Annotated in this window: 206 protein-coding genes and 4 pseudogenes (2 of these 210 running past the window's edge); 112 read left to right on the top strand and 98 right to left on the bottom strand. The window is 60.6% G+C overall.

All coding sequences use genetic code 11. The features are described from left to right. From I5961_RS04035 to I5961_RS04055, 5 genes are all read left to right on the top strand, one after another. A protein-coding gene (locus tag I5961_RS04035; RefSeq protein ID WP_227234429.1) for a DUF1631 domain-containing protein crosses the window boundary here: on the top strand, positions 1-1,362 show its 3' portion. The gene continues 828 nt to the left of window position 1, outside the view; the window shows 1,362 of its 2,190 coding nt (coding positions 829-2,190); the start codon falls outside the window, past its left edge; it ends in the stop codon at positions 1,360-1,362. Positions 1,363-1,426: 64 nt separating this feature from the next. Beyond that, positions 1,427-1,987, top strand: a complete 561-nt coding sequence (gene ampD / locus I5961_RS04040; protein ID WP_085698399.1) for a 1,6-anhydro-N-acetylmuramyl-L-alanine amidase AmpD — start codon at positions 1,427-1,429, stop codon at positions 1,985-1,987. Continuing rightward, entirely contained in the window at positions 1,984-2,817 is an 834-nt protein-coding gene (gene ampE / locus I5961_RS04045) for a regulatory signaling modulator protein AmpE (protein ID WP_227234431.1), read from the top strand. The genes ampD and ampE overlap by 4 nt, the downstream gene beginning before the upstream one ends. Before the next feature lie 156 nt (positions 2,818-2,973). Next, complete coding sequence (locus I5961_RS04050) at positions 2,974-5,004, top strand: methyl-accepting chemotaxis protein (protein WP_227234432.1); 2,031 nt, start codon at positions 2,974-2,976, stop codon at positions 5,002-5,004. A gap of 153 nt (positions 5,005-5,157) precedes the next feature. Then, the gene (locus tag I5961_RS04055) at positions 5,158-5,547 is read left to right on the top strand and encodes a hypothetical protein (protein ID WP_085698402.1); all 390 of its coding nucleotides are present in this window, start codon (positions 5,158-5,160) and stop codon (positions 5,545-5,547) included. Here I5961_RS04055 and I5961_RS04060 read toward each other — a convergent pair whose 3' ends face one another. Continuing rightward, the gene (locus I5961_RS04060) at positions 5,548-6,324 is read right to left on the bottom strand and encodes a TatD family hydrolase (protein ID WP_085702441.1); all 777 of its coding nucleotides are present in this window, start codon (positions 6,322-6,324) and stop codon (positions 5,548-5,550) included. It lies immediately after the preceding gene. A 3-nt stretch (positions 6,325-6,327) separates the two neighbouring features. Continuing rightward, a complete protein-coding gene (cra, locus tag I5961_RS04065) occupies positions 6,328-7,323 on the bottom strand; it encodes a catabolite repressor/activator (protein WP_085702442.1) in 996 nt (331 codons plus the stop codon). A gap of 306 nt (positions 7,324-7,629) precedes the next feature. Between cra and ptsP the strand changes: the two genes are divergently transcribed. From ptsP to I5961_RS04085, 4 genes are read left to right on the top strand one after another with little or no spacing between them, the layout of a single operon-like run. Next, positions 7,630-10,491, top strand: a complete 2,862-nt coding sequence (ptsP, locus tag I5961_RS04070; RefSeq protein WP_227234434.1) for a phosphoenolpyruvate--protein phosphotransferase — start codon at positions 7,630-7,632, stop codon at positions 10,489-10,491. Then, on the top strand, positions 10,491-11,432 hold the full coding sequence (gene pfkB / locus I5961_RS04075; protein ID WP_085702444.1) for a 1-phosphofructokinase: 942 nt from the start codon (positions 10,491-10,493) through the stop codon (positions 11,430-11,432). Before ptsP ends, pfkB begins: the two co-directional genes overlap by 1 nt. 11 nt (positions 11,433-11,443) lie before the next feature. Next, positions 11,444-13,177, top strand: coding sequence for a PTS fructose-like transporter subunit IIB (locus I5961_RS04080; RefSeq protein ID WP_085698407.1), 1,734 nt, complete (start codon positions 11,444-11,446; stop codon positions 13,175-13,177). A gap of 59 nt (positions 13,178-13,236) precedes the next feature. Continuing rightward, entirely contained in the window at positions 13,237-14,778 is a 1,542-nt protein-coding gene (locus I5961_RS04085; RefSeq protein ID WP_227234436.1) for an alkaline phosphatase D family protein, read from the top strand. 59 nt (positions 14,779-14,837) lie between these two features. Here I5961_RS04085 and I5961_RS04090 read toward each other — a convergent pair whose 3' ends face one another. Next, entirely contained in the window at positions 14,838-17,366 is a 2,529-nt protein-coding gene (locus tag I5961_RS04090; protein WP_227234438.1) for a PepSY domain-containing protein, read from the bottom strand. A gap of 251 nt (positions 17,367-17,617) precedes the next feature. Further along, positions 17,618-19,939, bottom strand: a complete 2,322-nt coding sequence (locus I5961_RS04095) for a TonB-dependent receptor (protein ID WP_085702447.1) — start codon at positions 19,937-19,939, stop codon at positions 17,618-17,620. Positions 19,940-20,146: 207 nt separating this feature from the next. Between I5961_RS04095 and I5961_RS04100 the strand changes: the two genes are divergently transcribed. The 4 genes from I5961_RS04100 (at position 20,147) to I5961_RS04115 (ending at position 24,963) form a co-directional block, all read left to right on the top strand. Next, complete coding sequence (locus tag I5961_RS04100) at positions 20,147-20,827, top strand: Fe2+-dependent dioxygenase (RefSeq protein WP_085698411.1); 681 nt, start codon at positions 20,147-20,149, stop codon at positions 20,825-20,827. A 57-nt stretch (positions 20,828-20,884) separates the two neighbouring features. Then, positions 20,885-21,586, top strand: coding sequence for a tetratricopeptide repeat protein (locus I5961_RS04105; protein ID WP_085698565.1), 702 nt, complete (start codon positions 20,885-20,887; stop codon positions 21,584-21,586). Positions 21,587-21,819: 233 nt separating this feature from the next. Next, positions 21,820-24,039, top strand: coding sequence for an alpha-xenorhabdolysin family binary toxin subunit A (locus I5961_RS04110; RefSeq protein WP_085698412.1), 2,220 nt, complete (start codon positions 21,820-21,822; stop codon positions 24,037-24,039). Positions 24,040-24,060: 21 nt separating this feature from the next. After that, the gene (locus I5961_RS04115) at positions 24,061-24,963 is read left to right on the top strand and encodes a hypothetical protein (RefSeq protein ID WP_227235561.1); all 903 of its coding nucleotides are present in this window, start codon (positions 24,061-24,063) and stop codon (positions 24,961-24,963) included. Between the two features lie 45 nt (positions 24,964-25,008). On the opposite strand, the gene I5961_RS04120 is transcribed toward I5961_RS04115, so the two are convergent. The 5 genes from I5961_RS04120 to I5961_RS04140 all read right to left on the bottom strand — a co-directional run bounded on the left by I5961_RS04120 (position 25,009) and on the right by I5961_RS04140 (position 30,189). Beyond that, positions 25,009-26,172: a type III PLP-dependent enzyme gene (locus I5961_RS04120; protein WP_039769212.1), complete on the bottom strand. Its 1,164-nt coding sequence runs from the start codon at positions 26,170-26,172 to the stop codon at positions 25,009-25,011. A 594-nt stretch (positions 26,173-26,766) separates the two neighbouring features. Continuing rightward, complete coding sequence (locus tag I5961_RS04125; RefSeq protein ID WP_227234439.1) at positions 26,767-27,921, bottom strand: betaine/proline/choline family ABC transporter ATP-binding protein; 1,155 nt, start codon at positions 27,919-27,921, stop codon at positions 26,767-26,769. Then, positions 27,918-28,571, bottom strand: a complete 654-nt coding sequence (locus I5961_RS04130; RefSeq protein ID WP_085698416.1) for an ABC transporter permease — start codon at positions 28,569-28,571, stop codon at positions 27,918-27,920. Before I5961_RS04130 ends, I5961_RS04125 begins: the two co-directional genes overlap by 4 nt. A 13-nt stretch (positions 28,572-28,584) precedes the next feature. Beyond that, the gene (locus I5961_RS04135; RefSeq protein ID WP_085698417.1) at positions 28,585-29,478 is read right to left on the bottom strand and encodes a glycine betaine ABC transporter substrate-binding protein; all 894 of its coding nucleotides are present in this window, start codon (positions 29,476-29,478) and stop codon (positions 28,585-28,587) included. A 21-nt stretch (positions 29,479-29,499) separates the two neighbouring features. Then, positions 29,500-30,189, bottom strand: coding sequence for an ABC transporter permease (locus I5961_RS04140; RefSeq protein ID WP_166554532.1), 690 nt, complete (start codon positions 30,187-30,189; stop codon positions 29,500-29,502). 355 nt (positions 30,190-30,544) lie between these two features. Here I5961_RS04140 and I5961_RS04145 point away from each other — a divergent pair, with 355 nt between their 5' ends. The 3 genes from I5961_RS04145 to I5961_RS04155 all read left to right on the top strand — a co-directional run bounded on the left by I5961_RS04145 (position 30,545) and on the right by I5961_RS04155 (position 33,886). Beyond that, a complete protein-coding gene (locus I5961_RS04145; RefSeq protein ID WP_085698418.1) occupies positions 30,545-32,128 on the top strand; it encodes a peptide chain release factor 3 in 1,584 nt (527 codons plus the stop codon). Positions 32,129-32,255: 127 nt separating this feature from the next. Beyond that, positions 32,256-33,464 carry an MFS transporter gene (locus tag I5961_RS04150; RefSeq protein WP_227234441.1) on the top strand — a complete coding sequence of 403 codons (1,209 nt, stop codon included), beginning with the start codon at positions 32,256-32,258 and terminating at the stop codon, positions 33,462-33,464. A 161-nt stretch (positions 33,465-33,625) separates the two neighbouring features. Next, complete coding sequence (locus tag I5961_RS04155) at positions 33,626-33,886, top strand: hypothetical protein (RefSeq protein ID WP_227234442.1); 261 nt, start codon at positions 33,626-33,628, stop codon at positions 33,884-33,886. A 107-nt stretch (positions 33,887-33,993) separates the two neighbouring features. Here the strand turns inward: I5961_RS04155 and I5961_RS04160 are convergent, their stop codons facing one another. The 9 genes from I5961_RS04160 to I5961_RS04200 form a co-directional block, all read right to left on the bottom strand. After that, positions 33,994-34,974 (bottom strand): peptide ABC transporter ATP-binding protein, encoded by a 981-nt coding sequence (locus I5961_RS04160; protein WP_085698421.1) that lies wholly within the window; start codon positions 34,972-34,974, stop codon positions 33,994-33,996. Next, positions 34,974-35,942: an ABC transporter ATP-binding protein gene (locus tag I5961_RS04165; RefSeq protein WP_085698422.1), complete on the bottom strand. Its 969-nt coding sequence runs from the start codon at positions 35,940-35,942 to the stop codon at positions 34,974-34,976. The genes I5961_RS04160 and I5961_RS04165 overlap by 1 nt, the downstream gene beginning before the upstream one ends. A 10-nt stretch (positions 35,943-35,952) precedes the next feature. After that, on the bottom strand, positions 35,953-36,879 hold the full coding sequence (locus I5961_RS04170; RefSeq protein WP_227234444.1) for an ABC transporter permease subunit: 927 nt from the start codon (positions 36,877-36,879) through the stop codon (positions 35,953-35,955). 11 nt (positions 36,880-36,890) lie between these two features. Beyond that, entirely contained in the window at positions 36,891-37,901 is a 1,011-nt protein-coding gene (locus tag I5961_RS04175) for an ABC transporter permease subunit (protein ID WP_085698424.1), read from the bottom strand. Positions 37,902-37,975: 74 nt separating this feature from the next. Next, positions 37,976-39,571, bottom strand: a complete 1,596-nt coding sequence (locus I5961_RS04180; RefSeq protein WP_085698425.1) for an ABC transporter substrate-binding protein — start codon at positions 39,569-39,571, stop codon at positions 37,976-37,978. 78 nt (positions 39,572-39,649) lie between these two features. Beyond that, positions 39,650-41,065: an OprD family porin gene (locus tag I5961_RS04185; protein ID WP_085698426.1), complete on the bottom strand. Its 1,416-nt coding sequence runs from the start codon at positions 41,063-41,065 to the stop codon at positions 39,650-39,652. Between the two features lie 177 nt (positions 41,066-41,242). Further along, positions 41,243-42,841: an ABC transporter substrate-binding protein gene (locus tag I5961_RS04190; RefSeq protein ID WP_085698427.1), complete on the bottom strand. Its 1,599-nt coding sequence runs from the start codon at positions 42,839-42,841 to the stop codon at positions 41,243-41,245. Between the two features lie 300 nt (positions 42,842-43,141). After that, on the bottom strand, positions 43,142-44,767 hold the full coding sequence (locus I5961_RS04195) for an ABC transporter substrate-binding protein (RefSeq protein ID WP_085698428.1): 1,626 nt from the start codon (positions 44,765-44,767) through the stop codon (positions 43,142-43,144). A 260-nt stretch (positions 44,768-45,027) separates the two neighbouring features. After that, positions 45,028-46,629 carry an ABC transporter substrate-binding protein gene (locus I5961_RS04200; RefSeq protein ID WP_227234445.1) on the bottom strand — a complete coding sequence of 534 codons (1,602 nt, stop codon included), beginning with the start codon at positions 46,627-46,629 and terminating at the stop codon, positions 45,028-45,030. 964 nt (positions 46,630-47,593) lie between these two features. Here I5961_RS04200 and I5961_RS04205 point away from each other — a divergent pair. Beyond that, a complete protein-coding gene (locus I5961_RS04205) occupies positions 47,594-47,953 on the top strand; it encodes a DUF6124 family protein (protein ID WP_227234447.1) in 360 nt (119 codons plus the stop codon). Positions 47,954-48,139: 186 nt separating this feature from the next. On the opposite strand, the gene I5961_RS04210 is transcribed toward I5961_RS04205, so the two are convergent. Continuing rightward, positions 48,140-48,856: an SIMPL domain-containing protein gene (locus I5961_RS04210; protein ID WP_085698431.1), complete on the bottom strand. Its 717-nt coding sequence runs from the start codon at positions 48,854-48,856 to the stop codon at positions 48,140-48,142. A 315-nt stretch (positions 48,857-49,171) separates the two neighbouring features. Between I5961_RS04210 and I5961_RS04215 the strand changes: the two genes are divergently transcribed. From I5961_RS04215 to I5961_RS04230, 4 genes and pseudogenes are all read left to right on the top strand, one after another. Continuing rightward, positions 49,172-50,434, top strand: a complete 1,263-nt coding sequence (locus I5961_RS04215; RefSeq protein WP_085698432.1) for an ATP-binding protein — start codon at positions 49,172-49,174, stop codon at positions 50,432-50,434. Beyond that, complete coding sequence (locus I5961_RS04220) at positions 50,427-50,987, top strand: response regulator transcription factor (RefSeq protein ID WP_003221630.1); 561 nt, start codon at positions 50,427-50,429, stop codon at positions 50,985-50,987. Before I5961_RS04215 ends, I5961_RS04220 begins: the two co-directional genes overlap by 8 nt. 96 nt (positions 50,988-51,083) lie before the next feature. After that, a pseudogene (locus I5961_RS04225) lies at positions 51,084-52,810 on the top strand (ABC transporter ATP-binding protein/permease). Between the two features lie 131 nt (positions 52,811-52,941). Continuing rightward, positions 52,942-53,688, top strand: coding sequence for a FadR/GntR family transcriptional regulator (locus I5961_RS04230; protein WP_178076455.1), 747 nt, complete (start codon positions 52,942-52,944; stop codon positions 53,686-53,688). 22 nt (positions 53,689-53,710) lie between these two features. Here I5961_RS04230 and I5961_RS04235 read toward each other — a convergent pair whose 3' ends face one another. The 4 genes from I5961_RS04235 to I5961_RS04250 all read right to left on the bottom strand — a co-directional run bounded on the left by I5961_RS04235 (position 53,711) and on the right by I5961_RS04250 (position 56,193). Continuing rightward, positions 53,711-54,082 carry a hypothetical protein gene (locus I5961_RS04235; RefSeq protein ID WP_085698434.1) on the bottom strand — a complete coding sequence of 124 codons (372 nt, stop codon included), beginning with the start codon at positions 54,080-54,082 and terminating at the stop codon, positions 53,711-53,713. Positions 54,083-54,214: 132 nt separating this feature from the next. Beyond that, a complete protein-coding gene (locus I5961_RS04240; protein ID WP_227234449.1) occupies positions 54,215-54,589 on the bottom strand; it encodes a hypothetical protein in 375 nt (124 codons plus the stop codon). 102 nt (positions 54,590-54,691) lie between these two features. After that, positions 54,692-54,883: a hypothetical protein gene (locus tag I5961_RS04245; RefSeq protein WP_227234450.1), complete on the bottom strand. Its 192-nt coding sequence runs from the start codon at positions 54,881-54,883 to the stop codon at positions 54,692-54,694. 11 nt (positions 54,884-54,894) lie between these two features. Beyond that, entirely contained in the window at positions 54,895-56,193 is a 1,299-nt protein-coding gene (locus I5961_RS04250) for a phospholipase (RefSeq protein ID WP_227234451.1), read from the bottom strand. A gap of 235 nt (positions 56,194-56,428) precedes the next feature. Here I5961_RS04250 and kdgD point away from each other — a divergent pair, with 235 nt between their 5' ends. From kdgD to I5961_RS04275, 5 genes are all read left to right on the top strand, one after another. Then, entirely contained in the window at positions 56,429-57,340 is a 912-nt protein-coding gene (kdgD, locus tag I5961_RS04255) for a 5-dehydro-4-deoxyglucarate dehydratase (protein WP_007953624.1), read from the top strand. 61 nt (positions 57,341-57,401) lie between these two features. Continuing rightward, a complete protein-coding gene (locus I5961_RS04260) occupies positions 57,402-58,841 on the top strand; it encodes an aldehyde dehydrogenase family protein (RefSeq protein ID WP_085698439.1) in 1,440 nt (479 codons plus the stop codon). Positions 58,842-59,000: 159 nt separating this feature from the next. Next, a complete protein-coding gene (locus I5961_RS04265; RefSeq protein ID WP_085698440.1) occupies positions 59,001-60,365 on the top strand; it encodes an MFS transporter in 1,365 nt (454 codons plus the stop codon). An 11-nt stretch (positions 60,366-60,376) separates the two neighbouring features. Beyond that, positions 60,377-61,930, top strand: a complete 1,554-nt coding sequence (garD, locus tag I5961_RS04270; RefSeq protein WP_085702464.1) for a galactarate dehydratase — start codon at positions 60,377-60,379, stop codon at positions 61,928-61,930. Positions 61,931-62,114: 184 nt separating this feature from the next. Then, entirely contained in the window at positions 62,115-63,056 is a 942-nt protein-coding gene (locus I5961_RS04275) for an AEC family transporter (RefSeq protein WP_085702465.1), read from the top strand. Positions 63,057-63,106: 50 nt separating this feature from the next. On the opposite strand, the gene I5961_RS04280 is transcribed toward I5961_RS04275, so the two are convergent. The 6 genes from I5961_RS04280 to gatC form a co-directional block, all read right to left on the bottom strand. Further along, on the bottom strand, positions 63,107-63,484 hold the full coding sequence (locus I5961_RS04280; RefSeq protein ID WP_085698443.1) for a carboxymuconolactone decarboxylase family protein: 378 nt from the start codon (positions 63,482-63,484) through the stop codon (positions 63,107-63,109). After that, entirely contained in the window at positions 63,481-64,542 is a 1,062-nt protein-coding gene (locus tag I5961_RS04285; RefSeq protein ID WP_227235562.1) for a calcium/sodium antiporter, read from the bottom strand. Before I5961_RS04285 ends, I5961_RS04280 begins: the two co-directional genes overlap by 4 nt. 46 nt (positions 64,543-64,588) lie before the next feature. Continuing rightward, on the bottom strand, positions 64,589-64,963 hold the full coding sequence (locus tag I5961_RS04290; protein ID WP_039769262.1) for a septal ring lytic transglycosylase RlpA family protein: 375 nt from the start codon (positions 64,961-64,963) through the stop codon (positions 64,589-64,591). A 164-nt stretch (positions 64,964-65,127) separates the two neighbouring features. Continuing rightward, positions 65,128-66,573 (bottom strand): Asp-tRNA(Asn)/Glu-tRNA(Gln) amidotransferase subunit GatB, encoded by a 1,446-nt coding sequence (gatB, locus tag I5961_RS04295; RefSeq protein WP_085698444.1) that lies wholly within the window; start codon positions 66,571-66,573, stop codon positions 65,128-65,130. A 10-nt stretch (positions 66,574-66,583) separates the two neighbouring features. After that, a complete protein-coding gene (gene gatA / locus I5961_RS04300) occupies positions 66,584-68,035 on the bottom strand; it encodes an Asp-tRNA(Asn)/Glu-tRNA(Gln) amidotransferase subunit GatA (RefSeq protein WP_085698445.1) in 1,452 nt (483 codons plus the stop codon). A 16-nt stretch (positions 68,036-68,051) separates the two neighbouring features. After that, a complete protein-coding gene (gatC, locus tag I5961_RS04305) occupies positions 68,052-68,339 on the bottom strand; it encodes an Asp-tRNA(Asn)/Glu-tRNA(Gln) amidotransferase subunit GatC (RefSeq protein WP_085698446.1) in 288 nt (95 codons plus the stop codon). A 211-nt stretch (positions 68,340-68,550) separates the two neighbouring features. Between gatC and mreB the strand changes: the two genes are divergently transcribed. The 8 genes from mreB to tldD all read left to right on the top strand — a co-directional run bounded on the left by mreB (position 68,551) and on the right by tldD (position 79,904). After that, complete coding sequence (gene mreB, locus I5961_RS04310; RefSeq protein WP_002555108.1) at positions 68,551-69,588, top strand: rod shape-determining protein MreB; 1,038 nt, start codon at positions 68,551-68,553, stop codon at positions 69,586-69,588. Positions 69,589-69,728: 140 nt separating this feature from the next. Next, entirely contained in the window at positions 69,729-70,856 is a 1,128-nt protein-coding gene (gene mreC, locus I5961_RS04315) for a rod shape-determining protein MreC (protein ID WP_227235563.1), read from the top strand. Beyond that, positions 70,856-71,347, top strand: coding sequence for a rod shape-determining protein MreD (gene mreD / locus I5961_RS04320; protein ID WP_064593386.1), 492 nt, complete (start codon positions 70,856-70,858; stop codon positions 71,345-71,347). The genes mreC and mreD overlap by 1 nt, the downstream gene beginning before the upstream one ends. 199 nt (positions 71,348-71,546) lie before the next feature. Further along, positions 71,547-72,143, top strand: a complete 597-nt coding sequence (locus I5961_RS04325) for a Maf family protein (protein WP_085698448.1) — start codon at positions 71,547-71,549, stop codon at positions 72,141-72,143. Positions 72,144-72,200: 57 nt separating this feature from the next. Continuing rightward, positions 72,201-73,658, top strand: coding sequence for a ribonuclease G (gene rng, locus I5961_RS04330; protein WP_007953605.1), 1,458 nt, complete (start codon positions 72,201-72,203; stop codon positions 73,656-73,658). 75 nt (positions 73,659-73,733) lie between these two features. Continuing rightward, a complete protein-coding gene (locus I5961_RS04335; RefSeq protein ID WP_227234453.1) occupies positions 73,734-77,537 on the top strand; it encodes a YhdP family protein in 3,804 nt (1,267 codons plus the stop codon). Positions 77,538-77,595: 58 nt separating this feature from the next. After that, positions 77,596-78,456, top strand: coding sequence for a carbon-nitrogen hydrolase family protein (locus tag I5961_RS04340; protein WP_085698450.1), 861 nt, complete (start codon positions 77,596-77,598; stop codon positions 78,454-78,456). Between the two features lie 5 nt (positions 78,457-78,461). Continuing rightward, positions 78,462-79,904: a metalloprotease TldD gene (tldD, locus tag I5961_RS04345; protein WP_085702469.1), complete on the top strand. Its 1,443-nt coding sequence runs from the start codon at positions 78,462-78,464 to the stop codon at positions 79,902-79,904. Positions 79,905-79,955: 51 nt separating this feature from the next. On the opposite strand, the gene yjgA is transcribed toward tldD, so the two are convergent. Further along, on the bottom strand, positions 79,956-80,480 hold the full coding sequence (gene yjgA / locus I5961_RS04350) for a ribosome biogenesis factor YjgA (protein ID WP_085698452.1): 525 nt from the start codon (positions 80,478-80,480) through the stop codon (positions 79,956-79,958). A 108-nt stretch (positions 80,481-80,588) separates the two neighbouring features. Here yjgA and pmbA point away from each other — a divergent pair, with 108 nt between their 5' ends. The 6 genes from pmbA (at position 80,589) to I5961_RS04380 (ending at position 85,867) form a co-directional block, all read left to right on the top strand. Then, positions 80,589-81,935 (top strand): metalloprotease PmbA, encoded by a 1,347-nt coding sequence (pmbA, locus tag I5961_RS04355; protein WP_413541587.1) that lies wholly within the window; start codon positions 80,589-80,591, stop codon positions 81,933-81,935. Between the two features lie 162 nt (positions 81,936-82,097). Next, positions 82,098-82,505: a FagA protein gene (locus tag I5961_RS04360; protein ID WP_227234456.1), complete on the top strand. Its 408-nt coding sequence runs from the start codon at positions 82,098-82,100 to the stop codon at positions 82,503-82,505. After that, on the top strand, positions 82,486-83,862 hold the full coding sequence (locus tag I5961_RS04365; RefSeq protein WP_227234458.1) for a class II fumarate hydratase: 1,377 nt from the start codon (positions 82,486-82,488) through the stop codon (positions 83,860-83,862). The genes I5961_RS04360 and I5961_RS04365 overlap by 20 nt, the downstream gene beginning before the upstream one ends. A 27-nt stretch (positions 83,863-83,889) precedes the next feature. After that, positions 83,890-84,330 (top strand): hypothetical protein, encoded by a 441-nt coding sequence (locus I5961_RS04370; protein ID WP_085698456.1) that lies wholly within the window; start codon positions 83,890-83,892, stop codon positions 84,328-84,330. A gap of 1 nt (position 84,331) precedes the next feature. After that, on the top strand, positions 84,332-84,943 hold the full coding sequence (locus I5961_RS04375; RefSeq protein WP_085698457.1) for a superoxide dismutase: 612 nt from the start codon (positions 84,332-84,334) through the stop codon (positions 84,941-84,943). 30 nt (positions 84,944-84,973) lie between these two features. Continuing rightward, positions 84,974-85,867 (top strand): ZIP family metal transporter, encoded by an 894-nt coding sequence (locus I5961_RS04380; protein WP_085698458.1) that lies wholly within the window; start codon positions 84,974-84,976, stop codon positions 85,865-85,867. A gap of 39 nt (positions 85,868-85,906) precedes the next feature. Here the strand turns inward: I5961_RS04380 and I5961_RS04385 are convergent, their stop codons facing one another. The 10 genes from I5961_RS04385 to I5961_RS04430 form a co-directional block, all read right to left on the bottom strand. Further along, positions 85,907-86,182, bottom strand: coding sequence for an HPr family phosphocarrier protein (locus tag I5961_RS04385; protein ID WP_085698459.1), 276 nt, complete (start codon positions 86,180-86,182; stop codon positions 85,907-85,909). Between the two features lie 15 nt (positions 86,183-86,197). Continuing rightward, the gene (gene rapZ, locus I5961_RS04390; RefSeq protein WP_085698460.1) at positions 86,198-87,055 is read right to left on the bottom strand and encodes an RNase adapter RapZ; all 858 of its coding nucleotides are present in this window, start codon (positions 87,053-87,055) and stop codon (positions 86,198-86,200) included. A 2-nt stretch (positions 87,056-87,057) separates the two neighbouring features. Further along, positions 87,058-87,522, bottom strand: a complete 465-nt coding sequence (ptsN, locus tag I5961_RS04395) for a PTS IIA-like nitrogen regulatory protein PtsN (RefSeq protein WP_007953580.1) — start codon at positions 87,520-87,522, stop codon at positions 87,058-87,060. An 11-nt stretch (positions 87,523-87,533) separates the two neighbouring features. After that, positions 87,534-87,842, bottom strand: coding sequence for a ribosome hibernation-promoting factor, HPF/YfiA family (gene hpf / locus I5961_RS04400; RefSeq protein WP_085698461.1), 309 nt, complete (start codon positions 87,840-87,842; stop codon positions 87,534-87,536). Positions 87,843-87,915: 73 nt separating this feature from the next. Then, complete coding sequence (locus I5961_RS04405) at positions 87,916-89,409, bottom strand: RNA polymerase factor sigma-54 (RefSeq protein ID WP_085698462.1); 1,494 nt, start codon at positions 89,407-89,409, stop codon at positions 87,916-87,918. A gap of 186 nt (positions 89,410-89,595) precedes the next feature. Further along, a complete protein-coding gene (gene lptB / locus I5961_RS04410; RefSeq protein ID WP_007953572.1) occupies positions 89,596-90,321 on the bottom strand; it encodes an LPS export ABC transporter ATP-binding protein in 726 nt (241 codons plus the stop codon). After that, positions 90,321-90,866 carry a lipopolysaccharide transport periplasmic protein LptA gene (lptA, locus tag I5961_RS04415; RefSeq protein ID WP_085698463.1) on the bottom strand — a complete coding sequence of 182 codons (546 nt, stop codon included), beginning with the start codon at positions 90,864-90,866 and terminating at the stop codon, positions 90,321-90,323. The genes lptB and lptA overlap by 1 nt, the downstream gene beginning before the upstream one ends. Further along, positions 90,853-91,425 (bottom strand): LPS export ABC transporter periplasmic protein LptC, encoded by a 573-nt coding sequence (lptC, locus tag I5961_RS04420; protein WP_007953568.1) that lies wholly within the window; start codon positions 91,423-91,425, stop codon positions 90,853-90,855. Before lptC ends, lptA begins: the two co-directional genes overlap by 14 nt. 8 nt (positions 91,426-91,433) lie before the next feature. Next, positions 91,434-91,958 (bottom strand): KdsC family phosphatase, encoded by a 525-nt coding sequence (locus I5961_RS04425; protein WP_085698464.1) that lies wholly within the window; start codon positions 91,956-91,958, stop codon positions 91,434-91,436. Then, entirely contained in the window at positions 91,959-92,933 is a 975-nt protein-coding gene (locus I5961_RS04430) for a KpsF/GutQ family sugar-phosphate isomerase (protein ID WP_227234459.1), read from the bottom strand. Positions 92,934-93,209: 276 nt separating this feature from the next. Here I5961_RS04430 and I5961_RS04435 point away from each other — a divergent pair, with 276 nt between their 5' ends. From I5961_RS04435 to hisC, 10 genes are all read left to right on the top strand, one after another. Further along, positions 93,210-94,022, top strand: coding sequence for an ATP-binding cassette domain-containing protein (locus I5961_RS04435; protein ID WP_007953564.1), 813 nt, complete (start codon positions 93,210-93,212; stop codon positions 94,020-94,022). Next, complete coding sequence (mlaE, locus tag I5961_RS04440; protein WP_007953561.1) at positions 94,022-94,819, top strand: lipid asymmetry maintenance ABC transporter permease subunit MlaE; 798 nt, start codon at positions 94,022-94,024, stop codon at positions 94,817-94,819. The genes I5961_RS04435 and mlaE overlap by 1 nt, the downstream gene beginning before the upstream one ends. Then, the gene (gene mlaD / locus I5961_RS04445) at positions 94,819-95,286 is read left to right on the top strand and encodes an outer membrane lipid asymmetry maintenance protein MlaD (protein ID WP_085698466.1); all 468 of its coding nucleotides are present in this window, start codon (positions 94,819-94,821) and stop codon (positions 95,284-95,286) included. Before mlaE ends, mlaD begins: the two co-directional genes overlap by 1 nt. Positions 95,287-95,297: 11 nt before the next feature. Further along, complete coding sequence (locus I5961_RS04450) at positions 95,298-95,948, top strand: phospholipid-binding protein MlaC (RefSeq protein ID WP_085698467.1); 651 nt, start codon at positions 95,298-95,300, stop codon at positions 95,946-95,948. Then, positions 95,945-96,250 (top strand): lipid asymmetry maintenance protein MlaB, encoded by a 306-nt coding sequence (locus I5961_RS04455; RefSeq protein WP_085698468.1) that lies wholly within the window; start codon positions 95,945-95,947, stop codon positions 96,248-96,250. Before I5961_RS04450 ends, I5961_RS04455 begins: the two co-directional genes overlap by 4 nt. A gap of 115 nt (positions 96,251-96,365) precedes the next feature. Then, positions 96,366-96,605, top strand: coding sequence for a BolA family protein (locus I5961_RS04460; RefSeq protein WP_039769303.1), 240 nt, complete (start codon positions 96,366-96,368; stop codon positions 96,603-96,605). A gap of 22 nt (positions 96,606-96,627) precedes the next feature. After that, positions 96,628-97,893, top strand: coding sequence for a UDP-N-acetylglucosamine 1-carboxyvinyltransferase (gene murA / locus I5961_RS04465; protein WP_085698469.1), 1,266 nt, complete (start codon positions 96,628-96,630; stop codon positions 97,891-97,893). Between the two features lie 127 nt (positions 97,894-98,020). Then, positions 98,021-98,656, top strand: a complete 636-nt coding sequence (gene hisG / locus I5961_RS04470; RefSeq protein WP_065260859.1) for an ATP phosphoribosyltransferase — start codon at positions 98,021-98,023, stop codon at positions 98,654-98,656. Positions 98,657-98,781: 125 nt separating this feature from the next. Continuing rightward, positions 98,782-100,107: a histidinol dehydrogenase gene (gene hisD / locus I5961_RS04475; RefSeq protein WP_227234461.1), complete on the top strand. Its 1,326-nt coding sequence runs from the start codon at positions 98,782-98,784 to the stop codon at positions 100,105-100,107. A 2-nt stretch (positions 100,108-100,109) separates the two neighbouring features. Continuing rightward, positions 100,110-101,162: a histidinol-phosphate transaminase gene (gene hisC, locus I5961_RS04480; RefSeq protein ID WP_085698471.1), complete on the top strand. Its 1,053-nt coding sequence runs from the start codon at positions 100,110-100,112 to the stop codon at positions 101,160-101,162. Between the two features lie 48 nt (positions 101,163-101,210). Here the strand turns inward: hisC and I5961_RS04485 are convergent, their stop codons facing one another. The 3 genes from I5961_RS04485 to algW form a co-directional block, all read right to left on the bottom strand. Next, positions 101,211-101,930: a DUF4198 domain-containing protein gene (locus I5961_RS04485; RefSeq protein WP_085698472.1), complete on the bottom strand. Its 720-nt coding sequence runs from the start codon at positions 101,928-101,930 to the stop codon at positions 101,211-101,213. Positions 101,931-101,942: 12 nt separating this feature from the next. After that, on the bottom strand, positions 101,943-104,048 hold the full coding sequence (locus I5961_RS04490) for a TonB-dependent siderophore receptor (RefSeq protein ID WP_227234463.1): 2,106 nt from the start codon (positions 104,046-104,048) through the stop codon (positions 101,943-101,945). An 87-nt stretch (positions 104,049-104,135) separates the two neighbouring features. Then, positions 104,136-105,293 (bottom strand): Do family serine endopeptidase AlgW, encoded by a 1,158-nt coding sequence (algW, locus tag I5961_RS04495; RefSeq protein WP_085702481.1) that lies wholly within the window; start codon positions 105,291-105,293, stop codon positions 104,136-104,138. A 103-nt stretch (positions 105,294-105,396) separates the two neighbouring features. Here algW and I5961_RS04500 point away from each other — a divergent pair, with 103 nt between their 5' ends. The 3 genes from I5961_RS04500 (at position 105,397) to cysN (ending at position 109,230) form a co-directional block, all read left to right on the top strand. Then, the gene (locus I5961_RS04500) at positions 105,397-106,155 is read left to right on the top strand and encodes a Nif3-like dinuclear metal center hexameric protein (protein ID WP_085702482.1); all 759 of its coding nucleotides are present in this window, start codon (positions 105,397-105,399) and stop codon (positions 106,153-106,155) included. A gap of 249 nt (positions 106,156-106,404) precedes the next feature. After that, entirely contained in the window at positions 106,405-107,322 is a 918-nt protein-coding gene (gene cysD, locus I5961_RS04505) for a sulfate adenylyltransferase subunit CysD (RefSeq protein WP_007953546.1), read from the top strand. Positions 107,323-107,331: 9 nt separating this feature from the next. After that, positions 107,332-109,230, top strand: coding sequence for a sulfate adenylyltransferase subunit CysN (cysN, locus tag I5961_RS04510; RefSeq protein ID WP_085698476.1), 1,899 nt, complete (start codon positions 107,332-107,334; stop codon positions 109,228-109,230). A 163-nt stretch (positions 109,231-109,393) separates the two neighbouring features. Here cysN and I5961_RS04515 read toward each other — a convergent pair whose 3' ends face one another. From I5961_RS04515 to I5961_RS04525, 3 genes are read right to left on the bottom strand one after another with little or no spacing between them, the layout of a single operon-like run. Beyond that, complete coding sequence (locus tag I5961_RS04515) at positions 109,394-110,299, bottom strand: acyltransferase (protein WP_227234465.1); 906 nt, start codon at positions 110,297-110,299, stop codon at positions 109,394-109,396. Between the two features lie 4 nt (positions 110,300-110,303). Beyond that, a complete protein-coding gene (pta, locus tag I5961_RS04520) occupies positions 110,304-112,403 on the bottom strand; it encodes a phosphate acetyltransferase (RefSeq protein ID WP_085698478.1) in 2,100 nt (699 codons plus the stop codon). Between the two features lie 60 nt (positions 112,404-112,463). Continuing rightward, positions 112,464-112,802: a DUF3565 domain-containing protein gene (locus I5961_RS04525; protein WP_227234467.1), complete on the bottom strand. Its 339-nt coding sequence runs from the start codon at positions 112,800-112,802 to the stop codon at positions 112,464-112,466. On the opposite strand from I5961_RS04525, the gene I5961_RS04530 reads away from it, so the two are divergent. The 3 genes from I5961_RS04530 to I5961_RS04540 all read left to right on the top strand — a co-directional run bounded on the left by I5961_RS04530 (position 112,771) and on the right by I5961_RS04540 (position 115,122). Next, positions 112,771-113,256 (top strand): FKBP-type peptidyl-prolyl cis-trans isomerase, encoded by a 486-nt coding sequence (locus I5961_RS04530; RefSeq protein ID WP_085698479.1) that lies wholly within the window; start codon positions 112,771-112,773, stop codon positions 113,254-113,256. The two genes, I5961_RS04525 and I5961_RS04530, sit on opposite strands and share 32 nt — an antisense overlap. A gap of 122 nt (positions 113,257-113,378) precedes the next feature. Beyond that, positions 113,379-113,861, top strand: coding sequence for a glutathione peroxidase (locus I5961_RS04535; RefSeq protein ID WP_007959082.1), 483 nt, complete (start codon positions 113,379-113,381; stop codon positions 113,859-113,861). Positions 113,862-114,018: 157 nt separating this feature from the next. Next, complete coding sequence (locus I5961_RS04540) at positions 114,019-115,122, top strand: NADH:flavin oxidoreductase (RefSeq protein WP_085698480.1); 1,104 nt, start codon at positions 114,019-114,021, stop codon at positions 115,120-115,122. Here I5961_RS04540 and I5961_RS04545 read toward each other — a convergent pair. Further along, complete coding sequence (locus I5961_RS04545) at positions 115,091-116,311, bottom strand: glycosyltransferase family 4 protein (protein ID WP_227234469.1); 1,221 nt, start codon at positions 116,309-116,311, stop codon at positions 115,091-115,093. The two genes, I5961_RS04540 and I5961_RS04545, sit on opposite strands and share 32 nt — an antisense overlap. 42 nt (positions 116,312-116,353) lie before the next feature. Beyond that, positions 116,354-117,106, bottom strand: coding sequence for a sulfate transporter CysZ (cysZ, locus tag I5961_RS04550; protein WP_227234471.1), 753 nt, complete (start codon positions 117,104-117,106; stop codon positions 116,354-116,356). A gap of 310 nt (positions 117,107-117,416) precedes the next feature. Between cysZ and trxB the strand changes: the two genes are divergently transcribed. Continuing rightward, entirely contained in the window at positions 117,417-118,379 is a 963-nt protein-coding gene (gene trxB / locus I5961_RS04555) for a thioredoxin-disulfide reductase (protein WP_085698483.1), read from the top strand. Between the two features lie 162 nt (positions 118,380-118,541). Here the strand turns inward: trxB and I5961_RS04560 are convergent, their stop codons facing one another. The 6 genes from I5961_RS04560 to I5961_RS04585 form a co-directional block, all read right to left on the bottom strand. Continuing rightward, a complete protein-coding gene (locus I5961_RS04560) occupies positions 118,542-118,880 on the bottom strand; it encodes a HopJ type III effector protein (protein ID WP_085702486.1) in 339 nt (112 codons plus the stop codon). Beyond that, complete coding sequence (locus I5961_RS04565; protein ID WP_065261487.1) at positions 118,873-119,169, bottom strand: DUF1244 domain-containing protein; 297 nt, start codon at positions 119,167-119,169, stop codon at positions 118,873-118,875. The genes I5961_RS04560 and I5961_RS04565 overlap by 8 nt, the downstream gene beginning before the upstream one ends. A 68-nt stretch (positions 119,170-119,237) precedes the next feature. Beyond that, positions 119,238-119,609 (bottom strand): dihydroneopterin triphosphate 2'-epimerase, encoded by a 372-nt coding sequence (folX, locus tag I5961_RS04570; protein ID WP_007957207.1) that lies wholly within the window; start codon positions 119,607-119,609, stop codon positions 119,238-119,240. Next, on the bottom strand, positions 119,610-120,170 hold the full coding sequence (folE, locus tag I5961_RS04575; protein WP_085698486.1) for a GTP cyclohydrolase I FolE: 561 nt from the start codon (positions 120,168-120,170) through the stop codon (positions 119,610-119,612). Positions 120,171-120,191: 21 nt separating this feature from the next. Beyond that, positions 120,192-120,902, bottom strand: a complete 711-nt coding sequence (gene folM / locus I5961_RS04580; protein ID WP_227234474.1) for a dihydromonapterin reductase — start codon at positions 120,900-120,902, stop codon at positions 120,192-120,194. Between the two features lie 56 nt (positions 120,903-120,958). Continuing rightward, on the bottom strand, positions 120,959-121,528 hold the full coding sequence (locus I5961_RS04585; protein WP_227234476.1) for an antibiotic biosynthesis monooxygenase: 570 nt from the start codon (positions 121,526-121,528) through the stop codon (positions 120,959-120,961). A gap of 221 nt (positions 121,529-121,749) precedes the next feature. Here I5961_RS04585 and I5961_RS04590 point away from each other — a divergent pair, with 221 nt between their 5' ends. Further along, positions 121,750-122,709: a MerR family transcriptional regulator gene (locus tag I5961_RS04590; RefSeq protein WP_227234477.1), complete on the top strand. Its 960-nt coding sequence runs from the start codon at positions 121,750-121,752 to the stop codon at positions 122,707-122,709. A gap of 3 nt (positions 122,710-122,712) precedes the next feature. Here the strand turns inward: I5961_RS04590 and I5961_RS04595 are convergent, their stop codons facing one another. Together I5961_RS04595 and I5961_RS04600 are read right to left on the bottom strand one after the other, a co-directional pair. Beyond that, on the bottom strand, positions 122,713-123,318 hold the full coding sequence (locus I5961_RS04595) for a hypothetical protein (protein ID WP_085698490.1): 606 nt from the start codon (positions 123,316-123,318) through the stop codon (positions 122,713-122,715). A 54-nt stretch (positions 123,319-123,372) separates the two neighbouring features. Next, positions 123,373-123,849 (bottom strand): PAS domain-containing protein, encoded by a 477-nt coding sequence (locus tag I5961_RS04600; RefSeq protein WP_085698491.1) that lies wholly within the window; start codon positions 123,847-123,849, stop codon positions 123,373-123,375. Positions 123,850-124,001: 152 nt separating this feature from the next. On the opposite strand from I5961_RS04600, the gene I5961_RS04605 reads away from it, so the two are divergent. Continuing rightward, positions 124,002-124,457: a flavodoxin gene (locus I5961_RS04605; RefSeq protein WP_085698492.1), complete on the top strand. Its 456-nt coding sequence runs from the start codon at positions 124,002-124,004 to the stop codon at positions 124,455-124,457. Here I5961_RS04605 and I5961_RS04610 read toward each other — a convergent pair. After that, entirely contained in the window at positions 124,447-125,334 is an 888-nt protein-coding gene (locus I5961_RS04610; RefSeq protein WP_227234479.1) for a LysR family transcriptional regulator, read from the bottom strand. The two genes, I5961_RS04605 and I5961_RS04610, sit on opposite strands and share 11 nt — an antisense overlap. Positions 125,335-125,431: 97 nt before the next feature. Here I5961_RS04610 and I5961_RS04615 point away from each other — a divergent pair, with 97 nt between their 5' ends. From I5961_RS04615 to I5961_RS04635, 5 genes are all read left to right on the top strand, one after another. Continuing rightward, complete coding sequence (locus I5961_RS04615; protein ID WP_085698494.1) at positions 125,432-125,818, top strand: CidA/LrgA family protein; 387 nt, start codon at positions 125,432-125,434, stop codon at positions 125,816-125,818. Beyond that, on the top strand, positions 125,808-126,494 hold the full coding sequence (locus tag I5961_RS04620; RefSeq protein ID WP_227234480.1) for an LrgB family protein: 687 nt from the start codon (positions 125,808-125,810) through the stop codon (positions 126,492-126,494). Before I5961_RS04615 ends, I5961_RS04620 begins: the two co-directional genes overlap by 11 nt. Positions 126,495-126,626: 132 nt before the next feature. After that, positions 126,627-127,409, top strand: a complete 783-nt coding sequence (locus I5961_RS04625) for a class II aldolase/adducin family protein (protein WP_085698496.1) — start codon at positions 126,627-126,629, stop codon at positions 127,407-127,409. Beyond that, positions 127,409-128,311: an alpha/beta fold hydrolase gene (locus I5961_RS04630; protein ID WP_227234482.1), complete on the top strand. Its 903-nt coding sequence runs from the start codon at positions 127,409-127,411 to the stop codon at positions 128,309-128,311. Before I5961_RS04625 ends, I5961_RS04630 begins: the two co-directional genes overlap by 1 nt. Positions 128,312-128,462: 151 nt before the next feature. After that, positions 128,463-129,374 (top strand): SDR family oxidoreductase, encoded by a 912-nt coding sequence (locus tag I5961_RS04635; protein ID WP_227234483.1) that lies wholly within the window; start codon positions 128,463-128,465, stop codon positions 129,372-129,374. Positions 129,375-129,417: 43 nt separating this feature from the next. On the opposite strand, the gene I5961_RS04640 is transcribed toward I5961_RS04635, so the two are convergent. After that, positions 129,418-130,185, bottom strand: a complete 768-nt coding sequence (locus tag I5961_RS04640; RefSeq protein WP_227234485.1) for an N-acetylmuramoyl-L-alanine amidase — start codon at positions 130,183-130,185, stop codon at positions 129,418-129,420. Between the two features lie 649 nt (positions 130,186-130,834). On the opposite strand from I5961_RS04640, the gene I5961_RS04645 reads away from it, so the two are divergent. From I5961_RS04645 to I5961_RS04665, 5 genes are all read left to right on the top strand, one after another. Further along, positions 130,835-132,628, top strand: coding sequence for a DUF1302 domain-containing protein (locus I5961_RS04645; protein ID WP_085698500.1), 1,794 nt, complete (start codon positions 130,835-130,837; stop codon positions 132,626-132,628). A 23-nt stretch (positions 132,629-132,651) separates the two neighbouring features. Then, positions 132,652-134,019 carry a DUF1329 domain-containing protein gene (locus I5961_RS04650; protein WP_227234487.1) on the top strand — a complete coding sequence of 456 codons (1,368 nt, stop codon included), beginning with the start codon at positions 132,652-132,654 and terminating at the stop codon, positions 134,017-134,019. A 139-nt stretch (positions 134,020-134,158) separates the two neighbouring features. After that, entirely contained in the window at positions 134,159-136,705 is a 2,547-nt protein-coding gene (locus I5961_RS04655) for a helix-turn-helix transcriptional regulator (RefSeq protein WP_227234488.1), read from the top strand. 162 nt (positions 136,706-136,867) lie between these two features. Next, the gene (locus I5961_RS04660) at positions 136,868-138,046 is read left to right on the top strand and encodes a hypothetical protein (RefSeq protein ID WP_227234490.1); all 1,179 of its coding nucleotides are present in this window, start codon (positions 136,868-136,870) and stop codon (positions 138,044-138,046) included. Continuing rightward, positions 138,028-140,316 carry a dermonecrotic toxin domain-containing protein gene (locus I5961_RS04665; protein WP_227234491.1) on the top strand — a complete coding sequence of 763 codons (2,289 nt, stop codon included), beginning with the start codon at positions 138,028-138,030 and terminating at the stop codon, positions 140,314-140,316. Before I5961_RS04660 ends, I5961_RS04665 begins: the two co-directional genes overlap by 19 nt. 12 nt (positions 140,317-140,328) lie before the next feature. Here the strand turns inward: I5961_RS04665 and I5961_RS04670 are convergent, their stop codons facing one another. Further along, on the bottom strand, positions 140,329-141,111 hold the full coding sequence (locus I5961_RS04670) for an IclR family transcriptional regulator (protein ID WP_227234493.1): 783 nt from the start codon (positions 141,109-141,111) through the stop codon (positions 140,329-140,331). Positions 141,112-141,274: 163 nt separating this feature from the next. Between I5961_RS04670 and hmgA the strand changes: the two genes are divergently transcribed. The 4 genes from hmgA to I5961_RS04690 all read left to right on the top strand — a co-directional run bounded on the left by hmgA (position 141,275) and on the right by I5961_RS04690 (position 146,041). After that, entirely contained in the window at positions 141,275-142,570 is a 1,296-nt protein-coding gene (gene hmgA, locus I5961_RS04675) for a homogentisate 1,2-dioxygenase (RefSeq protein ID WP_227234495.1), read from the top strand. Positions 142,571-142,573: 3 nt separating this feature from the next. Next, positions 142,574-143,878 (top strand): fumarylacetoacetase, encoded by a 1,305-nt coding sequence (fahA, locus tag I5961_RS04680; RefSeq protein WP_227234496.1) that lies wholly within the window; start codon positions 142,574-142,576, stop codon positions 143,876-143,878. A 12-nt stretch (positions 143,879-143,890) separates the two neighbouring features. Then, positions 143,891-144,526: a maleylacetoacetate isomerase gene (maiA, locus tag I5961_RS04685; RefSeq protein WP_085698507.1), complete on the top strand. Its 636-nt coding sequence runs from the start codon at positions 143,891-143,893 to the stop codon at positions 144,524-144,526. Between the two features lie 144 nt (positions 144,527-144,670). After that, a complete protein-coding gene (locus I5961_RS04690) occupies positions 144,671-146,041 on the top strand; it encodes an MFS transporter (RefSeq protein WP_085698508.1) in 1,371 nt (456 codons plus the stop codon). Between the two features lie 50 nt (positions 146,042-146,091). Here I5961_RS04690 and I5961_RS04695 read toward each other — a convergent pair. Further along, positions 146,092-146,894, bottom strand: a pseudogene (locus tag I5961_RS04695) (SirB1 family protein). Between the two features lie 185 nt (positions 146,895-147,079). Between I5961_RS04695 and I5961_RS04700 the strand changes: the two are divergent. Next, entirely contained in the window at positions 147,080-148,099 is a 1,020-nt protein-coding gene (locus tag I5961_RS04700) for a Glu/Leu/Phe/Val dehydrogenase family protein (protein WP_085698509.1), read from the top strand. Between the two features lie 183 nt (positions 148,100-148,282). Here the strand turns inward: I5961_RS04700 and I5961_RS04705 are convergent. Continuing rightward, positions 148,283-148,540: pseudogene (locus I5961_RS04705) on the bottom strand (YebG family protein); the annotation flags it as partial. A 293-nt stretch (positions 148,541-148,833) separates the two neighbouring features. Between I5961_RS04705 and I5961_RS04710 the strand changes: the two are divergent. Next, positions 148,834-149,334 (top strand): phosphate-starvation-inducible protein PsiE, encoded by a 501-nt coding sequence (locus tag I5961_RS04710; protein WP_007957255.1) that lies wholly within the window; start codon positions 148,834-148,836, stop codon positions 149,332-149,334. Here I5961_RS04710 and I5961_RS04715 read toward each other — a convergent pair. The 3 genes from I5961_RS04715 to I5961_RS04725 form a co-directional block, all read right to left on the bottom strand. After that, positions 149,331-149,648 (bottom strand): DUF3509 domain-containing protein, encoded by a 318-nt coding sequence (locus tag I5961_RS04715; protein WP_227234497.1) that lies wholly within the window; start codon positions 149,646-149,648, stop codon positions 149,331-149,333. The two genes, I5961_RS04710 and I5961_RS04715, sit on opposite strands and share 4 nt — an antisense overlap. Positions 149,649-149,847: 199 nt before the next feature. Beyond that, a complete protein-coding gene (locus tag I5961_RS04720; protein ID WP_227234498.1) occupies positions 149,848-151,149 on the bottom strand; it encodes an HAAAP family serine/threonine permease in 1,302 nt (433 codons plus the stop codon). Positions 151,150-151,212: 63 nt separating this feature from the next. Continuing rightward, positions 151,213-152,589: an L-serine ammonia-lyase gene (locus I5961_RS04725; protein WP_085698512.1), complete on the bottom strand. Its 1,377-nt coding sequence runs from the start codon at positions 152,587-152,589 to the stop codon at positions 151,213-151,215. A gap of 135 nt (positions 152,590-152,724) precedes the next feature. Between I5961_RS04725 and I5961_RS04730 the strand changes: the two genes are divergently transcribed. Continuing rightward, positions 152,725-153,672 (top strand): LysR substrate-binding domain-containing protein, encoded by a 948-nt coding sequence (locus I5961_RS04730; RefSeq protein WP_085698513.1) that lies wholly within the window; start codon positions 152,725-152,727, stop codon positions 153,670-153,672. A 199-nt stretch (positions 153,673-153,871) separates the two neighbouring features. Further along, positions 153,872-154,279, top strand: a complete 408-nt coding sequence (locus I5961_RS04735; RefSeq protein ID WP_011332524.1) for an HPF/RaiA family ribosome-associated protein — start codon at positions 153,872-153,874, stop codon at positions 154,277-154,279. Positions 154,280-154,350: 71 nt separating this feature from the next. On the opposite strand, the pseudogene I5961_RS04740 reads toward I5961_RS04735, so the two are convergent. Further along, positions 154,351-154,820, bottom strand: a pseudogene (locus tag I5961_RS04740) (TonB-dependent receptor domain-containing protein); the annotation flags it as partial. Positions 154,821-154,941: 121 nt separating this feature from the next. On the opposite strand from I5961_RS04740, the gene I5961_RS04745 reads away from it, so the two are divergent. The 6 genes from I5961_RS04745 (at position 154,942) to I5961_RS04770 (ending at position 161,344) form a co-directional block, all read left to right on the top strand. After that, complete coding sequence (locus tag I5961_RS04745) at positions 154,942-155,247, top strand: DUF3649 domain-containing protein (protein WP_085698515.1); 306 nt, start codon at positions 154,942-154,944, stop codon at positions 155,245-155,247. Then, positions 155,244-156,833 carry a PepSY-associated TM helix domain-containing protein gene (locus I5961_RS04750; RefSeq protein ID WP_227234500.1) on the top strand — a complete coding sequence of 530 codons (1,590 nt, stop codon included), beginning with the start codon at positions 155,244-155,246 and terminating at the stop codon, positions 156,831-156,833. The genes I5961_RS04745 and I5961_RS04750 overlap by 4 nt, the downstream gene beginning before the upstream one ends. Then, positions 156,834-157,160, top strand: coding sequence for a DUF3325 domain-containing protein (locus tag I5961_RS04755; protein ID WP_227234502.1), 327 nt, complete (start codon positions 156,834-156,836; stop codon positions 157,158-157,160). 1 nt (position 157,161) lies between these two features. Then, positions 157,162-157,728: an RNA polymerase sigma factor gene (locus I5961_RS04760; RefSeq protein WP_085702506.1), complete on the top strand. Its 567-nt coding sequence runs from the start codon at positions 157,162-157,164 to the stop codon at positions 157,726-157,728. Further along, positions 157,725-158,714 carry a FecR family protein gene (locus tag I5961_RS04765; protein WP_227234504.1) on the top strand — a complete coding sequence of 330 codons (990 nt, stop codon included), beginning with the start codon at positions 157,725-157,727 and terminating at the stop codon, positions 158,712-158,714. The genes I5961_RS04760 and I5961_RS04765 overlap by 4 nt, the downstream gene beginning before the upstream one ends. 200 nt (positions 158,715-158,914) lie before the next feature. Continuing rightward, positions 158,915-161,344, top strand: coding sequence for a TonB-dependent siderophore receptor (locus I5961_RS04770; RefSeq protein ID WP_227234506.1), 2,430 nt, complete (start codon positions 158,915-158,917; stop codon positions 161,342-161,344). Here the strand turns inward: I5961_RS04770 and I5961_RS04775 are convergent, their stop codons facing one another. After that, positions 161,345-162,220, bottom strand: a complete 876-nt coding sequence (locus I5961_RS04775) for a helix-turn-helix domain-containing protein (protein ID WP_227234507.1) — start codon at positions 162,218-162,220, stop codon at positions 161,345-161,347. A gap of 139 nt (positions 162,221-162,359) precedes the next feature. Here I5961_RS04775 and I5961_RS04780 point away from each other — a divergent pair, with 139 nt between their 5' ends. Further along, the gene (locus I5961_RS04780) at positions 162,360-163,262 is read left to right on the top strand and encodes a DMT family transporter (RefSeq protein ID WP_085702510.1); all 903 of its coding nucleotides are present in this window, start codon (positions 162,360-162,362) and stop codon (positions 163,260-163,262) included. 11 nt (positions 163,263-163,273) lie between these two features. Here I5961_RS04780 and I5961_RS04785 read toward each other — a convergent pair whose 3' ends face one another. From I5961_RS04785 to I5961_RS04800, 4 genes are all read right to left on the bottom strand, one after another. Continuing rightward, a complete protein-coding gene (locus tag I5961_RS04785; protein ID WP_085698523.1) occupies positions 163,274-163,777 on the bottom strand; it encodes a DUF2165 domain-containing protein in 504 nt (167 codons plus the stop codon). A gap of 191 nt (positions 163,778-163,968) precedes the next feature. Next, a complete protein-coding gene (locus I5961_RS04790; protein WP_085698524.1) occupies positions 163,969-164,943 on the bottom strand; it encodes a 2-hydroxyacid dehydrogenase in 975 nt (324 codons plus the stop codon). A gap of 609 nt (positions 164,944-165,552) precedes the next feature. Beyond that, the gene (locus I5961_RS04795) at positions 165,553-165,927 is read right to left on the bottom strand and encodes a DUF6124 family protein (RefSeq protein ID WP_085698525.1); all 375 of its coding nucleotides are present in this window, start codon (positions 165,925-165,927) and stop codon (positions 165,553-165,555) included. A 317-nt stretch (positions 165,928-166,244) separates the two neighbouring features. Further along, entirely contained in the window at positions 166,245-167,213 is a 969-nt protein-coding gene (locus I5961_RS04800) for a LysR family transcriptional regulator (RefSeq protein ID WP_085698526.1), read from the bottom strand. Positions 167,214-167,395: 182 nt separating this feature from the next. On the opposite strand from I5961_RS04800, the gene I5961_RS04805 reads away from it, so the two are divergent. From I5961_RS04805 to I5961_RS04820, 4 genes are all read left to right on the top strand, one after another. Continuing rightward, complete coding sequence (locus I5961_RS04805) at positions 167,396-168,895, top strand: efflux transporter outer membrane subunit (RefSeq protein ID WP_227234509.1); 1,500 nt, start codon at positions 167,396-167,398, stop codon at positions 168,893-168,895. A gap of 139 nt (positions 168,896-169,034) precedes the next feature. Further along, entirely contained in the window at positions 169,035-171,227 is a 2,193-nt protein-coding gene (locus I5961_RS04810) for an FUSC family protein (RefSeq protein WP_227234511.1), read from the top strand. Further along, complete coding sequence (locus I5961_RS04815; protein WP_227234513.1) at positions 171,217-171,417, top strand: DUF1656 domain-containing protein; 201 nt, start codon at positions 171,217-171,219, stop codon at positions 171,415-171,417. The genes I5961_RS04810 and I5961_RS04815 overlap by 11 nt, the downstream gene beginning before the upstream one ends. Before the next feature lie 17 nt (positions 171,418-171,434). Then, positions 171,435-172,301 carry an HlyD family secretion protein gene (locus tag I5961_RS04820; RefSeq protein WP_085698530.1) on the top strand — a complete coding sequence of 289 codons (867 nt, stop codon included), beginning with the start codon at positions 171,435-171,437 and terminating at the stop codon, positions 172,299-172,301. 81 nt (positions 172,302-172,382) lie between these two features. On the opposite strand, the gene I5961_RS04825 is transcribed toward I5961_RS04820, so the two are convergent. The 15 genes from I5961_RS04825 to yaaA form a co-directional block, all read right to left on the bottom strand. Then, entirely contained in the window at positions 172,383-173,207 is an 825-nt protein-coding gene (locus I5961_RS04825; RefSeq protein ID WP_085702514.1) for an SDR family oxidoreductase, read from the bottom strand. Between the two features lie 35 nt (positions 173,208-173,242). Beyond that, complete coding sequence (locus I5961_RS04830) at positions 173,243-173,707, bottom strand: multidrug transporter (protein ID WP_085698532.1); 465 nt, start codon at positions 173,705-173,707, stop codon at positions 173,243-173,245. 136 nt (positions 173,708-173,843) lie between these two features. Further along, complete coding sequence (locus I5961_RS04835) at positions 173,844-175,295, bottom strand: mannose-1-phosphate guanylyltransferase/mannose-6-phosphate isomerase (RefSeq protein ID WP_090281856.1); 1,452 nt, start codon at positions 175,293-175,295, stop codon at positions 173,844-173,846. Between the two features lie 213 nt (positions 175,296-175,508). Further along, positions 175,509-176,165, bottom strand: coding sequence for an alginate O-acetyltransferase AlgF (locus tag I5961_RS04840; protein ID WP_085698534.1), 657 nt, complete (start codon positions 176,163-176,165; stop codon positions 175,509-175,511). A 14-nt stretch (positions 176,166-176,179) separates the two neighbouring features. Continuing rightward, on the bottom strand, positions 176,180-177,352 hold the full coding sequence (locus I5961_RS04845) for an alginate O-acetyltransferase (RefSeq protein WP_227234514.1): 1,173 nt from the start codon (positions 177,350-177,352) through the stop codon (positions 176,180-176,182). 10 nt (positions 177,353-177,362) lie between these two features. After that, entirely contained in the window at positions 177,363-178,928 is a 1,566-nt protein-coding gene (locus tag I5961_RS04850) for an MBOAT family O-acyltransferase (RefSeq protein ID WP_085698536.1), read from the bottom strand. Between the two features lie 211 nt (positions 178,929-179,139). Continuing rightward, positions 179,140-180,264, bottom strand: a complete 1,125-nt coding sequence (locus I5961_RS04855; protein ID WP_227234516.1) for a mannuronate-specific alginate lyase — start codon at positions 180,262-180,264, stop codon at positions 179,140-179,142. Between the two features lie 8 nt (positions 180,265-180,272). Further along, complete coding sequence (locus I5961_RS04860) at positions 180,273-181,724, bottom strand: alginate O-acetyltransferase (RefSeq protein WP_085698538.1); 1,452 nt, start codon at positions 181,722-181,724, stop codon at positions 180,273-180,275. Positions 181,725-181,734: 10 nt separating this feature from the next. Then, entirely contained in the window at positions 181,735-183,306 is a 1,572-nt protein-coding gene (gene algG, locus I5961_RS04865; protein ID WP_227234517.1) for a mannuronan 5-epimerase AlgG, read from the bottom strand. Positions 183,307-183,332: 26 nt separating this feature from the next. Continuing rightward, on the bottom strand, positions 183,333-184,820 hold the full coding sequence (locus I5961_RS04870; protein WP_227234519.1) for an alginate export family protein: 1,488 nt from the start codon (positions 184,818-184,820) through the stop codon (positions 183,333-183,335). After that, the gene (algK, locus tag I5961_RS04875; RefSeq protein ID WP_371917928.1) at positions 184,817-186,328 is read right to left on the bottom strand and encodes an alginate biosynthesis TPR repeat lipoprotein AlgK; all 1,512 of its coding nucleotides are present in this window, start codon (positions 186,326-186,328) and stop codon (positions 184,817-184,819) included. The genes I5961_RS04870 and algK overlap by 4 nt, the downstream gene beginning before the upstream one ends. 9 nt (positions 186,329-186,337) lie before the next feature. Next, a complete protein-coding gene (locus tag I5961_RS04880) occupies positions 186,338-187,507 on the bottom strand; it encodes an alginate biosynthesis protein Alg44 (RefSeq protein ID WP_227234521.1) in 1,170 nt (389 codons plus the stop codon). A 35-nt stretch (positions 187,508-187,542) separates the two neighbouring features. Continuing rightward, positions 187,543-189,024, bottom strand: a complete 1,482-nt coding sequence (gene alg8, locus I5961_RS04885; RefSeq protein WP_227234522.1) for a mannuronan synthase — start codon at positions 189,022-189,024, stop codon at positions 187,543-187,545. Between the two features lie 83 nt (positions 189,025-189,107). Next, positions 189,108-190,424, bottom strand: a complete 1,317-nt coding sequence (locus I5961_RS04890) for a nucleotide sugar dehydrogenase (RefSeq protein ID WP_227234523.1) — start codon at positions 190,422-190,424, stop codon at positions 189,108-189,110. 811 nt (positions 190,425-191,235) lie between these two features. Next, positions 191,236-192,015, bottom strand: coding sequence for a peroxide stress protein YaaA (yaaA, locus tag I5961_RS04895; protein WP_085698543.1), 780 nt, complete (start codon positions 192,013-192,015; stop codon positions 191,236-191,238). Between the two features lie 281 nt (positions 192,016-192,296). Between yaaA and I5961_RS04900 the strand changes: the two genes are divergently transcribed. The 6 genes from I5961_RS04900 to I5961_RS04925 all read left to right on the top strand — a co-directional run bounded on the left by I5961_RS04900 (position 192,297) and on the right by I5961_RS04925 (position 197,492). After that, positions 192,297-193,421 carry a polysaccharide deacetylase family protein gene (locus I5961_RS04900; RefSeq protein WP_227234525.1) on the top strand — a complete coding sequence of 375 codons (1,125 nt, stop codon included), beginning with the start codon at positions 192,297-192,299 and terminating at the stop codon, positions 193,419-193,421. Positions 193,422-193,770: 349 nt separating this feature from the next. Further along, positions 193,771-195,165: a PhoH family protein gene (locus I5961_RS04905; protein ID WP_085698545.1), complete on the top strand. Its 1,395-nt coding sequence runs from the start codon at positions 193,771-193,773 to the stop codon at positions 195,163-195,165. A gap of 101 nt (positions 195,166-195,266) precedes the next feature. Beyond that, positions 195,267-195,740 (top strand): cyclic pyranopterin monophosphate synthase MoaC, encoded by a 474-nt coding sequence (gene moaC / locus I5961_RS04910; protein ID WP_007957321.1) that lies wholly within the window; start codon positions 195,267-195,269, stop codon positions 195,738-195,740. Beyond that, positions 195,737-195,979, top strand: a complete 243-nt coding sequence (locus tag I5961_RS04915) for a MoaD/ThiS family protein (protein ID WP_085698546.1) — start codon at positions 195,737-195,739, stop codon at positions 195,977-195,979. Before moaC ends, I5961_RS04915 begins: the two co-directional genes overlap by 4 nt. A 3-nt stretch (positions 195,980-195,982) precedes the next feature. After that, positions 195,983-196,435 carry a molybdopterin synthase catalytic subunit MoaE gene (moaE, locus tag I5961_RS04920; RefSeq protein ID WP_227234526.1) on the top strand — a complete coding sequence of 151 codons (453 nt, stop codon included), beginning with the start codon at positions 195,983-195,985 and terminating at the stop codon, positions 196,433-196,435. 280 nt (positions 196,436-196,715) lie between these two features. Continuing rightward, complete coding sequence (locus tag I5961_RS04925; RefSeq protein ID WP_011332566.1) at positions 196,716-197,492, top strand: ABC transporter substrate-binding protein; 777 nt, start codon at positions 196,716-196,718, stop codon at positions 197,490-197,492. Between the two features lie 108 nt (positions 197,493-197,600). Here I5961_RS04925 and I5961_RS04930 read toward each other — a convergent pair whose 3' ends face one another. From I5961_RS04930 to I5961_RS04950, 5 genes are all read right to left on the bottom strand, one after another. Continuing rightward, a complete protein-coding gene (locus I5961_RS04930) occupies positions 197,601-198,242 on the bottom strand; it encodes a transcriptional regulator (RefSeq protein ID WP_007957327.1) in 642 nt (213 codons plus the stop codon). A 93-nt stretch (positions 198,243-198,335) separates the two neighbouring features. Continuing rightward, positions 198,336-199,463, bottom strand: a complete 1,128-nt coding sequence (locus I5961_RS04935; RefSeq protein WP_227234528.1) for an NAD(P)/FAD-dependent oxidoreductase — start codon at positions 199,461-199,463, stop codon at positions 198,336-198,338. Between the two features lie 14 nt (positions 199,464-199,477). Then, a complete protein-coding gene (locus tag I5961_RS04940; protein ID WP_227234530.1) occupies positions 199,478-200,422 on the bottom strand; it encodes an ornithine cyclodeaminase family protein in 945 nt (314 codons plus the stop codon). A 124-nt stretch (positions 200,423-200,546) separates the two neighbouring features. Beyond that, the gene (gene rhlB / locus I5961_RS04945) at positions 200,547-202,025 is read right to left on the bottom strand and encodes an ATP-dependent RNA helicase RhlB (RefSeq protein ID WP_085698549.1); all 1,479 of its coding nucleotides are present in this window, start codon (positions 202,023-202,025) and stop codon (positions 200,547-200,549) included. A gap of 96 nt (positions 202,026-202,121) precedes the next feature. After that, positions 202,122-202,778: an alpha/beta hydrolase gene (locus I5961_RS04950; protein ID WP_085698550.1), complete on the bottom strand. Its 657-nt coding sequence runs from the start codon at positions 202,776-202,778 to the stop codon at positions 202,122-202,124. Positions 202,779-203,245: 467 nt separating this feature from the next. On the opposite strand from I5961_RS04950, the gene I5961_RS04955 reads away from it, so the two are divergent. From I5961_RS04955 to I5961_RS04995, 9 genes are all read left to right on the top strand, one after another. After that, positions 203,246-204,277: an amino acid ABC transporter substrate-binding protein gene (locus I5961_RS04955; RefSeq protein WP_085698551.1), complete on the top strand. Its 1,032-nt coding sequence runs from the start codon at positions 203,246-203,248 to the stop codon at positions 204,275-204,277. Positions 204,278-204,342: 65 nt separating this feature from the next. After that, the gene (locus I5961_RS04960; protein ID WP_085702523.1) at positions 204,343-205,524 is read left to right on the top strand and encodes an amino acid ABC transporter permease; all 1,182 of its coding nucleotides are present in this window, start codon (positions 204,343-204,345) and stop codon (positions 205,522-205,524) included. Between the two features lie 10 nt (positions 205,525-205,534). Further along, the gene (locus I5961_RS04965; RefSeq protein ID WP_085698553.1) at positions 205,535-206,632 is read left to right on the top strand and encodes an amino acid ABC transporter permease; all 1,098 of its coding nucleotides are present in this window, start codon (positions 205,535-205,537) and stop codon (positions 206,630-206,632) included. An 11-nt stretch (positions 206,633-206,643) separates the two neighbouring features. Then, complete coding sequence (locus I5961_RS04970) at positions 206,644-207,408, top strand: amino acid ABC transporter ATP-binding protein (RefSeq protein ID WP_085698554.1); 765 nt, start codon at positions 206,644-206,646, stop codon at positions 207,406-207,408. A 137-nt stretch (positions 207,409-207,545) separates the two neighbouring features. After that, positions 207,546-208,205, top strand: a complete 660-nt coding sequence (locus I5961_RS04975; RefSeq protein WP_085698555.1) for a FadR/GntR family transcriptional regulator — start codon at positions 207,546-207,548, stop codon at positions 208,203-208,205. Further along, positions 208,195-209,499 (top strand): CynX/NimT family MFS transporter, encoded by a 1,305-nt coding sequence (locus I5961_RS04980; protein WP_227234532.1) that lies wholly within the window; start codon positions 208,195-208,197, stop codon positions 209,497-209,499. Before I5961_RS04975 ends, I5961_RS04980 begins: the two co-directional genes overlap by 11 nt. Before the next feature lie 100 nt (positions 209,500-209,599). Beyond that, positions 209,600-210,073 carry a nuclear transport factor 2 family protein gene (locus I5961_RS04985; protein WP_227234533.1) on the top strand — a complete coding sequence of 158 codons (474 nt, stop codon included), beginning with the start codon at positions 209,600-209,602 and terminating at the stop codon, positions 210,071-210,073. Between the two features lie 39 nt (positions 210,074-210,112). Next, positions 210,113-210,415, top strand: a complete 303-nt coding sequence (locus I5961_RS04990; RefSeq protein ID WP_085698557.1) for a GIY-YIG nuclease family protein — start codon at positions 210,113-210,115, stop codon at positions 210,413-210,415. 340 nt (positions 210,416-210,755) lie between these two features. Beyond that, positions 210,756-211,691, top strand: a complete 936-nt coding sequence (locus I5961_RS04995; protein ID WP_085698558.1) for a glutathione S-transferase family protein — start codon at positions 210,756-210,758, stop codon at positions 211,689-211,691. A gap of 31 nt (positions 211,692-211,722) precedes the next feature. Here I5961_RS04995 and I5961_RS05000 read toward each other — a convergent pair whose 3' ends face one another. Together I5961_RS05000 and yejK are read right to left on the bottom strand one after the other, a co-directional pair. Next, positions 211,723-212,073, bottom strand: a complete 351-nt coding sequence (locus I5961_RS05000; RefSeq protein WP_007957354.1) for a glutaredoxin family protein — start codon at positions 212,071-212,073, stop codon at positions 211,723-211,725. After that, positions 212,073-213,077, bottom strand: a complete 1,005-nt coding sequence (gene yejK / locus I5961_RS05005; RefSeq protein WP_085702527.1) for a nucleoid-associated protein YejK — start codon at positions 213,075-213,077, stop codon at positions 212,073-212,075. The genes I5961_RS05000 and yejK overlap by 1 nt, the downstream gene beginning before the upstream one ends. A gap of 396 nt (positions 213,078-213,473) precedes the next feature. Between yejK and I5961_RS05010 the strand changes: the two genes are divergently transcribed. Further along, positions 213,474-213,755, top strand: a complete 282-nt coding sequence (locus I5961_RS05010) for an HU family DNA-binding protein (RefSeq protein WP_085698560.1) — start codon at positions 213,474-213,476, stop codon at positions 213,753-213,755. 124 nt (positions 213,756-213,879) lie between these two features. Here the strand turns inward: I5961_RS05010 and rlmF are convergent, their stop codons facing one another. From rlmF to I5961_RS05035, 5 genes are all read right to left on the bottom strand, one after another. After that, on the bottom strand, positions 213,880-214,902 hold the full coding sequence (gene rlmF / locus I5961_RS05015) for a 23S rRNA (adenine(1618)-N(6))-methyltransferase RlmF (protein ID WP_085698561.1): 1,023 nt from the start codon (positions 214,900-214,902) through the stop codon (positions 213,880-213,882). Positions 214,903-215,035: 133 nt separating this feature from the next. Beyond that, positions 215,036-217,882 carry a valine--tRNA ligase gene (locus tag I5961_RS05020; RefSeq protein WP_227234535.1) on the bottom strand — a complete coding sequence of 949 codons (2,847 nt, stop codon included), beginning with the start codon at positions 217,880-217,882 and terminating at the stop codon, positions 215,036-215,038. Positions 217,883-218,082: 200 nt separating this feature from the next. Then, the gene (locus I5961_RS05025; protein WP_085697240.1) at positions 218,083-218,475 is read right to left on the bottom strand and encodes a DNA polymerase III subunit chi; all 393 of its coding nucleotides are present in this window, start codon (positions 218,473-218,475) and stop codon (positions 218,083-218,085) included. A gap of 8 nt (positions 218,476-218,483) precedes the next feature. Further along, positions 218,484-218,912: a DNA polymerase III subunit chi gene (locus I5961_RS05030; protein ID WP_085697241.1), complete on the bottom strand. Its 429-nt coding sequence runs from the start codon at positions 218,910-218,912 to the stop codon at positions 218,484-218,486. A 60-nt stretch (positions 218,913-218,972) separates the two neighbouring features. Continuing rightward, a complete protein-coding gene (locus I5961_RS05035) occupies positions 218,973-220,463 on the bottom strand; it encodes a leucyl aminopeptidase (RefSeq protein ID WP_227234537.1) in 1,491 nt (496 codons plus the stop codon). Positions 220,464-220,770: 307 nt separating this feature from the next. Between I5961_RS05035 and lptF the strand changes: the two genes are divergently transcribed. The 8 genes from lptF to pdxJ all read left to right on the top strand — a co-directional run bounded on the left by lptF (position 220,771) and on the right by pdxJ (position 229,171). Then, on the top strand, positions 220,771-221,892 hold the full coding sequence (gene lptF, locus I5961_RS05040; protein WP_085697243.1) for an LPS export ABC transporter permease LptF: 1,122 nt from the start codon (positions 220,771-220,773) through the stop codon (positions 221,890-221,892). Beyond that, entirely contained in the window at positions 221,885-222,946 is a 1,062-nt protein-coding gene (gene lptG, locus I5961_RS05045; RefSeq protein ID WP_085697244.1) for an LPS export ABC transporter permease LptG, read from the top strand. Before lptF ends, lptG begins: the two co-directional genes overlap by 8 nt. 172 nt (positions 222,947-223,118) lie before the next feature. Continuing rightward, complete coding sequence (gene lepA, locus I5961_RS05050; protein WP_085697245.1) at positions 223,119-224,915, top strand: translation elongation factor 4; 1,797 nt, start codon at positions 223,119-223,121, stop codon at positions 224,913-224,915. Between the two features lie 9 nt (positions 224,916-224,924). Further along, on the top strand, positions 224,925-225,779 hold the full coding sequence (gene lepB, locus I5961_RS05055) for a signal peptidase I (RefSeq protein ID WP_085697246.1): 855 nt from the start codon (positions 224,925-224,927) through the stop codon (positions 225,777-225,779). Positions 225,780-225,961: 182 nt separating this feature from the next. After that, on the top strand, positions 225,962-226,651 hold the full coding sequence (gene rnc / locus I5961_RS05060; protein WP_011332589.1) for a ribonuclease III: 690 nt from the start codon (positions 225,962-225,964) through the stop codon (positions 226,649-226,651). Beyond that, positions 226,644-227,546: a GTPase Era gene (era, locus tag I5961_RS05065; RefSeq protein WP_011332590.1), complete on the top strand. Its 903-nt coding sequence runs from the start codon at positions 226,644-226,646 to the stop codon at positions 227,544-227,546. Before rnc ends, era begins: the two co-directional genes overlap by 8 nt. Before the next feature lie 155 nt (positions 227,547-227,701). Next, positions 227,702-228,388, top strand: coding sequence for a DNA repair protein RecO (gene recO, locus I5961_RS05070; RefSeq protein WP_085702536.1), 687 nt, complete (start codon positions 227,702-227,704; stop codon positions 228,386-228,388). Between the two features lie 39 nt (positions 228,389-228,427). After that, entirely contained in the window at positions 228,428-229,171 is a 744-nt protein-coding gene (pdxJ, locus tag I5961_RS05075; RefSeq protein WP_227234539.1) for a pyridoxine 5'-phosphate synthase, read from the top strand. Between the two features lie 53 nt (positions 229,172-229,224). Here pdxJ and mltF read toward each other — a convergent pair whose 3' ends face one another. After that, on the bottom strand, positions 229,225-230,106 hold the 3' portion of the coding sequence (gene mltF, locus I5961_RS05080; RefSeq protein WP_227234540.1) for a membrane-bound lytic murein transglycosylase MltF. 579 nt of this gene lie beyond the right edge of the window; only the last 882 of its 1,461 coding nucleotides appear in the window; the start codon falls outside the window, past its right edge; its stop codon occupies positions 229,225-229,227.

Raw genomic sequence — 230,106 nt, forward strand, 5'->3', positions numbered from 1 at the left:
ACGGTTGCGCCGACCCTGGAACCCAGCGCTCCCGCCCAGCCGATTTCCACTCGGGACCTGCTGCGCCTGCTTTCGCACTTGCAGCAATACGTGCCGGCGCTGGCGGTGCAGGACGATTTCGATCTGCGCCATCAGCTCGAACAGTTGCTGACCCGGGTCAGCGTGCGCAGCGGCAAATCGCGAATTGTCGGCGGGGCTGACGAAGACGTGATCAATCTGGTGGCCATGGTCTTCGACTGCATCCTCGATGATCGCAATCTGCCGGATTCGCTCAAGGCGTTGATCGCGCGGTTGCAGATCCCGATGTTGAAGGTCGCGGTGATCGACAAAAGCTTCTTCAGCCGCAGCAGCCACCCGGCCCGCCGCTTGCTCAATGAAATCGCCGAAGCGGCGATGGGCTGGGGGGAGTGCGACGGTAATGCGCGCGACAGCCTGTACCTGCGCATCGAACAAGTGGTGCAGCGCCTGCTGACGGATTTTGTCGATGACCCGGCGATTTTTTCCGAGTTGCTGGCAGACTTCCTCGCGTTCACCAGTGACGAACGCCGTCGCAGCGAACTGCTTGAACAGCGTTTGCGCGATGCCGAAGAGGGCCGGGCGAAAACCGAACTGGCCCGCCAGCGGGTCGAGCAGGCGCTGAATCAGGCGTTGCTGGGCAAAGTCTTGCCACCGTCGGTGGTGACATTCGTGCAGGACGCCTGGAGCAAAGTGTTGCTGCTGACCTGCCTCAAGCACGGCGATCAGTCCGCTGAATGGCACGCCGACGTGCAGACCATGGAGCAATTGATCTGGAGCGTGCAGCGCCACGACGACGCCAAAGCGGGTCTGCGCCTGCTGGCGCTGGTGCCGGGGTTGCTCAAGTCATTGCGCGACGGCCTGAGCACTTCGGCCTTCGATCCGTTTGCCACCAGCGGCTTTTTCAGCGAACTGGAAGCGCTGCATGTACGCCTGCTCGATCCGTCCAGCGAACCGGATCAGACCACACTGCCGGAAATGATCGAAGTATCGCAGACGATTGTCTTGCAGATGGCCGACGACGGCCTGCAGCCACGCACGCCGGCGCGTTTGCCGGCAGACGATGCAGGTTTGCGCCAGGTCGATCAGCTGCGCCTGGGCAGTTGGGTGGCGTTCGAGGAAGATGAAGAACACACCCTGCGCTGCAAACTGGCGGCGATCATCGAAGCCACCGGCAAATACGTGTTTGTCGACCGTACCGGGATGAAAGTGCTGGAGCGCGATCGCACGGAACTGGCCCTGGCGTTTCGTCGCGGCGCGGTGCGGGCGCTGGACGACACCTTGCTGTTCGACCGGGCGCTGGAATCGGTGCTCGGCAATCTGCGGCGGCTCAATCGCGGCAAGTGATCGCGCGCCGGGGGCCGATCACGGCATACTGGTCGCCAACACAGTCGGCGTTGAAGGAATCGGTATGCAGTTGGATCCCGCAAGCGGGTGGTGTCACGGGGTGCAGGTCTGCCCTTCGCCCAACTTCAATGAACGCCCGGCGGGCGAAGTCTCCCTGTTGGTCATCCACAACATCAGCCTGCCACCGGCGCAGTTCGCCACCGGCAAGGTGCAGGAATTTTTCCAGAATCGTCTGGATGTCACGGAACATCCCTACTTTGCCGGGATCGCCGACCTGCGTGTATCTGCGCATTTTCTGATCGAACGTGACGGCAAGGTCACCCAGTTTGTCTCCTGTCTTGAGCGTGCCTGGCATGCCGGTGTTTCGGTGTTCGAAGGACGGGAAACCTGTAACGATTTTTCACTGGGCATCGAGCTGGAAGGTACCGATGATCTGCCGTTCACCGATGCGCAGTACCAGGCGTTGACCGTGCTGACCCGGCAGATACAGGCGGCGTTCCCGGCGATTACTGTCGAGCGCATCTGCGGGCACAGCGACATCGCCCCCGGACGCAAGACCGACCCCGGACCCGCATTCGACTGGGCACGCTACCGCGCCGCCCTGGCACAAGAGGAAGGACAATGAGTTTTCTGGTGTTACTGCTGGCGGTCTGGATCGAGAAGTTCTCGGCCCTGCGCCAACGGGTTCAACGCGATGGCGGATGGATCCGCGAACTGCACAAGCTTGAAAGCGGCGGGCTGGCCAAACAGCCGTGGCTGGTGCTGACCGTCCTGGTGCTGTTGCCGGTGGCGCTGCTGGGATTGCTGCTGGTGGTGCTGGACCCGGTGGCCTACGGTCTGCTGGCCTTGCCGGTGCATTTGCTAGTGGTGATTTACAGCCTGGGGCGCGGAGATCTGCTCGGCGAACTGGGGCCGTTTCGCGACGCCTGGCGTCGTGAGGATCTGCAGGCCGCCGCCCATGTGGCCAAGCGTGATCTGAACATCTGCGCCGAAAGCGGCGAACAATTGCTGGAGCAAGTGCAACAGCATCTGTTGTGGCAGGCCTATCAGAGTTTCTTCGCGGTGATTTTCTGGTACTTCCTGCTCGGTCCGGTCGCGGCACTGAGCTATCGCTTGCTGGCGCTGGCGGAAGAAAACGCCCTAAACCCGGCGGTAGCCGAACGGGCCGGGCAACTGCGTCACGCCTTCGACTGGGTGCCGGTGCGCCTGTTGGCGGCGAGTCTTGCCCTGGTCGGCAATTTCGTCGCGGTCAGCCGGGTGATGCTGCACGAATTGCTGAACTGGAACATCAGCGCCGCCCAGCTCATCAACAAGGTCGGGCTGGTTGCCGGGGAAATTCCGCCGGCCGCCGTCGGCCCCGAAGGCATCAACACCCTCGACTGTCTGTGGGAACTGCTGCTGCGGGCCGCGGTGCTGTGGTATGCCTGCTTTGCCCTGTGGACGGTACTCGCGTAGGCCGTTACTGCGACGAGGGGGGCAATCCCCCTCGTTAACCTTAAGTTACAAAACCTCCCTTCGATTTGAGCTATACAGAGATAGCGCCCGATAGTGGCTATCTGCTGTCGCCCCGCGCCTGCCAATAAAAACAAGAAAAACCAAGGGAGACTTCCAGTGAAGAGCTTGCTCTATCCCGCCGTCTCGCTGATGAACCGCTTGAGCTTCGGCATGAAGTTCAGCCTGATCAGCGTGCTGTTCCTGGTGCCAATGCTGGTGACCAACTTCTATCTGGTGCGCGATTCCTATCGCGAATTCCAGGGCACCCGGGTTGAGCTGCAGAGCCTCGACCTGCTGGGCAGCAGCCTGACCCTGCGTCGGGATCTGGAAACTCTCAACAATCTGGTGCAGATCAACGTTACCCTCGGCCAGTCCGGCAAGGCCGGTAATGTCGAGGCGCAGATCACCAGTCTTGAGCAAAACGTCCTGGCACGCCTGCAAGGGTTGACGCCCATGACCGAGGATCCGGAGCAGATCAAGTTCTTCGAGACCAAGCGCGATGAAATGATCGCTGCGTTCAAGAACCAGCAAGCGGAAAACTCCCTGCAAAGCAAAAGTGCGCTGATCGGCAAATTGCTGGGCAATGCGCAGATTTTCAGCCAGATCGTGGCCAGTCAGGCCGGTTTGAGCCGTGACAACCAGAGCGACATTCGCCAGCTCAGCGAGCTGGTCACCGCGATCACGCCGGCCGTTACCCAGGCCTTGGGCGAAGGTCGGGCGATGGGCTCATATTCCTTGGGCCAGGGCTTTCTCAACAGCTCGTCGAGCACCCGCTTCGACGAGCTGCTGGTGCAGATCGAAAAACTGCAGGCCGAGTACGGTCTGAAATTGCAGGACGCGCTGGGTTCGAGCAAAGCCGCCCGAGATTCTCTGAGCGCGCCGGCCGATGCCAGCAAGGCGTCGCTGAAACAGGCCGGCACACTGATCGAAGAGCAAGTGGTGATGGCCGAAACGCTCGACGCCCCGTGGCAGGGGTTTTATGACCAGGTCACCGGGCTGATGGACCAGACCTATCAGCTCAACGACGCCACCCTGAAATTCCTCGACACCCAATTGCAGCAGCGCCTGGGGCAAAACCGCACGCACATGGTGCTGCAAGCCGTGGCGTTGTCGGTGGTGTTCGTGCTGATTTTCTATCTCTACGGCGGCTTCTACGCCTCCACCCGCGCCACCCTGAAAAACCTCGGTGCCATGATGGACAAAGTGGCGGCGGGCGACATGACGGTGAATTTCCGCGCCAACAGCCGCGATGAACTCGGCGAGTTGGGCGAGGTGTTCAACGGTACGGTGCGCAAAATCCATGACCTGATCGAACGGGTCGGCCACACCGTTGGCGAGGTCGAGCGACAGGCGGGGCAAGTGGAAAATGTTTCGGCGCAAAGCAATCAGGCGGTCGCCGGGCAACGTACGCAAATCGAGCAAGTGGCTACCGCAATGAACCAGATGTCGGCGACATCGCTGGAGGTGGCACGCAGTGCCGCGGCAGCGGTCAGCAGCGCCCACAGCGTAAACGACGAAACCATCAGTGGTCGCGGCTTGGTGGAGTCGCAGCAAGGCAGCATCGCGGCACTGGCGAGCGAAATCGATCAGTCGGTGCTGGTGATCAACCAGTTGGCCAGCGACAGCCAGTCGATCAGTCGCGTTCTGGAAGTGATCAAGAGCATCGCCGAACAGACCAACCTGCTGGCGCTCAACGCCGCGATCGAGGCTGCGCGGGCCGGTGAGCAGGGGCGCGGTTTTGCCGTGGTCGCTGACGAAGTCCGCACGCTGGCCAAACGCACTCAGCAATCGACCGAAGAAATCGAGCAGATGATCGCCAAACTCCATGGCGGCGTCGGCGCGGCGGTGAAGGCCATGGGCGTCAGCCATCAGATGGCCAACGGCACGGTGGGGCAGTCGGAAAAAGTCCAGCAGGCGCTGGAAAACATCCTCGGCGCTGTCGGCATGATCGTCGACCAGAACCAGCAGATCGCCGCCGCCGTCGAGCAGCAGACCGCCGTGGCCCATGACATTGACCAGAACATCGTCGAGATCAACCGTGCCGGCGAGCGCACCGCAGAAGGCGCGCATCAGACTGAAGATGCCAGCCGTGCGTTGTCGGCGCAGGTGGTCGAGTTGAAGCAATTGATCAGCGCGTTCCGGGTTTGAATCGACCTGCCTCCTCTGAGGCAGGTTTTTTCGGAATGGCTTGTAGTACTTGTTTGCTTACATCGGTAAGACAAATCCTGTTTTCCTCCGGGCGCTGGTTTTTCGTCTTCAATGAACCAAGCTCTGTTCTTTGACCACTTGGAGGAGATGCACATGTCTGTCGCAACCCTGGGCGTCCAGGGCCGCTGCGCCCACTGCCAGACCACGCTGGTGCTCAAACCCTGGCAACTGAATGCCATATCCATCCACGAACCATTCACCTGTGCGCATTGCCAGAAAAACCTGGAGCTGCGCTGCCCGAAGCAGATCAAACGCTTGCGTTCGCTCGATTCACTTGGCCTGCTGCGCGCCAGTGCGCTCGTGACCGTGTGCACCGCGCTGCTGGTGGCCCTGGTGATGGAATGGGTAGGGCTGCTCAGCGTCACCGAGCAGTTGAACGCGTCGCTGATCACGATTTTCGTGTACTTCGCGGTGATTCGTTACGCCCGGCGGCGTCAGCACCTGACCCTGATTCTCGACGCGGCCAAGGCCCACGCCGACTGACTACCAGCCGAACACGTCGCAGCTGTTGGCGGTACTGGCGGCGGCGAGTTGTGGCGCACTGGTGTTCATCAATGCGGCCAGTGAGTCGCAGATTGCCGGCAGGTGCGCCGGCGTATTGCGAATGCCGGGGTACATGGCAGGCGCCATGTCCGGGGAGTCGGTTTCCAGCACCACCGAGTCCAGCGGCAAGTCGGCCAGCACCCGGTGCATGCGCAATGCCTGCGGCCAGGTCGGTGCACCGCCGAGGCCGAGTTTGAAACCGAGCTTGATGTATTCCCGCGCCTCTTCACGACTGCCGGCGAAGGCGTGGATGATCCCGGCGCGCTTGAGCTTGAAGCGCTTGAGCGTGGCAATCACTGCCGCATGGCTGCGCCGTACGTGGATCAATGCCGGCAGTTCGAAATCCGCCGCCAGTTGCAACTGTGCCTCGAACAACGCCTGCTGGCGTTCGCGGTCGAGGGTTTCGATGAAATAATCCAGGCCGATTTCGCCGACTGCGCACAGCTGCCGATGACCTTTTAGCCGAGTCAGCCAGTCGCCCAGTGCCAGCAAATCTTCAGGCCGGTGCTGATCGAGATAGACCGGGTGCAATCCGAACGCCGCGTACAGATCGGCATCGCTTTGCACCAGGTCCCACACCCGCTGCCAATTCCCCTCGTAAACCCCGAGCACCACCATTCGCCGCACCCCGAGGGCGCGGCTTTCGTTCAGCAGCGCCGCGCGGTCGGCGTCGAAGTCGGGGAAGTCCAGATGGGTGTGGCTGTCGATCAGCTCCACGGCTCAGTCCCGGTTAATACGCTGCTTGAAGGTACGGGCGATGGCCTGCACGCCGGGCTGGTAATCCGATTGCTCGACCGCCGCCAGTGCCAGTTCCAGTGCCTTGTCGGCGATCAACTGGTGCTGCTGGGCCATGGCGTTGACCGGCAGCGGCAGGAAGTCCAGCAACTGGGTGTCGCCAAACGTGCCCAGGCGCAGCGGGCGGGATTTGAGCGGGAAGTCGTGCAGCGCGTCGAACACGCCTTGCAGCAGAACGTAGGAGGTGGTCACCAGCGCATCCGGCAAATGCCCGAGGCGTTGCAGGAGTTCTTCCATCAACTGCTTGCCGCACTCGCGGCTGAAAGACTCGGCGTGCTCGACCAGCACTTCGCCCTTGAACCCGGCCAAGGCTTGCTTGAACCCGGCCGCACGTTCCTGGCTGATGCTCAGTTCCGGACGGGCACCCAACAGCACGATCTGTTTCGGCTGCGGGTCGAGCAGGCTTTCGGTCAGGTGCAGGCTGGCTTCGCGATCATCGCTGACCACCGAGCAGAAGTGTTCGGCATCCATCACCCGGTCAATGGCAATGATCGGCAAACCCTTGGCCTGCAACTGGCGATAACTGTCGTCACCGGCCGGCAGGCAACTGGCGACGATCAACGCATCGCAGCGCCGGGCGCGGAACAGTTGCAGCAGTTGCCGCTCGCTGTCCGGCGCATCGTCGGAGCTGGCGATCAACAATTGATAGCCGCGAGCCCGGGCGCCTTGCTCCAGCAGTTTGGCGATCCGCGCGTAACTGGGGTTTTCCAGATCCGGCAGGATAAAACCCAGGGTCCGGGTGTGCCGACTGCGCAGCCCGGCCGCCTGTGGATTGGGGGTAAAGCCGTGCAGATCGACCACCGCCCGCACGCGCTCGACGGTGGCGTTGCTGATGCGTTGCTGTTCGGCCTTGCCGTTGATGACGTAGCTGGCGGTGGTCACGGACACTCCGGCCAACCGCGCGATATCACTGAGTTTCAACCCGGGATTTCCTTGTTTTTTCGAGCTTGCCGCGACATTTTCGCCAATCCTACCCGATTCAGGCAGGCGACTATTGTCGCAGCGCATCCGACAAGTTGGACTTCAAGGATGGGACATTATCGAGTAACGTGCCGATCAATCTAGATTAAACGTTTCAGCAAGCGTATTTTCTACGTTTTAGACGCCTTTGGCCGGTTCTGCCGTGAAACCGCCAAAACTGCCTCCTGAAAAGGATGGCCTACAGCGCCTAAGCTGCAACCATTCAAAACAATACCTGGCATTGAACAGTGCCAAAAAGGAGATCGCATGCTCGAGCTCACTGTAGAGCAGATATCCATGGGCCAGTCGGCTGTGGATAAACCCGCCGCTTTGCAATTGCTGGCCAGTCATCTGGTCGCCGATGGACTTGTTGCCGACGGATACCTTGCCGGGCTGCAGGCCCGGGAGGCTCAGGGCTCGACCTTCCTCGGCCAAGGCATTGCGATCCCCCACGGCACGCCCGAAACCCGCGATCAGGTGTTCGCCACCGGCGTACGCCTGATGCAGTTTCCCGACGGCGTGGATTGGGGCGACGGCCAGATCGTTTATCTGGCCATCGGCATCGCCGCCAAATCCGACGAACACCTGCGCCTGCTGCAATTGCTGACCCGCGCCCTCGGCGAGACCGATCTTGGTCAGGCCCTGCGTCGTGCGAGTTCGCCGGAAGCACTGCTGAAACTGCTGCAAGGTGCGCCGCAAGAGCTGGCGCTGGATGCGCAGATGATCGGCCTCGGGGTCTCCGCCGACGATTTCGAAGAACTGGTCTGGCGCGGGGCGCGTCTGCTGCGCCAGGCCGATTGCGTGAGCAACGGTTTCGCCGGTGTGTTGCAGCAAGTTGAAGCGCTGCCGCTGGGCGATGGCCTGTGGTGGCTGCACAGCGAGCAGACCGTGAAGCGTCCGGGCCTGGCCTTCGTCACGCCGGACAAACCGATGCGCTACCTCGGCCAGCCCCTCAGCGGGCTGTTCTGTCTGGCCAGCCTGGGTGAAGCGCATCAGGCGTTGCTTGAGCGTTTGTGCGCGTTGCTGATCGAAGGTCGCGGCCATGAACTGGGCCGCGCCACCAGCAGCCGCAAAGTCCTCGAAGTGCTTGGTGGTGAGTTGCCGGCCGACTGGCCGAGCGCGCGAATTGCGCTGGCCAACGCCCATGGCCTGCACGCGCGACCGGCGAAAATCCTCGCGCAACTGGCGAAAAGTTTTGACGGTGAAATCCGTGTGCGCATTGTCGACGGTCGGGACAGCGCCGTGTCGGTGAAGAGCCTGAGCAAACTGCTGAGCCTCGGCGCCCGTCGCGGTCAGGTACTGGAAATCATTGCCGAACCGAGCATCGCTGCCGATGCGCTGCCGGCCTTGCTGAGCGCTATTGAAGAAGGCCTCGGTGAAGAAGTCGAACCGTTGCCTGCAGTCAGTCAACAGCGCGAAGTGATTACGGACATTGCAGAAGTCCTGAGCGCCCCGGCCTCCGGCAGCCTGCTGCAAGCGATCCCCGCTGCCCCCGGCATCGCCATCGGCCCGGCGCACATTCAGGTCCAGCAAACCATCGATTACCCCTTGCGCGGCGAGTCCGCCGCTATCGAACGCGAGCGTCTAAAGCATGCGCTGGTCGACGTGCGCCAGGACATTCAGGGCCTGATCGAACGCAGCAAGGCCAAGGCGATCCGCGAGATTTTCATCACCCACCAGGAAATGCTCGACGACCCGGAACTCACCGACGAAGTCGACACCCGCCTCAAGCAGGGCGAAAGCGCCGAAGCAGCCTGGATGGCTGTGATCGAAGCTGCCGCTAAACAACAGGAAGCGTTGCAGGACGCGTTGCTCGCCGAACGCGCCGCCGACCTGCGCGACATCGGTCGTCGGGTGCTGGCGCAACTGTGTGGCGTGCAGACGCCCGCCGAGCCGGAGCAACCGTACATTCTGGTGATGGATGAGGTCGGCCCGTCCGACGTGGCGCGTCTGGATCCGGCGCGGGTCGCGGGGATTCTCACCGCCCGTGGTGGCGCCACCGCTCACAGCGCCATCGTGGCTCGCGCGCTGGGCATTCCGGCGCTGGTCGGCGCGGGTGCTGCAGTGTTGCTGCTGAAGCCGGGCACGCCGTTGCTGCTCGACGGCCAGCGCGGTCGCCTGCACGTCGATGCGGATGCCGTGACCCTGCAACGCGCCAGCGAAGAACGCGACACCCGCGAACAACGCCTGAAAGCCGCCGCCGAACAACGCCACCAACCGGCGCACACCAGCGACGGTCACGCCGTTGAAGTGTTCGCCAACATCGGCGAAAGCGCCGGTGTGATCAGCGCGGTGGAGCAAGGCGCCGAAGGCATCGGCCTGCTGCGCACCGAGCTGATTTTCATGGCTCATCCACAGGCGCCGGACGAGGCGACTCAGGAAGCCGAATACCGCCGCGTCCTCGATGGCCTTGCCGGTCGGCCGCTGGTGGTGCGCACCCTCGATGTCGGCGGCGACAAACCGCTGCCGTACTGGCCGATCGCCAAGGAAGAAAACCCGTTCCTCGGCGTGCGCGGGATTCGCCTGACCTTGCAGCGTCCGCAGATCATGGAAGCGCAGTTGCGCGCCTTGCTGCGTTCGGCAGACAACCGTCCGTTGCGGATCATGTTCCCGATGGTCGGCAGCGTCGAAGAGTGGCGCCAGGCCCGCGACATGACCGAACGCCTGCGTCTGGAAATTCCGGTTGCCGACCTGCAACTCGGAATCATGATCGAAGTGCCGTCCGCCGCGTTGCTGGCGCCGGTGCTGGCCAAAGAAGTCGACTTCTTCAGCGTCGGCACCAACGACCTGACCCAGTACACGCTGGCAATCGACCGTGGTCATCCGACCCTGTCCGCCCAGGCTGACGGTCTGCATCCGGCGGTACTGCAACTGATCGACATCACCGTGCGCGCGGCCCATGCCCATGGCAAATGGGTCGGTGTGTGCGGCGAGCTGGCGGCGGATCCGCTGGCGGTACCGGTGCTGGTCGGCCTCGGTGTGGATGAACTGAGCGTCTCCGGGCGCAGCATCGCCGAGGTCAAGGCACGCATCCGCGAACTCAGCCTGACCCAGGCACAAACTCTTGCTCAACAAGCCCTGGCCGTGGGCAGCGCCAACGAAGTGCGCGCATTAGTGGAGGCCCTGTAATGGCCAAGATTCTTACCCTGACCCTCAACCCGGCGCTGGACCTCACGGTGCAGTTGCCAAGCCTTGAGGCCGGTCAGGTCAACCGCAGCGACGCGATGCACACCCACGCCGCCGGCAAGGGCGTCAACGTCGCGCAAGTGCTGGCCGACCTCGGTCATCAACTGACGGTCAGCGGCTTTCTCGGCGAGGACAATCTGCAAGCATTCGAAAACCTGTTCGCCAGGCGCGGTTTCACCGATGCGTTTATCCGGGTGCCCGGCGAGACCCGCAGCAACATCAAGGTCGCGGAACAGGACGGCCGCATCACTGACATCAACGGCCCGGGCCCGGTGGTCGGCGTGGTGGCGCAACAGGCATTGCTGGATCGTCTGGTGCAGATCGCGCCGGGGCATGACGCGGTGGTGGTGGCCGGTAGTCTGCCGCGCGGCGTCAGTGCGCAGTGGTTGCGCGAACTGGTGGAGCGCTTGAAGGCGTTGGGCCTGAAAGTCGCCCTGGACACCAGCGGCGAAGCTTTGCGCGAGGCGCTCAAGGCCGGTCCGTGGCTGATCAAACCGAATACCGAAGAGCTGGCCGATGCGCTGGGCTGTGAGGTGGTGTCCCGCGCGTCTCAGGCCGAGGCAGCCAATCGGCTGCATGCTCAGGGTATCGAGCATGTGGTGATTTCCCACGGCGCCGAAGGTGTGAACTGGTTCAGTGTCGGCTCGGCGCTGCATGCGACGCCGCCGAAGGTCAGCGTCGCCAGCACGGTCGGTGCCGGTGATTCGTTGCTGGCGGGCATGCTTCACGGTCTGCTCAGCGCCGACACGCCGGAACAAACCCTGCGCACGGCCACCGCCATTGCGGCGCAGGCGGTGACCCAGATCGGTTTCGGTATTCACGATGCTGCGCAACTGACGCAGCTCGAACAGGGCGTGCGCGTGCGCCCCCTGACAGAACAATAAGAGGGTTTGTCATGAAATTAGCCATTGTCACGGCCTGCCCGAACGGCATGGTCACCAGTGTGCTGTGCGCCCGGTTGCTGGATGCCGCGGCCCAGCGTCAGGGCTGGAGCACCAGCGTCGAAGTGGTGGATGCGGCGCACCCGGAACGTGAGTTGTCGGCGGCCACCATCGAGGCCGCCGAGTGGGTGTTGCTGGTGGCCACCGGACCTGTAGACATGACCCGGTTCATCGGCAAGAAAGTCTTTCGGATCGCGCCGGCGCAAGCCCTGCAGGATGTCGAAGGCGTGCTGCGGCGCGGCGCCGTCGAGGCCGAGGTTTACGTCGCTGCCGAAACGCCGCCCGTGGTTGCCAGCGCCCAAGCGCCGCGCCTGGTCGCTGTCACTGCATGCCCGACCGGCGTCGCCCACACCTTCATGGCCGCCGAAGCCTTGCAGCAAGCCGCCAAGCGTCTGGGCTACGACCTGCAAGTCGAAACCCAGGGCTCGGTCGGCGCGCGAAACCCGCTGAGCGCAGCGGCGATTGCCGAGGCTGACGTGGTGCTGCTGGCGGCAGACATTGAGGTCGCCACCGAGCGTTTCGCCGGCAAGAAAATTTACCGCTGCGGCACCGGGATTGCGTTGAAGCAGTCCGAAGCCACGCTGAAAAAAGCGTTGGCCGAAGGCAAGCAGGAAAGTGCTGCGAGCGACGGCAAAGCGCCGGCCAAACAGGAGAAAAGTGGCGTCTACAAACACCTGCTGACCGGCGTGTCGTTCATGCTGCCGATGGTGGTGGCGGGCGGTCTGATGATCGCTTTGTCGTTCGTGTTCGGCATCACCGCCTTCAAGGAAGAAGGCACGCTGGCGGCGGCGCTGATGCAGATCGGTGGCGAGACCGCGTTCAAATTGATGGTGCCGCTGCTGGCCGGTTACATCGCCTGGTCGATTGCCGACCGTCCCGGACTCGCGCCGGGGATGATCGGCGGTTTGCTGGCGAGCACCCTGGGCGCCGGTTTCATCGGCGGGATCGCTGCCGGGTTTATCGCGGGCTACGCGGCCAAGGCGATCAGTCGCTATGTGGCGTTGCCGCAAAGTCTGGAAGCGCTGAAACCGATTCTGATCATCCCGTTGTTCGCCAGCCTGTTCACCGGGCTGGTGATGATTTACGTGGTCGGCAAACCGGTGGCCGGGATGCTCGCGGCGCTGACGCATTTCCTCGACAGCATGGGCACCACCAACGCGATCCTGCTCGGTGTGTTGCTGGGTGGGATGATGTGCGTCGACCTCGGCGGGCCGATCAACAAGGCTGCCTACGCGTTCTCGGTGGGGCTGCTGGCCTCGCAGAGTTATGCACCGATGGCCGCGACCATGGCCGCCGGCATGGTGCCGCCGATCGGTCTGGGCATCGCCACGTTCATCGCCCGACGCAAGTTCGCCCAGACTGAACGCGAGGCCGGTAAAGCGGCGCTGGTGCTCGGGTTGTGCTTCATTTCCGAAGGGGCGATTCCGTTTGCCGCGAAAGACCCGTTGCGGGTGATTCCGGCAAGCATTGCCGGCGGTGCGCTGACCGGTGCGCTGTCGATGTACTTCGGCTGCAAGCTGATGGCGCCCCACGGTGGACTGTTCGTGCTGGCGATTCCGAATGCGATCAACCATGCGCTGCTGTACCTGCTGGCGATTGTCGCGGGCAGTCTGCTGACGGCGGTGGTGTACGCGCTGGTCAAACGACCGGAAGCGGTGGAGCTGGCGCTGGAGCCCGCGAAGGCCTGAGGTGTCACACCCCTTTCATCTAGTGGTGCTTAAGTTTTCCTTTTTTCAGGGAGAACACCATGAGCGATTTCAATCCCGGTCGCCGGCGCGTGATGCAAGCCGTCGGCGCCGGACTGCTGATGCCGGGGCTGGCGCCGGCAGTCATCGCGTCGGTCAAGGATCGACCGCAACTCACTGATGGCGTGCAATCCGGTGACTTGCAGGGCGACCGCGCGATGATCTGGAGCCGTGCCGACCGCCCGGCGCAGATGGTGGTGGAGTGGGACACCCGCAGCCAGTTCCGCCACCCGCGCCGTGTCGTCTCGGCGCTGGCCGATGCCCGCAGCGATTTCACCGCCCGCGTCGAACTCTCGGGCTTGCCCGCCGATCAGGCGATTTTCTACCGCGTGTATTTCAAGGATGCCCGCACCGGCGTCACCAGCGAACCGTGGCTCGGCCATTTGCGCAGTGCGCCGACCGCACCGCGCAATATCCGCTTTGTGTGGAGTGGCGACACCGTCGGCCAGGGCTTCGGCATCAACCCCGATATCGGCGGCATGCGCATTTATGAAGCGATGCGCCTGCGCCTGCCGGACTTCTTTATCCACAGCGGCGACACCATCTACGCCGACGGCCCGGTGCCGGCGCAACTGACCACCGAGGGTGGCCGGATCTGGCGCAACCTCACCACCGAAGCCAAGAGCAAAGTCGCCCAGACCCTCGACGACTATCGCGGCAATTACCGCTACAACCTGCTGGATGAAAACGTCCGTCGCTTCAACGCCGAAGTGCCGCAGATCTGGCAGTGGGACGACCATGAAGTGGTCAACAACTGGTCGCCGGGCAAGCAGCTCGACGAGCGTTATCAGGAAAAAAATATCCACACCCTGGTCGGCCGTGCGCGTCAGGCCTGGCTCGAATATTCGCCGATGCGTTTGCAGGCGGCCGATGGCGGCGGGCGGATCTATCGCAAGCTGAGTTACGGGCCGATGCTCGATGTGTTCGTGCTCGACATGCGCAGTTATCGCGGCGCCAACGACGACAATCTCGGGGCGGAAAAACCGTTCTTGGGGCGCGAGCAACTGAACTGGCTCAAACGCGGATTGAAAGCCTCGAAGGCTCAGTGGAAAGTCATCGCCGCTGACATGCCGATCGGTCTTGGCGTGCCGGATGGCGAGGTCAGCCCCGGTGTTGCGCGCTGGGAAGCGGTGGCCAACGGCGACCCCGGTCCGGCGCAGGGGCGTGAGCTGGAAATCGCCGAGCTGCTGGGCTTTTTGCGCGCGCAACAAGTACGCAATTTCGTGTTCCTGACAGCGGACGTGCATTACTGCGCGGCGCATCACTACCATCCGGATCGCGCGGCGTTCCAGGATTTTGAACCGTTCTGGGAGTTTGTCGCGGGGCCCTTGAACGCCGGCAGTTTCGGGCCCAATCCGCTGGACAAGACCTTTGGCCCGCAAGTGGTGTTCGAGAAGGCGCCGGCGGTACAGAACGCCTCGCCGTTTGCCGGGTTTCAGTTTTTCGGTGAGGTGAACATCGAGGGGCAGAGCGGGGAGATGAGCGTGGTGTTGCGGGATCTGGAGGGGGTTGCGGTGTTTGAGCAAAAACTGCAACCGACTTGAGTTCACCGCAAACAATTTGTGGGAGCGAGCAAGCTCGCTCCCACAGTGGTTATGTGTGGTCAGTAAACGTCGCGGCGATAGCGACCCTGTTCGATCAGGTGTTCGACCTCTTCGGCGCCCAGCACTTCATTGAGCACCTGATCCACGCCTGACGCCATGCCTTGCAGGCTGCCGCAGATGTAGATCACGGCACCGTCCGCCAGCCATTTCTTCAACTCGTCGGCCGATTCGCGCAGGCGATCCTGCACGTAAATCTTCTCGGCCTGATCCCGCGAGAACGCCAGATCGAGACGTTCCAGATCGCCGTTGATCAACCACTCTTCCAGCTCCGCACGGCAGAGGAAATCGTGCTCGCGATTGCGCTCGCCAAACAGCAGCCAGTGACGCTGTTGGTTGTCGGCAATCCGCGCCTTGAGCAGGCTGCGCAAACCGGCGAGGCCGGTGCCGTTGCCCAGCAGAATCATCGGCACCGCAGCGTTCGGCAGATGGAAACCGCTGTTGCGGCGCACGCGCAGACTGATGCTGCCGCCGACCGGAGCATGCTCGGTCAGCCAGCCGGAACCGATGCCGAGACGACCGTCGGCATGCTGTTCCTGACGCACGATCAGCTCCAGCACGCCGTCGGCGGCAATCGAGGCGATCGAGTATTCGCGCATGGCCAGCGGCACCATTGCATCGACCAGTGCCTGAGCATGCAGGCCCACCAGATGGGCGCGGTGCTCGGGCAGTTGGCGGGTGGCGAGGGCGACCTCCAGCGACTCTTCCAGGCCGTTGACTTTGACGCTGGTTTCACCACGGATGCCGAGACCGTCGAGAAAGTGCTCGATGGCCCACGGGCAGTTGCGCGGCAGCACTTCCACCAGATCGCCGGCCAGCCAGCTGCGGGAGGTCGGTGCGGTCAAGCCGAGCAGGAAGACGGGGGCGCCGCTGCTGTCCGGGTTCATCAGTTCTCGACGTACCAGCGTCCAGTTTTCGTAGCTAGGCGCCTGCCAGGTGTCGACCGGCGCTTGTCCGGTGATTTGGCCCAGCTGTGTCTGCCAGTGACGCAGCGCGTAAGGATCACCGCTGTCGACTTCCACCGGGGCGAACAGGGTCTTGCCGCCGTGCTCGCCCAGCCATTGATGCAGGCGCCGGGCGAAACCGCAGAAGTGCTCATACTGACGGTCGCCGAGACCGAGCACGGCGTAGTTGAGGCTGTCGAGGGTCGAGGCGTTCTTCAACACCTTGCGCTCGAAACCGCGAGCGCTGTCCGGCGCTTCGCCATCGCCGAAGGTGCTGACCACAAACAGCGCGTTGTTCGATTCGCGCAGATCCTGCTCGCTGACATTGGCCAGCGGCTGCACCTTCACCGGCAATCCGGCCGCCTGCAACTGGCCGGCGGTCTGCCAGGCGAGTTGCTCGGCAAAACCGCTCTGGCTGGCAAAGCCGATCAGCCACGCCGGTGTATCGCCGGCCGGTTGGTCGAGACCTTTGCGGGCATCCTTGATCTGCTTTTTCTTGCGTCGGCGATCCAGGTACAGCAGCCAGCCGGTGATGAAGAACAGCGGCATCAACACCGCTGCGACGGTGACGATGATTCGCCCGGCCAGGCCGAAATAGCTGCCGACATGCAGCGCGTAAATGCTGGTCAGCAATTGCGCCTTGAAGCTCTTGTCGGCGTAGCGATCCACACGTTTGACGACGCCGGTGGCCGGGTCGAGGGTGATCTGGTTCAGCGCGCGGTCATGGGGCGAGCTGTCGAGCAGATAGAACACGGTCGCCGGTTGGCCGGCCACGGGCGGCATACGGATGTTGTAGGAGGCGAGGCCTGGACCTGCGGCGCTGTAGATGCTGATCCACATGGCGGCGTAATCGGCAGTCGGCGCCGGCCCTTCGGGGGCCGGGCCGCGACCGCCGCGCACGCGCTCGTTTTGCGGCGCGTCGGAAAGCAATCTGTTCAGGCCTTTGTTGTACCACTCGTAGGACCAGGACAGTCCGGTCAGTGCCAGCAGCAGGTAAACCAGCATGCACCAGGTGCCGAACACCGAATGCAGATCCCAATTGAAGCTGCGGCCCTTTTTCTTCCAGTCGAGGGTCAGCCAGACGCGCCAGCTGTTCCACTGGCGCGGCCAGCGCAGGTACAGGCCGGACAGGCAGAAAAACAGCAGCATCAGGGTGCAGGCGCCGGTGATGTTGCGGCCCGTATCGCCCATGGCGAGGAACCGGTGCAGTTGCAGCATCAGGCCGAAGAAATCCTGACCGGTGGCGTTGCCCTTGAAATCGGCGGTGTAAGGATCGAAGTAGCGCATCTCGCCACGGCGCTCACCTTTGGGCGGGGTGAACCAGACGCGGCCGGCGCTGCCGCTTTCGGTCTCGACGGAGAGCATCGAGACTTTCTTGCCCGAGGCCGCTTCGATCCGCGCCACCAGATCGCCGGGCGGCAGGACGCCGGCGACCTGTTTCTCCACCTGCAACACGGAGGGGTTGAGGGCTTTGAGTATTTCGTCCTGAAACGAATAGGCAGCGCCGGTAATGCCCATCAGGGCCAGCACCAGCCCGGCAGTGATGCCAAAAAACCAGTGCAACTGGAACAGGGTTTTCTTCAACACGTCGCTTGCCTTGTCCGTTCGGAATGGTGTTCACGGCGTGCATTATGCCGTGGCTTATCGAGAAACGTTCTTTATTACGCACAAAAGCCCCGCTCAAATGAATGAACGGGGCCGAGCCTTGTGGGCGCATACCTTGTGGGAGCGAGCTTGCTCGCGAAGGCGTCGTATCAGTCAGCATCTACGTCACTGACCCACCGCTTTCGTCGGATCGCCGCCCGGAGCAAGCTCGCTCCCACAGGTTTCCATATCGATCAGAAGTGGAAGTTGGTGCTCAGCAATGCCGTACGGCCCGCCGCCTGGTTGGCGAAGTGAGTCGAGAAGGCCTTGTCGTAGTAGGTCTCGTTGGTCAAGTTCTGCACGTTCAGTTGCAGGTCGACATTCTTGCTCAGCTTGTACGCAGCCATCGCGTCGTAGCGAACGTAGGAGTCGACCATGGTGGTGTTGGCCACGTTGCCGAACACATCATCCACATAAAACGCACCGCCACCGATGGTCAGCTTCGGCGTGACCTGGTAAGTGGTCCACAGGCTGGCGCTGTTTTTCGGCGTGTTAGGCAGCTCGTTACCGTTGTTGGCCTTGTTGGCCGGCAGGTCACCACCGTCAACCTGTTCGCTGTCCATGTAGGCGTAACCGGCGAACACTTGCCACTTGTCGGTGATCTTGCCGCTGGCGGACAACTCGATACCTTGTACACGCGTCTTGCCGGCGTTTTCGTACGAGGTGGTATCCACCTGGACACGCGCGTTTTCTTTCTCGGTGCGGAAGATGTCGGCGGTCAGCGACAGGCGATCGTTCAGCAAATCCCACTTGGTACCGATTTCGTAGTTCTTGGTGGTTTCCGGCTCCATGTCGCTCTTGAGCAGGTTGCCGTTACGATCCGGCGTGCCGCCCAGCGGGTTGCCTTCCTGACCTTCACCCAGGGTGTTGCCCGGCGGTGTGGCGGAGGTGGCGTAGGACGCATAGATGCTGCCGTTCTCGGCCGGTTTGTAGACGATGCCGAACTGACCGGTGACGAACTCGCTGGTGTCCGAACCCTTGGAGGTGGTGCGGCCAGCGTTGTTGTAGGTGTTGTAGCCCGTTTCGAAGTGGTCGTAACGCAGGCCCATGTTCACCAGCCATTGCCGGGACAGTTCCAGAGTGTCGAATACGTACAGCGCGTAGGTATCGGACTGGGTGTCGGTGCCGGCGTAGTTGCGCGAGATCGCGCCGTTCCACGGATCGTTCGGGTTCGGGTTCGACAGCGAGGTGCAGTTGTAGCCGCTGGCAGCGCCGATCAGGCCCGGGTTGCAGTTGGTGGTCACGGCCGAAGTGCGCGGCGTGGTGTCGGTGTTGACGTTGTACGAGGATTTGCTGCTTTCCTCACGGGTGTATTCGACACCAGTGGAGAAGCTGTTCTTGAAGCCGGCGAGGTAGAAGTCGCCGAACAGATCGGTCTGGTTGGTGGTGGTCTCGGTGTTGCTCACGCGAGTGTTCGCACGACGCCAGACGCTGCCGTTGTTGACGTTGCCCTTGCTGTCGTCCGGCTGGGTCAGGATGTAATCCTGCATGCTGGTGCCGTGACGCAGGGTGTTCTTGATCGTCAGCGAGTCGCTCAGGTCATGCTCGATGGCGAAGGTCGCGGTATCGGTGCGGCCTTTGCGGAAGTCGCGGTCCAGACCGTAGAAGTTGCTGTGATCGCCACCGGCGTACGGCTTGTCCGGATTGGACTTGGTACGCGCCGCCGAGCCGCCGGCAGGAATCGTGTAAGGGATGCCCGAGTCCGGCGTGTCATTGCTTTCGAGATGGTAGTAGTCGAGGTTGACGCGGGTGTCGGTGCCCAGGCCGAAGGCCAGGGACGGCGCGATGCCCCAGCGGTCGTAGTCGACCTTGTCGCGACCGGCGACGTTGCTCTCGTGGCTCATCAGGTTCAGACGGCCGGCAGCGGTGTCGCTGAACTGGTAGTTGCCATCCAGGGTGTAACGCTGGGTCTGGTCGGAGCCCCAGGTGAAACCACCGTCGAACGAGTTGCCCAGGTGCGCTTTCTTGCTCACCAGGTTGATGCTGCCGCCAGCTGCGCCACGACCGCCGATGGCGGAGTTCGGGCCCTTGCTGACCTCGATGTTTTCCACGGCGAAGATCTCGCGGCTCTGGGAACCGGTGTCGCGCACGCCGTCGAGGTAGGTGTCGCCCTGGGCGTCGAAACCACGGATGAACGGTCGGTCGCCCTGCGGGTTGCCGCCTTCACCGGCACCGAAGGTAATGCCCGGTACGGTGCGCAGCGCATCCTGCATGTTCAGGGCGCCGGTGTCTTTGAGGACTTGTTGCGGGATAACGGTGACCGAGCGCGGTGTATCAACCAGCGGTGCGGTGTACTTGGGTGAGGAGGCTTTCTCGACCTGGTAGGAAGTCGAGTCCTGGGCTTCGCCGGTGATGGCAGTGGCGTCCAGGGCGATGGCATTGCCGGTGGCTTTGCTGTCGGTTTTTTCGGCGGCAAACACCATGTGGCCTGCGGAGCCGGCGGTGATGGCCACGCCGATGGCGGAAGCGAGCAGACGTGGTGAACCGACCGGTAATTGTGCTTGTTGACGTGCCATTTTTATTCCCCTCCCCAAGGATTTGAGGCGGCGGAATATAGGGTAAACAGGTATTCGTATCAATTGCGAAACATTGTTATTCGCACTGAATTTACATTCTTTACAATTTAACCTTACGGTTTTTGCCAGTTCATTCGTCTAGCGGGTTTTACACAGCCAATAAGAATCAATACCATTGCCGCCTCTTTGCCATCAGGTGACATTGCCATGCTGCTGCACATCCCCGCTCTGTTCGAAAAAGACGAAGTGCGGCGCATCCGCGAGGCTCTGGAACAGGCCGACTGGGCCGATGGCAAGATCACCGCCGGCTATCAATCGGCCAAGGCCAAGCACAATCTGCAACTGCCGGAAGGTCATCCACTGGCCAAGGAAATCGGCGCCGCGATGCTTGAACGCCTGTGGAAAAATCCGCTGTTCATGTCCGCCGCGCTGCCGCACAAAGTATTCCCGCCGTTACTCAACTGCTACACGGCGGGCGGCAGCTTCGATTTCCACATCGACAACGCCGTGCGTCAGCCCAAGGGCAGCATCGAGCGAGTGCGCACTGATCTGTCCGCCACGCTGTTCTTCAGCGAACCCGAGGACTACGACGGCGGCGAGCTGGAAATCCAGGACACCTTCGGCACCCAACGGGTGAAACTGCCCGCCGGCGATATGGTGCTGTACCCCGGCACCAGTCTGCACAAGGTCAATGCGGTCACTCGCGGCGCGCGTTATGCCTCGTTCTTCTGGACCCAAAGTCTGGTGCGCGAAGACAGCCAGCGCGCGTTGCTGTTCGAGATGGACGGTGCGATCCAGCAACTCACCCAGGACATGCCCGATCATCCTTCGTTGATCCGCCTCACTGGCACCTATCACAACCTGCTGCGTCGCTGGGTCGAGGTGTAAGTGGCGGACTTTCGGTTACGTCGCGAAGAAGTCCTCGACGGCGAACGCCTCACCGCCATGCTCGAAGAAAGCCCGGCCCGTGCGGCTCAGGCGATTCTGATCGCAGCGGGTGAGGGCGTGCTCGAAGCGCAGGCGCTGCTTGGGCAGATTTTGCTCGATGGCCACGGGATTGCGCAGGATCAGCCGCTGGCAGTGCGCTGGTTTGAAATCGCCGCAGGGCAAGGTCATCTGATGGCGCGCAACATGCTCGGTCGTTGTCATGAACACGGATGGGGTTGTGTGGCCAGCGCCGAACTCGCCGCGCGCCATTACCAGGCGGCCGCCGACGCGGGGCTGGATTGGGCGATGTACAACCTGGCAAATCTGCACGCCACCGGACGTGGAATACCCGAAGACCAGGCGCAGGCCCTCGCCCTGTACCGCAGCGCTGCCGAGTCGGGACATGCCAAGTCGATGAACCTGTTGGGTCGGTATCTGGAAGAAGGACGTCACTGTCCGCAAGATCTGCCAACGGCGCGTGACTGGTATCGTCGAGCGGCTGAGGGCGGCGATTTTCGAGGACAGTTCAGTCACGCCGCGATACTTGCCGATGAGGGACGCATTGATGACGCTCTTGGCTGGCTGCGCAAGGCGCTGGACGCGGGCAATGTGAATTTCCTGCGAGTCGCCAGCGTGTCTTTGTTGAATGCACAACATCCTCGAATCCGTGCAATGGCAGACGCTTATAAGTTGCGGCTGGCAGAGTTAGTTGCTTTGTAAGCATTTACTTCGCGGTTATTTGTTTTCATCAAGTTGATGTGGCTGTTCTCGGGTAAGTATTCGGGTGAATGGCTTGTTTGTCGTGATTGCTAATATTTGAATGCTTGTTGATTGGTGTTTTGCTGTCCTAAGGTTGTTTTGCGATGTCGGCGCTCAAGTTGAAGTGAGTTGAGTGACGATGTCGTTTCTAAAATAACTTTTATTAAATATCCGAAGAAGACAAGGAGTCTCTTATGGAATTCAAGATGGACAGCAAAATTGTCGAGATCGCCGCAAAAGCGCCTCTGATGTTTGTAAATGCTTCGCTTGGTGAAGATGAAGAATACAATCGGGACCCCGGTATTCAATTAACCAAGGAACAAATTATCGGCCTGCGTAAGTATGAAGTTTTGGGGCTGTCACTTCCTGTTCGGCTGGAAGATGTCGTTGCCTATCTGAACTATGGTGCCGGGGATGCGGGGGGCGTTGGTCTCAAGGCAGCAGACTTTCAGAGGACCTTCGTCTGCACCTACGACCATGCGAAACGCTGGTCGCCGTTGCGTGAAAAAATCATGCTTACCGGGACTGACCTGAAGGTATTTGCCGGTAGCATTCTTGGCGCAGGTGCAGCAATTCAAGAGATCTACAATGACCAGCCTTCATCCTCTTACCTGGAAAACTACGATATCTACACGCCGGAGGAGTATCAGGAACTGGAGCGCAGGTTCCCGAACCTTCCAAGCCTGAACTTCCCTGCCGATGACGCCCTTGAGGTCAAGTCTCACCTCAAAACCATTCTGGACAAGGTGACAGCGGCCCACAGTAAGGCCGAACGAGTCCGAGAGGAGCTCGACAGTTTCGGCACCGATATGCGCGAGACGGTCTTGCCGGCGATCAGGTTGCGACTGGAGTTTGTGTCCCGTAATACCTACCAGGCCGACATCCAGATTCTGCAAGGCGAAATTGACCAGCGCTCCAAAGCTATTGATGAACTCAACAAGCAATATGATCAGCTGGTTCAGGAAGCAATCAGATCTGCGGCGACGTTTAACATTGGTGGTTTGATACTCGGTATCTATCAGGGCGTCAAAGCCGAAAAGATCCGCAAGGAGCGAAACCAGCTAAAAACAGAACAACAGTCTGCCAATCAGAAGATGGCCAGCAAGAGTCAGACACTGAGTTCCTTGAACAAGGTGCGTGATGACCTGCAGAACCTCAGCTACGTTGCGATTGAAGCAGAAGTTGCAACTCAAAATCTGATGCTGGTCTGGAACGCTCTGAGTACTTACCTCAAAGGTTCTTTTGAAGATATTGATGGTATTGTGACGGCAACTAATTTCAGGATGTTCAAAAATCAGATTCTCTCCATCATTGACCCGTGGCGAAAAATAAGAACAGCTTCTGATCAACTGCTGGGTGTGTTCGCAGCGGCAGAAAAAGAGTATGGAAACGGCTTTGCAGTATTCAGGAGCAACACAATGATGTTATCGCTACAGGATGATTTGACTTCTTCTGATTTTGACGTCGCGGCACTGCGTGTACACGGTGCTTCGGTTCAGGCAAGTAATGTCACTGCGCAAATGCTGGGTGAGCAATTCAATTATTTGCCAGGTACCGTCCGCACCATGAATGGGCTGACGGTGGCTATCCAGAAGGCCACATTCGAACTTCGTAATCAGGCCCAGACGACAGGGATCAATCTGGAGCGTGCGCAGAACAGGCTGAAAATGTCTCAGAGCGATCTCCTCAAATATCCTGAAGAAGGGGATGAAATCCGCGAAGAAATGGAAACCGAGCTCAAGAATGTATCGATGAAAGTCTCCGAGCACGCGAACGATTTGAAGATGACGCACAACGGCTTGAGTACGGCTTATGACCGATCGGCTTCGGCGCAATGGATTGTGACGCTGCAGCAGGACCGGGCGTTCACTGAGGCATTGAAGGTCAAGTCGGAAGAAAAAATCGCCGATTTCGAAAAGCAGATGGAATCGGTGTCTGAAGCGCTCGAACTGATCGCGAAAGCCGGGGTGGAGAAAATCGGTCAGGAAGCCCGATTGACGCTGGATAACCTGAAAGCACTGGGGCTGGCGCCACCGCAGGTTCAGATTGCACTGTTTGCCATTGATACCTTGAAAAAAATGATCGCGGGTATCGGCGAGGCCATTTCCTATCTGAACATGCTGGCGGGTTACAACCAGCTCAAGGATAAGGCAGCTGATCTGAGGGCGCAGTTGAAGAAGCACGTCAACGATATCTACCAGATCGATGGAAAGATTCAGCTGGTGCAAGTGCTCGACCAGTTGGACGAAGAGCGCTGGAGTTACGTGAATGAGTATTCGAATCTGGTGGCTGTATTCGAGTCCTTCGCCCGAGACTTCCAACAGGACAAGTCGCAGCCTGCCGAGGAGCGGACGGCTGCCGCACTCACCCGGATTGCCGATGTCAGGCAGTACCTGAAAACTGTTCAGCAGTAAGGAGTCGAGGCGGTGGGCGACATGCTCACCGCTTCCCTGTCAATCATGAAAACACTTGCCTATGAATTCTCCACAACGCAACGACGCGTGCTGGATCGATACACAATTTTTCTCGGTTCTCTTCACCCAACCTTCAACAACATTCCTTTGGTGTTTGAGCGCCGCAGAGCCAGCGGTCATCAACTGGCAGTACGGGCCAGCGATTCGCGTTTGAACAACGCCAGCTTCAATGCACGCTACTTGCAGGAGTTCTGGCAGCGCACCGAAGAGGTTCGGCGCCTGTGCAGTACTTACGTCGCGGATCTGGCTGCGTTCACTGCCGAATCGCTGGAAATTAGCCGCAATACTTCAAGGAACGAGCCCCTCAGTCAGGTGGATTTCAAGTTGTACAGCTTATCCAGGTCGCCGACCTGGAGGTTGTTTCCCCCTACCAATGTCCCGGAGCTCGTTCACGAACTCGCGCTTCGTTTTTACTCGTTGAGGGCAGCGATAGGCCAACTGAAATACACAATCGTCGAGGTGCATGACGAGTCGTTCGGGCTCAAGTCGGTGTTTGGCAGGGCGATGGATCATCGCTCGTGCCAGTGCCATAACCAACCCGCAGTGGTTGAGGAGTTGTTTCGTGAAGCGCGCACGTCGCCGGTTTGGGACGTAGCTTATTCGTCAGCGGATTCGGTAGTCAGGGCCGCTGAATACAAAGCTGATGTAGCGGTGTTGTTTAACGGATTGGCTTCCGTGAGTTCGCACATCAGCGTGTTTCTCGAAGAAACCGGCTTGCGCATCGAAATGTTGTACTACGACTTGTTGAGGGCAGAGCGCGCATCGAAACTCGGCGAGTTGAATTTCCAGCTGGCCGCCATGCAAGAGGGCGCCGATGAGTTCATGACCATGCTCAATCATCTTGAGAGCTGGCTGCGCAAATAAAAAAGGCCCATGCACATGCATGGGCCTTTTCATTTACAGCTTCGCTTACACGTAGAACGACTTCAGCGGCGGGAAGCCATTGAACTCTACCGCGCTGTAGCTGGTGGTGTACGCACCGGTCGACAGCCAGTAGAGGCGATCACCAATCGCCAGATTCAGCGGCAGGCCGTACTTGTAGTTTTCGTACATGATGTCGGCGCTGTCGCAGGTCGGGCCGGCGATCACGACTTCTTCCATCTCGCCTTTCTTCTCGGTCCAGATCGGGAACTTGATCGCTTCGTCCATGGTTTCGATCAGGCCGGAGAACTTGCCCACATCGGTATAAACCCAACGCTCGACGGCGGTACGGGATTTACGCGCGACCAGTACCACTTCGCTGACCAGGATGCCGGCGTTGGCAATCAGTGAACGGCCCGGCTCCAGAATGATTTCCGGCAGATCATCACCGAAGTCTTCCTTGAGGAAGCGGATGATTTCTTCGGCGTAGGTTTCCAGGCTGTTGGTGCGGGTGATGTAGTTGGCCGGGAAGCCACCGCCCATGTTGATCAGTTTCAGGTGGATACCGTCTTCTTCTTTCAGGCGCTCGAAAATCACTTTGACCTTGGCGATCGCGGCGTCCCAGACGCTGATGTCACGCTGTTGCGAACCGACGTGGAACGAGATGCCGTAAGGCACCAGACCCAGATCGCGGGCGAGGATCAGCAGGTCCATGGCCATGTCGGTCTGGCAGCCGAATTTGCGCGACAGTGGCCAATCGGCTGTGGTCGAGCCTTCGGTCAGGATGCGCACATAAACTTTGGCGCCCGGTGCGGCCTTGGCGATGTTGCGCAGGTCGGCTTCCGAGTCGGTGGCGAACAGACGCACGCCCTTCTCATAGAAGTAGCGGATGTCCTTGGATTTCTTGATGGTGTTGCCGTAGCTGATCTGGTCCGGGCTGACGCCACGGCTCAGCACTTTGTCCAGCTCATAGATCGAGGCGATGTCGAAGCTCGAACCTTTCTCTTTGAGCAGGTCGATGATCTCGACGGCCGGGTTGGCCTTGACCGCGTAGTAGACCTTGGCGAATTCGAAACCGGCGCGCAGGTCATCATAAGCCTGGGCGATCATCGCGGTGTCGATCACCACGAACGGGGTTTCCTGTTTGTCGGCGAATGCCTTCATTTTCTGAAAGGTTTCGCGCGCGAAATAGTCTTCGACCTGGATCGACATACCTGGGAGCTCCTATGGGCAAACTCGTGAAATCAATGGGTGCAAATGAACGCCCTCCGTATCCCCACTTTGGTTCGCCTACTTCCCAAGGCATGTCGCCGAAAGCAAAAAGGCCATGGGAAATGTAGTCTTTCTTTCCCTTGGCCTTGCTGTCTCGTCGTCAGTACTTGAGCCGGATGGATCGTTTCCAGCATGGACGTTCGGCGCGAACTTTAGGGCGTGAGGGGCCTGAGATCAACTAAAAATGTCGCGTTTTTGCACGCTTCTGACGTGCGTCGCGGATATCACTCTTTGTAGCCGACCGAGATGACGGTCAGATGTTCCGCAGTAATTTTCTGGTGTTAAAAATACCTGCACGTTCGATGCTGATGTGCACCAAGTCTCAGGAAAGTACGATCACTTCAACATCGGCGACGTTAGCTGCGAGAAGGGGCAGTGCGGGGGGATTTATGAATTTACGCTGACACCGTCGGACGGATTCGGCCATTTGATGTGTTGATATTTATTGCCGGCTTGGCGTTGGCAATGAGGCCCCGGCTTTCAGGTTCCTGTGGTCGAAAAAAAAGGGCTGTCGAACAGCCCTTTTGCATTTTGTCAGGCCACCGTTTCGGCCGGTGACACGATATTGGTCTTCATTCCGCGCGATCGACCCGAACTCAGGTACGCCGCAATCGACTCCTGGGTGACCTCGCCGAGGAATACCCGCTCGGCATCCATCACCGGCAACCAGGCACGATTGAACTCGTACATCCGCGACAAGAGGATGCGCAAATGCTCGTCGTACGCCGCCGTGGCGTTGAACTCGCGCAGGAACTGGGCACAGGTGCCGGTCTGGCGATGCAGGTCGCGACGGCGCACATAACCCAGTGCCTTGTTCTCGGCGTCGGTGACGACGACATAGCGGCGGTCATGCTCGTCCATCAACTCCAGCGCATCGGCCACCGGGGTTTCCGGGCTCACCGATGGCGCGTTGTCTGCCGCGTCTTCGGCTTTCACCAGTAGCAGGCGTTTGAGGGTGCTGTCCTGGCCGACGAAGTTGCTGACAAAGTCGTCTGCCGGATGCGCCAGCAGCGTGTCCGGATGATCGATCTGCAACAGCTTGCCGGCGCGGAAGATCGCGATCTTGTCGCCCAGTTTGATCGCTTCGTCGATGTCGTGGCTGACCATGATCACGGTCTTGTTCAACGCGCGCTGCATCTCGAAGAACTCGTTCTGGATCATTTCGCGGTTGATCGGGTCCACCGCACCGAACGGTTCGTCCATCAGCAACAGCGGTGCATCCGCGGCCAGCGCGCGGATCACGCCGATCCGTTGCTGCTGGCCGCCGGACAGTTCGCGCGGGTAACGATGCAGATACTGCTTGGGCTCAAGCTTGATCATGCTCATCAGTTCGCGGGCGCGGTCGTGGCATTTCTGTTTATCCCAACCGAGCAGTTTCGGCACGACGACGATGTTCTCTTCGATGGTCATGTTCGGGAACAGACCGATCTGCTGGATCACGTAGCCGATGTTGCGGCGCAGGGTCACTTCGTCGAGGTCGGTGGTGTCTTCGCCGTTGATCAGGATCTTGCCGGAGGTCGGCCTGATCAGGCGGTTGATCATTTTCAGCGTGGTGCTTTTGCCGCAACCCGATGGCCCGAGGAACACACAGATTTCGCCTTCATTGACGGTCAGGCTTACCGAGTCCACGGCTTTCACATCTTTGCCGTTGCTTTGGAAGGTCTTGCTGAGGTTTTGAAGTTCGATCATTTGAGGAGTCCTTTTGGAGTCAGCGAACGTTGCAGCCACTGCAAAATGAGGTCGGCGAAAATCGCCAGAAGACTGACCAGCAGCGCGCCGACGATGAGCATCGACATGTCGCTGCGGCTGATGGAGGCGAGGATCAGCACGCCAAGGCCGCCGGCGCCGATGGTCGCGGCGATGGTCATCACGCCGATGTTCATCACCACGGCGGTGCGTACGCCCGCGAGGATCACCGGTACCGCAATCGGCAACTCGACCATGCGCAGGCGCTGGCCGAAGGTCATGCCGATGCCGCGAGCAGCTTCGCGGATGCCCGGCTCGACGCCGGTCAGGGCGAGGTAGGTGTTGCGCATGATCGGCAGCAGTGAATAAAGGAACACCGCCGTGATTGCCGGCATCGGGCCGAGGCCCTGGCCGAATTTCGAATAGAACGGCAGCAGCAGACCGAACAGGGCAATCGACGGCACGGTGAGCAATACCGTGGCGCTGGCCTGCAAGGGACCTGCGAGAGTCGGAAATCGAGTCATCAAAATCCCCAGCGGCACGCCGATGAGGATTGCCAGACTGACGGCGATGCCGACCAGGGTGATGTGCTGCCAGGTCAGGTGCATCACCTGCTGCCAGTCGAGGTGGGAAAAGGCGTTCAAAAATTCCATGACTTTTCCTCCTTTAATTCAGTGGATGCTGGCGCAGGAAATCGGCAGCGACTTTCGACGGGCTTTCGTGATCGACATCGACCCGCGCGTTGAGCTGGCGCATGGTTTCGTCGTCGAACAGTTCAGCCAGCGGCTTGAGTTGCTCCGCCAGTTGCGGATGGGCGTCGAGGTAGGCCTGACGCACCACAGGAGCGGCGGTGTAGTCCGGGAAGTAATGCTTGTCGTCTTCCAGCAGCTTCAGGCCGAAAGCATTGAGGCGACCGTCGGTGGTGTAGACCAGACCGGCAAACACCTGCCCGTTGCGCAGCGCGGTGTAGACCAGGCCTGCGTCCATCTGTCGGATGTTCTTGCGGGTCAGGTTCATGTCGTAAAGCTTGACCATGCCGTCCAGACCGTCGGAGCGGTTGGCGAACTCGGTGTCCAGCGCGACCAGGTGGTTGGTCTTGGCTTCAGCCTTCAGCACGTCGTTCAACTGGCTGATATTGCTGATCTGCGGATATTCCTCGGCCACCTTTTTCGGCAGGGCGAGGGCGTAGGTGTTACTGAATTTCGACGGCGTGAGCCAGACCAGGCCTTTTTTCGCGTCGAGTTCTTTTACCCGGGCGTAGGACTGTTCGCTGTCGAGTTTCTCGGTGACATGGTTGTAGGCCACCAGCGACACACCGGTGTATTCCCAGAGCATGTCCAGCTGTCCGCTTTCGTGGGCGCTGCGGGCCAGGTTGCTGCCCAGGCCGCCGGTGATCCGCGCGTCGTAACCTTTGCTGCGCAGGTATTGCGCGGTGATTTCCGCGAGCAGCGTCTGCTCGGTGAATACCCGGGCGCCAAGACGGATAACGGGCTTTTCAGCGGCTTGCGCCAATCCCGCGAACAGCAGGGCGCAGCCTAAGATCAAGCTAAGTCGTTTCATGTTCATTCCTTCGCAAGAGCCTTAAGACGGGCGCAAACCGCGTTCCAGCCAGAGACGGCTGGCGAGGGTGACCACGCCATCGAGCAGCAGGGCCAGCAGCGCGGTGCACGCGGCGCCGAGCAGCAGTTGCGGCTGATTGTTCAGGGCGATGCCGGGGAAGATCAGGCTGCCAAGGCTGTTGGCGCCGATCAGGAAGGCCAGCGGTGCGGTACCGACGTTGATCGCCAGCGCGACCCGCACACCGCCGACGATGATCGGCACGGCGTTGGGCAATTCGACTTTCCACAACACCTGACGCGGCGTCATGCCGATGCCGACGGCGGCTTCTTTCAGCGAACCCTGAACGTTTTTCAGGCCTTCATAGGTGTTGCGCACAATCGGCAACAGCGAGGCGAGGAACAGAGCGAAGATCGCCGGACCGCTGCCGATGCCGAGAATCCCCAGGGCAATCGCCAGCACGGCCAGCGGAGGCACGGTATTGCCGATATTGAAGATCTGCATGAAGCGTTCAGCGCGGCCGACCATGCTCGGGCGGCTCAGGAAGATACCGGCGGGGATGCCCACGACCAGGGCGGCCAGCATTGAAGCGAGGACGAGAATCAGATGAGCTTGCAGGTAAAACAACAAATCGTCGCGGTAGTGTTCGATCGTGTTGATGCCGATCCAGTGGACCAGCAGGGCCAGGAGCGCGATCACCACCGCACCTCCCATCAGCCCTTTGCCATAGCGGATAGCCACAGGCGGACTCCTTTTTTTAGTCGGCGAACGCAGCTCCGCGTGGCATGCCATTCCTGGCTGCCGGAGTCAGCGTTCGCGAGAAGCGGCTTTTTTTCAGCCCGGCAAAAACGGTCTGAAAGCGAGCCATGAGCGCAGCCTCGTCAGGCTAACTTGCTGATTTTTCAGCCCCTGACGAATTGTCGTAACAGGGGATGGACGTCTCCGTGCTTTAAAAGGTTCCCATCCGAGGCAGCATTTGGCCACCCTTAATGTGCTCAACGGTTCGGTTATTGAATCGAGTTGGGCTATAATCGCCGCCCTTTTTTGAATCACCGCCAGGCGATTTCCCATGACCAACCAGGCCGCCGAAGTCGCGAAACGCCGCACTTTCGCCATTATTTCCCACCCCGATGCCGGTAAAACCACCATCACCGAAAAGCTCCTGTTGATGGGCAAGGCGATTGCCGTGGCCGGTACGGTGAAATCCCGTAAATCCGATCGCCATGCGACATCCGACTGGATGGAGATGGAGAAGCAGCGGGGTATTTCCATTACCACGTCGGTCATGCAGTTCCCGTATCGCGAACACATGATCAACCTGCTCGACACCCCGGGCCACGAAGACTTCTCCGAAGACACCTACCGCACCCTGACCGCGGTGGACTCGGCCCTGATGGTCCTCGACGGCGGTAAAGGTGTAGAGCCGCGGACCATCGCGCTGATGGATGTCTGCCGTCTGCGTGACACGCCAATCGTCAGCTTCATCAACAAACTCGACCGTGACATCCGCGACCCGATCGAACTGCTCGACGAGATCGAGGCCGTCCTGAAGATCAAGGCGGCGCCGATCACTTGGCCGATCGGTTGCTACCGCGATTTCAAGGGTGTGTACCACCTGGCGGGCGATTACATCATTGTCTACACCCCTGGCCACGGCCACGAACGCACCGAAACCCGGATTATCGAGAAGCTCGACTCCGACGAAGCCCGCGCTCACCTGGGCGACGAGTACGACCGCTTCCTCGAGCAGCTGGAACTGGTGCAGGGCGCCTGCCATGAGTTCAACCAGCAGGAGTTCATCGACGGTCAACTGACCCCGGTGTTCTTCGGTACCGCACTGGGCAACTTCGGGGTCGACCACGTACTCGACGCCGTGGTCGACTGGGCCCCGCGCCCGCTGCCGCGTGTGGCCAACGAGCGCACCGTGGAGCCGGTGGAAGAGAAGTTCTCGGGCTTCATCTTCAAGATCCAGGCGAACATGGACCCGAAACACCGCGACCGCATCGCCTTCATGCGTATCTGCTCCGGCAAGTATGAGAAAGGCATGAAGATGCGCCATGTGCGTACCGGCAAGGACGTGCGCATCGGCGACGCCCTGACGTTCTTCTCCTCCGAGCGTGAGCAGCTGGAAGAAGCGTACGCCGGCGACATCATCGGCCTGCACAACCACGGCACGATCCAGATCGGCGACACCTTCACCGAAGGCGAAACCCTGGGCTTTACCGGTATCCCGCACTTCGCCCCGGAACTGTTCCGTCGCGTACGTCTGCGCGACCCGCTGAAATCCAAGCAATTGCGCCAGGGCCTGCAACAGCTGGCCGAAGAAGGCGCGACCCAGGTGTTCTTCCCGGAGCGCACCAACGACATCATCCTCGGCGCCGTCGGTGTGCTGCAGTTCGATGTGGTCGCCAGCCGCCTGAAAGAGGAATACAAGGTCGAGTGCTCCTACGAGCCGATCACTGTGTACTCCGCGCGCTGGATCGAATGCAGCGACAAGAAGAAGCTTGAGGAATTCTCCAACAAGGCGGTGGAAAACCTGGCACTGGACGGCGGCGGTCACCTGACCTACCTCGCCCCGACCCGGGTCAACCTGGCCCTGATGGAAGAGCGCTGGCCGGACGTGAAATTCCGTGCAACCCGTGAGCACCACTAAGCGCTGACTGGTGAGACCCGAAAGCCCACTGATAAAACAGTGGGCTTTTTTTTGCGTGCTGATTAAGTATGCGAACTCATTCAATTCGGGCGCCGAGCGTCCGGTCGATCAACAAGGGAGCAATCGAATGACAGGGAGGCTCGCTCATCTGCTTCGGCCCAACGGTTATTTCAGCCTGATGGCCTGGGTGCTGGCGGCGCTGCTGTTCATCAATCGCCTGAGCAGCATGGTCAAGCTGTTCATGGCGTTGTACTTGCGCCAGGAACTGGGGCTGGCGATCGAAACCGTGGGCTGGCTGCTCTCGGCGTATGGCGGTGGCTTGCTGATCGGCTCGATGCTCGGTGGATGGCTCAGTGATCACGTGCGCACGGCGCGGCTGACGGCGGCGCTGTTTTTCATCTCTGCGTGGGTTCTGGTGTTGCTGGGGCTGGTCACGCAAGTGCCGTTGCTGGCCGGGTTGTTGTTGCTCAGCGGCACGCTCGACGGGGCGATCCGTACGCTGCATCAACGCTTGATCATGGAGTATTGCGAGGTTGGGCAGCGTCCACGGGCGCAGGCGTTGAGTCGCATCGCCAGGAACCTCGGGATGGCCGCTGCCGGTGTGGCGGGCGGTGTTCTGGCGCAAGTGGATTTTCGTTGGGTGTTTTTCATCAGCGCCGGGCTCACGCTGCTGGCGCTGCTCTGGTTTGTTCGCACGACCTGGCGCCGGCCGGTGCTGGACGCTGAGGAGGCGCCGCAGGCGCAATCGGGTGCGGGCCTGCCGTATCGCGACAAGCCATTCCTCTGGCTGCTGGCAGCGACCCTCCTTCTGGGTATGGCGTTCGACACGGTCTACAGCACCTTGGGCAACTACCTTCGCGACTATTACCGCTTGAGTACCGAGGCCATCGGCTGGCAGTTCGCGATCAATGCGATTCTGGTGGTGGCTTTGCAGATCCCCATGTCGCACTGGGGCGAACGCTGGGGCGCGCGTCGGCCGTTGATCGCCGGTTGTGTGCTGCTGGCGGTCGGGCTCGGCATGTTGCCGCTGGGTTTCGGGTTGTTTTATGCCTGCCTCTCGACCGTGATCTGGACGCTGGGGGAGGCGTTGTTCATGCCACCGTTGAACGTGCTGGTGATGCAACATGCGCAAACCGGAAAAAGCGGTCGCTATTTCGGCCTGTTCTTCATGGCCTGGAGTGCGAGTTCGCTGCTGTCGCCCGTGCTCGGCGGGCAGCTTTATGGCCAGTTCGGGGGGCACAGTGTCTGGCTGGCGAGTGCCGCGCTGGCCTTGCTGTCTATGCCGCTGATTTATCAGGCGACCCGAGTTCGACCCGCAAGAGGCGCAGGCGCTTAGCTGATCCGGTTATGGACGTTATTCGAAAGCGGTCTGTCCAGGCACGGCATTTCCGGGCGTTGGTTAGCGTCCTATCTGGTGAACCCGGCTGATCGGAACTAGATTTCAATCAGCGTCAGGTCAGGCATGAATTTCTCACCTGGAACAGGATGGAATCGGCTATGAAAAACAGGTTGCTACGCGTTTTGTTGCTGTTGAAAGTGATGGTGATGCTGTCCCTCGGCACCGCGACGGCCTGGGCCGAGTGCGAGGATCACGATACTCAGGCCTTTAGCGGGCAGGTCGGGCACAGCGCGCTGATGCTGGCCAAGTCCGAGTCCGAGCCGGGCGATCAGGGCCAGGGCGGCAGTGCCGACGATGACGACGACACCACCGATGAGCCGGACACCGACGATCCGGACGAAGGTGACAGCCAGACGTAGATTCCGGGTAAAAGAAAACCCCTTCTTTCCCGATCGATGCGCAATCGAGGCAGAAGGGGTTTGGGCAACTCATCAACAACCCGCCCCGGAAAACGGGGCGGGTTTTTTCATGCCGCGCCGTCGAGGAACTGCTCGGCGTAGTGGCACGCTACCTGACGGGTGTCGAGCTGGCGCAGGGCCGGCTCTTCGCTGCTGCAACGCGCGGTGGCGTACGGGCAGCGCTTGTGGAACGCGCAGCCAGGCGGCGGGTTCAGCGGGTTGGGCAGCTCGCCGACGATCTTGATTTTCGGCTTGTCCGGATCCGGATGGATAGTCGGCGTCGCCGACAGCAGCGCCTGGGTGTACGGGTGCAGAGGACGGGCATAGATGTCCTCTTTCGGACCGATTTCCACCGGACGACCGAGGTACATCACCATCACGTCATCGGCCACGTGCTGCACCACCGCCAGGTTGTGCGAGATGAACACGTAACCGGTGTTGAACTCCTGCTGCATGTCCATGAACAGGTTCAGCACCTGCGCCTGGATCGACACGTCCAGCGCCGAGGTCGGTTCGTCCGCCACCAGCACTTTCGGTTGCAGCATCATGGCGCGGGCCAGCGCGATACGCTGACGCTGACCACCGGAGAACATGTGCGGATAACGCTGGTAGTGCTCGGGACGCAAGCCGACCTGCTTCATCATCGCCTGGACTTTCTCGCGACGCTCGGAAGCACTCAGGTTGGTGTTGATCAACAGCGGCTCGGCCAGTTGATCACCGATTTTCTGCCGTGGGTTCAACGAGGCGTACGGGCTCTGGAACACCATCTGCACGTCTTTGCGCAGTTGTTTGCGCTGGGCCTTGTCGGCGCCTGCCACTTCCTGCCCGGCGATTTTCAGGGAACCGGACGACGGCTCCTCGATCAGGGTCAGGGCGCGGGCGAGGGTGGATTTGCCGCAGCCCGATTCACCAACGACGGCGAGGGTCTTGCCGGCTTCCAGCTCGAACGACACGCCGTTGAGGGCGCGCACGGTGGCGTGGCCCTTGAACAGGCCACGGGAGACTTCGTAGTGACGGGTCAGGTCGCGGGCGGTAAGTACGACGGCCATTACGCCACCTCCTGGTTCAGCGGATAGAAGCAGCGGGCGAGGCTGTGGCTTTTCGGGTCAAGGGTCGGACGCTGCGCGCGGCAGCTGTCCTGCACGTACGGGCAGCGCGGCGACAGCAGGCAGCCCTGCGGGCGGTCGTAACGGCCGGGAACGATGCCTGGCAGTGTGGCCAGACGCGCGGCACCCTGGCTGTGTTCCGGAATCGCCTTGAGCAGCGCTTCGCTGTACGGGTGGGCCGGGATGTCGAACAGTTGCGGCACCTGACCGACTTCAACGGCTTGACCGGCGTACATCACGCACACGCGCTGGGCGGTTTCAGCCACGACGGCGAGGTCGTGGGTGATCAGCACCAGGCCCATGTTCTGCTCTTTCTGCAGCGCCAGCAGCAGGTCCATGATCTGGGCCTGGATGGTTACGTCGAGTGCAGTGGTCGGCTCGTCTGCGATCAGCAGTTTCGGCTCGCCGGCAATTGCCATGGCGATTGCCACGCGCTGGCTCATGCCGCCGGACAATTGGTGCGGATAGGCATCCATACGGCTGGCGGCGCCGGGGATCTCAACCTTTTCCAGCAGCTCGATGGCGCGCTTGCGGGCGGCCTTGCCGGACATTTTCAGGTGCAGGCGCAGCACTTCTTCGATCTGGAAACCGACGGTGTAGCTCGGGTTGAGCGCGGTCATCGGGTCCTGGAACACCATCGCCAGGTCTTTGCCGACGATCTGCCGACGCTGGCGGTTGTTCAGCTTGAGCATGTTCTTGCCGTCGAAGCTCAGCGAGTCGGCAGTCACGATGCCCGGGTGCTCGATCAGGCCCATCAGCGCCATCATGGTCACCGACTTGCCGGAGCCCGACTCGCCCACGATCGCCAGGACTTCGCCCTTGTCGACTTTCAGGTCGAGGCCGTCGACCACCGGTGTGGCGTTCTTGTCGCCGAAGCGAACGTTGAGATTCTTGATTTCTAACAGTGACATGGGAATCTCCTCAGGCGGCGTTCTTGAGTTTCGGGTCCAGCGCATCGCGCAGGCCGTCGCCCATCAGGTTGATTGCCAGCACGCTGAGCAAAATGGTCAAACCAGGCAGACTCACCACCCACCAGGCGCGTTCGATGTAGTCGCGGGCCGAAGCCAGCATGGTGCCCCACTCAGGGGTTGGCGGCTGGACGCCGAGGCCGAGGAAGCCCAGGGCGGCGGCATCGAGGATCGCCGAGGAGAAGCTCAGGGTCGCCTGTACGATCAGCGGTGCCATGCAGTTCGGCAGCACGGTGATGAACATCAGGCGTGGCAGCCCGGCACCGGCCAGGCGCGCGGCGGTCACGTAGTCGCGGTTCAGCTCACCCATCACGGCAGCACGGGTCAGACGCACATAGGAAGGCAGCGACACCACGGCAATCGCGATCACGGTGTTGATCAGGCCTGGGCCGAGGATGGCGACGATCGCCACGGCCAGCAGCAGCGATGGCAGAGCCAGCATGATGTCCATCAGACGCATGATGGTCGGGCCGACCACTTTCGGGAAGAAGCCGGCGAACAGACCCAGCAGGATCCCGGGAATCAGCGACATCACCACCGACGACAGACCGATCAGCAGCGACAGGCGCGAGCCCTGGATCAGACGCGACAGCAAGTCGCGACCCAGTTCATCGGTGCCGAGCAGGAACTGCATCTGCCCGCCTTCGAGCCACGCCGGCGGCGTCAGCAGGAAGTCGCGGTATTGCTCGCTCGGGTTATGCGGGGCGACCCACGGCGCGAAAATCGCGCAGAAAATCACCAGCAGCATGAACATCAGGCCGGCGACGGCGCCCTTGTTCCTGGCGAATGCCTGCCAGAACTCTTTGTACGGTGACGGGTACAGCAGACTTTGATCCACGGCGGTGGCGGCGGTGACTACTGAGGAAGTTGGAGTGCTCATGGGTATTGACCTCAGCGCTGATGACGGATGCGTGGGTTGGCAAAGCCGTAGAGGATGTCCACCACGAAGTTGACCAGAATCACCAGGCAGGCGATTAACAGGATGCCGTTTTGCACAACCGGGTAGTCCCGGGCGCCGATGGCTTCGATCAGCCATTTACCGATGCCGGGCCAGGAGAAGATGGTTTCGGTCAGGACCGCGCCAGCGAGCAGGGTACCGACTTGCAGGCCGACCACGGTCAGTACCGGAATCAGCGCGTTGCGCAGGCCGTGCACGAACACCACGCGCGACGGCGACAGGCCTTTGGCCTTGGCGGTGCGGATGTAGTCTTCACGCAGGACTTCGAGCATCGACGAACGGGTCATCCGCGCGATCACCGCCAGCGGAATGGTGCCCAGCACGATGGCCGGCAGGATCAGGTGGTGCAGGGCATCGACGAACGCGCCCATGTCATCGGCCAGCAGAGTGTCGATCAGCATGAAGCCGGTGCGCGGCTCGATGTCGTAAAGCAGGTCGATCCGCCCGGACACCGGGGTCCAGCCCAGGCTCACCGAGAAGAACATGATGAGGATCAGGCCCCACCAGAAGATCGGCATCGAATACCCCGCCAGGGAGATGCCCATTACCCCGTGGTCGAACAGGGATCCTCGCTTGAGGGCCGCGATCACCCCGGCCAGCAGGCCCAGGATACCGGCGAACAGCAGGGCGGCCATGGACAGTTCCAGGGTCGCCGGGAAGAGGGAGGTGAACTCGGTCCATACGCTCTCACGGGTGCGCAGGGATTCGCCGAGGTCGCCGTGAGCCAACTTGCCGATGTAGTCCAGGTACTGGGCGTACAACGGTTTGTTAAGACCGAGGCGTTCCATTGCCTGAGCGTGCATTTCGGGGTCGACCCGACGTTCGCCCATCATCACTTCCACGGGGTCGCCGGGAATCATGCGAATCAACGCGAAAGTCAGCAAGGTGATGCCGAAAAACGTGGGGATCAATAACCCCAGTCGGCGGGCAATAAAACTAAACATCGTGTGTGGTACCTCATCAGCCGGTTAGGCGTGCCCGGCGACCCTGGGGTCAGGGAGGCCGGGAGTTTTCTTATCTACTTCACCTGGGTGGTGGCGAAGTTATTGGTTGTCAGAGGGCTGATGTGATAACCCTCTACGTTGTTGCGCATTGCGGTGAACATGCGGGTATGGGCCATGCTGATCCATGGCTGATCCTGATTGAACAGCACTTGAGCCTGTTCATACAGCTTGGCGCGTTCGGCCGGATCTACTTTAGCCCGTGCTTCGTCGAGCAGGGCCTGGAATTTCTCGTTGCACCAGCGAGCGTAGTTTTCGCCGTTCTTGGCGGCTTCGCAACTGAGCATAGGCGTCAGGAAGTTATCCGGGTCGCCGTTGTCGCCCGCCCATCCGGCCGAAACCATGTCGTGCTCGCCGGCCTTGGCGCGCTTGAGCATCTCGCCCCATTCCATCACCCGGATGTCGATCTTGATTCCGACTTTCGCCAGGTCAGCCTGCATCATCTGCGCGCCGAGCATTGGGTTCGGGTTGGTCGGGCCGCCGCCGTTGCGGGTGAACAGGGTGAAGGTGGTGCCTTCCGGTACACCGGCTTCCTTGAGCAGGGCGCGGGCCTTGTCCAGGTCACGTGGCGGGTTTTTCAGCTCGTGGTTGTAGCCCAGCAGGGTCGGCGGGTACGGGTTGACCGCAACGGTCGCGTTGCCTTTGCCGAACAGGGCGTTGACGTAGGCTTCCTTGTCGAAGGCGATGTCGATCGCTTTGCGCACCCGCACGTCGCTGATGTACTTGTGCTGGGTGTTCATGGCGACGTAGGAGACAGTCATCGCATCCAGTTCATCGACTTTCAGGTTGCTGTCTTTCTTGATGCTCGGGATGTCATCCGGTTTCGGGTACAGCGCGATCTGGCACTCGTTGGCCTTGAGTTTCTGCAAGCGCACGTTGTTGTCGGTGGCGATCGCCAGGATCAGTGCGTCAGCCGGGGCCTTGCCACGGAAGTAATCCGGGTTGGCCTTGAAGCGTACCTGGGCGTCCTTGTTGTAGCGCTGGAAGATGAACGGCCCGGTGCCGACCGGTTTGCTGTTCAGGTCGCCGGTCTTGTTGGCCTTGAGCAACTGGTCGGCGTATTCGGCCGAATAGATCGAGGAAAACGCCATGGCGATGTCGGCCAGGAACGGCGCTTCACGACGGGTCAGGGTGAACTTGACGGTGTTGTCGTCGACTTTCTCGACGCTTTTGAGCAGTTCCTTGAAACCCATGCTTTCAAAGTACGGGAAGCCCACGCTCGACAGCTTGTGCCACGGGTGATTCGGGTCCAGCTGACGCTGGAAACTCCAGACCACGTCGTCGGCGTTCATGTCGCGGGTCGGCTTGAAATATTCGGTGGTGTGAAACTTGACGCCTTTGCGCAGGTGGAACGTGTAGGTCAGGCCGTCTTCGCTGATGTCCCAGGATTCGGCCAGCGCCGGAATCACTTCGGTGGTGCCCGGCTTGAAGTCCGCCAGACGGTTGAACACCGTTTCAGCTGCCGCATCGGCTGTGACTGCAGTCGTGTATTGGACTATATCGAAGCCTTCCGGACTGGCTTCGGTGCAGACCACCAAGGGTTTGGCCGAGACGCCGACAGCGACACTCAGCAACGCAGCCGCGATGGCCGCACGTAGGGGAAGCATTTTCATCAAGAACCCTCTGCAATCGGTTGAAGACAAAAAGCCGAACGGCCGACTCGTCACTGAGTCAGCCGTCGGCTGGCGTTTTTACAGGATGTTGAATGGAACGGTGGTCACCAGACGGAACTCGTTGATGCTGCCGTCAGCCTGGTTTTCGCTTGCACGGTGCGCGGTGTAGGTCGCGCGAACGGTGGTGGCTTTCAGCGGACCGCTCTGTACGGCATAAGTGGCACCGATGCCGTATTCATAGTGGTGTTCGCCGTCCATCGACTGCACGCCATCGTAGCCGCCACCCTTGTAGTGAGTGCCGTCGATGCCCCAGCCGCGGGCCTGGTAGATGTTGAACTTCAGGCCTGGCACACCGTATTCGGCCATGTTCAGACCGTAGGCCACCTGGAAGGATTTCTCGTTCGGGCCGTTGAAGTCCGACAGCAGGGAGTTGGCCAGGTAGATACCGTTGGTTTCGTGCAGGTAGTCGAAGTACTCGTTACCGTTCACTTCCTGGTAGGAGAAGGTCAGGGTATGCGCCTGGTGAGTCAGGCCGAACGACAGGGAATAGGTGTCGTTGTCGATTTCACCCAGTTTCTTCTTACCTTCATCCACGGTCTTGTAGTAGTTCAGACCGGTGGTCAGAGCCAGCACCGAGCTGTCACCCAGCACGTGGGTGGCGCCGAAGTAGTACTGGTTCCACAGGTCTTCGGCCTGGGTGCCCCACAGGCTGGTGGTCAGGCTGGCGAACGGCTGGTACGAGATGCCGCCGGTGTGAACGTGGTCTGCTTCGGCATCGATCGCGCCGTATTCGGAGCGGAACTTGCTCAGGCTTTCTTCGGTACGCGGCGAAACGCGGTCGAACGAGGCCAGGTCGAAGGACAGATTGTTCAGCTCTTCGCTATGGATCGCGATACCTTCGAAGCTCGATGGCAGCGGACGGTTGCCGATCACATCAACCTGCGGGCTGCTGAAGTTCATGCGGCCGGCGGTCAGGGTGGTGTTGGAGATGCGTGCCTTGACGTTGGCCAGGCCGACTTTGCTCCACTGGCCCTGGGCTTCGCCGCCTTCACGGGTCAGGGTACGGTTGTTGCCCGCGCCCGGACGGGTGCCTGGTGCGCCGCCATTGTTGGCCGCCAGGTTCTCGCGGTCACGTTCCAGCGCGATGGCGTTGTACGCTGCCACTTCGGTGCTGAAACCGACGGTGCCTTCGGTGAAGCCCGAGTTGTACTTGACGATGGTGCCTTGCACCCAGTTGATACGGCGGTCGGTCGGGGTGGCTACGCCATCCTTGCGATAGGTGAACTTGCCGCCGCGCTTGAGTTGTTCGTTGGCGTACCAGTTACGGGTCGTGCCGCTGATTGTGGAGCCTTCGAGGAAGCCGGTGGCTTCGGCCTGGGCGCTCTTTTCATTGACGGTCACCGGGGTGAACGCCTGGCTTTGGGTTTCCGCGTAAGCCGTGGCGGTGATGCTGCTGATGGCCAAGGCCAGTATCGCGGTATTGCTCAGTTTCATGGGTGAAGCTCCTTTACTTTCTTTTTATGCCGGCTTGTTTTGGTTGGCCGGTTATTGGTTTAGAACTCATTCACACATCGCAAACGTTTGCAAAAGGCCTGAATGGCGAATTTCGGCAAAGCGCTTGCGTGAGGGGGTAGACGGCCCCCTCAGCGTTGCGGCTAATCGGTTGTTTGTTTAATCGATGCTGACACCCGAAAACACGTTGCGACCGAACGGGCTCACCTTGAACCCTTCGACTTTGGCGCTCAGCGGCTGGTTGACCGTCGAGTGGGCGACAGGCGTGATCGGCACTTGCTGCTTGAGCAGTTGTTGGGCCTGTTTGTAGAGGACGGTGCGCTGGTCGCGGTCGGTGACGACCTTGGCCTGCTTGATCAGCTTGTCGTAAGCCGGATCGCACCACATGGAGTAGTTGTTGCCGCCGATGGCATCGCAGCTGTACAGCGTGCCGAGCCAGTTGTCCGGATCCCCGTTGTCACCGGTCCAGCCGATCAGGCTGATGTCGTGCTCGCCATTCTTGGTGCGCTTGATGTACTCGCCCCATTCGTAGCTGACGATCTTCACTTTCAGACCGATTTTGGCCCAGTCAGCCTGGAGCATTTCGGCCATCAGTTTGGCGTTCGGGTTGTACGGACGTTGTACCGGCATCGCCCACAGGGTGATCTCGGTGCCTTCCTTGACGCCGGCAGCCTTGAGCAGCTCTTTGGCTTTTTCCGGGTTGTAGGCGGCGTCCTTGATGGTGTCGTCGTAGGACCATTGGGTCGGCGGCATGGCGTTGACTGCCAGTTGGCCGGCGCCTTGATAAACCGCGTTGAGAATCCCCTGTTTATTCACCGCCATGTCCAGTGCCTGACGCACTTCGAGCTGGTCGAACGGCTTGTGGCGCACGTTGTAGGCGATGTAGCCGAGGTTGAAGCCCGGCTTCTCGATCAATTGCAGTTTCGGATCGTTCTTCAGTGCCGGTACATCGGCCGGACGCGGGTGCAGCGTGATCTGGCATTCGCCGGCCTTGAGCTTTTGCACGCGTACCGAAGCATCGGTATTGATCGCGAAAATCAGGTTTTTCAGCTTCACCCGGCTCTGATCCCAGTAATGCGGGTTGCCGGTGTAGCGGATGTTCGAGTCTTTCTGATAGCTCTTGAACACGAACGGGCCAGTGCCGATCGGCTTCTGGTTGATGTCGCTCGGTTTGCCTTCGGCCAGCAGCTTGTCGGCGTACTCGGCGGACAGGATGGCGGCGAAGCTCATGGCGATGTTCTGGATGAACGCGGCGTCGACGCTGTTGAGCGTCATGACCACGGTCAGCGGCCCGGTCTTCTCGACCTTGGCGATGTTCTTGTTGAGGCTCATCCCGTTGAAATACGGGAACTCGGTCGGATAAGCCTTACGGAATGGCTGTTGCGGATCGAGCATGCGGTTAAACGTGAACAGCACGTCGTCGGCATTGAAGTCGCGCGTGGGTTTGAAGTACGGCGTTGTATGAAACTTCACACCTTCGCGCAGGTGAAAGGTGTACTTGAGACCATCCTCGGAAATATCCCAGCTGGTTGCCAGGCCCGGTACGACATTGGTCGCGCCTTTTTCGAACTCGGCCAGCCGGTTGTACAGCGGTTCGGCGGCGTCGTTATCGGTCGCCGTTGTGTACTGAGCGGTATCGAAACCGGCCGGGCTGCCTTCGGAGCAGAACACCAGACTGTTGCTGGCGGCGAAACTGGCGGACGCGGCGGTCAACAGACCGGCGCCCAGCAATGCGGAAAAAACCAAGGTATGGCGCATGACGCTCCCTCTTTTTTTAGTGTTGTTCAATGCGCCGCGATCCCGTCCAGGGAAGTTGTGGCGGCATCGAGTTCAAACCAATACGGCAGCAAAACCGATGGTCCACGCAGTCACTGGTCAGAACCCGACGGTAGGGGCCGTGGGTCTGGCAGTAAATGCGCTGAGTCCTAAAGACTCGTAGGAAAAGGCAACACGTCCTGAACCAACTCGGTAAGACCGGTTGGAAAAGTTTGTAGGCAGATTCCTAACTTCTCGGCAAAAAAAACAGCGGCGACGCTGAAAACGTCGCCGCTGCTTCTTTTATTTGCTGACGCTGACGCCGTAGAAGGAGTTCAAGCCGAATGGGCTGATCTTGAAGTCCTGCACGTTGGCGCGCATGGGTTGATACACCGTCGAGTGAGCGATAGGTGTCATAGGGACTGCATCTTTGAGGACGTGCTGCGCCTCTTTGTAGAGTTCGGTGCGCTTGGCCTGGTCAGTGGTGCGCTTGGCTTCTTTCACGAGGCCGTCGAATTTCTTGTCGCACCATTTGGAGAAGTTGTTGCCGCTCAGGGAGTCGCAACCAAACAACACGTTGAGCCAGTTGTCCGGATCACCATTGTCACCGCTCCAGCCAATGATCATCGCCTGGTTCTCGCCACCCTTGGAGCGCTTGATGTACTCGCCCCATTCGTAGCTCTGGATCTTCACTTTCAGGCCGATCTTGGACCAGTCGGACTGGAGCATTTCAGCCATCAGCTTGGCGTTCGGGTTGTACGGACGCTGCACCGGCATCGCCCACAGGACGATCTCGGTACCTTCCTTGACGCCGGCTTCCTTGAGCAGTTGCTTGGCTTTCTCGGGATCGTACTTGGCGTCCTTGATGGTGGTGTCGTAGGACCACTGGGTCGGCGGCATGGCGTTGACGGCCAGTTGGCCGGCGCCCTGGTAAACCGAGTCGATGATCTGAGGCTTGTTGACCGACATGTCCAGTGCCTGGCGAACGCGCAGGTCGGCCAGCGGGTTAGGCTCGTTGCTGCCCTTGACCTTGTCCATCACGTTGTAGGCGATGTAGCCCAGGTTGAAACCGGCCTGGTCCGGCATTTTCAGCGCAGGGTCGGCTTTCAGTGCGGCGAGGTCGGCCGGACGCGGGAACAGGGTGACCTGGCACTCGTTCTTTTTCAGCTTCTGGATACGTACCGACGGGTCGGTGGTGATGGCGAAGATCAGGTTGTCGATCTTCACGTCTTCAGGCTTCCAGTAGTCCTTGTTGCCGGTGTAACGGATGTTGGAGTCTTTCTGGTAGCTCTTGAACACGAACGGACCAGTGCCGATCGGCTTCTGGTTGATGTCGGCAGCCTTGCCTTCCTTCAGCAGCTGGGCTGCGTACTCGGCGGACTGAACAGACGCGAAGCTCATGGCCATGTTCTGGATGAACGCGGCGTCGACTTCTTTCAGGGTGAACTTGACGGTGTGGTCGTCGACTTTATCGATCTTGGTGATGTTGGTGTCCATCCCCATGTCGGTGAAGTACGGGAATTCGGTCGGGTACGCCTTACGGAACGGGTCATCCTTGTTAATCATGCGATTGAAGGTGAACAGCACGTCGTCGGCGTTGAAGTCACGAGTCGGCTTGAAATACGGGGTGGTGTGGAACTTGACGCCTTCACGCAGGTGGAAGGTGTAAGTCAGGCCGTCATCAGAAATGTCCCACTTGGTCGCCAGACCAGGAACAACGGCGGTGCCGCCGCGCTCGAACTGGGTCAGACGGTTGAACATGGTTTCGGCTGAGGCGTCGAAGTCGGTTCCGGTGGTGTATTGGCCTGGGTCGAAACCGGCCGGGCTGCCTTCGGAGCAGAACACCAGGTTAGTCGCAGCGGAAGCGAAAGGTGCGGAGGCTAACAAGCCTGCGCCGACTAAAAACGGAATGACCGCGTGTTTAAGCATGTTGGCCTCATGATTTGTTGTCATTTTTTAGTAGTGAGGTACGACCTCGTGAGTCGTGCCTGCGGATACTTATGCAGGGCCCATACCCAATGCAAGATCCAGAGCGCTCGGCGGCGTCAAAGCGTGGCACGAACGTACCTTAATGTCGCATCCGTATAACTTCTGACGCATTTGACCGTTTGCGGCCGGTTTTTACGGTGCAAACGAAGCCCCAAAACGGTGCGCCGGTCACGTTGTGCGCGCCGGATTGGGGCCGGGTGTTACTTATTTATACCCACCCCGTAAAAGGGGGTTAGACCGAACGGGCTGATCTTGAAGTCGGTGACTTCCTTGCGCAGTGGCTGGAACACCGTGGAATTGGCGATCGGCGTGATCGGCACCTGCTGTTTGAGGATCAGTTGCGCCTGTTGATACAGTTTTACCCGTTGCGATTTATCGGTGGACACCTTGGCCTGCTGCACCAGTTTGTCGTAAGCCGGATCGCACCACTTGGCGTAGTTGCTGCCTTTTACCGCGGCGCAGCTGTAAAGCACGCCCAGCCAGTTGTCCGGGTCGCCGTTGTCACCGGTCCAGCCGTAGATCATCGCGTCGTGTTCGCCATTCTTGGCGCGCTTGATGTACTCGCCCCATTCATAGCTGACGATGTTGGCCTTGATCCCGATCTTCTCCCAGTCCTGCTGGATCATCTGCGCCGACATCCGCGCATTCGGATTGGAGGCGCGCTGCACGGTCATGGCCCAGAGGTTGATGGTTGTACCCGGTGCAACCCCGGCTTCCTTGAGTAGCGCCCTGGCTTTTACCGGGTCGTGCGGCGCGTCTTTTATGTTCGGATCGAACGACCATTGCGCTGGCGGCAAGGCGTTTTGCGCGAGCTGCCCGGCACTCTGATAAACCGCTTTGATGATCGCCGGTTTGTCGATGGCCATGTCCAGCGCCTGGCGCACTTTGAGCTGATCCAGCGGTGGATGAGTGGTGTTGTAGGCGAGAAAGCCGAGGTTGAATCCGGCCTGCTTCAATACGCGCAAGTTCGGGTCTTTTTCCATCACTTCAATGTCGGCCGGGCGCGGGTAGCCGCTGACCTGGCATTCGCCGGTCTTGAGCTTTTGCAGGCGTACGGCGGCGTCCGGGGTGATCGAGAACACCAGGTTATCGAGCTTCACGTCCTCGGGTTTCCAGTAGTCCTTGTTCGCCGCGTAGCGGATCTGCGCGTCCTTCTGGTAGCGCTTGAACACGAACGGGCCGGTGCCGACCGGTTTCTGGTTGAGGTCGGCGGCGTGGCCTTTCTTCAGCAGCTGCGCGGCGTATTCGGCCGATTGCACCGAGGCAAAGCTCATGGCGAGGTTTTGCACGAACGCGGCGTCAACGTTGTTCAGGTTGAAGCGCACGGTGTTTTCGTCGAGCTTTTCCACGGATTTGATTGTGCTGTTCAGGCCCATGTCGGTGAAGTACGGGGATTCTGCAGGGTAGGCCTTGCGGAAGGCGTTTTCCGGGTCGAGCAGGCGCTGGAAGGTGAACAGCACGTCATCGGCGTTGAAGGTGCGGGTCGGGGTGAAGTAGTCGGTGGTGTGGAATTTTACGTTTTGGCGCAGGTGGAAGGTGTATTGGAGGCCGTCCGGGCTTACGTCCCAGCTTGTGGCCAGGCCCGGTTCGATGTCGGTGCTGCCGCGTTTGAATTGGGTGAGGCGGTTGAAGACGGTTTCGGCGGAGGCGTCGAAGTCGGTGCCGCTGGTGTATTGGCTGGGGTCGAAGCCTGCGGGGCTGGCTTCGGAGCAGTAGACGAGGGTTGTTGCTGCGTTGGCGATGGGGGTTATGGCGGTCAGGGCCAGGGTGATCAGGAGTGGTTTTAGGGTGGTTCTTTGCATGTCTGGCCCGTGGGTCTGGAGGTGGTTGTTCCTTGAGGTTAGCGGGGATTTGAGGGGGATCGGAAATATCGTTTTTTGAGGGGATGCGTCTATCTCGGTATATCTGGGCTTGTGTACATATCCATTGCTGCGGTAACGGCTTCTTAGGGTTCCGCCCTTACGGCGGGTCACTTTTTACAAACGCCTAAAAAGTAACCAAAAACGCTTGCTCCTGCGTTCGGCCCCTCGCTGAGGCTCGGGGTTCCTTCGCTCCGGGATTTATCCGGGGGGCATCGCCTACGGTTTGCTTCGCTGCACCTCCTCTCGATGTGTTTGGCTTCGCCAAACGGTCGCTGCGCTCCCACCCCCGGATAAATCCCTCCACTCAGCCTTCCGACGTCGCCCGTGGATCAAGATCAAAAGCTGCAGCCGAGCTAACGCTCATCCTGTTGAGTGGTGGTGGGGCAACAGCTAGAGCGGTTTGTGTGCTTTTCGGATTTTGAATTCACCTTCGATATCTCACGTCGGCGTATTTCATTTAAACGATGCGGTCAGTCCCCTCTCCCTCCGGGAGAGGGCTAGGGTGAGGGCAGCTTTTGGTCGTTCCCACGCTCCGCGTGGGAATGCAGCCCGGGACGCTCCGCGTTCCATTTTCGGATGTTTAAAGATGTGTGGGATTCACCGAACCTTCCCACAAGTTTTTCAGGTTGTCCGTCGGAACCACGCTCTCTAGTCTTTGGTTGTCGCAGAAAACTCTGTGATTGGGTGTGAGAACCCAGGCAAGCGAGTGTTATTCAAACGTCAGTCCGACCATAATTGCCGCCAGCATTCCTGCTGCCTGTAATTGATTTATGGCGGCTGTGTGCGGGCAGACTTCGGTCTGGCCGGAATCTCCTTGCCCGGTTTCTCACCCCGCACATAGCTGCCACCTCTTCGCCGCGTGAGAACGGCATTTGGTGGCTTCAAGTCAGCAAGGAGTTAATCAATGAACAAGGTTGTCCCCGATCCACCCTTCGAAACACCCACCCCCCTCGAAGAAGCCATGCGCGCCGAAGACCTCGCCCGCAACCGCGAAGCCATCAAACGCGCCCTCGACTATTACCTGTGCCCCAATCCTTCCAAACCGCGCCCGAGCACGATGTACATGGTCACTCCTAACGTCGACACCGAAAGCCTGCTGGCCAATGCCTGCGAATCCCTGGCCTCGGCCAGTACGATCGCGAGCAATTTCGCCAATGAACTCAGCGGTTCGCAGCGCAGTACGGCGCTCGGCATCCAGCAGATCATCATGCTGGCCGAGCTTGCGGTGAACCGGGCGCTGGATCGGGTTGATCCGCGAGCCTGACGACCGAGTCATCGTTCATTGCGGGCAAGCCCGCTCCCACAGGGTCGTGCGCGATTTCAATAAATCCACAGAACGGGTGGGAGCTGGCTTGCCAGCGATGACGGCAGAGCTGACAACACAAATCCCGGGCATAAAAAAACCGGCGATCATTCCTGATCGCCGGTTTTTCATTCAGCCGTCACTCAATCACTGCATCAACACTTCAATCGAACCATCGGCGGTCAGGCTGACCTGGCTGGTGCCGGCTTCGACCTCAGGCGTCACGGGTGCTGAATCCATGCCCGCCGCTTTCATCATCATCGGGGCGCGCATGTACGGTTGCGGGTAGCCGTTGCTGTTGAGGTTCAGGTTGACGATTTTGTAACCCTTGCCGCCCAGGGCGTCGGTGGCCAGTTGGGCGCGGGCCTTGAAGGCGGTGACGGCTTCTTTCAGCAGTTTGTCTTCGCTGGCCTTGCGGGTCGGGTCGGCGATGGCGAAGTCCATGCCGCCCATTTTCAGGTCGGTCAGCAGTTCGCCGGTGAGTTTGGACAGGGCGGCGAAGTCGGCGCTTTCCAGGCGCAGTTCGGCGCGTTCGCGCCAGCCGGTGATTTTCTGGCCTTTGGTGTCGTAGATCGGGTAGCTGTTGCGGCTGCCCTGGCGCAGGGTGATGTCTTTGACCTGCTTGGCCTGGGCCAGGGCCTTGTTCATGGTGGTGCTGACGTCGGCGGCGAGTTTGGCCGGGTCGGTGTTCTGTTCTTCGGTGTAGAGGGTCACGATCATCAGGTCGCGGGCCACTTCCTGGCTGACTTCGGCACGCAGGGAAATCTGGTTGTAGTGCAGCTCATCGGCGGCCAGGGCCGGAAGGCTGGCGACACTGCCGACGGTCAGGGCGAGAAGGGCGGCGCTGCGGCGAAATGTGTGCATGAAAGCTCCTTGATGAGGGCGCAGGTGATGGTTCGGGGCCTGCGTGAAACCATCAGACTCTAGCTTTTATGTTCCGGTTCGCCCAGTTACAACTTCTATACAGATGGCCGGCAGCCGCTGCGCAGCCAATCGCGAGCAAGCTCGCTCCCACATTTGGGACGCGTTCCCCTGTGGGAGCGAGCTTGCTCGCGAAGGGGCCCTTATAGCCGCAGAAAATCTTTGCGCCATGTGGTCGTTTGCCGCACTTTCGCCTCTCAAGCGCGCGCCTTGGTTATACTCCGTGCGATCCGCCTGGAGCGCTCATCAGGAGAGCTCATGCTCGCCCCCGTACAACTGACTTCCGCCACTCGCCAGAACCTCTGGCGGCTGACTTTCATCCGCACCCTGGTGCTCGCCGCGCAGGCCGGTTCCGTGGGCCTGGCCTACTGGCTGGAATTGTTGCCGTTGCCGTGGGTGCAACTGGTGATGACCCTCGGCTGTTCGATTCTGCTGTGTGTGTTCACCGCTGTACGCCTGCGCACTTCGTGGCCGGTCACCGAGCTCGAATACGCGCTGCAACTGGCCTGCGATCTGGTTATCCACAGTGCCTTGCTGTATTTCTCCGGTGGTTCGACCAACCCGTTCGTTTCGTACTATCTGGTGCCGCTGACCATCGCTGCGGTGACGTTGCCGTGGCGTTATTCGGTGGTGCTGTCGGGCATTGCGCTGGCCTTGTACACGCTGATGCTGACGCATTTCTATCCGCTGGAAACCCTGCCGGTGGCGCGGGAGAACCTGCAGATCTACGGCATGTGGCTGAGCTTCGCGCTGGCGGCAGCGGTCATTACCTTCTTCGCCGCGCGCATGGCCGAAGAGCTTCGCCGGCAGGAAGAATTGCGTGCGATCCGTCGCGAAGAAGGCCTGCGCGATCAGCAATTGCTGGCCGTTGCGACGCAGGCTGCCGGTGCCGCTCATGAACTGGGCACACCGCTGGCGACCATGAGCGTCTTGCTCAACGAAATGCAGCAGGATCATCACGACCCGATGCTTCAGGAAGACCTGAAAGTGCTGAAGGATCAGGTGAAACTCTGCAAGGAGACCCTGCAACAACTGGTGCGCGCCGCCGAAGCCAATCGCCGGATGGCGGTGGAGATGCAGGACGTTACCGATTGGCTCGACGAGGCGCTCAACCGCTGGCACCTGATGCGTCCGGAAGCCAGTTATCGCTTCCAGCGCCTGGGCCAGGGCCCGTTGCCGCGTGTGGCACCGCCGCCGGATCTGACCCAGGCCTTGTTGAATCTGTTGAACAACGCCGCCGATGCCTGCCCGGAAAACCTTCAGGTGACCCTGGACTGGACCGCCGAAGACCTGACCATCAGCATTCGCGATCATGGCGCTGGTGTGCCGCTGGCCATCGCCGAGCAGATCGGCAAACCGTTTTTTACCACCAAGGGCAAAGGTTTCGGCCTGGGCCTGTTTTTGAGCAAGGCCAGCGTGACACGCGCCGGCGGCTCAGTGAAACTCTATAGTCATGAGGAAGGCGGCACGCTCACCGAGCTGCGCCTGCCCCACGGCGCCCGAGGAGAGCAACATGAGTGACGAAATCCAAGTCGAAGGCGAAGAACTGCCGCATTTGCTGCTGGTCGATGACGATGCGACCTTCACCCGGGTGATGGCCCGTGCCATGGCCCGCCGTGGTTTCCGCGTCAGCACCGCCGGTTCCGCCGAGGAAGGCCTGACCATCGCCCAGGCCGATCTGCCGGACTACGCCGCGCTGGACCTGAAAATGGACGGCGACTCCGGTCTGGTCCTGCTGCCGAAGCTGCTGGAACTGGACCCGGAAATGCGCGTGGTGATCCTCACCGGTTATTCGAGCATTGCCACCGCCGTCGAAGCGATCAAGCGCGGCGCCTGCAATTACCTGTGCAAACCGGCCGACGCCGACGACGTGCTGGCAGCGCTGCTGTCCGAACACGCCGATCTCGACAGCCTGGTGCCGGAAAACCCGATGTCGGTGGATCGCCTGCAGTGGGAACACATCCAGCGCGTGCTGACCGAGCACGAAGGCAACATCTCTGCCACTGCCCGCGCCCTGGGCATGCACCGCCGCACCCTGCAGCGCAAACTGCAGAAGCGCCCGGTTCGTCGCTGAACCTGCGCTGAACGACCATCGCCAGCCCTCGCGATAAAACGCACCGATCATCTATGATCGGTGCGTGTCTGTTCTTTTCTTTATCGAGCCTTTTCCATGAATCAGAACGCTGAATATTCCGCGGTCAACGATGCTGTGCGCGGGCAGTTTTTTCGCAAGGTGTGGGCCATGACCACGCCTTATTGGCGCAGCGAAGAGAAGGGCAAGGCCTGGACGTTGCTGATCGCCGTTATCGCCCTGTCGCTGTTCAGCGTGGGCATCTCGGTGTGGCTCAACAGTTGGTACAAGGATTTCTACAACGCCCTGCAAAAGAAGGATGAGGCGGCGTTCTGGCAGTTGATCCTGTACTTCTGCGGGATTGCGACCGTGGCCATTCTCGGTGCGGTGTACCGCCAGTATCTGACGCAAATGCTCACTATCCGCTGGCGGGCGTGGCTCACCGAAAACCATTTCAAGCGCTGGCTGGGGCACAAGAACTACTACCAATTGGAGCAGGGCGGTTATACCGATAACCCTGACCAACGGATTTCCGAAGACCTCAACACGTTCACCAGCACGACCTTGAGTCTCGCCCTGGGCTTGATCCGCACAATCGTCAGCCTGGTGTCGTTCTCGATCATTCTGTGGGGCGTGTCCGGCAGCATCGAAGTTTTCGGCATCGAAATTCCGGGCTACATGTTCTGGTGTGCGCTGCTGTACGCGGCGGTCGGCAGCTGGCTGACACACTTGATCGGTCGACGTCTGATCGGCCTGAACAACCAGCAACAACGGTTCGAAGCCGACCTGCGTTTCTCCATGGTGCGGGTGCGCGAAAACGCCGAGAGCATCGCGCTGTACAACGGCGAGCCCAACGAAAACCGTCGCCTGAGCAGCCGCTTCGGTCTGGTCTGGCACAACTTCTGGGACATCATGCGAGTGTCCAAGCGCCTGACGTTCTTCACCTCGGGTTATGGCCAGATCGCAATCATCTTTCCCTTCATCGTTGCGGCCCCCGTTACCTGTCCGGCAAGATCGAACTGGGTGAGTTGATGCAGATCAACTCGGCGTTTGGCAACGTGCAGGAGAACTTCAGCTGGTTCATCGATGCCTATGCGTCGCTGGCGGCCTGGAAAGCCACCTCTGATCGTCTGTTGAGTTTCCGGCAGGCAATGACCGATAACGAAGAGCGTTCGCCGGCCATCGATGTGCAGAATCAGGGCGATGAGCTGAAGGTTCATAACCTGGGCCTGGATCTGGCCGACGGTCGTCACCTGCTGACCAGCGCTGACATGACGGTGGAAGCGGGCGACCGCGTGATGCTCAGCGGCCGTTCCGGCAGCGGCAAGTCGACACTGCTGCGGGCAATGGGGCATCTGTGGCCGGCGGGGCACGGCAGTATTCGCTTGCCGGCGTCGCGTCATCTGTTTCTGCCGCAAAAACCGTATCTGCCGATCGGCACCCTGCGCGACGCCTTGAGTTATCCACAACCGGGCGAAACCTACGCGCCAGAGCGTTACGCACAAGTGCTGGAGACTTGCCGCTTGTCGCATCTGGTGGCGCGACTGGACGAGGCCAACCACTGGCAGCGCATGCTCTCGCCGGGCGAACAGCAACGTCTGGCCTTCGCTCGCGCGCTGCTCTATGCACCGCAATGGCTGTACATGGACGAAGCGACGTCGGCGATGGACGAAGAAGACGAAGCCACGTTGTATCAGGCGCTGATCGATCAGTTGCCGGGTCTGAGCATCGTCAGCGTCGGCCATCGCAGCAGCCTCAAGCGCTTCCATCCACGGCATGTGCGCATCGATGGCGGGCATCTGGTCGAGCAGACCGTGACCGCCTGATTTATCCGCACCTCTCTCGTGGGAGCTGGCCTGTCAGCTCCCACAGGATTTGCGTGGAAACGGAAAGTGATCGTACAACTCGCTTGAGCTATGATGCCCACAAGCCGAATTTTCGAGACAAGATGCAGACCATGGAAAACCTGATCGACACCCCGCGCCTCCCTCGCAAGCGCCGCAGCCTGGCTCAAGAACTGGTGACGGTGCTGACCGAGCAAATCCGCGACGGTCTGCTCAAGCGTGGCGACAAGTTGCCCACCGAGTCGGCGATCATGGAAGCCCATGGTGTCAGCCGCACTGTCGTGCGCGAGGCGATCTCCCGGCTACAGGCCGCAGGTCAGGTGGAAACCCGTCATGGCATCGGTACTTTCGTGCTCGACACCCCGAGCCCCAGCGGTTTCCGGATCGACCCGGCTACCGTGGTCACTCTGCGTGATGTGCTGGCGATTCTCGAATTGCGCATCAGCCTGGAAGTCGAATCCGCCGGCCTCGCCGCGCAGCGTCGCAGCGCCGAACAACTGGCCGCAATGCGCGCCGCCCTCGATGCGCTGAACGAAAGCGTGGCCCATGCCAGCGATGCGGTGGCCTCGGACTTTCAATTCCACCTGCAAATCGCGCTGTCCACCGGCAATCGCTACTTCACCGACATCATGACCCACCTGGGCACCAGCATCATTCCGCGCACTCGGTTGAACTCGGCGCGCCTGGCCCATGACGATCAGCAGCACTACATGAATCGCCTGAGCCGCGAGCACGAGGAAATCTACGACGCCATCGCCCGTCAGGATTCCGATGCGGCACGCGCGGCCATGCGCCTGCACCTGACCAACAGCCGCGAACGGCTGCGTCAGGCGCACGAAGAAGCGCAGGCGCAGGGCTGAACTCTGGAAGTGCGGGAAAACGTCATACGGTGTCGACTATAGATAGCGGTAATACCTTTGATGGTTGCGTGGTTCCGTCTATCGTTGCGATGTAGCTGATTTCTGCGGACCCATTTTTGAATTGATAGTTGAAAAGGCTTCTTGAATCCAGAGAGACCTGTTCCTTTCCGGCTGCCGAGGTCGTAAATCTAGTGCCCCATGGTATAGGGGGGCTAAAGCGGTCGGGCTTGACTGCAATTGTTATGTCGATCTGTTGGTTTGCTGCTTTCCCCTCATAAAAGAAATCGAGTAGAAAAACGCCATCCAGTTTTTTGGTGTCCAGCACTCCATTTGGCGCCTGAGGTGCTTCCGCTGGGGCAAGTAGATTTAATGGGGATAATTGTAGTGTCTGCATGAGAAACTCTCCTTGGGTCGGGGTGAGTGCAATCTTTTTGTACCCCGCCAGTTGAGCTTCTTTGTGTGCCGGTGTGCCACTGTCAGAAATAACAGTGGCGACAAGCGGTCGCAATTGATCCCCCGCGCGTGATCAGGCCTCGATATATAGTCTCAACGGCTCCGAACACGGCTCCAGACTGGCCTCATCAGCAAACTTGTAGCGCAGCTCAACGGTACTGTTCAGGTACTTTTCCAGCTCGAACTTCGGGATGCTCAGTTCGATCCCGGTCAGGCCGACCATGTCATCGAGTGCTTCATCCCAGACGCCGGTCGGTTCCGACAGGCCCAGCCATTCAGGCTCTTCAGGATCATCGCCGAGAATCGGGTACACATCCCAGTTCGGCGGTGTGTTCTGCCCGTCGGGTACCCGGACGATCAAATCGTCATCCAGAGTCGACAGCCGCAGGATGATCGAATCGCTGGCGTGGTCGGGGAATTGCGGAAGGTGTGCAGCGGCAAACGTCATGCTTCGTTCTCCTTGAAAGATCTGCCGCGATCCTTCGCGGCAGTCGTCGCACTTTACCCGGCGAATCGGTGAGGCGCGCCGGGGCAATCTTGTCCGGGCATTTCAGCTCTGGGGCAGAATCGAGCGATCGACCCTGACCGCCAGCTTGCCCGGGCCGGGCCTGACGTCGAACGTCGCCAGGCCCTGAGCATCCACCGACGTGCGGGCGATGGCCATGCCGTCACGCAGCAATTGCAGCGGCGCACCTTTCAACGATTGGCCCGAGGCCAGTTCCACTTTCAATTTGATCGTCATCGAATCACTCCTTAATTCGTGTTGCCGGTTGGTTGGTAGTCCTTGAGCAGCAGGTAAGTGCTCCAGCCCCACCAGTCGTCGACGGTGGTGGTGTCGTTGAGGTTGTTGACGTCCTTGCGCCGCAGGACTTTGTTGCCCTGAAGGCGGAACAGTGGCGAGAAGTTGTTGGCCGGATCCAGCACGGCTGTCAGATCCGGCACCCGTTGCAGCGCGTTGAAGGTGGTCGGCACGCTGCCGCTTGAATACGCGGCATACACCTCGTCCGCCGAATCCTGCACTGCCTGACTCACCTGCTTTCGGTTGTCGGCATCAGTGGCGTCGAAGTAGCGCTTGTCACCAAACGCACGCCATTGTTCGCCATGTCCGTTGCGTACCTTGAGGCCGAACTTGCTGTCTTCATCGTGCATGAAGCGAGTGATGAGCGAACCCAGGTCGCTCGGCGTCACTGCTGCGGCCATGGCCTTGCGCGGCACCCGCAGATGCCCGGAGGAGAACAGGTCGGTGAGGTAGTGATCGGCGAACGCGTTCATCGCGTAGGCCCGTTCCAGTTGCAGTTCGTCCTGACTGGCGTGGGCGGCAGCGGCGACTTGCAGGGCGGCGGTATGCCCGGCGATGTAGGCCTGACGTGCCCATTCGCCGAAGTGGTCGGCGTTTTTCGCCGCCAGTTTCAGATAGCGCCCGAGCGGGAACAGGGCCGAGGCAAAACTGCCGCCGCCGGTGATCTTGTTCCACTCTTCCGACAACGTATCTCCCAAGGCGTCATAGGCCTCATGGGGTTGCTTGCCGTCCTTGATCGCCTGTTTAACCGCGTCGATCTCTTTTTGCATGATCGCGAGAATCTGTACCGCTTCGGCCTTTGAAGCCGGCAGCGCGGCGAGGGTGTCGAAGGCTGCCGTGAAGCGTTGCAAGCGATCCGCCGGTGTCGCGCCTTCATTGATCGGACGGTCGACGACGCCATAGAAATCTCCTCCCAGCGCCAGCACCTGGCCGTAGGTCAGTGCCGATCCATTTGGCAGATGCAAGGGCACGTTTTGCGCAAGAAGCGGCTCGGCATTTTCACCGAAACGCAGCCGTGTGTTATCGCCGATAGCTTTGTGTTCCGCGCCCTCGAAGCGTAACTGCGGTTTGCCTTTCAAGGCTTGAGCGGGCAGGGCGGTCGCAGGTTCGACATCGCTGTGCGAGTCGGCGATATGCAGCAACAGATGCGGATTTTCGGTACTGAAAGCGATGCCGTCGCAGGTGAAAAGATCATCGAACCGGGCGATGACCGGCGTGGGTTTTTTCAGGCATTTTGTTTGTAGACCGGACATTTCTTTCTCCTTGATATGTCATCGGTGAGTTTTTATTTAACTGTATGCATATACAGTCAAATCCACTCTAGACGAGAAATTTCCTACGTCAAAAAGAAATCCTGTCCGACAAAAAATGCCCCCCAGCGATGAAATGCAGTTGACGGTTATCTTTTAAGTTGTACGATGACCTACAACTTCGGCGAAGGCTGAACGGTCCACTCACAAAAAACGTTGCTACCAGGGTGTTCGAATAATGAATCCACAAGAACTGAAGTCCATCCTCTCTGCCGGCCTGCTGTCGTTCCCGGTCACCGATTTCAATGCTCAGGGCGATTTCAACCGCGCGGGCTACATCAAACGCCTGGAGTGGCTGGCCCCGTACGGTGCTTCGGCCCTGTTCGCCGCCGGTGGCACCGGTGAATTCTTCTCCCTGGCTGCCAGCGAATATTCGGAAATCATCAAGACTGCCGTCGATACCTGCGCCAGCAGCGTGCCGATCCTCGCCGGTGTCGGTGGTTCGACCCGCCAGGCCATCGAATACGCTCAGGAAGCTGAGCGTTTGGGCGCCAAAGGCCTGTTGTTGCTGCCGCACTACCTGACCGAAGCCAGCCAGGACGGCGTCGCCGCCCACGTTGAAGCGGTGTGCAAATCGGTGAACATCGGTGTGGTGGTCTACAACCGCAACGTCTGCCGCCTGACCGCGCCGCTGCTGGAGCGTCTGGCCGAACGCTGCCCGAACCTGATCGGCTACAAGGACGGTCTGGGTGATATCGAGCTGATGGTGTCGATCCGTCGTCGCCTCGGCGATCGCTTCAGCTACCTCGGTGGTCTGCCGACCGCAGAAGTCTATGCCGCTGCCTACAAGGCCCTGGGCGTGCCGGTCTACTCGTCGGCGGTGTTCAACTTCATCCCGAAAACCGCGATGGATTTCTACCACGCGATTGCCCGCGAAGATCACGCCACCGTCGGCAAGATCATCGACGACTTCTTCCTGCCATACCTGGACATCCGCAACCGCAAGGCCGGCTACGCCGTGAGCATCGTCAAGGCAGGCGCCAAGATCGCCGGCTATGACGCAGGCCCGGTGCGGGCGCCGCTGACCGACCTGACCCGCGAAGAGTACGAAATGCTCGCCGCGCTGATCGACAAGCAAGGTGCGCAGTAACCCAACCCTATAAACAAGGCCGCTGAGCGATCAGCGGCCTTTTGCGTCAGGAGAATGATTCGTGACCAAGCGCTATGACAACTACATCAACGGTGAATGGGTCGCCGGCAACGATTACTCGGTCAACATCAACCCGTCCGAGCTGAGCGACACCATCGGCGATTACGCCAAGGCTGACCTTGCTCAGGTCAACGCCGCTATCGACGCCGCGCGCGCCGCGTTCCCGGCGTGGTCGACTTCGGGGATTCAGGCCCGTCATGACTCGCTGGACAAAGTCGGCACCGAAATTCTCGCCCGTCGTGAAGAACTCGGCACCCTGCTGGCCCGGGAAGAGGGCAAGACCCTGCCGGAAGCTATCGGTGAAGTGACCCGCGCCGGCAACATCTTCAAGTTCTTCGCGGGTGAATGCCTGCGTCTTTCCGGCGACTACGTGCCGTCGGTGCGTCCGGGCGTCAACGTTGAAGTGACCCGCGAAGCCCTCGGCGTGGTCGGCCTGATCACCCCGTGGAACTTCCCGATTGCCATCCCGTCTTGGAAAATCGCCCCGGCCCTGGCCTACGGCAACTGCGTAGTGTTGAAACCGGCGGATCTGGTGCCGGGTTGCGCCTGGGCACTGGCCGAAATCATCTCCCGCGCAGGCTTCCCGGCCGGTGTGTTCAACCTGGTGATGGGCAGCGGTCGCGTGGTGGGGGAAGCGCTGGTCAACAGCCCGAAGGTCGACGGCATCAGCTTCACCGGCTCTGTCGGTGTGGGCCGTCAGATCGCCGTCAACTGCGTGTCGCGCCAGGCCAAGGTTCAGCTGGAGATGGGCGGCAAGAACCCGCAGATCATTCTCGACGACGCCGACCTCAAGCAAGCGGTCGAGCTGTCGGTGCAGAGCGCTTTCTACTCCACCGGCCAGCGTTGCACGGCATCGAGCCGACTGATCGTCACCGCCGGGATTCACGACAAGTTCGTCGATGCCATGGCCGAGCGCATGAAGTCGATCAAGGTCGGTCACGCGCTGAAGGCCGGCACCGACATCGGCCCGGTGGTCTCGCAGGCACAACTTGAGCAGGACCTGAAATACATCGACATCGGCCAGTCCGAAGGTGCGCGCGTGGTCAGCGGCGGTGGTCTTGTGACTTGCGACACCGAGGGCTACTTCCTCGCGCCGACCCTGTTTGCCGACAGCGAAGCGTCGATGCGCATCAGCCGCGAAGAGATCTTTGGCCCGGTGGCCAACATCGTCCGCGTGGCCGATTACGAGGCGGCACTGGCCATGGCCAACGACACTGAATTCGGTCTGTCGGCGGGTATCGCCACCACGTCGCTGAAGTACGCCAACCACTTCAAGCGTCATTCGCAGGCCGGGATGGTGATGGTCAACCTGCCGACCGCCGGTGTCGATTACCACGTTCCGTTCGGTGGCCGTAAGGGTTCATCCTATGGCTCACGTGAGCAAGGCCGCTATGCGCAGGAGTTCTACACGGTCGTGAAGACCAGCTACATCGGTTCCTGACAGACGCACTATCTGTGGGAGCTGGCTTGCCAGCGAAAGCATCACCTCGGTGTGACAGACATTCCGGGGCGCCTGCATCGCGGGCAAGCCCGGCTCCCACAACGCAAGACCAAAGAAGATTCACCCGCGCATAAAAATAATCAGTGGGAGTACATCTACATGCAATCGTCCAAGCCGACTCACGTCCGCTATTTGATCCTGCTCATGCTGTTTCTGGTGACCACGATCAACTACGCCGACCGCGCCACCATCGCGATCGCCGGCTCCAGTCTGCAAAAAGACCTCGGCATCGACGCGGTCACCCTCGGCTACATCTTCTCTGCATTCGGTTGGGCCTACGTGGCCGGGCAAATTCCCGGTGGCTGGCTGCTCGATCGCTTCGGCTCGAAAAAAGTCTATGCCCTGAGCATCTTCACCTGGTCGCTGTTCACCGTGCTGCAAGGCTTCGTCGGTGAGTTCGGCATGTCCACGGCCGTTGTGGCGCTGTTCATGTTGCGCTTCCTCGTGGGGTTGGCCGAGGCGCCTTCGTTCCCCGGCAACGCGCGCATTGTGGCGGCCTGGTTCCCGACCGCGGAACGCGGCACCGCTTCGGCAATCTTCAACTCGGCGCAGTACTTTGCGACGGTGTTGTTCGCGCCGCTGATGGGCTGGATCGTGTTCACCTTCGGCTGGGAGCATGTGTTCATCGTCATGGGCCTGCTCGGCATCGTGTTCTCGCTGGTCTGGCTCAAGATTATCCACAGCCCGCGCCAGCACCCGATGGCCAACGAAGCGGAAGTGAAGTTCATCGCCGACAACGGCGGCATGGTCGACATGGATCAGAAGCAAGGCAAAAAGGCTGACGGCCCGAAATGGGATTACATCCGCCAGTTGCTGACCAATCGCATGATGCTTGGCGTTTACCTGGGCCAGTACTGCATCAACGGCATTACCTATTTCTTCCTGACCTGGTTCCCGGTGTACCTGGTGCAAGAGCGCGGCATGACCATCCTCAAGGCCGGTTTCATTGCCTCGTTGCCGGCGATCTGCGGTTTTATCGGCGGTGTTCTCGGCGGGGTGATTTCCGATTACCTGCTGCGCAAGGGCCACTCGCTGACCTTCGCCCGCAAGGCGCCGATCATTGCCGGTCTGCTGGTGTCGAGCAGCATCGTGGCCTGCAACTATGTCGACGTTGAATGGATGGTAGTCGGCTTCATGGCCCTCGCGTTCTTCGGCAAAGGCGTCGGCGCGCTGGGCTGGGCGGTGGTGTCCGACACCTCGCCGAAACAGATCGCCGGTCTGAGCGGTGGCCTGTTCAACACCTTTGGCAACATCGCGTCGATCACCACCCCGATCGTCATCGGCTACATCATCAGCTCCACCGGTTCGTTCAAGTGGGCGCTGGTGTTTGTCGGCGCCAACGCGCTGGTGGCGGTGTTCAGCTATCTGGTGATCGTCGGCCCGATCAAGCGTGTGGTACTCAAAGAGCCGCCAACCAGTGGCGGTTCCGAAATCACCGGTAAATTGTCTCAAGCGCATTCCTGAGGAGCGGCGTCATGCAGCTGATTGAACATTCCGACTCGCCGCGCTACATCCGCCTGCACGAGCGGGACAACGTAGTGGTCGTGGTCAATGACCAGGGCGTTCCGGCCGGCACCGCTTTCGCCGATGGCCTGGTGACGGTGGATTTCGTGCCGCAGAGTCACAAGGTCAGCCTGGTGGACATCCCCGAGGGCGGCACGGTGATTCGTTACGGCCAGATCATTGGCTACGCGTTGCAGCCGATTCCCCGTGGCAGTTGGGTCAAGGAAGATCAATTGCGCATGCCGACCGCGCCGCCGCTGGACAGCCTTCCGCTGTCCACCGATGTGCCGGCCGCCCAGGCGCCGCTGGAAGGCTTCACATTCGAGGGGTATCGCAATGCCGACGGCACCGTCGGCACGCGCAACATCCTCGGGATCACCACCACCGTGCAGTGCGTCACCGGGGTACTGGATCACGCGGTCAGACGCATCAAGGATGAACTGTTGCCGAAGTATCCACATGTCGATGACGTGGTGGCGCTGACCCACAGTTACGGTTGCGGCGTGGCGATCACGGCCACCGACGCCTACATCCCGATCCGTACCGTGCGCAATCTGGCGCGCAACCCGAACCTCGGTGGCGAGGCGCTGGTGATCAGCCTGGGCTGCGAGAAACTGCAGGCCGGTCAGGTCATGCACGAAGACGATGCGTCGGTGGATCTGAGCGAGCCTTGGCTGTATCGCTTGCAGGATTCCAGTCACGGTTTCACCGAGATGATCGAACAGATCATGCAACTGGCCGAAACCCGCTTGAAGAAACTCGACCAGCGCCGCCGGGAAACCGTGCCGGCGTCCGAGCTGATCCTCGGCATGCAATGCGGCGGCAGCGATGCGTTTTCCGGGATCACCGCCAACCCGGCGCTGGGTTACGCCTCCGACTTGCTGCTGCGGGCGGGGGCGACGGTGATGTTTTCCGAAGTCACCGAAGTGCGCGACGCGATTTACCTGCTGACCTCACGGGCGCAGAGCAAAACCGTTGCCGAGGAACTGGTGCGCGAGATGGACTGGTACGACCGATACCTGGCCAAGGGCGAGGCGGATCGCAGCGCCAACACCACGCCGGGCAACAAGAAGGGCGGGTTGTCGAACATTGTCGAGAAGTCGTTGGGCTCGATCGTGAAGTCCGGCAGCAGTGCGATCAGCGGCGTGCTCGGCCCGGGGGAACGCTTCAAGCAGAAGGGGTTGGTTTTCTGTGCGACGCCGGCGAGTGATTTTGTCTGCGGCACGTTGCAACTGGCGGCGGGGATGAACCTGCATGTGTTCACCACCGGACGTGGTACGCCTTATGGTCTGGCCATGGCGCCGGTGGTGAAGGTTTCGACCCGTACCGAACTGGCGCAGCGCTGGCCGGATCTGATCGACATCGATGCCGGGCGGATTGCTACCGGACGCGCGTCCATCGAAGAGTTGGGCTGGGAGCTGTTCCACTACTACCTGGATGTGGCGAGCGGCAAGCAGCAGACGTGGGCGGAGAAGCACAAGCTGCATAACGACATTACGTTGTTCAATCCGGCGCCGATCACTTGATCTGCTTGAGGGGTGTTGATCGTTCCCACGCTCCGCGTGGGAATGCAGCCCGGGACGCTCCGCGTCCCAACAGCGTGACGCGGAGCGTCACAGGAGACGTTACCACGCAGAGCGTGGGAACGATCAGGGTGAAAGTGGCTTATCATTGGCCCCCTGACGACGCTCACCTCCAAGGCTCCCCGGCATGCTGGCTATCTTCCTCGAAACCTTGAACATCACCGCGCCGGTGTTTGCCATGCTGTTTCTCGGTGTGCTGCTCAAGCGCATCGACTGGATCAACGACAACTTCATCCACACGGCTTCGTCATTGGTGTTCAACGTCACCATGCCGGCGCTGCTGTTTCTCGGCATCCTGCATGCCGACCTGCACGCCGCGCTGCAACCGGCGCTGCTGATCTATTTCGCACTGGCCACGCTGGTCAGTTTTGCCGTGGCCTGGGGCTGGGCGATTTTTCGCTGTCCGCGCGAAGATCGTGGCATCTACACCCAAGGCGCGTTTCGCGGCAACAACGGGGTGATCGGCCTGGCGCTGGCGGCGAGCATGTACGGCGACTACGGAATTTCCCTCGGGGCGATTCTCGCGGCGCTGGTGATCCTGTTCTACAACACCCTGTCGACCATCGTGCTGGCGGTGTACAGCCCGGTGATCAAGTCCGATCCGTGGAGCATCTGCAAAAGCGTGGTCAGCAATCCGCTGATCATCAGCGTGATCGCAGCGGCACCGTTCGCTTATTTCAAGATCGGTCTGCCGGGCTGGCTGGAAACCTCCGGTCAGTACCTGGCGCAGACCACGCTGCCGCTGGCCCTGATCTGCATCGGCGGTACGCTGTCGCTGGCGGCGCTGCGCAAGAGCGGCAACATGGCGCTCAGTTCGAGTCTGGTGAAGATGATCGGCCTGCCGGTGATCGCCACGCTGGGTGCATGGCTGTGGGGCTTTCGCGGGGCGGAGCTGGGGATTCTGTTTCTGTACTTCGGCAGCCCGACCGCCGCCGCCAGTTTCGTCATGGCCCGTGCCGCGCAGGGCAACCATGAACTGGCGGCGGCGATCATCGTGCTGACCACGTTGATGGCGGCGATCACCACCAACATCGGGATCTTCTTCTTGCAGTGGGGCGGGTGGATCTAGCCCGAGACCGGGCTTGATCTTTCGGGCCTCTTCGCGAACAGGCCCGTCAATCAGGGTTTCTGGTAGGTATCGATCACTTCCTGCGCCGCGCGGAACGCATCGATTGCCGCCGGCACGCCGGCGTACACCGCGCAATGCAGCAGCGCTTCGCGGATCTCATCGACCGTGCAGCCGTTGTTCAGCGCACCACGCACATGCCCCTTCAACTCCTGCGGACACTTCAGCGCGGTCAGTGCGGCAAGAGTGATCAGGCTGCGGGTTTTCAGCGGCAGGCCTTCGCGATTCCACACGCCGCCCCAAGCGTGTTCGTTGACGAAATCCTGCAACGGTTGAGTGAATTCGGTGGCGTTGCCCAGCGCGCGGTCGACAAACGCGTCGCCCATTACCTGACGGCGGACTTCAACCCCGGATTTCTTCGATTCGGTCATGGCACATCCCTCTTGTGGTGTTGGCGGCGCCAGGCGCGTACGGACGTAAAAAACAGAAACGTCAGCAGCGTCGGCAGCACATAAAACAGCATCAACCGTTCAAGCTTGCCGGCCAGTGGCATGCCGGTGGTGAACGACACCACGTGCAGCCCGTAAGCCAGATACAAACCAAGCAGCAAAAGGCCTTCAGCCCGAGTCACGCGATAACCGGAATAGAACACCGGCAGGCACAGCGCCGCGACGCCGAGCATCACCGGCAGGTCGAAATCCAGTGCGTTCGGCGAGACCGACAGCGGCGTCGGCGCGATCAGTGCGGTGAGGCCCAGCACCCCAAGCAGATTGAACAGGTTGGCACCGATCACGTTGCCCACGGCAATGTCCCGCTGGCCGCGCAGCGCGGCGATCAGTGAGGTGGCGAGCTCCGGCAGCGAGGTGCCGACCGCGACCACGGTCAGACCGATCACCCGTTCGGAGAATCCCAGGTCGGTGGCCACGACCACGGCCGCACCCAGCAGCAGGTGCCCGGCGAACACCAGCATGCCCAGACCGCCGACAATCATCAGCAGGCTGGTAAACCACGGCGCCTGCGGATCGTGCGGTTGATCGGAATGCGGTCGGGTCGAGTGCCGCGACTGGCGCAGCAACAACCCGAGGTAAAGCCCCAGGGCGCCAAGCAGCAGTAGGCCGTCGAGGCGCCCGAGCTCTTCATTCCATGCCAGCACGAACACCAGCAGGCTGGCGCCGATCATCAACGGGATGTCGAGGCGCACCAGTTGCCGCGACACCCGCAGCGGAATGATCAGCGCCGACAGGCCGAGGGTGACAAGAATGTTGAAAATACTGCTGCCGATCACGCTGCTGACGGCGATGTCCGGTGTGTGCGCCTGCACGGCCTGCAGGCTGACGGCCATTTGTGGAGCGCTGCTGCCGAGGGCAACGATGGTCAGGCCGATGATCAACGGTCGTACATGCAGGCGCGCGGCCAGGCGCACGGCTGCGCGCACCATCAGTTCGGCGCCGGCGATCAGCAGGAACAGCCCGCTGAGCAATTCGATCACGCTGATCAGGGGTAAGTCGGTCAATCCGAAAATGGTGGGCGCTCCATCAGTCGTCGAGAGCCTGGACCCGAACACGGGCGGTTCCACTGCGCAGCATACCGAGCTGTTCGGCCGCCGCACGTGAAACATCGATCAGGCGGCCACGGGTGTGCGGGCCGCGGTCGTTGATGCGGACCACGACGGATTCATCGTTTTTCAGGTTGGTGACCTTCACTCGCGTGCCAAACGGCAACTGGCGGTGGGCGGCGGTCAGGGAATTCTGGTTGAACGCTTCGCCGCTGGCGGTGCGTTTACCGTGGTGCTTGGCACCGTAATAGGAGGCGACGCCGGTCTGGTCGTAACCGTGCGGGTCGATGGTGTCGGTGCTGGCGCAACCGGCTAGCAAAGAGAGCAGGGCGCAGGCGCCGAGCAGACGTTTCATTCAAAAGCTCCCAAATAACAATGTGGGAGCGAGCTTGCTCGCGAAGAAGCCGTCACATTCAGCATCAATGTTGAATGTCACGACGCCTTCGCGGGCAAGTCGGAGCGCCGAACCGCCACTCCCACAGGGAATGGAGCCAGGCTTTGGATCTGGCTCCATTGTGGTCAGCCTTCGAGCTTGCTTTTCAGCAGTTCGTTCACTTGCTGCGGGTTGGCCTTGCCTTTGGAGGCTTTCATGGCCTGACCGACGAAGAAGCCGAACATCTTGCCGCGCTTGGCTTCGTCTGCCGCACGGTATTGCTCGACCTGCTCGGCGTTGGCCGCGAGCATTTCGTCCAGTACCGCGGAGATTGCACCGGTGTCGGTGACTTGCTTCAGACCGCGCTTCTCGATGATCTCGTCCGCGCTGCCTTCACCGTTGGCCATCGCTTCGAACACCACCTTGGCGATCTTGCCGGAGATGGTGTTGTCCTTGATGCGCTGCAGCATGCCGCCCAGTTGCTCGGCCGAAACCGGCGAATCCTCGATGTCCAGGTTCTGCTTGTTGAGCAGGCTGCCCAACTCGACCATCACCCAGTTCGCCGCCAGTTTGGCGTCGCCGCCGATGCTGGCGACCTTCTCGAAGTAGTCCGCCTGCTCACGGCTGGTGGCCAGCACGTTGGCGTCGTAGGCCGACAGACCGAACGCAGTCTGGAAGCGCTCGCGTTTCTGCGGTGGCAGTTCCGGCAGGGTGGCGCGCACGTCGTTGAGGAACGAGTCCTCGATGACCACCGGCAGCAGGTCCGGATCGGGGAAGTAACGGTAGTCGTTGGCTTCCTCTTTGCTGCGCATCGGACGGGTCTCGTCCTTGTTCGGATCGTACAGACGGGTCTGCTGGATCACTTTGCCGCCGTCTTCGATCAGGTCGATCTGACGCTGGATTTCGGAGTTGATTGCCTTCTCGATGAAGCGGAACGAGTTGACGTTCTTGATCTCGCAGCGGGTGCCGAATTCAACCTGGCCTTTGGGACGCACCGACACGTTGCAGTCGCAACGCAGCGAGCCTTCGGCCATGTTGCCGTCGCAGATGCCCAGGTAACGCACCAGCGCGTGGATCGCCTTGACGTAGGCCACGGCTTCCTTGGCGCTGCGCATGTCAGGTTCGGACACGATTTCCAGCAGCGGCGTGCCGGCACGGTTCAGGTCGATGCCGGTGGCACCGCTGAATTCTTCGTGCAGGCTCTTGCCGGCGTCTTCTTCCAGGTGCGCGCGGGTGATGCCGACGCGTTTGACCGTGCCGTCTTCCAGGGCGATGTCCAGGTGGCCCTTGCCGACAATCGGCAATTCCATCTGGCTGATCTGGTAGCCCTTCGGCAGATCCGGGTAGAAGTAGTTTTTACGGGCGAACACGTTGCGCTGGCCGATCTCGGCGTCAATCGCCAGACCGAACATCACCGCCATGCGCACGGCTTCCTGGTTCAGTACCGGCAGGGTGCCGGGCATGCCCAGGTCGATCAGGCTGGCCTGGGTGTTCGGCTCGGAACCGAAAGTGGTGGAACTACCGGAAAAGATTTTCGACCGGGTGGTGAGCTGGGTGTGAATCTCCAGCCCGATCACGACTTCCCATTGCATGTGTGTCTCCTCAGAAGCCGGTTGGGGTGCGGGTGTGCCAGTCAGTGTTCAGCTGATACTGGTGCGCAACGTTGAGCAAGCGGCCTTCCTGGAAATACGGAGCGAGCAGTTGCACGCCGACCGGCAGACCATCGACAAAACCGGCCGGCATCGACAGGCCCGGCAGGCCCGCGAGGTTAGCGGTGATGGTGTAGACGTCTTCCAGGTAGGCAGCGACCGGGTCGCTGTTCTTGGCGCCGAGTTTCCAGGCCGGGTTTGGCGTGGTCGGGCCGAGGATGATGTCGACTTCGTTAAATGCGCTCATGAAGTCGTTCTTCACCAGGCGACGGATCTTCTGCGCTTTCAGGTAGTAGGCGTCGTAGTAACCGGCGGACAGCGCGTAGGCACCGACCATGATCCGGCGCTGGACTTCAGCCCCGAAGCCTTCGCCACGCGAGCGCTTGTACAGGTCTTCCAGGTTCTTCGGGTCTTCGCAGCGGTGGCCGAAGCGCACGCCGTCGAAACGCGACAGGTTGGAGGACGCTTCTGCCGGGGCGATCACGTAGTACGCAGGAATCGCGTGCTGCATGTTCGGCAGGCTGATTTCCTTGATCACGGCACCGAGCTTCTGCAGCTCTTTGATGCTGTTCTGGATCAGGTCGGCGATGCGCGGGTCGAGACCGGCGCCGAAGTATTCCTTCGGCACACCGATGCGCAGCCCTTGCAGCGAACCGTTCAGGCCGGCGGTGTAGTCCGGCACTGGCTCATCGATGCTGGTGGAGTCGTTCGGATCGAAGCCGGCCATACCTTGCAACAAAATCGCGCAGTCTTCGGCGGTGCGAGCCAATGGGCCGCCCTGATCGAGGCTGGAGGCGTAAGCAATCATGCCCCAGCGCGACACCCGACCGTAGGTCGGTTTCAGGCCGGTGAGGTTGGTGAAGGCAGCCGGTTGGCGGATCGAACCGCCGGTGTCGGTGGCCGTGGCAGCCGGTAGCAGACGAGCGGCAACTGCTGCCGCCGAACCACCGGACGAACCGCCCGGCACGTGTTCCAGGTTCCACGGGTTTTTCACCGCGCCGTACCAGCTCGACTCGTTGGCCGAACCCATGGCGAATTCGTCCATGTTGGTCTTGCCCAGAGTCACGGTGCCGGCGGCGGCCAGCTTCGACACCACGGTGGCGTCGTACGGGGCCTTGAAGTTGTCGAGCATCCTCGAACCGCAACTGGTGCGGATGCCCTGGGTGCAGAACAGGTCTTTGTGGGCGATCGGCGCACCGAGCAGCGCGCCGCTCTCACCATTGGCCCGGCGCACGTCGGCGGCTTTGGCCTGCTCGAGGGCCAGCTCTTCGGTGAGGCTGATGAAACTGTTGAGCTGCGGATCGAGCTGGGTAATGCGCGCCAGCAGGACTTTGGTCAGTTCTTCGGAAGAAAACTTTTTATCGGCGAGACCGCGGGCGATCTCGGCCAGAGTCAATTGATGCATTGCAGGCTCTTTCCCTTTAGTCGATGACTTTCGGAACCAGGTACAGGCCGTTTTCGACCGCTGGTGCGATGGACTGATAAGCCTCGCGGTTATTGCTTTCGGTCACGACGTCGGCGCGCAGGCGCTGACTGGCTTCCAGCGGGTGGGCCAGCGGCTCGATACCGTCGGTATCGACCGCCTGCATTTCGTCGACCAGCCCGAGAATGCTGTTGAGGGCCGAAGTGATATGTGGAAGATCGGCGTCATTAAGGCCAAGGCTGGCCAGATGAGCGATTTTTTCCACGTCGGAGCGTTCTAGCGCCATCGGGTTTCTCCAGTGGAAAACAGGACGGACGGCGTCCGTGTGTTAGATTGTCGGAACACTACCGCACTTCTACGGTCATAAGGCCGCGATTGTGGGGCTTGGTGCACAGAAAAGCGGCCAATTTAACATATTGGCGCCTTGCCCAAAATCCCTGTCGTTGTTAGAGTTTGCCGCACTTTTTTACCCACGCGTTGCCTAGGGTCCCTTTCCCATGTTCAAGAAACTGCGTGGCATGTTTTCCAGCGATCTTTCCATTGACCTGGGCACTGCCAACACCCTTATTTACGTGCGCGAGCGCGGCATCGTCCTGAATGAGCCATCGGTTGTGGCCATTCGGACACACGGTAACCAGAAAAGTGTCGTCGCTGTCGGCACCGAGGCCAAGCGCATGCTCGGTCGTACGCCGGGCAACATTGCTGCCATTCGTCCGATGAAGGACGGCGTGATCGCCGACTTCAGCGTCTGCGAAAAGATGCTGCAATACTTTATCAACAAGGTTCACGAAAACAGCTTTCTGCAGCCCAGCCCTCGTGTGCTGATCTGCGTTCCATGCAAGTCCACCCAGGTTGAGCGTCGTGCCATCCGCGAATCGGCCCTTGGCGCCGGTGCCCGTGAAGTGTTCCTGATCGAAGAACCAATGGCCGCTGCAATCGGTGCCGGCCTGCCGGTTGAAGAAGCTCGCGGTTCGATGGTCGTGGATATCGGTGGTGGTACTACCGAAATCGCGCTGATCTCCCTGAACGGTGTGGTCTATGCCGAATCCGTACGCGTTGGCGGAGACCGCTTCGACGAAGCGATCATCACCTACGTGCGCCGCAACTACGGCAGCCTGATCGGCGAATCCACCGCCGAGCGCATCAAGCAGGAAATCGGCACAGCCTACCCGGGCGGCGAAGTTCGCGAAGTCGACGTTCGCGGTCGCAACCTGGCCGAAGGCGTTCCACGCGCATTCACCCTGAACTCCAACGAAGTGCTGGAAGCTCTGCAAGAGTCCCTGGCAACTATCGTTCAGGCCGTGAAAAGTGCTCTTGAGCAATCGCCGCCGGAACTGGCTTCCGACATCGCCGAGCGTGGCCTGGTGCTGACCGGTGGTGGCGCGCTGCTGCGTGACCTCGACAAGCTGCTGGCCCAGGAAACCGGTCTGCCGGTGATCGTTGCCGAAGATCCGCTGACCTGCGTCGCTCGCGGCGGTGGCCGTGCATTGGAAATGATGGACAAGCACACCATGGACCTGCTCTCCAGCGAATAATCGCCGGGTGCAATACGTGGGTGAGCGCGCAGGCAGCACTTTGCAGTGCTGCCTGTTGGCGTTTATCTTCTGTCAGTCTTCATCCAGGCCGGTTTGATGCCGTATGAATAAACAGAACATTTGCCTGGGAGGAGCGGCTTATTAAACCGCTTTTCGCCAAGGGCCCCTCACTGGGCGTGCGCTTGTTGGTGCTGGCCGTGCTATCGGTCGCGCTGATGGTCGTTGACGCGCGTTTCAGCCTGCTTAAACCCGTACGCAGCCAGGCCTCGCTGGTGCTGATGGACGCCTACTGGATTACTGACCTGCCCGGACGGTTGTGGGAAGGTATCGCCAGCCAGTTTGGCAGTCGCACCGAGCTCGTCGCCGAAAACGAAAAACTCAAGTCGGAGAACCTGCTGTTGCAGGGGCGCATGCAGAAGCTTGCCGCCCTCACCGAGCAGAACGTCCGTCTGCGCGAGTTGCTCAATTCCTCCGCGCTGGTCAACGAGAAGGTCGAAGTGGCCGAGCTGATCGGCATGGACCCCAACCCTTTCACCCATCGCATCATCATCAATAAAGGTGAGCGTGATGGCGTGGTGCTCGGTCAGCCGGTGCTCGATGCTCGCGGTCTGATGGGGCAGGTGGTCGAGCTGATGCCGTACACCTCCCGCGTATTGTTGCTGACCGACTCGACTCATAGCATTCCTGTGCAGGTGAACCGTAATGGTCTGCGGGCGATCGCCAGTGGGACGGGCAACCCGGAGCGCCTTGAGTTGCGCCATGTTGCCGATACTGCCGATATCAAGGAAGGGGATCTGTTGGTCAGCTCCGGCCTGGGTCAGCGTTTTCCGGCCGGTTATCCGGTGGCAACGGTCAAGGAAGTCATCCACGACTCCGGCCAGCCTTTCGCCATTGTTCGCGCTGTGCCGACCGCCGCACTGAACCGCAGCCGTTACCTGCTGCTGGTATTCAGTGACAACCGCACCGCCGAAGAACGTGCCAATGATGCCGCGCAGGCGCAGGAAAACCTTGATGCCTTCGGTGGCGGTCCGGTGATTCCAGCCACAGTGCCGAAAATCGTCACACCGCCTGCCGCAGCCGCAGCAGCAACCCCTGCCACGGCGACACCGGCTGCGCCTGCCGCCAGCACCACGCCGGTCAAACCCGCTGCAAGCAAACCGCCTGCAGCTACACCAGCGGCCAGCAAACCACCGGCAAGTCAACCGGCGGCTCGACCCGCGGCCAAACCGCCAGTCACTGCGCCGGCTACCACCGGGAGGCAAGAATAATGGTCGGGGCTACCGCATCGCGGAACGGCTGGATTGTCTGGCTGACGTTTATTGTCGGCATACTGCTCAGTGTGTCGCCACTGCCCATTTTCATGGAAATCCTGCGCCCGCTGTGGCTGGCCTTGCTCCTGACTTTCTGGGCTTTGTATCTGCCGCACACCGTCGGCATGGTCACGGCTTTCTGCCTGGGACTGGCCGAGGACGTGCTGCAGGGCGACCTGCTCGGTCAGAATGCCTTGATCCTGACCCTGATCACATTCCTGGTGCTTTCATTGCAGCAACGTCTGCGAATGTTCCCGATGTGGCAGCAAAGCCTGGTGATTCTGGTGATCTTCGGCCTTGCCCAGCTGGTACAGCTTTGGCTCAGTGCCTTGACCGGCAACCGTCAGCCGACTCTCGCGCTGGTCCTGCCGGCACTGGTCAGTGCCTTGCTCTGGCCATGGGTCAGCTTCGCTCTGCGTGGATTGCGCCGTCGCTACAAAATCAACTGATCGCTCAGGCATTTGCCCGTACCAGTGCTTGCCTCGCAAATGAAGAGCTTTTTGAGCGAGTGGCTGTTGTTGCCAGACAAGGCGCCGTGACGAGTCATAGCGTGCTATGGCGAGGAGCGGCAACGCAGTAGGCAACACCAGACGCCGACCAAAGGGAACAGCATTTGCGAGGCCGGGCACCAAACAGGGAGATGTCTTGATGAAGCCGCTTTACCTCGCCTCAGGATCGCCGCGTCGGCGTGAATTGCTCACGCAGATCGGCATCCCGTTTACCGCCATCAGCGCGGATATCGATGAAACCCCTCTAGCCCATGAATCCCCATCGGCCTACGTCGAGCGCCTGGCGCGCGGCAAGGCCGAAGCCGGGCGGCGCACGGTCGTTTCCGATGTGGCGTTTTGCGTACTGGGCGCCGACACCGCCGTGGTGCTGGACGGCAAAATTCTTGGCAAACCGGTGGACGAAGCCGATGCATGCGCCATGCTGATGATGCTGTCCGGAAAGGAGCACGAGGTGCTGACGGCGATTGCCGTGCTCGACGGCGAGCGCTGCGAGTCGCGTGTGGTGCGCAGTCTGGTGCGGTTCCGGTCGATCAGCCGCGAAGAAGCCGCCGCCTACTGGGCCAGCGGCGAGCCTCGGGACAAGGCGGGTGGCTACGGCATTCAGGGGCTCGGCGCGGTGTTCGTTGCCGGCCTCAATGGCAGTTACTCGGCGGTCGTCGGCTTGCCGGTGTGCGAAAGCGCAGAACTGCTCGGCCATTTCGGCATACCCTGTTGGCAAACCCTGAACGCGCAATGAGCGTCGAACGGAAAAGATGCGGCCATAATCGTGAACATGCCTGAACGAGACCCTGCCATGAGTGAAGAGATTCTGATCAACATCACGCCGATGGAATCGCGCGTGGCGGTGGTCGAAAACGGTGTGCTGCAAGAAGTGCACGTCGAGCGTACGCAAAAACGCGGGATCGTTGGCAACATCTATAAAGGCAAGGTGGTGCGCGTCCTGCCGGGCATGCAGGCGGCATTCGTCGACATCGGTCTGGATCGCGCAGCTTTCATTCACGCCTCGGAAATTTCCCTGCGCGAAGGCCCGGCGGTGGAAAGCATCAGCGCCCTTGTGCACGAAGGCCAGAGCCTGGTGGTTCAAGTCACCAAGGATCCGATCGGTTCCAAAGGCGCGCGGCTGACCACGCAACTGTCGATTCCGTCGCGCTATCTGGTGTACATGCCGCGCACCGCCCACGTCGGCATTTCCCTGAAAATTGAAGACGAAGCCGAGCGCGAACGTCTCAAACAGGTGGTCAGCGATTGCGTGGCCAAAGAAGGCATCAAGGAGGCCGGCGGCTTCATTCTGCGCACTGCCGCCGAAGGTGCCGGGGCCGATGAGATCCTGATGGACATCCGCTACCTGCGCCGCCTCTGGGATCAGATCAACGAACAGATCAAGACCATCGGCGCACCGAGCGTCATCTACGAAGACCTCGGCCTGGCGCTGCGCACCCTGCGCGATCTGGTCAGCCCGAAGATCGAGAAGATCCGCATCGACTCCCGGGAAACCTTCCAGAAGACCACGCAGTTCGTTGCCGAACTGATGCCGGAAATCGCCGATCGTCTGGAGCACTACCCGGGTGAACGGCCGATCTTCGATCTTTATGGCGTCGAGGATGAAATCCAGAAAGCCCTGGAGCGCAAGGTGCCGCTGAAGTCCGGTGGCTATCTGGTGATCGACCCGGCGGAAGCCATGACCACCATCGATGTGAACACCGGGGCGTTTGTCGGTCATCGCAACCTCGAAGAGACCATCTTCAAGACCAACCTCGAAGCCGCGACCGCGATCGCCCGGCAGATGCGCCTGCGCAACCTGGGCGGGATCATCATCATCGACTTCATCGACATGGAAGATGAAGAGCATCAGCGTCAGGTGCTGCGTACTCTGGAGAAACAGCTGGAGCGCGATCACGCCAAGACCAACATCATCGGTATCACCGAGTTGGGTTTGGTGCAGATGACGCGCAAGCGCACCCGCGAAAGTCTCGAGCAAGTGCTGTGCGAACCGTGCAGCAGCTGTCAGGGCCGGGGCAAGCTGAAAACCCCGGAAACCATTTGCTACGAGATTTTCCGCGAGATCCTGCGTGAAGCCCGGGCCTATCAGGCCGAGGGTTATCGGGTGCTGGCGAACCAGAAAGTGGTGGATCGCCTGCTCGATGAAGAGTCCGGTAACGTGGCCGAGCTTGAAGGTTTCATCGGGCGCACCATACGCTTTCAGGTGGAAACCATGTATTCCCAGGAACAATATGACGTGGTGCTGCTCTGAATCCCTGCGTCACCCTTTTCCTGAAACGGCTGGCCTCAGCTTTTTGCAGTATTTTTGCCATGGGAGCCAACTGACATGGAACGTCTGACACGCATTTTGGCCGCACTGACCCGCTGGGGTCTGGGCCTGTGCGCGTTGGTTCTGGTATTGATGGCGTTGTACGTCAGTCTCGGCCGGGAACTCACGCCGCTGGTGGCCGAATACCGCGCGGATATCGAAGACAAGGCCAGTGCTGCCCTGGGCATGCCGCTGCAGATCGGCGAGCTGGAAGGCAACTGGAGCGGATTTGCGCCGATCCTGCTGGCTCATGACGTGATGGTCGGCAGCGGCGCCAACGCCTTGCGCCTGGATCGGGTGCGTGCGGTGCCGGATCTGTGGGCCAGTCTGCTGGCTCGCGAAGTGCGAATCGCCCACCTTGAACTCAATGGCCTGAAGATCAGCCTCAAGGAAGGCGAAGACGGAAAGTGGGCGCTGGAAGGCCTGCCGGTGCAGCAGGATCAGCCCATGGATCCCGAGCAACTGTTCAACCGCATGCAAATGATTCAGCAACTGTCGGTGCTCGACAGCCAGGTGACCTTGCAGCCGCGGGAACAGGCACCGCTGACCTTCACGTATGTCGGCCTCAATCTAAAAACTGGCACCAGCCGCCAGCGCCTCGATGCGCGGTTGACCCTGCCGGACGGCCAGCCCGTGGCGCTGAGCCTGCGCACGCGGATTCGTGCGAACAACTGGCAGAACAGCGAAGTGGAAGGTTATGTCAGCCTGCCGCAGAGCGACTGGTCGAAATGGCTGCCCGAGCGCCTGACCCAACAATGGAATTTCTCCGAGATCAAGGCCGGCGGGGAGCTGTGGGTTAACTGGCGCGAAGGGGCGTTGCAGAGTGCTGCGATCCGTCTCAATTCGCCGCAACTGACCGGCGCCTATGCCGAACGCAAGCCGATCCAGATCAACAATCTGGCGCTCAACGGCTACTTCCAGCGCGGTCCGGAGGGAGCCACTGTCACGCTTGATTCGCTGGCGATGAATTTCGGCGAAACCCGTTGGGAATCGCATGTCCAGATCAAACAGACCGCTGCCACGGACAAGACTGAAGAGCTCTGGCATTTGCAGGCCGACCGGCTCGACCTGACGCCGATCACGCCCTTGCTCAATGCCCTCGGCCCGTTGCCCGAAGGCTTCGCCACCGTGGTCGAGCGCCTGAAAGTGACCGGCGGTCTGCGCAACGTGCTGCTGGATTTCCGGCCGAACGCCACCGACGACAGCAAATTCAGCTTCGCCGCCAACCTTGATCAGGTCGGTTTCGACGCCTATCACGGCGCCCCGGCGGCCCGGAACGTCAGCGGCAGTCTCAGCGGCAACCTCGGCGGCGGCGAGCTGCGCATGGACAGCAAGGATTTCGTCCTGCACCTCGATCCGATTTTTGCCAAGCCGTGGCAATACATTCAGGCCAACGCCCGATTGACCTGGAAGCTCGATAAAGAAGGTTTCACCCTGATCGCCCCCTACCTGAAGGTGCTCGGCGAGGAGGGCAAGATCGCTGGCGACTTCCTGATCCGCCTGCATTTCGATCACAGCCAGGAAGACTACATGGACCTGCGGGTCGGTCTGGTGGACGGCGACGGTCGTTATACCGCCAAGTACCTGCCGCAAGTCCTGAGCCCGGCACTCGACGAATGGCTGCGTACGGCGATTCTCAAGGGCGCAGTGGATCAAGGGTTCTTCCAGTATCAGGGCTCGCTGAACAAGAACGCCGGGGAAGCTGATCGCAGCATCAGTCTGTTCTTCAAGGTGCATGACGCCGAACTGGCGTTCCAGCCGGGCTGGCCGCATGTGAGCAAGGTCGACGGTGACGTGTTCATCGAAGACAGCGGCGTGCGTATTCTCGCCAGCAAGGGCCAGTTGCTCGACACTCAGGTCAGCGATGTCTTCGTCAATATTCCCCATGTGCCGAGCGGCGAGCACAGCCATATGTTCCTCGACGGCACCTTTGCCGGCGGGCTGGGCGATGGCTTGAAGATTCTTCAGGAAGCGCCGATCGGCACCGCCGACACCTTCGCCGGCTGGGAAGGCGAGGGCGATCTGCAAGGTACGCTCAAGCTCGATGTGCCGTTGGCCAAGGGCGATCAGCCGAAAATCCTCGTCGATTTCAAAACTGCCAATGCGCAATTGAAACTGGCGGAGCCGAAGCTCGAACTGAGCCAGCTCAAGGGTGATTTCCGCTTCGACAGCGCCAAGGGCCTGAGCGGGCAGAACATCAGTGCCCGGGCCTTCGACAAACCGGTCACCGCGCAAATTTTCGCCGACGGCGGACCCGGCAAACTCAAGACCCGGGTGGCAGCGTCAGGGCAGGTCGAGGTCAAGAAACTCACCGACTGGCTGGGCGTGACTCAGCCGTTGCCGGTGTCCGGGACCCTTCCATATCAGCTGCAGGTGAATCTGGACGGTGCCGACAGCCAATTGATGGTCAGTTCCAGCATGAAGGGTGTGGCGGTGGATTTGCCGGCACCGTTCGGCATGGCCGCCGATGTCGGGCGTGACACGGTGTTCCGCATGACGTTGCAGGGACAGGAGCGGCGTTACTGGGTCAATTACGATCAACTGGCCAACTTCACCTTCGCTGCGCCACCGGACAATTTTGCCGATGGCCGTGGCGAATTGTTCCTCGGCGCCGGCGAAGCGGTGTTGCCGGGTAACAAAGGTTTGCGGATACGCGGCGTGTTGTCCGAGCTGGACGTCAAACCCTGGCAGGATCTGCTGGACAAGTACGCTGGTCAGGATCCAGGCGGCAATGCCAAGCAGTTGCTCAGCAGCGCGGACTTCAAGATCGGCAAACTCACGGCCTTCGGCACCACGCTGGATCAGGCGGCAGTGCAAGTGAATCGCAAGCCTGGCGCCTGGGCTCTGGCCCTCGACAGTCAACAGGCCAAAGGCACGGCCGGCATTCCCGACGCCAAGGGCGCGCCGATTGCGGTGAACCTGCAATACGTGCGGTTGCCGGCGCCGGACCCGACGGTGCAGGCCGACGAAAACGCGCCCGATCCACTGGCTTCGGTCGATCCGAGCAAGATTCCGGCGCTGGATATCACCATCAATCAATTGTTCCTGGGCCAGGACCTGGTCGGTGGCTGGTCGCTCAAGGTTCGGCCGACCGCCAAGGGCATCGCCCTGAACAGCCTTGATCTGGGTCTCAAGGGCATTCTCTTGCAGGGCAGCGGTGGCTGGGAAGGTGCGCCCGGTGCCACGACCAGTTGGTACAAGGGGCGGATCGGCGGCAAGAACCTCGCCGATGTGCTCAAGGGCTGGGGTTTTGCGCCGAGCGTGACCAGCGAAGAATTCCACATGGATGTCGATGGCCGATGGCCGGGTTCGCCGGCGTGGCTGGCGACCAAACGTTTCTCCGGCACCCTCGATGCGTCGTTGAACAAAGGTCAGTTTGTCGAAGTGGAGGGCGGGGCTCAGGCATTGCGCGTATTCGGTCTGCTCAACTTCAACTCCATTGGCCGGCGTTTGCGTCTCGACTTCTCCGATCTGTTCGGCAAAGGCTTGAGCTATGACCGGGTGAAGGGATTGTTGGAGGCGACCAACGGCGTCTATGTCACGAAAGAGCCGATCAAGTTGACCGGCCCTTCGAGCAACCTGGAACTGGATGGCACGCTGGATCTGGTGGGCGACAAAGTGGATGCCAAATTGCTGGTGACGTTGCCGGTGACCAACAACCTGCCGATTGCCGCGCTGATTGTCGGCGCGCCGGCAGTCGGCGGTGCCTTGTTCCTGATCGACAAGCTGATCGGCGATCGCGTGGCGCGCTTCGCCAGCGTCAAATACACCGTCAAAGGGCCTTGGAAAGAGCCGAAAATCACCTTCGACAAGCCTTTTTGAACAGCCACCCTCTGAACCGATGGAGTAGCATGGCCGCATATCTCTTGCGGAGTGCGCCATGTCTTTAGCGGTGATTCAAATGGTCAGCCAAAGCGATGTGCTGGCCAATCTGCGCGATGCCCGACGTTTGCTCGAACAAGCAGCCAGTGCCGGCGCGAAGCTGGCCGTGCTGCCGGAAAATTTCGCGGCCATGGGGCGTCGCGACATCGCCGATATCGGCCGGGCCGAAGCGCTTGGCGATGGCCCGATCCTGCCGTGGTTGAAACAGACCGCCCGCGACCTCAGGTTATGGATTGTGGCCGGCACCTTGCCGTTGCCGCCAATGGGGCAGCCTGAGGCCAAGTCCCATGCCTGCTCGTTGCTGGTGAACGATCAGGGTGAAATCGTTGCCCGCTATGACAAGTTGCACCTGTTCGATGTTGACGTAGCGGACAATCGCGGCCGTTACCGCGAATCCGATGACTATGCTTATGGCAGTGGCGTGGTGGTCGCGGATACGCCGGTCGGGCGATTGGGTCTGACGGTGTGTTACGACCTGCGCTTCCCGGAGCTGTACAGCGAATTGCGCGCTGCCGGGGCTGAACTGATTACCGCACCGTCGGCTTTCACCGCTGTGACGGGGGCGGCGCACTGGGATGTGCTGATCCGCGCGCGGGCCATTGAAACCCAGTGCTATGTGCTGGCGGCCGCTCAGGGCGGAACGCATCCGGGGCCGCGTGAAACCTTTGGCCACGGGGCGATTGTCGATCCGTGGGGGCGCGTGCTGGCGCAACAGGAACGAGGCGAAGCCGTGCTGTTGGCCGAGCGCGACAGCAGTGAACAAGCGTCCATCCGGGCGCGAATGCCGGTGACGGGTCATCGGCGGTTTTTTTCGCAGGGCGCACAGCGACCTGCTTCAGAACACGAATTTAAGGCGTAAAACCTATGAGCGAGTTGTTGTCCTCAGTCAGTGATCACCTGTTGGCGCCCGGCGGCGTGACGATCGAGAGTCTGCAAGGCGTACTCGGTGATCTGGCGGGCCCAGGCATCGATGCGGCCGACCTGTATTTCCAGGGGCAGATTTCCGAGTCCTGGTCGCTGGAAGACGGCATCGTCAAGGAAGGCAGTTTCAACCTCGACCAGGGTGTCGGCGTGCGTGCGCAGTCCGGTGAGAAAACCGGTTTCGCCTACAGTAACGCGATCACCCTCGAAGCCCTCGGCGCAGCGGCCCGTGCGGCCCGTTCGATTTCCCGCGCCGGGCAGAACGGCACGGTGCAGGCGTTCAGCGCCCAGGACGTCGCCCAGCTGTATGCGCCGGATAATCCGCTGGAAGTGCTCAGCCGCGCTGAAAAAGTTGACCTGCTCAAGCGCATCGACGTGGCGACCCGCGCCCTAGACCCGCGTATCCAGCAGGTGAGCGTAAGCATGGCCGGGGTCTGGGAACGTATTCTGGTGGCTTCGACCGACGGTGGCCTGGCTGCCGATGTGCGTCCGCTGGTGCGTTTCAACGTCAGCGTGATCGTCGAGCAGAACGGTCGTCGCGAGCGTGGCGGCCACGGCGGCGGTGGGCGTACCGACTACCGTTATTTCCTCGCCGAAGACCGCGCCATGGGCTATGCCCGTGAAGCGTTGCGTCAGGCGCTGGTGAATCTGGAAGCGATTCCGGCACCCGCCGGCACATTGCCGGTTGTTCTGGGCTCGGGCTGGTCCGGCGTGCTGCTGCACGAAGCGGTGGGTCACGGTCTGGAAGGCGACTTCAACCGCAAGGGCAGTTCGGCCTACAGCGGTCGCATGGGTGAAATGGTTGCCTCGAAACTTTGCACCATCGTCGATGACGGCACGTTGGCCGGTCGTCGCGGTTCCCTGAGCGTCGACGACGAAGGCACCCCGACCGAGTGCACCACGCTGATCGAAAACGGCGTACTCAAGGGCTACATGCAGGACAAGCTCAATGCGCGGCTGATGGGCGTGGCCCGCACCGGTAACGGTCGCCGTGAATCCTACGCGCACCTGCCGATGCCGCGGATGACCAACACATACATGCTCGGCGGCCAGAGCGATCCGGCGGAAATCATCGCCTCGGTGAAGAAGGGTATCTACTGCGCCAACCTCGGCGGCGGTCAAGTCGACATCACCAGCGGCAAGTTCGTGTTCTCCACCAGCGAGGCTTACCTGATCGAGGATGGCAAGATCACCGCACCGGTTAAAGGCGCAACGTTGATCGGCAACGGTCCGGAAGCGATGAGCCGGGTGTCGATGGTCGGTAACGATCTGGCGCTGGACAGCGGTGTGGGGACTTGCGGCAAGGACGGCCAGTCGGTGCCGGTAGGTGTCGGTCAGCCGACGCTGAAGATCGATGCGATCACCGTGGGTGGCACGGGCGCGTAAGAAGGGATGGAGCTTCGGGTGGCGCGCAGTGCGGCCACCCGGTGGCGAATATCAACGCAGACCGCGTTGAGTCTCGTCCAGCTCACGGATGTACTTGAAGATTTTACGGCTCGAGGCAGGAGGCTTGTTATGCGCTACCTCGTGCTGAGCCTGACGGATCAGGGAGCGCAGTTGCTGGCGGTCGGCGTCCGGGTACTCGACGACGAATTTCTCCAGCACGGCATCGTCACCGGCGATCAGGCGGTCACGCCAGCGTTCGAGGTTGTGGAACCGCTCGTTGTACTGACGGGTAGAGGCATCGAGTTGATCGAGCAGCTCAAGGATCGCGGTGGTGTCCTGATCGCGCATGAGTTTGCCGATGAACTGCAAATGCCGTTTACGTGCAATGTGCGCAACGTGTTTGGGCGCATCGGCCAGAGCCCGGCGCAGGGCGTCGGTCAGTGGCAGTTTGGCCAGCCGGTCCGGCTTGAGTGTCGTAAGGCGCTCGCCAAGGTCAACCAGAGCATGCAGCTCGCGTTTGACCTGGGATTTGCTTTTTTCTCCCGTATCGAGGGAGTCGTCGTAAGAATCAACCATGGTGGCAGTCCGCAAAGAAACGCCGCCATGATAACCAGTCGGGGGCCGCTTGTCCGGCCCGGTCGCTCGAAGGCCCCAGCCGAAAGCAGAATTTGAGTGGAGATGAGCATGAGTGCAGTTGAAAGCGTCGGCCCACAGGCATTGCCGGCACTGCAGGAACAGGTCGAGCAGATCATCGCCGAAGCCAAGCGTCAGGGCGCCAGTGCCTGCGAAGTGGCGGTGTCGCTGGAGCAGGGACTGTCCACGTCGGTGCGTCAACGTGAAGTCGAGACGGTCGAGTTCAACCGTGATCAGGGCTTTGGCATCACCTTGTACGTCGGTCAGCGCAAAGGCTCGGCCAGCACCTCCGCCACCGGGCCGGATGCGATTCGCGAGACCGTCGCTGCAGCGCTGGCGATTGCCAAGCACACCTCCGAAGACGAAGCCTCCGGGCTGGCCGATGCCGCGCTGATGGCCAGGGATATTCAGGATTTCGATCTGTTCCACGAATGGGACATCACCCCGGAGCAGGCCATCGAGAAAGCGCTGCTCTGCGAAGCCGCCGCGTTCGATGCCGATGCCCGCATCAAGAATGCCGATGGCACCACGTTGAGCACTCATCAGGGCTGCCGCGTGTACGGCAACAGCCATGGTTTCATCGGTGGTTATGCCTCGACCCGACACAGCCTGAGCTGTGTGATGATCGCCGAGGCCGATGGCCAGATGCAGCGCGATTACTGGTATGACGTGAACCGTCAGGGCAGTTTGCTGACGGATCCGGTGAGCATTGGCCAGCGTGCGGCACAACGGGCGGCGAGCCGTCTGGGCGCGCGTCCGGTACCGACCTGCGAAGTGCCGGTTTTGTTTTCAGCGGAACTGGCAGGTGGATTGTTCGGCAGCTTCCTGTCGGCGATTTCCGGCGGCAGTCTGTACCGCAAATCGTCGTTCCTTGAAGGCACCCTGGGGCATAAGCTGTTCCCGGAATGGCTGACCATCGACGAGCGCCCGCACCTGATGCGTGCCATGGGCAGTGCATCGTACGACGGTGACGGTCTGGCGACCTATGCCAAGCCGTTCGTCGAAAAGGGTGAGTTGGTCTCGTACATCCTCGGCACCTATTCGGGTCGCAAACTCGGCATGCCGAGTACCGCCAACGCCGGCGGCGTGCATAACCTGTTCGTCACTCATGGCGATGAAGACCAGGCGGCCTTGCTGCTGCGTATGGGGCGCGGGTTGCTGGTCACCGAGTTGATGGGCCATGGTCTGAACATGGTGACCGGTGATTACTCGCGCGGTGCGGCGGGTTTCTGGGTCGAGAACGGTGAAATCCAGTTTGCGGTGCAGGAAGTGACCATCGCCGGCAACATGCGCGACATGTTCAAGCAGATCGTCGCCGTTGGTAACGATCTGGAACTGCGGAGCAATATTCGCACCGGCTCGGTGTTGATCGAGAAGATGACTGTGGCGGGTAGCTAAACCCCAGACAGGTACACAAAAGGCGCGCCACCCGACCGGGCGGCGCGCCTTTTTTGTGTCCGCAAGTTTTTCCGGGCTCATGAGGGGAACAAAAAAGCTGCCCTTGTTTTGGTTCTTATTATCATCTAATAATAAATCTCATTATCGGATGAGCCCCGGATCATGAGTTCTGCCTTGCACGAGCAGCCGTACCTTGAAAGCTGGCGCTGGATGAGTCGCCAGATCCGTTGCGCGATGGATCCCGATGAACCTCGTCTGATCGAACACTACCTGGCCGAAGGCCGATATCTGGCCTGTTGCACAGCGACCTCACCCTGGACGGTCGCTGAAACCTCTTTCCGTCTGCTGCTCGATACGGCCACCGACATCGCGCTGCCGTGGCATTGGCGCAGCTTCTGTCTCGATCAAGCCTGGCGCCCGCTGCGTGAAATGGAACGCCTCTCAATGTGCAAATGCCGGCTCAAACGCTGGCAAAGCTACACCTGGCAGCTCGCCACCTGCGAGTTGCAACCCTCGATTCCTCTCATTGAATTAGTCCAAGGATTTAGCGATGACCAAGACACGTATTGAGCGCGACAGCATGGGCGAACTGCAGGTGCCGGTGGACGCTCTCTACGGCGCGCAGACCCAGCGTGCAGTGGATAACTTCCCGATCAGCGGCAAGCCGATGCCGACCCAGTTCATCCGTTCCCTTATTCTGGCGAAAGCGGCCGCCGCCCGCGCCAACGTCGAACTCAACCAGATCAGCGCCGCGCAAGGCAAAGCCATCAGCGATGCCGCTCAAGCACTGCTGGAAGGCGACTTCATGCAGCATTTCCCGGTGGATATCTTCCAGACCGGCTCCGGCACCAGCTCCAACATGAACGCCAACGAAGTGATCGCCACCCTGGCCAGCCGCCTGCTCGAAGAACCGGTGAACCCCAACGATCACGTCAACTGCGGGCAGAGCAGCAACGACATCATCCCGACCACCATCCACGTCAGCGCCGCGTTAGCCCTGCACGAACAATTGCTGCCGGCGCTGCTTCATCTGGTGCAAGTGATCGAGCGCAAGTCCGGGCAAGTCCATCATCACGTCAAGACTGGCCGCACCCACTTGATGGACGCGATGCCGGTGCGCATGAGTCAGGTACTCAACGGTTGGGCACAGCAGCTCAAGGCCAATATCGGTCATCTGCAGGATTTGCTGCCAAGCCTGCAATCTCTGGCCCAGGGCGGCACGGCGGTCGGCACCGGGATCAATGCGCATCCGGAGTTCGCAGCGCGTTTCAGCCGCCAGTTGAGCCTGTTGACCAACGTCCAGTTCACGCCGGGCAAGGATCTGTTCGCCCTGATCGGCTCGCAGGACACCGCCGTAGCTGTGTCGGGTCAGCTCAAGGCTACTGCCGTGTCGCTGATGAAAATCGCCAACGACCTGCGCTGGATGAATTCCGGCCCGCTCGCCGGCCTCGGTGAAATCGAGCTGGAGGGTTTGCAACCGGGGTCGTCGATCATGCCGGGCAAGGTCAATCCAGTAATTCCTGAAGCTACCGCCATGGTCGCCGCGCAAGTGATCGGCAACGATTCGGTGATCACCATCGCCGGTCAGTCGGGCAATTTCGAATTGAACGTGATGCTGCCGATCATCGCCCAGAACCTGTTGAGCAGCATCGAGTTGCTGGCCAACTCCAGCCGTCTGCTGGCCGACAAGGCCATCGCCAGCTTCAAGGTCAACGAGTCGCGGCTCAAGGAAGCGCTGTCGCACAACCCGATTCTGGTGACCGCGCTCAACCCGATCATCGGTTACCAGAAAGCCGCCGAAATCGCCAAGCAGGCCTACAAACAGGGCCGTCCGGTGATCGACGTCGCGCTGGAACACACCGACCTGTCGCGCAGCCAACTGGAAGAGTTGCTCAATCCCGAGAAACTCACCGCCGGCGGCGTGTAAGCACCGCAACCGCTTTGGAGGTTCACCATGGAGCACTGGAAACGCACGATCGAACGGGCCAATCGCTGTTTCATGCTGGGCGATCTGATCGACGCCCGCGAGGCTTATCTGCAAGCCTTGGCCCTGGCTCAAGTGTTGTTCGAACGCTGGGCCGATGCCGACGAAGCAGTGGCGGCCTGCGTCATTTCCCATCACAACCTGGCGGATCTGCATCTGCGCCTGAATCAGCCGGAGGAGAGCGCCGAGTACCTCTGCGCTATCCACCAGCGCCTGTTGCAGACCATGCAGGACGAGCGACTGCGCCCGGCGCTGCGTGAAGCGGCATTGCGCCAGAGCAGCAAGACCTACGTAGAGCTGCTCAATTTCATCAGCGAACACGGCGAATACCCGCGCACCCAGCGTTTGCTGCACCCGGATACAGGCAATGCGCGCCGCGCGCCTGCCCCACATCACCATGGAGTCCATTGAAATGGCTTTTACCCTGCCAGCCTTGCCTTACGCCTACGACGCTCTGGAACCGCACATCGATGCGCAAACCATGGAGATCCACTACACCAGACATCACCAGACCTATATCAACAATCTGAACGCTGCAGTCGAGGGCACCGAATTCGCGGAATGGCCGGTGGAAAAACTGGTCGCCAGCGTCCAGCAACTACCGGAAAAACTTCGTGCGGCGGTGATCAACCAAGGCGGCGGTCACGCCAACCACTCGCTGTTCTGGGAAGTAATGGTGCCCAACGGTGGTGGTAAACCGGATGGTGCGCTGGCCAGGGCGATCGATGAACAATTGGGCGGCCTCGACAGCTTCAAGGACGCTTTCACCAAAGCCGCGCTGACCCGTTTCGGCAGTGGCTGGGCCTGGCTCAGTGTGACGCCGGACAAGAAACTGGTGGTGGAAAGCAGCGGTAACCAGGACAGCCCGCTGATGAGCGGCAATACGCCGATTCTCGGGCTCGATGTGTGGGAGCACGCGTACTACCTGCGTTATCAAAACCGTCGGCCGGAATACATCAGCGCGTTCTACAACGTCATCAATTGGCCGGAAGTCGCTGCGCGCTATCAGGCCGCGCTGGTTTAAGTCTTCTATAAAAACAATCCAAGGCTGACTATGGGCACTGAAACACTGGCGATCGGAAGTGGGCGTATGTTTCGTTACGCAATTGGATCGCTGTTGCTGTTGGCGGGTATGACCTTGCTGGTCGCCCACGGACTGGAATGGCTGAATCTGGAGCCCAGGCTATCGCGTGCGTTGCAGGGCGGGGCGATTTGCGCCCTCGGCACCGCACTTGGAGCCGTTCCAGTGTTGGTGATCCGCAACATGCCCCAGGCACTGGGCGATACGCTGCTGGGTTTTGGCGCCGGTGTGATGCTGGCGGCGACCGCGTTTTCGCTGATCGTGCCGGGAATCGCCGCCGCCGAAAGTCTGGGACTGAGTTCGTGGGGCGCCAGCGGCCTGATCTGCTTCGGCATCATGCTCGGAGCGTTCGGTCTGTATCTGGTTGATCGCCGGGTGTCGGGCGCTTCGCCGGAAATGCTCATCGGCACTGTCGAGCATCCGGTGATTCCGCCGCGGATCTGGTTGTTTGTGTTCGCCATCATCGCCCACAACATCCCGGAAGGGATGGCCGTCGGCGTCTCGGCTGGCGGTGGAATGCCGGACGCAGACAGTCTGGCGATGGGCATTGCCTTGCAGGATGTGCCGGAAGGGCTGGTGATTGCACTGGTGTTGGCTGGCGCCGGGATGTCGCGGGTGAAGGCGTTTCTGATTGGCGCAGCGTCAGGACTGGTCGAGCCGGTGTTCGCGCTTCTGTGTGCGTGGCTGGTCAGTCTGGCCGAGTTGTTGCTGCCCTTGGGGTTGGCGTTGGCGGCGGGAGCCATGCTGCTGGTGGTGACTCACGAGGTTATCCCGGAGTCGCGACGCAATGGCCATGAGAAGCTGGCAAGTCTGGGATTGCTGATCGGCTTCTGTCTGATGATGGTGATGGACACGGCGTTGGGATGAGTCGGGAGGAGGGAGCGAACTCCCTCGCCTCAAGCGTTCTCAACCACCTTCGTCGAAGTAGTTGTTAATCAGCGTTACCAACTCGTCCATGGCTTCCTGTTCCTGATGACCTTCGGTGCTCAGGTAGATTTTGGTGCCCTTGCCTGCAGCGAGCATCATCATCGCCATGATGCTTTTGCCGTCAACCGTGGTTTCCGGGGTGCGGCCCACTCTGATCGTGCAATCGGGAAACTTACCCGCCACCCCGACGAATTTTGCCGATGCGCGGGCATGCAGGCCCAGCTTGTTGATAATTTCTATTTCCCGAGCAGGCATCGCGGTGTGAATCCTTTAGCTGAGGTCGCGGTGGCGAACCTGGACGTTCTTCAGGGTCTTCTGCAGCGCCTGGCCAAGACGTTCGGTCAGGTAAACGGAGCGGTGATGCCCGCCGGTGCAGCCGATGGCAATGGTGACATAAGCGCGGTTGCTCGCCGCAAAGCGCGGCAACCATTTGTACAGATACGAGTAAATGTCCTGGTACATCTCCTCGACCTCCGGCTGCGCCGCCAGATACTCGGCGACCGGCTGATCGAGACCGGATTGCGCGCGCAGCTCCGGTTTCCAGTACGGATTCGGCAGGCAGCGTACATCGAACACCAGATCCGCATCCACCGGCATGCCGCGTTTGAAACCGAACGACTCCACCAGAAACGCAGTGCCCGGCTCAGGCTGGTTCAGCAGGCGCAGCTTGATGGTGTCGCGCAGTTGATAGAGATTGAGGTTAGTGGTGTTGACCTTTAGATCGGCCAGATCGGCGATCGGGCCCAGCAGGGCGGTTTCGTCGTTGATGGCTTCGGCCAGCGAGCGGTTGGCATTGCTGAGCGGGTGACGACGACGGGTCTCCGAAAAACGTTTGAGCAATGTTTCGTCATCGGCATCCAGGTACAGGACATCGCACTGGATGTGCCGGCTGCGAACTTCCTCGAGCAGCTCTGGAAAACGTGACAGATGGCTCGGCAGGTTGCGGGCGTCGATCGAGACAGCCACCAGCGGCTGGAGCATTTCGGTATGCACCAGCGCGCGCTCGGCGAGATCCGGAAGCAAGCCGGCAGGCAGGTTGTCAATGCAGTAGTAGCCATTGTCCTCAAGGACATCCAGGGCAGTACTCTTACCCGAGCCGGAACGGCCACTGACAATGATCAAGCGCATGATTACGGCCTGTTCTGTTCTTCCAGTACAACCTGGTACAAGGCTTCGTTGCTTGGTGCGCTACGCAGTCTGTCGCGTACATCCTTGCGGTCGAGCATGCTGGCGATCTGGCGTAAAAGCTCCAGGTGAGCATCGGTGGCGGCTTCCGGCACCAGCAGGACGAACAGAAGGTCCACAGGCGCGCCGTCGATAGCGTCAAAATCGATAGGGGCGTCAAGGTGCATCAGCGCACTGATCGGCGCTTCGCAGCCCTTGAGGCGGCAGTGGGGAATGGCGATGCCGTTGCCAAAACCGGTGGAACCCAGTTTTTCACGGGCAATCAATGCCTCGAAGACATCTTGCATCTCCAGATCCGGGACTTCCCGGGCGATCAGGTTGGCAATTTGTTCGAGGGCTTTCTTTTTACTGCCGCCCGGCACGTTCACCAGGGAACGGCCGGGGGTCAGGATACTTTCAAGTCGGATCATGGGGGTGGGGGTTATCGACCGGTAGCGCCCTGAAGCAGGCTCTGGGTCTTTTCCTTATGCTTTTTGAGTTGTTTATCAAGCTTGTCGGTCAGCGCGTCGATCGCAGCGTACATGTCAGTATGTTCCGCGTTAGCGACGACTTCATTGCCGGGAATATGCATCGTGGCTTCGATTTTCTGCTTCAGCTTTTCGACGCACATCGTGACTTGCACGTTGGTGATCTTGTCGAAATGTCCCTCAAGCCTCTTGAGCTTTTGCTCAACGTACTCACGGAGAGGTTGGGTAACTTCCAGTTGGTGTCCACTGATGTTGACTTGCATACAGCTTCTCCTTCGTTGCCAGTGCATAAAGCGGCAGGCCGAAGAGCCTGCCACTGGAACGCTGTAACGTGGCTTACATCAACCGCTTGCGTTCGCTCGAAGGCGCGATCCCGAGGGATTCGCGGTACTTGGCGACGGTGCGGCGAGCCACCTGAATGCCTTGTGCCTCCAGTAAACCAGCGATCTTGCTGTCACTCAACGGCTTTTTCTGATTTTCCGCGGCAACCAGTTTCTTGATGATCGCGCGGATCGCCGTGGACGAGCATTCACCGCCTTCGGAGGTGCTTACATGGCTGGAGAAAAAGTATTTCAGCTCATATATGCCCCGCGGGGTATGCATGAATTTTTGCGTGGTCACTCGGGAAATTGTCGACTCGTGCATGCCCACTGCTTCAGCGATGTCATGCAGGACCAGCGGCTTCATGGCTTCGTCGCCGTACTCCAGGAAGCCGCGCTGATGCTCGACGATCTGGGTGGCAACTTTCATCAGGGTTTCGTTGCGGCTCTGCAGGCTCTTGATGAACCAGCGGGCTTCCTGCAACTGATTGCGCATGAAGGTGTTGTCGGCACTGGTGTCGGCACGACGTACGAAACCGGCGTACTGGGCGTTGACCCGCAGACGCGGCACTGATTCCTGGTTCAGCTCCACCAGCCAGCGTTCGTTGTCCTTGCGTACGATGACGTCAGGCACCACGTATTCGGCTTCGGTCGACTCGATCTGCGAGCCGGGGCGCGGGTTGAGGCTCTGCACCAGTTCGATGACCTGGCGCAGTTCGTCTTCCTTGAGCTTCATGCGGCGCATCAGTTGGCTGTAGTCGCGGCTGCCGAGCAGGTCGATGTAATCGGTAACCAGGCGCTTGGCTTCGGCCAGCCAAGGGGTCTTGGCCGACAGCTGGCGCAATTGCAATAGCAGGCATTCGCCCAGGTTGCGCGCGCCGATGCCGGCCGGTTCGAACTGCTGGATGCGGTGCAGGACGGCTTCGATCTCGTCCAGCTCGATATCGAGTTCCGGATCAAAGGCGTCGAGGATTTCTTCGAGGGTTTCGTCGAGGTAGCCCTGATTGTTGATGCAATCGATCAGGGTGACCGCGATCAGGCGATCGGTGTCGGACATCGGTGCCAGATTCAATTGCCACAGCAGGTGGCTTTGCAGGCTCTCGCCGGCGGAAGTGCGGGTGGTGAAGTCCCACTCGTCATCATCGCTGCTCGGCAGGCTGCTGGCACTGGTCTGATAGACGTCTTCCCAGGCGGTGTCGACGGGTAGATCGTTGGGGATTCGCTCGTTCCATTCGCCGTCTTCGAGGTTATCGACTGTCGGCGCGGTCTCCTGATAGGAGGGTTCCTGGATCTCGGTGTTGGGCTTCTGCTCGGCGTTGTCGGCCATGGGATCGGAGTTGTCGAAGTCGTCGCCGTCTTCCTGGCGTTCGAGCATCGGATTGGATTCCAGAGCCTCCTGGATTTCCTGCTGCAGATCCAGGGTCGACAATTGGAGCAGGCGGATGGCCTGTTGCAGCTGCGGTGTCATCGTCAGCTGCTGGCCCATTCTCAAGACTAGCGATGGTTTCATGGCAGGGGCTTAACACCTTATTCGCCGGCGCTATGCGCCATCCACTACAGGGCGCCGGGGCGCCAAACTTAAGCAAATTATATGCCTGAAACTGTCGTGTTTGCCTAGAGCGCTGTAACAATAAAAGCGTATAAAAAAGCGCTTCAACGTTACAGCACCCGAACGGCTGATCGAATGCCGTCTTGCTTACAGGCGGAACTCGTGACCCAGGTAGACTTCCTTCACCAGATCGTTGGCGAGGATGGTCGCGGAGTCGCCTTCAGCGATCAACTGGCCGTCGTTTACGATGTAGGCGGTTTCGCAGATATCCAGCGTCTCGCGGACGTTGTGGTCGGTGATCAGCACACCGATGCCCTTGGCCTTGAGGTGGTGGATGATCTGCTTGATGTCGCCGACCGAGATAGGGTCGACACCCGCGAACGGTTCGTCGAGCAGGATGAACTTCGGTGCCGTGGCCAGTGCGCGGGCGATTTCCACCCGGCGGCGCTCACCACCGGACAGGCTCATGCCAAGGTTGTCGCGGATGTGGCTGATGTGGAATTCCTGCAGCAGGCTTTCCAGCTCCTTGCGACGACCGGCCTTGTCGAGTTCCTGGCGGGTCTCGAGGATGGCCATGATGTTGTCGGCGACCGACAGTTTGCGGAAGATCGACGCTTCCTGCGGCAGATAGCCGATACCAGCCTTGGCGCGACCGTGCATCGGCTGGTGGCTGACGTCCAGATCGTCGATCAGTACGCGACCCTGATCGGCCTGGACCAGGCCGACGATCATGTAGAAACAGGTGGTCTTGCCGGCGCCGTTCGGGCCGAGCAGGCCGACGATCTGACCGCTGTCGATCGACAGGCTGACGTCGCGCACGACCTGGCGGCTTTTATAGGCCTTGGCCAGGTGCTGAGCTTTCAGAGTTGCCATTACTGGGTTTTCTCGTCGGTTTTCTTCTTCGGCTGAATCACCATGTCGATGCGCGGACGCGCTTCGGTGACCTTGCTGCCAGTGGCTCGACCGGCGCTGGCCAGTTTTTTCACCGTGTCATAGACGATTTTCTCGCCTTGAGTGGTGTTGTTGTCCTTGTCGACGACTTTGGCCTTGTCGATCAGTACAACGCGGTTCTGCTGTGCGTGGTACTGAATGGTCACGCCCCAGCCCTGAACGGGTTTGGTGTCGCCGGCAGTCTGCAACTGTTCGAAGTAGGCGAGGTTGCCCACCGAAGTCACGACGTCGATGTCGCCGTTGGGCGCACGGGTCATGGTCACGGTGTTGCCTTTGACGACCATCGAACCCTGGGTGATGATCACGTCGCCTTTATAGGTGGCAACGCCGTTCTTGTCGTCCAGCTGGGCATCGTCGGCCTGAATGCGGATTGGCTGCTCTTGATCGTTCGGCAGAGCCCAGGCGCTCACGCTTCCCAGTGCTGCGCCCAGACTGAGCAAAATAGGGAGGGTTTTAACGAGCCTCATACTGTCCTCTTACGTTCGATAGCAGGTGTATCCTGCTTTCCTTCAAATACGCTTTCATTCCTACGCCAGTCGATACACCGCCAGCGCCGTCGATTCTAACGGGTTGCTGGGTCTGCGCATATTGCTGCTGCGGGAACACCGTCATGCGAGTGGAGGTGATCAGGGTATCGCGGTTCTTTTCGTCGGTGCGCTTGACACGTACCGAGTCGATCAGTTCGACCTCGGTGCCACCGGAGTTCACTTCGCCGCGTTCACTGGTCACGTGCCATGGAAAATCGGTGCCACGGAACATGTTCAGATCGGGCTTGGTGACCAGTGTAATGTCGGTCGCCTTGACGTGCTCAGCCTTGTCGGACGTCATTTCGTACTGCACTTTGCCGTCTTCGAGGTACTGGATCGTGTGTGTATTGGTCGCATACCAGTCGATCGGGCTTTCCTCTGCCGAAACCGGCGGTTTGTCGAGGAAGCGCTCCGGGCTGATGTTCCAGTAGCCGACCGCACCGAAAATCGCTGCGATGCAACCGAACAGCAGGATGTTGCGAAACTTTTTGCTAAACATGGTTGGACTCACAGGTACGCGTTGTTGGCGGCGTCGAGGCTGCCTTGGGCGCGCAGGATCAGTTCGCAGAATTCGCGGGCGGCACCTTCGCCGCCCCGGGCCTGGGTCACGCCATGGGCGTGCTCGCGCACGAATGCAGCGGCGTTGGCTACGGCCATGCCCAGCCCCACGCGGCGGATCACCGGCAGATCCGGCAGGTCGTCACCGAGATAGGCCACTTGTTCATAGCTTAGGCCCAGTTGCTCCAGAAGACCGTCGAGAACGACCAGTTTGTCTTCGCGGCCCTGAAACAGGTGCGCAATGCCGAGGTTTTTTGCCCGGCGCTCGACCACCGGAGTCTTGCGACCGCTGATGATGGCGGTCTGGACGCCGGCGTTCATCAGCATCTTGATGCCCTGGCCATCGAGCGTATTGAAAGTCTTGAACTCGCTGCCGTCTTCAAGGAAGTACAGGCGACCGTCGGTGAGGACGCCGTCGACGTCGAAAACCGCCAGTTTGATGGCTTTGCCGCGTTGCAGCAGATCGTTGCTCATTTACATCACTCCTGCGCGCAGCAGATCGGAGAGGTTGAAGGCGCCGATCGGGCGATCCTCTTCATCCACGACAACCAGTGCGTTGATTCGGTGGTCTTCCATGATTTTCAGGGCCTCGGCGGCGAGCATCTCGGCGCGGGCGGTCTTGCCGTGCACGGTCATCACCTGGTCGATGGTGGCGCTGTGGATATCGATGCTGCGATCCAGGGTGCGACGCAGGTCGCCGTCAGTGAAGATCCCGGCCAGTTTGCCGTCCGCTTCAAGAATGACGGTCATGCCCAGCCCCTTGCGGGTCATTTCCATCAATGCATCCTTGAGCAGGGTGCCGCGCTGTACCTGCGGCAGTTCCTGACCAGCGTGCATGACATTTTCCACTTTAAGCAGCAGGCGTCGTCCCAGCGCGCCGCCCGGGTGGGAAAAGGCGAAGTCTTCGGCAGTGAAGCCGCGCGCTTCCAGCAGCGCCACGGCCAGGGCGTCGCCCATGACCAGTGCGGCGGTGGTCGAGGAGGTCGGCGCCAGGTTCAGCGGGCAGGCTTCGTGCTCGACGTGCACGTTGAGATTGACCTCGGCAGCCTTGGCCAGCGGCGATTGCGGATTGCCGGTGACGCTGATCAGCTGGATGCCCAGGCGTTTGATCAGTGGCAGCAGGGTAACGATTTCGTTGGTGGAGCCGGAGTTCGACAGGGCCAGAATCACGTCGTCACGGGTGATCATGCCCATGTCGCCGTGACTGGCCTCGGCCGGGTGCACGAAAAACGCCGGGGTGCCGGTGCTGGCCAGGGTCGCGGCAATCTTGTTGCCGATGTGTCCGGACTTGCCCATGCCGACCACGACAACACGGCCCTTGCTGGCCAGAATCATCTCGCAAGCGCGTACGAAATCGGCGTCGATATGGGGCAACAAGCCTTGTACGGCTTCCACTTCGAGGCGGACGGTGCGTTGTGCCGATTGAATCAGGTCGCTGGTTTGGCTCATGTCAGAAATCGTATAGCCCGATGAAAAGGCGGCGATTATAGCGGTTATGTTGAAAAGCCTCACGCAAGTTCGTCGTGCTTTGTCATTCCTTGTTGCCAAAACTCTGTAAATAAGGCTTCAAGCCCTTCAAGTCGCAGAAGGCAGGCCGGTGCAGGCCTTGGGCGCTTGCCCTTTGCAGTGATATAGTTCGCCGCCAGTTCGGCCTGCCCGGGATGTAGGGGCTTTCCTCCAGAAAGCCAGGTGTCCGAGTGAGAGGCTGCATCGCAAGGAGTTTAGATGAGTGCCGATAACGCCTACGCGGTCGAGCTGAAGGGAGTCTCCTTCAAGCGCGGTGCGCGGAGCATTTTCAATAACGTCGATATCCGCATCCCGCGCGGCAAGGTCACCGGCATCATGGGACCTTCCGGGTGTGGCAAGACCACACTGTTGCGCCTGATGGGCGCCCAGTTGCGGCCATCCAAAGGCGAGGTCTGGGTCAACGGCCAGAACCTGCCGAAGCTGTCGCGCAGCGATCTGTTCGATGCGCGCAAACACATGGGCGTGCTGTTTCAGAGCGGTGCGCTGTTCACCGATCTTGATGTGTTCGAGAACGTCGCCTTTCCGCTGCGGGTTCATACCGATCTGCCGGACGAGATGATTCGCGACATCGTGCTGCTCAAGTTGCAGGCCGTGGGCCTGCGCGGTGCGATCGAGCTGATGCCTGATGAGCTGTCTGGCGGCATGAAACGTCGTGTCGCCCTGGCCCGGGCCATTGCCCTCGATCCGCAGATCCTGATGTACGACGAACCGTTCGTCGGCCAGGACCCGATCGCCATGGGTGTTCTGGTTCGCCTGATCCGGCTGCTCAATGATGCCCTGGGAATCACCAGTATCGTGGTGTCGCACGATCTCGCCGAAACCGCGAGCATTGCCGACTACATCTATGTGGTCGGTGATGGCCAGGTATTGGGGCAGGGCACGCCGGATGAACTGATGAGCTCGGACGATCCGCGTATCCGCCAGTTCATGACCGGTGAACCCGACGGCCCGGTGCCGTATCACTTTCCAGCGCCGGATTACCGCGCAGATCTTCTGGGGAAGCGCCGCTGATGCGCAGAATTACTTTAATGGAGCGTGTGCGTCGTTTCGGCCTCGCCGGCATCGACAGCGTCGCAGTGTTCGGGCGTTCGACCCTGTTCCTGTTTCATGCCTTGCTCGGGCGGGGCGGCATCGGCGGCGGTTTTGGTCTGCTGGTCAAGCAGTTGCATTCCGTCGGCGTGATGTCGCTGGTGATCATCGTGGTGTCCGGGATCTTCATCGGCATGGTGCTGGCGCTGCAGGGCTTCAACATCCTGTCGAGCTATGGCTCGGAGCAGGCTGTCGGGCAGATGGTGGCGCTGACCCTGCTGCGTGAGTTGGGGCCGGTGGTGACCGCCCTGTTGTTCGCCGGTCGTGCCGGTTCGGCGCTGACGGCGGAAATCGGCAACATGAAGTCCACCGAGCAGCTGTCCAGCCTGGAAATGATCGGGGTCGACCCGCTCAAGTACATCATCGCCCCGCGTCTGTGGGCCGGCTTCATTTCCCTGCCGGTGCTGGCGATGATTTTCAGCGTGGTCGGTATCTGGGGCGGTTCGTGGGTCGCCGTCGACTGGCTGGGCGTCTACGAAGGTTCCTACTGGTCGAACATGCAGAACAGCGTGAGCTTCGGTGACGATGTGCTCAACGGCATCATCAAAAGTGCAGTATTCGCTTTTGTCGTCACCTGGATCGCCGTATTTCAAGGCTATGACTGCGAACCCACTTCCGAGGGAATCAGCCGTGCCACCACCAAGACCGTGGTTTACGCCTCGCTGGCAGTACTCGGCCTGGACTTTATTCTGACCGCTTTGATGTTTGGAGATTTCTGATGCAAAACCGCACCCTGGAAATCGGTGTCGGCCTGTTCCTGCTGGCAGGGATCCTGGCTTTGTTGCTGCTCGCTTTGCGGGTCAGTGGCCTTTCTCCGACTTCGACCACCGATACTTACAAGCTTTACGCGTATTTCGACAATATCGCCGGTTTGACGGTCAGAGCCAAAGTGACCATGGCGGGTGTGACGATCGGCAAGGTCACCGCGATCGATCTGGACCGCGACAGCTTCACCGGTCGGGTGACCCTGCAAGTGGATAAAAGCGTCGACAACCTGCCGACCGACTCCACAGCATCTATCCTGACTGCGGGTCTGCTGGGCGAGAAATACATCGGTATCAGCGTGGGCGGGGAAGACACCCTGCTCAAGGATGGTGGAACCATCCACGACACGCAGTCGTCTCTGGTACTGGAAGACCTGATCGGTAAATTCCTGCTCAATACCGTTAGCAAAGACGCCAAATGAGGAGCTTTTGAATGATCTCTACCTTGCGACGTGGCCTGTTGGTGTTGCTTGCGGCGCTGCCGCTGGTGGCTAACGCCGTGGCGGTACAGTCGGCGCACGATCTGGTTCAGGACACTACAAACCGGATGCTCGCCGATCTGTCGGCCAATAAAGAGAAGTACAAGCAGGATCCACAGGATTTCTACACGGCGCTGAACACCATCGTCGGCCCTGTGGTAGATGCCGAAGGCATTTCCAAGAGCATCATGACGGTCAAGTATTCGCGCAAGGCAACCCCGGCGCAGATGAAGACCTTCGAGGAAAACTTCAAGCGCGGCCTGTTCCAGTTCTACGGCAATGCGCTGCTCGAGTACAACAATCAGGGCATTACCGTTGATGCGCCCAAGGACGAGTCTGGCGACCGCACCAGCGTCGGCATGACCGTCAAGGGCAACAACGGCGCGATCTATCCGGTGTCGTACACCCTGGAGAAGATCAACGGCGAGTGGAAACTGCGCAACGTCATCATCAACGGCATCAACATCGGCAAGCTGTTCCGTGACCAGTTCGCCGACGCGATGCAGCGCAATGGCAACGACCTGGACAAGACCATCAACGGCTGGGCCGGGGAAGTCGCCAAGGCCAAGCAGTCGGCCGAGCAGAACGAGAAGCCTGCCCAATGACCGAGTCGGCCATTCGTCTGGATGAAGCCAGTGAGCTGCAGCTCAGTGGCGTGCTGGATTACCGCACCGCGCCCGATCTGCGCGAGCAGGGCCGGGCGCTGATCAAGTCGTGCAATGCCCCGGCATTGGTGATCGATTGCTCGGCGGTGGAGAAGTCCAGCAGCGTCGGTCTGTCGCTGCTGCTGTGCTTCATTCGCGATGCGAAGGCCGCCGGCAAGGCGGTCAGTATTCGCGGGATGCCCGAAGACATGCGCGAAATTGCCCAGGTCAGCGAGCTGACCGAGCTTTTGGCGCAACCCTGAACCCGCATCAATAGAGAAGCCCCCCGTCAGAGTCCTGCGCAGCGGGGTTCGCAGGCGCGGGGCTTTTTTGTATGATGTCCGACCCGTGCGCACAGGGCGCCGATTGAGGTTGAGCATGCAGGCCGTAGAAGTGAAGAGCTTCCTTGAAGGAAAGCTGCCAGGAACGCTGGTGGAAGTTGAAGGCGAAGGCTGCAACTTTCAGCTGAACGTGATTAGTGATGAACTGGCGGCGTTGAGCCCGGTCAAGCGTCAGCAAAGCATCTATGCCCATTTGAACCCTTGGATCGCCGATGGCAGCATCCACGCGGTCACTATGAAATTTTTCAGCAGCGCGGCCTGGGCCGAGCGCACCTGAGCCCTAGGGCGTCGAGATTCTTATGGATAAATTGATAATTACCGGTGGCGCTCGTCTTGATGGCGAGATCCGCATCTCCGGGGCGAAGAACTCCGCCCTGCCGATCCTGGCCGCCACCCTGCTGTGCGATGGCCCGGTTACCGTTGGCAACCTGCCGCACCTGCACGACATCACCACCATGATCGAGCTGTTCGGTCGCATGGGCATCGAGCCTGTGATCGACGAAAAGCTCAGCGTCGAAATCGACCCGCGCACCATCAAGACCCTGGTCGCTCCGTACGAGCTGGTGAAAACCATGCGCGCCTCGATCCTGGTACTGGGTCCGATGGTTGCGCGTTTCGGTGAAGCCGAAGTCGCACTGCCTGGCGGCTGCGCCATCGGTTCGCGTCCGGTCGACCTGCACATCCGTGGCCTGGAAGCCATGGGCGCGGTCATCGACGTCGAAGGCGGCTACATCAAGGCCAAGGCGCCTGAAGGCGGCCTGCGTGGCGCGCACTTCTTCTTCGATACCGTCAGCGTGACCGGTACCGAGAACATCATGATGGCCGCTGCTCTGGCCAAGGGCCGCAGCGTGCTGCAGAACGCCGCTCGCGAGCCGGAAGTCGTCGACCTGGCGAACTTCCTCAACGCCATGGGTGCCAAGGTATCCGGTGCCGGTACCGACACCATCACCATCGACGGCGTCGAGCGTCTGGGTTCGGCTTTCTATAAGGTCATGCCTGACCGTATCGAAACCGGCACCTACCTGGTGGCCGCTGCGGTCACCGGTGGCCGCGTGAAGGTCAAGGACACTGATCCGACCATCCTTGAAGCCGTTCTGGAAAAACTCCGTGAGTCCGGCGCAGAAGTCACCACCGGTGAAGACTGGATCGAGCTGAACATGCACGGCAAGCGCCCGAAAGCGGTCAACGTGCGCACTGCGCCGTACCCGGCGTTCCCGACCGACATGCAGGCGCAGTTCATCTCGCTCAATGCCATTGCCGAAGGCACCGGTGCCGTGATCGAGACGATCTTCGAAAACCGCTTCATGCACGTATACGAACTGCACCGCATGGGCGCCAAGATCCAGGTCGAAGGCAATACGGCCATCGTGACCGGTACTGAAATCCTGAAGGGCGCGCCAGTGATGGCAACCGACCTGCGGGCCTCGGCCAGTCTGGTGATCTCGGCCCTGATGGCCGAAGGCGATACCCTGATCGACCGCATCTACCACATCGACCGTGGTTACGAATGCATCGAGGAAAAACTGCAGATGCTGGGCGCGAAGATCCGTCGCGTTCCGGGCTAGTCGCTGCATCTGGACACAGGGAAGTGTCCGTTGAATTCGTTTTGATCGGGGGTGGCAACGCCCTCGATGTATGTCCGGCGCCGATTGCGACCGGACATGAGTACCTTGATAAGGACTGACGTTTCCCATGTTGACCATCGCACTGTCCAAGGGCCGCATCCTTGACGACACCCTGCCGCTTCTCGCCGAAGCGGGCATCGTGCCGACCGAGAATCCGGACAAGAGCCGCAAGCTGATCATCCCCACGACCCAGGAAGACGTTCGCCTGTTGATCGTGCGGGCCACCGACGTGCCGACCTATGTCGAGCATGGCGCGGCCGACCTCGGCGTTGCCGGTAAAGACGTGCTGATGGAATACACCGGCCAGGGTCTGTACGAGCCGCTGGATCTGCAGATTGCCCGGTGCAAGCTGATGACCGCCGGCAAGGTCGGCGCCGTCGAGCCCAAGGGCCGCCTGCGCGTCGCCACCAAATTCGTCAATGTCGCCAAGCGCTACTACGCCGAGCAGGGCCGTCAGGTCGACATCATCAAGCTTTATGGCTCGATGGAGCTGGCACCGCTGATCGGCCTGGCCGACAAGATCATCGACGTGGTCGACACCGGCAACACCCTGCGCGCCAACGGCCTGGAGCCCCAGGAACTGATCGCCACGATCAGCTCGCGTCTGGTGGTCAATAAAGCTTCGATGAAAATGCAACACGCCCGAATCCAGGCGTTGATCGACACCCTGCGCAAGGCAGTGGAGTCTCGACACCGCGGCTGATGTACCTGCGCGACGTTAAGTCGCGCCCGTCTATCCGCCTCATAGCCAGAATCTCAGGTGCCCAAGCGGATCGAATGGTAATTTCGGGCGCCTGAGTTTTTTGCCATTCCTATGAGGCTCTCGCTATGACCGCACCGACTGCAATTCGCCGACTCAACGCTGCTGACCCGGATTTCGCGCATCATCTGGATCATCTGCTGAGCTGGGAAAGTGTGTCTGACGACTCGGTCAATCAGCGGGTGCTGGACATCATCAAGGCTGTGCGCGAGCGCGGTGACGCGGCGCTGGTCGAGTTCACCCAGAAATTCGATGGCCTGGAAGTCGCTTCGATGGCGGACCTGATCCTGCCGCGCGAGCGCCTGGAACTGGCCCTGACCCGCATCACTGTCCCGCAACGCGAAGCGCTGGAAAAAGCGGCGGCCCGCGTGCGCAGCTATCACGAAAAACAGAAGCAGGATTCCTGGAGCTACACCGAAGCCGACGGCACGGTGCTGGGCCAGAAAGTCACGCCACTGGATCGCGCCGGTCTGTACGTGCCGGGCGGCAAGGCGTCGTATCCGTCATCGGTATTAATGAACGCGATTCCGGCCAAGGTTGCCGGCGTGGCCGAAGTGGTCATGGTGGTGCCGACCCCGCGCGGTGAAGTCAACGAACTGGTGCTGGCAGCAGCGTGCATTGCCGGTGTTGACCGGGTGTTCACCATCGGTGGCGCGCAAGCCGTTGCCGCGTTGGCCTATGGCACCGAAAGCGTGCCGCAGGTGGACAAGGTTGTCGGCCCGGGCAACATCTACGTCGCCACTGCCAAGCGTCACGTGTTCGGTCAGGTCGGCATCGACATGATCGCCGGCCCGTCGGAAATCCTCGTGGTATGCGACGGCCAGACCGATCCGGACTGGATCGCCATGGACCTGTTTTCCCAGGCCGAGCACGATGAAGACGCCCAGGCAATCCTGGTCAGCCCGGACGCCGAATTCCTCGACAAGGTTGCCGCCAGCATCGACAAACTGCTGCCGACCATGGATCGCGCCACCATCATTGAAACCTCGATCAATGGCCGTGGCGCCCTGATTCACGTGCGCGACATGGCCCAGGCCATCGAAGTCGCCAACCGCATCGCCCCGGAACACCTTGAACTGTCGGTCGCCGACCCGCAGGCCTGGCTGCCGCAGATCCGCCACGCCGGCGCGATCTTCATGGGGCGTCACACCTCCGAAGCGCTGGGCGACTACTGCGCCGGTCCGAACCACGTGCTGCCGACCTCCGGCACTGCGCGTTTCTCCTCGCCGCTGGGCGTGTATGACTTCCAGAAACGTTCGTCGATCATCTTCTGCTCCGAGGCCGGTGCTTCGGAACTGGGCAAGACTGCATCGATCCTGGCCCGTGGCGAATCCTTGAGCGCCCACGCGCGCAGCGCCGAATACCGCATCAAAGACGACGTGAAGGGGAACTGAACATGAGCAAATTCTGGAGCCCGTTCGTCAAGGATCTGGTGCCTTACGTGCCGGGCGAGCAGCCGAAGCTGACCCGTCTGGTCAAGCTCAACACCAACGAAAACCCGTACGGCCCGTCGCCAAAAGCCTTGGCGGCGATGCAGGCCGAACTCAACGACAACCTGCGTCTGTATCCGGATCCGAACAGCGACCGGCTGAAAAACGCTGTCGCCGAATACTACGGCGTGCAGAGCAATCAGGTGTTCCTCGGCAACGGTTCGGATGAAGTGCTGGCGCACATCTTTCACGGCCTGTTGCAACACGATCAGCCGATCCTGTTCCCGGACATCAGCTACAGCTTCTATCCGGTCTACTGCGGTCTCTACGGCATCACGTTCGACGCGGTGCCGCTGGATGCGCAGTTCCGGATCAACCCTGCCGACTACGCCAAACCGAACGGCGGGATCATCTTCCCCAACCCGAACGCGCCGACCGGTTGCCTGCTGGCGCTGGAAGCGGTCGAGCAGATCCTCAAGGCCAGCCCGGATTCAGTGGTGGTGGTCGACGAGGCCTACATCGACTTCGGCGGCGAAACCGCGATCAGTCTGGTCGAGCGTTATCCGAACCTGCTGGTCACCCAGACGCTGTCCAAATCCCGTTCGCTGGCGGGCCTGCGGGTCGGTCTGGCGGTCGGCCATCCGGATCTGATCGAGGCGCTGGAACGGATCAAGAACAGCTTCAACTCCTACCCGATCGATCGCATGGCCAATGTCGGCGCGGCGGCAGCGTTCGAGGATCGCGAGTACTTCGACAAGACCTGCGCACTGGTCATAGAGAGTCGCGAGTGGGTGGTTGCGCAGTTGCAGGCCAAAGGTTTTGAAGTGCTGCCTTCAGCGGCCAACTTCATCTTCGCCCGGCATCCGCAACACGATGCGGCGGGGCTGGCGGCCAAACTGCGTGAGCAGGGCGTGATCGTGCGCCACTTCAAGCAGGAGCGGATTGCCCAGTTCCTGCGGATCTCGATCGGCACTCCGGAACAGAATCAGGCGTTGATCGACGGTCTGGGCGAACTCTGAAACGACGCTGATCCCTGTGGGTTCAGTCCCGCAGGGATCAGCGCTGGTTTATTCGTGATGCGGCTCGCCAAGGAACGTCAACGAACTGAACAACCCTCTGCTGCTCACCTCTGCACTGTCCTTCACCGGCACTTCCACCTGCGCCGCAATCACATTCAATCCCTCATTACGCACCAGCACCTGAGCGCGGCCGTCCTTGTCGGTTTCAGTGCTCAAGGTATTCGGCGCGCTGCGGTAGTCACCGATCAACTTCACGCCCGCGGCCGGTTTGCCATCCAGCAACACCCGCACCGGCAATGATTTCCCCGGGCCGACGGTCAGCGGATCGACCTCCGGCAGAATCAGCAATTTGATCTGATCCAGTTTGGGCAGCTTCGCTCCCGGCTGATAAATCGCCAGGCTGTACTTGAGGGTCTCGGTCGACTCAATGGCGCCCGGGACTTTACTGCGACCCTCGTTGATCCATTTTTTGTCAGCGGTTTTCGACCACATGCCATTGTTCAGGGCCACGGCCAACACAGCCGGCGGCTTCAACGGTTGCAGGCGGGCATGATCCGCCAGGCGCTGCACGCTGACGGGAATCATCTTGCCGCTTGCGTCATAGGCCCACGCTCCGCTGACTTTCTGCGGTTTGAACGCATTGTCCTCGGCACCGTGGCCGTAGACGACTTCGATATTGCCGCGCCGTTGTTCGGTCCACAAACCATGGGCCGAGGCGTGAGTGGCGAAGAGCGCGGCGATGAACAGCAGGGATTTGCCGTATTGCATGGAGACGTCCTTTTACAGGTTGAGTGTCAGGCTGACCGTGAAATTGCGCGGCTCGCCGGGGTTGACCCAGTAGTTGCTGTACGAGCGCTCGTAATACTTTTCGTCGAACAGGTTGTTCAGGTTCAGGCCGACGGTGATGTTGTCGCTGGCCTTGTAATGGGCCAGCAGGTCAACGGTGTGATAGGCCGGCAGCTCGAAATCGCTGCCGGATTCACCCGAGCGGTCACCGACATAGGTGAACGCCGCGCCGATATCCGAGCCGCGCAAGCGGCCGTCCTGAAACTCGTAGACACCCAGCAGGCTGCCGCTGCGTTTGGCCACTCCGAGGATGCGGCTACCGGCGGGGATCGCGGCATCTCCCTTGGTGACTTCAGCGTCGATCCAGGCGAAGGCGCCGATCACCCTCACGGCGTCGGTGACTTGCCCGGTGACTTGCAGATCGAAACCCCGGCTGCGGGCCTTGCCCATGGCGCGGCTGGTGTCGGTGCCCGGGTCGAGGGCGAGGACGTTTTCCTTGTCGATATGGAAGAAGGCGAGGGTGCTGCTTAACCGTTCGTCGAACAGCTCGTTCTTGATGCCGACTTCGTAACCCACACCTTCTTCCGGATCGAAGGATTTGCCAGCCGCATCGAGGCCGTTGTTCGGTTTGAATGAGGTCGAGGCGTTGGCGAACAGGCCGATGTCCGGTGTCAGTTGATAGAGCAGGCCGGCACGTTGAGTGAGCGCATCGTGGGTCTGGCGGCTGGTGGTGTTGCGGCTGTGGTCATCGATGTTTTGCTCAAAGTGCTCCAATCGCGCCCCGATCATCCCACGCAGTTTTTCGCTGAAGACGATTTGATCCTGCAGGTTCAGCGCACGGCTTTCGACGTGTTCGAAGAAGTCCGTGCCGGAGCGTGCACCGTTGGGTTTGGGCTGGCCGTATACCGGGTTATAGATATCGATGGCGTAAGGCCTGCCGGCGATGTTGGTGACGCGCTCGTTCTTGCGGAAGTTCTCGTACTCGCTGCCGATCAGCAGTTCATGCTGCCAGGTGCCAAGGTCGAACAGACCGCGCAGTTCCAACTGGGTGATGCTGTCGTGCCAGTTGGTATCGCGTTCGCGATAGCGGCGGTTGACTGAGTGGCCATCGGCATTCAAAGGACGGCTTTCAGAGGCGAATCCCCAGAGTTTGCCTTCCTTGTAGTGGCTGGCCAGGCGCAGTTTCCAGGCATCGTTGAGGTGGTGCTCAAGCGTGGCTTGCAGTCTGTTGTTGTGGTTGTCGATGTTGCCGTCGTTCGGTTCACCCAGGAATGTCGAACGCGAGACGCCGCTCCATTTATTGTTTGGCGCAACAATGCCGCGGTCGAAGGTCGAGCTATGACGTACGAATTCGCTCTCCACCAGCAGGCTGGTGTCCGGGTTCAACTGCCAACTGAAAGAGGGGGCGACGAATACACGTTTACTGTCGACGTGGTCGCGAAAACTGTTGTTGTCCTCGACCGCGAGGTTGATCCGCGACAGCACATCTCCCTGATCATCCAGCGGCGTGTTGACGTCCAGCGCGGTGCGATAACGATCCCAACTGCCGGCACTGGTTTGCAGGGTAGTAAACGCTTCGGGCTGCGGTTTTTTGGTGACGATGTTTACCGTGCCACCCGGATCGCCTCGGCCGTACAGGCTGGCGGCTGGTCCTTTGAGCACTTCGATGCGCTCGATGTTGGCAGCGTCGGGTGTGCTCGGGTAGCCACGGTTGGCGCTGAAGCCGTCCTGGTAAAACTCGGAAGTAGTGAAGCCGCGCACACTGTATTCGTAAAGCGTCAGGCCGCCGAAGTTGTTTTGCTTCGACACGCCACCGGCGAATTCCAGCGCACGTTCGACGCTGGTACTACCCAGATCCTTGAGTACGGTGGCGGGCACCACGCTGATGGCCTGTGGAATATCGCGGATTGCGGTGTCGGTTTTGGTGGCGCTGGACGAGCGCGTAGCGCGGTACCCTTTGACCGGACCGGTAGGGGATTCGTAATCGGAGGTGACGCTGATGGTATCGAGTTCAAGCGTTTGCGGTTCATCGGCAAACACGGGATCGCCAAGCAGGCCAAGGGTCAGGCCGAGCAGAGAAGCCTTTTTTCGAGACGACATGTTATGTTGTTCCAATGTATTAATTGAAACAATATAACATGCCCGTTGAGAATGTCTGTTATTCGCGCCATTGGCGCGAACAAAGTCTTACTCTTCTTTCTCTTGCACCGGCGCTGGCGGCGGACGCAGGCCGATTTCAGCGGTCAGCTTCAACTCCTTGCCATTGCGCATCACCTGAATCGTGACCTTGTCGGTCGGTTTGATTCGCGCTACCTGGTTCATCGACTTACGGCCATCACCGGCCGGTTCGCCGTCGATGCTCAGGATCACATCACCCAGTTGCAAGCCGGCCTTCTGTGCCGGGCCGTCGCGGAAAATGCCCGCCACCACGATTCCCGGGCGCCCGGACAGGCCAAACGACTCGGCCAGTTCCTGGGTCAGCGGCTGCACTTCAATGCCGAGCCAGCCGCGAATCACCTGACCGTGCTCGATGATCGATTTCATCACTTCCATCGCCAGTTTCACCGGGATTGCGAAGCCGATGCCTTGCGAGCCGCCGGACTTGGAGAAGATCGCGGTGTTGATGCCGGTGAGGTTACCGTTGGCGTCTACCAGCGCGCCGCCGGAGTTGCCCGGGTTGATCGCGGCGTCGGTCTGAATGAAGTCTTCGTAGTTGTTCAGGCCCAGTTGATTGCGGCCGGTGGCGCTGATGATGCCCATGGTCACGGTCTGGCCGACGCCGAACGGGTTGCCGATGGCCAGTGCGACGTCGCCGATGCGGATGTTGTCGGAACGGCCGACGGTGATCGACGGCAGGTTTTTGAGATCGATCTTCAGGACGGCGAGGTCGGTTTCCGGATCGCTGCCGATCACCCGGGCCAGGGTTTCGCGACCGTCCTTGAGCGCCACGACGATCTGGTCGGCGCCACTGGTAACGTGGTTGTTGGTCAGAATGTAGCCTTCCGGGCTCATGATCACGCCGGAACCGAGGCTGGACTCCATGCGTTTCTGCTTCGGCGAATTGTCACCGAAGAAGCGGCGAAACTGCGGATCCTCGAACAACGGATGCGCCGGTTTGGCGATGACTTTGGTGGTGTAGAGGTTGACCACTGACGGCGCGGCGATGGTCACCGCGTCGGCATAGGACACCGGCCCCTGCTGCACGCTGGTGGTCTGCGGGGCCTGTTGCAGGTTGACGTCAAGGCTTGGAAGCCCGACCCACTGCGGGTAACGCTGAATAATCAACAGAGCGATAAGTACGCCGGCCAACAGCGGCCAGCCGAAAAAACGCAGCGCCTTGAGCATTAAGCACGTCCTGGAAAAGTTGCAGGCGGGGTCAGACCGCCCATAATGTCGCGCATTATACGAGGCCGCGCGCGCCTCTGAACGGGATTTTCAGGAGTCTTTCATGGCCGTTGCCCTCAGTACCCTGGTCGAAGAAGCCGACCGTTACCTCGGCAGTGCGAAAATTGCCGATTATTGCCCCAACGGTCTGCAGGTCGAAGGCCGTCCGCAGGTGATGCGCATCGTCAGCGGCGTCACCGCCAGTCAGGCGCTGCTCGATGCTGCCGTCGAGGCCGAAGCCGATCTGGTGCTGGTGCATCACGGTTATTTCTGGAAGGGCGAGAACCCGTGCATCACCGGCATGAAACAGCGCCGTCTGAAGACGCTTCTCAAGCACGATATCAGCCTGCTCGGTTATCACCTGCCGCTGGATCTGCACCCGGACGTCGGCAACAACGTGCAGCTTGCGCGTCAGCTGGACATCACCGTCGAGGGGCCGCTGGATCCGGACAACCTGAAGGTCGTCGGTCTGGTCGGTTCGCTGAACGAGCCCATGACTCCGCGCGACTTCGCCCGCAAAGTGCAGGAAGTCATGGGCCGCGAGCCGCTGCTGGTCGAGGGCAGCGCGATGATTCGTCGGGTCGGCTGGTGCACCGGGGGCGGTCAGGGCTACATAGACAATGCCATCGCCGCCGGCGTCGATCTGTTCCTCAGCGGCGAAGCCTCCGAGCAGACATTCCACAGCGCCCGGGAAAACGACATCAGCTTCATTGCCGCCGGCCACCACGCCACCGAACGCTACGGCGTGCAGGCGCTGGGCGACTATCTGGCGAAGCGTTTTGCCCTCGAGCACATCTTCATCGACTGCCCGAACCCGATCTGAATTCACCCAAATCCTGTGGGAGCGAGCTTGCTCGCGAAGAGACAGTATCAGTCGCCATCATTGTTGAATGGCAGACCGCTTTCGCGAGCAAGCTCGCTCCCACATTGGCTTTCATCACCCGAACGGGCGGGCATATTCATATGCCCTTTCGATCTAGTTGGCGTCCTGATTAGAAGAGGTCGCTGTGCTAGGATTCGACGCTCGAACACGGCCCGCTGGCCGTTCATAAGAAAGCTTTCGTGAGTAGCCATGGTCGACAAACTGACGCATCTGAAACAGCTGGAGGCGGAAAGCATCCACATCATCCGCGAGGTGGCCGCCGAGTTCGACAACCCGGTGATGCTGTACTCCATCGGTAAAGACTCCGCCGTGATGCTGCATCTGGCACGCAAGGCGTTCTTCCCGGGCAAACTGCCGTTTCCGGTGATGCACGTCGACACCCGCTGGAAATTCCAGGAGATGTACAAGTTCCGCGACAAGATGGTCGAAGAGCTGGGCCTGGATCTGATCACCCACGTCAACCCGGATGGCGTTGCGCAGGGCATCAACCCGTTCACCCACGGCAGCGCCAAGCACACCGACATCATGAAGACCGAGGGCCTGAAGCAGGCGCTCGACAAGCATGGTTTCGACGCAGCCTTCGGCGGTGCCCGTCGCGATGAAGAGAAGTCCCGCGCCAAGGAGCGCGTCTACTCGTTCCGTGACAGCAAGCACCGCTGGGACCCGAAGAACCAGCGTCCCGAGCTGTGGAACGTCTACAACGGCAAGGTCAACAAGGGCGAATCCATTCGTGTGTTCCCGCTGTCGAACTGGACCGAGCTGGATATCTGGCAGTACATCTACCTCGAAGGCATCCCGATCGTACCGCTGTACTTCGCGGCCGAACGTGAAGTGATCGAGAAGAACGGCACGCTGATCATGATCGACGACGAGCGCATCCTCGAGCACCTGTCCGACGAGGACAAGGCGCGCATCGTCAAAAAGAAAGTGCGTTTCCGTACCCTTGGCTGCTACCCGTTGACGGGCGCGGTGGAGTCCGAGGCCGAAAGCCTGACGGACATCATTCAGGAAATGCTCCTGACGCGAACTTCCGAGCGCCAGGGCCGGGTCATCGACCACGATGGCGCAGGCTCGATGGAAGACAAGAAACGTCAAGGCTATTTCTAAGGGGCTGTCATGTCGCACGCATCTGATTTGATCAGCGAGGACATCCTCGCCTACCTGGGCCAGCACGAACGTAAAGAGCTGCTGCGCTTTTTGACCTGCGGTAACGTCGATGACGGCAAGAGCACCCTGATCGGGCGCCTGCTGCACGACTCGAAAATGATCTACGAAGATCACCTGGAAGCCATCACCCGCGATTCGAAGAAAGTCGGCACCACTGGTGACGACATCGACCTGGCATTGCTGGTCGACGGCCTGCAGGCCGAGCGCGAGCAGGGCATCACCATCGATGTCGCGTACCGCTATTTCTCCACCGCCAAGCGCAAATTCATCATCGCCGACACCCCCGGCCATGAGCAGTACACCCGCAACATGGCCACCGGTGCGTCCACCTGTGACCTGGCGATCATCCTGGTCGACGCCCGTTACGGCGTGCAGACCCAGACCCGTCGCCACAGCTTTATCGCCTCACTGCTGGGCATCAAGCACATCGTTGTCGCCATCAACAAGATGGACCTCAAGGGCTTCGATCAGGGCGTGTTCGAGTCGATCAAGGCCGACTACCTGAAGTTCGCCGAAGGCTTGAAGATGAAGCCTACGAGCATGCACTTCGTGCCGATGTCCGCCCTGAAGGGCGACAACGTGGTGAACAAGTCCGAGCGCTCGCCTTGGTACACCGGCCAGTCGCTGATGGAAATCCTTGAGACCGTGGAAGTGGCGGGCGACCGCAACTTCACCGATCTGCGTTTCCCGGTGCAGTACGTCAACCGTCCGAACCTGAACTTCCGCGGTTTCGCCGGCACCCTGGCCAGCGGCATCGTCAAGAAGGGCGACGAAGTCGTGGTCCTGCCGTCGGGCAAGAGCAGCCGCGTGAAATCCATCGTCACCTTCGAAGGTGAACTGGAACACGCAGGTCCCGGCCAAGCGGTAACGCTGACCATGGAAGACGAGATCGACATTTCCCGTGGCGACCTGCTGGTGCACGCCGACAACGTCCCGCCAGTGACCGACAGCTTCGAAGCGATGCTGGTGTGGATGGCTGAAGAGCCGATGCTGCCGGGCAAGAAATACGACATCAAGCGTGCTACCAGTTACGTGCCGGGCTCCATCGCCAGCATCGTCAACAAGGTCGACGTCAACACCCTCGAAGAGGGCCCGGCGAGCGCGTTGCAGCTCAACGAAATCGGCAAGGTGAAGATCGCGCTCGACGCGCCGATCGCCCTCGACGGTTACGACAGCAACCGCACCACCGGCGCGTTCATCGTTATCGACCGTTTGACCAACGGCACCGTCGGCGCCGGCATGATCGTCGCTCAGCCAGTGACCCACGGTACGGCCACGCACCACGGCAAAATGGCCCATGTAGCGACCGAAGAGCGCGCTCAGCGTTTCGGTCAGCAACCGGCTACCGTGCTGTTCAGCGGCCTGTCGGGCGCTGGCAAAAGCACCTTGGCGTATGCGGTCGAACGCAAGCTGTTCGACATGGGCCGCGCGGTGTTTGTACTCGATGGCCAGAACCTGCGTCAGGATCTGAACAAAGGTCTGCCGCAGGATCGCGCCGGGCGTACCGAGAACTGGCGTCGTGCCGCGCACGTGGCGCGTCAGTTCAACGAAGCCGGTTTGCTGACCCTGGCGGCGTTCGTTGCGCCAAGTGCCGAAGGTCGCGAGCAGGCCAAGGAACTGATCGGCAAGGATCGCTTGCTCACGGTCTACGTGCAGGCCTCGCCGACAGTGTGCGCCGAACGTGATCCGCAAGGGCTGTACGCCGCTGGTGGCGACAACATCCCGGGCGAATCCTTCCCGTACGACGTGCCGCTCAACGCCGACCTGGTGATCGACACGCAGTCGCTGAGTCTGGAAGAAAGCGTCAAGCAAGTGCTGGAGCTGTTGCGGCAGCGCGGCGCGATTTAAGCACTGAAGCAGCGACAAGCTTCCAGTTTCAAGCGGCAAGAAAAAGCCCGTCGATGAGCAATCATCGGCGGGCTTTTTTTGTGCCGGGTGATCGTTCCCACGCGGAGCGTGGGAATGATCAAACGATCAACTGTGGGAGCGAGCCTGCTCGCTCCCACAGGGGTCAGTGTTTGGGTGGATATTCGCGGTGCATCTGCTCCAGCAACGCATCCTTGTCCAGCCACAGCTGATTGATCCAGCCCTGAAACTGCAATCGATACTCGCCGTCCTGGTCGTAGTTCTTGCCGATGAAGGCCGGCGGGATTTTGATTTCCTCAAAATGCACCACCACATCGCGCACATTGCCGCAGAGCAAATCCCAGAACCCTGGACGCCCCGCTGGATAATGAATCGTCACGTTGACGATCGATTCCAGCTGTTCGCCCATCGCATCCAGTACAAACGCAATGCCGCCGGCTTTTGGTTTGAGCAAGTATTTGAACGGCGATTGCTGCTGTGCATGTTTGCCTTCGGTGAAGCGCGTGCCCTCGACGAAGTTGAAGATGCCTACCGGGTTGTCGCGGAATTTCGCGCAGGTCTTGCGCGTGGTTTCCAGGTCCTTGCCTTTCTTCTCCGGGTGTTTTTCCAGATACGCCTTGGAGTAGCGCTTCATGAACGGAAAGCCCAGCGTCCACCACGCCAGACCGATCACCGGGACCCAGATCAGCTCCTGTTTAAGGAAAAACTTCAGCGGCTGGATGCGTCGGTTGAGCACGTATTGCAGCACCAGGATGTCGACCCAGCTCTGGTGATTGCTGGTGATCAGGTACGAGTGTTGATAGTCCAGACCTTGCAGGCCGCTGAGGTGCCAGCGGGTGCGGTGCACCAGGTTCATCCAGCCTTTGTTGTTACTGATCCAGGCTTCGTGAGTGTGGCTCATCAGCCAGCGCGATGCGCGGCGTGCGAGGTCGAACGGCAGCACTTTGATCAGTGCCACGAGAAACAGGAACGAGCAAAGCAGGATCGTGTTCAGCGCCAGCAGCAGCGCGGCGATTACGCCGCGCAGGGTGGCAGGGAGAAAAGCCAGCATCGGGTCAGATATCCAGAGGTCGATTGGCAGCCTGAATCGCGGTCAGGGCAATGGTGTAGACGATGTCGTCGACCTGCGCGCCGCGCGGCAGGTCGTTCACCGGTTTGCGCAGGCCTTGCAGCATCGGGCCGAGGCTGACGCAATCGGCGCTGCGCTGCACGGCTTTGTGGGTGGTGTTGCCGGTGTTCAGGTCGGGGAACACGAACACCGTGGCGCGACCGGCCACCTGGCTGTTCGGCGCCAGTTGCCGGGCCACGTTTTCGTTGGCGGCGGCGTCGTACTGCAACGGGCCGTCGATCAGCAGCGAGTGCTGTTGTTCGTGGGCGAGCAGGGTGGCTTCGCGAACCTTCTCGACTTCTTCGCCGGTGGCGGATTCGCCGCTGGAGTAACTGATCATCGCCACCCGTGGCGTGATGCCGAACGCGGCGGCCGAGTCGGCGCTTTGCAGGGCGATTTCGGCCAGTTCGCTGGCGCTCGGGTGCGGGTTCATCACGCAGTCGCCGTAGACCAGCACTTCTTCGGGAAACAGCATGAAGAACACCGACGACACCAGCGTGCAGCCCGGCGCCGTTTTAATCAGCTGCAAGGCCGGGCGGATGGTGTTGGCGGTGGTGTTGATGATGCCCGAAACCAGGCCGTCGACTTCATCCAGCGCCAGCATCATGGTGCCGATCACTACGGTGTCTTCCAGTTGCTGTTCGGCCATCGGCGCGTTGAGGCTTTTGCTCTTGCGCAGGGCGACCATCGGTTCGACGTAGCGCTCGCGGATCAGATCCGGATCGAGGATTTCCAGCCCCGGCGGCAGGACGATGCCCTGAGCCCGGGCGACGGCTTCGACATCCGCCGGTTTGGCCAACAACACGCAACGGGCAATCCCGCGTTCCTGGCAGATCGCAGCCGCTTGCACGGTGAGCGGCTCGCTGCCTTCGGGCAGGACAATGCGCTTGTTGGCAGCCTGCGCGCGTTGAATCAATTGATAGCGGAACACCGCCGGCGACAGGCGCATTTCCCGCGGTGTACCGCAGCGCTGGTGCAGCCAGTTGGCGTCCAGGTGACTGGCGACGAAGTCGGTGATGATCTCCGCGCGTTCACGGTCATCGACGGGAATTTCCTTGTTCAGGCCGTTGAGCAGGTTCGCGGTGTCGTACGAGCCGGTGCTCACCGACAGCACCGGCAAGCCAGCCTGCAACGCACCACGGCACAGGTCCATGATGCGCGGATCGGGCAGGGTGTCGCTGGTCAGCAGCAGACCGGCCAGCGGCACGCCGTTGATCGCGGCGAGGCTGACGGCGAGGATGATGTCGTCGCGATCGCCGGGAGTCACCACCAGCACGCCGGGCTTTAGCAGATCCACGGTGTTGCGCATGGTGCGCGCGCAAATGATGGTCTTGGTCATGCGCCGGGTTTCGTAGTCGCCGGCGTTGAGCACCTGGGCGCCCATCAGGTCGGCGACGTCGCGGGTGCGCGGGGCGTTGAGTTCCGGCTGGAACGGAATGCAGCCGAGCAGACGGAAATCACCGGTGCGCAGCAAGGGCGAATGCTCTTTCAGACGCGCAGCGAAGGCGTCCATGCTCTCGTCGGTCTTGACCTTGTTGAGGATCACGCCGAGGACTTTCGGGTCCTTCGGCCCGCCGAAAAGTTGCGCTTGCAACTCGACGCGGCCGGACAGTTCGGTCAGCACTTCGTTTTCCGGGGCCGAGACCAGTATCACCTCGGCATCCAGGCTCTTGGCCAGGTGCAGGTTGACCCGCGCGGCGTAGCTGGCGCTGCGGGTCGGCACCATGCCTTCGACGACCAGCACGTCTTTGCCGATGGCTGCCTGCTGGTAGAGGGTGATGATTTCTTCGAGCAGCTCGTCGAGCTGACCGTCGCCGAGCATCCGCTCGACATGGGCCAGACCCAGTGGCTGTGGCGGTTTCAGGCCGTGGGTGCGGGCCACCAGTTCGGTGGAGCGCTCAGGGCCGGTGTCGCCCGGATGCGGCTGGGCGATCGGTTTGAAGAAGCCGACTTTCAGCCCGGCCCGTTCCAGCGTACGCACCAGCCCGAGGCTGATGGAGGTCAGACCCACACCAAAGTCGGTGGGCGCGATAAAAAAAGTTTGCATGCGGATTCTCTAAGGGTGCATGGCAATGGCGATCGTCTCTGTGTGCCGATCTGCCGAGATTCAGTCGCCAAGGTTATCGCTAACCGAGGCTTGAGCGCACCAACCGCAAGCAAAGGGTTGGCCTATTTTTTCAATGCGTTGCGTGGCGTCCAGAACCCACGCCCGGGACTGCCAGGGCGGGAGGTGGCGCAGGTGCTGGGTATGGCCGCAGGACAGCTCGGCGACCCAGTGGCCGTCCTCGTCCTGATGGAATCCGGTGACGGTCACGGGCGCCAATCGATCCCGTCTGTCCGGGTTCTGTTCGCTTTCGGGCAAATCCTTGTTTAGACTTGTCCGTTCTTCATTCTTATGCAAAAGGTCTCGCCCCATGCTGATCGCCGCCAATAAGGCTGTCTCCATCGACTATACCCTGACCAACGACGCTGGTGAGGTCATCGACAGCTCCGCCGGCGGCGCTCCGCTGGTCTACCTGCATGGCGCAGGCAACATCATCCCGGGCCTGGAAAAAGCCCTGGAAGGTAAAGAAGTCGGCAACGAGCTAGAAGTGTCCGTCGAGCCGGAAGATGCCTACGGCGAATACGCCGCTGAACTGGTCAGCACCCTGAGCCGCAGCATGTTCGAAGGCGTTGACGAGCTGGAAGTCGGAATGCAGTTCCACGCTTCGGCGCCGGACGGTCAGATGCAGATCGTCACCATCCGTGACCTGGACGGCGACGACGTTACCGTCGACGGCAACCACCCACTGGCCGGTCAGCGCCTGAACTTCAAAGTGAAGGTCGTTGCCATCCGTGACGCCAGCCAGGAAGAAATCGCTCATGGTCACGTCCATGGCGAAGGTGGCCATCACCACTGATTTTCTGCGCTAAGCTCAGAGAACTGGAGAGGCGCCCGAGGGCGCCTTTTTAGTCCGCGGCTGTCCTTGGTGCCCTCGCCAAGTGGCTGTTTCGAGTAGAACACGGGAATCTGGAGTTCGTCATGAGTGCTTTTCACGACCTTAAGTTGACAGCCCTGGATGGTCAGGAGCTACCGCTGGCACCCTTCAAGGGCCAAGTCGTGCTGGTGGTCAACGTCGCCTCCAAATGCGGCTTGACCCCACAGTACGCGGCGCTGGAAAACCTTTATCAGCAATACAAAGGCAAAGGCTTCAGTGTGCTGGGCCTGCCGTGCAACCAGTTTGCCGGTCAGGAACCGGGCAGTGAGCAGGAGATCCAGGAATTCTGCAGCCTCAACTATGGCGTGAGTTTTCCGTTGTCGAAAAAGCTCGAAGTCAACGGTCACGACCGTCATCAGCTGTACCGCCTGCTGGCGGGCGAGGGCGCGGAGTTTCCCGGTGACATCACCTGGAATTTCGAGAAATTCCTGCTCGGCAAGGACGGTCGGGTACTGGCCCGCTTCTCGCCGCGCACGGCGCCGGATGATCCTTCGGTGATTACGGCGATTGAAAAAGCCTTGAGTTGAAACACGAAAATCGCAGCCATTGAGCTGCGATTTTTTTCGCCTGCCTTTTGACCCTTAATCATTCAGATCAATAGTGCTATCGGGCGTTTGAAACTCCCCATATTATCGCCGTCATATGAATTGCGTGCCCGTCGATCAATTTTTCGTGGAGCTTCCCATGCCCGTGCAAGCCCTGTTCAAACCGTTCCAGCTCGGTGCCCTCGAACTGCCGACCCGCGTGGTCATGGCGCCGATGACCCGTTCGTTCTCTCCGGGCGGCGTGCCCAATTCCAAAGTGATCGAATACTACCGTCGTCGCGCGGCGGCCGGTGTCGGCCTGATCATTACCGAAGGCACCACCGTCGGCCATCAGGCATCCAACGGTTACCCGAACGTGCCGCACTTCTACGGCGAAGCAGCCTTGGCCGGCTGGAAGAAAGTCGTGGATGCGGTACACGCCGAAGGCGGCAAGATCGTTCCGCAACTCTGGCACGTCGGCAATGTGCGCCGTCTGGGCACCGAGCCGGACGCGAGCGTGCCGGGTTATGGCCCGTCGGAAAAACTCAAGGACGGTCAGGTCGTGGTGCACGGCATGACCAGACAGGACATTCAGGACGTGATCGCAGCCTTCGCCCAAGCGGCGAAAGATGCCCAAAGCATCGGCATGGACGGCGTGGAAATCCACGGCGCCCACGGTTACCTGATCGACCAGTTCTTCTGGGAAGGCAGCAACCAGCGCACGGACGAATACGGTGGCAGCTTGGCCAACCGTTCGCGTTTCGCCATCGAGCTGATTCAGGCTGTGCGTGCGGCGGTGGGCGAAGGCTTCCCGATCATCTTCCGTTTCTCGCAGTGGAAACAGCAGGACTACACCGCGCGTCTGGTGCAAACCTCTGAGGCACTGGGTGAATTCCTCAAGCCGTTGTCCGACGCCGGGGTGGATATTTTCCACTGCTCGACGCGCCGTTTCTGGGAGCCTGAGTTTGACGGCTCCGACCTGAACCTGGCCGGCTGGACACGCAAGCTGACCGGCAAACCAACCATCACCGTCGGCAGCGTCGGCCTCGATGGCGAGTTCCTGCAGTTCATGGTCAACACCGACAAGGTCGCGCAACCGGCCAGTCTGGAGAAACTGCTGGAGCGTCTGAACAACGACGAGTTCGATCTGGTGGCAGTGGGGCGTGCGCTGCTGGTCGATCCGGACTGGGCGCAGAAAGTGCGCGAAGGCCGCGAGCAGGACATTCTGCCGTTCAGCCGTGAGGCGTTGATGACGCTGGTTTGATCGATGTGGGAGGCTTGTCGTGCAGGTCGCGGCAAGCCCCCAGCAAATGGTTTTCAAACTGTTCGACGATGGCCGCCCAACCCTGGCGGCTGGCGTGCTGGCGTGCGTTCAGGCGTACGCAGCGCAACCTTTCGTCTTCTTCCAGCAGCCATGCGGCTGCCTCGCAGAACGCCTCTTCATCTCCGGGCATTGCCAGCACGCCGTTGTAGCCATGGCGAATATGCTGGGCCGCCGCGGCCTGATCGTAAGACACCACCCCAAGGCCTGAGGCCAGCGCTTCCAGCACGACGTTGCCAAAGGTCTCGGTCAGGCTCGGAAACAGAAACACATCCCCCGACGCATAGTGCGCCGCCAGCGCTTCGCCCCGTTGCGAGCCGCAGAAAATCGCCTCGGGCAGTTCGTTTTCCAGTGCCATTCGTTGCGGTCCGTCGCCGACCACGATCAGCTTCAGGTTGCGCTGTGGATAAGTGCCGGCGAGCTTTTCGAAACTGCGCTTGAGCAAGCCGAGATTTTTCTCCGGCGCCAGGCGTCCTACGTGAATGACAGCAATGTCCCGCTCGCCAAGACCCCATTGCTCACGCAAGGCATTCAGGCGTTTGGCCGGGTGGAACAACTGACTGTCGACACCCCGGGACAGCAGCGCCAGGCGCTCGAAGTGCCGACGCTCCAGCTCCAGGCGCTGGCTGACGCTCGGCACCAGGGTCATGGCCGAACGATTGTGAAACCAGCGCAGATAGTGGGTGAGCAAGCGCGTCAGCAAGCCCAGCCCGTACTGGTGGGTGTATTGCTGAAAGTTGGTATGAAAACCACTGACCACGGCAATCCCCAGGCGCCGTGCCGCGCGTAACGCCGACAGCCCGAGCGGGCCTTCGGTGGCGATATAGAGCACGTCGGGGCGATGACGCGTCCAGCGTCGCAACAGTTTGTGCATCGACGACTGGCCCCATTGCAGCCCCGGATATCCCGGCAACGGCCAGCCCCGGCACAGCAGCAGGGCGTCGTCTTCACTGCGCTGCGGATCGTCAGCCTGACGCGGTCGCACCAGTTCCACCCGATGCCCGCGTGCGCGCAAACCGTCGCACAAGCGGCCAAGGGTATTGGCCACGCCGTTGATTTCCGGTGGGAAGGTTTCGCTGATGAGGGTGATATGTAGAGCTGTCGTCATGGCCTCAGTGTCGGCTGAGGCCATGTCGTGGTTGTGACGTTCCGATGATGGATTTGTGACGCGGTCTCAGCGTTGCATCACCAGATTCTCGGCCCCGCGCTCACGCACCCAGAACAGCGTCGCGCCAGCCACGGCGGCCGGCATCATCAGGATGTTGACCAGCGGAATCAGCAACACCAGATAAACGATCCCGCCGAAGCTCATGCTCTGCCAGCGCTTCTGGCGCAGCCAGGTGAGCATTTCGTTCCAGCCCAGCTTGTGGTTATCCGCCGGGTAGTCGATGTACTGGATCGCCATCATCCACACCCCGAACAGCAGCCACAACGGCGCGGCGACGATGTTCACCACCGGGATGAACGACAGGATGAACAGGCCGATCGCCCGGGGCAGGAAATAACCGAGTTTGCGCATTTCCCGGGCCAGGGTGCGCGGGATCATGGCGATCAGTTCGCCCCAGCTGAAGGCCGGGAAGTCGTCGGTGCCGCGCACCACCACTTCAACCTTTTCCGCGAGGAAACCGTTGAACGGCGCGGCGATCACGTTGGCCAGCATCGTAAAGGTGAAGAACACCATCAACGCCACCAGCACCACGAACAGCGGCCACAGGATGTAACTGAGGAAACTCAGCCATTCAGGCAGCGACGGCATCAGCGTGTCGACCCACAGGCTGAACTGGTGACCGGCCAGATAGATCAATCCGACGAACAGCACCAGGTTGATGGCCAGCGGCAGCAGCACAAACAGGCGCAGGCCGGGACTCAAGACCAGTTTGAGGCCTTCGCGCAGGTATTGCGGGCCGGACAGAACAGGGGCGGGCATAAGGTGCTCCGAGCAAGGGAAAACGCGCCGACCTTACCGACTTTGCAGAACCTGTGAAAGCGCGGTAGCGGGATCGACATTCACTGTAACAAAGACATCCATCTCGTCAGTGTGTCGGCATAGAGACCACCTATGAGCTGGATTGTTAAACCGTATTTCCTTAATCTTGCCCCCCTCGATACGCTGCACCCAACTTTTTACAGGACTGTCGAGCTCACGCCTTCCCCAAGGTTATCCACAGTCCTTTTTTATTCCCGCCGGCAGTCCGGCGTCCGGCCAGGTGTCTTGGCCGGTCAACAGGAGCAGGTTCATGTCTGAAGTCCGTCATTCGCGAGTGATCATCCTCGGTTCCGGCCCTGCCGGTTACAGCGCTGCCGTCTACGCTGCCCGTGCCAACCTCAAGCCGCTGCTGATCACCGGCATGCAGGCCGGCGGTCAATTGACCACCACCACCGAAGTCGACAACTGGCCGGGCGACGTCCACGGCCTGACCGGCCCGGTGCTGATGGAACGCATGCGCGAGCACGCCGAGCGTTTTGAAACCGAGATCGTATTCGATCACATTAACGCCGTGGACTTCGCTTCCAAGCCCTACAGCCTGACCGGCGACAGCGGCACCTACACCTGCGACGCGCTGATCATCGCTACCGGCGCCAGCGCCCGTTACCTGGGCCTGCCGTCGGAAGAAGCGTTCATGGGCAAGGGCGTTTCGGCCTGCGCGACCTGCGACGGTTTCTTCTATCGCAACAAGCCGGTGGCCGTGGTCGGTGGCGGCAACACTGCTGTCGAAGAAGCCCTGTACCTGGCCAACATCGCCAGCAAAGTCACCCTGATCCACCGTCGCGAAACCTTCCGCGCCGAGAAGATCCTGATCGACAAGCTCAACGCCCGCGTGGCCGAAGGCAAGATCGAGCTGAAGCTGAACGCGACCCTGGACGAAGTGCTGGGCGACAACATGGGCGTGACGGGTGCGCGTCTGAAGAACAACGACGGCAGCTCCGACGAAATCAAGGTCGACGGCGTGTTCATCGCGATCGGCCACACCCCGAACACCTCGCTGTTCGAAGGTCAGCTGGAATTGAAGGACGGCTACCTCGTGGTTCAGGGTGGCCGTGAAGGCAACGCCACCGCGACCAGCGTCGAAGGCATTTTCGCTGCCGGCGACGTGGCCGACCACGTTTACCGTCAGGCCATCACCTCGGCCGGCGCCGGTTGCATGGCGGCACTGGACACCGAACGTTACCTGGACGGTCTGCAGAACGCTTCGTTCTAAGATCGCAGACAACTCGACATGATCGTTCCCACGCAGAGCGTGGGAATGCCTCATTTGGACGCGGAGCGTCCCCGGCTGCATTCCCTCGCAGAGCGTGGGAACGATCTGACGAAAAAAATCGGCCAATTGGCCGATTTTTTCATGCCTGCGATTCGCTCGGAATCAGCGGCGGGTCAGCGGTTGCGCATCGAATTTCACGCCCGCCAGACCGTGCTGGATCAACGCACGGATATTGCCGTGATCGCTGCCTTCAGGCGTTGCCACGACCGAGCGGTAGTGTTCGCCGAACGCCAGCAGCGCTTCTTCATCGCTCAAGCCTTCCAGCAGTGCCAGACCCAAAGTCTTGCACGAACCTTCGTTCTGCCCGGCCGCGTTTTCCACGCCACCATTGTTGAACGCCTGAGGCTGGTAGTCGTAACCGGCGGCGATGAAGGCCAGGGTGTCGGCAAAAGCATGTTCGCCGCTCTTGAGGCTGGCGCGCAGGGTGTTCAGATCACTCATTGGGTTTTCCTTTGGCGAACGCCGCTTGCTGTTCGGCGCTGGCTTCTTGCTGATATTGGGCTTTCCAGTCGGCGTACGGCATGCCGTAAACCACTTCACGGGCATCGTCGAGGCTGACCTCGATCTGGCGCTCGTCGGCGGCTGCCTTGTACCACTTCGACAGGCAGTTGCGGCAGAACCCGGCGAGGTTCATCAGGTCGATGTTCTGCACGTCCTTGCGGCTGTCCAGGTGGGCGACCAGCCGGCGGAAGGCGGCGGCTTCGAGTTCGAGGCGTTGTTGCTCGGTCATGATGGGCTCTGTGCAGTCAAATCGTGGCGCGGATGATAAAAGTCTGACGCCCGGAGCGCCAGACACGTTCAACGGCTGGCGGCGAGGGTGATCGACACCGATTCGGCAAAACGCAAGGCATGCGGCTTGTCGACTTCGACTTCGGCGTACAGCACCGATTCGTTGGCCATCACGAGATCCAGCAGCTCCTGGGTCAGGCGTTCGAGCAGCGCGAAACGGTTGCCTTCCACGTGGGCGATGATCGCCTTGGTGATCGTGCGGTAGTTCAGCGCGTGGTCGATGTCGTTGTCACGCACCGCTTCCTGCGCGGCGTACAGGATGGTCAGGTTGATCAGCACATCCTGCTTGTTGAGGATTTCGTCCTCGTTGATCCCGATAAAGGTGCGCAGGCGCAGATCCTTGACCCGGATGCGCGCCATTCCCGGTTGAAGTTGAGGCATTTACTTGCTCCGTCCAATCAATTGCAGGAACTCCTGACGGGTGTTGCTCGACTCGCGGAAGGCGCCGAGCATGACCGAGGTGTTCATGGTCGAATTCTGTTTCTCGACACCGCGCATCATCATGCACATGTGTCGGGCTTCGATGACCACCGCGACACCGGCGGCATCGGTGACTTGCTGGACCGCCTCGGCGATCTGGCGGGTGAGGTTTTCCTGGATCTGCAGGCGACGGGCGAACATGTCCACCAGTCGCGCGATCTTCGACAACCCCAGCACCTTGCCCGTCGGAATATAAGCCACATGGGCCTTGCCGATGAAGGGCAGCAGGTGATGTTCGCACAACGAATAGAGCTCGATGTCGGCGACGATGATCATCTCGTCGCTGTCGGAGGCAAACAGCGCGCCATTGACGATTTCCTCGACGCTCTGTTCGTAGCCGTGACACAGGTACTGCATGGCCTTGGCCGCCCGCACCGGTGTGTCGAGCAATCCTTCGCGGTCAGGGTCTTCACCGAGACCGATCAGGATCTCGCGGTAACTCTCGGGCAGGGAACGGGTCATGGAGCATCCTCGCGGGGCGTATTACTTGACGTGCCGCCCGCCATTGACGGTCAGGGTCGTGCCGGTGACGTAAGGGTTGTCGAGCAGATAACGCAGGCTCTGATAAATCACTTCGCTGCCGGGTTCGATGCCCAGCGCGGACTTGGCCAGCGCTTTGGCGCGGTACGCTGTGTCGTCGTCGGGATTGAACAATAGCAGGGCTGGCGCGATGCCGTTGACCTTGATTGAGGGCGCGTAGCGCGCCGCGAAGGACAGCGTGAGACTGTCGAGCCCGGCCTTGCTGGCGCAATAGCCGATGTGTTTGCTGCTGCCCTTGCGGGTGACGTCATCGCTGATGTGGATGATGTCGGCAGGACTCGAACGTTGCAGCAATTCGGCGCAATGCAGGTTGATCAGGTACGGCGCCAGCATGTGGACGTTAAACATGCGGCAGAAGGCTTCGGCTTCGCCGTCGTCGGTTTCCGCCAGCCACTGCGAGGCGTTGTGCACGATGGCGCGCAGGCTGTCGGTGTGGGTCTTCAGTTCGGTGATGAACGCGAGGATCGAGGCTTCGCTGGAAAAGTCCGCGTGCAGCCCGAGGGCGCCCAGATCCCGCAAAGCCTTCACTCCCGGTCGTTCGCTGCGGTAGGTGAAGATCACCCGATGGCCGTCGTCCAGCAGACGCTGCGCACAATGCAGGCCGACCCGCTGGCCGGCGCCGGTGATGAGGATGGGAGCTGTGGGAAAAGTCATGTACGGCTCGCGTCGAAGTCAGAGCAAAAACTATAACAGCGACGCGAGCGACGGCTTCAGCGATTTTGCGTAGAGGGCGCGGCGGGCAGTGAGCGTGCAGGCGCCGGGTTGAGCCAGCCGGCCAGCAGGCGGGTCGACAGCGGAATGAAGAAGTAGACCATCAACGGGGTCAGGCACAGCGTGCTGACGAAGACTCGGGGAACCAGGCTCATTTCGGCGAGCAACGGTCCCAGCACGAAATTGAACAGCAGCGACACCGGGAAGAACGCCAGCCAGATTGCCACGGCCTGTTTCCAGCGCGGGGGGCGATGACCGGCAGCACCGAACCAGCCTTCAATGCCGCTGACCCGATGTTCCGTCGGGTGGGCAAACAGATCGCTGCCACGCGCCAGCCATGCGGTGCGCGATGCCGAGTGTTCCCAGGCATGCAGGGTCTGTTCGTCGACGAAGCGGAATATGATCTGGAATTCATCGTCGCCGGGAGGCGGGGCCAGTACGCCGGAGCCGAGGTAACCGGGGAAATCGGTGGCCAGTTGTTCGCCTTCTCGCAACCAGGCGATCAGATCCTGATAACGACCATGGGTGACGCGACGCGCGACCATCAGCGTGACGGGGGAAGTAGACATTGTGTATCTCCGTATTGCATGTGCGTCGCTCCGGGTAGGAGTCTCGCCTGACGCAGCGCCGGGTAGAGGGCTGCGTTTTTCGACAAGCAAGGATTATTCCTCATCTTCGTGACAAACCAGAGACTTTCGTCTCATTTCACCGCTTGAACCGCTCGATGGCATCCGGAGTAGAATGGGATCCAACTACGCTCACACTCGCCAACGAGGACGTACCCGCGCAAATGCCTGTCATGACTGACGTTCGTCCTGCTTTCCCGGCCTCTGTTGCGCTGGAGCGCGAAGAGCTTTTCCCTATCCGCGAAGTAGCGCGGCTCACCGGCGTGAACCCGGTTACGTTGCGCGCCTGGGAGCGTCGCTACGGTTTGATCCAGCCGACACGCACCGAAAGTGGGCATCGGTTGTATTCGATGACCGATATCGAGCGCGTTCGCAGCATCGTCGACTGGATCGATCGGGGTGTTGCCGTGAGCAAGATCGGCAGGATCCTGGCCAAGACCGAGCCGCTGAAAGTCCTGGCCCCGTTCATATCCGATGACAATATGCAGGCGGATTACCTGCAGTGGCAGGAACAGGTTCGGCACGCGGTCGGTTCATTCGACGATCAGGCGCTGGATCAACTCTACGGCCAGATTTTCTCCTCCTACGCATTGCCTGTCGTGTTTCAGGACATCCTGATGCCGTTATGGCTGCAAATGCTGCAGCGCCAGGACGCTTTCGGACAAACCAGCGAGTGGCTGTTCTTTGATGGTTTTCTGCGAGCGAAGGTGCTGCAGCGCATCGTCATGCTCCGCGGCTCTCAACCGCGCAGGGTGATCGTCAGCGCACTGGCCGGTCAATGTCGTGAGCTTGAACTACTGGTGGCGGCGCTGTTTCTCAGCGGCAATGAAGCGGGTGTTCGTGTACTCACCACCGGCCAGCCGTTCGATGAACTGACGCTGGTGTGCGAAAAGACCAGGCCTCAGGCGCTGGTGCTGTTTTCCAATCATGCGCCGACTGCCGAGCTGCCACGACGTCTGAATCGTCTGGCCTTGAGCCTGGATTGTCAGTTGATGCTGGCGGGCGATGCCGCCGATCTGGCGCAGGACAGCCTCGCCGGATCAGCGGTTGGCTGCCTGGGCAATGACGGATCGACCATGCGTCAACGCATGAATCAGTTTCTGGCGGGGACGCTGGATACCTGAGACTCAGGTGTGCATGGCAGGGTGGGTCAGACGATGCTGTTGCAGGATGAACTGGCGCAGACGCTCGGTTTCGTCGGCATCGCTCTGGCTTAGCTCGTAAGCATAAAAGCCGCTTTCGGTTTCCCGCTCGAACGTCCCGCGCAGGGAAATCCGCTCATAGCCCGACGGGCTGAACCACAAGGCAAAATGCTTAGGTGGTTTGGTCTTGTTGCGCACTTCCAGCAGCACACCCTTGTGCGAAACCTCGTGAACCCACAGCGTACCGGGCTGGCCCTTGGCATTTTCCAGTGCCACCGGCTCTTCCAGAGTCAGGCGCCATGGACGCACCATCGGCCCGTCTTCATAGATGCTCGGTACACCCAGGCGCAGGTGCAGGGCGTGGAACTCGTCTTCCACCAGATGTAACGGGAAGGTCATCTGCTGATTTTCGAAGTTGGCCTGGATGGTGACTTGTTCATGGGCCGCCAGGCGCGTGAGCAGGTCACGGATCTGCGAACCACCGTTGACCAGCAGGCTCGACGTCGCATCCCGCACATTGAGTTGCGGGTTGTGTTGCATGGTCTGGATGAAATCCAGCTCATCCTGGGTCAGGAGGGCGTCACGCTGCATGGCTAACTCGAAATGAATAATTACAAAGTCATTGGTGATTGTAGTTAGTGACAATTAGTTCGCTGTTTTGTTTGCGCCGTTCGTCGCTTTCAGTTCAGCGAGCTCGGCTTCCAGGGCCGCGACCCGGGCCTCCAGTTGCACAACGCGCTGCTGGGCCTTGACCTGAACCGTAACGTCCTTTTGCACGCCGACGAAATAGGTCAGCCCGTCGTCGGCATTTTTCACGGTCGACAGCGACAGTTCGTTCCAGAACGGCGTGCCATCCTTGCGGTAGTTACGCAGGATCTCCCGGCATGAGCCGCCTTCGCTCAATACGTCGCGAATCAACTTCAAACTGGCCTGGTCACGATCTCCGGCCTGCAGGAAGCGGCAGTCCTGATAAAGAATCTCTTCACTGGTATAGCCGGTCATTTTTTCGAAGGCCGGATTCACGTAGATCAGGATGTTGTCCTGATCACCTTCTTTTTCTGCCACCACGATCCCTTCGTTCGACGCGTTGATCACCATTTGCAGCAAACTGGCACTGATCATCTATGAAGCCTTTAAGGATTTCGGTGGCAGGCATTCTAGAAGATCGATCGGGGCTGTCTACCGGCCACCAGCGCTTATCGAGAGCCAATCGCGACAAGGCGCCGCTGGCTGTTACTATCGCCGCTCTTTTTTTCAGTTTCAGGATCAGATTGATGAAAGTCGCCATCCTCTCCGGCTCTGTGTACGGCACGGCCGAAGAAGTCGCTCGCCACGCTCAGAGCCTGTTGAACGCCGCCGGTTTTGAAACCTTCTACAACTCGCGCGCCAGCCTCGCTGATCTCCAGGCCTTTGGCCCTGAAGTCTTGCTCGGCGTAACTTCGACCACCGGCATGGGCGAGCTGCCGGACAACCTGCAACCGTTGTACTCGGCCATTCGCGACCAATTGCCGGCGGCCTGGCGTGGCTTGCCTGGTGCCGTGATCGCCTTGGGCGATGCCAGTTATGGCGACACCTTCTGCGGCGGCGGCGAGCAATTGCGCGAGTTGTTCGGCGAACTGGGCGTGCGCGAGGTGCAGGACATGCTGCGCATCGACGCCAGCGAAAGCGTCACGCCTGAAACCGACGCCGAACCTTGGCTGGAACAGTTGATCGCCACGCTCAAGGGCTGATTTCACGTTCGCGCAGCAGCGCCAGCCAGGCCTGCGCAGCCTTCGACAGATAGGCGCCCCGGCGCCAGATGAAAGCGATGTCCCAGCGCAAGTAATCCGGCGCGTTCAAGGTCAGGCGCACCACGCCTGGCCGCACCAGTCCGCGCGCCACCACGCTGGGCAGCAACACCACGCCTTGTCCGGCGGCGACCAGCGCCGCGAGAAAATCCGCCTGCCCACTGCGCCCGCCTTCCTTCGGGGTGAAGCCCATCTGCTGGCAGGCCTGAAGCAAACGATCGTTGAGCACGAAACTGCGCTGATACAAAAGGAACGGCGTATCGGCCAATTCCTCCAGGCCGATTTCGCCTTTTGCCGCCAGTGGGTGATCCACCGGAAGCAGCGCATCGAGCGGTTCATCGCAGAACGGCTGAACGTCGAACTGCGGATCTTTCGGCAGCAAGCTGCCACCCAACTCCAGCTCCCCGCTGAGCACAGCCTGTTCGATGTTGCGACTGCCACCCTCTATCAGTTGAACGCTGATGTTCGGATATCGCCGTCGGTATTCGGCAAATAGCCCGGCAAACAACGCGTCGCTGCCCAGTAATGGCAGCCCGAGACGCAGCTCGCCGCGTGCCAGATGACTGAGATCATCCAGCTCGCTGAGCAATTCATTGCGCAACCGCAGCATGCCTTCGGCCCGTTGCAGCACCACGCTCCCGGCGGCGGTCAGGCGTATTTGCGAGCCCAGCCGTTCAAGCAGCGGGGTGCCGAGACTTTGTTCGAGCTGGGCAATCTGCTTGCTCACCGCAGACTGACTGATGTGCAGGTTTTTTGCGGCTTGAGTGAAACCGCCCTGATGCATGACTTCGACAAAGCTTTTGAGCTGTTTGAATTCCATGGCCTGATTCCAGATTGGAATGGCCTTGAGTCTAACAATTCGCTTCGGAGATGGAAGTCGGGTTCGTAAAATAGGCACCTGTGAAAGGAGCCCCCCGATGAAATCCTCGACCGTTAAATACTTTTCCCGCCTGCTGGCCGAACTGGCCGTGCTGCTCGGTCTCTACCTGCTCGGATGCCAGATCGCAGCGTGGCTGCCCTGGCCGATTCCCGGCGGGGTGATCGGCATGGCATTGCTGCTGCTGGCTTTTGCGTTCGGCTGGGTCAAACCGGCGGCGCTGCAAATGGGCGCGGGATTGCTGATGGCCGAGATGCTGCTGTTCTTCATTCCGGCGTTGATGAGCCTGCTGGATTACGGCGCGTTGCTGCACGATGACGGCTGGCGGATCTTGTTGGTGATCGCGGCCAGCACATTGATGGTGATGCTGGTGACCGCGTTCACCGTAGAGTTGGCCGTGCGCCTGAGGCGGTCCCATGAAGCTTGAGCTGATGCCGATGTTCTGGCTGGCGTTCACGTTGCTGGCTTATCTGTTCAGTCGCTGGCTGTATCGCCGGACCGGGCGCTACGTGTTGTCGCCACTGATTCTGGTCCCCGCGTTGCTGCTGGCGCTTGCCGTGCCGCTGCACACCGCTTACGCCGAATACTCGAGCAATACCCATTGGCTGATGCTGGTGCTTGGTCCGGTCACCGTGGCATTTGCGGTGCCGATCTGGCAGCAGCGCCAGTTGCTGGTGCGGCATTGGTCGGCATTGCTGCTGGGCATGCTGGCCGGCAGTGCGGCGTCGATCGCCACTTCGTTCGGTCTCGCGAAAGCACTGGCGCTGGACAGTCCGGTGGCGCTGTCGCTGGTGCCGCGCTCGATCACCACACCGTTTGCCATGCCGCTGGCCCAGGACATCGGTGGCGTACCGGAACTGACTGCGGTGTTCGTGATGTTCACCGGGGTGTTCGGCGCGATGCTCGGTGGTGTGCTGCTCAAGTGGTTGCCGTTGCGCAGCGTTTTGGCACGCGGTGCATTGTTCGGCGTCGGTGCGCACGGCGCCGGGGTCAGCCGGGCCCATGAAGTGGGTGGCGAAGAAGGCTCGGTCGCGGGCCTGGTGATGGTGCTCACCGGGCTGCTCAATCTGTTCGCCGCACCTTTGTTGGCGTCGTTGCTTTGACATGGATCCAAGCTGTTTGCGTTGCTGACTCGTTCAGTCATCAAGCTGGCTGCCAATGCAACTACGCGACCGTCCGGGGCTGACTAGACTGCTGACACACGCAAAAACAATAAGAACGCAGAGGTGCATACAGTGAGCGTAGCCCCCGTCCCTTCGTCCATAAACGTCAAAGACCAGGTCAGTGCCGCGGAATGGCAGACCCGGGTCGATCTGGCCGCCTGCTATCGTCTGGTCGCGCTGCATGGCTGGGATGATCTGATCTTCACCCACATTTCCGCCAAGGTGCCCGGCACCGAAGATTTCCTGATCAACCCGTTTGGCCTGATGTTCCATGAGATCACCGCCTCGAGCCTGGTGAAGGTCGACCAGGCCGGCAACAAACTCATGGACAGCCCTTACGAAATCAATCCCGCTGGCTACACCATCCACAGCGCCGTGCATGAAGTCCGCCACGACGTGGCCTGCGTGCTGCACACCCATACCGCTTCCGGTGTCGCGGTGTCGGCGCAGAAGCAGGGTGTGCTGCCGATCAGTCAGCAATCGTTGTTCGTGCTGTCGAGCCTGGCCTTTCACGCCTATGAAGGGGTGGCGCTTAACCATGAAGAGAAAGCGCGGTTGCAGGCGGATCTGGGCGACAACAATTTCCTGATGCTGCACAACCACGGTCTGCTGACCTGTGGCGGCACCATCGCCGATACCTTCCTGATGATGTTCACCTTTCAGCGCGCCTGCGACATCCAGGTCATGGCGCAGACCGGCGGGGCCGAACTGATCGCCATCGAACCGCAGATTCTGGCAGGCGCCAAGGCGATGATCGCCGGTGTCACCAAAAGTGCTCAAGGCATGGGTGGCGCGCTGGCCTGGCCGGCGCTGCTGCGCAAACTCGATAAACAAGACCCGGGGTATAAACTCTAATGCCTCTTGCCGAGATTCCGCTGAGTGCCTGGCGCAAACGCAGCCAGACATTTGTCTTCCATGGTCAGCCGATCCGCTACTGGACGGCCGGGCAGGGTGAACCGCTGCTGCTGATCCATGGCTTTCCCACGGCCAGTTGGGACTGGCATTACCTGTGGCAACCGCTGTCCCAGCGCTACCGGGTGATTGCCTGCGACATGCTCGGCTTCGGTGACTCGGCCAAACCGCTCAATCACACCTACAGCCTGCTGGAGCAGGCCGATCTGCAACAGGCCTTGCTCGCGCATCTGCAGGTCGAGCAACCGGTGCACATTCTGGCCCACGACTACGGCGACAGTGTTGCCCAGGAATTGCTGGCCCGGCATTACGAAGACCTGATCGAAGTCGCCAGTTGTGTGTTCCTCAACGGTGGTCTGTTTCCGGAAACCCACCGGCCACTGCTGACGCAAAAACTGCTGCTCAGCCCACTGGGCTGGATGATCGGCCGGGCCTTCACCCGGGATGCGCTGGTGAAAAGTTTCCATCAGATTTTCGGCCCGGACACCCGGCCCAGCGAAAGCGAGATGGATGATTTCTGGAGCCTGATCGAGTGCAATCGCGGGCAGCGCGTCATGCACAAGCTGATTCACTACATTCCCGAGCGTCGGGTTCAGCGTGATCGCTGGGTCGCGGCGATGCAGCGTGGCGAGGTGCCGCTGCGGGTGATCGATGGCGAAGTCGATCCGATTTCCGGGGCGCACATGGTCGAGCGTTATCGCGAGCTTATCCCCGACGCGGACATCGTGCTGTTGGCGGGTATCGGCCACTACCCGCAAACCGAAGCGCCGGTACAGGTGCTCAAACACTATCTCGCATTTCGCGATCACTTCGTGTTGCCACCGCGCAAGGCGGCGTGCTCCTGAATTCTTGCCGGAGGCGCCTGGCGCCCCGGCACGTTTTCATCATCCCCCAGCCTTATCGCGCACCATTCAGCCCCATCCGTGTTCGTTGTGACCGAGCGCGTCGTGCCTGACACTCGGGAAACTGTCCCTCAGGCCTGCTGGAGTTGCCCCGATGAATGATTCTGTGCGTTTCGAAGATAAAGTCGTGATCGTCACCGGAGCCGGTGGTGGCCTGGGACGCGCGCACGCCTTGCTGTTCGCCAGACAGGGCGCCAAGGTGCTGGTCAATGACCTCGGCGGCTCGACTCAGGGCGAAGGCGCCAACGCTTCGGCGGCCGACCGCGTGGTGGCGGAAATCCGCGAGGCCGGCGGCATCGCCGAAGCCAACCATGACTCGGTCACCGACGGCGAAAAACTGGTGCAGAACGCGCTCGACGTATTCGGCCGCGTCGACGTGGTGGTCAACAACGCCGGGATCCTGCGCGACAAGACTTTCCACAAAATGGAAGACGCCGACTGGGATCTGGTCTATCGCGTCCATGTCGAAGGCGCCTACAAGGTGACCCGCGCCGCGTGGCCGCACCTGCGCGAGCAGAACTATGGGCGAGTGATCTTCACCGCATCGACCTCGGGCATTTACGGCAACTTTGGCCAGTCCAACTACGGCATGGCCAAACTCGGCCTCTACGGCCTGACTCGCACCCTGGCCATCGAAGGCCGCAAGAACAACATCCTGGTCAACGCCATCGCCCCCACCGGCGGCACTCGCATGACCGAAGGCCTGATTCCGCCGCAAGTGTTCGAACAACTCAAACCGGAACTGGTCAGCCCGCTGGTGGTGTACCTGGCCAGCGAGCAATGCCAGGAAACCTCGGGCCTGTTCGAAGTCGGCGGCGGCTGGATGGGCAAAGTGCGCTGGGAGCGCAGCCTGGGCGCCGGGTTCGATCCCCGCGTCGGTTTTTCCCCGGAAGACGTCGCGGCGCACTGGCAGCAGATCTGTGATTTCGAAGGCGCGGTGCATCCGAAAGACAACATCGAGGCGCTGAAGGAAATGATGGCGAACCTGCAGAAATATTCGCTGTAAACCGTAGCGGCAAGGTCAAGAAACGACCTTGCCTTTCAAGTGTTCAAGGAAAGTATTTGGCCACGAGTGCCGCCAGGTTTGCCGCCGTCTGTGCGTCCATTTCTCCTTCGCAGGCTTGCGGGCGAAAGTGCAATTGAAAGGCACGCACGAGTTGCCGATAGCCCGCCTCGTCTGTGGCCCTGGATGTGTCGTAGCCATAGGTCTTGAACTGTTGCAGCAGGTTGGCCCGGGATGGAATGCCTGATTCGGTGAACTGCTGCAAAAAGCGGTTCCGGGTGTCCTCGTCATACCAGGCGCCAACGCCCTTCAAATACAACGCGTACCACGGAAACTTCGGTCCGGGATCACTCTTGCGGCCGATGGCAATGTCCGAATGGCCGAGCACCTGGGTCGGCCCGATATCCGGATAGCGCGCAAGAATGTTCAATGCCAATTCTTCGATCGCACGGATCTGTTCAGGATGGTATGGCGGAAAGTTGAAGAGGCCGTCCTTGAATGTCGCCATGTTGACGATTTCCACGCCGATGGACGTGTCGTTGAGGTTGCTGCGATTACCCCACTGACTGATCCCGGCATGCCAGGCACGCTGGGTTTCATCCACCAGACCGAAAACTTCCTGAGTGCTGTGACCGGCCCGCTGATAGCTGGGATCAGTGATGTCCGGCACCAGATAGTGCGCACTGACACTCGGGCCGGTCAGGGCGGCAATCGAGCCGGCGAAGTCGACGGCGGTGTAGTGAAAGACAAGAAACCGAATCCGTCCGTTGAAACTGTGGATGGAGCGGTATTGGTTATAGCTGATGGTTTTCAACGAGCAATCCTTCCAATGGATAAAGTCAAAACCAGCCCTTTGTGTTCGCTGGTCTGGCAATGATCTTAATTGAGAAGCGCGATCGCGAAGTTACAGAGACGTGTAGCCGATTTCGGGAAATTGTGTAGTTCGGGCACTTGTAGATCGCATTGCCCAGTGCAGAGGAAGCTGTCGGTGCGCCAGCGACATTTGCCAGGTCGCGCCCATAAAAAAGGCCGCTGCAAACGCAGCGGCCAAGGTAAGACGTTGGATCAAGGAGCTACAAATCAACGTCAGTGAACACCGGGGCGATGGATCGAGGAAATGCTTCGGTCCATCAGAAATCGGTTGCCGACGACTCGGTCGCGGACTTTGTGCTTGCGGGCGGTGCGCCGTGAAAGCCCGCTCAGAATAAGCGCTCGAGACCAAAGTAAAAATAGCGAAACCGGACATGCACTGTTACGGGGCATGTAACAGTGCAGTGATTCGAAGGGCCATCATCCGTCACGTTGATGGTGGTGCATCCAGCCTGTTCATGGCGGGCGCAGAGCCTTGCCGCAGGCGGGTATTCATCCTTTCGAGCGACGGCGCGAATACCTCCTTGGTGCGCTTATCGTCCCCGTGTGGCGGCAGTAGGGTGGGGCCTTCTGTCACTCACCGGGGAAGACGCATGACAAAAACAACAATGCGCGCCATCTTCACACCGCAGGCGCTCGCCGCTGCGGTGGCCTTGGGCTGCTGTGCCCAGGCGCACGCGGTCGCTTTCAATATCGGGGAAATCGAAGGCACCTTTGATTCTTCGCTGTCGGTCGGCGCGAGCTGGGGCATGCGCGATGCCGACAAGTCGCTGGTGGGTACGGTCAACGGCGGAACCGGCCAGTCGTCCACCGGTGATGACGGGCGTTTGAACTTCAAGAAAGGCGAGACCTTTTCCAAGATCTTCAAAGGCATCCACGACCTCGAACTCAAGTACGGCGACACCGGTGTGTTCGTGCGCGGCAAGTACTGGTACGACTTCGAGCTCAAGGACGAAGACCGCGAGTTCAAGCCGATCAGCGACAAGGGCCGCAAGGAGGGCGCCAAGTCCTCCGGCGCGCAGATTCTCGATGCGTTCATCTATCACAACTATTCCATCGCCGATCTGCCGGGCACCGTGCGCGCCGGCAAACAGGTGGTGAGCTGGGGTGAAAGTACTTTCATCGGCAACTCGATCAACAGCATCAACCCGATCGACGTCTCGGCGTTTCGCCGGCCGGGTGCGGAGATCAAGGAAGGGCTGATTCCGGTAAACATGCTGTTCGCCTCTCAGGGGCTCACCGATCAACTGACGGTCGAGGGCTTCTATCAACTGGAATGGGATCAGACCGTCCTCGACAACTGCGGCACCTTCTTCGGTGTTGACGTGGCGGCGGACGGCTGTAACAACGGCTACACCGTCGGCAGTCCGGCGATCGCCCCGTTTGTACCGCTGACGGCAGCCTTCGGTCAGCCGATCCAGGTGACCCGCGAAGGCGTGATCGTGCCCCGTGGCGGCGACCGCGATGCGCGGGATTCCGGACAATGGGGTACGGCACTGCGCTGGCTCGGCGATGACACCGAGTACGGCCTCTACTTCATGAATTACCACAGCCGCACGCCGACCGTCGGCACCAGCACCGCCGGGCTTTCGACCCTCGCGGCGCTGCCGGGCATGGTCGGGATCGCAAACGGTCTGGCACCCGGCAGCGGTTCGGGGCTGGCGCAAAGCGTGATGCTCGGGCGCGGCCAGTACTACCTCGAATACCCGGAAGACATCCGCCTGTACGGCGCGAGTTTCTCCACCACGCTGCCGACCGGCACCGCCTGGACCGGCGAGATCAGCTACCGGCCCAACGCGCCGGTGCAGGTCAACACCAATGACTTGACCCTGGCGCTGCTCAATCCGATTGCCGGCGGTGCGGCGTCGCCGCTGGTGACCTCGCCGGGCGCCGACAACAAGGGCTACCGGCGCAAGGAAGTGACGCAGATCCAGAGCACGCTGACGCACTTTTTCGATCAGGTCTGGGGTGCGGAACGCCTGACCCTGGTCGGCGAAGCGGCGGTGGTGCGGGTCGGTGGGCTGGAGTCGCGCAGCAAGCTGCGTTATGGCCGTGACTCGGTCTACGGTCAGTACGGTTTCGGCGGTGACACCGACGGTTTCGTCACCTCCACCTCCTGGGGCTATCGCGCCCGGGCGATCCTCGATTACGCCAACGTGATCGGCGGGATCAACCTCAAACCCAACCTGTCCTGGTCCCACGACGTTGCCGGTTATGGCCCCAACGGTCTGTTCAACGAAGGCGCCAAGGCCATCAGCGTCGGGGTGGATGCCGATTACCGCAATACCTATACCGCCAGCCTGAGTTACACCGACTTTTTCGGTGGTGACTACAACACCCTCGAAGACCGTGACTTCGTGGCCCTGAGTTTCGGTGTGAACTTCTGATCTGCCCGAGAAGGATGAATGCAATGCGCAAGATGATTCTGCAATGCGGTGTCCTGGCCCTGAGCCTGCTGGCCGCCAACGTGATCGCGGCGGTCTCGCCGGAAGAGGCCAGCAAGCTCGGCACCAGCCTGACGCCGCTGGGCGCCGAAAAGGCCGGCAACGCCGACGGCTCGATTCCGGCCTGGACCGGCGGTATTGCGAAAAACGCCGGTGCGGTCGACAGCAAAGGCTTTCTGGCGGACCCGTTCGCCAGCGAAAAACCGCTGTTCACCATCACTGCTGCCAACGTCGACAAGTACAAGGACAAGCTGTCCGACGGCCAGGTGGCGATGTTCAAGCGCTACCCCGAAACCTACAGGATCCCGGTCTACCCGACCCATCGCACCGTGGCCGTACCGCCGGAAATCTACGAATCGGCCAAGCGCAGTGCGCTCAACGTCACTAGCATCAACGACGGCAACGGCCTGGCCAACTTCACCGGCAACCGTTACTACGCATTTCCGATTCCGAAGAACGGTGTTGAAGTGTTGTGGAATCACATCACCCGGTATCACGGCGGCAATCTGCGACGGATCATCACTCAGGTGACCCCGCAGACCAATGGCAGCTACACACCGATCCGCTTCGAAGAAGAGATCGCCGTGCCGCAATTGATGAAGGATCTCGATCCGGAAAAAGCCGCCAACGTCCTGACCTTCTTCAAGCAGTCGGTGACCGCCCCGGCGCGTCTGGCCGGTAACGTGCTGCTGGTGCACGAGACCCTCGATCAGGTGAAGGAACCGCGTCTGGCGTGGATCTACAACGCCGGCCAACGGCGGGTGCGTCGTGCGCCGCAAGTTGCCTATGACGGGCCGGGCACCGCTGCCGATGGCCTGCGCACCTCGGACAACTTCGACATGTTCTCCGGTGCGCCGGATCGCTACGACTGGAAACTGATCGGCAAAAAGGAAATGTACATTCCGTACAACAGCTACAAGCTCGACTCGCCGAGTCTCAAGTACGACGACATCGTCAAGGCCGGGCACATCAATCAGGACCTGACCCGCTATGAACTGCACCGGGTCTGGGAAGTGATCGGCACGGTGAAACCGAACGAGCGGCACATCTACGCCAAGCGCCACATGTACATCGACGAGGACAGCTGGCAAGTGGCGCTGGCCGATCATTACGACGGTCGCGGGCAACTGTGGCGGGTGGCCGAGGGACACGCGCAGTATTACTACGATCACCAGACCCAGGCCTACACCCTTGAAGCGCTCTACGACATCATCGCCGGCCGCTACATTGCTCTGGGGATGAAGAACGAAGAGAAGCACAGCTTCGAATTCGGCTTCGAAGCCAAGGCTGCCGACTACACGCCGTCAGCCCTGCGCGCCGAGGGCGTACGGTAAGGGTTTTGATACATCGGCAAGGCGAAAGGCGACCGTACGGTCGCCTTTTTTATGGGCGCCAATCAGCTTGCTGAATACTCGTCAACAAGCGCCGGAGAGAGGTCTAGGGTGAGCGTACAACGATAAGAAGGCGCACCCGATGACCGCCATGACACCCAGTTTGGACCGACCGGATTTTCTCCCGAGACTGTCTCCCCATCATCTGCCGCGCCCGCGCCTTTGCGAGGCACTCTTCGATTCGACGGCCCGGGTCAAACTGATCTGTGCGCCGGCCGGCAGCGGTAAAACCGCGCTACTCACCGAGTGCCTGCTGCAAGCGCCGGCCAATTGCACCGTCTGCTGGTTGCCGCTGGCAGGGGCTGCCTTGGGTGTCGGCGAATTTTGCGAACGGCTTGCATGTGCGATGGGACTGACGGTCTCGGACGAGGCTTCGTTGCTTTATGAACTGGCGCGAAGGTCCTCGGAAACCTGGGTGTTGATCGACGATTACTGCCGCAATCCACAGCCGGCGCTGGACGCATTGCTCGACCGGATGCTGGCGATCAGCAGTCCGGCCGTGACATGGTGGATCGGTACGCGGCGGCGGCCACCCTGCAACTGGCCGCGTCTACTGCTCGATGATGCCCTGTACGATTGTGAAGGGGCGATGCTGGCGCTGACCCGGGACGAAATCGCACAACTACTGCGCCACTTGCCGCCAGACCAGGCCGACAGCGTGGCGGCTCGTATTCATCAGCGCAGCGGTGGCTGGTGTGCCGGAGTACGGATGCTGATGATGCAAAAATGCGACTGGTCGCAAAAGACCTTGCCCCAGCAGCGCATGGATACCTTGCTGGACTACCTGCAACACGAACTGTTCAGCGGCTTGAGCCCGGAACTGGCCGAAGCCTGGCGGGTGCTGGCGCATTTGCCGCGTTTCAATGCCAGCCTTTGCGATCACCTGTTTGGTGCCGGAGACGGGGCGCAATGGATGCGCAACCTGCAGACGCTGGGATGTTTTATCGAACCCTGGCGAGGATCTCCGGACTGGTTGCAGGTGTGTGCGCCACTGTCACGCCTGATGCGTGACGAACCGTGGCCTGCCGGGCGTTCCTGGCATCGCCGGGCCTGTCAGTGGTTTGCTGCCGGGCAACATTGGAAATGTGCTTTCGAGCAGGCGCTGCTGGCCGAGGAGTACGAGGTCGCTGTGAGTCTGTTACAGCATTTCAGTTTCGAGCATCTGTTCGAGGAACAGACGGTCGTGCTGTTGCTGCGTCTATATGAACAGCGCGGCGAGGAACTGTTGCTGGGTTCGGCGCAACTGGTCGGGTTGATCACGGCTGCATTGTTGTTCGCCGGTCGCTTTGTCCAGGCGGCGGATTGCATCGGGCAGCTGTCGCGTTTTTTGCCGCCACCGTCGGCTGGCCAGCAACGGCAATTGATTGCCCGCTGGCAGGCTCAGCAAGGCTGGCTGTTGCACCTGCAAGGACGGATGGAAGAGGCGCGTGATCACTTTGAACAAGCCTTGAGCGATCTGTCGCCGAAGGCCTGGACAGCGCGCCTGCTGTGCCTGTCGGGACGTACACAGCAGGCGCTGCTGTGTGGCGATCTGGAACTGGCGCATTCGATCAATCGTGAAGCACTTTGCCTGGCCCGGGCTGAAGGTTCATTGCTGTTCGAGGCGTTGCTGGAGCTTGATCATGCCCAGGTGCTCGAACAGCGTGGTGGGGCCGCCCGGGCCGAAGAGCTGCTGGCCAATCTCTGCGAAATGCTCGGATTGTCCATTGAGCGGCCGACGCCGCTGCTGGGCCGTATCGCCCTGCGACGCGGGCGACTGGCGCTAAGCCTGGGACAGCAGGAACGGGCAGCCGAGTTCTTTCAACAGGGGCTCGACGACTGTCTGCGCAGCTTTGACAAGCGTGTGCTTTACGGCTTTCTGGGGCTGGCTCAACTGGCTGCCGATCAGGGGGATTTCCCACAAGCCTTCATGCGTCTGCGCGATGCGGAACGGTTGATGCAGCAGCGGCAGATTCCGGACACGGTCTATCGCAGCATCCTGTTGCAGGTCAGCAGCGAGTTCTGGCTGCAACAGGGGCGGCCAGAACTGGCCCGGGAGGCCTTGACTCGGGTAATTCGGCACTTTCGTGGCCCCAACGCACGGCAGGCACCGCCGGCGACGCTGGAGCTTGTCCCGCGCATCGAGTGTTTGCTGATTCTGGCCGAGACCCGGTTGCATCAGGCACCTCAACCAATGGCACGTTTGCAGCGACTGTTCGAACAGGCCAGATCCCGTCGGATGATCCTTCTTGAAGCCGAACTGTTGCTGGCGATGGGGGAGGTGGCCTCGTTGCTCGATGAAGGCGAATCTGCCCGGCTTTACTTTGAAAGAGGCCGGGCATTGGCAAGCCATTTCAAGTTGTCACGATTATTGTTGAAGTTTGAAGAGCAAGTGCCGGATGCCTGGGTTGATTTGGTACAGCAAAAGAAACTTTCAGATAAAAGTGGCGATGAAAATTCATTGAGTTTGCGAGAGTCTCAGGTCCTGGAATTGATTGCTTCGGGAAACTCCAATCAACAAATAGCGGACAAGTTGTTCATCTCATTGCATACGGTTAAAACTCATGTCCGAAGAATTCACGCCAAGTTGGGCGTGGAACGTCGGACGCATGCCGTGGCGCGGGCAAGAATGCTGGGGTTGTGCAGTTAATTGTCAGTTAATGAAATTGTAGGTCAGGTTGGCGGCCGGAAATTTTCAAAACTTTGTAAAGTGTGGTGGGTGTCTGTGTGGGTGCTTCTCAAGCTAAGTTAATTACACGTTTCGGGTGATGTTGTATTGCCTGGTAGTAATGTGTATTGCCGGAGTTTGTTTATGAGTGCCATGGAAAAAATTTCGATTGAAACAAGTCTGGGTAAAGTTGATCAGGGTTTTGTAGAGTTTGAACGTATGCTGGGAGGGTTGCCTTCGTTCAAGTCGTATTTGCAGGAGCTAGTGTTAAACGAACTTCAGAAATTGCTGCCGGATATTTACATCAGCAAGACTTACATCACTGCCCGAAGTCGGGAAATCGTCAATCCGCAACCGACCGGGCTGGTCATGAACGTATTCATGCAGTGCCTGGCGCGGGGCCGGGCACCCGTGTATGACGCCAGCCAATACGGCGTCTACGACTGGCCTGACTCCACGGATGACGAGGATCGAATCCAGGGTCTGGATGTGGCTGCCGTCGGCTCGGTGATCGCCAATGTGTTGGGCTCGCTGGCACAAAAATACTCGCCCTTGCTGGCGCAATATTGGGCCGCATCTTCGGGCAAGGATGACAAGGGGCGCAAGCTGCCGTCGCGCAGCCGTCAACTACAGGATGCCTATGCCGCGCTGTTCTGGCAGGAATTGAGTGCGACAGTGCAGTTGCAAGGTGTGCTACCGGAAGTAGAGGAAAGTTTTGCCGTCTTCATAAGGAACGCATCCATGACGCCGGCCTACAGTGTTTCTCTGCAACTGGAAAACGGCCGATTCGCGACGCTGGCCGGTTGCTTTGTCACTTACCTCTCTGGCCGCTCGGTCTCTGAACTGATACCGGGCGAGAACGAATGGGTCGTTCTTTTCACTCACGTGAACGGCCTGGAAACATTCCGCACATCGGCCATGATGCAGCGTGTTCTGGAGCAGCGCCTGAGCAACCCGGACAGCCGGCTGCAACTGCTCAAGGGCATTGCCCTGGAAGACGCCGCTCAGGTCAGGCAGGTTCCGGACATCCGTTACCTGAACATTCAGGGAGAACTCTTCCACACCCTCACGGCCGGGTTGCTAGAACAGCAGCAGAGAGACGTGACCTGGCATCTTCGCCAACTGGAAAAAAACGGCGCGGATCTGCAGGCCGTCATTCAGTCCATCGAATCGGTGCATCGTCAGCAGACAGTGAGCGATACCGCAAAGGGACGCATTGCCCACCTCCTGATCCTGATGAACAAAAAAATCGGCCGCAATGGCTCAAGGACGCTCCCGCCGCCCATCAGGAAGTTTTCGCCTCGATGGAAAACGGATTGTTGAGAAGTCAGGTGGCATTGCATGAGTCGATGGGCGGGGTGTCTTCATTCCAGGAATATGTGCGCGGTGTCGTCGAAACTCATATTTCCGCAGACGATACCCAACGTGTGGATCCTGATACGGTCTGGGTGACGGTGCAACATTCACTGCCGATGGGCAGCCGGCGTATCGAGCATATCGAGCGTAAAACCCTGACCCAGCTGTTCATGTACGGCGTGCATGACAAGGGGGCTGCGTACTCGATCAAGTTCGAGGCGTTTCACAACAACCCGCGACTGACCGCGTCCAATATCGAACGCACCATCCGCCAGCTTGATCTGCGGGTGCAATACGCCAATGAACGCAATGACCGCTTTGGACGGGCGTCGGTCAGAGAAGCCATGTGTAAAGTGCTGGCACAGCAGATTGCCGTCAGTAACTTCGCCGCGATCCTGCAAAAACACATCAGCCCGCAGGCCCAGGATATGGTACAGCGGTATCTGCTCGGGAAACCGGAAATGGAGGCAACGGGTGTTGCTTTCCGGCCTTACTACAAACCGTTCAGGGACATGCTTGCGTTTCGCGCGAAAGGCGCGGCGCCTGATCATTCAAGGCATGTCCTTTATGCTCCCGGCGCACCGACAGGGCAGCAGTGGTTCGAGTTCACCGATCTGACGGCATTGAAGCGACAGTTCATTGCCTGGGGATTCGAGCCGCGTGACCGTGACTTCCTGACCGGTCAGGCATTCAGCGAAAATCGTGCGGAATTCGAGAAGGACTACCTTTCCTTCAGCGAACCGGGCCCGGTATTCCAGCCATGGTGGTGGGGGGACGTGACACTGGTGCAATGGACTCAAGGGCTGGATGATGGCCCGCTGATGGGGGCCATCCACGGGATCATCGACTGGGAAGTCGCTGAGGAAAAAGTGGCTACCCCCGTCTGGTACCGGAACGCGGCGGCGCAGGATCGTGAGCTGCTCACCCGGCTGAATACGGAGTTCAAGGCGATCTACGAAGTGTCAAAAGATGAGCTGAATATCCCCACAATGGTGTCGTTTTCGCGAGACCTGGTGATGGAAAGGCTGAACCGTCATCTGCGAGGGGCTGACCCGAAACACCCATTGATCGATCCTGATCAAGTGAACGTCAAGGTGCGTGGGCAGGAGTGGATGACGCTTACTCAACTGTTCATTCAATGGCAACTCTGGCCGAGCGATGGTCAGGTGGCATTTGCCTCCAGAAATGGTGCTTCGCTGGGAAATCTGAATGCGAGCGTTGTGAGGGCCTTGATCAGCCTGAAACCGGCCATGGCGTATGAGTGGCATCTGGTTGACCATTTCGCCAATTCCCCGAAGCAGAGCCTGAAGGCGAAGCTCTTCTGCAAGGTCAAGCAAAACGAAATGCTCAAGGCTGCAGTGACCCAAAAGATGCAGGGCTCCCTGTCCTCCGAGCAATTCAATTGGTTGGCGGGACTGGTCGAGGGGCTGGATCATGACCGCCCTCATGAGCTGGAACCGTTCAAACCCGGAACCACCCCGCAGGAAGGTATTTATACGCTGACCCTTGAGGGGCGACGCATCGAGGGTGCCTACACGTTCGGACGCCGTGTGGCGGGGAAGTTGCAACTGCTGGTCTACATTCCCAAGGCACCGGACGGTTTGAGCTTTCGTCCGCTCGCGTCGCTGACACTGGGACTCAAGGGCGGCAGCCTGGGCAATCACGTCATTGCACTGGCAAGGCTGGAGCACCGAGCTGTCGTGCAGAATTTCGTCATTCGTTGTCAGAAAGCTGCAAACACCCTCCCTGCACCTGCATTGATCAACAGTTACGCCGTGACTCATTTCAAGTTCGAGTTCGACAGCATGGTTTCGCGGGTGCTCAGCGATGTCGATCATCAAACGACCACGCCTGCCGAGCGTTTCTGGAACACGGTGCTGGTGGTCACGGAGCTGGCGGTGGATATCGTCTCGCTGTTTGTACCGCCGGTGGGACTGGTCGCCAGTATCGTACGGATCACAAGGTCGATCGTTCAGGGCATCGTTGCCTACAGCCTGGGGGATGACGACGCAGGCAGGAACCATCTGGCCTCGGCCTGGAGAAGCTCCATCCTCTTGTACGTCGGCGTGATCGCCGGTGTTGGCGGATCGGTTTCGGCGGTGGGCGCGTTGACACGGGTCAAGGATATTGCGGACATCGTATCTACCGCGACCGGCGTGCCGGTCGGGATCGGTTACATCACCGCAGCGGTTTCTCCCCATGTGATTGCGGACAGCAAGACCCATATCGTCGGCTGATCATTCAATCTTTCAAGCTGGCTGAAACCCCATCCGCCAACTCACGGCCCGCGTCGCCGCCAGCAATCGCTGCGCCGCCGGGCCGTTTTCGTCGGCGTGGAACAACGAGGTCGGGCCGACGATGGTCAATACCGCCGCGACCTGCCCGAGGGCGTTGAACACCGGTGCCGAGAGAGCATCGACGCCAGGCATCAGCAAGCCGTGGACATGATGCAGACCGCGTTCGCGAATCTGTCCGCACAACGCCGCATAGGCTTTTTCGTCCGCCAGCGGATGGCCGCCGACGGCGATTTCCTGCTCGCGCAATTCATCGGTTTCACGATGCGGCAGGTACGCGCCGAAGACCAGACCAGTGGATGAACTGAGCAGCGGCAACACCGAGCCCAGTTGCGTCACCACGGTTACCGCGCGCACCGCCGGTTCGATGTGCACCACGGTCGCGCCCTGATTGCCCCATACCGCCAGGAAACAGGTTTCGTTGAGTTCGTCGCGCAGCTCGGCCAGGGGCAGGGCGGCGACTTTCAGCACGTCCATACTGTTGAGTGCCGCCAGGCCCACGCGCAGCGCTTCACGACCGAGGCCGTAATGGTTGGTGGCGGTGTTCTGCTCGGCGAAGCCGCTGGCGATCAATGCCTGCAGATAACGATGAACCTTGCTCGCCGGCATCTGCACATGTTCGGCCAGACGCGACAGCGAAGTGGACGGCGACAACTCGGCCAGGGCCTTGAGGATGTCGGTGCCGACCTCGGCGGAGCGGACTTTCTGTTTGCCGTTGCTGTCGCTGGTTTTTTCCATGGTGCTGCCGTGTCCCGGAACGAATGGGCGTCTTTATAGCTTGACGCTGGATAGCGAGCAAATTACGTTATGCGTAATTGAATTACGATAAAAATAACCCCGGCGTGCCAAGACCTCCGATCCAGAGCGTCCGGCCATGCCGACTCCCAGTTCAGGAGGCTCCATGAACCTCGATTCAGCCCTGGCTTACCAGTCCGGTTTCGGCAACGAATTCAGCTCCGAAGCGTTGCCCGGCGCGCTGCCCGTCGGCCAGAACTCTCCGCAAAAAGCCCCTTACGGTCTGTACACCGAACTGTTCTCCGGCACCGCGTTCACCATGACCCGCAGCGAAGCGCGGCGTACATGGATGTACCGGATCCAGCCATCGGCCAATCACCCGGCTTTCGTCAAACTGGAGCGGCAACTGGCAGGTGGTCCGTTGGGTGAAGTGACCCCCAATCGCCTGCGCTGGAACCCACTGGACATCCCGGCCGAACCCACCGATTTCATCGATGGTCTGGTGAGCATGGCGGCCAACTCCGCTGCCGAAAAACCGGCCGGCATCAGCATCTATCACTATTGCGCCAACCGTTCGATGGAACGCGTTTTCTTCAACGCCGACGGCGAGCTGCTGCTGGTGCCGCAACTGGGTCGCCTGCGCATCGCCACCGAACTGGGTGTGCTGGAAGTGGCGCCGCTGGAAATCGCCGTGCTGCCACGGGGTTTGAAATTCCGCGTCGAACTGCTCGATCCGCAAGCGCGCGGCTACGTCGCCGAGAACCATGGCGCGCCGCTGCGCCTGCCGGATCTGGGACCGATCGGCAGCAACGGTCTGGCCAATCCGCGGGACTTCCTGACCCCGGTCGCCGCCTACGAAAACCTGCAACAACCGACCACCCTGGTGCAGAAATTCCTCGGTCAGTTGTGGGGCACCAAACTCAATCACTCACCGCTGAACGTGGTCGCCTGGCACGGCAACAACGTGCCGTACAAATATGACCTGCGCCGCTTCAACACTATCGGCACCGTCAGTTTCGATCACCCGGACCCGTCGATCTTCACCGTGCTGACCTCGCCGACCAGCGTCCACGGCCTGGCCAACCTCGACTTTGTGATCTTCCCGCCGCGCTGGATGGTGGCCGAGAACACCTTCCGTCCGCCGTGGTTCCACCGCAACCTGATGAACGAATTCATGGGCCTGATCCAGGGCGAGTACGACGCCAAGGCCGAAGGTTTTGTGCCCGGCGGCGCATCTCTGCACAGCTGCATGAGCGCCCACGGCCCGGACGGCGAGACCTGCACCAAAGCCATCAACGCGGACCTCAAACCGGCCAAGATCGACAACACCATGGCCTTCATGTTCGAGACCAGCCAGGTGCTGCGCCCAAGCCGCTTCGCCCTCGACTGTCCGCAACTGCAATCCACTTACGACGCCTGCTGGGCCTCGCTGCCCGCCACGTTCGACCCGACCCGGAGATAACCCATGACTCAGAATTCCATCACCCGCAGTTGGGTCGCTTCCGCCAATGGCCACAGCGATTTCCCGCTGCAGAACCTGCCGCTGGGTGTGTTCAGCCTCAACGGCTCGGCGCCGCGCGCGGGCGTGGCGATTGGTGAACACATATTCGATCTGCAAGTAGCGCTGGAGGCCGGGCTGTTCGACGGCGTCGCGCGCCGTGCTGTCGAAGCCATGCGCGGCGGGCAGTTGAACGCCTTCTTCGAACTCGGCCGCGACGCCCGCGTTGCATTGCGCGAACGTCTGCTGGAGCTGTTCAGCGAAGGCAGCACCCATCGCGGCAACATTGAAGCCCAGGGCGCAAAACTGCTGCCGCTGGCTGCCGATTGCCAGTTGCACCTGCCGGCGCGCATCAGTGACTACACCGACTTCTACGTTGGCATCGAACACGCGCAGAACGTCGGCAAACTGTTCCGCCCGGACAACCCGCTGCTGCCGAACTACAAACACGTGCCGATCGGCTACCACGGTCGTGCGTCCACCGTGCGTGCTTCCGGTGCCGACGTGAGGCGTCCGAAAGGCCAGACCTTGCCGGCCGGCGCGACCGAGCCGACTTTCGGCCCGTGTGCGCGTCTGGACTATGAGCTGGAGCTGGGAATCTGGATCGGTCAGGGCAACGAGATGGGCGAGCCGATTGCCATTGGCGATGCCGCTGAACACATTGCCGGTTTCTGCCTGCTCAACGACTGGTCGGCCCGTGACATCCAGGCCTGGGAATACCAGCCGCTCGGCCCGTTCCTGTCCAAGAGCTTCATCACCAGCGTCTCGCCATGGGTGGTGACTGCCGAAGCGCTGGCGCCATTCCGCACCGCACAACCGGCGCGTCCGCAAGGTGATCCGCAGCCGCTGCCGTACCTGCTCGACAAACGCGATCAGGAGGGCGGTGGTTTCGACATCGAGCTGGAAGTGCTGCTGCTTACCGAGAAAATGCGCGAGCAGAATCTGCCGGCCCATCGCCTGACCCTGAGCAACACGCGCTACATGTACTGGACCGTTGCGCAAATGGTCGCGCACCACAGCGTCAACGGTTGCCAGTTGCAGGCCGGTGACCTGTTCGGTTCGGGCACCTTGTCCGGCCCTGAAAACGGTCAGTTCGGCAGCCTGCTGGAAATCACCGAGGGCGGCAAAAAACCGATCGAGCTGGCGTCCGGCGAAGTGCGCAAATTCCTTGAAGACGGCGACGAAATCATCTTGCGCGCTCGCTGCGCCCGCGAAGGTTTTGCCTCGATCGGTTTCGGCGAGTGCCGTGGCACCGTGCTGGCGGCACGCTGACAGGAGCGGGTCATGGATCTTTACACCTATTACCGTTCCACCTCGTCGTACCGGGTGCGGATCGCGCTGGCACTCAAGGGCCTCGACTATCAGGCGCTGCCGGTCAATCTGATCGCAGCGCCTGGCGGCGAGCATCGGCAACCGGCGTATCTGGCGATCAATCCCCAGGGCCGGGTGCCGGCGCTGCGCACGGACGAAGGCAAGTTGCTGATCCAGTCGCCGGCAATCATCGAATACCTGGAAGAGCGTTATCCACAGGTGCCGTTGCTCCCCGAGGACCTCGTTGCCCGTGCCCAGGTGCGCGGTGTGGCGGCGGTGATCGGCTGCGACGTGCATCCGCTGCACAACGTCAGCGTGCTTAATCGCCTGCGCGGGTTGGGGCATGACGAGCCGCAGGTCAACGAGTGGATCGGCCACTGGATCAGTCAGGGGCTGGCGACGGTGGAGCAATTGATCGGCGACAGCGGTTTCTGTTTTGGCGAGTGGCCGTGTGTGGCTGACGTTTACCTGATTGCGCAGTTGTACGCGGCCGAGCGGTTCAACGTTTCGCTGGAGGCCTATCCACGGATTCGCCGGGTCGCCGCGTTGGCCGCTGAACATCCGGCGTTCATTGCGGCGCATCCGGCGAATCAGCCGGACACACCGTAACCCTTGTGGGAGCGAGCTTGCTCGCGAAGAGGGGGGGGGCCGCCAGCAATGTCGCCTGACTGACCGCTTTCGCGAGCAAGCTCGCTCCCACAATAGATCTGCGCTGTGACCAAAAAATCATAAAAACAAAACAGGTACCTTGCGATGCACAACCAGATTGCCAGCTTCCGGGCGGCACTCGACGCCCGTCCTGTGTCCCGCTTTCAGTGGTTGCTCCTGATTCTTCTCGCCTTGCTGCTGGTCACCGACGGCTATGACGCCCAGGTGCTCGGTTACGTGGTGCCGGCACTGGCGCAGGACTGGGGCCTGGAAAAGTCCGCGTTCGGCCCGGTGTTCAGCGCCAACCTGCTGGGTCTGACGCTTGGCTCCCTCGCGGTGACGCCTCTGGCCGACCGCTTCGGCGTTCGACGGATTCTGCTCGCCTGCGTGCTGATCTACGCCAGCCTCACCGTGCTGATGGTGTTCGCCGATTCCCTGAATACCCTGATGATCGCGCGCTTCATCTGCGGTATCGGCATGGGCGGCGCGATGCCCAGCGCCATGGCGTTGATGTCGGAATATTCACCGCCACGCCTGCGTACGCTGATGGTGACGCTGGCGGCTTGCGGCTTCTCGTTCGGCGGTGCGGCCGGTGGTTTTGTGGCGGCCGGCTTCATCGACCGTTTCGGCTGGCAAGCGGTGTTCCTCGCCGGTGGTGTCACGCCGTTGCTGCTGTTTCCGTTTCTCTGGTGGATGCTGCCGGAATCCTTGCCGCGTCTTCTACGTGACGCGCCGCCCTATGCGCGCCTGCGCAAGGTCACCGCACGCATGCTGCCGGAGTGGCAACCGCCCGCCGCATCGGTCGAGCAGAACGAACGCGAGCAGGGCAGCAAGCTGACCGTGGTGGAATTGTTCCGCAACGGTTATGCGCGTCCGACCTTGCTGATCTGGGCAACCTTTTTCGTCAGCCTGATCCTGCTGTATTTCATGATCAGTTGGCTGCCGTCGCTGCTGCTGGAAAGTGGCCTGAAACTCAACGAAGCGAACCTGGTGACGTCGATGTTCCTGTTCGCCGGCACGCTCGGCGCGATCTGCATGGCGTGGTTCGCCGATCGATTGAAAAGCAAGGTGCGACTGTTGTCCGGCGTGCTGGCTGGCGCGGCGGTGTGCACGATTCTGCTGGGCCTGAATCACGACAACCCGCGTTATCTGGTGGCCTGTGTGTTCGCGGCAGGGTTCTGCATCATCGGCGGGCAACTGACGCTCAATGCGTTCGCCAGCAATTTCTATCCGGCCCAGGTTCGCGCCACCGGCACTGGCTGGGCATTGGGAGTCGGGCGATTCGGCTCGATTCTCGGGCCGCTGTTCGGCAGCCTGTTGCTGGCGATGCACATTCCGGTGGAGCAGATTTTCTTCTTCTGCGCGATTCCGGCGGTGATCGCGGCGTTGCTGATCATTCAGGTGCGTTCGCCTTCGCAGGTTGCGCAAGATCCTGTGGGAGCGAGCTTGCTCGCGAAGAACGATAACGCGGTTTGACTGATCGACCGCGTCGCCTGATTCGCGAGCAAGCTCGCTCCCACAAGGGATCAGTGGACGACTGAGTTGGGTGGCAGATGCCCCAGCCGTTCCGTCAGGCGAAGTCGCTGAATCGGGTCGTCACTGAGCAACAGCGCGTGCTCCAGATCGAAACGCTCGGCGTTCGGACAATCGAGGCGCTGGTACAGACTGGCCCGGGCCAGGTAATCGGCGGCGCTGGCGTTGCCCAGTTCGAGCACGCGCTCGGCATCAATCAGCGCCGCGATGAAATCGTCGTGGGTCAGGTGCAACTGGCGCAGGTTGCGTGACAGACGCTGTAGCATCTGCACCGGCTCGGCAGTCAGCAGGTGGTCGGCGTTGAGTTTCATCTGATGGCCGTACTGGCGATGCAGCAGTTCGCGGCAATCGTTCGGATACAGGCGCCGTCCGCCGCACGGATCGAGCAGGTGATCGGCTCCGGGCACCTTCAGCAGGAAGTGCCCGGGAAGTTCACGCCAACCAGCGGGATCTCCAGACCTCGGGCCAGTTCCAGGGCGATCAGTGCCAGCGCCAGCGGCTGGCCGCGTTTGGTCTGCATGACTTTGTGCACCATCGCGGCCTGCGGACGCAGCGGTACGAAATCATCCTGGGCAAAACCGAGGTCAGTCATGCGCCGCAGCAACGGTTGCGCCAGTTCGCTGACCGGAAGCAACGGCAAGCCATAACTGACTCGCTGCTGCAGTTCCTTGAATTCCTGCAACAGCGCTTCGGGATCGGCTTGTTTGTCGTGTTCGGCGGCCATCCACAACGCGGCTTCGAACAGCGCGGGCGGTGAACGGTGCAGACAATCGAAGAAACGTTGGCGCGGACTCATCTCAATCTCCGGAGCATGCCTCGTTTTAGCCCCGTCTTTGCCATTCGTCCAGTGTCGGGGCTGCTCTGCCATCGGGTTATGCCGCAACGTATTGGTCGCTGTCGGGCCTTATTCCCGTGCGCTTCAGCAATTTTTGGGCGCAAGCCTATACTGGCGTCTACCAGAAGTGATTCGGGAGCCTGCCGATGTTTGCTCTCATGCAAAGCACTCGCCTGGAATCGCTGCACCTTAGCGTTGATCCGGTGTCCGGATTGAAGGCGGTCATTGCCATCCATAACAGTCGCCTCGGGCCAGCCCTGGGCGGTTGTCGTTATCTTGCCTACCCGAACGACGAATCTGCAGTCGAGGACGCCATACGCCTGGCCCAGGGCATGAGCTACAAGGCCGCGCTGGCCGGTCTTGCTCAGGGCGGCGGGGTGGCCGTGATCGTGCGGCCGGTCCACGTGGAAAACCGCGCTGCATTGTTTGAAGCCTTCGGCCGTTGCATCGATCAGCTCGACGGGCGCTACATCACCGCCATCGACAGCGGCACCTCGGTGGCGGACATGGATTGCATCGCCCAGCAGACTCAGCATGTCACCAGCACTACTTCAGCCGGCGACCCGGCGCCGCATGCCGCGATGGGCGTGTTCACCGGGATTCGCGCCACGGCCATGGCACGGCTGGGGAGCGACAATCTTGAAGGCTTGCGCGTGGCAATTCAGGGGTTGGGCAATGTCGGGTTTGCGCTCGCGGAGCAGTTGCACGCAGCGGGCGCCGAACTGCTGGTCAGCGACATCGACCACGGCAAGGTGCAACTGGCGATGGAACAGCTCAACGCCCATCCGATTGCCAACGACGCATTGCTCAGCACGCCGTGCGACATCCTCGCACCGTGCGGCCTTGGCGGTGTGCTTAACAGCCACACGGTCACCCAGTTGCGCTGCTCGGCGGTGGCGGGCTCGGCCAACAATCAGCTGACGCATCTGGACGTCGCCGATCAACTGGAACGGCGCGGCATCCTGTATGCACCCGATTACGTGATCAATGCCGGCGGGCTGATCTACGTTTCCCTCAAGCACCGGGGCGAAGAACTGACGACCATCACTGCGCATCTGTCGAAAATCAGTTCGCGGCTGACTGAAGTTTTTGCCCATGCCCAGGCGGAAAAACGTTCACCGGCGCGGGTGGCGGACGAACTGGCGGAAAAGGTGTTGTACCGCTGAGGTTTGTCCGGGCATGAAAAAGCCCCTGAGTCTTTCAACTCAGGGGCTATTCAATTCCGAGGCTATTCAATTCAAAGGCGTCAATTCAGATGCCGATTACTTCGCAGCCTTTGCCGCCTTGGCAGGTTTGGCCGGCGCTTCTGCCGGTTCAGCCACCTCTGCAGGCTCGGTTGCCACAACCGGTGCCGCTGGTGCGTTGATCAACTCCGACAATGCGTCAGGCTGGCTCTTGAACGCCCGGGCGAACACATCGCGGTTCTTCGCCATGAAGATCCCGACTTCTTCCACTTGCTGCTCGCTCAACGAAGGAACGGCTTTTTCCAGCACTTCGGCCAACAGTTCGGCCAGTTCGAGCATTTTGTCATGACGGTCAGCTTCGGCTTTATCCATGAACAAGCGCTCCAGATCTCGGCTGCTGCGGTATACCACTTCGACGGCCATTCACCACCTCACATGCCTTCACATTAAGTTGTCTTCGCGACTACTGTATCTATATACAGCGAAAAGGATAAGCGAATCCCTGCGCTTTGGGTAGTGGCTTTTCAATGTAGACCGGATTCGGATTTTGTCAGCCCTGCGCCTGCGCGCAGGTGCGACCAAACGCCACGGCGCGGGTTTTGCGTCACCTCGCCATCATGGCGTGGCCTCTTTTCTGCATGCATCTGCGTACGTGTGCAATAACCGTCACGTCCAGCACGCAACATCCGCTCGAACCGGGCTAAGGAACCTTCATCGTGAAAATCAACTGGGCCGAGAAACTGCGGCAAAACGTGCATCAACTAGCCGAGTCCCTGGGCAACCTGTTCGTCGAGACTTTCCACTACCTGGCGCTGTTCGCCATTGGTGCGGTGACCGCGTGGGCGGCGGTGATGGAATTTCTCGGGATGCTCGAGGAAGGGCACATCAAGATCGATGACATTCTGTTGCTGTTCATCTATCTGGAACTGGGGGCGATGGTCGGGATTTATTTCAAGACTAACCACATGCCGGTGCGATTCCTGATTTACGTGGCAATCACGGCGCTGACGCGCCTGCTGATCTCCAACGTCTCCCACCACAATCCGCCAGACATGGGCATCATCTACCTGTGCGGCGGGATTCTGCTGCTGGCGTTTTCGATCCTGGTGGTGCGTTACGCCTCATCGCAATTCCCTTCGGTGAAAATCGAGAACCCGCACCGCAAGATCGGCACGGGTTCCAGTGAACATCCGGAAGTGGAGAAGGGCGAACTCTAGAGGCCGGCAGCTGGCCGGGGATGATGTCTGGCCTGACGCGGTGGCGGAGTGATTCCGTCGCCGCGGGTCATGGCGTCGAGGATCGCCATGGCGCTATGGCCCTGCTCGATGGCGATGCCGAACTGAATGCTTTGCACCAGGCGCTTGAGGCGCTTGGGGTCGTTGCGCTGTTCGGCGCTGATCATCCGTTTGGCGACGATCCGGCCGCCGTTGGAAAGGGTCAGCATGATGCTGCCGTCGAGCCCCTGAATGCTCAGGTTGATCTGATAGTCCGGCGCGAAGGCATCGGTAATGATCTGAAAAGGATTGTCCATGATGCGTCACCGCCTGATTGAACGTGCAGTTGTTGACCGGCCTTGATCGGGTTGGTTCGCCAAACCTGACCATCGGCCCTTCCGTGGTCCCGTCTCCTTCAGCGATGTAGCAAGGGACATGCCGGGAATATTGTCGAACAATGAAACCGGTCAAAAAGAAGGCGAGTCCATGGCTCGCCTTCTTCGTTTGCGGCCCGTTTCAGGGCAGAACCGAGTAGATGATCGCTGACAGTGCAATCAGACCGATCAGCACCACGAACACGTTGGACGCCTGGCCCGAATACTGGCGCAAGGCTGGCACGCGGCGGATGGCGTACATCGGCATCAGGAACAACAGGCAGGCAATCACCGGGCCGCCGAGGGTTTCGATCATGCCGAGGATGCTCGGGTTGAAGGTCGCCACGGCCCAACAGCTGAGGATCATGAACAGCGCGGTTGCACGGTTCAGCCAGCTCGCCGACATCACCCGGCCACGGCTGCGCAGACTTTTGACGATCATGCCCTGGAAGCCTTCGCTGGCGCCGATGTAGTGGCCGAGGAAGGATTTGGTGATCGCCACCAGCGCGATCAGCGGCGCAGCGTAAGCGATGACCGGGGTCTGGAAGTGGTTGGCCAGGTACGACAGGATCGAGATGTTTTGCGCCTTGGCCGCTGCCAGATCCGCCGGCGACAGCGCCAGCACGCAGCTGAAGCAAAAGAACATCACCGTGACAACCATCATGCCGTGAGCCATGGCGAGAATGCCGCTGCTCTTGCGCTCGGCCTGATCGCCATAGCGCTGTTTCTGGTTGACGGCGAAGGCGGAAATGATCGGCGAATGGTTGAACGAGAACACCATCACCGGGATCGCCAGCCACAGGGTCTTGAGGAACACCGACATTTCCATCGGTTCCCGGGCGCTGGCGAAGAATGCGCCGTTCCAGTTTGGAATCAGGCTGATGCCGAGCAACAGCAGCGCGGCGACGAACGGATAGACCAGCACGCTCATGGCTTTGACGATCACGCTCTGACCGCAGCGGACGATGGCCATCAGACCGAGGATCAGCGCCAGCGACAGCACCGCGCGCGGCGGCGGGGCGATGTGCAATTGATGTTCAAGGAAGCTGCCCAGGGTGTTGGTCAGCGCCACGCTGTACACCAGCAGGATCGGGAAAATCGCAAAGAAATACAGCAGCGTGATCAGCTTGCCGGCGCCGATGCCGAAGTGTTCTTCCACCACTTCGGTGATGTCGCCGGAGCGGCCCGACAGCACGAAGCGGGTCAGGCCCCGGTGCGCGAAAAAAGTCATCGGGAATGCCAGCACCGCCAGGATCAGCAACGGCCAGAAGCCGCCGACACCGGCGTTGATCGGCAGGAACAAGGTGCCGGCACCGATGGCCGTGCCGTACAGGCCGAGCATCCAGGTGGTGTCGAATTTGCTCCAGCCCTTGTGGGCGATTTCGTTGTTGCATATGCGGTCTACAGCGGGATTTTCGGCAGCAGGTGTGCGTACATCGGTCATCGTTTTTGCCTCGTTATTATTCTTGCTCGGGCTCACGTGTTACGGGCGGTCAGGGAGCGCTCCTCAGCACTCCACCCAGCTCACGGCCAAGCCGCCCCGTGAAGTCTCTTTGTATTTGTCATGCATGTCGGCGCCGGTATCGCGCATGGTGCGGATCACCCGGTCGAGGGAAATGAAGTGTTTGCCGTCGCCGCGCAGGGCCATTTGCGTGGCGTTGATCGCCTTCACCGCAGCGATGGCGTTGCGCTCGATGCATGGCACCTGCACGAGCCCGCCGACCGGGTCGCAGGTCAGGCCGAGGTTGTGTTCGAGGCCGATTTCGGCGGCGTTTTCCAGTTGTTCCGGGGTGGCGCCGAGCACATCGGCGAGCCCCGCAGCAGCCATCGCACAGGCAGAGCCGACTTCGCCCTGGCAGCCGACTTCGGCGCCGGAGATCGAAGCGTTTTTCTTGCACAGGATGCCGACCGCTGCCGCGCCCAGAAAGAACGCAACCACGTCATCGTCGGACGCATCCGGATTGAATTTCATGTAGTAGTGCAGAACGGCCGGGATGATCCCGGCGGCGCCGTTGGTCGGCGCGGTGACCATGCGCCCGCCGGCGGCGTTCTCTTCGTTGACGGCGAGGGCGAACAGATTGACCCATTCCATCGCCGACAGGGTCGAACTGATCACGTTCGGCTTGCCGATTTCCAGCAGGCTGCGGTGCAATTTCGCGGCACGACGCGGCACATTCAGACCGCCAGGCAGGACGCCTTCGTGACGCAGGCCCTGCTCGACGCATTCGCGCATTACCGACCAGATGTGCAGCAGGCCCTGACGGATTTCGGCGTCGCTGCGCCAGGCCCGTTCGTTGGCCATCATCAGTTCGGAAACCCGCAGGTTGTGCTGCTTGCACAGCGCCAGCAGTTCGACGGCGCTGGAGAATTCGTATGGCAACTCGACGTCGCCGGCCGGCACTACGCCGGATTCGGCTTCGGCCGCTTCGATGATGAAACCGCCGCCGACCGAGTAGTACGTTTGCTCGAACAGTTGCCCGGATGCACCGAAGGCTGTCAGCGACATGGCGTTCGGGTGGTAGGGCAGGCTCTCGTCCAGCAGCAGGAGATCGTGCTGCCAGTTGAAGGCGATCGAACGTTCACCGGCCAGAGACAGTTGGCCGGTTTCGCGCAGTTGCTGGATGCGCGGTTCGATGGTCGACGGATCGATGCTGTCCGGCCATTCGCCCATCAAGCCCATGACCGTCGCGCGGTCTGTGGCATGGCCGACACCGGTGGCCGAAAGCGAGCCGTACAAGCGGATTTCCACTCGCTGCACATCATTCAGCAAACGCTGGTCGATCAGGGCCTGGGCGAAGGTCGCGGCGGCGCGCATAGGGCCGACGGTGTGGGAGCTGGACGGGCCGATGCCGACTTTGAATAGATCGAAAACGCTGATAGCCATGCTAAACCCTTACAAGCAATGGAGTAGGAATCGCTGCCATTTTTTGTAGGACAAGCGCAATGTCGGCGATACTGCCTGTCTCGCTTCAGCGTGACTAACGAAACTTCCTAAGTAAGCCTTTAGCAGGACTAAACCATGAGTCGTCAATTGCATGCCCAGACTTACGTCTGGCTGCAGGTGTTTTCCTGTGCCGCGCGGCACCTGTCATTCACCCGATGTGCCGAAGAACTGCACATCACGCCGGGAGCGGTGAGTCAGCAAATACGACAGTTGGAAGAGCGCCTGGGCTTTCGTCTGTTTCACCGTCGTGCGCGGGGTGTGGAGCTGAGTGCGGAAGGGCAGCGACTGGCGATTACGGTCAACGAGGCTTACGGCAGCATCGATGCGGAATTGCGTCGTCTTGATGCAGGGATGATCAGCGGGATTCTGCGGCTGCGCTCGATTCCGTCGTTCCTCAGCAAATGGCTGACCCCGCGCCTGCCGCGTCTGCAACAGCGTTATCCCGACATACAGCTGCGGCTGGTGGCCGAGGACAGCAGCGTGCCGTTACATGAAGGGGATTTCGACCTGGCCATCGACCTGAACGATGGCAGCTATCCGGGACTGTTATCCACAGCCTTGCTCGATGAGCAGATTTTTCCGGTGTGCGCGCCGGGCCTTCTGCGTGGGCGACCACCGCTGCATGGGCCGGCGGATCTGGTGCATTTCCCGCTGTTGCACGACATCACTGCCTGGCGCGGCAGCTACGAATACGCGGAGTGGGAGTTTTATCTCAATGCCATCGGTTTCGAGGGCGCCGATGTGCGGCGCGGGCACACATTCAATCGCAACCACCTGACCATCGAAGCGGCGATTGCCGGTATGGGCGTGGCGATTGCCCGGCGCACGCTGCTCAACGACGAGTTGGAGCGGGGAACGCTGATTGTGCCGTTCGGGATTTCGGTACCCAATCACAAGCGCTATGTCTTGCTCTACTCGCCGGGGGCGTTGAGCCATCCGGGTGTGCGGGCGGTGCATGACTGGCTGGTGGAAGAGGCGGGGATTTTTCGCAGCCTGCACCCGTTGGGTGATGGCCAATTGTGAGCAGATTTTTCGGGGTGGCGGGGCGATGCAACTCCCGACCTTACCAGCGCTTTGCTCGGTTGTCCGGCTTTTTTTGCGTATGAATATTTATCTTTTTAAGGGGTTGAAATGTTCGTCCGGCGGGCCGATTGTTGTAATCAAGAGGTCACGAAATCCTGTTCCAGGCCTCTTGCGAGCTAGCTGAAATAAGGGATGAACTATGCAAATCCAAGTCAACAGCGACAACCATATTCAAAGCAGCAAACGACTGGAGGAGTGGGTACGCACCACAATTGAGAGCACGCTCGACCGTTATGAGGAAGACCTGACCCGTGTCGAAGTCCATCTGAGCGACGAGAACGGTGACAAGCCGGGTCCCCATGACTTGCGCTGCCAACTGGAAGCGCGGCCGAAAGGCCATCAACCGATTTCCGTCACCCACAAAGCCGATTCGCTGGAACAGGCGATCGATGGTGCAGCCGAAAAACTGGAGCACGCGCTGGAGCACCTGTTTGGCAAACTGCGCGGCAAACCGCGGGCCGCTGTGGTGCCATTCACAAGCAAAGCCAATGACAAGCTGTTGGCGGAAGAGTTTGACGAAAACGAACAGGCAGCGATCAACAGTTGATGCGCTGATTTTCCAAGCCACCCAATGAGAAAGGGCCTGCAATTGCAGGCCCTTTCTGTTTTCGGCAGGGATCAAAAAGCAACGGAAGTATGCAGGTACACCGTGCGCGGCTCACCGACATACTTGCCTTTGTTGTCATCGAACGAACGGGTGAAGTACTGGGTGTTGAAGATGTTCTTCACCCCCACCGCCACGTTCAGGTCCGACAACTGCGGGCCGAAGTCTTGGCGTAAGTGGCGTAAGTGGCGTAGACATCGAAGCCGGCCAGCGCCGGGCTCAAGTCGTCGAGAGCGTAATTGACGCTGGTCTCGATGCCCTGATGCCGGGTTTCACCACGGGTGATGACCGAGTCGTTGGTCTGGTTGCTTTCGTACTGGTTGTCGAAGTTGATCAGGAATGCGCCGATCTCCGCTCGCAGCGCACCGTTGTCGTAACGGGTGCCGACTTCCCATGTGCGGGCCTTTTCCAGTTTCACTTCGCCGCTGCTCACGCGGTTGGGCATCTGGCTGTATTGCACGCTGCCGAAAGAATGGTTCGCATTGTAGGGCTGTCAGTGATGCCCGGCAATCAGACTCTTTTGCGTATGAGAATATTTATCATTAATATCGCATGCCTGCCGTCCCGGTCTGTTGACCGGGCGTTAACCGTTTCAGGGTCGAAACATGAAAGCCAAACTCGCCACTCTCCCCATGTCCTATCGTCTGGCCGTCACTTCGCGGGTGCTCGCGGCGGTGTTTGGCGGCTATCTGGTCGCGGCGCTGGCCAGTGTCACGCTGACACTGTGGTTGCCGCTGAACCGCGCCGAAGCGGTTGTCACCGGCATGACCGTTTCGTTTCTGGTCTATCTGGTGGCGGTGCTCTGGTGTTTTGCCTGTCGTACGGCGTGGTCGGCGTGGGTCGGTCTGCTGGTGCCGAGCGTGATCCTGGCGACCGTGTCCGGGGCTGCGCGCGGTCTGGGGCTGGCATGAAAGAAGGCTTTCGGCAGGCGATGGCCTGGCTGCACACCTGGACCGGGCTGGTCTTTGGCTGGCTATTGTTCGCGATTTTCCTGACCGGAACCCTGGCCTATTTCAAGGATGAAACCAGTCACTGGATGCGGCCGGAGATCGTCGCCCATCCATTGGATGCCGAAAAAAGCCTGACGCTGGCCCAGCAGTATCTGCAACAACAAGCCCCCGACGCCGCACGCTGGATCATCGGTTTGCCCGACGCCCGCGATCCCGGCCTGAGCGTGGGCTGGCAGCAGTCGCCCGCCAGGCCCGGCGAACGCGGCGCATTCATCCGCAAGACCCTCGACGCAGAGACCGGTGCCGAAATACAGGCCCGGGAAAGCATGGGCGGCGAGTTCTTCTATCGCTTCCATTTCCAGCTGCAAATGCCTTACCCGTGGGGCCGCTGGCTCTCGACCATCGCCGCCATGGTGATGTTCGTCGCGCTGATCACCGGGATCATCACCCACAAGAAAATCTTCAAGGACTTCTTCACCTTCCGCCCACGCAAGGGCCAGCGTTCGTGGCTCGACGGACACAATGCGGTGGGCGTGCTGGTGCTGCCGTTTCATCTGATGATCACCTACAGCAGCCTGGTGATTTTTATGTCGATGGTGATGCCGGCAAGCATTCTGGCTTCGTACGGCGACAACGTCCGGGCGTTTTACGACGAGGTATTTCCCGCCTCCAATATTCCCGAGCGAGCCAATCAACCGGCGACACTGGCACCGCTGGCGTCCCTTGTGCTGGCGGCCAGCGAGCAATGGTCGGGCGGGCATGTCGGACGTATCAGCGTCAACAATCCGGGCGACGCCAATGCCTCGGTGGTGATGTCCCGCGCGAGCTCCGACCGTGTGGTGAACGACTCCGGTAGCGCCGTAACCTTCAACGGTGTCAGCGGACAAATCATTGGCAGCGTGCCTGAGCAGCCAATGGCGATGGCGATTGCCGGCAGTTTCTACGGGTTGCACATGGGCCACTTTGCCGGGCCGGTGTTGCGTTGGCTGTATTTCATCTGCGGTCTGGCGGGCACGGCGATGATTGGTACCGGGCTGGTGATCTGGCTCGGCAAGCGTCAGCTTAAACACGCCAAAACCGGTGTGATGCCTTTCGAATTGCGGCTGGTTGAAGTGTTGAACATCGCCAGCATGGCCGGGCTGGTGGCAGCGATTGCCGTGTTCTTCTGGGCCAATCGTCTGCTGCCGGTGAGTCTGGCCGGGCGTGCCGATTGGGAAGTGAACGCGTTCTTTATCACCTGGGGGCTGAGCGTGGCCCATGCGATGTTGCGGCCGGGGCGCAAGGCCTGGGTCGAACAGCTGTCGCTGGGGGCCGCGTTGTTTGTCGCGGTGCCGGTTCTCAATGGCCTGACCACGCCTTATCACCTCGGCGTGACAGTGCCCGAAGGCGACTGGGTCTTGGCCGGTTTTGACCTGACGTGTCTGGGCAGCGGACTCTTCCTGGCCTGGGCCGCCCGGAAAATGCGGCGCGCCGGGCACTCCGTCAGCGTGATAAAACCGGTCCGCGAAAAGACCCGGCCGATCACCCTTGAGCAAGGGGCGAATTGAATGTTGCTGGCGCTGTTGCTTTGCTATTGCGCATTCACCGCGCTGTGCCTGGCGATGCCCCGGCATCACGAAGAACTGCTGGGCCACAAACCTTCAGCTCGCCTTGGTCAAGGTCTGAAACTGGCGGGCTGGTTGTTGTTGGGGTTGTCGCTCTGGGCGGCGGTTTCCATGAAAGGCTGGAGCTTCGGCCTGGTCGACTGGTGCGCGGTATTGATGCTCAGTGCGTTGACGCTGGTGCTGTTGTTGCCCTATCGCCCGCGTCTGGCATTGACCATGGCCGGACTGAGCCTGCTCGCCAGCCCGGTCGCTGCGTGGGTCTTGAACTGACATGCTGATCGGCCATCCTCCCGAACACCGCGACGACGAACCCCATGGCGCCCGTGCGCATTTTCTTCAGGTGTTCCTGTCCCAGCGTTCGCAGATGGAAGCGCTGGTGAACCGGCGCGTCGGTTGCCGGGCGACGGCGGCGGATTTGGTGCAGGACCTGTTCCTGCGTTTCTGGCGTCGGCCGTTGGTGCAGGTCGAAGAGCTCAGCACTTATCTGTTGCGTTGTGCCGGCAATATCGCCATCGATCATTTGCGCAGTGAAGGCGCGCGGGTGCGGGTCAACGAAGGCTGGCAACCGGATGAGCCCGACAGCAGCGCCAGCGAACCGCAGGCGGCGCTCGAAGCGGGCAACGATTTGCGCCACGTCGAAGCGGCGTTGCGTGCGTTGCCCGAACGCACGCGGCAGATCTTTTTGCTCAATCGCATCCACGGGCGCAAGTACGCCGAGATCGCTAGGGCCATGGGCCTGTCCCAAAGCGCTGTGGAAAAACATATGATGCGCGCCCTTGAGGCCTGCAAGGCCAGCCTGCGCGAACCCGCGCCACGCCTGCCAGGGAAAGCACCGTGAACAACACCGACCGCGTCATCCCGACGCCCGCTCAGGAACAGGCCGCTTTCGCCTGGCTGAGCCTGCTGCACGATCACCCGAGCACCGGTGATCAATTGACCTTCAGCCAGTGGCTGCACGCTGACCCGGCCCACGCCGAGGCCTATGCTCAGGCGCAAGTGGTGTGGGAGTTGAGCGAAGGGCCGGCGCGCACCTTGGCCGATGAAGATGCGCTGGCATTGCAGGGTTTGCTTGATGCGATGGACCGGCCGCGCCGTGTACCGCTTCGACGCTGGACTGGCGCGCTGGCGATGGCGGCCTGTCTGCTGTTGATGATCAGCCTCGGGACAGGTTGGCAGCCGCAACGCTGGATCGATGATCTGGGCGCCGATTACGTGTCGGCACCGGGCGAGATCCGCACCGTGACCCTGGCCGATCAATCGCAGGTGACGCTGGACGCGGATAGCGCCATCGCGGTGAATTTCAATCACGGCGAGCGGCATGTGCAATTGCGCCGCGGCGCCGGATTTTTCAGCGTGACCCACACCGGTGATCCTTTTGTGGTCGAGGCCGAGAAGGGCCGGGCGCGGGTGCTCGGCACGCAGTTCGAAGTGCGCCTGCAACCTCATGGCGCGCAGGTCACCGTGCTGTCAGGACGCGTCGGTGTGACGGCGACGCGTGATGCCGGGCAGCAGATTCTCACCGCCGGCCAGCAAGTGGCGTACGGCGCAGGCACTGCGGAAAAACTGCATGCCGTAGACAGCGAAACGCAGTTGGCGTGGCGTCAGGGCTGGCTGACTTACTACAAGTCGACACTGGCCGATGTGGTGCAGGATCTTCGCCGCTATTACCCCGGACGGATCGTGTTGCTCAACGACGAACTGGGCGCACGAAAGGTCAGCGGCAGCTTTCCGAGCAAGGATCCGCAAGCCGTGTTGACCTCGCTGCAAGGGGTATTGGGATTCGAGCAGCATCAAGTGCTAGAACATCTGATAATTCTTCGCTAACCCCACTGGCCCTTTCGCGAGCAAGCTCGCTCCCACAGGTAGTGCATTCCAAGGTGGGAGCGAGCTTGCTCGCGAAGGCGTCGGCAGCGACAACGAAAATATTTTCAACTTTGTGGTGAGGTAAACCCGGACGCCATCCGTGTAGTGACTGAAACTGCGAGTCATTCGCATCCGTTGCGGTTCTACACAGGTCATGAGCAATGAAGTCCAGGGCAAAATCGGGTTCGGTCAAACAGTGGTTAGGCGTTTCGGCCTTGGGTTTTTCGGCATTGGCCCTGTTGCCGATGAGCGTGGCGCTGGCCGCTGAAACAGTCAGCAGTCAGCCGCAAAAGCAATTCAGTTTTTCTCTGGCAGCCAAGCCGCTGCCTCAGGCCCTGAGTGATTTCAGCCGCGTCACCGGACAGAGCGTGGTCTACACCGATGAGGCGCCTTACGGTCTGACCGCTCCAGCGATCAACGGCCAGATGAGTGTCGAACAGGCGCTGCAACGTCTGCTCACAGGCTCCGGCCTGACCTTCCGTCGCACCGACAGCCATACCCTGGCGCTCGAACCGCAACCGACCGCAGGCGCATTGAACCTCGGCGCGACCACCATCACCTCGGTGGCCAACCAGCCGATGAGTTATCAGCCACCGGAAACCAGTTCGGTGATGCGTTCTTCCGCTTCGCTCCAGGAAATTCCGCAGACCGTCAACGTGATCCCGGCCCAGGTCATTCGCGATCAGGCACCCCGCAATCTCGATGATGCCCTGGCCAACGTCAGCGGCATTACCCAGGGCAACACTTTGGGCAGTACCCAGGATTCGGTGATGACCCGTGGCTTCGGCGATAACCGCAACGGCTCAATCATGCGCGACGGCATGCCGGTGGTGCAGGGCCGTGGCATGAACGCGACCGTGGATCGCGTCGAAGTGCTCAAGGGACCGGCCTCGCTGCTCTACGGGATTCAGGATCCGGGCGGCGTGGTCAACATGGTCAGCAAGAAGCCCGAACTGACCCAGTACAACGCGCTGACCCTGCGCGGCTCGACCTACGGCGACGGCAAGAATGGCAGCGGCGGCTCCTTCGACAGCACTGGCGCACTGGGGGATTCCGGCCTCGCGTATCGCATGGTGCTCGATCACGAAGACGAAGATTACTGGCGCAACTTCGGCACGCATCGCGAAACCCTGATCGCGCCGTCGCTGGCCTGGTATGGCGAGCGCACCAAGCTGTTGTTCGCCTACGAGCATCGAGAATTTCTGACGCCATTTGATCGCGGAACCCTGATCGACCCACGCACCAACCATCCGCTGGACATCTCGCGCAACGAGCGCCTCGACGAAAAATTCAACGACATGGAAGGGCGCTCGGATCTCTATCACTTTGAGGCCGACCACGAACTCAACGACGACTGGAAAGCCCATTTCGGCTACAGCTGGAACCGCGAAACCTACGATGCCAGCCAGGTTCGCGTCACCGCGATCGACACCAAAAAAGGCACGCTGACCCGCAGCATGGATGGCACCCGAGGCGCGATCAGCACCGACCGTTTCACCACCGCCAGCCTCGAAGGCAAGGTCAACGTGCTGGGCATGCAACATGACCTGGTGTTCGGCGTCGACGACGAATACCGCAAGATCTATCGCGCCGACCTGATCCGCCAGAAAAGCCTGAGTACCTTCAGTTACGTCAACCCGGTCTACGGCCGTGAAGTCGAAGGCACCACCGTCAGCCCGGCGGACAGCGCACAGACCGATCTGCTGCGCAGCGATTCGGTGTTCCTGCAGGACTCGATCCACCTCAACGACCAGTGGATCCTGGTAGCTGGCGGGCGCTTCCAGGAGTACGACCAGTACGCCGGCAAAGGCGTGCCGTTCAAGGCCAACACCGACAGCAACGGCCAGAAGTGGGTGCCGCGCGCAGGTCTGGTGTATCGCTACACCGACGAACTGTCGTTCTACGGCAGCTACACCGAATCGTTCAAACCCAACTCGACCATCGCCCCGCTGAGCGGCAGCAGTACCGTGCTCGACGGCAGCATCGCGCCGGAAGAAGCCAAATCCTGGGAGCTGGGCGCACGTCTGGATATACCGGGACGCATCACCGGCAACGTCGCGCTGTTCGACATCAAGAAACGCAACGTGCTGGTGGCCAACGCCGAAGGCCCGACCACGATCTACAGCGCCGCCGGTGAAGTACGCTCCCGTGGTCTGGAAGTCGATCTGACCGGCCAGCTCAGCGACCGCTGGAGCATGATCGGCAGCTACGCCTACACCGACGCCGAGGTCACGGAAGATCCGGACTACAAAGGCAACCGGCTGCAAAACGTGGCGAAGAATAGCGGCTCGTTGTCGGCGGTCTATGACTTCGGCAGCGTGATCGGTGGCGATCAGCTTCGGGTCGGTGCCGGTGCGCGCTATGTCGGTGAACGAGCGGGTAACGCGGTGAATGATTTCGATCTTCCGAGCTACACCGTGGCCGATGCGTTCGCCACTTACGACACCCGGGTTGAGGGGCAGAAGGTCAAGTTCCAGCTCAACGTGAAGAACCTGTTCGACCGCACTTACTACACCTCGGCGGCGAGCCGGTTCTTCGTGTCGATGGGCGATTCGCGGCAGATTTCGTTGTCGAGCACCCTGGAGTTCTGATCAGCGCAAAAACGCCTGGCGATACTCGCCGGGCGTTCCACCCAGCACCTGGCGAAAGCGGTTGGTGAAGTGGCTGGCGCTGGCAAATCCGCACGCCAGAGCAATCTCCCCCAGCGGCAACGCCGTTGCGCGCAACAACTCCCGCGCCCGGCTCAAGCGCCGCGCCAGCACGTACTGATGTGGCGGCAAGCCAAAACTCACCCGGAACATCCGCGCAAAGTGGTATTCCGACAACGCACACAACCCCGCCAGTTGCCCGAGGCTGATCGGTTCGGCCAATTGGCTGTCGATGAATTCCGCCAGTTGCCGGCGTTGATGCGGCGCCAGCCCACCCTTGAGGCGCAAGCCCTGACGTACGCCGACCTGACTCAGCAAGGTATGGCTGATCAATTCGTGGGCCAGGCTACTGGTCAGTAAACGCTCGCCGGGTTCGTCCCAGTTCAGCGTCAGCAACTGGCGAAACCGTCGGGCCTGTTGCGGATCCTCCAGAAAAGTCTGTTCGCGCAACTGCATTTCCCGTGGCTCGCGGTCCAGCAGCGTCACGCAACCGAGGGCAAATTGTTCGGCGCTGAAATACAGGTGGGCCAGACGAATATCACCGTTGATGACCCAACCCGATTCATGGTCGGCCGGCAGGATGCACAACTTGTCCGGGCCACCCTTGATAGCGGGTTCGCCACGGCGGAAGGTACCGGTGCCGCCAGCGATGTAGCAGGAGAGGGTGTGATGGCTTGGCGCTTCATATTCCTGGGCGTCGTGGTGATTGGTCCACAAAGCTGCAGACAAGCCGTCACCCAGTTCGGCGCTGTGCACAAGGCGTGCATTGGGCGAATTGTTGAGCGCTTGAAAGACTTGCAGGGTATCGATGGCGGCCATGATCGGTTCTCTTCAACGCCTTGCATCCTACTCCCTGGATTTCGCGCTGGCAGCCTGCGCACCGACAAAAGCGCAAGTTTATGCAAGCGAGGGGCGAGGGCACAGGCGGACACTGAAAGCCAATCAAGGAGTGTCTGCCATGAACCTGTCGTTGTATCTGTTGACCGTGCTGATCTGGGGCACCACCTGGATCGCCCTGAAGTGGCAACTGGGCGTGGTGGCGATTCCGGTGTCGATCGTCTATCGCTTCGGTCTCGCCGCGCTGGTGCTGTTTGCGCTGTTGCTGCTCAGCCGTCGCCTGCAACCGATGAACCGGCGCGGGCATTTGATCTGTGTGGCGCAGGGCTTGTGCCTGTTCTGCGTCAACTTCATGTGTTTCCTGACCGCCAGTCAGTGGATTCCCAGCGGTCTGGTGGCGGTGGTGTTTTCCACCGCGACCTTGTGGAACGCGCTGAATGCGCGGGTGTTCTTCGGCCAGCGTATCGCGCGCAATGTGCTGATGGGTGGGGCGCTGGGGCTGTGTGGTCTGGGCCTGTTGTTCTGGCCTGAACTGGCCGGGCATCACGCCAGTCCGCAAACCCTGCTCGGCCTTGGCCTGGCACTCTGCGGCACCTTGTGTTTTTCGGCGGGCAACATGTTGTCGAGCCTGCAACAGAAGGCCGGTCTCAAGCCGCTGACTACCAATGCGTGGGGCATGGCTTACGGTGCAGCGATGCTGTCGGTGTGGTGTCTGGTCAAAGGCATTCCGTTCGAGATGGAATGGACGTCGCGCTACATCGGCGCTCTGCTGTACCTGGTCATCCCCGGTTCGGTGATCGGTTTCACCGCGTACCTGACGCTGGTCGGTCGCATGGGGCCGGAACGCGCAGCTTATTGCACCGTGCTGTTCCCGGTGGTGGCGCTGAACGTTTCGGCCTTTGCCGAAGGCTATCAATGGACGGCGCCGGCATTGGTGGGTTTGGTGCTGGTGATGTTGGGCAATGTGTTGGTGTTTCGCAAACCCAAACCCGACATTGCCATGGTCGCCAAACCTGCACATTGAATATTGAATGTTCAACTGTCGACTTTCATTACCAGAAAGATAAGTGCCGGTAATAGAAAGTCGACAATGCTTTGTGCCCACTTCATGGCATTCCAGTCCTCTGATTGATCCATGTCGAACCATTCAATGCCAATGACTTGCAGGCAAAAATAATAAATAAACAACGCCACGAGAAACCCCAGCACGGCATATTTCTTGGCTTCATGAAACTGCTCGTCTGATGCATTTATATTCTTTGCAAGTTGATAGCCTCCCAACAGGCAGGCTGAAGTAAATATGGTCTCCAGTGTCATGATCATCCAGTAGATCCGGTGATGCATCATTTCCGAGTTGATCGACCGGTACATCAAATGGCTGCCTGTCGTATCCATGCTCAGGATATGACCAAGGTAAATGTAGTTTGAGTTGTAATCGGTGGCGTTGCTGAAAACAATCAGGGCGCCCAGAATACCTACCATGAAAACGATTGCAACTTTACTTCTTCGAATAAGTTGGGAGGTTTTAAGATAAGTCATTATTGATTCTCCGTGAGTAGTGTCTGTCCGTTGGCAGATGACTCTCGGGATTCTATAGCGAGTATAAAGAAGTTGGGTGAGGAGTCGTTTTCAAGTTGTGTAGTTAAAGGGGGTTAATAACTTCAGGCCATTTGGGAAACAGGTTTAAAACAGACGGGGCCGGGAAACTTTTACTCCAGCCCCGTGGGTCATCAGTCCTTCCAGACTTGCGGATTAACCAGATCCTGCGGCCGTTCGCCGAGCAGGGCGCTGCGCAGATTGGCCAGCGCACGGTTGGCCATGGCTTCACGGGTTTCATTGGTGGCCGAGCCGATGTGCGGCAGGGTGACAGCGTTTTTCAGCTGGAACAGCGGCGATTCGGCCAGCGGTTCTTTTTCGTAGACGTCGAGGCCGGCGCCGCGAATGCGGTTGTTCTGCAACGCTTCGATCAGTGCCGGCTCGTCGACCACGGGGCCGCGGGAGATGTTCACCAGAATCGCGTCCGGCTTCATCAGCGCCAGTTCGCGATGACTGATCAAGTGGCGGGTTTTGTCGCTCAGTGGCACGACAAGGCAGACGAAATCGGCTTCGGCCAGCAGTTGGTCAAGGCTGCGGAACTGCGCGCCGAGTTCCTGTTCCAGTCCGGTCTTGCGGCTGTTGCCGCTGTAGAGAATCGGCATGTTGAAGCCGAAGCGGCCGCGACGGGCGACGGCGGCGCCGATGTTGCCCATGCCGACGATGCCCAGAGTCTTGCCGTATACGTCGCAGCCGAACAGCGATGCGCCGACGCTGGCCTGCCATTGGCCGGCCTTGGTCCAGGCGTCCAGTTCGGCGACGCGGCGGGCGCTGCTCATGATCAGGGCGAAGGCCAGGTCAGCGGTGCTTTCGGTGAGGACGTCCGGGGTGTTGGTGAGCATGATCCCGCGTTCGTTGAAGTAGGCGAGGTCGTAGTTGTCGTAGCCGACGGACACGCTGGAGACCACTTCGAGTTTTGCGGCGTTTTCCAGTTGGGCCTTGCCGAGTTTGCGTCCGACGCCGATCAGGCCGTGGGCGTGGGGCAGGGCTTCGTTGAACTGGGCGTTGATGTCGCCGTTTTTCGGGTTGGGGACGATGACGTCGAAGTCCTGTTGCAGGCGTTCGATCATGGGTGGGGTGATTCGGCTGAAGGCCAGGACTGTTTTTTTCATTGGCATTGGGCTCGGCTGTTCTGGGTTGCCAAGCAAGCTAACATTTCTGTTTTGGGTTGTCTTGGCGGCCTCTGGGCCGACCAGACTTTTGGGGTTTTGGGTTTATATCCGTTTTTTCGGGTGTTGCGGATTATGGTTCCGCCCTTACGGCGGGTCACTTTTGACAAACGCCTCAAAAGTAACCAAAAAGGCTTGGCCCCTGCGTTCGGCACCTCGCTGTGGCTCGGTGTTCCTTCGTTCCGGGATTGATCCGGGGGCATCGCCTACGGTTTGCTTCGCTGCACCTCCTCTCGATGTATTTGGCTTCGCCAAACAGTCGCTTCGCTCCCACCCCCGGATCAATCCCTACACTCAGCCTTCCGATGGGGCCGGTACGTCAAGAGCGGTACTCGAGCTAACGCTCATTGTGTTGAGTGGTGGGAAGCGGAAAGCAGAAGCAGAAAGCAGAAAGCAGAAGCAGAAAGCAGAAAGCAGAAAGCAGAAAGCGGACTGCTTTTGCTTTGATCGTTCCCACGCTCCGCGTGGGAATGCAGCCCGGGACGCTCTGCGTCCCAATCGATCTGCCAGCGAATGCAGTCGGCGCTGGCAGGTCGGTTTTGTCGGAACGGCTTAGCTGTGTGTTGGGCAACGCTGAACTTCGACGTTGTCCAGCACCCGATTCACCGCCAGTTCCGCCAGCATGATTACTTGCTGAATACCCAGGATGCGGTGCCGCTGCGGTGTGTCGAAAAAAGCCGCTACATCACTGGCCATGGCACTGGCGGTGGCCAGGGATTCGCAGGCGTGGGCCAGCAGGCTTTCGTCGTCCATGTCCGGGGCGACTTGGAACATCTTGCTTGGTCGGCGACTGGAGCATTTTTTCGGGAAGGGGTTGAGGTGATGGTCGAGGGCGCGTTCGGCAGCCTCGTGGAGTTTTTTTGAATCGGCGGACTCGTAGGGCGAGGTGTCGTTGGTTTCAGGGGGATTCGGAGTAAGTTTTTTCATGGCATAGATCCTTAAGTCTTGGAGGAGCTGCCATTCTTCGTTTTCCAGGCGAAAGAGGTGGCAGCTGTACGCGGACTGGAAAAACCGGAAAGGATCAAACCCGGCAGACCCGGAGGTCTCCCACGTACAGCTACCATAACGTCGCGAAAAAACGCCGCATTATGTCATGGGCTGTGATCCTGAACTTCGGGTTTTCCAGACCCGGCCGCCGATGCGTCAGCGACCCCAAAAGCCTATCCACCTCGTTTCCGAGGGACAACCGACACGACTTGTCGGAAACATCCGCCAAAAACCAGCCCGTCTGTAGGACGGCCAAGTCAATTCGCCACCCGAGCCCCCGCCAGACTTCCACTCATTTCATAAGCCGCCAGTTCCGCCTGATGCCCCGCCAATATCTCCGGTAACGAGCCACGCAGGTACTCGACCCAGGTCTTGATCTTCGCATCCAGATACTGCCGCGACGGGTAGATCGCATACAGGTTCAGTTCCTGCGAGCGGTAGTTGGGCATGACCCGTACCAACGAGCCATTGCGCAGGCCTTCAATGGCGGCGTACACCGGCAACACGCCGACGCCCATCCCGCTGGTGATCGCGGTTTTCATCGCGTCGGCGGAGTTGACCAGGAACGGCGAGCTGTTGATGGTGACCATTTCCTGGCCGTCCGGGCCGTCGAAGGCCCATTTTTCCAGGGGAATCACCGGGCTCACCAGGCGCAGGCAGGCGTGGTTCAGCAGGTCGCTGGGTTTTTGTGCGCAGCCGTTGGCTTTCACATAGGCCGGGGAGGCGCAGACGATGCTGTAGGTGATGCCCAGGCGTTGCGAGACGAAGCCCGAGTCCGGCAGCTCGCGAGCGAGGACGATGGACACGTCGTAGCCTTCGTCGAGCAGGTCCGGCACGCGGTTGGCCATGGTCAGGTCGAAGGTCACGTCCGGGTGGGTCTTGCGGTAGCGGGCGATTGCGTCGATCACGAAGTGCTGGCCGATGCCGGTCATGGTGTGCACTTTCAACTGACCGGCCGGGCGCGCGTGGGCTTCGCTGGCTTCGGCTTCGGCCTCTTCGACGTAGGCCAGGATCTGCTCGCAGCGCAGCAGGTAGCGCTTGCCGGCTTCGGTGAGTGCGATGCGCCGCGTCGTGCGGTTCAGCAGGCGGGTTTGCAGGTGGGCCTCAAGGTTGGAGACCGCGCGCGAGACGTTGGCGGTGGTGGTGTCGAGTTGCACGGCGGCGGCGGTGAAGCTGCCCGCTTCGGCCACGCAACTGAAGGCGCGCATGTTTTGCAATGTGTCCATGGGGTGCTCTCAAGGGAGATGGCAAATTGTGACACGAAGTTTCAGGGGCTGAGACCCCCGACCAAGGGATTATCTCGTTAACCGTAACAAAGATTCGCAGAAAACCCAGCTTATCGCCGTTCAGGGCGCCCCCTAGAATTGCGCCCACCTCGAAACATCTCCCACCTCAGGAATTCGCAGCAGTGCCGCGTCGCATCAACAGAGCGCTTTTGCCGCTCAGTGTTCTGGCTTTTTCGTTAGGTCTTGGCGGCTGCATCGGAACCGGAGGGATTGCCCCGCAGGGCAAGGCTCTGGAGGCCACTGAACTGGCCACCGACGAGGCCATCGCCCACGCCGCCCGTGACGCAAACTGGCCCACCGCCCAATGGTGGCAAGCCTACGGCGACCCGCAACTCAACCGCTGGATCGACCTGGCCGTGCAAGGCAGCCCGACCCTGGCGATGGCCGCTGCGCGAGTGCGTCAGGCACGGTCCATGGCCGGTGTCGCCGAAGCCGCCGAGTCGTTGCAGATCAATGGCGAGTCGACCCTCAAACGTCACAACTGGCCGACCGACCAGTTCTATGGCCCCGGTGAGCTGGCCAATACCACGACTTGGGACAACAACGCCGCGCTGGGTTTCAGTTACGCCCTCGACCTCTGGGGCCGTGAAAGCAACAGCACCGAGCGGGCCGTCGATCTGGCGCACATGAGCGCTGCCGAGGCGCGGCAGGCGCAACTCGAATTGCAGAACAACATCGTGCGCGCCTACATCGAGCTGTCGCTGCATTACGCCCAGCGCGACATCGTCGCGGCGACGCTCAAGCAGCAACAGCAGATTCTCGATTTGGCGCAGAAACGCCTGAACGGCGGGATCGGTACGCACTTCGAAGTCAGTCAGGCTGAAACCCCGCTGCCGGAAACCCATCGGCAACTGGATGCGCTGGATGAAGAAATCGCCCTGAGCCGCAACCAGATTGCGGCACTGGCCGGTAAAGGGCCGGGCGCCGGCGCGCAGTTGCAGCGTCCGACCCTGTCCCTCGGCGCGGCGCTGAAACTGCCGTCGGCATTGCCCGCCGAACTGCTCGGCCAGCGCCCGGACGTGGTTGCCAGTCGCTGGCAAGTGGCGGCGCAGGCGCGCGGGATCGATGTGGCGCATGCCGGGTTTTATCCCAACGTCGATCTGGTCGGCAGCCTCGGCTACATGGCCACCGGCGGCGGGGCGCTGGAGTTTCTGACCGGCAAGAAGCTCAACTACAACGTCGGGCCGGCGATCTCGCTGCCGATCTTCGACGGTGGGCGACTGCGCGCCGAATTGGGTGAAGCCTCGGCGGGTTATGACATCGCCGTGGCGCATTACAACCAGACGCTGGTCAATGCGCTGAAGAACATCTCCGACCAGTTGATTCGCCGCGAGTCGATGGACAAGCAGCAGACGTTCGCCGCCGAATCTGTGGCCACCGCGCAGAAGACTTACGACATCGCGATGATCGCCTACCAGCGCGGCCTCACCGATTACCTCAACGTGCTCAACGCCCAGACCCTGCTGTTCAAACAGCAACAGGTTCAGCAGCAGGTGCAGGCGGCGCGCTTGAGCGCCCATGCGGAACTGGTGACGGCATTGGGCGGCGGTCTTGGCGCGGGTAAGGACGTGCCGACCGCCGAACAGACCGCCGCACCGAAAACCCCGGTTCTCCTGCGTTGAAAACACAATCTGTGGGAGCGAGCTTGCTCGCGAAGCGGGAGTGTCAGCCAGCACACATGTCGGCTGATACACCGCATTCGCGAGCGAGCTCGCTCCCACAGGGTATGGGTCCGACCTGAAACTCATTGAGCATAATTGAATGACTCCCTTGCCCGCACCCTTGCGCTGGCTCTACTCCCTGGAATGGCGCCGGGGTTTCTTCGAATGGGCACGCAGCGACGGCGTGACCTGGGTCTACATCTTCAAGGTGTTGATCGCCGCATTCCTGACCCTGTGGCTGGCGATGCGCCTGGAACTGCCGCAACCGCGCACGGCGATGATCACGGTGTTCATCGTCATGCAGCCGCAGAGCGGCCAGGTGTTCGCCAAGAGTTTCTATCGCTTCCTCGGCACCCTGGCCGGGTCGGCGATGATGGTCACGCTGATTTCCCTGTTCGCCCAGAACACTGAATTGTTCCTCGGTTCGCTGGCGATCTGGGTCGGCATCTGCTCGGCCGGCGCCGCCCGTTGCCGCAACTTCCGCGCCTACGGTTTTGTGTTGGCCGGGTATACGGCGGCGATGGTCGGCCTGCCGGCGCTCGCCCATCCCGATGGCGCGTTCATGGCGGCGGTGTGGCGGGTGCTGGAGATTTCACTGGGGATTCTCTGCTCGACGCTGGTCAGCGCCGCGATCCTGCCGCAAACCGCCAGCGCGGCGATGCGCAACGCCTTGTATCAGCGCTTTGGCGTGTTCGCCCTGTTTGTCACCGACGGCTTGCGCGGGCGCAGCAAGCCGGAGTCGTTCGAGGCCAGCAACGTGCGCTTCATCGCCGAAGCGGTGGGGCTGGAAGGGCTGCGCAGCGTGACCGTGTTCGAAGACCCGCACATGCGTCGGCGCAACGGTCGTCTCAGTCGCCTGAACAGCGAGTTCATGGGCATCACCACCCGGTTCAACGCCTTGCATCAGTTGCTCGAGCGTCTGCGCGTCAATGACGAAGCGCATGTCGTGGCGGCGATCAAACCGGGCCTGCAGGATCTGGCCGAAGTGCTCGACGGGTTCAGCGGCCGCGCCCTGACCAGCCCGGACGCGGCGCGTCTGGCGCTCGCGCTCGCGGCGTACAAGGAAGGCTTGCCGGCGCGGGTGCGCAGCCTGCGGGCGATCTTTCAGGAGAGCGACCCGAGCGATGCCGAGCAACTGGATTTCCACACCGCGTACGAGCTGCTCTATCGCTTCGTCGATGACCTGCACAGTTATGCACAGACCCACGCCTCGCTGGCCGACCACAGCCACGAACGCGAGCGCTGGGACGAGCCGTTCACCCCGCAGACCAGTTGGTGGGCCGCAGCAGCTTCGGGGATTCGTGCTGCGTTCATCCTGGTCGTGCTCGGCAGTTACTGGGTTGCCACCGCGTGGCCGAGCGGCGCGACCATGACCCTGATCGCTGCCGCCACCGTGGGCCTGTCGGCGGCGACACCGAACCCGAAACGCATGGCGTTTCAAATGGCGTGCGGCACGTTTCTGGGGGCGCTGATCGGCTTCGTCGAAATGTTTTTCATCTTCCCGTGGATCGATGGTTTCCCGCTGCTGTGCGTGATGCTTGCGCCGGTGATCGTGCTCGGCTCGTTCCTCACTTCGCGGCCGCAATACGCCGGTGTCGGTCTTGGCTTGCTGATCTTTTTCAGCACCGGTTCGGTGCCGGACAACCTGACCATCTACAACCCCTACACCTTCATCAACGACTACATCGCCATGGTCATGGGCATGCTGGTCTGCGCGGCGGCGGGGGCGATCATTCTGCCGCCGAACAGCCGCTGGCTGTGGCAGCGTCTGGAACAGGATTTGCGCGGGCAAGTGGTGTACGCGATCAGCGGCAAACTCAAGGGTCTGGCGTCGAGTTTCGAAAGCCGTACACGCGACTTGATGCATCAGGCTTACGGTCTGGCGGCCGGTCAGCCGCTGGTGCAGAAAAACCTCTTGCGCTGGATGTTCGTGGTGCTGGAAGTCGGCCACGCGATCATCGAGCTGCGCAAGGAACAGGCGATCCTGCCGGTGCATCCGGCCTATGCCGAATCGCAGCCATGGCGCCAGGCAATCCGGGTCATGGGGCGCTCGCTGGTGCGCCTGTTCCTGCAACCGAACTCGAACAATCTGGAACGTGCGCTGGTGGCGGTCGATCACGCGATCAGCCGGGTCGCCGCCACTGACGAACCGTTCGCGCCGCACTTCGATACCTCGGCCCTGCGGCGGGTGAAAAGCTACCTGCACTTCATCCGCACCTCGTTGCTCGATCCGCAGTCGCCCCTTGCTGCCTACGCCATCGCCAAGCCCGAAGGACTTGCCCATGCTTCGTGAAATCGCCTTCCACGGCGTGTACATGCCGACCATGACCCTGATGTTCTTCATCGCCGCGGCACTGGCCTGGGCGCTGGACCGGTTCTTGTCCGGGTTCGATCTGTACCGCTTCTTCTGGCACCCGGCGCTGCTGCGCCTGAGCCTGTTTTCCTGTCTGTTCGGCGCGATGGCGCTGACTGTCTACCGTTGAGTCTGAGAATTGTCCCGATGAAAAAGTTTTTCAGCCTGCTCGCGACCCTGCTGGTGCTGGCCCTGGCGTTGTGGATCGGCCGCACGTTGTGGGAGCACTACATGAACACCCCGTGGACCCGCGACGGTCGGGTCCGCGCCGACATCATCAACGTCGCCGCCGACGTCACTGGTGAAGTGGTTGACGTGCCGGTGCGCGACAACCAGTTGGTGAAGAAAGGTGATCTGCTGATGCAGATCGACCCCGAGCACTATCGCCTGGCGGTTAAGCAGGCGCAGTCGCTGGTCGCTTCGCGCAAGGCCACGTGGGAGATGCGCAAGGTCAACGCCCATCGCCGCGCCGACCTGGACAACCTGGTGATCTCCAAGGAAAACCGCGACGACGCCAGCAACATCGCAGACTCCGCACTGGCCGATTACCAACAGGCCCAGGCGCAGCTGGAAGCCGCCGAACTCAATCTGAAACGCACCGAAGTGCGCGCGGCGGTGGACGGCTACGTGACCAACCTCAACGTCCATCGCGGTGACTACGCGCGCATCGGCGAGGCGAAAATGGCCGTGGTCGACATGAACTCGTTCTGGGTCTATGGCTTCTTCGAAGAAACCAAACTGCCTCACGTACGGGTCGGCGACAAAGCCGACATGCAACTGATGAGCGGCGAAGTCCTCAAGGGCCACGTGGAGAGCATTTCTCGCGGCATCTACGACCGCGACAACCCGGAAAGCCGCGAGCTGATCGCCGATGTGAACCCGACCTTCAACTGGGTGCGTCTGGCGCAACGGGTGCCGGTGCGGATTCACATCGATGAAGTGCCGGAAGGTGTGCTGCTGGCGGCAGGGATTACCTGCACTGTGGTGGTGAAGCAGGGCGCTGTGGATAACTGACAGACCGCAACGCCTTCATTGATCGTTCCCACGCTCTGCGTGGGAATGCATCCTGTGACGCTCTGCGTCACGTCCTGTATTTCAAAGCTGCCCCCGCAACCCGAAGCGCTTCATCAACGTCGACTCCAGCAACCCTTTTGGCAACAACGTCGCCAGCAACGGCAACGCCCGGCTGCCATTGCCGATGCGGATCAGCCGTGGCGGTTTGCTCTGCTGCACAGCCTTGAGCAACTCGGCGGCAAATTCGCTGGCCGGCGTTGGTTTGTCTTGCGAGGCCTTGGCCCGCGCCCGAATGCCTTCGCGCAACGGAAACCACGGCGATTGTTCGTTGATCAGTTGTTCGGCCTCGTGCCCGGCATTTTTGGCGAAGCTGGATGCAATCGCCCCCGGCTGCACTTCCATCACGCGAATCCCGAACGGCGCCAGTTCCATGCGCAACGCATCGCTCAGTGCATGCACCGCCGCTTTCGACGCGCAATAGGCGCCGGCAAATGGCGTGACCAGCACCCCGGAAACACTGCCGATATTCACCACCAGGCCTTTGGCCCGGCGCAGTACCGGGAACAGCGCACGGGTCACGCCGACAATCGAAAACACATTGGTTTCGAACTGGCGCTGCATGGCCGTCACACCGCCATCGAGCAATGGGCCCATGGCGCCGTAGCCGGCGTTGTTGATCAGCACATCGAGGCCGCCGTGTTGCTGGTTGATTCGTTCAGCAAGTTGTTCCAGCGCTGCGTTGTCATTGACGTCGAGCTGCACCGCTGTGAACCCGGCGGCACTGAGAGCCGCGACATCTTCGGTCTTGCGCGCACTGGCCCAGACCTCGTAGCCGGCGCTTTTGAAGGCCTCGGCGAGGGCGCGGCCGATGCCGCTGGAACAACCGGTAATCAACGCAACGGGCATGGCGCATTCCTTGTGCAAAACAGTGGGAGAGGGGATCAGTCGGAGAAACTACCCTGCAATCGCTCGGCGCGAAACTCCAGGGTTTGCGGGCGATAACCGGGACGCAGTGGCGGCATCGGCAAACAGTCTTCCCAGTTGCCACCGGCCTGCAATTCGCCTGGGCCGCGATAGCGTGGGGCGGCGTATTGATTGTCGGCCAGGTTCACGGTATCGCCCGGCGCGTACGCGGCAATGCGCCAGCGCAGTTCGGTCAGCGGCACGTCGTTGCCATTGTTCAACTTGAGCAACAGCGGACGGTCGGCGGGGCAGTGTTCGGGGGCATAAACGATGCGCAGTTCAAGCCGCGCCAGTTGCTTGATCTCACGGTTGTCCAGCCACACCACCCACATCGCCACCAACCCGAGGCCCACGGCGGCGGCCATGGACACCGGCAAGGCTTTGGCCGGATAACGCAACAGCAGGATCAGCCAGGTGATGACCAGCAAGACGCCGATGAACATGTCGCGAAACCTCGTGGGCAGGGAAGGTTCATCCTACCTAAGCCTGGACGAGGTTGGCGAAAAAAAAAGCCCCCGCCCAACCCGTTGCGGATAGGGGACGCAGCGGGCTGGACGGGGGCTTCCTGTTACGGAGCGATCACTGCGCGATGGTTTTCACCGACACGCCGCGTTCGATCGGGGTGGAGCGACCGTAGATATCTTCGAAGCGCTCGATATCGTCTTCACCCAGGTACGAACCGGACTGCACTTCGATGATTTCCAGCGGGATCTTGCCCGGGTTGCGCAGGCGATGCACCGACGCGATCGGGATGTAGGTCGACTGGTTTTCGGTCAGCAGGAACACGTTCTCGTCGCAGGTCACTTCGGCGGTGCCGCTGACCACGATCCAGTGTTCGGCACGGTGGTGGTGCATCTGCAGCGACAGGCACGCGCCCGGCTTGACCGAAATGTGCTTGACCTGGAAGCGACCGCCCATGTCCACCGAGTCGTAGGAACCCCACGGACGATAGACCTCGCAGTGGTTCTGGGTTTCGCTGCGGCCCTGCTCGTTGAGGGTGTTGACCATCTGCTTGACGCCCTGGACCTTGTCCTTGTGGGCGATCATCATGGCGTCCTTGGTTTCGACCACGACGATGTTTTCCAGACCGATCACCGACACCAGTTTGCCGTTGCCGTGGATCATGCAGTTCTTGCTGTCCTGGATCACCACATCGCCCTTGCTGACGTTGCCGTTGGCGTCCTTCTCGTTGACTTCCCACAGCGACGACCAGCAGCCGACATCGCTCCAGCCGGCAGTCAGCGGCACCACGCAGGCGCGCTGGGTTTTTTCCATCACGGAGTAGTCGATGGAGTTGTCCGGGCAGCAGGCGAAGGTGGCTTCGTCCAGTGTGACGGTGTCGGCATCCTGCTGGCTGCGCTCGAGGGTCAGCAGGCAGGTGTCGTAGATGTCCGGATCGTGCTTTTTCAGCTCTTCGAGGAAGCGGCTGGCGCGGAACAGGAACATGCCGCTGTTCCAGTAGTAACCACCGGACTCGACGTATTCGGTGGCGCGTTTGACGTCGGGTTTTTCCACGAAGTGCGAGACGCGGCTGACGCCTTCCGGCAGCAGCGAATCGCCGGTGGACTTGATGTAGCCGTAGCCGGTTTCCGGTTTGGTGGCCGGCACGCCGAACAGCACCATCTCGCCGTTTTCGGCGGCGACGGTGGCCAGGGCGAGGGCGCGTTGCAGGGCTTTCTGGTCTTCGAGGACGTGGTCGGCCGGCAGCACCAGCATCAGTTCGTCGCGACCTTCATTGACCAGCATCATCGCGGTCAGCGCCACGGCCGGCGCGGTGTTGCGACCGAACGGTTCCATCAGGATGCGTTGGCATTCCAGATTGCGGTTGGCCAACTGCTCGTTGACGATGAAGCGGTGATCCTTGTTGCAGACCACGATCGGGGTGTCCATGCCTTCGAACACCAGGCGCTCGAGGGTTTGCTGGAACAGCGTGTGTTCGCCGGTCAGGGCGAGGAACTGCTTGGGAAACTGCTTGCGCGAAAGCGGCCAAAGACGTGAACCGCTACCACCTGACAAGATCACCGGAATCATATTGTTTACTCCATAAAATCGATTGGGTTAGAGCCACGAACCTGTGTCGTTTCACTCTTGTTTTTGTTGCGTACCCGAACTGACAACCCGATTCATTGTGGGAGCGAGCTTGCTCGCGAAGGCGGCGTATCAGTCGACACATCTGTTGAATGTCAGACCGCTTTCGCGAGCAAGCTCGCTCCCACAGGGGATATGCGTCAGGTCGGGAAATGGTTAGCGGGTCGACACCGGGCGTTTCACCCAGACTGGCGACAGGTTGCTGCCGTTGCCGGTGACGTACAGCACCGCTGCCTCACCACGCTCCAGGGCGACCGGTTTCACGTCGCCGACTTTCTTGTCGCCCTCGTACAGCGCCAGGCTGACTTTCACCGGGTTGATTTCACGTTCGCCACGGCCCTTGGCGGCCACGTTCGGCACAACTTCGGTCTTGCCGTCGGCGGTCTTCAGGGTCAGCGACTTGTCGCTGAGGTTCTGCACGCGCACCAGGGATTTCTGCTTGTTCTTGAACGGTGGTTCTTCAATCAGTTGCGGCGCGCCGGAGGCGTTGTTGACCAGGGTGTAGTAGTGATCACCGGCGAGTTTCACCGGCAGGGTCTGGCTGCCGACCTTGGCGCTGTAGTCGCCGCCCGGCATGAAGCTGAAGTCGCTGCTGGCCAGCGGCGCGACGTCGCTCAGATTGGTGCTGCCGACAGTGGCGCTGACTTCAGCATTGCTGGCGTTGTAGACACGGACGAAGGTCGAGCCTTTCGGTGCAGTCGGACCGTACAGCGCAGCGTCGCCACCGGCAAAGGCCTGGACCGACAACACACTCAGGCCGGCGACCAGAGCAATGCGTTTAGCGAGACGACGAGGAGTTGTAGTGAAAGTCATGGTGTACCTCTCTTTCAGTTTTGCGCCCGATCGGGCGTCTCGGATTTAGTGTTTACAGCTACGTTTTGTTGGCGCGCGCCGGCTTGTTTAAGCTCTGCGACCCACTGCGGGTCGGCGTCGCCGATTTCGTTGTTCACAGGCAGATATCGTTCAGGAAACTCCCAGATCAGCACCTGTGGCGGGCTGTTCTTGAAGTCATCGCTTTTCAGGTAGCTGAGCATCGGCAGGATCGGGCCGTGGCCGTCCTCGGCGTAGTTGACGACGTCGCTGTGCAGCGCTTGCTTGAGCGCACCGACGAAATTCCAGTTGGGGTTGGCGCTGTAGCTGGTACCGATCAGTGCCACCGGCACTTCACTGTTGGCGAACAGGGCGTCGTCACCGGCAGGTTGTTCGGCGGCCACAGTGTTGCGCTTTTGCAGCGGCTCTTTGGCCGGCATCAGGTTTTCGAACAGTGGATCCAGCGGCAGGAACAGACGCAGATCGCCCTTGTGCGTGACCTTTTCCGCCGGGGTGGTGACGAAGCGCTGCGGCTCGCCGCTGAGCGGGAACTTGTCAGCGATGGTTTTGGCCAGGGTGTTGGCGGCGATTTCCGCGCCTTCCGGGGTCCAGTGGGTGTCGGTGCGCAGGAACACTTGCTGACCGTTCTGCTTGGCCGCTTGGAGCGGGCCGAGCAGGTCGGGGGCGAGGATCTTGTCGGCCGCGACGCGGGCGTGGAAGTCCTGATAAAGGTTGGCGTGAATGCTCGCCGGTTTCACTTCACCCAGGTGTTCCGGGTACAGGCGAACCTTGGCCGGCACGATCGCCATCACCAGTTTCACGCCTTTCTCTTTCAGGGTCTGGCGCACGCCTTCGACCAGCGCATAGTTGCCTTGCAGGTTCAGCTCTTCGTTGACGATCGGGTTGAATTCCTCATCGCTGTACAACCACTGATCGCGACCGAGCACCACGCCCGGACGACCTTCGTTGAACAGTTTGAAATCCAGCGCGGCCCAGAGGTTGGTGCCCAGGCGCTTGATCGGGAATTCATCGTCGTAGTGGGTTTCCACGGCTTTGGTCCAGCGGCCGTTGAGCACCGTCGCATCGGCGTTGGTGCTGAAGCCGAAGAAGCTGCGCACCGACCACAGACCGAGCACCAGCAGGGTCAGCAGAAACAGCGCGATGTAGAAGATGCGTAATGAGCGGGTCATGTCAGATCCCTCAGAACTGGAAGTAAAGGAACGGCGAGAAGCTTTGCGCCGAGAGTTTGAGAATCGAGGCGATGAACAGCAGCAGGATCAGCCCGCGCATCACGTAGCGCGACCAGTCCGCCGTCCAGTACGCCGGTTGCACCTGGGCGTCGACGCCGACGGTGTAGCCAGGCTCGTGGATGCTCGCCGGATTTTCGCCCGGAGCCGCTTTGATCAGGCCTGGAGTCGCCGTGGCAGGGCCGTTGGCCTCGACGTTGACCTCAGGTTTGCTCTTGACCGGCGGCTGGTTTGTGTACAGATCACGCAGGCCGAAGAACGCCAGGGTCACGTAGGCCACCACCAGAGTCGCCACTTGCAGGCCGGTCAGGCTGGCCTGATTGAGTTCCGACAGCGACCAGTCGCCGAAGCTGAACATCGCGCCGTACATGCGACCGGCAACGTGCAGGTTCTCGGCGCGGAAGATCACCCAGCCCATGACCACCAGCAGGAAGGTCAGCGCCCAGCGGATCGGGTTGAGGCTGCGCGGCGAAGTGTTGAGACCGAGCATTTTCTCGATCGCCAGCCACATGCCGTGCCACGCACCCCAGACGATGTAGGTGATGTTCGCGCCGTGCCACAGACCACCGAGCAGCATGGTCAGGAACAGGTTGCGATAGGTCATCAGCGTGCCTTTGCGGTTGCCGCCGAGGGTGATGTAGAGGTAGTCACGCAGCCAGGTCGACAGGCTGATGTGCCAGCGGCGCCAGAACTCGGTGATCGACTGGCTGATGTACGGCTGCTTGAAGTTTTCCATGAAGCGGAAACCCATCATCAAGCCCAGGCCGATGGCCATGTCGCTGTAACCGGAGAAGTCAAAGTACAGCTGCGCGGTGTAGGCCAGTGCGCCAAGCCAGGCATCACCCGTGGTCGGGTTTTGCAGGGCGAAGCAGTGGTCGGCGACCACGGCGAGGGTGTCGGCGATGAACACCTTCTTGATGAAGCCCTGCATGAACCGTGTGCAGCCCTCGGAGAATTTGTCGAGGGTGTGGGTGCGGTTGTTGAACTGGTCGGCCAGGTCACGGAAACGCAGCACGGGACCGGCGATCAGGTGCGGGAAGATCGCCACGAACGCTGCGAAGTCGATCAGGTTGCGGGTGGCCGGGGTGTCGCCGCGGTAGACGTCGATGATGTAGCTGATCGACTCGAAGATGTAGAACGAGATACCGATCGGCAGCAGCACGTGGGTCAGGATGAACGGCTCGAGACCGACCGACGTCATCATCGCGTTGATGCTTTCGACGCCGAAGTTGGCGTACTTGAAGTAGCCGAGGATGCACAGGTCCACCGCCACGCCGAGCAGCAGCCAGCGCTGGGCCGGTTTGGTGCGCACGCCGGCGGCGCCGACTCTCAGGCCGATCCAGTAGTTCCACAGGGTGACGCCGGCGAACAGCGCCAGGAAGTCCACCCGCCACCACGCGTAGAACACGTAGCTGGCAATCAGCAGCAGCAGGTTGCGATAGCGTTGCCCGCTCAGGTAGTACAAGCCGAGAAAGATCGGCAAGAACAGAAACAGGAACACGTTGGATGAAAATACCATCCCGATCTCTCCATGTTTGAACCAACAGTCAAGGGCCAAAGCCCCCCAAACCCCCCGCTGAAAACTGGAGAGCTAACTCACACATCTCAAACCTGACACTTAACCTGTGGGAGCGAGCTTGCTCGCGAAAGCGGTGTGCCAGACGACATCATTTTTGAATGTCGGATCCTCTTCGCGAGCAAGCTCGCTCCCACAGGGTTTATCAGTGTCCTCAGGAACCCTTGTTGCCCTTTTCATGGGACGGGTCGTAGACCTTGGTCAGGTCGCCGCCGAGTCGGAACGTCTTGAACGGCTGCATCCCGTGCTTCTTCTCCAGCACATCCGGCGAACAGGTGTAGAGCGTGCAAAACGGCTCGAGCCAGGCGAATTTCATGTCCTGTTTCAGGTCGGTCATGTCCTGCTCTTTGCCGTTCTTCTTCTCGAACTGATCGGGGTCTTTCACCCCGGCCAGCACCCGATCACCCAGACGTTTCAGCGCGCCGTTGTTTTCCTGACGCAGATCCACACCGTTGACCTGCGCAAAACTGGCGATCATCGCCAGTGGCGGCAGGGCGTAGTTGTGATAGGCGAGGGCGCGTTGCTGGCGCTTGAGTTCGTTGGGCAGGTAGCCGTCGGCATCGACCTGGTTGACGCCGACCTTGTATTCCTTGACCGCCCAATCGAACAGGTCGCGGCGGTTGGTCGCGACCGATGTCGCCATCACCGACCAGGCGGCCCAGTACGAGTGGTTGTTGGTTTTTTCCAGCGGCAGGTTGTCCCAGTCGCTGACCACCTGATCGGCCAATTTGCTGAACCAGGCCTCGATCACATGGGCTTCCTGCTGGTGCTGGGCCAGCGGATGGGAGTCGGAGAACTTCAGGCGAATGTACGACGAGGCCATGCTGCCCAGCGCCCATTTGCGCATCGACTTGCCGGTGTGGTTGAAGTCTTTGGACATCAATGCATCCGCCCGGGCCCAATTAACCAGCCAGTTCAGTGTGCAGTCGAGCTGTTCCGGGCGACCGTCGCGCATGAACTGCATGACGCGCTTGGCGGTGCCGCGCTCCAGGGTGGTGATGTCTTTGGTGGTGTCGCGGAAGGCTTTTTCCGACTGCACGTTCAGTGTCGCGCGGGCCTTGTCCGAGCCTTCGTATTTGCTGCGAAATTGCAGCGGTCCGGTGTACGGCGTCGGCATCGCGTCGCAGCCTTCGCTCTTGTCGCCGGTCTTGAATTTATCCACAGGCGCAAAGTAGCCCTGAGGAGGACGCAGCGGCGCGGCGGCCTGCGCGGTGCCGGCGAAGATCGCCAGCCCGAGCAGCGTTGGCGCCAACAGAGTTTTCAGTTTCGGATTTCGCATAGCAGACCTCATTGCCCGACCTGAGCGGTTTGTTGCCCAGCGCCCGGGAATACGTTGCGTTTGCAGATTTTCGCTTCGACTTTCTGTGGCGCGGTGCCCGCTTCCGGGCCCTGGACTTCGACCGCCAGCAGGTTTTGCGAGGCCCAGTCTTCGTCCGTGCGCAGCTCAAAGGCGAAACGACCGTCGGTGTCGGAGGTTTCCGGTTTCTCGATCTTGATGTCCTCGTGGCGACCGTTCATGTACCAGAGGGTGGCTTGCAGGGTTTTCACCGAGGTGTCGGCGAAGCGGATGTCGACCTGATGGCTGCTGTTCTGCAGGTTCAGGTTCTTGCTGTTGACCAGCAGTTCTTGTTTGCCGCCCGGCTTGAGCGTGGTGCTCGCGGACATCTGTGCCTCTTTGCCTTCGCAGCCGTTGTCGAGCAGCGCCATCATCTGGCGATAGATGGTTTCCTGGTCGAGGCGGTACAGCGGCGAGAATTCCCAGATGAGGATTTTCGGCGGAGATTTCTGGAATTCGTCGCTGCCCAGGTACTGCAGCATCGAACCTTCCAGGCCACCGCCGGGGAAGGCGACGTTGAGGATGTCGGCGCCGATGGCTTCTTCGAGGAAGCCTGCGAAGTTGTAGTTCTTGCCGCTGTGCGAAGTACCCACGAGAGTGATTTGCGGGTTGCCGGAATCACCGAACAGGTCGCCGTCACCGGCTTCGCCTTTCGGCTCGGTGGTGAACTGATCCATGTACTGGATTGCGTAACTGGTGCCGCACAGTTGTCCGGCCATGTTGTGCAGGGTGCCGGTCTTGCCCATGCGTCCGGAGCGTTTGGTTTCGAACTCACGCTTGGGAATGTCGGCGAAGGCCGGGATCTGCTTGACCTTCTCGGCGACGATTTTTGCCGTGCGCTGGGCACCGTATGGCGTCCAGTGCTGGTCGCCGCGGAAATAGAAATCGTGGGCCGGCAGGGTGTCCGGCAGCGATTCGTTGGTCAGCGGCGACAGGTCCGGCACCACGTAACCCATCTTCGCGAAACGGCCGAGCATGGTCTTGTAGTTGCCCAGCGCTTTTTCGTAATCGAACGCGGCTTTTTCTGCCGGGTTGAGCTTGTTGCGGTTCACCAGACCTCGGGTCGGCTGGTAGACGATCACCAGTTCGACGCCTTTGGCCTTGAACGCATCGTGCAGCTGTTGCAGGCGTTTGTAGCCGGCCGGGGTGGTGTTGAACTCGGTGCGCAAATCTTCCTGGGTCCGGAACAGCCAGTCGCCCTGCGCCTGCACCAGGGTGGTGAAGTTCTGCTGGTAGCGGGTGGTGTAGTTCTTCGCATCGTGGGCGGCCGGGCACAGGCTGCAGCAAGGTTCGGCCGTGAATTCAGGCGGCTGGACTTCATCTGCGCGGGCGCCGTTGCCGGCCGCCAGAATGCCCACGGTCAGGGCCGACAGGCTGAGTAATTTGATCAGGTGTGGGTGCATAAAATTATCCTCAGTCCTGCAATTCGGTCTGGCGTTCGACAGGGTCGATCAGCACGGCTTTCTGCTGGCGCACCAGCAGGTCGAGAATTTCATCCTGGCGCTCGCCGAGGATGCCGTTGAAGCTGATGCCGCTGGATTTGGTCGGCGCCAGCATCGACACGCGATACAGCTCGACACTCAACGGCGAATCGATCGACAGCGGACCGCTGCCGTTGGCCGCCAGTTCACCGCCGACCACGATCAGCGAGACCTGGGCGTCGAACGGGTCGAGCTCGATGTCACGGTCGGTGTCGGTCAGGTCCTTGATGTGCCCGTAGACGCCGGTCAGGCCGTTGGCCATGGCGACGTTTTCGTAAAGGCGGATGTTCACGCTGTTACGAATGCGAATGCCGTGGCGTTTATTGCTGATGACCTTGTTGCCCCACAGCAGGTTGTCGGCGGACTCGTAGAGCGTGATGCCGTCGGTGTGGTTCTTGTAGATCTCGTTGTAGGCGATCAGGTTGTTCACACTGTTACGGTCGATCACCAGGCCCGAGAGGTGGTTGTCGTAGCTTTTGTTGTTGAAGATGAAGCTGTCGTTGACCTCACGGGAAATGATGATCCCGTGCTTCTTCTTCGTGCCGTACACCGTGTTCTCGGCAATGATCAGACCGTGGGAACGGTCGTGCGGGTCGATGCCGTAGACGATGTTGTCCTTGTAGGTGTTGCCCTTGACCACGAAGTCGCGGGTCTCGTAGCAGTAGAAGCCGTACCACATGTCCGAGAACTCGGAACCGACGATCCAGCCGGTCGGCTCGGGACGCTTGAGCACCTTGGCCATGTTCGGCGTGTACTGGGAAATACTCACACCGTAGGACTTACTGTTGGCGTAGCCGAAACTGGCCATCTTGCTGTTGACGATGTAGGTCTCGGTGCCACCCCAGGCCAGCAGGAACGGGCGGAATTCCTTCGGCGAACGGAAGGTCGCCGGGCCGTTGTCCTTCTCGCGCCAGCCGGTGACCTTGGTGTCACGCACGAACAACTGACCGTCGTTGACCAGGAACGATCCGGCTTCCTGGGACAGGCGCAGTTCCTGGGTCTGGCCGTCGATTTCGAGGATGCCTTTGCGGCCGACCACGATCGGCAGCTTGGCCAGATAGACGCCCGGCGAGGTTTCGCTGAAGTACTGCTTGGGCAGTTTCTGCGCCAGCTCTTTCAGATTCATGTAGCCGTCGTCGACGAAGATCGCCTGCGGGATGCCGTGCTGACGCACCACCCATTCGGCCATCTTGTTGTCGCCGCCGATGAAGTCCTTCAGGGCGTCTTCCTGCATCATCCGGCGCACGCTGATCTTGCCCGGTTTGCTGCGCACGATTTTCGCGGCGGCGGCTTCGGCGGTGTAGCCGGAGAGGTCGGGCAGTTTCGGCTTGGCCAGTTCCAGCGCGTCGGTCGGCGCGCTGCTGACGGTGTAGGTCTTGGCCTGTTGCAGCTCCTTGGCAGTGGTCACCGGCTTGGCCGGTTCCACACTGGCGAAGGCGCCGGCCGAGGCCAGCAGCATCGCGCCGGCCAGCAGGCTGAGTGAGCCTTTGCGGGCACTGTTCATGTCGGGCACTCCCTTGGCGGTCAGCATCAGAAGCGCCAGATCACGTCGATGAACGCGCGGTGCATGTACGAATCAACCTGGCTGCCGTAGGCATCACCCGGCTTGAACACACCGCCACGGAAACGTACCAGCGCCGACGGCTCGTCGATCGACTGGCTCAGCGCTGCCGGCAGCAAGCCTTGCTTGAAGTACTTGGTGACCACCAGATCCATTTCCTGGCCCAGATCCTTGTTGCCGTCCTGCAGTGGCAGCGAGGTGCTGGAGAGGATTGCGCCGGTCACGTCGTCGGTGTTGTTTTCCACAGCGTTGATGCCGTTGCTGCCCACCGGTTTGTTGCCGTCCACGCGCCAGAACTTGTGGTAGATCAGGCTGGCGTCGTACTGGTCGTTGAGCATCCACGAACCGAACAGGGTGGCGGTCTGCATGTTGTTCATTTCGCCACGGAAAGCCTCGCCGAAACGGTGAACCCGCGAGCGGGTACCGGTGTAGTTCGAGCGGTTGCTTTCCAGGCCATTCTGTTGGTAATCGGCGCTGGCACGGGCATAGGCCGCACCGACCTGCCACTGCGGATCGAGGCGCAGACGCACACCGACGTCGGTGGCCCAGCCGTTGATGTCTTCGCTGCGTTTGGCCTGCGCCGGGCGGGTGCCATCGGCGTTCAGCGGGTTGACCGTGTCGCGGTCGCCGCTCATGCCGGTGATGCTGCCCCAGTAGTTGACGGTGTTGGTGTTGCGCCAGTTGTAGGCGTCGCTGTCGGCGGTCAGGCCGAGCCAGCTGATGTCGCCGTTCTGGGTTTTGTCGAGGGTGTCGCGGGGCACACCCGGTTCGGCGTAATCGAGTTTGCCGTCGTCGTGGGTGTGGTGACCGCGAATCCCGACCCACTGGCCCGGCGTCCACTGGTAAGCGGCATCGGCGTAGGCGTGCAGGCGATCCTTGTCTTTCGGCGCCAGTTCCTTGAGGTCGGTGCGGTATTCGCTGAAGCGTTCGGCGACACCGGCGTTGGCGCGCAGCAGGGTGGTGTCGAAGGTCCAGTTCAGCGCTTCGATGTTGGTGTCGCGCCACTGACCGTCGTCGTTGCGCAAACGCTGGCGACCGAACTTGAGGATCTCGCCGGGGTAGGGCGTCAGACCGCTGTAACCGACCCAGAACTCGCGCATTGCCAGGTAGTTTTTCTTGGTCTTGCGGTCGCCGTTGTCGGTGGTCTGGGTGCCTTCGCTGTCGGACTGCTGCAGCGTGTCGGTCTCGATGATGTCGGTCGAGGTCACGGCCTGGCCCATGGCGTAGGCGCTCCACGCGCCGCTTTCGCCGTAGACCCACGGACGCAGATCGAGGCCGACGCCGTTGACGTCGCCGCCGCTGGCGGTGCCGAGGTCGCGGTCGTCTTCGGACTGGCCGGTGATTTTCACTTCGAGGCCGAAGTTCTTCGATTCAGTGATCGCGGCCAGGGTCGGACAAGACCAGATCAACGCGAACGTGAGGCCAATGCCGGCCTTCACAAAGGGATTCAATTTCATAGTTTTTCCTCGCCGTCTTCTTCTTGCAGGGCGTGCAGTTGCAGCGTGTTCTGGTTCAGGGCGCCACGGGCCGCCTGTTCCTGTTGCAGCAGGCGCCGGGCTTCGGCCAGGCGCTCGGGCGGCAGCTGGGCGGCGAGGGTGGTCGCCAGCTCGTCGGCTTGTGGGGTGTTTTGCGCCTTGGCCAATTGGCTGAACACATAGGCGTTGAGCGGGTCGGGCTTGGTGCCCTTGCCTTGGGAAAACAGCTGGGCGATGGCGAAGTCGGCGCTGTTCTGGCCGTTGCGCGCAGCGGTCAGCAGATGGTCGAGGGCCTTCTGCGGATAGACCTTGCCCAGGTAGCCACGGCGGTAGATCTGGCCGAGGTAGTAATCGGCGGCGACTTCGCGGCCGACGGCTTTCTGGAAATGTTCCTCGGCGACTTTCGCGTCGGCCGGGACCAGTTTGCCTTCGTAGTAGAGCTTGCCCAGCAACAGTTCGGCGCGCGACTGGTCGGCGGCGCGGCCGTTGTCCAGGTACTTCATCATCTGATCGACATCGCCCAGTTCCGGGAAGTCGTAGAGCAGTTGTGCCAGCGTTACCCAAGACGCCGGGTAGCCCGGCGCGATCGGCTCGAGCAGCGACTGCGCGGTTTTTTCGTCGGTCTTGCCCAGGGTCGAATCAGCCAGCACACGGGCTACGGAATCCACCCGCTGAGCGCTGACGGTGCCGCGGCTGTAACCGGCCTGCAGTTGTTTGATCAGCTCGGCCTGTTGCTCCGGCGCGCCACGTTTCTGATAGACCGTGGCCAGTTCGACGTAGCAGATGTCGGTGGTGTTGAGTGCGGCCTTGCAGATCTTTTCCACGTCATCCAAGTGCTGGTCGTAAGTGCCCTGGGTGCGATACAGCAGCACTTGAGCGAGACCGGCTTCCGGGTAACCGGATTTGCGCCATTGGTCGATCTGCTGCTGAGCGTTGATGTTCGGGAAGCTGTGCGGGTATTGCAGGTACAGCATCGCGAGCGGAATCAGCGTGTTGCCTTCGCCACTGGCGGCGGCTTTCTTCAGCAGGGTTTCGGCTTCGTGATGTTCGGCCTCGGTGGAACCGGGCTTGGCCACCAGCAAGCGGCCGAGTCGGGCCTGGGCGCGCGGCGAAACACTGGCGGCGGCGCGGTAGGTGGCTTCGGCCTGTTTCATTTGTTCCGGATCGCGACTGTCGACCTGAATATCGGCGAGGCCCACCTGGGCTTCGCTGTAACCCAGATCGGCCAGCGCACGGTAGTTCTGCGCGGCGGTCGCGGTGTCACCGCGCTTGAGCGCTTCGTTGGCCAGACGCTGGTCAGGCAGGCCGGCGCAACCGGCCAGACTGACTGCCAAGGCCAATGCGCACACTGAACCCATGTGGGAGCGAGCTTGCTCGCGAAAGCGGTGTGTCAGTCGGCACTGAGGCTGAATGTCAGAATGCATTCGCGAGCAAGCTCGCTCCCACAGGGTTTGTGGTGTGCTCGAGATGGGTGCAGTAGTCACAGGCATGTCCTCGACTTAAAGACCGGCAGCCATGGCTTTGTCGATCAGCCAGTTCAGGTTCGGACCACGGTCGCTGTTCACTTCCACCGGGCGGCCGGCGAAGCGGCTGTCCAGCGGTTCGTCCGGCTGGATCTGCACGCGGATGTCGGAGGACAGGTCAGCGCTTTTCAGGCTGGTGCTGCTGGCGATCTTGCCGGTGCGGGTCTTGTCTTCGCCGGCGATCTGGAAGCTCACCGGGGTGCCCGGACGTACGTCGCCGAACTGGCGATAGGAGAAGCGTGCATCGACGGTGGCCTGGGTATTGCGCGGTACCAGCTGGAAGATCACGTCGCCCTTGCTCGCGTATTGACCGTCGGCCACCAGTTGCTGGGCCACGGTGCAATCGCACGGCGAGGTCAGAGTGCCGGTCATCTGCTTGCCGAACAGTTCTTCAACCTTGGCCGGCTGCAGTTGATCTTCGTCCAGATGGCCCTTGAGCACGTCGAGCATGCTGGTGCTGAAAGTCGCCAGCGGTGCACCTTTGGCGGCAACGCCGTCGGATTTGACCAGGCTCTGCACAGTGCCGTCGCGCGGCATGGTGATGTTCATGCCCGGCACGCTGACCAGACCGGCCTGTGCATGGCTGACGAAGTACATGCTGTACACCGATTTGAAAATGAAACCCGCCGCCACCAGGCCGACCGCGAAGATACCGGCGCTGAACGTCACCGCTTTCAGACGCCCGAACGGGGTCATGCCGGAGTCGCCGTCCTTGACCTTGCGGGCCTTGGTGAAGTTGTCGCGCTGCAGGGTTGCCAGCACTTCGCCGATGCTGACGATGTCGCCGGCCAGGTGCGAAGTGATCAGGTGGCGCAGGGTCGAAATGTCCTGCGGCTCGAGGTTCTGGAACTGGCAGCCGACACGGCCCGTCTGCCGGTCGTAGGAGCGCACTTGCAGTTCAACGTCCATGGCCAGGCCGAGGTTGTCGATGACGAACTGCAGACGCGCCTTGTACACCTCGCCGACGGTCAGCGGCAGTTGTCCGGCATTGAACGCCAGACCACCGGCGGACAGGTCGAGGACCCGTGCTTCAACCGGGGTCCGGTCAGGGCCGAAGAATCGCAGCTTGGCCGGGATTTTTACCCGGGCGTGCTGGCGCTGGGCTTCGGATTCATGCACTACGTTGACGTTGACGGCGGTATTCATGGGGGCGATTTCCTTGTTAATTCAATAGGGGCAGGTCAGACCATCATCAGCAGCACGGCGACGAAGATGCTGCCGGCGGAGAAGGTCATGGTCCGAGACGACCAGGTGTTGAACCAACGTTGAAAGCTGGCGAGATCACGGGTCAGGGAAGTGGGTTGGCGAGTCCAGGATTGTTGGTCGAGGCGGAAGAACACGTAGATCTTCACCAGCGCGCCGACGATCTGGTTGTAATAGAGAATTGCCGGGTAAGCCGGACCGATCCGGTGGCCCGAGCAGGACAGCAACAGCGTCAGAATCAGTCGGGTGATGCCGATCCACAGCAGGTAAACCAGAATGAACGCGGTGCCGTATTTGAAGCTGGCGATGATTGCCACGGTCAGGCCGAGCAGCGATGTCCACATCGATACGCGCTGGTCGAACAGCACCACCGAGGTGAAGGCACCGAGGCGTTTTACACCCAGGCCCAGCGCTCGGGAGTTCTGCCGCAGGTTGTTGCCGTACCAGCGGAACATCAGTTTGCGGCTGGCCTTGATGAAGCTCTTTTCCGGCGGGTGTTCAACGGTGTTGATCGCCGCGTCCGGCACGTAGAAGGTGTCGTAGCCCAGACGCATCAGGCTGAACCAGCTCGACTTGTCGTCGCCGGTCAGGAACTTGAAACGGCCCAGGCGCCAGTGTTGCAGCGAGTCGCTTTCAACGTCGGCGATGAATTCCGGGTTGGTGACCACGGTGGCGCGGAACACCGACATGCGTCCGGTCATGGTCAGCACGCGTTTGGACAGGGCCATCGAGCACATGTTGATGTGGCGCTGGGCGAAGCGCAGCTTGTGCCACTCGCTCATGATGTAGCCGCCACGCACTTCGCAGAATTCGTTGGTGGTCAGGCCGCCGACGTTGCCGAACATCTGGAACCACGGCACGGTTTTGCTCACAACGCCTTCGCCGAGCACGGTGTCGCCATCGATCACGGCCACCACGGCGCGGTCGTCCGGCAGGTGACGGGAGATCGCGCGGAAACCAAACGCCAGGCCATCACGTTTACCGGTGCCGGGAATGCGCACGAAGTCGAGTTTCACGCGGTCCGGTGGATTCATCCGCGCCCACAGCGCCTTGACCAGCAGCTCATCGGACATTTCGACGATCGAGCAGACCACGGTGGTCGGCAGTTCGCAGTCGATGGCTTCGCGGATCACCGAGCTGTAAACCTGCGCGGTGGTCAACGCGTCGATGCGGAAACTGGTGACCATCAGAAACACATGCGACGGGTCCGCCGCTTTACCCAGCTTGCGAACCTTGCGGCGCAGGTGCGGGTAGACGATGTAGAGAAAGATCATGCCGCGCACAAAGTGCGTGGCACCCATCGAATAGCGCCAGATACCCACGGCGCCAATCAGGAAAATGAAGTCCTTCGACTCGGAGTCGAACGTGGACGTGGGCAGCATCAGGGCCAGGCCCATCAGCAGGCTCAGAAACAAAAGCCAGCCGGCGGATTGCAGAAAAAAATGTTTGAGCTTGGACATGACCGTCATCCGAAGGTGATGGGGGCTTCAAGCCGCCCGCCGATTCATGGCGGGCGGTTTGAAACTCGGGGCTTGCCGCTGCGTTACCAGCAGATGCCTTCGGTGCGGCTACCGGCGCTGGTGGCCTTGGACATGAAGCCCACCAGGTCGATCACCTGTTTGCCGTGCGGCGCTTCTTCGGCCAGCGCACGGAACTTCTCGTCGCGGTTGCCGAGGATGATCACGTCGGAGTTGTCGATCACCGAATCGAAGTCCGCGTTGAGCAGGGACGACACGTGCGGGATCTTCGACTCGATGTAGTCCTTGTTCGCGCCGTGGACACGGGCGTACTGGACGTTGCTGTCGTAGATGCTCAGGTCGTAACCCTTGCCGATCAGCATCTCGGCCAGTTCCACCAGCGGGCTTTCGCGCAGGTCGTCGGTGCCGGCCTTGAAGCTCAGGCCGAGCAGGGCGACTTTGCGTTTGTCGTGGCTTTCAACGATGTCGAAGGCGTTTTGCACTTGCGATTCGTTGCTGCGCATCAGCGAGTTGAGCAGCGGCGCTTCGACGTCCAGGGAGCCGGCGCGGTAGGTCAGGGCGCGCACGTCTTTCGGCAGGCACGAACCGCCGAACGCGAAGCCCGGGCGCATGTAGTACTGGGACAGGTTGAGGGTCTTGTCCTGGCAGACGACCTCCATCACTTCGCGGCCATCGACGCCCACCGCTTTGGCGATGTTGCCGATCTCGTTGGCGAAGGTCACTTTGGTGGCATGCCAGACGTTGCAGGTGTACTTGATCATCTCGGCGAGGGCGATGTCCTTGCGGATGATCGGCGCGTCGAGTTCTTCGTACAGCGATTGCAGAACGTCGCCCGAGGCCTTGTCGAACTCGCCGATGACGGTCATCGGTGGCAAGTCGTAGTCGGCGATCGCGGTAGATTCACGCAGGAACTCAGGGTTTACGGCGACACCGAAATCAACGCCGGCTTTCTTGCCGGAGCAGTCTTCGAGGATCGGGATGACAACGTTTGCCACGGTGCCCGGCAGCACGGTGCTGCGCACGACGATGGTGTGACGGGTGGTCTTTTCGCGCAGAACAAAACCGATCTCGCGGCACACCGCTTCGATGTAGTTCAGTTCCAGGTCGCCGTTCTTCTTGCTCGGCGTGCCGACGCAGATCATCGACAGATCGGTGTCGCGAATTGCCTCGGCGAAGTTGGTTGTGCCGCGCAGACGACCGGTCTGGATACCTTGTGCCAGCAACTCGCCCAGGCCCGGTTCGACAATGGGAGATTTGCCAGCGTTGATCATGTCGATCTTGTCTTTGGCAACATCGACGCCAACGACGTCATGGCCCCGTGCAGACAGGCAACCGGCACATACTGCACCGACGTAACCCAAACCAAATATGCTGATGCGCATCGCAATTACCTCTGTATATATCAGGCCTTAGAGGGCCGGAGTTAATGGTTTTCAGCGTTCTTAGTGCACTCGAAAGTGTGACTTACAGGCGTCACAATGCCGTGTGCAGGCATACTTAAGTTCCGAGTGTCTAAATAAGTGCACTCAAGATGTGCGCTAACCAGGCCTTGTTGTTATGACGTGCCCTGTTATGCAGCCGATCCTCTGGTCAGAGGGCTCTTGTGCAATCGTGTTACACGCTCGATGCCAGGATAAATACCTGTAGATCAAGCGCTTGGGTGCTCAGGCGAGCACGTTTATAGGGGCGCGACCATGGCCTTGCAGGGGATATTAATGGTGCGTATCTCCTGTCCTTCGATAGTTGTCCAGAGTTGTTATCCATGGGTGCAAGTTGTTGTGACAACTTGGTTACATGGTTGGGTTCTCTGCGTAAGTTATCTCGTACAAACTCGGCGAGAATCGTTACCGGTGGTATGAGCTATGCATTTGGACATAGTTCCTGTCCGCTCATCGCGGAAGCAGAAATTTTTTGAAATATTGAGAAAGATGGCACTGCTTTCAAATTGATAGCACTTTCGATTTCGCCCTTTGTTAATCGGGGGATAATCGCGTTAGATGGTTTTGTGCCACTACTGTGAAAAAATTTAGGTGCCACTACTGAAAAAAATGACAACTGTCGAGTGAAACTAAAGATAGGAAAGAGGGTGATGTTTTTATGGCGCCAATAAGTCGGCGTAAACAGGCGGGGGATTTTTGACGTCGTGCGACCTGCACGACTCTCTTAATCAAGAGTCGTGCAGAAGTGCATGCTTTATTCCGGTGCGTGGTCGCGCAGAAACACCAGATTGTCGGGTTTCGATTGCTCGGCGCTGTAGCGATAACCCTGTACATCGAACTGCTTGAGGAGGGCCGGATCGTTGATTTTTTCCTGGATCACGAAGCGGCTCATCAGGCCCCGGGCCTTCTTGGCGTAGAAGCTGATGATCTTGTACTGGCCGTTCTTCAGGTCCTTGAACTCGGTATTGATGATGCGTGCGTTCAGGGCCGTGCGTTTGACGGCCGAGAAGTATTCGTTGGACGCCAGGTTCAGCAGCACGTCATCGCCCTGATCGGCCAGCGCTTCGTTCAGCCATTCGCTGATGCGCGTGCCCCAGAAGGCGTACAAGTCCTTGCCTCGGGCGTTGGCCAGTTTGGTGCCCATTTCCAGGCGATACGGCTGCATCAGGTCGAGCGGGCGCAGCAGGCCGTAGAGGCCGGAGAGCATGCGCAGGTGCCGTTGTGCATAATCGAAGTCGGCTTCGCTGAAACTCTGGGCGTCGAGTCCGGTGTAGACGTCGCCCTTGAAGGCCAGCAATGCCTGTTTGGCGTTTTCCGGTGTGAACGCCGGTGTCCAGCTGCCGAAGCGCGCGGCGTTGAGGCCGCCGATCTTGTCGGACACGTGCATCAGCTCGCTGATCTGCGCCGGGCTCAGTTCGCGCAGTTGCTGGATCAGTTCCTGGGAATGGTCGAGGTATTGCGGCTGGGTGAAGCGCTGGGTCGCCGGCGGTGTTTCGTAATCGAGGGTCTTGGCGGGGGAAATCACCATCAGCATGAAGTCGTCTCCTTTAATCGTGGGGGCGATTCTAGGGGGTTGGGGCGGATGACTCCAGCTATCAGGTCCATAGGTGATCGGTGGTGTGCCACCCAACCCTGATCGTTCCCACGCTCTGCGTGGGAATGCAGCCAGTGACGCTCTGCGTCACCCCGGCAGCGGACGCGGAGCGTCCGGGGAGGCGTTACCACGCAGAGCGTGGGAACGATCATCTGTGTGCCTGCGGGAATTACTGTCGGATCGGCTATAGTGCCGCGCGGGTTTTGTTATGGAGACACCCTTTGCGCATTGTTCTTTTTTTCGCCGCGTGGCTGTTGAGCGTCGGTGCCGTTGCGGCGCCGGGCGATATCGCGACGCTGGATCGCAGCACCTGGCCGGAGAAGCTCGACAACCCGACCCTGTTCGACGTCGCCTCACGGGCGGAAATCCTGATGTTCGCCCGAGGCCTGCTCGGCACCGAAGCACTGGACGAAGCGGCGCTGGCCCAGCGTCTGGGACTGCGCACGGTCAATCTGGATGCGATCAACAGCCTGCGCGAGCGCCTGTGGCAGCGCCTGCTGGCCAACTACAACTTCGCCCAGCAAAGCTGCGATCAGGACGCCTCGTTTTGCTTCCTCGTCGAAGACTTGCCGACCCTGCGCGAGCAGGCGGCCAAATTCGTGGTCAGTGACGAGAGCTACTACACCAAATGGGCCGAACCGAGCCGGATCTTCCATCTGCAGTACCTTGATGAGCTGATGCGCAAGGCTGCGCTGTCGCCGCAGACCAGCAGCGAACTCGATCATTTCGCAGACTACGAGCGCAACGGCGACGACATGCACGATCGCCTGTTTCTGCTGAGTTTCGACAGCGCCGCCAACCTGCAACCGGACAATACCGACTGGCTCACCGAGTACCTGCGCAAGTCGAACCTGAGCGGCACCTTTTTCATGTTGGGCAAGGATGTTCAGGCGCGGCTGGCCGATCGTTCGGTGAGCAGTCTGCAAGCGACGTTTTCGCAGCAGTGCGTCGGCGTTCAGGGCTGGGAATTCCGCTCTCACAGCCACTGGCAGGACTGGCAGGATTCGGTGCGACGCAGTGCCGACCTGGTGCGCAACAAGCTGCCGGAAAATTACGTGCCGCTGTTCCGTCCGCCGGAAGGCCAGCGTCGCAGCGATGCTGGGGGGTTCTTCAACAGTCAGGGCTTGCAAGTGGCGCTGTGGGACATCGATGCCCAGGACGGCGCCGGCAAGCTCAAGGGGGCTCCGAGCGCGCAGCGCGTGCTGACCCTGATGCTGTTGTGGCGACACGGAGTGATCAATTTCAACATGAAGCAGGATGCGGTGAAGACCGCGTTGCCGTGGCTGATCACACAGACTGCGCAAAGCGGCATCGGCTGGGAAGACTGTCAGAACGCGTTTCGCTGAAAAACGGCAAGAGCCCGGAAATATGGGGCTTGGGGTGAATTTTTTGCAGGATTCGATGCAGGCGGACTTCCGACTCTAACGGGGGCAGGGCGGTCCGCCAAGGGCTTTTCGTCACTTTGCAAAATAAACTTCAAAAAAGCGTCAAAGTGCTTTTTTCTGTCACGGGTTTTGGAGTATTACGAAGTCAGACCGCCGAAACCTGCAACACAGGTGGCGTCTTCCAAGACCCATTTTGTGTGCGGTTCACCTGCTATCCCGACAAAAGCTGTGCAGGTGGATTCGGCAGTCACTTCGAGGCGCAGCACCGCCGAGGTATTGCGTCGAATGGCTCCCACAAAGGTGACCGAGTATGGATGATCACGGACGTAGCCCCTCCTCCAACCAGCCAATCCTTTATGTACTCGATACCAACGTACTGATTCACGATCCGAACGCCCTGCTGAATTTCGAAGAACACCACGTCGCGATCCCGATGACCGTGCTTGAAGAGCTGGACAAGCTCAAGAGCGGGCATCACAGCGTGGCCGCCGAATGCCGTCAGGCGATCCGCCTGATCGACAAGACCCTGGGCGATGCTTCCCCGGAAGATGTCGAGCTGGGGGTGCCGATCCAGCGCGGCAAGGGCGGTCCGAAGGGCTTGCTGTCAATTCTGATGAGCAAGCAGGCCGAATCGAACCTGATTCTGCCCGAGCATCTGAACGACAACAAAATCATCAACCAGCTGATCGACCTGCACACCCGCGACCCGAAAAAACCGGTGGTGCTGGTCACCAAAGACATCAACATGCGCCTCAAGGCGCGCGCCTGCGGGATTGACGCCGAGGACTACAGCACCGACCAACTGGTCGACGACGTGTCCCTGCTGCCCAACGGCTATCACAACATGACCGGCTCCTTCTGGGACCGTGTGAGCAAGGTCGAAACCCGTCAGGACCATGGCCGCACCTGGCATCAGGTGCAATTGACCGATAACCTGCCGGCCGTGCACATCAACGAATTCATCATTGATGAGCAAGGGTTTGTCGGCTGGATCAAGGAGATTGAGGAGGACCGTCTGCTGATCCTCGACCTGCATCAGGAACCGCTGCTGCACCAGGAAGCCTGGGGCCTCAAGCCACGGGACATCTATCAGAGTCTGGCGCTGTATGCGCTGCTGGATCCGGACATTCACCTGGTCAATCTGTCCGGCGCCGCCGGCTCGGGTAAAACCATTCTGGCGCTGGCCGCTGCGATCGAGCAGACCATGGTCAGCAAGCGCTATCGTCGCATCATCGCCACCCGCAGCGTGCAGGGCCTGGACCAGGAAATCGGCTTCCTGCCCGGCACCGAAGCGGAAAAAATGGAGCCTTGGCTGGGCGCCATCACCGACAACCTCGAAGCCTTGCACATGGATGACGAAAACACCCATGGCAGCGTCGACTACATCCTCAGCAAAGTGCCGTTGCAGTTCAAATCGCTCAATTACATTCGCGGTCGCAGCTTCCAGCAGAGCCTGATCCTGATCGACGAATGCCAGAACCTCACGCCGCACCAGATGAAAACCATCATCACCCGGGCCGGCGCCGGTTCCAAAGTGGTGTGCCTGGGCAACCTGGCACAGATCGACACCCCTTACCTGTCCGCGACCAGCTCCGGGCTGACCTACCTGACCGAACGCTTCAAGGATTTCCCCAACGGTGTGCACATCACCCTGCAAGGGGTGCCTCGCTCGATCCTGGCCGAATACGCCGAATCGCATCTGTAACCGTCAAACGCAACCGGGCGACTGCAAAGTCGCCCGGTTTTTTATGTGCGCAATTCTGACCCCCAGGTTTACAATCGACGCTCCTGATCAGGAGTAATCCCGTGCTGACTCATCTCGATTCCCAAGGTCGCGCCAACATGGTCGACGTCACCGAAAAAGCCGTGACGTTCCGTGAAGCGACGGCCCAAGCGCTGGTGCGCATGCTGCCCGACACCCTGCAGATGATCGTCAGCGGCGGCCATCCCAAGGGCGACGTGTTCGCCGTGGCGCGCATTGCCGGCATTCAGGCGGCGAAGAAAACCAGTGACCTGATTCCCCTGTGCCATCCGTTGATGCTGACCGGCGTCAAGGTCGAGCTCAGTGCCGAAGGCGATGACGCGGTGCGCATCGTCGCCCGCTGCAAACTGTCCGGGCAGACCGGCGTCGAGATGGAAGCGCTGACCGCCGCCAGCGTCGCCGCCCTGACCATCTACGACATGTGCAAGGCCGTGGATCGTGGCATGACCATCGAAAGCGTGCGTCTGCTGGAAAAGGTCGGCGGCAAGAGCGGGCATTTCCAGGCGGAGCAGCCATGAACCTGACCGTGAAATTTTTTGCCCGTTACCGCGAGGCGCTGGGCGTGGACTCGGTGAAGGTCGAGGGTGACTTCGCCACCGTCGATGACGTTCGTGCGTTGCTGGTGCAGCGTGACGGCGCCGAGGTGCTGAGCGAGCAGAATCTGATGTGCGCGCGCAACGAAGACCTCTGCCAGCTCGACGAGCCGGTGGCGGATGGCGACGAAGTGGCATTTTTCCCCACCGTGACCGGAGGCTGAGCCATGCGCATTCGAGTGCAGTCCGAACCGTTCGATCCGGGCGCCGAAGTCAACGCGATGCACGCGGCCAATGTCGGCGTTGGCGCGGTGGTGAGTTTCGTCGGCTACGTGCGTGACTTCAACGATGGCCTCGATGTCGCCGGAATGTTCCTCGAACACTATCCGGGCATGACCGAAAAGGCCCTCGGCAAGATCGCCGTAGAGGCCGAGCAACGCTGGCCGCTGTTGAAGCTGGAAGTGCTGCACCGCATCGGCGCGCTGGAACCGGGCGAACCGATCGTGTTTGTCGCCTCCGCCAGTGCCCACCGCCAGGCGGCGTTCGACGCCTGCGCCTTTGTCATGGATTACCTGAAAACCCGCGCGCCGTTCTGGAAGAAAGAGAACACCAGCGACGGCCCGCGCTGGGTTGAAGGCCGTGACAGCGATCATGCGGCGGCGGATCGCTGGAAGCAGTAATTCCTCTGTCGACTTAGAGTCAGTCTTCGCGAGCAAGCTCGCTCCCACAGGTTTTAGATAATCCTCGTGGGAGCGAGCTTGCTCGCGAAGAGGCCATCCGAATCACCAATTCCCTCAAGTTCACCTCCCCGACCATCGGCCAGAAATGATCGGTCTCGCCCAATTGACGATTTGTACGTAAAAGTCCAGTATGGATTTACAAGTACAAAAAAGGTCTTTCCCCGTTTCAGCTTTTTTCTTCTGTCTTGCCAAACCAACAACAACCCGCGAGAGAACGAACATGAAGAAATTCCCCCTCATCACCGGTCTGGCACTGAGCCTGTTGGCGTGCAGCAGCGCGTTCGCCGCCGAGAAAACCCTGCGCATCGGTATCGAGGCGGCGTATCCGCCCTTCGCCTCGAAAACCGACAAGGGTGAAATCGTCGGTTTCGACTACGACATCGGCAACGCCCTGTGCGCGCAGATGCAGGTCAAGTGCGTGTGGGTCGAGGGCGAGTTCGACGGTCTGATTCCTTCCCTGAAAGTGAAGAAAATCGATATGGCGCTGTCGTCCATGACCATCAACGAAGATCGCAAGAAGTCGGTGGACTTCACCCACAAGTACTATTTCACCTCGTCGCGGCTGGTGATGAAGGAAGGCGCGAGCGTCGATGACCAGTACGCCAGCCTCAAGGGCAAGACCGTTGGCGTGCAGCGTGCGACCACTACCGACCGCTACGCCACCGAGGTGTTCGAGCCCAAGGGCATCAACGTCAAGCGTTACGGCAACAACGAAGAAATCTACATGGACCTGGCGGCCGGGCGTCTCGACGCGATTTTCGCCGACACCATTCCGCTGACCGACTTCCTGTCGATGCCTCGGGGCAAGGGTTACGCCTTTGTCGGGCCCGAGTTGAAGGACCCGAAATACGTGGGCGAGGGCGCGGGGATTGCGGTGCGCAAGGGCAACACCGAGCTGGTCAGCCAGTTGAACACCGCCATCGACGGCATTCGCGCCAGTGGTGAGTATCAGAAGATTTCCGAGAAGTACTTCAAGTCGGACATCTACGGCGACTGACAGTCCGCCATAGCTGGCACGCCAGCTCCCACAGAGATTTTCGGTGTACACAAAACCTGTGGGAGCTGGCTTGCCAGCGATGAGGCCGTCAGATTCACCGCAAAATCTTCAGCCCTTCAATTCCTTCAAATGCTTGTACACCGTCGCCCGTCCCATGTTCAGGACATTGGCCACATAGTTCGAGGCGCTCTTGCCCTTGAACGCCCCCTCGGCGTGCAGCGCCAGCACGAGTTCGCGTTTGTGATCACGGGTCAGCAGGTTCAGGCTCAGTTGCCGTTCGCGCAGCCAGGCGTGCAGGAAAGTGTTGATCCGCTCCTGCCAGTCATCGCGAAACAGCGAGTCCGGTTGCGGGATCAGCTTGCTCGGCGAGAGGAACAGGTCCAGCGCAGCCTTGGCATTCTCGAACAGCGAAATATTCAGGTTGATGCACAGCACCGCCAGCGGATGACCTTCGCTGTCACGCAGCACGGTGCTCAGGCTGCGAATCTTCTGGCCGTCCCAGTTGAGCTTTTCGTACGGGCCGATGTTCCGTTCGCTGACGTCGTCGCTGAGCATGTCTTCCAGCGACGATTCATCGCCGATCACCCGTTTCGACAGGTTGTTGGCGATGTAGTCGACCTTCTGCGTGCGCAGGTCATGCAGCACCACTTCGGCATGGGGAAAGAACAGCGTGGCGATGGCGTCGGCGATGGCGTGGTAGTTATCCAGCGCGGCGTCATGCAGCTCGGGCGTGTGTTCGGGGGCGGTCATAACTGTGGAGCTCCAGGCAACGTCAGCGCCCCCGTGATCCGGGGGCGTTGCGAGTGTGCCGCAATCCGTCGGGCGCGTCATCCGGGCGGACGGTCAGGCCAGGCGGGAAGGGGCGAGCATGGCGGCGGTCAGGCCGAATTGCTCGAGGTGTCGGGGCAGCGATTCGCCACGCACCAGCGCTGCGCTGGCCATGCCCATGGCCGGTGAGGTCTGGATACCGTAACCGCCCTGGGCCGCGACCCAGAACAGCCCCGGCACTTGTGGGTCGAACCCGGAGAGCAAATCACCGTCGGCGACGAAACTGCGCAGACCGGCCCAGGTGCGGGTCGGGCGGCGGATGGTCAGGGTCGTCGCCTCCTCGATCTGGTAAATGCCCATGGCAATGTCCAGTTCTTCCGGTTGCACGTCGTGCGGCTCGACCGGGTCGGCGTTGGCCGGTGAGCCGAGGAACATCCCGGCATCGGGCTTCATGTAAAAGGATTCGTCGAGGCTGACCAGCATCGGCCAGTGATGAATGTCCACGCCTTCGGGGCCGGCGAAGATGAACGCGGCGCGACGTTTTGGTTGCAGGCCCAACGGCCGGGCGCCGGCCAGGGCACCGATCTTGTCGGCCCAGGCGCCAGCCGCGTTGATCACGATGGGCGCGCTGAAGGTTTGGTCATTGGTCTGCACGTGCCAGATTCCGTCGGCATCGCGGCTCAGCCCGAGCACTTCGCAATCGGTCTGCACCTGGCCGTTGTTGCGACGGATGCCGCGCAGATAACCCTGATGCAGGGCGTCGGTGTCGATGTCGCTGGCGGTCGGGTCGTAGATCGCGCCATGGACTTTTTCCCGGCGCAGGATCGGCAGCCTCGCGCAGGCTTCATCCGCGCTGAGCAACTGCATCTCCGGCACTGTGGCTTTGGCGCTCAGGTATTGATTGTTCAGCTCGGCGGCGTCCCCGGTGAAATCCACGGTCATTTCCCCGCGCGGGGTCAGCAGCGGGTGCTCGCAGAAACCGCTGGGCGGATGGTCGAAGAATTCACGGCTGGCCTGGGTCAGCGCCCGGACCTGCGGTGTGCCGTAAGCGGCGGTGAACAGCGCCGCCGAGCGCCCGGTGGAGTGATAGGCCGGATGCGACTCGCGCTCCAGCACCGCGACCTTGCCGTGCTGCGACAGCCAGAAACCGGTGGAAGCGCCGGCGATCCCGCCGCCGATGATGATGAAATCTGCATGACTCATGAAAATCTCCGGTGTCAGCGCTGCAATTGATAGATGGCATTGGCCAGGGCGATGTCTTCCAGACCCAGACCGATGGAGCGGAAAAACACGTGACGCTGGTAATCGGGGCGCTGCACTTTTTCGCTGAGCAGATCCGCCAGGTCGCCGAGGATCGCGCTATTGTCCCAGCCATGTTGTTCGCGGGCGATCAGCATCTCGCCGGCCGAGCCCGGGGTGGTCAGGCGATAGTCGCAGAACACCTGCATGTCGTTGAGGCTTTGCGGCGGCACTTCGTGGGCGCGCGGTGCGTTGGTGCTGATCGAGGTGATCAGCGCTGGTTTGTTCAAGGTCGCCGGGTCGATCACAGGTCCTGCGGACGAAGTGCAGAGCATGACTACGTCGGCCTCGGCGATGGCGGCTTCGCGGCTTCCGGCGATGCTCACCCGTGGATCGAGGGCTTGCAGTTGTCGGATGGTTGCCGGGTCTTCGCTCAAGGTAGGTGAATACACACTGATGCTCTGCCAGTCGCGCAACGTTTTGACGTAATGCAGGTGCGCCTGGGCGACCTTGCCGCTGCCGATGATTGCCAGACGTTTTGCGTTCGAAGGGGCCAGGGCGTCGACGGCGACAGCTGTGGTTGCCGCCGTGCGGGCGGTGGTCAGTTCGCCAGCATCGCAGAGCAGCAACGGTTGACCGGTCTGCATCGACATCAACAGCGTCCATGCCGTCACCAGCGGGCCTTGTTCGCGAACGATGTACGGCGAGGTCTTGACTCCGTACACGCCATCTTCTGCCAGCACGCCCAGATAGTTGATGAAGTCCCCGGCGCCCTGGGGAAATTCCACCAGTTGCTGCGCCGGTTGCACCGCATGCCCGGCCGCCAGATCGCGGAACAGCTTGCGCAGGATCTGCGGCACATCGATCCGGGCCAACAGCTCGCGGGCCTGGGTTTGGTCGATCACGTAGGGCGTACTGGACATGGCAGACTCCGGAGACTGTTTTTAAACTAATTTGTCTATTATGGACTTTTAGTTTTGTTGAACAATATCCGGGCGAAAAAAAAGCGCAGTCCGTTGCCGGCTGCGCTTCTCTTTATGGTGCCGCTTACTGTGGACGCTTGCGCTCAACCGCCCGCAACAGATGGGTCGGCGGCGTTTCACAGCTGATCTTGCGACCGAGTTTTTCTTCGATGGACGGCAACTGATAGGAGTCGTCTTCACCGGCGAAGCTGATCGACACACCGTCGGCGCCAGCACGACCGGTACGACCGATGCGGTGCACATAGTCGTCCGGGACTTCCGGCAGGGTGAAGTTGATCACGTGGCTGATGCCGTCGATGTGGATACCGCGACCGGCCACGTCGGTGGCGACCAGGACGCGGATCCTGCCTTCGCGGAAGCCTTCAAGCGTCTTGATCCGCTTGTGCTGCGGCACGTCGCCGGACAATTGCGCGGCGTTGATGCCGTCGCGCACCAGGCGTTCCTCGATGCGCCGCACTTCGTCCTTGCGGTTGGCGAACACGATCACTCGCTCCCAGCCGTTGTCGTTGACCAGGTTGAAGAGCAGTTTGTATTTGTCGGCACCGGCCACCGCATAGATGTGCTGTTCGACATTTTCGTTGGCCACGTTGGTGACCTCGATTTCGACGATCGCAGGATCGGTGGTCCACTGCTTGGCGAGGTTCATCACGTCATCGGTGAAGGTCGCGGAGAACAGCAGGGTCTGGCGTTCGCTTTTCGGCGGAGTCTGGCGAATGATCTGACGCACTTGCGGGATGAAGCCCATGTCGAGCATGCGGTCGGCTTCGTCCAGCACCATCACTTCAACCATGTCCAGGTGCACGTCGCCGCGCTGGTTGAAGTCGAGCAGGCGGCCAGGCGTTGCGACGAGGATGTCGCAATGGCGCGCTTCGAGGTGCTTGAGCTGCTTGTCGAAGTCCATGCCGCCGACGAATGTCATGACGTTGAGGCCGGTGTACTTGGTCAGGTCGGCGGCGTCCTTGGCGATCTGCACCACCAGTTCACGGGTCGGCGCGATGATCAGCGCCCGTGGCTCGCCCATGTAGCGCTCTTTCGGCGGCGGGGTCTGCAACAGCTGGGTGATGATCGAGATCAGGAACGCGGCGGTCTTGCCGGTGCCAGTCTGGGCGCGGCCGATGGCGTCTTTGCCGGCGAGGGTATAACCCAGCACCTGAGCCTGGATCGGCGTGCAATACGGGAAGCCCAGGTCGTGGATGGCATGCATCAGTTCCGGGGCGAGCTTGAAATCGTGGAAGCGGGTCTTGCCTTCCTGTGGCTCGACGACGAAGTCTTCGAGCTTCCAGGGAATCACCGGCGCCTTGGGCTTGGGTTCGCGACGTGGTCTGGCCGGTTTCGGGGCTTCGCTGCGCGCAGGCTCAGTGGCGGGCGTGGCAGCCGGAGCGGGTTTCGGTTCGTGCTTTGGGGGCGTGGCGGGCGTCTGGCGGCCGGCCTGGCTGGCATCGTTGCGATGACCGGGGGCGTGCGACGGCGCAGTGGGGACTGGCGCGAGCTGCTCAGCCTCGCTTTTACCGAACATTTTCTTGAGTGCTTTGAGCACGGTCATCTCATCAATTGGTTAAGGAATGTACGCCGGCCAGTGTAATGCAAGAAACGGGCGCGGCGTAGTGGGATGATCAAAGGGCGACCCCTGTCGCAATTGTCAGCGCAAGCGTTCGCTGAGCCACACGCCGATGTCGCGAATTTCTTCGGGTAACACTTCGTGCTCCATTGGGTATTCCTGCCATGTCACGGTGACACCATGGGCCTTGAGATACTCATAAGCCGTGCGACCCATCGAGTTCTGCACCACGTTGTCGAACTGGCCGTGCAGCGCCAGTGCCGGAATCCGTTGCTGGCTGGCGGATAACTCCAGTTCATCGCTGAACGTCGGCGCGTATGTCGATAATGCCAGTACCCCGCCCAGCGGCCCCTGCCATTTCAGAAACGCGGTGTGATAGACCACGGCGCCGCCCTGGGAAAAACCGGCGAGGAAAATCCGCGATGCGTCTATTCCGCTGCTTCGCTGTTCTTCGATCAATTCGATGATGCGATCGGCGGACGCTTCCAGCTCATCGTGGTCGATCGACCGTGCCGGGCTCATGGCTTTGATGTCGTACCAGCTTGGCATGGCATATCCGCCATTTATCGTCACCGGGCGCGTCGGCGCCTGAGGCAGCACGAAACGTGTGCTCAGCAGGCTTTCCTGAAGCGCTTCGGCCACCGGCAGAAAGTCGTAGCGGTCGGCGCCGAGGCCGTGCAGCCAGATCACGCAGGCGTCTGCGGGCTTAACAGGCTGAAGAATCAAGGGCTCGGTCATGGCTGCTCCAATTGTGTGCGGGCGCTCTCATTGAGTGCGTGATTTGCGTGCGCGCCCGGTTGATCCGTTAAGAAGATGTCGCAAGGGTGCAAGTTTTGCTATTGACCTGTCACTCAATCGCTTCAGCAGCCGGTGTGGTACGGGCTTTGCTATGAGGTAGTCGTGCAATCAATTTCGCGCCTGGCGGTAACACTATCAGTGAACGCCGGGTGACGGGATAGCAAAGAATCCGGTGATGGATGTTCGCCAATGGCCGCAACGGGCTTAGCGAACGTGAAAGGGCTACCGCCCGTTCGGCCGAATGGTGAGAAGTGAGTTGTCCATGATGTGGATTTTCTCCTACTAGACTCATAGCGAAGGTCCTGCGTCGGTTGACCCCAAAAAAAGCCAACACGGGTCAACAACGCCTCAAAAGGGTGCGACTGGACTCAAGCTCCGACACAACAAGAGCAAAACTGGAGGTTTGAATGAAGATGTTGAAATCCACTCTGGCGATCGTGACTGCTGCTGCAGTACTGGGTGTCAGCGGGTTCGCTCAGGCGGGTGCAACCCTGGATGCAGTGAAGAAGAAAGGATTCGTGCAGTGCGGCGTCAGCGATGGCTTGCCAGGCTTCTCGGTTCCGGATTCCACCGGCAAGATCGTGGGCATCGATGCTGACGTCTGCCGCGCCGTGGCCGCTGCCGTGTTCGGCGACGCGACCAAGGTCAAGTTCAGTCAGTTGAACGCCAAGGAGCGTTTCACCGCTCTGCAGTCGGGCGAGATCGACATCCTGTCGCGCAACACCACCATGACCAGCTCCCGTGACGCGGGCATGGGCTTGAAATTCCCGGGCTTCATTACCTACTACGACGGCATCGGCTTCCTGGTTAACAACAAGCTGGGCGTCAAGAGTGCCAAAGAGCTGGACGGTGCAACCATCTGCATCCAGGCCGGTACCACCACCGAGCTGAACGTTTCCGACTACTTCCGCGGCAACGGTCTGAAATACACCCCGATCACTTTCGACACCTCCGATGAAAGCGCCAAGTCGCTGGAATCCGGTCGTTGCGACGTGCTGACCTCCGACAAGTCCCAGCTGTTCGCCCAGCGCAGCAAGCTGGCTTCGCCGAAGGATTATGTCGTTCTGCCGGAAACCATTTCCAAGGAACCACTGGGCCCGGTCGTGCGTAACGGCGATGACGAGTGGCTGGCCATCGTGCGTTGGGTTGGCTACGCGCTGCTGAACGCCGAAGAAGCAGGCATCACTTCGAAGAACGTCGAAGCTGAAGCCAAAGCGACCAAGAACCCGGATGTCGCTCGTATGCTCGGCGCAGACGGCGAATACGGCAAAGACCTGAAACTGCCGAAGGACTGGGTCGTACAGATCGTCAAGCAAGTCGGCAACTACGGTGAAATCTTCGAGAAAAACCTCGGCAAGAGCACTCCGCTGGAAATCGACCGCGGCCTGAACGCGCTGTGGAACAACGGCGGCATTCAATACGCACCACCAGTGCGCTGATGGTTCTGTCACCCGGCAGGCCAACTGCCGGGTGACGTTCTGTTCCATTATTTCCGGGGCACTTCATGCAAAATTCAATCGGCGCACCAAAGCAGAGGCTCAGCCTCAGCGATCCACGAGTGCGTGCGTGGGTATTTCAGATCATCACCATCGTGGCGGTGGTCTCCCTGGGCTGGTATCTGTTCGATAACACCCAGACCAACCTGCAACACCGGGGTATCACTTCGGGGTTCGACTTTCTCGAGCGCAGTGCCGGGTTCGGCATCGCTCAACACCTGATCTCCTACACCGAAGCGGACAGTTATGCCCGGGTGTTTGTCATCGGCCTGCTCAACACGCTGCTGGTGACCTTCATCGGTGTGATCCTGGCCACAATTCTCGGCTTCATCATCGGCGTCGCGCGCCTGTCGAAGAACTGGATCATTTCCAAACTGGCAACCGTGTACGTGGAGGTTTTCCGTAACATCCCGCCACTGCTGCAGATCCTGTTCTGGTACTTCGCGGTGTTCCTGACCATGCCGGGGCCGCGCAACAGCCACAACTTCGGCGATACCTTCTTCGTCAGCAGCCGTGGCCTGAACATGCCGGCCGCGCAAATGGCCGACGGCTTCTGGGCGTTCGTGGTCAGCATCGTGGTGGCCATCGTCGCCATCGTGCTGATGAGCCGCTGGGCCAACAAGCGCTTTGAAGCGACCGGCGAGCCGTTCCACAAGTTCTGGGCTGGCCTGGCGTTGTTCCTGGTGATCCCGGCGCTGTGTGCGCTGATCTTCGGTGCACCTGTGCACTGGGAAATGCCGAAGCTGCAAGGCTTCAACTTCGTCGGTGGCTGGGTGCTGATTCCGGAACTGTTGGCCTTGACCCTGGCGCTGACGGTGTACACCGCGGCGTTCATCGCCGAGATCGTGCGTTCGGGCATCAAGTCGGTCAGCCACGGCCAGACCGAGGCGGCGCATTCGCTCGGCCTGCGCAACGGCCCGACCCTGCGCAAGGTGATCATTCCGCAAGCGCTGCGGGTCATCATCCCGCCGCTGACCAGCCAATACCTGAACCTGGCGAAAAACTCCTCGCTGGCGGCCGGTATCGGTTATCCGGAAATGGTTTCGCTGTTCGCCGGCACCGTGCTGAACCAGACCGGTCAGGCGATCGAAGTCATTGCCATCACCATGAGCGTGTACCTGGCGATCAGTATCAGCATTTCCCTGCTGATGAACTGGTACAACAAGCGCATCGCGCTGATCGAGCGGTAAGGAATAGCGCATGAGTACTCATACTTTCAAACCCGACATGCCACCGCCGGCCAAGGTCTTCGGCCCGATGGCGTGGATCCGCGCGAACATGTTCTCCAGCTGGCTCAACACCCTGCTGACGCTGTTTGCGTTCTATCTGATCTACCTGGTGGTACCGCCGATCCTCAGTTGGGCGATCCTCGATGCCAACTGGGTCGGCACCACCCGCGCCGACTGCACCAAGGACGGCGCCTGCTGGGTCTTCATCCAGCAGCGTTTCGGCCAGTTCATGTATGGCTACTACCCGCCGGAACTGCGCTGGCGTGTGGACCTGACCGTGTGGCTGGCGGTCATCGGCGTGGCGCCCTTGTTCATCAAGCGCGTGGCGCACAAGGCGGTGTACGGCCTGAGCTTCCTGGTGATCTACCCGATCGTTGCCTGGTGCCTGCTGCATGGCGGCGTCTTCGGCCTCGACACCGTGGCGACCAGCCAGTGGGGCGGTCTGATGCTGACCCTGGTGATCGCCACTGTCGGCATCGCCGGTGCGTTGCCGCTGGGAATTGTCCTGGCGCTGGGCCGACGCTCGAACATGCCGGCGATCCGTGTGGTCTGCGTGACCTTCATCGAGTTCTGGCGCGGCGTGCCGTTGATCACGGTGCTGTTCATGTCCTCGGTGATGCTGCCGCTGTTTCTGCCTGAAGGCATGAACTTCGACAAGCTGCTGCGGGCGCTGATCGGCGTGATCCTGTTCCAGTCGGCGTACGTCGCCGAGGTGGTGCGCGGCGGTCTGCAAGCGATCCCCAAAGGCCAGTACGAAGCCGCGGCCGCGATGGGCCTCGGTTACTGGCGCGCCATGGGCCTGGTGATTCTGCCGCAAGCCCTGAAGCTGGTGATTCCCGGCATCGTCAACACCTTCATCGCGCTGTTCAAGGACACCAGCCTTGTGATCATCATCGGCCTCTTTGACCTGCTCAACAGCGTCAAGCAAGCCGCTGCCGATCCGAAATGGCTGGGCATGGCCACCGAAGGCTACGTGTTCGCCGCCCTGGTGTTCTGGATTTTCTGTTTTGGCATGTCGCGCTATTCCATGCACCTGGAACGCAAGCTCGACACTGGCCACAAGCGTTAGGAGTTTTTTCGATGAGCGAAGCAATCAAAAAGCCAGCGGGCCCTGAAGGCATCATTCAGATGCAGGGCGTGAACAAGTGGTACGGCCAGTTCCATGTGCTGAAAGACATCAACCTGAACGTGCGTCAGGGCGAGCGTATCGTGCTGTGCGGCCCGTCGGGTTCCGGCAAGTCCACCACCATCCGCTGCCTCAACCGTCTGGAAGAACACCAGCAGGGCCGCATCGTGGTCGATGGCGTGGAACTGACCAACGACCTCAAGCAGATCGAAGCGATCCGCCGTGAAGTCGGCATGGTGTTCCAGCACTTCAACCTGTTCCCGCACCTGACCATCCTGCAGAACTGCACCCTGGCGCCGATGTGGGTACGCAAGATGCCCAAGCGCAAGGCCGAGGAAATCGCCATGCATTACCTGGAACGCGTACGCATTCCGGAGCAGGCGCACAAGTATCCGGGGCAACTGTCCGGCGGCCAGCAGCAGCGTGTGGCGATCGCCCGCGCGCTGTGCATGAAACCGAAAATCATGCTGTTCGACGAACCGACCTCGGCACTCGACCCGGAGATGGTGAAAGAAGTACTCGATACCATGATCGGCCTGGCCGAAGACGGCATGACCATGCTCTGCGTAACCCACGAAATGGGCTTCGCCCGCACCGTGGCCAACCGTGTGATCTTCATGGACAAGGGCGAAATCGTCGAGCAGGCGGCACCGAACGACTTCTTCGACAATCCGCAGAATGATCGTACGAAGCTGTTCCTGAGTCAGATCCTGCATTGATCCGATTCAGGCGTTGAAATAAACCCGGACTCAGTTCCGGGTTTATTTTTGTCCGGGTTTTGCCGGTTGCCCTGATTGGAAAATCTGACTACCCTGTCAGCAAATTCATCCCATGATTGGATGACAGGGCGAATTCCATGTCTGAAAACTCTTTATTGATCAAACGATCCCTGGTCGATCAGGCGCTGGATCAACTGCGTCAGCGCATCACCGATGGCAGCTGGCAGGTCGGTCAGCGGCTTCCCACCGAGCCCGAGTTGTGCGCCGAACTTGGCATCAGCCGCAATACCGTGCGCGAAGCGATGCGGGTGTTGGCGTTTTCCGGGTTGATCGAGATCCGTCAGGGTGACGGCAGTTACCTGCGGGCGGTGGTCGATCCGATGGACACGCTCAAGGCGCTGTCCAGATGCTCGCTGGATCAGGCTCGGGAAACCCGGCACATCCTTGAAGTCGAGGCCATCGGCCTGGCGGCCTTGCGCCGTACCGATGAAGACCTCGTCGCGTTGCGCGAAGCGCTGGGTGTCGCCGGCAGCCACTATCACGGCGACCTCGACAGTTACATCCGCTGCGATCTGGTGTTCCACCGGCGTCTGGTGGATGCCGCACACAATCCGACCCTCAGCGAGCTGTATCGCTATTTTTCCAGCATCGTCGGCGCGCAATTGCGCCAGACCCTGAACATCGTCCCCCGTCGCCAGGAAGTCTTCGATTTGCACGTCGCCTTGCTTGAGGCCGTCGAGCAGCGCGATCCGGAGCGGGCCAAAGCCTTGTCGAGGCAGTTGATCAATGAACCTTGAAACCGAGAAAACCATGTCCAGCCCAGAAGTCTCCCCGGCACCCGTTCGCAAGGCCGAGCTCGAAGAATTGTTGATCGACGCCGAAGCCGATGACGAACAAGTGCAGCAAAGTCATCCGTTGGTGCGGCGCCCCTGGCTGTTGCTGCTGGGGTTGATTCTGGTGGCGTTGAACCTGCGACCGGCGCTGTCGAGCATGGCGCCGCTGCTCAGTGATGTGTCGAAAAGCCTTGGTTTGTCGGCCGCTCAAGCGGGGTTGCTGACGACGTTGCCGGTACTCTGCCTCGGTCTGTTTGCTCCGCTGGCACCCGTGCTGGCGCGACGTTTCGGTGCCGAGCGGGTGGTCTTGGGGATTCTTCTGACACTGGCCGGCGGCATCATCCTGCGCAGCAACTTCGGCGAAATCGGTCTGTTCGTCGGCAGCGTGCTGGGCGGTGCGAGCATCGGCATCATCGGCGTGTTGCTGCCGGGCATCGTCAAGCGCGACTTCGCCAAACATGCCGGCACCATGACCGGCGTCTACACCATGGCCCTGTGCCTGGGCGCGGCAATGGCGGCAGGTTCCAGCGTGCCGCTGAGCGAACACTTCGACCACAGCTGGGCCATGGGTCTGGGTTTCTGGGTGATTCCGGCGCTGGTGGCGGCAGTGTTCTGGCTGCCGCAAATCGGCCAGAAGCACGGCGCGCACAACGTTGCCTATCGGGTCCGCGGTCTGCTGCGTGATCCGCTGGCGTGGCAAGTGACCTTGTACATGGGCCTGCAATCTTCACTGGCCTACATCGTGTTCGGCTGGTTGCCGTCGATCCTCATCGGTCGCGGGCTGACCCCGACCCAGGCCGGCCTGGTGCTGTCCGGATCGGTGATCATCCAGCTCGCCAGCTCCCTGGCGGCACCGTGGCTGGCCACGCGCGGCAAGGATCAGCGTCTGGCGATCGTGGTGGTCATGGCGCTGACGCTCGGCGGCCTGTTCGGTTGCCTCTACGCACCAATCGAAGGACTGTGGGGCTGGGCGATCCTGCTGGGGCTGGGGCAGGGCGGTACGTTCAGCCTGGCGCTGACCCTGATCGTGCTGCGTTCGCGGGATTCCCATGTTGCGGCCAACCTGTCGAGCATGTCCCAGGGCTTCGGCTACACCCTCGCGTCCATGGGGCCGTTCGCGGTCGGTGTGGTGCACGACTGGACCGGTGGCTGGAACGCCGTGGGCTGGATCTTCGGCATCATCGGTGCGGGTGCAATCCTCGCCGGCCTCGGTGCCGGACGTGCGCTGTATGTGCAGGTAGTCAGCGAAAAGGTCTGACGCGCGCACACTGTCGGTATTCGGAGTGCGAATGCCGATAGTGTTTCGGGCGTTTGCGGATTATCGTGCTGGCAATCTGTACCTTTCCTGGAGATTGCCCATGAGTGAAGAAGCCCACAGCGCCCTGATCACCCGTTTCTACCAGGCTTTCCAGCGCCTCGACGCCGAGGCCATGGCCGCCTGCTACACCGACGACGTGGTATTCAGCGATCCGGCGTTCGGCGAACTGCGCGGCCGCGATGCCGGTGATATGTGGCGCATGCTCACCACCCGCGCCAAAGACTTCTCACTGACCTTCGACAACGTCCGCGCCGATGAGCGCAGCGGCGGCGCCCACTGGGTGGCGACCTACCTGTTCAGCCAGACCGGCAATATCGTGATCAACGACATCCAGGCACGCTTCGTCTTCCGTGACGGCAAGATCTGCGAACACCACGACCACTTCGATTTGTGGCGCTGGTCGCGTCAGGCGTTGGGCTTCAAGGGCCTGATGCTGGGCTGGACGCCGCTGGTGCGCAACGCCGTCCGTGCCCAGGCCCTGAAAGGGCTGAAGGCATTTCAGGCGAGTCGCTGATAAGATCGCGGCCTGTTTTCCTTACGCCTGAATTGTCCCGTGACCAGCCTCAGCGAAAATCCTCTCGATGCCGACGTACCAGTGAGCAAGTCCTGGTTCGTCTACCTCGTACGCGCCGCCAACGGTTCGCTGTACTGCGGGATCAGCGATGATCCCGTGCGCCGCTTTGCCAAGCACCAGAGTGGCAAGGGCGCGCGCTTCTTTCTTTCAAGCCCGGCGATGGCGCTGGTCTATACCGAGCTGTGCCGCGACAAGAGTGATGCGTTGCGCCAGGAGCGGTTGATCAAAAAACTCAGGAAGAGTGCGAAGGAGTGTCTGGTGGCGTCTTATCGGCCTGATTGATCGGGTGTAAGCGGTAGAAGTCTCTGCATGTCGAAGGCGCTGCCTGAGGCAAACGGCGGGCGAAAAAAAACCGCCTTTGCGGGGCGGTTTTTCTGTAAACGCCGGTTTGCGGCCGGGTTTACTGCATCACAATGGACACACTAGCGTGGACGAAGATTATTCGGCTTTATGCCATCGAGCAAGTGGGAAAACCGTCTCGGTTTCGGCTGAGGCGGTTTTTTTCGAGAACTCTCCAGTGCCTTATCAACCTGACTGATCGGTTCCCATCAGCCGGATCCGTAGGCTGCGAACAAATTGCGCGCTAAGCTGCTGGCTCACTTTCTGTGCGGCGGAGCCGAGCATGTCCGAGTTGATCCTTCATCATTACCCGACCTCTCCCTTTGCTGAAAAGGCCCGGCTGCTGCTGGGGTTCAAGGGCTTGTCCTGGCGTTCGGTGCATATCTCGCCAGTGATGCCCAAGCCTGACCTGACCGCCCTGACCGGTGGCTACCGCAAGACCCCGGTGCTGCAGATCGGCGCCGACATCTATTGCGACACCGCGCTGATCGCCCGTCGCCTCGAGCAGGTAAAGGCCCAGCCTTCGTTCTTCCCGGATGGTCAGGAAATGATCGCCGCCAGTTTCGCTGCCTGGGCCGATTCGGTGGTGTTCCAGCATGCGGTGAGCCTGGTGTTTCAGCCCGAATCGGTGGCGGTGCGTTTCGGCAAGTTACCGCCGGAAGCGATCAAGGCCTTCCTCGCCGATCGTGCCGGACTGTTCAGCGGTGGCAGCGCGACCAAACTGTCAGCCGAACAGGCCAAACATCAATGGCCAACCATCATGGCGCGTCTGGAGCAGCAGCTGCAGCGTGAAGACGGGGACTTCCTGTTCGGCGAGCCGTCGATTGCCGACTTCGCCATGGCCCATCCGCTGTGGTTCCTCAAGGCGACCCACGTCACCGCGCCGCTGGTGGACGACTATCCGGCAGTGTCCGCGTGGCTCGGGCGGGTGCTGGGCTTCGGTCACGGTGCGGCCAGTGCGATGAGTTCCGAAGAGGCGCTGGAGGTTGCACGCAGTTCGAAGCCGGCGGCATTGCCCGATGAGCAGTTTGTCGATCCGAACGGATTCGAAACGGGCCAGCAAGTCGTGATCGCGGCCACTGACTACGGCGTTGATCCGGTGGCCGGTGAGCTGGTGTTTGCCGGTCGCGAGGAGTTGATCCTGCGCCGTGAAGACGAACGTGGCGGCGTGGTGCATGTGCACTTCCCGCGTTTCGGTTTCCGAATCGAGAAACGCTGAAACAACCGAGGGAGCCGATTGGCTCCCTCGTTCATTTCAGTGCAGCGAGAATCTCGTCCGGATCAAACCCGCGAATCAACGTGCCATTGACGTCGATCAGCGGAATCCCGCGCCCGCCCAAAGCCTCGTAAGCCTTGCGTGCCTCGGCATCCTTCTCGATATCGAATTCCTTGAACGGAATGCCTTTCTGATCGAGAAAGCGCTTGGTCTGCTTGCAGTAACCGCACCAGTCCGTGGCGTACAACACGACATGGGCGTTGGCGCGGACCTGCTCGGACGCCATCTGCGATGGGTTGAATACCCGCTCGATCTTGCCCCAGTTCTGATAGACCACGACCACCAGCAGAACCAGCAGAACTTTTTTCAGCACATTGCCGAGCATCAGTTGCGACGCTTCAACTGATCGGTGAGCGAGGTCGGCAGGCCTTTGATGACCAGGGTGCCGGCCTCTTCGTCGTATTCGATCTTCGAGCCCAGCAGGTGTGCTTCGAAGCTGATCGACAGGCCTTCGGCGCGGCCGGTGAAGCGGCGGAACTGGTTGAGCGTGCGTTTATCCGCCGGAATCTCCGGCGACAGGCCGTAATCCTTGTTGCGGATGTGATCGTAGAAGGCCTTTGGGCGCTCTTCGTCGATCAGCTCCGAGAGTTCTTCCAGGCCCATGGGCTCGCCGAGCTTGGCCTGGCTGCTGGCGTAGTCGACCAGGGTCTTGGTCTTTTCGCGGGCGGAATCTTCCGGCAGGTCTTCGCTCTCGACGAAGTCGCTGAAGGCCTTGAGCAGGGTGCGGGTCTCGCCCGGGCCGTCGACGCCTTCCTGGCAGCCGATGAAGTCGCGGAAGTACTCCGAGACCTTTTTGCCGTTCTTGCCCTTGATGAACGAGATGTACTGCTTGGACTGCTTGTTGTTCTGCCACTCGGAAACGTTGATCCGCGCCGCCAGGTGCAGTTGGCCGAGGTCGAGGTGGCGCGACGGTGTCACATCCAGTTGTTCGGTCACTGCCACGCCTTCACTGTGGTGCAGCAGGGCGATGGCCAGGTAATCGGTCATGCCTTGCTGGTAGTGGGCGAACAGCACGTGGCCACCGACCGACAGGTTCGATTCTTCCATCAGCTTTTGCAGGTGCTCGACCGCGACTTTGCTGAACGCGGTGAAGTCTTTGCCGCCTTCCATGTACTCCTTCAGCCAGCCGCTGAACGGGAACGCACCGGACTCCGGATGGAACAACCCCCAGGCTTTGCCCTGTTTGGCGTTATAGCTCTCATTGAGATCGGCGAGCATGTTCTCGATGGCAGCGGACTCAGCCAGTTCGGAGTCACGGGCGTGCAGGACTGCGGGTGTGCCGTCGGGTTTTTTGTCGATCAAATGGACGATGCAATGACGGATCGGCATAGGCTTCTCGGCTGGTGGAAGGGGGGAGGGCGGGCTCCCCCGAAAAAGCGCTCAGTGTACCGCAACCACTGGATTTGGCGCGGGGTGAAGGGCAAATCCGGGTCACCCGACGGCCCTTATGCATTTATTTACCGATTTAGCGCAATAAACCTGACCATTTGGCTAGCTAGAGGCGGATATTTCCTTGTCTCTGTGCTAGTTTTGCCCGGTCTTGTGCGAAGTCACCGCGACAAGCATGCATTCAGCTTTTGTCAGGTCGAACCAAACCTTGATTTCGGCATCTATAACCCCGACTCGTCGTGGTTATCGCCGAGGGTGCCAGATCCAGAAGATCGGGCTCGATGGCTGACACTGCACTCTGCAATCCATATGAATTTGATAGGGAAGGAACACTACATGGCTCTTACTAAAGACCAACTGATCGCCGACATCGCTGAAGCTATCGACGCGCCGAAAGCCACCGCGCGTGCCGCTCTGGACCAACTGGGTCAAATCGTTGCCGATCAGCTGGAAAACGGTGCCGAAATCACTTTGCCAGGTATCGGCAAGCTGAAAGTGACCGAGCGTCCTGCCCGCACTGGCCGTAACCCGTCGACTGGCGCTGCCATCGAAATCCCTGCCAAGAAAGTGGTCAAGATGGTTGTGGCCAAAGGCCTGACCGACGCTGTGAACAAGTAAGACGCAGCGATAAAAAAAACCGTGCACCGGAGCGATCCGGGCACGGTTTTTTTGCGCCTGCTGTTTGTGTTTCAGCAGTAGCGGCGGCTGCTTTGCGCTCAAGCGCCGCCCTGGTTGAAGCGTATTACTTGCGAACCCAGCGCTCGCGCCGCCAGATCTGCTGTTCGGACTTGGTCTGGAAGGTCCAGGCGACGAAGCGGCTCTGCTTCTGCCCCTGGGACATTTCCACCACCTGGCTTTCCAGCGCGCCGGCCTTTTTCAGCGCGGTTTCGATGGCAGGCAGGTTCGAGGCTTTCGAGACCAGGGTGCTGAACCACAACACCTTGTGCGCAAAGTTCGCACTTTCGGCGATCAGTTGCGTCACGAAGCGCGCCTCGCCACCTTCACACCACAGCTCGGCCGACTGACCGCCGAAGTTCAGCACCGGTAATTTGCGCTTCGGATCGGCCTTGCCCAGGGCCCGCCACTTACGCTCGCTGCCCTTGGTGGCTTCTTCCATCGACGCGTGGAATGGCGGGTTGCACATGGTCAGGTCAAAGCGCTCGCCGGGCTCCAGCAGGCCGATCAGGATGTGCTTGCGGTTTTCCTGCTGGCGCAGCTGGATGACCTTGTTCAGGTTGTTGGACTGGACGATGGCCCTGGCGGCGGCCACGGCGGTCGGATCAATCTCCGAGCCGAGGAAGTGCCAGCGGTATTCGCTATGACCGATCAGCGGATACACGCAGTTGGCGCCCATGCCGATATCCAGCACATTGACGATGGCACCGCGCGGAACCACGCCATCGTTGTTGCTGGCCAGCAGGTCCGCCAAAAAGTGGATGTAGTCGGCACGGCCCGGCACCGGCGGGCACAGATAATCGGCCGGGATGTCCCAATGCTGGATGCCGTAGAACGATTTGAGCAGCGCCCGGTTGAACACACGCACCGCATCGGGACTGGCGAAGTCGATGCTTTCCTTGCCGTACGGGTTGGTGATCACGAACTTCGCCAGTTCCGGCGTGGTCTTGATCAGCGCCGGGAAGTCGTAACGACCCTGATGGCGATTGCGCGGGTGCAGGCTGGCTTCTTTACGCGGTTCCACGGGCTTGGCCGGGGTGGCGGAGTCAGGCTTCTTGCGCGCAGGTTTCGGTGTACGTGGGGCGTTCATGGGCGTGGTCGATTCGGGTAGGGCTGAAAGTGGCGGCTATTGTCCCACAGGGCGCTGCGTTGTTGGCCGGAAAAGTGCCGGGCACAAAAAAGGGAGGCCGTTGCGGGCCTCCCTTTTTCAGTGCGATTTGCCGTTACAGGCTGGCAATCCGCGCGTGCTGCTCGGCCAGCTTGGCCAGAGCCTGTTCGGCTTCGGCCAGTTTGGCGCGTTCCTTCTCGATGACTTCGGCCGGGGCCTTGTCAACGAAACCGGCGTTGGACAGCTTGCCGCCAACGCGCTGGACTTCGCCCTGCAGGCGCAGGATTTCCTTGTCCAGACGTGCAAGCTCGGCGTTCTTGTCGATCAGGCCGGCCATCGGCACCAGCACTTCCATCTCGCCAACCAGCGCGGTGGCAGACAGCGGCGCTTCTTCGCCGGCCGCCAGCACGGTGATCGATTCCAGACGCGCCAGCTTCTTCAGCAGCGCTTCGTTTTCGGTCAGGCGGCGCTGATCTTCGGCGGTGACGTTTTTCAGGTAGATCGGCAGCGGTTTGCCCGGGCCGATGTTCATTTCGCCACGGATGTTGCGCGTGCCGAGCATCAGGCCCTTGAGCCATTCGATGTCGTCTTCGGCCGCCGGATCGATGCGCTCTTCGTTGGCCACCGGCCAGGGTTGCAGCATGATCGTCTTGCCCTGAATGCCGGCCAGCGGCGCGATGCGCTGCCAGATTTCTTCAGTGATGAACGGCATGAACGGATGCGCCAGACGCAGCGCCACTTCCAGTACGCGAACCAGCGTGCGGCGGGTACCGCGCTGACGCTCGACCGGCGCGTTTTCGTCCCACAGCACAGGCTTGGACAGTTCCAGGTACCAGTCGCAGTACTGGTTCCAGATGAACTCGTACAGCGCTTGCGCCGCCAGGTCGAAACGGAACTGATCCAGTTGACGGGTCACTTCGGCTTCGGTGCGTTGCAACTGCGAGATGATCCAGCGGTCTGCCAGCGACAGCTCGTAGGCTTCGCCGTTCTGGCCGCAGTCTTCGCCCTTGTCCAGAACATAACGCGCGGCGTTCCAGATCTTGTTGCAGAAGTTGCGATAGCCTTCGACGCGGCCCATATCGAACTTGATGTCGCGACCGGTGGAGGCCAGCGAGCAGAAGGTGAAGCGCAGGGCGTCGGTGCCGTAGCTGGCGATGCCGTCGGCGAACTCTTCGCGGGTCTGCTTCTCGATCTTCTTCGCCAGCTTCGGCTGCATCAGGCCGGACGTGCGCTTCTGCACCAGGGTTTCCAGCTCGATGCCGTCGATGATGTCCAGCGGGTCCAGGACGTTGCCCTTGGACTTGGACATCTTCTGGCCCTGGCCATCACGCACCAGACCGTGTACGTAAACGGTCTTGAACGGAACCTGCGGCGTGCCGTCCTCGTTCTTGATCAGGTGCATCGTCAGCATGATCATCCGGGCGACCCAGAAGAAAATGATGTCGAAACCGGTGACCAGCACGTCGGTGGAGTGGAATTTCTTCAGGAACTCGGTCTTTTCCGGCCAGCCCAGGGTAGAGAAGGTCCACAGGCCCGAACTGAACCAGGTGTCGAGCACGTCGTTGTCCTGTTGCAGCGCAACGTCCGGGCCGAGGTTGTGCTTGGTGCGCACTTCGGCTTCGTCGCGACCCACGTAGACCTTGCCCGACTCGTCGTACCAGGCCGGAATCCGGTGGCCCCACCACAGCTGACGGCTGATGCACCAGTCCTGGATGTCGCGCATCCACGAGAAGTACATGTTTTCGTACTGCTTCGGCACGAACTGGATACGGCCGTCTTCAACGGCAGCAATCGCAGGCTCGGCCAGCGGTTTGGTGGACACGTACCACTGGTCGGTCAGCCACGGTTCGATGACGGTGCCGGAGCGGTCGCCTTTCGGCACTTTCAGGTTGTGATCGTCGACGCTGACCAGCAGGCCGGCCGCGTCGAACGCGGCCACGATCTGCTTGCGTGCCTCGAAACGTTCGAGGCCGGCGTACTCGGCCGGAATCTTGCCGTCGATGCTGTCGTTCAGCGTGCCGTCGAGGTTGAACACTTGCGCTGCCGGCAGCACGTTGGCGTTCTTGTCGAAGATGTTCAGCAGCGGGAGGTTGTGGCGCTTGCCGACTTCATAGTCGTTGAAATCGTGGGCCGGGGTGATTTTCACGCAGCCGGTGCCGAACTCAGGATCGCAGTAATCGTCGGCGATGATCGGAATGCGGCGGCCGACCAGCGGCAGCTCGACAAACTTGCCGATCAGGGCTTTGTAGCGCTCGTCGTTCGGGTTCACCGCGACGGCGGAGTCGCCGAGCATGGTTTCCGGACGGGTGGTCGCGACGATCAGGAAGTCGTTGCCTTCAGCGGTTTTCGCGCCGTCGGCCAGCGGGTACTTCAGGTTCCACAGGAAACCTTTCTCGTCATGGTTTTCCACTTCGAGGTCGGAAATCGCCGTGTGCAGCTTGGTGTCCCAGTTGACCAGGCGCTTGCCGCGGTAGATCAGACCGTCTTCGTGCAGGCGCACGAACGCTTCTTTAACGGCTTCGGAGAGGCCGTCATCCATGGTGAAGCGCTCGCGGCTCCAGTCCACGGACGAGCCGAGGCGGCGGATCTGACGGCTGATGTTGCCGCCGGACTGATCCTTCCACTCCCAGACTTTTTCGAGGAATTTCTCGCGGCCCAGATCGTGGCGATTCTGGCCCTGAGCTTCGAGTTGACGCTCCACCAGCATCTGCGTGGCGATACCGGCGTGGTCGGTGCCCGGCTGCCACAGGGTATTGCGACCCTGCATGCGGCGGAAACGGATCAGGGCGTCCATGATCGCGTTGTTGAAACCGTGACCCATGTGCAGGCTGCCGGTGACGTTCGGCGGCGGGATCATGATGGTGTAGGAGTCGCCCGCGCCTTGCGGGGCGAAGTAGTTCTCGGACTCCCAGGTGTTGTACCAGGAAGTTTCAATGGCGTGCGGCTGGTAGGTCTTATCCATGCGCGGCGGGACCCTATTGGCATTTATTCAGGAAAAGCCGGGAAGTATAGCGGGGCATGGGGCGCAGGGCGAGCGGGGCGGGCCGGGTGGAGGGCTAAATGTGGGAGCTGGCTGACCAGCGATGGCGGCGGCGCGGTTTTTCAGGAAAGCCGCCGTGATGCTGTCGCTGGCCAGTCAGCTCCTACAGGAGATCGGGGGGATTATTCATACTGGCCGAGAAGCCGTTCCATCCGCGCCTCGAGGCGACGTTTGATTTCGGTTTCGATGTGTGGTGCGAAATCGTCGATCACGTCCTGCATGATCAGTTGCGCGGCGGCGCGCAGTTCGCTGTCCAGGTGCAGGAGCGCGTCGGGACCTTTATCCACAGGTGCAGCGGCAGGCTGCGGGGCAGGCGTCGGCGGGGGTGCAGCTTCGGCGGCTTGCGGTGTGTTGTCGATCGAATCGAACAACATCGGAATCTGTTCCTGTTCGCCATCATCGACCGTGTCGGTCAGCAGCGGCGGTTGCAGGTTGTCATCACCGAGCAACTGGCGGATCGACTCGAGATCATCCAGCAGGTGCGCGGGTTTTTGCAGCGGTTTTGGAGTGTCCATCGGCGTACTCAGAGTCGCTGTAAACGGTGGTCTTGCAGAGGATAGCCCTGTTCGCGGTAGAAACGGAAACTCTCCCGCGCCGCAGTGCGAATCGTCGGATCTTCCACCACAACCTCCGCCACCCGGGCGAATTTGTTGGCGAAAGCCGGGACTTTCAGGTCGAGGTTGACCAGCAAGTCCGCGTGCTGGCCGCAGTCATCGCCCAATCCCAACACGATCAAACCTTCCGGTTCGCTTTCAGCCGGGCCGTGAGGCACGAAGGTTTCGCCCTTGAACGCCCACAGCCGCGCATCGAGATCATCACGCTGGGCGGCATCGCTGCAATGCAGGTAGATGCGGTGGCCCATGCGCCACGCTTTCTCGGTGAGCTTGCAGGCAAAGTCCAGGCGAGCCGAAGGATCGGCGCTGGGCAGGATATAAAAGTCGACTTTGGTCATTGCGGTTCCTGAGCTGAAAGCGGCGCCTCTCAAGAAAGGCGCCGCCCGCAGTCATCGGTTTCAGGCTTTGGCGCGGTCCAGCAGGTATTGGGTCAGCAGTGGAACCGGACGGCCAGTGGCGCCCTTGTCCTTGCCGCCGCTGGTCCAGGCGGTGCCTGCAATGTCCAGGTGTGCCCAGTTCAGTTTTTTGGTGAAGCGCGACAGGAAGCAGGCGGCGGTGATGGTGCCGGCTTTCGGACCGCCGATGTTGGCGATGTCGGCGAACGGGCTGTCCAGTTGCTCCTGGTACTCATCGAACAGCGGCAGTTGCCAGGCGCGGTCGTCGGCAGCCTTGCCGGCGCTCAGCAGTTGCTCGATCAGCTCGTCGTTGTTGCCCAGCAGGCCTGACGTGTGGGCGCCCAGAGCAACGACGCAGGCACCGGTCAGGGTGGCGATGTCGATTACCGCTTGCGGCTTGAAGCGCTCGGAGTAGGTCAGGGCGTCGCACAGCACCAGACGGCCTTCGGCGTCGGTGTTGAGGATTTCCACGGTCTGGCCGCTCATGGTGGTGACGATGTCGCCCGGACGCGAAGCCGTGCCGCTCGGCATGTTCTCGGCGCAGGCGAGGATGCACACCAGGTTGATCGGCAGTTTCAGTTCCAGCACGGCGCGCAGGGTACCGAACACGCTGGCGGCGCCGCCCATGTCGTACTTCATCTCGTCCATGCCGGCGCCCGGCTTCAGGCTGATGCCGCCGGTGTCGAAGGTGATGCCTTTACCGACCAGCGCGTACGGCTTCTCGGATTTCTTGCCGCCGTTGTATTGCATGACGATCAGACGCGGCGGCTGGGCGCTGCCCTGGCCGACGGCGTAGAACGAACCCATGCCCAGCGACTTGATCTTCTTCTCGTCGAGGACTTCGACTTTCAGATCCTTGAACTCTTTGCCGAGGTTCTTGGCCTGTTCGCCCAGGAAAGTCGGGTGGCAGATGTTCGGCGGCAGGTTGCCCAGGTTGCGGGTGAACGCCATGCCGTTGGCGATCGCAGTGGCGTGGTTCACGGCGCGCTGCACTTCGGCCTGAGCGGCCTTGATGGTCAGCAGAGTGATCTTCTTCAGGGCGCGCGGTTCGGCTTTCTGGCTCTTGAACTGGTCGAAGGTGTATTCGCCGTCGATCAGGGTTTCGGCCAGCAGTCGGGTCTTGCCGTAGCTGTCGCGGTTCTTGACGATGATTTCATCGAGCGCCAGCACGGCGTCGCTGCCACCCAGGCCTTTAAGCGTGTTGAGGATGCCGGCGACGATCTTGCGGAACGGACGGTCGCCCAGTTCTTCATCCTTGCCCACGCCGACCAGCAGCACGCGTTCGGCTTTCAGGTTCGGCAGGCTGTGCAGCAACAGGCTCTGACCGACCTTGCCGGCCAGGTCGCCACGCTTGAGCACGGCGCTGATGGCGCCGCCGCTCAGTTCGTCGACCTGCCTGGCGGCAACACCGAGTTTGCGGCCTTCGCCGATAGCAACCACCAGGGTGGCGGTTTTCAACGTTTCTGGGCTAACGCTTTTTACAACCAGTTCCATGTCCGGATCCCTGAATGAATGGTCAACACGCAGGCGTTCGACGTGTCCGCCGTCGCCTGCTTATAGAGAGAAGAGGCGCAGGCCAGTGCCCGCGACAGAGGCGGCAGTTTGAACCTCGCTCACCGCGCCTGACAACCCTCGGTTGTACGATCTTCAACGGATTGCATGCTTGCGTGAGTGTGTGCAGTGACAGGCGCCCTCAATCACAGGATAATGCCGCATCTTTTTTCGACGGCTCTGCCTTGCGGGCCCGTCGATACGTTTGCTTGTTTGGCCGCCTTAGCCTGACAACCCTGGAGTGTCTGGTTTGATCGTCTTCCGTTATCTGTCCCGCGAAGTCCTGTTGACCCTGAGTGCGGTAAGCGCCGTGCTGCTGGTCATCATCATGAGCGGTCGCTTCATCAAATACCTCGCCCAGGCCGCTGCGGGCCAGCTCGATCCGGGATCGCTGTTCCTGATCATGGGCTACCGTCTGCCGGGCTTCCTGCAACTGATCCTGCCGCTGGGCCTGTTTCTCGGGATCCTGCTGGCGTACGGCCGGTTGTACCTGGAAAGCGAAATGACCGTGCTCTCGGCCACCGGCATGAGTCAGCAGCGTCTGTTTCGCATGACCCTGTTCCCGGCCACCCTGGTGGCGCTGGTGGTGGCATGGCTGAGCCTGAGCCTGGCCCCGCAAGGCGCCAACCAGTTCCAGCTGCTGCTGAACAAGCAGGACGCCCTGACCGAGTTCGACACCCTCGAGCCCGGCCGTTTCCAGGCCCTGCGCGACGGTACGCGGGTGACCTACACCGAAACCCTGAGCGACGATCGGGTCAACCTCGGCAGCGTGTTCATCTCGCAGAAGAACCTCGGCGCCAACCAGAAGGATCGCGGCATTTCCGTGCTGGTGGCAGAAAAGGGCCGTCAGGAAGTGCGTCCCGACGGCAACCGCTACCTGATCCTCGACAACGGCTACCGCTACGACGGCAGCCCGGGTCAGGCCAACTATCGCGCCATCCACTACGAAACCTACGGCGTGCTGCTGCCCAAGCCGGATGTCAGCGAGGAAGTCACCGACCGTGACGCCATGCCGACCTCGTCTTTGCTGGGCAGCGACGACATCCGCTCGAAAACCGAATTGCAATGGCGCCTGTCGCTGCCGTTGCTGGTGTTCATCGTGACCCTGATGGCGGTGCCGCTGTCGCGGGTCAACCCGCGTCAGGGGCGTTTCCTCAAGCTGCTGCCGGCGATTCTTCTTTATATGGCTTACCTGACCATCCTGATTGCCGCCCGCGGCGCCCTTGAAAAAGGCAAGATTCCACCGTCGCTCGGTTTGTGGTGGGTGCACGCGATCTTCCTGTTCATCGGCCTGGGCCTGTTGTACTGGGAACCTCTGCGCCTGAAGCTGGCCAGCCGTCGCAGCGCTGCGCTGGAGGTGGCCCGTGGTTAAACTCGACCGCTACATCGGCAGCAGCGTATTCATTGCGATCATCGCAGTGCTGGCGATCATTCTCGGCCTGGCGACCTTGTTCGCGTTCATCGACGAGATGGGCGACGTCAGTGACACCTACACCCTGGTCGATGTCCTGAGTTTCGTGCTCCTGACCGCGCCACGCCGCATGTACGACATGCTGCCGATGGCGGCGCTGATCGGCTGTCTGATCGGCCTCGGCAGTCTGGCGAGCAGCAGCGAACTGACGGTAATGCGCGCTGCCGGTGTGTCCATCGGGCGCATCGTCTGGGCGGTAATGAAACCGATGCTGGTGCTGATGCTGGCCGGTGTGCTGATCGGCGAGTACGTGGCGCCGGTCACCGAAAGCATGGCCCAGGCCAACCGTTCGCTGGCGCAAGGCAGCGGCGACGCGCAAAGCGCCAAGCACGGCATGTGGCACCGCCAGGGCGAGGAGTTCATTCACATCAACTCCGTACAGCCCAACGGTCGCCTGTATGGCGTGACTCGCTATCACTTTGACAAAGAGCGTCATCTGCTGAGCTCCAGCTTCGCCAAGCGCGCCGAGTTCGATACCGATCACTGGCAGCTGACCGACGTAACGACCACCAGATTCCACGAGCGCAGTACCGAAGTGGTCAATACACCGGTCGAGCGTTGGGATGTCTCGCTGAGCCCGCAATTGCTGAGCACTGTGGTGATGGCGCCGGAATCGCTGTCGATCACCGGCCTGTGGGGTTATATCCACTACCTGGCCGATCAGGGCCTGAGCAACGGTCGTTACTGGCTGGCATTTTGGGTCAAGGTGTTGCAGCCGCTGGTGACCGCTGCCCTGGTACTGATGGCGATCTCCTTCATCTTCGGTCCGTTGCGTTCGGTGACCCTCGGTCAGCGGGTATTCACCGGTGTGCTGGTGGGTTTCACCTTCCGCATCGTTCAGGATCTGCTGGGTCCATCCAGTCTGGTGTTCGGGTTCTCGCCGCTGTTCGCGGTGCTGGTGCCGGCTGGCGTATGTGCGCTGGCGGGTGTCTGGCTGTTGCGTCGAGCCGGTTGATGAACAAGGTTTCACCCACGCTTTAGCCTTGGAAACGCCTCGGTCGTCAGATCGGGGCGTTTTTGCATGCAATCCGGGTGACAGGCGAACGTGACGCTTGCGCCGTGTATCAGGTACAATTCCCGGCTATTTTTCGGCGGGCCAAGCCTGCAGCCTTTTTGAGTGTTGATCCGTGAGTGATTTGAGTCATATCCGCAATTTCTCCATCATCGCCCACATTGACCATGGCAAGTCGACGCTGGCTGACCGTTTCATCCAGATGTGCGGCGGCCTGGCCGAGCGTGAAATGGAAGCCCAGGTCCTGGACTCCATGGAACTGGAGCGTGAGCGCGGGATCACCATCAAGGCCCACAGCGTCACCCTCTATTACAAGGCCAAAGACGGCATCACCTACCAGCTGAACTTCATTGACACCCCGGGTCACGTCGACTTCACCTACGAAGTCAGCCGTTCCCTGGCCGCGTGTGAAGGCGCGTTGCTGGTGGTCGATGCGGGGCAGGGTGTTGAAGCCCAGTCCGTGGCCAACTGCTACACCGCCATCGAGCAGGGCCTCGAGGTTATGCCGGTGCTGAACAAGATCGACCTGCCACAGGCCGAGCCCGACCGCGTCAAGGACGAGATCGAGAAGATCATCGGCATCGACGCCACCGACGCCGTCACCTGCAGCGCCAAGACCGGCCTGGGTGTCGACGAGGTTCTGGAGCGTCTGGTTACCACCATTCCTGCGCCGACCGGCAACATCGAAGATCCGCTGCAAGCGTTGATCATCGACTCCTGGTTCGACAACTACCTGGGCGTTGTCTCCCTGGTACGCGTGCGTCACGGCCGCGTGAAGAAGGGCGACAAGATCCTCGTCAAGTCCACCGGCAAGGTGCATCTGGTCGACAGCGTTGGCGTGTTCAACCCGAAGCACACCGCCACCGCTGACCTGAAAGCCGGCGAAGTGGGCTTCATCATCGCCAGCATCAAGGACATTCACGGTGCGCCGGTCGGTGACACCCTGACCCTGAGCTCCACTCCGGACGTTCCGGTGCTGCCAGGCTTCAAACGCATCCAGCCGCAGGTTTACGCCGGTCTGTTCCCGGTCAGCTCCGACGACTTCGAGGACTTCCGCGAAGCGCTGCAGAAACTGACCCTGAACGACTCGTCGCTGCAATACACCCCGGAAAGCTCCGACGCACTGGGCTTCGGCTTCCGTTGCGGCTTCCTCGGCATGCTGCACATGGAGATCATCCAGGAGCGCCTGGAGCGCGAATACGACCTGGACCTGATCACCACGGCGCCAACCGTAATCTTCGAGCTGGTGCTGAAAACCGGTGAAACGATTTACGTCGACAACCCGTCAAAGCTGCCGGATGTCTCGTCGATCGAAGACATGCGCGAGCCGATCGTGCGCGCCAACATCCTGGTACCGCAGGAGCACCTGGGCAACGTCATCACCCTGTGCATCGAAAAACGCGGCGTGCAGGTGGATATGCTGTTCCTCGGCAATCAGGTGCAGGTGACCTACGACCTGCCGATGAACGAAGTGGTCCTGGACTTCTTCGATCGTCTGAAATCCACCAGCCGCGGCTATGCTTCGCTGGACTACCATTTCGATCGCTACCAATCGGCTAATCTGGTGAAACTGGACGTGCTGATCAACGGCGACAAGGTCGACGCTCTGGCGCTGATCGTGCACCGTGACAATTCGCACTTCAAAGGTCGCCAGTTGACCGAGAAGATGAAAGAACTGATTCCTCGTCAGATGTTCGACGTGGCCATCCAGGCTGCCATTGGCGGTCAGATCGTCGCCCGGACAACCGTCAAGGCGCTCAGAAAGAACGTATTGGCCAAGTGCTACGGCGGCGACGTCAGCCGTAAGAAAAAACTGCTTGAGAAGCAGAAGGCCGGTAAGAAACGCATGAAACAGGTCGGCAACGTGGAAATCCCACAAGAAGCCTTCCTCGCCGTGCTCAGGTTGGAATAGTCAGGTCCTATGTCACTAAATTTCCCGCTGTTGCTGGTCATTGCCGTGTTCGTCTGCGGTCTGTTGGCGTTGCTCGATCTGTTGATCCTGGCACCGCGTCGGCGTGCTGCCATCGCCTCCTATCAGGGCAGCGTCAGCCAGCCTGATGTGATGGTGGTCGAGAAGCTGAACAAGGAACCGCTGCTGGTCGAGTACGGCAAGTCGTTCTTCCCGGTGCTGTTCATCGTGCTGGTGCTGCGTTCGTTTCTGGTGGAGCCGTTCCAGATTCCGTCCGGCTCGATGAAACCGACCCTGGACGTCGGCGACTTCATTCTGGTGAACAAGTTTTCCTACGGGATCCGTTTGCCGGTGATCGACAAGAAGATCATCGAAGTCGGTGATCCGCAGCGCGGCGATGTGATGGTATTCCGCTACCCGAGCGATCCGAACGTCAACTACATCAAGCGTGTCGTCGGCCTGCCGGGCGACACCGTGCGGTACACCGCCGACAAGCGTCTGTTCGTCAATGGCGAGTCGATTGCCGAGCAAATGGTCGGCTCCGAGCCGGGCACCCTCGGCAGTGCGGAACTCTACAAGGAAAAACTCGGCGCCGCCGAGCACCTGATCCGCAAGGAAATGAGCCGCTACCGCGCTACGCCGGACCATAGCTGGACCGTGCCGGCCGGACACTACTTCATGATGGGCGACAACCGCGACAACTCGAACGACAGTCGCTACTGGGATGATCCAAACATTCCCAAGGATCTGCTGGGCATGGTTCCCGACCAGAACATCGTCGGCAAAGCCTTCGCGGTCTGGATGAGCTGGCCGGAACCGAAACTCAGCCACCTGCCGAACTTCTCGCGGGTCGGCCTGATCAAGTAAACAAACACGGCGCTGTTGACCACAGCGCCGAATGCATTTCTGGCGTCGGCACAACCGGCTCCAGGGCATGAAGCCACGATATTCAGGACGTCATTTTTGAACACAGCGTTAATTGTCCCAGGCCTGCGCCGTATCCCGGCGATGGCGGTGGAATCCAGCCACGAACTCAGCGTGGGTAAACCGTGAGCGTTTCTCTAAGCCGTCTCGAGCGCCAGCTCGGTTACACCTTCAAGGACCAGGAACTGATGGTCCTGGCCCTCACGCACCGCAGCTTTGCCGGACGCAACAACGAGCGTCTGGAATTCCTCGGCGATGCGATCCTCAACTTTGTTGCCGGCGAAGCCCTGTTCGACCGTTTCCCGCTGGCTCGCGAAGGCCAGTTGTCGCGTTTGCGCGCACGGCTGGTAAAAGGTGAGACGCTGGCGGTGCTGGCCCGCGGTTTCGATCTGGGCGATTACCTGCGTCTGGGTTCCGGCGAGTTGAAGAGTGGCGGTTTCCGTCGCGAGTCGATTCTGGCCGACGCCCTGGAAGCACTGATCGGTGCAATCTACCTCGACGCCGGCATGGAAGTCGCCCGCGAGCGCGTACTGGCCTGGCTGGCCGGTGAGTTCGAAGGCCTGACGCTGGTCGATACCAACAAGGATCCGAAGACTCGCCTGCAGGAATTCCTGCAATCGCGCGGCTGTGAACTGCCGCGCTATGAAGTGGTGGATATACAGGGCGAGCCGCACTGCCGTACCTTCTTCGTCGAGTGCGAAGTTGTCCTATTGAATGAAAAAAGCCGAGGTCAGGGTGTGAGCCGTCGTATTGCCGAACAGGTAGCGGCCGCCGCAGCACTGATTGCCCTGGGTGTGGAGAATGGCAATGACTGATACAAACGCAACGCGCTGTGGCTATGTTGCCATCGTCGGCCGTCCCAACGTGGGCAAGTCCACGCTGCTGAACCACATCCTCGGCCAGAAGCTGGCAATCACCTCGCGCAAGCCGCAGACCACTCGCCACAACATGCTCGGGATCAAGACCGAGGGCGACGTGCAGGCGATCTACGTCGACACCCCCGGCATGCACAAGGGTGGCGAAAAGGCCCTGAACCGCTACATGAACAAGACCGCTTCGGCGGCGTTGAAAGACGTCGACGTGGTGATCTTCGTAGTCGATCGCACCAAGTGGACCGAAGAAGACCAGATGGTTCTGGAGCGCGTGCAGTACGTGACCGGCCCGTTGATCGTCGCGCTGAACAAGACCGACCGCATCGAAGACAAGGCCGAGCTGATGCCGCATCTGTCGTGGTTGCAGGAACAGCTGCCGAACGCGCAGATCATTCCGATTTCGGCGCAACAAGGGCATAACCTCGATGCGCTGGAAAAGGTCATCGCCGACCATCTGCCGGAGAACGATCACTTCTTCCCGGAAGACCAGATCACCGACCGCAGCAGCCGCTTCCTCGCCGCCGAACTGGTGCGCGAGAAGATCATGCGCCAGCTCGGTGCCGAGCTGCCGTACCAGATCACCGTGGAAATCGAAGAGTTCAAGCAGCAGGGCGCGACGCTGCACATCCATGCGTTGATTCTCGTCGAGCGTGACGGCCAGAAGAAAATCATCATTGGCGACAAGGGCGAGCGTATCAAGCGCATCGGCACCGAGGCGCGCAAGGACATGGAGTTGCTGTTCGACTCCAAGATCATGCTCAACCTGTGGGTCAAGGTGAAGGGCGGCTGGTCCGACGACGAGCGTGCGCTGCGTTCGCTGGGTTACGGCGACCTGTAAAGCAATACATCGATCCATTGTGGGAGCGAGCTTGCTCGCGAAGACGATGTAACATTCGGCATAGATGTTGACTGTTGCACCGCTTTCGCGAGCAAGCTCGCTCCCACACTGGTTTTGGGTGATGAGTAAACCGCGTTTCCCTCAACGAGAAGTCCATGTCTCAAGCGCCTCCCGCCCAACCCGCCTACGTCCTGCACTCCCGCGCCTACCGCGAAACCAGCGCCTTGGTGGACTTCCTCACGCCGCAAGGTCGGCTGCGGGCGGTATTGCGCAGTGCGCGGGGCAAGGCCGGAACACTGGCGCGGCCGTTCGTGCCGCTGGAAGTGGAGTTTCGCGGCAAGGGTGAGTTGAAGAACGTCGGGCGGATGGAAAGTGTCGGCAACGCAACGTGGATGGTCGGCGAGGCGTTATTCAGCGGCCTGTATCTCAACGAATTGTTGATTCGCCTGCTGCCCGCCGAAGACCCGCACCCGGCGGTGTTCGATCATTACGCTGCTACCTTGCTGGCTTTAGCTGAAGGCCGGCCACTGGAGCCACTGCTGCGATCCTTCGAATGGCGGCTGCTCGACGACCTTGGTTACGGTTTTTCCCTGAACACCGACATCAACGACCAACCCATCGCTGCGGATGGTCTCTACCGTTTGCAGGTGGATGCCGGACTCGAACGGGTCTATCTGCTGCAACCCGGCCTGTTCAACGGCACTGAACTGCTGGCCATGGCCGAGGCCGACTGGTCGGCCCCCGGCGCGTTGTCCGCCGCCAAACGCTTGATGCGACAAGCGCTGGCCGTGCATCTGGGCGGTCGTCCTCTCGTCAGTCGCGAGCTGTTTCGCAAGCCCTGATATGCTGTGCGCCGAATCTTTCCATTCAGGAGCGCATCCGTGACCACCAGCAATCGCATTCTTCTTGGCGTGAACATCGACCACGTCGCCACCCTGCGTCAGGCCCGTGGTACGCGCTACCCGGATCCGGTCAAGGCTGCGCTGGACGCGGAAGAGGCGGGCGCCGACGGCATCACCGTGCACCTGCGCGAAGACCGTCGACACATTCAGGAGCGCGACGTCCTGCTGCTCAAGGACGTGCTGCAAACCCGCATGAACTTCGAAATGGGCGTCACCGAAGAAATGATGGCGTTCGCCGAACGCATTCGTCCGGCGCACATCTGCCTGGTGCCGGAAACTCGTCAGGAACTGACCACCGAAGGTGGTCTGGATGTGGCGGGGCAGGAGGAGCGAATCAGAGCGGCGGTCGAGCGTCTGTCGAAGATCGGCAGCGAAGTGTCGCTGTTCATCGACGCCGACGAGCGGCAGATCGCGGCGTCGAAGCGTGTCGGCGCACCGGCCATCGAACTGCACACCGGGCGGTATGCCGATGCTGAAACGCCAAGCGAGGTGGCGCAAGAACTCAAGCGTGTGGCGGATGGCGTGGCGTTCGGTCTGGCCCAGGGCCTGATCGTCAATGCCGGCCATGGCCTGCACTATCACAACGTCGAGGCCGTGGCCGCGATCAAGGGCATCAACGAGCTGAACATCGGCCATGCGTTGGTGGCACACGCGTTGTTCGTCGGCTTCAAGTCGGCGGTGTCGGAGATGAAAGCGCTGATTGTGGCGGCTGCCAAACACTAAGTATCAACATCCTGTGGGAGCAAACTTGCTCCCACATTTGTTTTGGGGATGGGTTAAAGCGGAGCGGGCTCTTGAGCGGGCTTCGACTTGTCGATCCCCGGCACATGCAGGTTGCCTTCGGCCACTTGATCGCCTTCAAGCTGCGGCTGGGTCACCCAGGTGAGGATGTCGTAGTAGCGTCGGATGTTCGCCACGAAATGTACCGGTTCGCCGCCCCGGGCGTAGCCGTAGCGGGTCTTGCTGTACCACTGTTTCTGCGACAGACGCGGCAGGATCTTTTTCACATCCAGCCACTTGTCCGGGTTCAACCCTTCCTTGGCCGCCAGTTTGCGCGCGTCATCCAGATGACCGCTGCCAACGTTGTAGGCCGCGAGGGCAAACCAGGTGCGATCCGGCTCCTGGATCGACTCGTCGAGCTGATCCTTCATGTAGGCCAGGTACTTGGCGCCACCCATGATGCTCTGCTTCGGATCGAGGCGGTTGGATACGCCCATGGCCTGGGCGGTGTTCTGGGTCAGCATCATCAGGCCGCGCACGCCGGTCTTCGACGTGACCGCCGGTTGCCACAGCGATTCCTGGTAACCGATGGCCGCGAGCAGGCGCCAGTCGACTTTTTCTTTCTTGGCGTAGGCCTTGAAGTGCTGTTCGTATTTGGGCAGCCGCTGCTGCAAATGTTGGGCGAAGGTGGTGGCACCCATGTAGCCGAGGACGTCGACGTGCCCGTAATAACGGTCTTTCAGACGTTGCAGGGTGCCGTTCTTCTGCACCTTGTCCAGATAACTGTTGATCTCGTTGAGCAGGCTGTTGTCTTCACCAGCAGCCACGGCCCAGCTCTGGCTGCGGGCGTCGCCGAGGTCGAAGGCCACGCGGATATTGGTGAAGTACACCTGGTTCATCGCCACTTCGTTGGAATCGACCAGGGTCAGGTCGATCTG

Source organism: Pseudomonas sp. IAC-BECa141, assembly GCF_020544405.1.
Classification (GTDB): domain Bacteria; phylum Pseudomonadota; class Gammaproteobacteria; order Pseudomonadales; family Pseudomonadaceae; genus Aquipseudomonas.

Coding starts and splice junctions, on each gene's coding strand:
- ampD (WP_085698399.1), top strand. CDS start 1,427: ATGCAGTTGGATCCCGCAAGCGGGTGGTGTCACGGGGTGCAGGTCTGC.
- ampE (WP_227234431.1), top strand. CDS start 1,984: ATGAGTTTTCTGGTGTTACTGCTGGCGGTCTGGATCGAGAAGTTCTCG.
- I5961_RS04055 (WP_085698402.1), top strand. CDS start 5,158: ATGTCTGTCGCAACCCTGGGCGTCCAGGGCCGCTGCGCCCACTGCCAG.
- ptsP (WP_227234434.1), top strand. CDS start 7,630: ATGCTCGAGCTCACTGTAGAGCAGATATCCATGGGCCAGTCGGCTGTG.
- pfkB (WP_085702444.1), top strand. CDS start 10,491: ATGGCCAAGATTCTTACCCTGACCCTCAACCCGGCGCTGGACCTCACG.
- I5961_RS04080 (WP_085698407.1), top strand. CDS start 11,444: ATGAAATTAGCCATTGTCACGGCCTGCCCGAACGGCATGGTCACCAGT.
- I5961_RS04085 (WP_227234436.1), top strand. CDS start 13,237: ATGAGCGATTTCAATCCCGGTCGCCGGCGCGTGATGCAAGCCGTCGGC.
- I5961_RS04095 (WP_085702447.1), bottom strand. CDS start 19,939: ATGGCACGTCAACAAGCACAATTACCGGTCGGTTCACCACGTCTGCTC.
- I5961_RS04100 (WP_085698411.1), top strand. CDS start 20,147: ATGCTGCTGCACATCCCCGCTCTGTTCGAAAAAGACGAAGTGCGGCGC.
- I5961_RS04105 (WP_085698565.1), top strand. CDS start 20,885: ATGCTCGAAGAAAGCCCGGCCCGTGCGGCTCAGGCGATTCTGATCGCA.
- I5961_RS04110 (WP_085698412.1), top strand. CDS start 21,820: ATGGAATTCAAGATGGACAGCAAAATTGTCGAGATCGCCGCAAAAGCG.
- I5961_RS04115 (WP_227235561.1), top strand. CDS start 24,061: ATGCTCACCGCTTCCCTGTCAATCATGAAAACACTTGCCTATGAATTC.
- I5961_RS04120 (WP_039769212.1), bottom strand. CDS start 26,172: ATGTCGATCCAGGTCGAAGACTATTTCGCGCGCGAAACCTTTCAGAAA.
- I5961_RS04125 (WP_227234439.1), bottom strand. CDS start 27,921: ATGATCGAACTTCAAAACCTCAGCAAGACCTTCCAAAGCAACGGCAAA.
- I5961_RS04130 (WP_085698416.1), bottom strand. CDS start 28,571: ATGGAATTTTTGAACGCCTTTTCCCACCTCGACTGGCAGCAGGTGATG.
- I5961_RS04135 (WP_085698417.1), bottom strand. CDS start 29,478: ATGAAACGACTTAGCTTGATCTTAGGCTGCGCCCTGCTGTTCGCGGGA.
- I5961_RS04140 (WP_166554532.1), bottom strand. CDS start 30,189: ATGGGAGGTGCGGTGGTGATCGCGCTCCTGGCCCTGCTGGTCCACTGG.
- I5961_RS04145 (WP_085698418.1), top strand. CDS start 30,545: ATGACCAACCAGGCCGCCGAAGTCGCGAAACGCCGCACTTTCGCCATT.
- I5961_RS04150 (WP_227234441.1), top strand. CDS start 32,256: ATGACAGGGAGGCTCGCTCATCTGCTTCGGCCCAACGGTTATTTCAGC.
- I5961_RS04155 (WP_227234442.1), top strand. CDS start 33,626: ATGAAAAACAGGTTGCTACGCGTTTTGTTGCTGTTGAAAGTGATGGTG.
- I5961_RS04160 (WP_085698421.1), bottom strand. CDS start 34,974: ATGGCCGTCGTACTTACCGCCCGCGACCTGACCCGTCACTACGAAGTC.
- I5961_RS04165 (WP_085698422.1), bottom strand. CDS start 35,942: ATGTCACTGTTAGAAATCAAGAATCTCAACGTTCGCTTCGGCGACAAG.
- I5961_RS04170 (WP_227234444.1), bottom strand. CDS start 36,879: ATGAGCACTCCAACTTCCTCAGTAGTCACCGCCGCCACCGCCGTGGAT.
- I5961_RS04175 (WP_085698424.1), bottom strand. CDS start 37,901: ATGTTTAGTTTTATTGCCCGCCGACTGGGGTTATTGATCCCCACGTTT.
- I5961_RS04180 (WP_085698425.1), bottom strand. CDS start 39,571: ATGAAAATGCTTCCCCTACGTGCGGCCATCGCGGCTGCGTTGCTGAGT.
- I5961_RS04185 (WP_085698426.1), bottom strand. CDS start 41,065: ATGAAACTGAGCAATACCGCGATACTGGCCTTGGCCATCAGCAGCATC.
- I5961_RS04190 (WP_085698427.1), bottom strand. CDS start 42,841: ATGCGCCATACCTTGGTTTTTTCCGCATTGCTGGGCGCCGGTCTGTTG.
- I5961_RS04195 (WP_085698428.1), bottom strand. CDS start 44,767: ATGCTTAAACACGCGGTCATTCCGTTTTTAGTCGGCGCAGGCTTGTTA.
- I5961_RS04200 (WP_227234445.1), bottom strand. CDS start 46,629: ATGCAAAGAACCACCCTAAAACCACTCCTGATCACCCTGGCCCTGACC.
- I5961_RS04205 (WP_227234447.1), top strand. CDS start 47,594: ATGAACAAGGTTGTCCCCGATCCACCCTTCGAAACACCCACCCCCCTC.
- I5961_RS04210 (WP_085698431.1), bottom strand. CDS start 48,856: ATGCACACATTTCGCCGCAGCGCCGCCCTTCTCGCCCTGACCGTCGGC.
- I5961_RS04215 (WP_085698432.1), top strand. CDS start 49,172: ATGCTCGCCCCCGTACAACTGACTTCCGCCACTCGCCAGAACCTCTGG.
- I5961_RS04220 (WP_003221630.1), top strand. CDS start 50,427: ATGAGTGACGAAATCCAAGTCGAAGGCGAAGAACTGCCGCATTTGCTG.
- I5961_RS04230 (WP_178076455.1), top strand. CDS start 52,942: ATGGAAAACCTGATCGACACCCCGCGCCTCCCTCGCAAGCGCCGCAGC.
- I5961_RS04235 (WP_085698434.1), bottom strand. CDS start 54,082: ATGCAGACACTACAATTATCCCCATTAAATCTACTTGCCCCAGCGGAA.
- I5961_RS04240 (WP_227234449.1), bottom strand. CDS start 54,589: ATGACGTTTGCCGCTGCACACCTTCCGCAATTCCCCGACCACGCCAGC.
- I5961_RS04245 (WP_227234450.1), bottom strand. CDS start 54,883: ATGACGATCAAATTGAAAGTGGAACTGGCCTCGGGCCAATCGTTGAAA.
- I5961_RS04250 (WP_227234451.1), bottom strand. CDS start 56,193: ATGTCCGGTCTACAAACAAAATGCCTGAAAAAACCCACGCCGGTCATC.
- kdgD (WP_007953624.1), top strand. CDS start 56,429: ATGAATCCACAAGAACTGAAGTCCATCCTCTCTGCCGGCCTGCTGTCG.
- I5961_RS04265 (WP_085698440.1), top strand. CDS start 59,001: ATGCAATCGTCCAAGCCGACTCACGTCCGCTATTTGATCCTGCTCATG.
- garD (WP_085702464.1), top strand. CDS start 60,377: ATGCAGCTGATTGAACATTCCGACTCGCCGCGCTACATCCGCCTGCAC.
- I5961_RS04275 (WP_085702465.1), top strand. CDS start 62,115: ATGCTGGCTATCTTCCTCGAAACCTTGAACATCACCGCGCCGGTGTTT.
- I5961_RS04280 (WP_085698443.1), bottom strand. CDS start 63,484: ATGACCGAATCGAAGAAATCCGGGGTTGAAGTCCGCCGTCAGGTAATG.
- I5961_RS04290 (WP_039769262.1), bottom strand. CDS start 64,963: ATGAAACGTCTGCTCGGCGCCTGCGCCCTGCTCTCTTTGCTAGCCGGT.
- gatB (WP_085698444.1), bottom strand. CDS start 66,573: ATGCAATGGGAAGTCGTGATCGGGCTGGAGATTCACACCCAGCTCACC.
- gatA (WP_085698445.1), bottom strand. CDS start 68,035: ATGCATCAATTGACTCTGGCCGAGATCGCCCGCGGTCTCGCCGATAAA.
- gatC (WP_085698446.1), bottom strand. CDS start 68,339: ATGGCGCTAGAACGCTCCGACGTGGAAAAAATCGCTCATCTGGCCAGC.
- mreB (WP_002555108.1), top strand. CDS start 68,551: ATGTTCAAGAAACTGCGTGGCATGTTTTCCAGCGATCTTTCCATTGAC.
- mreD (WP_064593386.1), top strand. CDS start 70,856: ATGGTCGGGGCTACCGCATCGCGGAACGGCTGGATTGTCTGGCTGACG.
- I5961_RS04325 (WP_085698448.1), top strand. CDS start 71,547: ATGAAGCCGCTTTACCTCGCCTCAGGATCGCCGCGTCGGCGTGAATTG.
- rng (WP_007953605.1), top strand. CDS start 72,201: ATGAGTGAAGAGATTCTGATCAACATCACGCCGATGGAATCGCGCGTG.
- I5961_RS04335 (WP_227234453.1), top strand. CDS start 73,734: ATGGAACGTCTGACACGCATTTTGGCCGCACTGACCCGCTGGGGTCTG.
- I5961_RS04340 (WP_085698450.1), top strand. CDS start 77,596: ATGTCTTTAGCGGTGATTCAAATGGTCAGCCAAAGCGATGTGCTGGCC.
- tldD (WP_085702469.1), top strand. CDS start 78,462: ATGAGCGAGTTGTTGTCCTCAGTCAGTGATCACCTGTTGGCGCCCGGC.
- yjgA (WP_085698452.1), bottom strand. CDS start 80,480: ATGGTTGATTCTTACGACGACTCCCTCGATACGGGAGAAAAAAGCAAA.
- pmbA (WP_413541587.1), top strand. CDS start 80,589: ATGAGTGCAGTTGAAAGCGTCGGCCCACAGGCATTGCCGGCACTGCAG.
- I5961_RS04360 (WP_227234456.1), top strand. CDS start 82,098: ATGAGTTCTGCCTTGCACGAGCAGCCGTACCTTGAAAGCTGGCGCTGG.
- I5961_RS04365 (WP_227234458.1), top strand. CDS start 82,486: ATGACCAAGACACGTATTGAGCGCGACAGCATGGGCGAACTGCAGGTG.
- I5961_RS04370 (WP_085698456.1), top strand. CDS start 83,890: ATGGAGCACTGGAAACGCACGATCGAACGGGCCAATCGCTGTTTCATG.
- I5961_RS04375 (WP_085698457.1), top strand. CDS start 84,332: ATGGCTTTTACCCTGCCAGCCTTGCCTTACGCCTACGACGCTCTGGAA.
- I5961_RS04380 (WP_085698458.1), top strand. CDS start 84,974: ATGGGCACTGAAACACTGGCGATCGGAAGTGGGCGTATGTTTCGTTAC.
- I5961_RS04385 (WP_085698459.1), bottom strand. CDS start 86,182: ATGCCTGCTCGGGAAATAGAAATTATCAACAAGCTGGGCCTGCATGCC.
- rapZ (WP_085698460.1), bottom strand. CDS start 87,055: ATGCGCTTGATCATTGTCAGTGGCCGTTCCGGCTCGGGTAAGAGTACT.
- ptsN (WP_007953580.1), bottom strand. CDS start 87,522: ATGATCCGACTTGAAAGTATCCTGACCCCCGGCCGTTCCCTGGTGAAC.
- hpf (WP_085698461.1), bottom strand. CDS start 87,842: ATGCAAGTCAACATCAGTGGACACCAACTGGAAGTTACCCAACCTCTC.
- I5961_RS04405 (WP_085698462.1), bottom strand. CDS start 89,409: ATGAAACCATCGCTAGTCTTGAGAATGGGCCAGCAGCTGACGATGACA.
- lptB (WP_007953572.1), bottom strand. CDS start 90,321: ATGGCAACTCTGAAAGCTCAGCACCTGGCCAAGGCCTATAAAAGCCGC.
- lptA (WP_085698463.1), bottom strand. CDS start 90,866: ATGAGGCTCGTTAAAACCCTCCCTATTTTGCTCAGTCTGGGCGCAGCA.
- lptC (WP_007953568.1), bottom strand. CDS start 91,425: ATGTTTAGCAAAAAGTTTCGCAACATCCTGCTGTTCGGTTGCATCGCA.
- I5961_RS04425 (WP_085698464.1), bottom strand. CDS start 91,958: ATGAGCAACGATCTGCTGCAACGCGGCAAAGCCATCAAACTGGCGGTT.
- I5961_RS04430 (WP_227234459.1), bottom strand. CDS start 92,933: ATGAGCCAAACCAGCGACCTGATTCAATCGGCACAACGCACCGTCCGC.
- I5961_RS04435 (WP_007953564.1), top strand. CDS start 93,210: ATGAGTGCCGATAACGCCTACGCGGTCGAGCTGAAGGGAGTCTCCTTC.
- mlaE (WP_007953561.1), top strand. CDS start 94,022: ATGCGCAGAATTACTTTAATGGAGCGTGTGCGTCGTTTCGGCCTCGCC.
- mlaD (WP_085698466.1), top strand. CDS start 94,819: ATGCAAAACCGCACCCTGGAAATCGGTGTCGGCCTGTTCCTGCTGGCA.
- I5961_RS04450 (WP_085698467.1), top strand. CDS start 95,298: ATGATCTCTACCTTGCGACGTGGCCTGTTGGTGTTGCTTGCGGCGCTG.
- I5961_RS04455 (WP_085698468.1), top strand. CDS start 95,945: ATGACCGAGTCGGCCATTCGTCTGGATGAAGCCAGTGAGCTGCAGCTC.
- I5961_RS04460 (WP_039769303.1), top strand. CDS start 96,366: ATGCAGGCCGTAGAAGTGAAGAGCTTCCTTGAAGGAAAGCTGCCAGGA.
- murA (WP_085698469.1), top strand. CDS start 96,628: ATGGATAAATTGATAATTACCGGTGGCGCTCGTCTTGATGGCGAGATC.
- hisG (WP_065260859.1), top strand. CDS start 98,021: ATGTTGACCATCGCACTGTCCAAGGGCCGCATCCTTGACGACACCCTG.
- hisD (WP_227234461.1), top strand. CDS start 98,782: ATGACCGCACCGACTGCAATTCGCCGACTCAACGCTGCTGACCCGGAT.
- hisC (WP_085698471.1), top strand. CDS start 100,110: ATGAGCAAATTCTGGAGCCCGTTCGTCAAGGATCTGGTGCCTTACGTG.
- I5961_RS04485 (WP_085698472.1), bottom strand. CDS start 101,930: ATGCAATACGGCAAATCCCTGCTGTTCATCGCCGCGCTCTTCGCCACT.
- I5961_RS04490 (WP_227234463.1), bottom strand. CDS start 104,048: ATGTCGTCTCGAAAAAAGGCTTCTCTGCTCGGCCTGACCCTTGGCCTG.
- algW (WP_085702481.1), bottom strand. CDS start 105,293: ATGCTCAAGGCGCTGCGTTTTTTCGGCTGGCCGCTGTTGGCCGGCGTA.
- I5961_RS04500 (WP_085702482.1), top strand. CDS start 105,397: ATGGCCGTTGCCCTCAGTACCCTGGTCGAAGAAGCCGACCGTTACCTC.
- cysD (WP_007953546.1), top strand. CDS start 106,405: ATGGTCGACAAACTGACGCATCTGAAACAGCTGGAGGCGGAAAGCATC.
- cysN (WP_085698476.1), top strand. CDS start 107,332: ATGTCGCACGCATCTGATTTGATCAGCGAGGACATCCTCGCCTACCTG.
- I5961_RS04515 (WP_227234465.1), bottom strand. CDS start 110,299: ATGCTGGCTTTTCTCCCTGCCACCCTGCGCGGCGTAATCGCCGCGCTG.
- pta (WP_085698478.1), bottom strand. CDS start 112,403: ATGCAAACTTTTTTTATCGCGCCCACCGACTTTGGTGTGGGTCTGACC.
- I5961_RS04530 (WP_085698479.1), top strand. CDS start 112,771: ATGCTGATCGCCGCCAATAAGGCTGTCTCCATCGACTATACCCTGACC.
- I5961_RS04525 (WP_227234467.1), bottom strand. CDS start 112,802: ATGGAGACAGCCTTATTGGCGGCGATCAGCATGGGGCGAGACCTTTTG.
- I5961_RS04535 (WP_007959082.1), top strand. CDS start 113,379: ATGAGTGCTTTTCACGACCTTAAGTTGACAGCCCTGGATGGTCAGGAG.
- I5961_RS04540 (WP_085698480.1), top strand. CDS start 114,019: ATGCCCGTGCAAGCCCTGTTCAAACCGTTCCAGCTCGGTGCCCTCGAA.
- I5961_RS04545 (WP_227234469.1), bottom strand. CDS start 116,311: ATGGCCTCAGCCGACACTGAGGCCATGACGACAGCTCTACATATCACC.
- cysZ (WP_227234471.1), bottom strand. CDS start 117,106: ATGCCCGCCCCTGTTCTGTCCGGCCCGCAATACCTGCGCGAAGGCCTC.
- trxB (WP_085698483.1), top strand. CDS start 117,417: ATGTCTGAAGTCCGTCATTCGCGAGTGATCATCCTCGGTTCCGGCCCT.
- I5961_RS04560 (WP_085702486.1), bottom strand. CDS start 118,880: ATGAGTGATCTGAACACCCTGCGCGCCAGCCTCAAGAGCGGCGAACAT.
- I5961_RS04565 (WP_065261487.1), bottom strand. CDS start 119,169: ATGACCGAGCAACAACGCCTCGAACTCGAAGCCGCCGCCTTCCGCCGG.
- folX (WP_007957207.1), bottom strand. CDS start 119,609: ATGCCTCAACTTCAACCGGGAATGGCGCGCATCCGGGTCAAGGATCTG.
- folE (WP_085698486.1), bottom strand. CDS start 120,170: ATGACCCGTTCCCTGCCCGAGAGTTACCGCGAGATCCTGATCGGTCTC.
- folM (WP_227234474.1), bottom strand. CDS start 120,902: ATGACTTTTCCCACAGCTCCCATCCTCATCACCGGCGCCGGCCAGCGG.
- I5961_RS04585 (WP_227234476.1), bottom strand. CDS start 121,528: ATGTCTACTTCCCCCGTCACGCTGATGGTCGCGCGTCGCGTCACCCAT.
- I5961_RS04590 (WP_227234477.1), top strand. CDS start 121,750: ATGCCTGTCATGACTGACGTTCGTCCTGCTTTCCCGGCCTCTGTTGCG.
- I5961_RS04595 (WP_085698490.1), bottom strand. CDS start 123,318: ATGCAGCGTGACGCCCTCCTGACCCAGGATGAGCTGGATTTCATCCAG.
- I5961_RS04600 (WP_085698491.1), bottom strand. CDS start 123,849: ATGATCAGTGCCAGTTTGCTGCAAATGGTGATCAACGCGTCGAACGAA.
- I5961_RS04605 (WP_085698492.1), top strand. CDS start 124,002: ATGAAAGTCGCCATCCTCTCCGGCTCTGTGTACGGCACGGCCGAAGAA.
- I5961_RS04610 (WP_227234479.1), bottom strand. CDS start 125,334: ATGGAATTCAAACAGCTCAAAAGCTTTGTCGAAGTCATGCATCAGGGC.
- I5961_RS04615 (WP_085698494.1), top strand. CDS start 125,432: ATGAAATCCTCGACCGTTAAATACTTTTCCCGCCTGCTGGCCGAACTG.
- I5961_RS04620 (WP_227234480.1), top strand. CDS start 125,808: ATGAAGCTTGAGCTGATGCCGATGTTCTGGCTGGCGTTCACGTTGCTG.
- I5961_RS04630 (WP_227234482.1), top strand. CDS start 127,409: ATGCCTCTTGCCGAGATTCCGCTGAGTGCCTGGCGCAAACGCAGCCAG.
- I5961_RS04635 (WP_227234483.1), top strand. CDS start 128,463: ATGAATGATTCTGTGCGTTTCGAAGATAAAGTCGTGATCGTCACCGGA.
- I5961_RS04645 (WP_085698500.1), top strand. CDS start 130,835: ATGACAAAAACAACAATGCGCGCCATCTTCACACCGCAGGCGCTCGCC.
- I5961_RS04650 (WP_227234487.1), top strand. CDS start 132,652: ATGCGCAAGATGATTCTGCAATGCGGTGTCCTGGCCCTGAGCCTGCTG.
- I5961_RS04655 (WP_227234488.1), top strand. CDS start 134,159: ATGACCGCCATGACACCCAGTTTGGACCGACCGGATTTTCTCCCGAGA.
- I5961_RS04660 (WP_227234490.1), top strand. CDS start 136,868: ATGAGTGCCATGGAAAAAATTTCGATTGAAACAAGTCTGGGTAAAGTT.
- I5961_RS04665 (WP_227234491.1), top strand. CDS start 138,028: ATGGAAAACGGATTGTTGAGAAGTCAGGTGGCATTGCATGAGTCGATG.
- I5961_RS04670 (WP_227234493.1), bottom strand. CDS start 141,111: ATGGAAAAAACCAGCGACAGCAACGGCAAACAGAAAGTCCGCTCCGCC.
- hmgA (WP_227234495.1), top strand. CDS start 141,275: ATGAACCTCGATTCAGCCCTGGCTTACCAGTCCGGTTTCGGCAACGAA.
- fahA (WP_227234496.1), top strand. CDS start 142,574: ATGACTCAGAATTCCATCACCCGCAGTTGGGTCGCTTCCGCCAATGGC.
- maiA (WP_085698507.1), top strand. CDS start 143,891: ATGGATCTTTACACCTATTACCGTTCCACCTCGTCGTACCGGGTGCGG.
- I5961_RS04690 (WP_085698508.1), top strand. CDS start 144,671: ATGCACAACCAGATTGCCAGCTTCCGGGCGGCACTCGACGCCCGTCCT.
- I5961_RS04700 (WP_085698509.1), top strand. CDS start 147,080: ATGTTTGCTCTCATGCAAAGCACTCGCCTGGAATCGCTGCACCTTAGC.
- I5961_RS04715 (WP_227234497.1), bottom strand. CDS start 149,648: ATGGACAATCCTTTTCAGATCATTACCGATGCCTTCGCGCCGGACTAT.
- I5961_RS04720 (WP_227234498.1), bottom strand. CDS start 151,149: ATGACCGATGTACGCACACCTGCTGCCGAAAATCCCGCTGTAGACCGC.
- I5961_RS04725 (WP_085698512.1), bottom strand. CDS start 152,589: ATGGCTATCAGCGTTTTCGATCTATTCAAAGTCGGCATCGGCCCGTCC.
- I5961_RS04730 (WP_085698513.1), top strand. CDS start 152,725: ATGAGTCGTCAATTGCATGCCCAGACTTACGTCTGGCTGCAGGTGTTT.
- I5961_RS04735 (WP_011332524.1), top strand. CDS start 153,872: ATGCAAATCCAAGTCAACAGCGACAACCATATTCAAAGCAGCAAACGA.
- I5961_RS04745 (WP_085698515.1), top strand. CDS start 154,942: ATGAAAGCCAAACTCGCCACTCTCCCCATGTCCTATCGTCTGGCCGTC.
- I5961_RS04750 (WP_227234500.1), top strand. CDS start 155,244: ATGAAAGAAGGCTTTCGGCAGGCGATGGCCTGGCTGCACACCTGGACC.
- I5961_RS04755 (WP_227234502.1), top strand. CDS start 156,834: ATGTTGCTGGCGCTGTTGCTTTGCTATTGCGCATTCACCGCGCTGTGC.
- I5961_RS04760 (WP_085702506.1), top strand. CDS start 157,162: ATGCTGATCGGCCATCCTCCCGAACACCGCGACGACGAACCCCATGGC.
- I5961_RS04770 (WP_227234506.1), top strand. CDS start 158,915: ATGAAGTCCAGGGCAAAATCGGGTTCGGTCAAACAGTGGTTAGGCGTT.
- I5961_RS04775 (WP_227234507.1), bottom strand. CDS start 162,220: ATGGCCGCCATCGATACCCTGCAAGTCTTTCAAGCGCTCAACAATTCG.
- I5961_RS04780 (WP_085702510.1), top strand. CDS start 162,360: ATGAACCTGTCGTTGTATCTGTTGACCGTGCTGATCTGGGGCACCACC.
- I5961_RS04785 (WP_085698523.1), bottom strand. CDS start 163,777: ATGACTTATCTTAAAACCTCCCAACTTATTCGAAGAAGTAAAGTTGCA.
- I5961_RS04790 (WP_085698524.1), bottom strand. CDS start 164,943: ATGAAAAAAACAGTCCTGGCCTTCAGCCGAATCACCCCACCCATGATC.
- I5961_RS04795 (WP_085698525.1), bottom strand. CDS start 165,927: ATGAAAAAACTTACTCCGAATCCCCCTGAAACCAACGACACCTCGCCC.
- I5961_RS04800 (WP_085698526.1), bottom strand. CDS start 167,213: ATGGACACATTGCAAAACATGCGCGCCTTCAGTTGCGTGGCCGAAGCG.
- I5961_RS04810 (WP_227234511.1), top strand. CDS start 169,035: ATGACTCCCTTGCCCGCACCCTTGCGCTGGCTCTACTCCCTGGAATGG.
- I5961_RS04815 (WP_227234513.1), top strand. CDS start 171,217: ATGCTTCGTGAAATCGCCTTCCACGGCGTGTACATGCCGACCATGACC.
- I5961_RS04820 (WP_085698530.1), top strand. CDS start 171,435: ATGAAAAAGTTTTTCAGCCTGCTCGCGACCCTGCTGGTGCTGGCCCTG.
- I5961_RS04825 (WP_085702514.1), bottom strand. CDS start 173,207: ATGCCCGTTGCGTTGATTACCGGTTGTTCCAGCGGCATCGGCCGCGCC.
- I5961_RS04830 (WP_085698532.1), bottom strand. CDS start 173,707: ATGTTCATCGGCGTCTTGCTGGTCATCACCTGGCTGATCCTGCTGTTG.
- I5961_RS04835 (WP_090281856.1), bottom strand. CDS start 175,295: ATGATTCCGGTGATCTTGTCAGGTGGTAGCGGTTCACGTCTTTGGCCG.
- I5961_RS04840 (WP_085698534.1), bottom strand. CDS start 176,165: ATGACTTTCACTACAACTCCTCGTCGTCTCGCTAAACGCATTGCTCTG.
- I5961_RS04845 (WP_227234514.1), bottom strand. CDS start 177,352: ATGACCCGCTCATTACGCATCTTCTACATCGCGCTGTTTCTGCTGACC.
- I5961_RS04850 (WP_085698536.1), bottom strand. CDS start 178,928: ATGGTATTTTCATCCAACGTGTTCCTGTTTCTGTTCTTGCCGATCTTT.
- I5961_RS04855 (WP_227234516.1), bottom strand. CDS start 180,264: ATGCGAAATCCGAAACTGAAAACTCTGTTGGCGCCAACGCTGCTCGGG.
- I5961_RS04860 (WP_085698538.1), bottom strand. CDS start 181,724: ATGCACCCACACCTGATCAAATTACTCAGCCTGTCGGCCCTGACCGTG.
- algG (WP_227234517.1), bottom strand. CDS start 183,306: ATGAACAGTGCCCGCAAAGGCTCACTCAGCCTGCTGGCCGGCGCGATG.
- I5961_RS04870 (WP_227234519.1), bottom strand. CDS start 184,820: ATGAAATTGAATCCCTTTGTGAAGGCCGGCATTGGCCTCACGTTCGCG.
- algK (WP_371917928.1), bottom strand. CDS start 186,328: ATGCCTGTGACTACTGCACCCATCTCGAGCACACCACAAACCCTGTGG.
- I5961_RS04880 (WP_227234521.1), bottom strand. CDS start 187,507: ATGAATACCGCCGTCAACGTCAACGTAGTGCATGAATCCGAAGCCCAG.
- alg8 (WP_227234522.1), bottom strand. CDS start 189,024: ATGTCCAAGCTCAAACATTTTTTTCTGCAATCCGCCGGCTGGCTTTTG.
- I5961_RS04890 (WP_227234523.1), bottom strand. CDS start 190,424: ATGCGCATCAGCATATTTGGTTTGGGTTACGTCGGTGCAGTATGTGCC.
- yaaA (WP_085698543.1), bottom strand. CDS start 192,015: ATGCTGATGGTGATTTCCCCCGCCAAGACCCTCGATTACGAAACACCG.
- I5961_RS04905 (WP_085698545.1), top strand. CDS start 193,771: ATGGATGATCACGGACGTAGCCCCTCCTCCAACCAGCCAATCCTTTAT.
- I5961_RS04915 (WP_085698546.1), top strand. CDS start 195,737: ATGAACCTGACCGTGAAATTTTTTGCCCGTTACCGCGAGGCGCTGGGC.
- moaE (WP_227234526.1), top strand. CDS start 195,983: ATGCGCATTCGAGTGCAGTCCGAACCGTTCGATCCGGGCGCCGAAGTC.
- I5961_RS04925 (WP_011332566.1), top strand. CDS start 196,716: ATGAAGAAATTCCCCCTCATCACCGGTCTGGCACTGAGCCTGTTGGCG.
- I5961_RS04930 (WP_007957327.1), bottom strand. CDS start 198,242: ATGACCGCCCCCGAACACACGCCCGAGCTGCATGACGCCGCGCTGGAT.
- I5961_RS04935 (WP_227234528.1), bottom strand. CDS start 199,463: ATGAGTCATGCAGATTTCATCATCATCGGCGGCGGGATCGCCGGCGCT.
- I5961_RS04940 (WP_227234530.1), bottom strand. CDS start 200,422: ATGTCCAGTACGCCCTACGTGATCGACCAAACCCAGGCCCGCGAGCTG.
- rhlB (WP_085698549.1), bottom strand. CDS start 202,025: ATGACCGTGCTCAAAGCACTCAAGAAAATGTTCGGTAAAAGCGAGGCT.
- I5961_RS04950 (WP_085698550.1), bottom strand. CDS start 202,778: ATGACCGAGCCCTTGATTCTTCAGCCTGTTAAGCCCGCAGACGCCTGC.
- I5961_RS04955 (WP_085698551.1), top strand. CDS start 203,246: ATGAAGATGTTGAAATCCACTCTGGCGATCGTGACTGCTGCTGCAGTA.
- I5961_RS04960 (WP_085702523.1), top strand. CDS start 204,343: ATGCAAAATTCAATCGGCGCACCAAAGCAGAGGCTCAGCCTCAGCGAT.
- I5961_RS04965 (WP_085698553.1), top strand. CDS start 205,535: ATGAGTACTCATACTTTCAAACCCGACATGCCACCGCCGGCCAAGGTC.
- I5961_RS04970 (WP_085698554.1), top strand. CDS start 206,644: ATGAGCGAAGCAATCAAAAAGCCAGCGGGCCCTGAAGGCATCATTCAG.
- I5961_RS04975 (WP_085698555.1), top strand. CDS start 207,546: ATGTCTGAAAACTCTTTATTGATCAAACGATCCCTGGTCGATCAGGCG.
- I5961_RS04980 (WP_227234532.1), top strand. CDS start 208,195: ATGAACCTTGAAACCGAGAAAACCATGTCCAGCCCAGAAGTCTCCCCG.
- I5961_RS04985 (WP_227234533.1), top strand. CDS start 209,600: ATGAGTGAAGAAGCCCACAGCGCCCTGATCACCCGTTTCTACCAGGCT.
- I5961_RS04995 (WP_085698558.1), top strand. CDS start 210,756: ATGTCCGAGTTGATCCTTCATCATTACCCGACCTCTCCCTTTGCTGAA.
- I5961_RS05000 (WP_007957354.1), bottom strand. CDS start 212,073: ATGCTCGGCAATGTGCTGAAAAAAGTTCTGCTGGTTCTGCTGGTGGTC.
- yejK (WP_085702527.1), bottom strand. CDS start 213,077: ATGCCGATCCGTCATTGCATCGTCCATTTGATCGACAAAAAACCCGAC.
- I5961_RS05010 (WP_085698560.1), top strand. CDS start 213,474: ATGGCTCTTACTAAAGACCAACTGATCGCCGACATCGCTGAAGCTATC.
- rlmF (WP_085698561.1), bottom strand. CDS start 214,902: ATGAACGCCCCACGTACACCGAAACCTGCGCGCAAGAAGCCTGACTCC.
- I5961_RS05020 (WP_227234535.1), bottom strand. CDS start 217,882: ATGGATAAGACCTACCAGCCGCACGCCATTGAAACTTCCTGGTACAAC.
- I5961_RS05025 (WP_085697240.1), bottom strand. CDS start 218,475: ATGGACACTCCAAAACCGCTGCAAAAACCCGCGCACCTGCTGGATGAT.
- I5961_RS05030 (WP_085697241.1), bottom strand. CDS start 218,912: ATGACCAAAGTCGACTTTTATATCCTGCCCAGCGCCGATCCTTCGGCT.
- I5961_RS05035 (WP_227234537.1), bottom strand. CDS start 220,463: ATGGAACTGGTTGTAAAAAGCGTTAGCCCAGAAACGTTGAAAACCGCC.
- lepB (WP_085697246.1), top strand. CDS start 224,925: ATGTCACTAAATTTCCCGCTGTTGCTGGTCATTGCCGTGTTCGTCTGC.
- era (WP_011332590.1), top strand. CDS start 226,644: ATGACTGATACAAACGCAACGCGCTGTGGCTATGTTGCCATCGTCGGC.
- recO (WP_085702536.1), top strand. CDS start 227,702: ATGTCTCAAGCGCCTCCCGCCCAACCCGCCTACGTCCTGCACTCCCGC.